150 protein-coding genes, 3 tRNA genes, 2 pseudogenes and 1 riboswitch are annotated in these 163,068 nt (G+C 68.1%); of the genes and pseudogenes, 70 read left to right on the forward strand and 85 right to left on the reverse strand.

The features are described 5' to 3' along the window. Positions 1 to 153 precede the first annotated feature (153 nt). The 6 genes from ACX80W_RS06565 (at position 154) to ACX80W_RS06590 (ending at position 6,570) form a co-directional block, all read left to right on the forward strand. On the forward strand, positions 154 to 804 hold the full coding sequence (locus ACX80W_RS06565) for a GyrI-like domain-containing protein (protein ID WP_459281560.1): 651 nt from the start codon (positions 154 to 156) through the stop codon (positions 802 to 804). 108 nt (positions 805 to 912) lie between these two features. After that, entirely contained in the window at positions 913 to 2,259 is a 1,347-nt protein-coding gene (locus ACX80W_RS06570) for a sensor histidine kinase (protein ID WP_459281562.1), read from the forward strand. A gap of 53 nt (positions 2,260 to 2,312) precedes the next feature. Further along, positions 2,313 to 3,011, forward strand: a complete 699-nt coding sequence (locus tag ACX80W_RS06575; RefSeq protein WP_459281564.1) for a response regulator — start codon at positions 2,313 to 2,315, stop codon at positions 3,009 to 3,011. 87 nt (positions 3,012 to 3,098) lie between these two features. Beyond that, entirely contained in the window at positions 3,099 to 3,980 is an 882-nt protein-coding gene (locus tag ACX80W_RS06580; RefSeq protein ID WP_459281566.1) for an ABC transporter ATP-binding protein, read from the forward strand. Further along, a complete protein-coding gene (locus tag ACX80W_RS06585) occupies positions 3,977 to 5,215 on the forward strand; it encodes an ABC transporter permease (protein WP_459281568.1) in 1,239 nt (412 codons plus the stop codon). Before ACX80W_RS06580 ends, ACX80W_RS06585 begins: the two co-directional genes overlap by 4 nt. A gap of 155 nt (positions 5,216 to 5,370) precedes the next feature. Next, on the forward strand, positions 5,371 to 6,570 hold the full coding sequence (locus ACX80W_RS06590) for an MFS transporter (protein ID WP_459281570.1): 1,200 nt from the start codon (positions 5,371 to 5,373) through the stop codon (positions 6,568 to 6,570). On the opposite strand, the gene ACX80W_RS06595 is transcribed toward ACX80W_RS06590, so the two are convergent. The 4 genes from ACX80W_RS06595 to ACX80W_RS06610 form a co-directional block, all read right to left on the reverse strand. Next, complete coding sequence (locus ACX80W_RS06595) at positions 6,567 to 7,631, reverse strand: NHL repeat-containing protein (protein ID WP_459281572.1); 1,065 nt, start codon at positions 7,629 to 7,631, stop codon at positions 6,567 to 6,569. The two genes, ACX80W_RS06590 and ACX80W_RS06595, sit on opposite strands and share 4 nt — an antisense overlap. Further along, the gene (locus tag ACX80W_RS06600) at positions 7,628 to 8,479 is read right to left on the reverse strand and encodes a phytanoyl-CoA dioxygenase family protein (protein WP_459281574.1); all 852 of its coding nucleotides are present in this window, start codon (positions 8,477 to 8,479) and stop codon (positions 7,628 to 7,630) included. The genes ACX80W_RS06595 and ACX80W_RS06600 overlap by 4 nt, the downstream gene beginning before the upstream one ends. Before the next feature lie 91 nt (positions 8,480 to 8,570). Continuing rightward, positions 8,571 to 9,314 carry a helix-turn-helix domain-containing protein gene (locus ACX80W_RS06605; RefSeq protein ID WP_459281576.1) on the reverse strand — a complete coding sequence of 248 codons (744 nt, stop codon included), beginning with the start codon at positions 9,312 to 9,314 and terminating at the stop codon, positions 8,571 to 8,573. A 97-nt stretch (positions 9,315 to 9,411) separates the two neighbouring features. Next, entirely contained in the window at positions 9,412 to 10,173 is a 762-nt protein-coding gene (locus ACX80W_RS06610) for a helix-turn-helix transcriptional regulator (RefSeq protein ID WP_459281577.1), read from the reverse strand. Positions 10,174 to 10,359: 186 nt separating this feature from the next. Between ACX80W_RS06610 and ACX80W_RS06615 the strand changes: the two genes are divergently transcribed. The 10 genes and pseudogenes from ACX80W_RS06615 (at position 10,360) to ACX80W_RS06660 (ending at position 21,162) form a co-directional block, all read left to right on the forward strand. After that, on the forward strand, positions 10,360 to 11,325 hold the full coding sequence (locus ACX80W_RS06615) for an ABC transporter substrate-binding protein (RefSeq protein ID WP_459281579.1): 966 nt from the start codon (positions 10,360 to 10,362) through the stop codon (positions 11,323 to 11,325). Then, a complete protein-coding gene (locus ACX80W_RS06620; protein ID WP_459281581.1) occupies positions 11,322 to 12,272 on the forward strand; it encodes an amino acid ABC transporter permease in 951 nt (316 codons plus the stop codon). Before ACX80W_RS06615 ends, ACX80W_RS06620 begins: the two co-directional genes overlap by 4 nt. After that, on the forward strand, positions 12,269 to 13,060 hold the full coding sequence (locus ACX80W_RS06625) for an amino acid ABC transporter ATP-binding protein (protein WP_459281583.1): 792 nt from the start codon (positions 12,269 to 12,271) through the stop codon (positions 13,058 to 13,060). Before ACX80W_RS06620 ends, ACX80W_RS06625 begins: the two co-directional genes overlap by 4 nt. Continuing rightward, the gene (locus ACX80W_RS06630; RefSeq protein WP_459281585.1) at positions 13,057 to 14,223 is read left to right on the forward strand and encodes an aminotransferase class V-fold PLP-dependent enzyme; all 1,167 of its coding nucleotides are present in this window, start codon (positions 13,057 to 13,059) and stop codon (positions 14,221 to 14,223) included. Before ACX80W_RS06625 ends, ACX80W_RS06630 begins: the two co-directional genes overlap by 4 nt. Positions 14,224 to 14,410: 187 nt before the next feature. Beyond that, positions 14,411 to 14,722 (forward strand): annotated as a pseudogene (locus ACX80W_RS06635) (ion channel); the annotation flags it as partial. 39 nt (positions 14,723 to 14,761) lie between these two features. Beyond that, the gene (locus ACX80W_RS06640; protein ID WP_459281832.1) at positions 14,762 to 15,445 is read left to right on the forward strand and encodes an NAD-binding protein; all 684 of its coding nucleotides are present in this window, start codon (positions 14,762 to 14,764) and stop codon (positions 15,443 to 15,445) included. Positions 15,446 to 15,578: 133 nt separating this feature from the next. Continuing rightward, positions 15,579 to 16,337, forward strand: coding sequence for a LamB/YcsF family protein (locus ACX80W_RS06645; RefSeq protein WP_459281587.1), 759 nt, complete (start codon positions 15,579 to 15,581; stop codon positions 16,335 to 16,337). After that, complete coding sequence (locus tag ACX80W_RS06650) at positions 16,334 to 18,013, forward strand: 5-oxoprolinase subunit B/C family protein (RefSeq protein WP_459281589.1); 1,680 nt, start codon at positions 16,334 to 16,336, stop codon at positions 18,011 to 18,013. The genes ACX80W_RS06645 and ACX80W_RS06650 overlap by 4 nt, the downstream gene beginning before the upstream one ends. Continuing rightward, on the forward strand, positions 18,010 to 19,767 hold the full coding sequence (locus ACX80W_RS06655) for an acetyl/propionyl/methylcrotonyl-CoA carboxylase subunit alpha (protein WP_459281591.1): 1,758 nt from the start codon (positions 18,010 to 18,012) through the stop codon (positions 19,765 to 19,767). The genes ACX80W_RS06650 and ACX80W_RS06655 overlap by 4 nt, the downstream gene beginning before the upstream one ends. Before the next feature lie 177 nt (positions 19,768 to 19,944). After that, positions 19,945 to 21,162 carry an NRAMP family divalent metal transporter gene (locus tag ACX80W_RS06660; RefSeq protein ID WP_459281593.1) on the forward strand — a complete coding sequence of 406 codons (1,218 nt, stop codon included), beginning with the start codon at positions 19,945 to 19,947 and terminating at the stop codon, positions 21,160 to 21,162. A 94-nt stretch (positions 21,163 to 21,256) separates the two neighbouring features. Here the strand turns inward: ACX80W_RS06660 and ACX80W_RS06665 are convergent, their stop codons facing one another. Further along, positions 21,257 to 21,931, reverse strand: a complete 675-nt coding sequence (locus tag ACX80W_RS06665; RefSeq protein WP_459281595.1) for a GntR family transcriptional regulator — start codon at positions 21,929 to 21,931, stop codon at positions 21,257 to 21,259. Beyond that, positions 21,912 to 23,081 carry an SDR family oxidoreductase gene (locus ACX80W_RS06670; RefSeq protein ID WP_459281597.1) on the reverse strand — a complete coding sequence of 390 codons (1,170 nt, stop codon included), beginning with the start codon at positions 23,079 to 23,081 and terminating at the stop codon, positions 21,912 to 21,914. The genes ACX80W_RS06665 and ACX80W_RS06670 overlap by 20 nt, the downstream gene beginning before the upstream one ends. Before the next feature lie 348 nt (positions 23,082 to 23,429). Here ACX80W_RS06670 and ACX80W_RS06675 point away from each other — a divergent pair, with 348 nt between their 5' ends. The 3 genes from ACX80W_RS06675 (at position 23,430) to ACX80W_RS06685 (ending at position 26,467) form a co-directional block, all read left to right on the forward strand. Further along, positions 23,430 to 24,011, forward strand: coding sequence for a hypothetical protein (locus tag ACX80W_RS06675; protein ID WP_459281599.1), 582 nt, complete (start codon positions 23,430 to 23,432; stop codon positions 24,009 to 24,011). Then, on the forward strand, positions 24,008 to 24,781 hold the full coding sequence (locus tag ACX80W_RS06680; protein ID WP_459281601.1) for an isocitrate lyase/PEP mutase family protein: 774 nt from the start codon (positions 24,008 to 24,010) through the stop codon (positions 24,779 to 24,781). The genes ACX80W_RS06675 and ACX80W_RS06680 overlap by 4 nt, the downstream gene beginning before the upstream one ends. Positions 24,782 to 24,943: 162 nt before the next feature. Beyond that, on the forward strand, positions 24,944 to 26,467 hold the full coding sequence (locus ACX80W_RS06685) for a SulP family inorganic anion transporter (protein WP_459281603.1): 1,524 nt from the start codon (positions 24,944 to 24,946) through the stop codon (positions 26,465 to 26,467). A 45-nt stretch (positions 26,468 to 26,512) separates the two neighbouring features. Here the strand turns inward: ACX80W_RS06685 and ACX80W_RS06690 are convergent, their stop codons facing one another. Together ACX80W_RS06690 and ACX80W_RS06695 are read right to left on the reverse strand one after the other, a co-directional pair. Then, positions 26,513 to 27,241: a GAF and ANTAR domain-containing protein gene (locus ACX80W_RS06690; protein ID WP_459281605.1), complete on the reverse strand. Its 729-nt coding sequence runs from the start codon at positions 27,239 to 27,241 to the stop codon at positions 26,513 to 26,515. Positions 27,242 to 27,435: 194 nt separating this feature from the next. Then, complete coding sequence (locus tag ACX80W_RS06695) at positions 27,436 to 28,008, reverse strand: TetR/AcrR family transcriptional regulator (protein ID WP_459281606.1); 573 nt, start codon at positions 28,006 to 28,008, stop codon at positions 27,436 to 27,438. 131 nt (positions 28,009 to 28,139) lie between these two features. On the opposite strand from ACX80W_RS06695, the gene ACX80W_RS06700 reads away from it, so the two are divergent. Then, the gene (locus tag ACX80W_RS06700; protein WP_459281608.1) at positions 28,140 to 28,994 is read left to right on the forward strand and encodes an alpha/beta fold hydrolase; all 855 of its coding nucleotides are present in this window, start codon (positions 28,140 to 28,142) and stop codon (positions 28,992 to 28,994) included. Between the two features lie 315 nt (positions 28,995 to 29,309). On the opposite strand, the gene ACX80W_RS06705 is transcribed toward ACX80W_RS06700, so the two are convergent. Both ACX80W_RS06705 and ACX80W_RS06710 read right to left on the reverse strand, forming a co-directional pair. Beyond that, positions 29,310 to 30,395: an alpha/beta fold hydrolase gene (locus ACX80W_RS06705; protein ID WP_459281610.1), complete on the reverse strand. Its 1,086-nt coding sequence runs from the start codon at positions 30,393 to 30,395 to the stop codon at positions 29,310 to 29,312. 186 nt (positions 30,396 to 30,581) lie between these two features. After that, positions 30,582 to 31,028, reverse strand: coding sequence for a VOC family protein (locus ACX80W_RS06710; protein ID WP_459281612.1), 447 nt, complete (start codon positions 31,026 to 31,028; stop codon positions 30,582 to 30,584). Positions 31,029 to 31,343: 315 nt separating this feature from the next. On the opposite strand from ACX80W_RS06710, the gene ACX80W_RS06715 reads away from it, so the two are divergent. The 3 genes from ACX80W_RS06715 (at position 31,344) to ACX80W_RS06725 (ending at position 33,452) form a co-directional block, all read left to right on the forward strand. Then, a complete protein-coding gene (locus ACX80W_RS06715; RefSeq protein WP_459281614.1) occupies positions 31,344 to 31,946 on the forward strand; it encodes a TetR/AcrR family transcriptional regulator in 603 nt (200 codons plus the stop codon). A gap of 68 nt (positions 31,947 to 32,014) precedes the next feature. Continuing rightward, positions 32,015 to 32,818, forward strand: coding sequence for an MBL fold metallo-hydrolase (locus tag ACX80W_RS06720; RefSeq protein WP_459281615.1), 804 nt, complete (start codon positions 32,015 to 32,017; stop codon positions 32,816 to 32,818). Between the two features lie 340 nt (positions 32,819 to 33,158). Further along, a complete protein-coding gene (locus ACX80W_RS06725) occupies positions 33,159 to 33,452 on the forward strand; it encodes a putative antibiotic biosynthesis monooxygenase (protein WP_459281617.1) in 294 nt (97 codons plus the stop codon). A 201-nt stretch (positions 33,453 to 33,653) separates the two neighbouring features. Here ACX80W_RS06725 and ACX80W_RS06730 read toward each other — a convergent pair whose 3' ends face one another. The 7 genes from ACX80W_RS06730 to ACX80W_RS06760 form a co-directional block, all read right to left on the reverse strand. Continuing rightward, positions 33,654 to 34,691 (reverse strand): N-acetylglucosamine kinase, encoded by a 1,038-nt coding sequence (locus ACX80W_RS06730; RefSeq protein ID WP_459281619.1) that lies wholly within the window; start codon positions 34,689 to 34,691, stop codon positions 33,654 to 33,656. Beyond that, positions 34,679 to 35,938, reverse strand: a complete 1,260-nt coding sequence (locus ACX80W_RS06735) for a 6-phospho-beta-glucosidase (protein ID WP_459281621.1) — start codon at positions 35,936 to 35,938, stop codon at positions 34,679 to 34,681. Before ACX80W_RS06735 ends, ACX80W_RS06730 begins: the two co-directional genes overlap by 13 nt. 162 nt (positions 35,939 to 36,100) lie before the next feature. Further along, positions 36,101 to 36,805 carry a response regulator gene (locus ACX80W_RS06740; protein WP_459281623.1) on the reverse strand — a complete coding sequence of 235 codons (705 nt, stop codon included), beginning with the start codon at positions 36,803 to 36,805 and terminating at the stop codon, positions 36,101 to 36,103. Next, positions 36,750 to 38,075, reverse strand: a complete 1,326-nt coding sequence (locus tag ACX80W_RS06745; RefSeq protein ID WP_459281625.1) for a sensor histidine kinase — start codon at positions 38,073 to 38,075, stop codon at positions 36,750 to 36,752. Before ACX80W_RS06745 ends, ACX80W_RS06740 begins: the two co-directional genes overlap by 56 nt. 34 nt (positions 38,076 to 38,109) lie before the next feature. Beyond that, positions 38,110 to 38,991, reverse strand: a complete 882-nt coding sequence (locus ACX80W_RS06750) for an ABC transporter permease (RefSeq protein ID WP_459281627.1) — start codon at positions 38,989 to 38,991, stop codon at positions 38,110 to 38,112. Next, a complete protein-coding gene (locus ACX80W_RS06755; RefSeq protein ID WP_459281629.1) occupies positions 38,988 to 39,938 on the reverse strand; it encodes an ABC transporter ATP-binding protein in 951 nt (316 codons plus the stop codon). The genes ACX80W_RS06750 and ACX80W_RS06755 overlap by 4 nt, the downstream gene beginning before the upstream one ends. Before the next feature lie 157 nt (positions 39,939 to 40,095). Beyond that, on the reverse strand, positions 40,096 to 40,689 hold the full coding sequence (locus tag ACX80W_RS06760) for an LURP-one-related family protein (protein ID WP_459281631.1): 594 nt from the start codon (positions 40,687 to 40,689) through the stop codon (positions 40,096 to 40,098). 211 nt (positions 40,690 to 40,900) lie between these two features. On the opposite strand from ACX80W_RS06760, the gene ACX80W_RS06765 reads away from it, so the two are divergent. Continuing rightward, positions 40,901 to 41,245 (forward strand): DUF6968 family protein, encoded by a 345-nt coding sequence (locus ACX80W_RS06765; RefSeq protein WP_459281633.1) that lies wholly within the window; start codon positions 40,901 to 40,903, stop codon positions 41,243 to 41,245. A 48-nt stretch (positions 41,246 to 41,293) separates the two neighbouring features. Here the strand turns inward: ACX80W_RS06765 and ACX80W_RS06770 are convergent, their stop codons facing one another. Next, on the reverse strand, positions 41,294 to 42,037 hold the full coding sequence (locus ACX80W_RS06770; RefSeq protein ID WP_459281635.1) for a FadR/GntR family transcriptional regulator: 744 nt from the start codon (positions 42,035 to 42,037) through the stop codon (positions 41,294 to 41,296). 209 nt (positions 42,038 to 42,246) lie between these two features. On the opposite strand from ACX80W_RS06770, the gene eat reads away from it, so the two are divergent. The 5 genes from eat (at position 42,247) to ACX80W_RS06795 (ending at position 48,022) form a co-directional block, all read left to right on the forward strand. Continuing rightward, positions 42,247 to 43,677 (forward strand): ethanolamine permease, encoded by a 1,431-nt coding sequence (eat, locus tag ACX80W_RS06775; protein ID WP_459281637.1) that lies wholly within the window; start codon positions 42,247 to 42,249, stop codon positions 43,675 to 43,677. A 67-nt stretch (positions 43,678 to 43,744) separates the two neighbouring features. Further along, a complete protein-coding gene (locus ACX80W_RS06780) occupies positions 43,745 to 45,121 on the forward strand; it encodes a glutamine synthetase family protein (RefSeq protein WP_459281639.1) in 1,377 nt (458 codons plus the stop codon). Beyond that, positions 45,102 to 45,860 (forward strand): gamma-glutamyl-gamma-aminobutyrate hydrolase family protein, encoded by a 759-nt coding sequence (locus ACX80W_RS06785; protein WP_459281641.1) that lies wholly within the window; start codon positions 45,102 to 45,104, stop codon positions 45,858 to 45,860. Before ACX80W_RS06780 ends, ACX80W_RS06785 begins: the two co-directional genes overlap by 20 nt. Then, positions 45,841 to 47,208 carry an aldehyde dehydrogenase family protein gene (locus ACX80W_RS06790; RefSeq protein ID WP_459281643.1) on the forward strand — a complete coding sequence of 456 codons (1,368 nt, stop codon included), beginning with the start codon at positions 45,841 to 45,843 and terminating at the stop codon, positions 47,206 to 47,208. The genes ACX80W_RS06785 and ACX80W_RS06790 overlap by 20 nt, the downstream gene beginning before the upstream one ends. 31 nt (positions 47,209 to 47,239) lie before the next feature. Next, positions 47,240 to 48,022 (forward strand): 3-oxoacyl-ACP reductase, encoded by a 783-nt coding sequence (locus ACX80W_RS06795; RefSeq protein ID WP_459281645.1) that lies wholly within the window; start codon positions 47,240 to 47,242, stop codon positions 48,020 to 48,022. An 18-nt stretch (positions 48,023 to 48,040) separates the two neighbouring features. Here the strand turns inward: ACX80W_RS06795 and ACX80W_RS06800 are convergent, their stop codons facing one another. The 5 genes from ACX80W_RS06800 to ACX80W_RS06820 all read right to left on the reverse strand — a co-directional run bounded on the left by ACX80W_RS06800 (position 48,041) and on the right by ACX80W_RS06820 (position 53,180). Next, positions 48,041 to 48,955 (reverse strand): MurR/RpiR family transcriptional regulator, encoded by a 915-nt coding sequence (locus ACX80W_RS06800; protein WP_459281647.1) that lies wholly within the window; start codon positions 48,953 to 48,955, stop codon positions 48,041 to 48,043. 127 nt (positions 48,956 to 49,082) lie between these two features. Continuing rightward, the gene (lysA, locus tag ACX80W_RS06805; RefSeq protein ID WP_459281649.1) at positions 49,083 to 50,525 is read right to left on the reverse strand and encodes a diaminopimelate decarboxylase; all 1,443 of its coding nucleotides are present in this window, start codon (positions 50,523 to 50,525) and stop codon (positions 49,083 to 49,085) included. Between the two features lie 91 nt (positions 50,526 to 50,616). Further along, positions 50,617 to 51,447 carry an amino acid ABC transporter ATP-binding protein gene (locus ACX80W_RS06810; protein ID WP_459281651.1) on the reverse strand — a complete coding sequence of 277 codons (831 nt, stop codon included), beginning with the start codon at positions 51,445 to 51,447 and terminating at the stop codon, positions 50,617 to 50,619. 2 nt (positions 51,448 to 51,449) lie between these two features. Beyond that, positions 51,450 to 52,286 (reverse strand): amino acid ABC transporter permease, encoded by an 837-nt coding sequence (locus ACX80W_RS06815; protein WP_459281653.1) that lies wholly within the window; start codon positions 52,284 to 52,286, stop codon positions 51,450 to 51,452. A gap of 72 nt (positions 52,287 to 52,358) precedes the next feature. Further along, on the reverse strand, positions 52,359 to 53,180 hold the full coding sequence (locus ACX80W_RS06820; protein WP_459281655.1) for a transporter substrate-binding domain-containing protein: 822 nt from the start codon (positions 53,178 to 53,180) through the stop codon (positions 52,359 to 52,361). A gap of 436 nt (positions 53,181 to 53,616) precedes the next feature. Here ACX80W_RS06820 and ACX80W_RS06825 point away from each other — a divergent pair, with 436 nt between their 5' ends. Beyond that, positions 53,617 to 55,368, forward strand: coding sequence for an MOSC domain-containing protein (locus tag ACX80W_RS06825; RefSeq protein WP_459281657.1), 1,752 nt, complete (start codon positions 53,617 to 53,619; stop codon positions 55,366 to 55,368). 18 nt (positions 55,369 to 55,386) lie between these two features. Here the strand turns inward: ACX80W_RS06825 and ACX80W_RS06830 are convergent, their stop codons facing one another. After that, entirely contained in the window at positions 55,387 to 55,767 is a 381-nt protein-coding gene (locus ACX80W_RS06830) for a hypothetical protein (protein ID WP_459281659.1), read from the reverse strand. A gap of 78 nt (positions 55,768 to 55,845) precedes the next feature. Continuing rightward, positions 55,846 to 56,397 (reverse strand): P-loop NTPase family protein, encoded by a 552-nt coding sequence (locus tag ACX80W_RS06835; RefSeq protein ID WP_459281661.1) that lies wholly within the window; start codon positions 56,395 to 56,397, stop codon positions 55,846 to 55,848. A 97-nt stretch (positions 56,398 to 56,494) separates the two neighbouring features. On the opposite strand from ACX80W_RS06835, the gene ACX80W_RS06840 reads away from it, so the two are divergent. From ACX80W_RS06840 to ACX80W_RS06855, 4 genes are all read left to right on the forward strand, one after another. Then, on the forward strand, positions 56,495 to 57,700 hold the full coding sequence (locus ACX80W_RS06840) for a sensor histidine kinase (protein ID WP_459281663.1): 1,206 nt from the start codon (positions 56,495 to 56,497) through the stop codon (positions 57,698 to 57,700). A 47-nt stretch (positions 57,701 to 57,747) separates the two neighbouring features. Further along, positions 57,748 to 58,494: a response regulator gene (locus ACX80W_RS06845; protein ID WP_459281665.1), complete on the forward strand. Its 747-nt coding sequence runs from the start codon at positions 57,748 to 57,750 to the stop codon at positions 58,492 to 58,494. Positions 58,495 to 58,602: 108 nt separating this feature from the next. Further along, positions 58,603 to 59,382: an ABC transporter ATP-binding protein gene (locus tag ACX80W_RS06850; protein ID WP_459281667.1), complete on the forward strand. Its 780-nt coding sequence runs from the start codon at positions 58,603 to 58,605 to the stop codon at positions 59,380 to 59,382. Position 59,383: 1 nt separating this feature from the next. Further along, a complete protein-coding gene (locus ACX80W_RS06855) occupies positions 59,384 to 61,966 on the forward strand; it encodes an ABC transporter permease (protein ID WP_459281669.1) in 2,583 nt (860 codons plus the stop codon). Between the two features lie 110 nt (positions 61,967 to 62,076). Here ACX80W_RS06855 and ACX80W_RS06860 read toward each other — a convergent pair whose 3' ends face one another. The 3 genes from ACX80W_RS06860 to ACX80W_RS06870 all read right to left on the reverse strand — a co-directional run bounded on the left by ACX80W_RS06860 (position 62,077) and on the right by ACX80W_RS06870 (position 64,400). Next, positions 62,077 to 63,144 (reverse strand): LLM class flavin-dependent oxidoreductase, encoded by a 1,068-nt coding sequence (locus ACX80W_RS06860; protein ID WP_459281671.1) that lies wholly within the window; start codon positions 63,142 to 63,144, stop codon positions 62,077 to 62,079. A gap of 78 nt (positions 63,145 to 63,222) precedes the next feature. Beyond that, a complete protein-coding gene (locus ACX80W_RS06865; protein WP_459281673.1) occupies positions 63,223 to 63,888 on the reverse strand; it encodes an NADPH-dependent F420 reductase in 666 nt (221 codons plus the stop codon). Beyond that, positions 63,885 to 64,400 (reverse strand): MarR family winged helix-turn-helix transcriptional regulator, encoded by a 516-nt coding sequence (locus tag ACX80W_RS06870; protein ID WP_459281675.1) that lies wholly within the window; start codon positions 64,398 to 64,400, stop codon positions 63,885 to 63,887. Before ACX80W_RS06870 ends, ACX80W_RS06865 begins: the two co-directional genes overlap by 4 nt. A 175-nt stretch (positions 64,401 to 64,575) precedes the next feature. On the opposite strand from ACX80W_RS06870, the gene ACX80W_RS06875 reads away from it, so the two are divergent. Further along, on the forward strand, positions 64,576 to 64,965 hold the full coding sequence (locus ACX80W_RS06875; protein ID WP_459281677.1) for a hypothetical protein: 390 nt from the start codon (positions 64,576 to 64,578) through the stop codon (positions 64,963 to 64,965). Here ACX80W_RS06875 and ACX80W_RS06880 read toward each other — a convergent pair. Then, complete coding sequence (locus ACX80W_RS06880) at positions 64,962 to 65,867, reverse strand: DUF4031 domain-containing protein (protein WP_459281679.1); 906 nt, start codon at positions 65,865 to 65,867, stop codon at positions 64,962 to 64,964. The genes ACX80W_RS06875 and ACX80W_RS06880 overlap by 4 nt on opposite strands. A gap of 157 nt (positions 65,868 to 66,024) precedes the next feature. Here ACX80W_RS06880 and ACX80W_RS06885 point away from each other — a divergent pair, with 157 nt between their 5' ends. Together ACX80W_RS06885 and ACX80W_RS06890 are read left to right on the forward strand one after the other, a co-directional pair. Further along, positions 66,025 to 67,119, forward strand: a complete 1,095-nt coding sequence (locus tag ACX80W_RS06885; protein ID WP_459281681.1) for a WD40/YVTN/BNR-like repeat-containing protein — start codon at positions 66,025 to 66,027, stop codon at positions 67,117 to 67,119. Positions 67,120 to 67,129: 10 nt separating this feature from the next. Beyond that, positions 67,130 to 67,417, forward strand: a complete 288-nt coding sequence (locus tag ACX80W_RS06890) for a MoaD/ThiS family protein (protein ID WP_459281683.1) — start codon at positions 67,130 to 67,132, stop codon at positions 67,415 to 67,417. Positions 67,418 to 67,452: 35 nt separating this feature from the next. Here the strand turns inward: ACX80W_RS06890 and ACX80W_RS06895 are convergent, their stop codons facing one another. The 4 genes and pseudogenes from ACX80W_RS06895 to ACX80W_RS06910 form a co-directional block, all read right to left on the reverse strand. After that, on the reverse strand, positions 67,453 to 67,704 hold the full coding sequence (locus ACX80W_RS06895) for a CDGSH iron-sulfur domain-containing protein (protein WP_459281685.1): 252 nt from the start codon (positions 67,702 to 67,704) through the stop codon (positions 67,453 to 67,455). Then, the gene (locus ACX80W_RS06900; protein ID WP_459281687.1) at positions 67,701 to 68,732 is read right to left on the reverse strand and encodes an iron-containing redox enzyme family protein; all 1,032 of its coding nucleotides are present in this window, start codon (positions 68,730 to 68,732) and stop codon (positions 67,701 to 67,703) included. Before ACX80W_RS06900 ends, ACX80W_RS06895 begins: the two co-directional genes overlap by 4 nt. A 186-nt stretch (positions 68,733 to 68,918) precedes the next feature. After that, positions 68,919 to 69,380, reverse strand: a complete 462-nt coding sequence (locus ACX80W_RS06905; protein ID WP_459281689.1) for a DUF4383 domain-containing protein — start codon at positions 69,378 to 69,380, stop codon at positions 68,919 to 68,921. Between the two features lie 36 nt (positions 69,381 to 69,416). Further along, positions 69,417 to 70,134: pseudogene (locus ACX80W_RS06910) on the reverse strand (manganese catalase family protein). A 282-nt stretch (positions 70,135 to 70,416) separates the two neighbouring features. Between ACX80W_RS06910 and ACX80W_RS06915 the strand changes: the two are divergent. Genes ACX80W_RS06915 through ACX80W_RS06925 form a run of 3 tightly spaced genes read left to right on the forward strand, consistent with a single transcriptional unit; the run spans position 70,417 to position 72,307 of the window. Beyond that, positions 70,417 to 71,184: a hypothetical protein gene (locus ACX80W_RS06915; protein ID WP_459281690.1), complete on the forward strand. Its 768-nt coding sequence runs from the start codon at positions 70,417 to 70,419 to the stop codon at positions 71,182 to 71,184. Beyond that, a complete protein-coding gene (locus ACX80W_RS06920; RefSeq protein WP_459281692.1) occupies positions 71,184 to 71,636 on the forward strand; it encodes a phage holin family protein in 453 nt (150 codons plus the stop codon). Before ACX80W_RS06915 ends, ACX80W_RS06920 begins: the two co-directional genes overlap by 1 nt. After that, entirely contained in the window at positions 71,633 to 72,307 is a 675-nt protein-coding gene (locus ACX80W_RS06925) for a DUF3618 domain-containing protein (RefSeq protein ID WP_459281694.1), read from the forward strand. Before ACX80W_RS06920 ends, ACX80W_RS06925 begins: the two co-directional genes overlap by 4 nt. A gap of 145 nt (positions 72,308 to 72,452) precedes the next feature. Here the strand turns inward: ACX80W_RS06925 and ACX80W_RS06930 are convergent, their stop codons facing one another. Beyond that, complete coding sequence (locus tag ACX80W_RS06930) at positions 72,453 to 73,013, reverse strand: cysteine hydrolase family protein (protein WP_459281696.1); 561 nt, start codon at positions 73,011 to 73,013, stop codon at positions 72,453 to 72,455. A 95-nt stretch (positions 73,014 to 73,108) separates the two neighbouring features. Then, positions 73,109 to 73,432 (reverse strand): hypothetical protein, encoded by a 324-nt coding sequence (locus ACX80W_RS06935; RefSeq protein WP_459281698.1) that lies wholly within the window; start codon positions 73,430 to 73,432, stop codon positions 73,109 to 73,111. 454 nt (positions 73,433 to 73,886) lie between these two features. On the opposite strand from ACX80W_RS06935, the gene ACX80W_RS06940 reads away from it, so the two are divergent. Together ACX80W_RS06940 and ACX80W_RS06945 are read left to right on the forward strand one after the other, a co-directional pair. Beyond that, positions 73,887 to 74,762 (forward strand): YsnF/AvaK domain-containing protein, encoded by an 876-nt coding sequence (locus ACX80W_RS06940; RefSeq protein ID WP_459281700.1) that lies wholly within the window; start codon positions 73,887 to 73,889, stop codon positions 74,760 to 74,762. Positions 74,763 to 74,951: 189 nt separating this feature from the next. Continuing rightward, entirely contained in the window at positions 74,952 to 75,371 is a 420-nt protein-coding gene (locus tag ACX80W_RS06945; RefSeq protein ID WP_459281702.1) for a MarR family winged helix-turn-helix transcriptional regulator, read from the forward strand. A gap of 14 nt (positions 75,372 to 75,385) precedes the next feature. Here the strand turns inward: ACX80W_RS06945 and dnaB are convergent, their stop codons facing one another. From dnaB to ACX80W_RS07000, 11 genes are all read right to left on the reverse strand, one after another. Beyond that, positions 75,386 to 76,762, reverse strand: coding sequence for a replicative DNA helicase (gene dnaB, locus ACX80W_RS06950; RefSeq protein WP_133404248.1), 1,377 nt, complete (start codon positions 76,760 to 76,762; stop codon positions 75,386 to 75,388). A gap of 583 nt (positions 76,763 to 77,345) precedes the next feature. Further along, positions 77,346 to 77,795, reverse strand: a complete 450-nt coding sequence (gene rplI, locus ACX80W_RS06955) for a 50S ribosomal protein L9 (protein ID WP_459281705.1) — start codon at positions 77,793 to 77,795, stop codon at positions 77,346 to 77,348. 17 nt (positions 77,796 to 77,812) lie between these two features. Beyond that, a complete protein-coding gene (gene rpsR / locus ACX80W_RS06960; RefSeq protein ID WP_005273147.1) occupies positions 77,813 to 78,052 on the reverse strand; it encodes a 30S ribosomal protein S18 in 240 nt (79 codons plus the stop codon). 116 nt (positions 78,053 to 78,168) lie between these two features. Further along, on the reverse strand, positions 78,169 to 78,720 hold the full coding sequence (locus ACX80W_RS06965) for a single-stranded DNA-binding protein (RefSeq protein WP_459281707.1): 552 nt from the start codon (positions 78,718 to 78,720) through the stop codon (positions 78,169 to 78,171). Between the two features lie 59 nt (positions 78,721 to 78,779). Next, positions 78,780 to 79,085: a 30S ribosomal protein S6 gene (gene rpsF, locus ACX80W_RS06970; RefSeq protein ID WP_120165970.1), complete on the reverse strand. Its 306-nt coding sequence runs from the start codon at positions 79,083 to 79,085 to the stop codon at positions 78,780 to 78,782. Between the two features lie 174 nt (positions 79,086 to 79,259). Then, a complete protein-coding gene (locus ACX80W_RS06975) occupies positions 79,260 to 80,552 on the reverse strand; it encodes a M18 family aminopeptidase (RefSeq protein ID WP_459281709.1) in 1,293 nt (430 codons plus the stop codon). Positions 80,553 to 80,664: 112 nt separating this feature from the next. Then, positions 80,665 to 81,555 (reverse strand): ABC-2 transporter permease, encoded by an 891-nt coding sequence (locus ACX80W_RS06980; RefSeq protein ID WP_459281711.1) that lies wholly within the window; start codon positions 81,553 to 81,555, stop codon positions 80,665 to 80,667. Further along, positions 81,552 to 82,505 carry an ABC transporter ATP-binding protein gene (locus ACX80W_RS06985; protein ID WP_459281713.1) on the reverse strand — a complete coding sequence of 318 codons (954 nt, stop codon included), beginning with the start codon at positions 82,503 to 82,505 and terminating at the stop codon, positions 81,552 to 81,554. The genes ACX80W_RS06980 and ACX80W_RS06985 overlap by 4 nt, the downstream gene beginning before the upstream one ends. Positions 82,506 to 82,637: 132 nt before the next feature. Beyond that, positions 82,638 to 83,486 (reverse strand): ABC transporter permease, encoded by an 849-nt coding sequence (locus ACX80W_RS06990; protein ID WP_459281715.1) that lies wholly within the window; start codon positions 83,484 to 83,486, stop codon positions 82,638 to 82,640. Beyond that, on the reverse strand, positions 83,483 to 84,475 hold the full coding sequence (locus ACX80W_RS06995; protein WP_459281717.1) for an efflux ABC transporter ATPase subunit, DrrA-related: 993 nt from the start codon (positions 84,473 to 84,475) through the stop codon (positions 83,483 to 83,485). Before ACX80W_RS06995 ends, ACX80W_RS06990 begins: the two co-directional genes overlap by 4 nt. Positions 84,476 to 84,521: 46 nt before the next feature. Next, on the reverse strand, positions 84,522 to 85,787 hold the full coding sequence (locus tag ACX80W_RS07000) for an MFS transporter (RefSeq protein WP_459281719.1): 1,266 nt from the start codon (positions 85,785 to 85,787) through the stop codon (positions 84,522 to 84,524). On the opposite strand from ACX80W_RS07000, the gene ACX80W_RS07005 reads away from it, so the two are divergent. Then, positions 85,786 to 86,196 carry a toxin-antitoxin system YwqK family antitoxin gene (locus ACX80W_RS07005; protein WP_459281721.1) on the forward strand — a complete coding sequence of 137 codons (411 nt, stop codon included), beginning with the start codon at positions 85,786 to 85,788 and terminating at the stop codon, positions 86,194 to 86,196. The genes ACX80W_RS07000 and ACX80W_RS07005 overlap by 2 nt on opposite strands. A 6-nt stretch (positions 86,197 to 86,202) precedes the next feature. Here the strand turns inward: ACX80W_RS07005 and ACX80W_RS07010 are convergent, their stop codons facing one another. Next, on the reverse strand, positions 86,203 to 87,885 hold the full coding sequence (locus tag ACX80W_RS07010) for an ABC-F family ATP-binding cassette domain-containing protein (RefSeq protein WP_459281723.1): 1,683 nt from the start codon (positions 87,883 to 87,885) through the stop codon (positions 86,203 to 86,205). Positions 87,886 to 87,937: 52 nt separating this feature from the next. Between ACX80W_RS07010 and ACX80W_RS07015 the strand changes: the two genes are divergently transcribed. Then, positions 87,938 to 89,878, forward strand: coding sequence for a glycerophosphoryl diester phosphodiesterase membrane domain-containing protein (locus tag ACX80W_RS07015; RefSeq protein ID WP_459281725.1), 1,941 nt, complete (start codon positions 87,938 to 87,940; stop codon positions 89,876 to 89,878). Positions 89,879 to 89,884: 6 nt separating this feature from the next. Here ACX80W_RS07015 and ACX80W_RS07020 read toward each other — a convergent pair whose 3' ends face one another. Next, positions 89,885 to 90,610, reverse strand: coding sequence for a response regulator (locus tag ACX80W_RS07020; protein WP_459281727.1), 726 nt, complete (start codon positions 90,608 to 90,610; stop codon positions 89,885 to 89,887). 93 nt (positions 90,611 to 90,703) lie between these two features. On the opposite strand from ACX80W_RS07020, the gene ACX80W_RS07025 reads away from it, so the two are divergent. Beyond that, a complete protein-coding gene (locus ACX80W_RS07025) occupies positions 90,704 to 91,486 on the forward strand; it encodes an alpha/beta fold hydrolase (protein WP_459281728.1) in 783 nt (260 codons plus the stop codon). Positions 91,487 to 91,609: 123 nt separating this feature from the next. Next, complete coding sequence (locus tag ACX80W_RS07030; protein ID WP_459281730.1) at positions 91,610 to 92,053, forward strand: MarR family winged helix-turn-helix transcriptional regulator; 444 nt, start codon at positions 91,610 to 91,612, stop codon at positions 92,051 to 92,053. 13 nt (positions 92,054 to 92,066) lie between these two features. On the opposite strand, the gene ACX80W_RS07035 is transcribed toward ACX80W_RS07030, so the two are convergent. The 6 genes from ACX80W_RS07035 to ACX80W_RS07060 all read right to left on the reverse strand — a co-directional run bounded on the left by ACX80W_RS07035 (position 92,067) and on the right by ACX80W_RS07060 (position 100,945). Beyond that, positions 92,067 to 93,440: an L-serine ammonia-lyase gene (locus ACX80W_RS07035; RefSeq protein ID WP_459281731.1), complete on the reverse strand. Its 1,374-nt coding sequence runs from the start codon at positions 93,438 to 93,440 to the stop codon at positions 92,067 to 92,069. A gap of 37 nt (positions 93,441 to 93,477) precedes the next feature. Beyond that, positions 93,478 to 94,584, reverse strand: a complete 1,107-nt coding sequence (gene gcvT, locus ACX80W_RS07040) for a glycine cleavage system aminomethyltransferase GcvT (RefSeq protein WP_459281733.1) — start codon at positions 94,582 to 94,584, stop codon at positions 93,478 to 93,480. 5 nt (positions 94,585 to 94,589) lie between these two features. Further along, positions 94,590 to 97,439, reverse strand: coding sequence for an aminomethyl-transferring glycine dehydrogenase (gene gcvP / locus ACX80W_RS07045; RefSeq protein ID WP_459281734.1), 2,850 nt, complete (start codon positions 97,437 to 97,439; stop codon positions 94,590 to 94,592). A 159-nt stretch (positions 97,440 to 97,598) separates the two neighbouring features. After that, positions 97,599 to 97,701, reverse strand: a riboswitch (glycine riboswitch). A gap of 163 nt (positions 97,702 to 97,864) precedes the next feature. After that, a complete protein-coding gene (locus ACX80W_RS07050; protein WP_459281735.1) occupies positions 97,865 to 98,308 on the reverse strand; it encodes a DUF1810 domain-containing protein in 444 nt (147 codons plus the stop codon). A 45-nt stretch (positions 98,309 to 98,353) separates the two neighbouring features. Next, positions 98,354 to 99,796, reverse strand: coding sequence for a phytoene desaturase family protein (locus ACX80W_RS07055; RefSeq protein WP_459281737.1), 1,443 nt, complete (start codon positions 99,794 to 99,796; stop codon positions 98,354 to 98,356). Positions 99,797 to 99,811: 15 nt separating this feature from the next. After that, on the reverse strand, positions 99,812 to 100,945 hold the full coding sequence (locus ACX80W_RS07060; RefSeq protein WP_459281739.1) for a lipid II:glycine glycyltransferase FemX: 1,134 nt from the start codon (positions 100,943 to 100,945) through the stop codon (positions 99,812 to 99,814). Between the two features lie 277 nt (positions 100,946 to 101,222). Here ACX80W_RS07060 and ACX80W_RS07065 point away from each other — a divergent pair, with 277 nt between their 5' ends. Then, entirely contained in the window at positions 101,223 to 102,308 is a 1,086-nt protein-coding gene (locus ACX80W_RS07065; protein ID WP_459281741.1) for an inositol-3-phosphate synthase, read from the forward strand. Positions 102,309 to 102,481: 173 nt separating this feature from the next. On the opposite strand, the gene ACX80W_RS07070 is transcribed toward ACX80W_RS07065, so the two are convergent. The 6 genes from ACX80W_RS07070 to ACX80W_RS07095 all read right to left on the reverse strand — a co-directional run bounded on the left by ACX80W_RS07070 (position 102,482) and on the right by ACX80W_RS07095 (position 109,090). Beyond that, positions 102,482 to 104,149 (reverse strand): formate--tetrahydrofolate ligase, encoded by a 1,668-nt coding sequence (locus ACX80W_RS07070; RefSeq protein ID WP_459281743.1) that lies wholly within the window; start codon positions 104,147 to 104,149, stop codon positions 102,482 to 102,484. Between the two features lie 13 nt (positions 104,150 to 104,162). Beyond that, on the reverse strand, positions 104,163 to 104,945 hold the full coding sequence (locus ACX80W_RS07075; RefSeq protein ID WP_459281745.1) for a phosphatase: 783 nt from the start codon (positions 104,943 to 104,945) through the stop codon (positions 104,163 to 104,165). 23 nt (positions 104,946 to 104,968) lie between these two features. Then, positions 104,969 to 106,216, reverse strand: a complete 1,248-nt coding sequence (gene mshA, locus ACX80W_RS07080) for a D-inositol-3-phosphate glycosyltransferase (RefSeq protein WP_459281747.1) — start codon at positions 106,214 to 106,216, stop codon at positions 104,969 to 104,971. A 96-nt stretch (positions 106,217 to 106,312) separates the two neighbouring features. Continuing rightward, positions 106,313 to 106,552 (reverse strand): hypothetical protein, encoded by a 240-nt coding sequence (locus ACX80W_RS07085; protein ID WP_459281749.1) that lies wholly within the window; start codon positions 106,550 to 106,552, stop codon positions 106,313 to 106,315. A 448-nt stretch (positions 106,553 to 107,000) separates the two neighbouring features. After that, positions 107,001 to 107,651 (reverse strand): histidine phosphatase family protein, encoded by a 651-nt coding sequence (locus tag ACX80W_RS07090; protein ID WP_459281751.1) that lies wholly within the window; start codon positions 107,649 to 107,651, stop codon positions 107,001 to 107,003. After that, a complete protein-coding gene (locus tag ACX80W_RS07095; RefSeq protein WP_459281753.1) occupies positions 107,648 to 109,090 on the reverse strand; it encodes a CCA tRNA nucleotidyltransferase in 1,443 nt (480 codons plus the stop codon). Before ACX80W_RS07095 ends, ACX80W_RS07090 begins: the two co-directional genes overlap by 4 nt. A gap of 149 nt (positions 109,091 to 109,239) precedes the next feature. Between ACX80W_RS07095 and ACX80W_RS07100 the strand changes: the two genes are divergently transcribed. The 5 genes from ACX80W_RS07100 to trxA all read left to right on the forward strand — a co-directional run bounded on the left by ACX80W_RS07100 (position 109,240) and on the right by trxA (position 114,761). Continuing rightward, positions 109,240 to 109,770 (forward strand): NUDIX hydrolase, encoded by a 531-nt coding sequence (locus tag ACX80W_RS07100; protein ID WP_459281755.1) that lies wholly within the window; start codon positions 109,240 to 109,242, stop codon positions 109,768 to 109,770. A gap of 32 nt (positions 109,771 to 109,802) precedes the next feature. Next, positions 109,803 to 111,587, forward strand: a complete 1,785-nt coding sequence (gene murJ / locus ACX80W_RS07105) for a murein biosynthesis integral membrane protein MurJ (protein ID WP_459281757.1) — start codon at positions 109,803 to 109,805, stop codon at positions 111,585 to 111,587. A gap of 74 nt (positions 111,588 to 111,661) precedes the next feature. Next, positions 111,662 to 113,218 (forward strand): ABC transporter substrate-binding protein, encoded by a 1,557-nt coding sequence (locus tag ACX80W_RS07110; protein WP_459281759.1) that lies wholly within the window; start codon positions 111,662 to 111,664, stop codon positions 113,216 to 113,218. A gap of 150 nt (positions 113,219 to 113,368) precedes the next feature. Next, on the forward strand, positions 113,369 to 114,415 hold the full coding sequence (trxB, locus tag ACX80W_RS07115) for a thioredoxin-disulfide reductase (protein ID WP_459281762.1): 1,047 nt from the start codon (positions 113,369 to 113,371) through the stop codon (positions 114,413 to 114,415). A gap of 19 nt (positions 114,416 to 114,434) precedes the next feature. Next, complete coding sequence (gene trxA, locus ACX80W_RS07120) at positions 114,435 to 114,761, forward strand: thioredoxin (protein WP_459281764.1); 327 nt, start codon at positions 114,435 to 114,437, stop codon at positions 114,759 to 114,761. Between the two features lie 2,409 nt (positions 114,762 to 117,170). On the opposite strand, the gene ACX80W_RS07125 is transcribed toward trxA, so the two are convergent. The 8 genes from ACX80W_RS07125 to rpmH all read right to left on the reverse strand — a co-directional run bounded on the left by ACX80W_RS07125 (position 117,171) and on the right by rpmH (position 123,231). Further along, positions 117,171 to 118,589 (reverse strand): ParB/RepB/Spo0J family partition protein, encoded by a 1,419-nt coding sequence (locus ACX80W_RS07125; RefSeq protein WP_459281766.1) that lies wholly within the window; start codon positions 118,587 to 118,589, stop codon positions 117,171 to 117,173. 294 nt (positions 118,590 to 118,883) lie between these two features. Then, a complete protein-coding gene (locus ACX80W_RS07130; protein ID WP_459281834.1) occupies positions 118,884 to 119,771 on the reverse strand; it encodes a ParA family protein in 888 nt (295 codons plus the stop codon). Positions 119,772 to 120,109: 338 nt separating this feature from the next. Continuing rightward, on the reverse strand, positions 120,110 to 120,742 hold the full coding sequence (gene rsmG / locus ACX80W_RS07135) for a 16S rRNA (guanine(527)-N(7))-methyltransferase RsmG (RefSeq protein ID WP_459281768.1): 633 nt from the start codon (positions 120,740 to 120,742) through the stop codon (positions 120,110 to 120,112). Between the two features lie 34 nt (positions 120,743 to 120,776). After that, entirely contained in the window at positions 120,777 to 121,322 is a 546-nt protein-coding gene (locus tag ACX80W_RS07140) for a Jag family protein (protein WP_459281769.1), read from the reverse strand. Then, positions 121,319 to 122,281 (reverse strand): membrane protein insertase YidC, encoded by a 963-nt coding sequence (gene yidC / locus ACX80W_RS07145; protein ID WP_459281771.1) that lies wholly within the window; start codon positions 122,279 to 122,281, stop codon positions 121,319 to 121,321. The genes ACX80W_RS07140 and yidC overlap by 4 nt, the downstream gene beginning before the upstream one ends. Positions 122,282 to 122,287: 6 nt before the next feature. Continuing rightward, positions 122,288 to 122,647 carry a membrane protein insertion efficiency factor YidD gene (gene yidD, locus ACX80W_RS07150; protein ID WP_459281773.1) on the reverse strand — a complete coding sequence of 120 codons (360 nt, stop codon included), beginning with the start codon at positions 122,645 to 122,647 and terminating at the stop codon, positions 122,288 to 122,290. After that, a complete protein-coding gene (rnpA, locus tag ACX80W_RS07155; RefSeq protein WP_459281774.1) occupies positions 122,644 to 123,009 on the reverse strand; it encodes a ribonuclease P protein component in 366 nt (121 codons plus the stop codon). Before rnpA ends, yidD begins: the two co-directional genes overlap by 4 nt. A gap of 84 nt (positions 123,010 to 123,093) precedes the next feature. Continuing rightward, positions 123,094 to 123,231, reverse strand: a complete 138-nt coding sequence (gene rpmH / locus ACX80W_RS07160) for a 50S ribosomal protein L34 (RefSeq protein WP_055854070.1) — start codon at positions 123,229 to 123,231, stop codon at positions 123,094 to 123,096. Between the two features lie 480 nt (positions 123,232 to 123,711). Between rpmH and dnaA the strand changes: the two genes are divergently transcribed. From dnaA to ACX80W_RS07220, 12 genes are all read left to right on the forward strand, one after another. After that, entirely contained in the window at positions 123,712 to 125,124 is a 1,413-nt protein-coding gene (gene dnaA, locus ACX80W_RS07165) for a chromosomal replication initiator protein DnaA (RefSeq protein WP_459281836.1), read from the forward strand. Between the two features lie 544 nt (positions 125,125 to 125,668). Beyond that, the gene (gene dnaN, locus ACX80W_RS07170) at positions 125,669 to 126,793 is read left to right on the forward strand and encodes a DNA polymerase III subunit beta (RefSeq protein WP_459281777.1); all 1,125 of its coding nucleotides are present in this window, start codon (positions 125,669 to 125,671) and stop codon (positions 126,791 to 126,793) included. Between the two features lie 48 nt (positions 126,794 to 126,841). Continuing rightward, the gene (gene gnd / locus ACX80W_RS07175) at positions 126,842 to 127,738 is read left to right on the forward strand and encodes a phosphogluconate dehydrogenase (NAD(+)-dependent, decarboxylating) (RefSeq protein ID WP_459281779.1); all 897 of its coding nucleotides are present in this window, start codon (positions 126,842 to 126,844) and stop codon (positions 127,736 to 127,738) included. A 10-nt stretch (positions 127,739 to 127,748) separates the two neighbouring features. Further along, entirely contained in the window at positions 127,749 to 128,930 is a 1,182-nt protein-coding gene (gene recF / locus ACX80W_RS07180) for a DNA replication/repair protein RecF (RefSeq protein ID WP_459281781.1), read from the forward strand. 160 nt (positions 128,931 to 129,090) lie between these two features. Continuing rightward, positions 129,091 to 129,585 carry a DciA family protein gene (locus ACX80W_RS07185; protein WP_459281838.1) on the forward strand — a complete coding sequence of 165 codons (495 nt, stop codon included), beginning with the start codon at positions 129,091 to 129,093 and terminating at the stop codon, positions 129,583 to 129,585. Between the two features lie 242 nt (positions 129,586 to 129,827). Beyond that, on the forward strand, positions 129,828 to 131,903 hold the full coding sequence (gene gyrB / locus ACX80W_RS07190) for a DNA topoisomerase (ATP-hydrolyzing) subunit B (RefSeq protein ID WP_459281783.1): 2,076 nt from the start codon (positions 129,828 to 129,830) through the stop codon (positions 131,901 to 131,903). A gap of 84 nt (positions 131,904 to 131,987) precedes the next feature. Further along, positions 131,988 to 134,645 (forward strand): DNA gyrase subunit A, encoded by a 2,658-nt coding sequence (gene gyrA, locus ACX80W_RS07195; RefSeq protein WP_459281785.1) that lies wholly within the window; start codon positions 131,988 to 131,990, stop codon positions 134,643 to 134,645. Next, positions 134,642 to 135,169: a DUF3566 domain-containing protein gene (locus tag ACX80W_RS07200; RefSeq protein WP_459281787.1), complete on the forward strand. Its 528-nt coding sequence runs from the start codon at positions 134,642 to 134,644 to the stop codon at positions 135,167 to 135,169. The genes gyrA and ACX80W_RS07200 overlap by 4 nt, the downstream gene beginning before the upstream one ends. An 87-nt stretch (positions 135,170 to 135,256) precedes the next feature. Then, positions 135,257 to 135,330, forward strand: a tRNA-Ile gene (locus ACX80W_RS07205). Positions 135,331 to 135,368: 38 nt separating this feature from the next. Further along, a complete protein-coding gene (locus ACX80W_RS07210) occupies positions 135,369 to 135,485 on the forward strand; it encodes a DLW-39 family protein (protein ID WP_459281789.1) in 117 nt (38 codons plus the stop codon). Between the two features lie 43 nt (positions 135,486 to 135,528). Further along, a tRNA-Ala gene (locus ACX80W_RS07215) sits at positions 135,529 to 135,601 on the forward strand. Between the two features lie 108 nt (positions 135,602 to 135,709). After that, a complete protein-coding gene (locus tag ACX80W_RS07220) occupies positions 135,710 to 136,624 on the forward strand; it encodes a DMT family transporter (RefSeq protein WP_459281790.1) in 915 nt (304 codons plus the stop codon). Between the two features lie 113 nt (positions 136,625 to 136,737). On the opposite strand, the gene ACX80W_RS07225 is transcribed toward ACX80W_RS07220, so the two are convergent. Continuing rightward, a complete protein-coding gene (locus ACX80W_RS07225; protein WP_459281792.1) occupies positions 136,738 to 137,691 on the reverse strand; it encodes a hypothetical protein in 954 nt (317 codons plus the stop codon). Positions 137,692 to 137,813: 122 nt separating this feature from the next. On the opposite strand from ACX80W_RS07225, the gene ACX80W_RS07230 reads away from it, so the two are divergent. Then, positions 137,814 to 138,356, forward strand: a complete 543-nt coding sequence (locus ACX80W_RS07230) for a peptidylprolyl isomerase (RefSeq protein WP_459281794.1) — start codon at positions 137,814 to 137,816, stop codon at positions 138,354 to 138,356. A gap of 6 nt (positions 138,357 to 138,362) precedes the next feature. Then, positions 138,363 to 139,232 (forward strand): rhomboid family intramembrane serine protease, encoded by an 870-nt coding sequence (locus tag ACX80W_RS07235; RefSeq protein WP_459281796.1) that lies wholly within the window; start codon positions 138,363 to 138,365, stop codon positions 139,230 to 139,232. A gap of 1,009 nt (positions 139,233 to 140,241) precedes the next feature. Here ACX80W_RS07235 and ACX80W_RS07240 read toward each other — a convergent pair. Continuing rightward, positions 140,242 to 140,487 carry a cell division protein CrgA gene (locus ACX80W_RS07240; RefSeq protein WP_459281798.1) on the reverse strand — a complete coding sequence of 82 codons (246 nt, stop codon included), beginning with the start codon at positions 140,485 to 140,487 and terminating at the stop codon, positions 140,242 to 140,244. Positions 140,488 to 140,741: 254 nt separating this feature from the next. Between ACX80W_RS07240 and ACX80W_RS07245 the strand changes: the two genes are divergently transcribed. Further along, entirely contained in the window at positions 140,742 to 141,386 is a 645-nt protein-coding gene (locus ACX80W_RS07245; RefSeq protein WP_459281799.1) for an aminodeoxychorismate/anthranilate synthase component II, read from the forward strand. A 55-nt stretch (positions 141,387 to 141,441) separates the two neighbouring features. On the opposite strand, the gene pknB is transcribed toward ACX80W_RS07245, so the two are convergent. From pknB to ACX80W_RS07280, 7 genes are read right to left on the reverse strand one after another with little or no spacing between them, the layout of a single operon-like run. Next, positions 141,442 to 143,370: a Stk1 family PASTA domain-containing Ser/Thr kinase gene (gene pknB, locus ACX80W_RS07250; RefSeq protein ID WP_459281801.1), complete on the reverse strand. Its 1,929-nt coding sequence runs from the start codon at positions 143,368 to 143,370 to the stop codon at positions 141,442 to 141,444. Between the two features lie 21 nt (positions 143,371 to 143,391). Next, entirely contained in the window at positions 143,392 to 145,149 is a 1,758-nt protein-coding gene (locus ACX80W_RS07255; RefSeq protein ID WP_459281803.1) for a protein kinase domain-containing protein, read from the reverse strand. Next, complete coding sequence (locus tag ACX80W_RS07260) at positions 145,146 to 146,588, reverse strand: peptidoglycan D,D-transpeptidase FtsI family protein (RefSeq protein ID WP_459281805.1); 1,443 nt, start codon at positions 146,586 to 146,588, stop codon at positions 145,146 to 145,148. Before ACX80W_RS07260 ends, ACX80W_RS07255 begins: the two co-directional genes overlap by 4 nt. Then, entirely contained in the window at positions 146,585 to 148,003 is a 1,419-nt protein-coding gene (locus ACX80W_RS07265; RefSeq protein WP_459281807.1) for an FtsW/RodA/SpoVE family cell cycle protein, read from the reverse strand. The genes ACX80W_RS07260 and ACX80W_RS07265 overlap by 4 nt, the downstream gene beginning before the upstream one ends. Next, positions 148,000 to 149,559: a PP2C family protein-serine/threonine phosphatase gene (locus tag ACX80W_RS07270; RefSeq protein WP_459281809.1), complete on the reverse strand. Its 1,560-nt coding sequence runs from the start codon at positions 149,557 to 149,559 to the stop codon at positions 148,000 to 148,002. The genes ACX80W_RS07265 and ACX80W_RS07270 overlap by 4 nt, the downstream gene beginning before the upstream one ends. A 2-nt stretch (positions 149,560 to 149,561) precedes the next feature. Continuing rightward, positions 149,562 to 150,041: an FHA domain-containing protein FhaB/FipA gene (locus ACX80W_RS07275; RefSeq protein ID WP_459281811.1), complete on the reverse strand. Its 480-nt coding sequence runs from the start codon at positions 150,039 to 150,041 to the stop codon at positions 149,562 to 149,564. Beyond that, on the reverse strand, positions 150,038 to 150,769 hold the full coding sequence (locus ACX80W_RS07280; RefSeq protein ID WP_459281813.1) for an FHA domain-containing protein: 732 nt from the start codon (positions 150,767 to 150,769) through the stop codon (positions 150,038 to 150,040). Before ACX80W_RS07280 ends, ACX80W_RS07275 begins: the two co-directional genes overlap by 4 nt. A gap of 348 nt (positions 150,770 to 151,117) precedes the next feature. On the opposite strand from ACX80W_RS07280, the gene ACX80W_RS07285 reads away from it, so the two are divergent. Then, a tRNA-Leu gene (locus ACX80W_RS07285) sits at positions 151,118 to 151,200 on the forward strand. 76 nt (positions 151,201 to 151,276) lie between these two features. On the opposite strand, the gene ACX80W_RS07290 is transcribed toward ACX80W_RS07285, so the two are convergent. The 4 genes from ACX80W_RS07290 to ACX80W_RS07305 all read right to left on the reverse strand — a co-directional run bounded on the left by ACX80W_RS07290 (position 151,277) and on the right by ACX80W_RS07305 (position 157,617). Then, positions 151,277 to 154,699 (reverse strand): error-prone DNA polymerase, encoded by a 3,423-nt coding sequence (locus ACX80W_RS07290; protein ID WP_459281815.1) that lies wholly within the window; start codon positions 154,697 to 154,699, stop codon positions 151,277 to 151,279. A 26-nt stretch (positions 154,700 to 154,725) separates the two neighbouring features. Beyond that, entirely contained in the window at positions 154,726 to 156,318 is a 1,593-nt protein-coding gene (locus ACX80W_RS07295; protein WP_459281817.1) for a DNA polymerase Y family protein, read from the reverse strand. Beyond that, positions 156,318 to 157,100 carry a DnaE2-dependent mutagenesis accessory factor ImuA' gene (imuA', locus tag ACX80W_RS07300; RefSeq protein ID WP_459281818.1) on the reverse strand — a complete coding sequence of 261 codons (783 nt, stop codon included), beginning with the start codon at positions 157,098 to 157,100 and terminating at the stop codon, positions 156,318 to 156,320. The genes ACX80W_RS07295 and imuA' overlap by 1 nt, the downstream gene beginning before the upstream one ends. Before the next feature lie 133 nt (positions 157,101 to 157,233). After that, the gene (locus ACX80W_RS07305) at positions 157,234 to 157,617 is read right to left on the reverse strand and encodes a DUF5997 family protein (RefSeq protein WP_459281839.1); all 384 of its coding nucleotides are present in this window, start codon (positions 157,615 to 157,617) and stop codon (positions 157,234 to 157,236) included. A gap of 85 nt (positions 157,618 to 157,702) precedes the next feature. On the opposite strand from ACX80W_RS07305, the gene ACX80W_RS07310 reads away from it, so the two are divergent. Next, entirely contained in the window at positions 157,703 to 158,434 is a 732-nt protein-coding gene (locus tag ACX80W_RS07310; protein WP_459281820.1) for a LysR family transcriptional regulator substrate-binding protein, read from the forward strand. 181 nt (positions 158,435 to 158,615) lie between these two features. Here the strand turns inward: ACX80W_RS07310 and ACX80W_RS07315 are convergent, their stop codons facing one another. Together ACX80W_RS07315 and ACX80W_RS07320 are read right to left on the reverse strand one after the other, a co-directional pair. Continuing rightward, entirely contained in the window at positions 158,616 to 159,350 is a 735-nt protein-coding gene (locus ACX80W_RS07315; protein ID WP_459281822.1) for a GAF and ANTAR domain-containing protein, read from the reverse strand. Between the two features lie 259 nt (positions 159,351 to 159,609). Next, complete coding sequence (locus ACX80W_RS07320; RefSeq protein ID WP_459281841.1) at positions 159,610 to 160,101, reverse strand: Dps family protein; 492 nt, start codon at positions 160,099 to 160,101, stop codon at positions 159,610 to 159,612. Positions 160,102 to 160,313: 212 nt separating this feature from the next. Between ACX80W_RS07320 and ACX80W_RS07325 the strand changes: the two genes are divergently transcribed. Next, complete coding sequence (locus ACX80W_RS07325; RefSeq protein ID WP_459281824.1) at positions 160,314 to 160,865, forward strand: SRPBCC family protein; 552 nt, start codon at positions 160,314 to 160,316, stop codon at positions 160,863 to 160,865. A 109-nt stretch (positions 160,866 to 160,974) separates the two neighbouring features. Here ACX80W_RS07325 and pstS read toward each other — a convergent pair whose 3' ends face one another. Beyond that, on the reverse strand, positions 160,975 to 162,096 hold the full coding sequence (gene pstS, locus ACX80W_RS07330) for a phosphate ABC transporter substrate-binding protein PstS (RefSeq protein WP_459281826.1): 1,122 nt from the start codon (positions 162,094 to 162,096) through the stop codon (positions 160,975 to 160,977). 32 nt (positions 162,097 to 162,128) lie between these two features. Next, on the reverse strand, positions 162,129 to 162,926 hold the full coding sequence (locus tag ACX80W_RS07335) for an SDR family oxidoreductase (protein WP_459281828.1): 798 nt from the start codon (positions 162,924 to 162,926) through the stop codon (positions 162,129 to 162,131). Positions 162,927 to 163,068 lie beyond the last annotated feature (142 nt).

The following is a 163,068-nucleotide window of genomic DNA, read 5'->3' on the forward strand; positions in this document are numbered from 1 at the left end:
AGACCTATTGGGGAGGGCCGTGATTCTCTACCGGACCTGATTCGGGGATAATTTCGATCCTGACATGTCCTAGGACGACGTCGCGCCGTGCACCCGTCTGCCGGGGCGCAGTCCGGGTTCTCTCCGGGTTGCGCTGCGGCTCATCGTCGAATCATGAGGCACCTCCCTGTGAAGATAGACTTCAAGAAGCGGATCGCGACCTACATTGCGGCGAGCGGCCGGTTCGACATTGTCACCGTGCCAACGATGCGGTTCCTCATGATCGACGGCCACGGGGACCCGAATACGTCCGAAGCCTACAAGGACGCCCTGGCGACACTTTATCCCGTCGCCTACAAGCTGAAGTTTTTCAGCAAGAGCGAGCTTGACCGCGACTACACCGTGATGCCGCTCGAAGCTCTGTGGTGGTCCGAAAACATGGACTCCTTCACCGCCGGCCGCAACAAGTCCCAGTGGGACTGGACCGTGATGATCATGGTTCCCGACTGGATTGAAGACGAACACGTCCACGCCGTCCGGCGGGCCCTTGAAGGTAAAGGCGGGGCACCCGCACTGGCCGCTCTCCGCTGTGAACCGCTCGAGGAGGGCCTGTCGGTTCAGACCCTTCATATCGGCGCCTTCGACGATGAAGGTCCGGTCCTGAGGGCGATGCACCGCGAATTCATCCCCTCGCGCGGCCTGCGGATGACTGGTAGACATCATGAGATCTACCTCAGCGATCCACGCCGAACCGCACCCGCAAGGCTTAGAACGATCCTGCGCCAGCCCGTCGTCCCGGTGAACAGACACGGGCCGGCAAGCTGAAGTGAACGCTGGTACTGGTCCTTCCGGACTAGACCTCTCGGGGGATCCACCCGGAGGGCGGCTCTCGCTACACTACGCAGGGACGATCCGGAGGGTGCTGCTGTCGACATGCCGAACATATTGAGCCGTTTCCTGCCCGAAACGGGTTCCGAGGAGAGTCGGTGGGAGCGGCCTGGTCCCACCTCCGACCAGCAGCGTGCGGACTTCATCGGCGTCCTCATTTTTCTCCTCGTGAGCGCCGTCACCCTTGAGCTGAGCCGCGGCGCGGGAGCGATGGCCGAGGAACGCAGCCCGATCTGGCTACAGCACGCGGTCCTTGCCCTGATGATCCTTCCGCTCGTGCTGCGGCGCCGGTTCCCGGTCGCCGTGATGCTCGCAATGTCAGCCCTCTTCATCGCCCTGGGGCTGTGGATTCCCGCTCTTTCGCTTCAGCTCTCATTCCAGGTGGCGTACTTCGCCTCGCTCTACTCGGCGGTGGCCTGGGCGAAGGACCGCCGGGTGCTGTGGCTTGGGACCACCGTGGTGGTGGTCGCGATGGCGCTGTGGCTGATTCTCGCACTGACCGTGTCATCGACGTTCGACGGGCTGATCGAGAGCATCGAGGAGGGCGACGAAACGTCGAGGGGGTTCCTTGATCCACTCACCTCAATAGCCCTCTACAACTCGATCGTGAATATCGCCTACTTCGGGGGTGCCATCCTCGTCGGTCTGTCCTCCTGGCGGAACGCCCTTCAGCGGGCGCAGCTGGCGGAACAGGCCGAGAGGATCGCCCGCCAGTCCGCGGAGCTGGCCCGGCGGGCGGTCATCGGCGAACGCCTGCGGATCGCGCGGGAACTGCACGACGTCGTCGCGCACCATGTGTCGGTAATCGGCGTCCAGGCGGGGGCTGCCCGCCGCGTCCTGGACCGGAAGCCAGAGGCCGCCTCCGAAGCCCTGCACACGATCGAGCAGGTCAGCCGCCAAGCGGTGACGGATATGCGGGGCCTGTTGGGAGTGCTCCGCTCGGGAACCCTCGACGAAGGCCTCAAGGAGAATGAAGGACGCCATCCCGAGCCGGGCCTTGCCGACCTTGATGCATTGGCCGAGAGCCAGCGTGCCTTCGGCCTTGAGGTAGATTTCGCCCGGGTCGAGGATGTGCCGGGTGCCCTCGAGGAGGTGTCGGCGCCGCTCGCCCTGTCCGTGTACCGAACCGCCCAGGAGTCCCTGACCAACATCCGGCGCCACTCGACCGCGTCGGCCGCCGTGCTCACCCTGCGCACCGGACGATCGGGCGGGCAGCGCTGGGTCGAACTTGAGACGGTGGACAACGGCAGGCCGCGCCAGCACGCGCAGTCCGGCTCCGGGTACGGGCTGCAGGGGGTCCGCGAGCGCGTGGCACTGCACCGCGGCACCGCGGAAATAGGACCCCGCTCCGACGGCGGGTGGCGGGTCCGCGCCCGTTTCCTGCTTCACTGAATCCGCAGCGCACAGCCACCCCACCGCCGACCTCCAACACCGGAAAGAACGCAATGGATCCAATTCGAGTACTGCTTGCCGACGACCAGCGCCTGGTCCGCGCGGGTTTCGCCACGATGCTCTCCGTCGAGGACGGCATCGAGGTGGTGGGCCAGGTGACCAACGGGCAGGAGGCGGTGGACTTCGCGGCCTCCCGGGACGTCGACGTCATCCTCATGGATGTGCAGATGCCGGTGATGGACGGCATCCGGGCCACCGAACTGGTCACGGCGGAGGGGCGGGGGAAGGTCATCATCCTCACCACCTTCGAACGCGACGATTACCTTTTCGATGCCATCAGGGGCGGAGCGAGCGGCTTCCTGCTGAAAAACGCCGACCCCGAAGACCTCGTCGCAGCGGTGAGGGCGGTTGCGGGCGGATACGCACTGCTCGCACCCGAGGTCACGGTGCGGGTCATTCAACAGTTCGCCAGCCAGCTCGGCGGCCGGAACTCTCCACCGGCGCAACGGCAGCCCAGTCCGGAACAGCGGCAGAAACAGGCCCTGCTCGCTCCCCTGACCCAGCGCGAGAAGGAAGTCCTGACGTGCATGGCGGCGGGCCTGAGCAACGCGGAGCTGGCCACCAAGCTGTCCCTTGCCGAGGCGACAGTGAAATCCCATGTCTCGTCCCTTTTGGCGAAGATCCAGGTGCGCGACCGCGTGCAGGCAGTGGTCTTCGCCTACGAGAGCGGGCTCATCCGTCCGGGTGAATGAAAGTTCCACCTTTCGGCTCATCCCTCCCGGGGCCGGTCTCTATAGATTGAGTGAAGGACGCCATCCCACGGCCCAACGGAGGAACCCATGCTGCAGGTGCAGAACCTGACCCGACGCTTCGGCGAGCACACCGCCGTCGACGACGTCACCTTCTCGGTCCCCTCAGGGAAGATGACCGGGTTCGTCGGAGCGAACGGCGCAGGAAAGACAACGACCATGCGGATGATCATGGGAGTACTCACGGCGCACGCCGGGGAGGTCCTGCTCGACGGCCGCCCCGTCACCGCCGACGACCGGGCAACGTTCGGGTACATGCCCGAGGAACGCGGCCTCTACCCCAAGCAGCCCATCATCGATCAGCTCATCTACCTCGGACAACTGCACCGGATGAGCCAGGGGGATGCACGATCCCGCGCCCAGGAACTGCTCGAACGCTTCCAGCTCGGTGACCGCCGGAAGGACAAGCTGGAGTCGCTGTCACTGGGCAACCAGCAGCGGGTCCAGATCGCAGCCTCACTCCTGCACCGGCCGTCGGTGCTGATCCTCGATGAACCCTTCTCCGGACTCGATCCCGTCGCCGTTGACTCCATGGTGGAGCTACTCCGCGAGCACACGGCCCAGGGGGTGCCGGTCCTGTTCTCCAGCCACCAGCTCGACCTCGTGGACCGCCTGTGCGACAACCTCGTGATCCTGCGGAAGGGCCGGCTGGTGACCTCCGGCAGCGGCGATGAACTCCGTGCCGCCGCCCCACGCCGCCACCGGCTCACGGTATCGCCCGACGCCGGGTGGGTGCGGGAGGAAGCAGGGGTCACCGTCATCGACGTCGCGGGCCAGGACGCCGTCGTGGAACTGGACAACGACGACGACGCGCAGCGGCTCCTCACCGCCGCCATGGCACGCGGCCGCGTGCACGAATTCAGCCGGGTCCGGCCAAGTCTCAGCGAAATCTACCGGGGGGTATCCCAATGAGTACCATCACGAAACTCCAGCACGCCGGGCACCAGCCCGAAGGTGCTCCGCCCTCCGTCCCGGGCGGCACCCAGCCGGCCTGGCTGATCGTCACGCTGCGCGAGGTGATGGTGAAGACGAAGGACCGCGGTTTCGCGATCTCCACCCTGGTGACCCTGGTCCTGATCGTCGCGGGCGTGGTGTTCAACGCCTACATGGACAACCGCGGCGACGACTTCTCCGTCGCCGTCGCCTCGAACGCCGGCCGGTCCGTGGTGGCGCTCGCGGACGAGGAAGGCAGGGCCGACGACGGCAACACCGCCTTCGAGGCGGTGGTTGTCGGGTCCGACGACGCCGCCCTGGACCAGGTGCGCAGCGGGGACGTCGACGCCGCGCTCCTGCAGAACGAGGATCGTCTTTGGACGCTGACCGGCAAGGAGGAGCTTTCCCCGGGGCTGAGCGGTGGGCTCGGTGCCGCGCTGGAGAGCTTCGCCCTGAGCACCAACGCCGCCGCCACCGGAATCTCCGCCCAGGAACTGCTCGCCGGGTCGGAGCTCGAACAATCCCTGCTTGAGGGCAGCACCGAGAACCAGGCCGTCGCCTCCGTAGCGGGGTTCGCTTTCGGCTTCCTGTTCTACATGGCGGCAATCATCTTCGGCCTGCAGATCGCGAACTCGGTCGTGGAGGAAAAGCAGAACCGGGTGGTCGAAATCCTCGCCACCGCCATCCCCATCCGGCAACTGCTGTACGGGAAGGTCCTGGGCAACACCATCCTCGCCATGGTGCAGCTGGCGATGTACGGCGGAGCCGCGCTCCTAGCCCTCAACCTCACTGGCACCTCCGACCTCGTGGGTGGCATCATTCCGGCCTCCGGCTGGTTCCTCGTGTTCTTCCTCTTCGGCTTCCTGATCCTCGCGGCGATGTGGGCGGTGCTTGGATCACTGGCCAGCCGGCCGGAGGACCTGAACAACAGCTCCGCGCCGGTGCTGGCGCTGATCCTCGCGGCGCTGGGCGCCGGCCTGTTCGCCACCGGGCAGCTGCTGGTCGTTGCCTCCTATGTGCCCGTCGTGTCATCCGTCGCCATGCCCATCCGCATGCTCAACACCGAGGTGGCCCTGTGGGAGCCGATCCTGTCACTGGTGATCGCGCTGGCGGCCGCGGCGGCGCTCATCCACCTCGGCGAGAAGATCTACCGCCGTGCGGTGATGCAGCCCGGAGCCCTGTCCCTGCGGAAGGCCATGAAGCTGGAGCAGTAAGGGGGGGTGTGCCTTGTCCGGGGACGTGCAGGGCCGCTCGCACCTGGTCCCTCGCCACCGCACGTAGTGGAGTGGCTGCGCCACGCTCGTCCTGACTAGGGTGGAAGTGGATTGCGCCGCGAGCGCTCATTTTCCAAAGGATGGAAGACCGCACGATGCCCACTACCGCCCGGCACGCGCCGAACCGCACCGCCAGGTTCGGCCTCGCCTTTATCGGGGTTCTGCTCATCGCAGTGAACCTTCGGATCTCCTTCGTCAGCGTGGGACCCGTACTCGCGAACATCAGCGCCGACCTTCAGCTGTCGAGTGCCGCAGCGGGATTCCTTACGGGACTTCCGCTGATCGCCTTCGCCGTCTTCTCCCCCCTGGCGCCCGGCTTCGCCTCCCGTCTGGGTCTGGACCGGGCGCTGTGGATGTCCCTGCTGATCCTCGCCGTGGGCATCGTGTCCCGTTCCCTGCCCGTGCCCGGCTTTATCTGGGCCGGCACCGCCCTGATCGGCCTGGCCATCGCGTTCCTCAACGTCCTCGTGCCTTCCCTCGTCAAGCGTGACTTCCCTGGGCGGGTCAGCCAGATCACCGGAAGCTACACCGCCACCCAGGCCGCCTTCGCCGCCCTAGGGGCCGCCGTCGTCGTTCCGGTGGCGCAAACGTCCCCCGCGGGATGGCGGCTCGCCCTCGGCATCTGGGTGGGGCTGGCCCTCATCGCCCTGGCGGTGCTCCTGCCCTGGCTGCGCCGGCACTCGTCCGACCCCGCGCACGCGACGACGGTGCGGACCCCCTACCGGTCACCCTGGGCTTCGGCCCTGGGCTGGCAGGTGACGATCTTCATGGGACTGCAGTCGATCGCCTTCTACGTCCTGACCGCCTGGCTGCCCACCATCGAACAGAGTTGGGGGATCTCCGCCACCACCGCGGGGATCCACCTCTCCGTTTTCCTGCTGGTCAGCGTCTTCGCCAGCCTCGCCACCGGAGGGATCCTGCACCGCGGGCGGGATCAACGGCTCATCTCCTTCACGACCAGCGCGTTCATGCTCCTGACCTTCCTCGGGCTGGCCCTCGCGCCGGACCTCATCCTGCTGTGGGTCCTGCTGGGGGCGGTGGGGTGCGGAAGTTCGATCGTCATCGCCCTGTCGCTGTTCAGCCTCCGCAGCGTGAACTACCCGCAGGCGGCCTCCCTGTCCGGCATGGCGCAGTCCGTCGGCTACGGACTGGCCGCCGCGGGTCCGGTGCTGTTTGGGGGCCTCCGCGATATGAGCGGAGGCTGGACACTTCCGCTGCTCACCACTGCGGCCGTCATGGCGGTACTCGCCGGTACGGGCCTGCTCGCCGGCCGCAACCGGGTGATCAGCCCCTAGGCAGGCGTGAGCATGATCAGCCGCCCACCGATCACCCACTCCGACACGGCGATGCTGCCTGCAGCATTGACCGCAATTCCATGAGGGCTGCGGAATATACCGGCTTTGAACGGTGGGCGGTCCATCACGTCGCCGTCCAGGACGTTGGGCCAGCCCTCCTCCGTCGATTCGAGCGCGGAGCCCAGCACCGCGGCGGGATTGTCGGAACGGTCAAAGGCGACGATCGCGCCGAACAGTTCGGTGACCCACAGCAGTTCGCCGTCGAGGGCGAAGCCGGACGGGCTCGTTAAGCGGCCCGCGCCGAACGTCCGCAGGAACGTTCCGTCCGTGCCGAGCACCACGATCCGCCGGTTACCCCGGTCGGCCACGAGCAGTTCCGGAACAGCCGGTCGGGTGTCGAGAAGTATTCCGTGCGGAGAATTGAAGACCGTTCCGCTGCCGGCCCCGTCCGAACTCCAGAGCAGGTCGCCTTCCCGGGAGAAGCAGTGCACAAAGCTCTGACCGTACCCGTCGGCGACCCAGATCCGGCCGCCCTGGTCCCGGGGTTCGCTCGTCACTCCGGTGGGCCGCCATTCCTTCGCCCCGTCGGGCAACTGGCCGGAATCCAGGGTTTGGAGAACCCGCCCCGATGAGTCCGCGCGGATGACCCGGCCGGGGCGGTCGGTCTCGAGGTCATTGCCACGGTCGCGGTATCCGTACTTGTGTCCGTTGTCGGCAATCCAAATGGAGTAGGTGGAATCGAACGCGTCCACGCTCATCCCGTGGCATTCGGTGACGTCGAGATCCTCCAAACGCCGGGCGGTTCCGCCGTCCAGGTGGACAAGGGCCCGTCCGTCCGGAGAGGCGACAAAAAAGTCCTCACCGTTCGGTCCGACGACGACGCCGTGGTGCGACCACGCCCGCGTCGGCACTGGATGGGTCGTGTATTCGGTCCAGCGGTACCGCCGTCCGCCGAGCTCGACATCGACCGCGGCGGACGGCGTCTCCGCGTCCCAGGGCCCGGCCGCGGGGATCGGCGCAACGACGGCGTTGTCCCCGGCTGATCCAGCGAGCGCGCTCACAGTCCGTCGTCCTCGTTCCAGTGCTCCTGCCAGCGCCAGTCGATCGGCTCCGAGGCACGCTGATAGCGGATGTCGGTGGACAGCCGAACCCGGTTCTGCGGGTCCACGTTGTCGGTGCTGGCATGCACCACGTAGGAGGAGTGGACCATGACGTCACCGGCCCGGTAATTGGCCATCAGCCAACGGGCATCATGTTTGTCGGCGAGGCCCGGCAGGTCCGCGGTGATGGAGGCGGCCGGTGGCCGGTTTCCCCGGTCGCGCTCGTCGGCCATCGCCCAGTGATGGCTGCCCTCGAGGTAGGTCAGACCGCCCTGTTCGGCCGGGCAGTCCCCCAGCGGGATCCACATCGAAAGGACCCGCTCGCTGCCCTCGCGCAGGTACACCAGGTCGTAGTGGGCCTGCGTCGCGGTCCCGATGCCCGACTCCCCCGGGCGGATGTGACGGATGATCCTGCGCTTGTGGAGGTGGACGTCATCGCCAAGGAACCACTCGAACCAGCCCTTGATATCCGGGTGTGTCGTCAGGGCCTCGTACCGCGGCCCGGGCACGATGCCGTTGAAGAGCACGTCGCGGATCCTGGCCCGATCCAGCTCCCCTGCCGCTCCGATTCCGGCGGCGGGGCTGGTTCCGCGCTCGATGAGGCCCGTGTCGGACAGCATGGCGAAGTAGTACTCGCGGAAGCTGTTGACCAGGCTTGGATCGAGCTGCTGCGGCAGGTACAGATACCCGTCGCGCCGGAGCCTGGCCCACAGCGCATCCTTGTCGCTGCGGATCGCATCCGGTACCGGTTCGATCCACCCAAGTCGTGCCGGTGCATCGTCGAGGGCGTATCCGTTTGAGGTGAACATAGATCCAGAATCGACGGCAGCTGGATTTTCCTCCATAGACTTTTTCGCCGAATCCTTGGATTTTCGAGTTCCTTCCGAGGGGTTTGGAGTTTTATCCGGGACTGTTCCTCGATTGCTGCCGGCGGAACGCCGTCGGGGACAGCCCCACGCGCCGCGAGAAAATCCGCGAGAAGTAGGCGGCGTCGCCGTAACCGACACTGCCGGCGATCCTGCCGACATCGAGCCGGGTTTCCGCCAGCAGTGCCTGGGCCTTCGCGATCCGCACCTCGATCACGAACTCGTTGAGGGTAAGCCCGGTGGCGGCCTTCACGGCGTCGCCGAGTTCCCGGACCGGGACCCCAAGCTTTCGGGCCCGCTCCGGCACCGACATCGGACGGGTGGCGTCCCGGGCGAGGAGGTCGGCCAGGGAGGGTCGCTCCGCCGTGCCATCCGCGTCGCCGTGGGCGTGCAGGACCGCGAGCAGGAACTGCTGGGTGGCGAGCGAGGCCGCGATTTCGGACCTCGCGCCGACAGTCTTCAGTGATTGACGGAGCTCACCGAAGAGGGCGTGGGTTTCGAGGGGCTGGGACAGCGGGAGCACCGGCCGGTGCCGGCTGCCCAGTCCGAGCTCTTCGAACGCGGCGAAGGGCTGCCCGGCGAACAGGATCCAGTGCTCGGTCCACCCACCCCGGTCGGGGCCGTACCCGTGGTCGACCCCCGGGGCGAGCCAGATGACCGCCGGAGCTTCGACAGGCAGTTCGATCCTGCGCGGAGCGTGCTCGGTGTAGGTTCCACGGCCCTCGGAGATGTACACGAGGCCGCGGAGGGGCAGGCTCCTGCGGGTGAAGGGCGGCACGTGCCCGAACTGCTCGCCCGCTCCATGGCAGGAAATCAGGAAGCGGCGCAGGGCGGGCCGGGGTGAGGCGTAGGAGGACCAGGCCTCGTTGCCCGGCTCAGTGTTCAGTGCCCTGCCTCACCGTGCGGAGGTACCGGTAGATGGTCGGTTCCGACACCTCGAGCACCACGGCAGCGCGGGCGACGGCGCCCTTCAGGAGGAACACGCCCGCCCGGTCGAGGTCGCCCACCACGGCGATTTTCTCCTCGGCCGTCATCCGCAGCGGGGACACGTTCTGCGCGGCCACAATGCGGCTGATGCTGTCGAGGGTGAGGTCGTCCACGCTGGTGCTGAGCCGCTCCATGACCCGTTGGACCGGGGATCCCGCCGGGAGGCGGCTGCCCCGCGCCTCCCCGGCGTCGGCCGGTCCGGCATCCTTCGTGATGTCGACGGTCGCCGTGCTCGCCGCAAGCGCATCGCGGGCCGCCACCAGGGCCGTGTCGTCGATGTTGATGCAGAGCATGCCGATGACGGACCGGTCGGGATCCCGGATGAAGAAGGTCGAGGATCGGAAGTGGCGGCCCGCCGCCGACTCGGAGAGGTAGTTCGCGAGGTAGTCGGCGTCGTGGCCTTCATGGTTGCGCAGCACCTTCAGGACGAGATCGGTCGCAGGGGCGCCGACGGTTCTTCCGCTGACATGGCCGTTGGTCAGGGCGACGACCGATCGGGACAGGTCGCTGGTGTCGTGCAGCACGATCTCACTGCGGGGCCCGAGAAGTGCACCGAGGAAGTCCATGATTCCGAGGAAGGGGCCGAACTCCGGGCGCAGCACGCGACCCGGGTCGACCAGGGTGGCGCCCGTGGTGGTCATGGCAGTCATCCGTTCGCTCTCCATCCGGTGGGCAAATCGTACGAGGACATCGTCCCAGTCCACCATCTGAGATTCTGCGACGTTCCGGGATCAATCGTGGTAACAAATGTCTATCATGACGATAACGTTCTATCACCCGCTCCGGAACCCGGCTCCGGTGCACTGACCAATGATGCTCTGAAGGGAACACCCCCCATGAAAAGAACCCCGTCCCGCGCCCTGCTTGGCACCGCTGCCGGCACGCTCGCCCTCGCTGCACTTCTGGCCGGTTGCTCCGGCCCCGGCGCGGCGTCCGAGCCCAAGTCCGATGCCTCCGGCGCGGCGCAGGGCTCGATCATTCCCGATAACTCCGCCCTCCTCGAGGGCGTGAAGGTCGATGACTCGCTCGCCGCCATGGTGCCTGCCGCCATCTCCGACGACGGCACGCTGACTGTCGGTTCCTACGTCCAGTCGCCCCCGAACAACTTCTATGCCGCGGACGGCACCACAGTCATCGGCAACGACCACGACCTCATCACGGCCGTGGCGAAGAAGCTGGGCCTGGACGTCAAGTACGAGAACCTCGAATTCCAGGCGCTCATCACGAGCCTGCAGACCGGCCGGGTGGAGACGACCATTGCCGCCATGAACGACTCCGCGGAGCGCCAGGAGGCAATCGACTTTGTCGACTACCTGACCTCGGGGATCACGCTCATGGTGCAGAAGGGCAACCCCGCCGGCATCACCGGGCCCGATACGCTCTGCGGCAAGGCGATCGCCGTCGTCACGGGAACCAGCCAGCAGGAGTTCGCCCAGCGCACCAGCGACGAGTGCACGGGCGCGGGCGAGGAGGCCGTCGAGATCGTGGTGACCGACAGCGACAGCCAGAACCAGACCCAACTGCGCACCGGGCGGATCGACGCGATCGTGAACGACCTCCCCACCGCCGTCTATGTATCCAAGACGACCAAGAACGGCGAGGCCTTCGAGGTCGTGCCGGGCGACGTGATCGACGGCGCGCCGTACGGCATCGGCGTCAATAAGGACAATCCAGAACTGCGCGACGCCATCGCCGGTGCCCTCGATGCCCTGATCGCCGACGGCACCTACGGTGAGATCCTCGACTCCTGGGGTGTCACCGACGGCGCCGTCGACGCCGCAGCGGTCAACGGCGGGGCATGAGCACCACCAACACCGAGGGGGAGAGGCAGGCCGTCCGCTCTCCCCTTCCGCAGGTGCACCTGAAGCACACCGGCCGGTGGATCAGCGCCGCCATTGTCCTGGCACTGCTCACCCTGCTCGTGATCGGGGCATCGCAGGGCGATATCGACTACGCGGCCATTCCCTCCTACCTCGTTTCTCCGGTGATCCTGGAGGGACTGGTCAACACCCTCATCCTGGCGGTCGTCGCCCAGGTCTCCGCCATCGTCATCGGCGTCTTCATCGCCCTGATGCGCATCTCGCAGAACCCTGTGGCGAGCGCCTTCGCCGCGGGTTACACCTGGCTGTTCCGCGGCCTTCCCGTGCTGCTGCAGATTCTGCTTTGGTACAACCTCGCGCTGATTTTCCCGCGCCTGCAGCTGGGCATCCCGTTCACCGACGTCGTCTTCGTCGACCTCAGCACCAACGCGGTCATGACCACCTTCGTGGCGGCCTTCCTCGGCCTGGCCCTGAACGAGAGCGCCTACATGGCCGAGATCGTGCGCGCGGGGCTGAAGAGCGTCGACCGTGGACAGATCGAGGCGGCGCAGTCGATCGGCGAGACCCCCGCGCAGCGGATGACCCGCATCATCCTGCCGCAGGCCATGCGGGTGATCATTCCCCCAACGGGCAATGACTTCATCAACATGCTCAAGGGCACGGCCCTTGCCTCCGTCATTGGATACATGGAGCTCATCAAGGCCGCGAACAACATCTCCTCCTTCAACCTCCAGGTGATGGAAACCCTCATCGCCGCGGCGATCTGGTACATGGTCGTCGTCAGCGTCGCGAGCGTCGGCCAGTACTACCTCGAGCGGGGATTCGACCGCCAGGACCGACGCCCCGGGGGCCCACCCAAAGCAGCATCCCTTCGCCGCCGCGTGGCCGCCGAGCTCGGCCGCGCACCACTGATCCGGAGCACACCATGACCCAGGCACTGCGGACCACCACCCCGGCACCGGTCCTGGAAGCCGTCGCCATCGACAAGTACTACGGCAGCAACCACGTCCTGAGGAATGTCTCCCTGGAGGTGCATCCCGGCGAGGTCGTCTGCATCATCGGACCCTCCGGGGCCGGTAAGTCGACCTTCCTGCGCACCTTGAACCGTCTTGAGGTACCCGACAGCGGTGAGGTCTGGGTCGGTGGACAGCCAATGGGCTTTGAGCTCCGGGGCGGCAAGCTGTACGAGCTCACCGAGCGCCGTGTCGCCGCCCAGCGGGCCCGCACCGCGATGGTCTTCCAGCACTTCAACCTCTTTCCCCACCTCACCGTTCTCGAGAACGTCCTGGAAGGGCCGGTGCAGGTCCAGCGGCGCAAGGCACGGGAGGTGCGCGCCGAGGCGGCGGCCATCCTCGAGCGCGTCGGCCTGGGCGACAAGATCGACCAGTACCCGGGCCAGCTCTCGGGCGGGCAACGGCAGAGGGTCGCCATTGCGCGCGCCGTCGCGATGAAGCCCCTCTTCCTCCTCTTCGACGAGCCCACGTCCGCCCTGGACCCCGAACTCGTCGGCGAGGTGCTTGAGGTGATGGCCGACCTGGCCCGCGATGGAATGACGATGCTCGTGGTCACCCACGAAATAGCGTTCGCCCGCCAGGTCGCCGACCGCGTGGTGTTCATGGCGGACGGCGCAATCGTGGAGCAAGGTCCGGTCGCCCAGGTGCTCGAAGCGCCGCGGGAACCGCGGACCCGGCAGTTCCTCCAACGGGTCCTCGCGTGAACGGAACGGACGCCGACCCCGGGACGGCCGGCACGGGCACCCGGCCGGCGATGGACGGGTACCTGGCGCAGTTCCGCGAAGATCCCGGATACCTCAACTTCGCCAGCTACGGCCCCCCGTCGCGGCGGGTCGTGGGCGAGGCCGGGCGCCTGCTGGAACTGGCTGCGGCCGGAGCGGACTCCACGACGCAGCTGCATTCAGTGGATCGGCGCGCGATCGCCGCCGCCTCCCGGCTGAGCGGCTTCGCCGAGCACGCCATCGACCTGGTGCCCAGCACCTCCCACGGGTTGTTCCAGCTGGCCTTCGGCCTGGCCGGGGGCCAGGTGCTCGTGGCAGCCGCGGAATTCCCGGCGAACCTCTACCCTTGGTGGCGTGCGCAGGACACCGGCCGGATCACGGTGCGGCTCATGGGCGCCGGGTCCGGCGTGGAGGCCGACTTGCCCGCGGTGACGCCCGAGCTGATCCGGGCGCATCTGACCGACGCCGTCACGGCCGTCGCCGTGAGCGCTGTGGATTTCCGCACCGGATTCCGGGTCGATCTTCCCGCGATCCGCGACGTCATCGGCGACCGACTGCTGATCGTCGACGGCATCCAGGGCTTCGGGGCCGCCGATCTGCCGTGGACGGCGGCCGATGCCCTGGTCGTCGGCGGGCAAAAATGGCTGCGCGCCGGATGGGGCTGCGGGTTCCTCGCCCTCTCGGAGCGCGGCCTGGACCGCCTCGGGAACACCCTCGGCGGTTGGACGGGCGTCGAGGCGCCGACGCGGTACGACGGCCGGGAGCATCCGCCGGCCGACGGCGCACGGCGTTTCTCGATCACCAACGGCTCCCCCTTCGCCTCCGGCGGCCTGGCCAGCGGACTCGAGCTCCTTGAGACGGTGGGCGTGCCCGCCCTGGAGCAGCGGATCGCCGACCGGGCCACCCGGCTCCTCGACAGCCTGCACAGCCTTGGCGTGGCCGTGGGCTCGCCCGCGGAGCCCGGCCGGCGGGCGGGAATCGTCGTCGCGACGGGCGCCCCGGCCGAGCGGGTGCACGGGAAGCTTGCCCAGGCCGGCATCACCACCACCCTGCACGCGCCCGGGCGCATCCGCCTATCGGTGCACGCCACCACAACCGATGCCGCCATCGACGAAGCGTCAAGCATCCTGAAGGGACTCTCATGACCTCCACCGGCCACGCACCGATTGCGTCCATCAGCACAGCGGAGGCTGCCGCGGCGATCGGCGCCTATTCACGGGCCGTCCGGGCCGTCGAGACCGAGATAGTCACCGCCGGGTAGCCGGCTGCACGCGGTCCTGCCCGCCGAAGGGTAGTGTCAAGCGGTACCGGCCACGAAACGAGGGGGACGCAGGCGTGCCATTTGTACTGTTCCGTCTGATCCGGCAGCTCGGGCGTGCGCGGCTGTGGGTCCTGCCGGCGGTCATCATCCTCGCGGTGTTCCTCACCAGTTGGCCCCTCATGATCTGGGCGGAGCCGTCCAGCAACGCGATCACGTCGGCGGAGAGTTACTGGTGGTGGTTCCTCGTCACCGCCGCCACGGTCGGATACGGCGATTTCTTCCCGACCACGGTCGGCGGCCGCCTCGTCGGGATCTACGTCATCATCGGCGGCATCGTCACGCTGACCACCTTGTTCACCAGGATCGCCACGGCGATCGAGAATGCAAAGGGACAACGCATGAAGGGCACCCGCGAGCTGGAGATGTCGGATCACCTGGTGATCGTGGGCTACACCCCCGGACGCACCGAACGGTTGATCCAGGAGATCACCGCCGACCATGCCCGACCGGTGGCCCTGTGTGCCGGGGAGGACGTTGCGGGCAATCCGATGCCCGAGCAGGCCCACGTGGGTTTCGTCCGCGGTGATCTTGCCGAGGAAAGCGTGCTGCGGCGGGCCGGGGTGCACCGGGCCGCGCGCGTGCTCATCGACGCCCGCGACGACAACGAGGCACTCGCCCTCACCGTGGCCGTCACGCATGTGAATCCCACGGCCCACACGGTCGTGACCCTGCGCGACATGGGCCGCGCCCGCAACTTCTCCTACGTCGACGCCAACGTGCGCTGCGTGCAGTGGCACTCTCCCCGCCTGGCAACCGAGGAGTTGGAGGATCCCGGCATTGCCTCCGTTTATGCCGACCTCATGAGTCACGGCGGCCGGAACACCTACAGCACGCGGCTGCCCGAGGCGCTGGCGCAGGTGAACTTCGGTCGGATCCAGGAAGCACTGGGGCGCAGCTTCACGACCACCGTGCTCGCCGTGCAGCACGAGGGGACCATCATCAACCCGGGCTGGGACACGCAGCTGCCCGACGGTGCCGTCCTGTACTACGTCGGCGAGCGCCGGCTCTCCGACGACGAGATTCTCCGCGCCCTCGCCACGCACTGAACCGGACCGGCTTCCAGGCGAGTTGAGGGGCCATCCACGCGGGTCAAGGGACGGATCTGCCGGTTCTTATTGTTGAACAATCCCTGATTGTCGTGCATGCTGATGGAACCCTTCCAACGAGACGAGGATCACCATGGCTTACATCGACCTCAACAGCGACGTCGGGGAGTCCTTCGGCAACTGGGTGATGGGTGACGATGCCGCCATTTTCCGCTCGGTGTCCAGCGCCAATGTGGCCTGCGGTTTCCACGCCGGCGATCCGTCCACGATCGCCCAAACCTGCCGGGACGCGGTCGCCGCGGGCGTGACCATTGGCGCCCACGTGGCGTACCGGGACCTGGCGGGGTTCGGGCGGCGTTTCCTTGACTGTTCCCCCACCGAACTCGCCGACGACGTCCTCTACCAGCTCGGTGCCCTCGAGGCGATGGCCCGGGCAGCGGGCGGGAAGGTTCGCTACGTGAAGCCGCACGGTGCCCTCTACAACACCATCGTCACCCACGAAGCCCACGCCAGGGCGGTCGTCGACGCCGTCAAGGCCTTCGGCGGCGATCTCCCCCTGCTGCTCCTGCCGGGCTCGGTCGCACTGGCCGCAGCAGAGGCGGCCGGCCTGCGCGGGGTGTCCGAGGCCTTCGCCGACCGTGCCTACAACCCGGACGGCACGCTTGTCTCCCGCCGCGAGCCCGGCGCCGTCCTTCACGATGTCGATGCCGTCGCGGCCAATATGGTCCGCCTCGCCACGGAGGGCACCATCACCGCGCGCGACGGCTCCACCATCCGCACCCCGGCCGAGAGCATCTGCCTCCACGGCGACACCGACGGCACCGTCGCGATGTCCATCGCCGTCCGGCGCGAACTGGAGGCTGCCGGCGTGGGGATCCGGAGCTTCATATGACATCCCAGGGCATCGACCAGGCGGCTATCCGCTGGGCCGGTCCCCGCGGCCTGCTCATCGAGCTCGGGTCGCTCGACCCCGTCCTGGCCCTTCACGCCCGGCTGGTGGCACACCCGCTGCCGGGGCAGGTCGACGTCCTGGCCGCGGCCGCGACGGTCCTGGTCGTGTTCGACTCCCGCGCCCACGCCCGGGTCGCCCGGTCGGCGCTCGCAGCCTTGGACATCACTCCGGTGGAGGCCTCGGTGACCTCGGCTGCTCCGGTGCGCATCGAGGTGGTGTACGACGGCGGCGACCTCGCCGAAGTGGGCCGTCTCACCGGGCTCGGCACGGACGGCGTCGTTGCGGCCCATACCGGCCAGCTCTGGACGGCGGCCTTTGGCGGGTTTGCGCCCGGGTTCGCCTACCTCACCGGCGAGAACGACGCGCTCAACGTGCCCCGGCGCAGCACCCCGCGCACCGCGGTTCCGGCCGGATCGGTGGCCCTGGCCGGCAGCTTCTCGGCCGTCTACCCGCGGCGCTCCCCCGGTGGCTGGCAGCTGATCGGACGCACCATGGCCCGCATGTGGGACCTTGAACGGGACCCGCCGGCCCTCCTGCGCCCGGGCACGAGGGTGCGGTTCGTGGCAGTGAGGCAGGCGATCGAGGTCTCGGATGACGCGGCCGGGAACAGCGGCCGCGACGGGGACGCGCCCTCCCGGGAGGCTGCGGGACCGTCACTCGAGGTTCTGGCACCCGGCCCGCAGTCCCTCATCCAGGACCTTGGACGGCCCGGACTCGGCGACCTCGGAGTGTCAGCCTCCGGCGCCGCCGACACCGCCAGCGCCCGTCAGGCAAACCGGCTGGTGGGGAACGAACCGGGCGACGCCGTGATCGAAAGCGTTCTCGGCGGACTCGCCGTCCGCGCCCGCGGGGAAGTGACCCTTGCGCTCAGCGGCGCACCGACGCCCGCGACGATCCAGGCGCAGCGCGGCGACCGCCCCGCCCCTCTGTGCGCGCCCTTCGCCCTGCACGACGGAGAAACCCTCCGCCTCGGCCCTCCCGAGGCGGCCCTGCGCACCTACCTTGCCGTCCGGGGCGGAATCACCGTCCCCGCCGAACTTGGGAGCCGGGCACATGACCTGCTGTCAGGCATCGGCCCGGCTGCCCTGGCCCGCGGCACCGTGCTGCCCGTTGGCGACGCCGGGCGCGGGCACGTCGTCGGATTCCCCGAACCCTCCACCCTCCCGGCGGGCCTCCTGCGCACCGACCACACCCGACCGGTCGTGCTGCGCATGACGGCCGGGCCCCGCCACGACTGGTTCACATCCGAGGCGCAGGCGGCGCTCACCGCCCAGGCCTGGACGGTGACCGCCGAATCCAACCGGATCGGCGTCCGGCTCGGTGCGGCCGGCACGAGCGGAACCGACGGTCCGCTTGAGCGCGCCCGTACCGGGGAACTGCCCAGCGAAGGCGTGGTCGCCGGCTCCCTGCAGGTTCCGCCGTCGGGCCTTCCCGTCCTGTTCCTCGCAGATCATCCGGTCACCGGCGGGTACCCGGTGATCGGGGTGGTCGTCCCGGAGGACCTTCCCGCCGCCGCCCAGCTTCCGCCCGGCACCACCGTGCAGTTCGTCGAGGTCGACCCGGAGACGATGGAACCCACGACTCCCACCCCGAGCCCCGGAAGGAACCGGCCATGAAGAAGGTCCTGATCGCCAACCGCGGTGAAATCGCCGTCCGGATCGCCCGCGCCTGCCGCGATGCGGAGCTCCTGTCCGTTGCGGTGTACTCGGACCCGGACGCCGACGCGCTGCACGTCCGCCTCAGTGACGAGGCCTACGCACTCGAGGGCTCGGCGGGCCCCGACACCTACCTGAACATCCCGAAACTCCTCGCCGTCGCGGCGCGGGCCGATGCTGACGCCGTGCACCCCGGGTACGGTTTCCTGTCCGAGGACGCGGACTTCGCCCAGGCGGTGATCGACGCCGGGCTCACCTGGATCGGCCCCTCACCGGAGGCCATCCGGATCCTGGGCAACAAAGTCACCGCCCGGCAGGTCGCGGTCCGCGCCGGGGCGCCCCTGGCGCCTGGTTCCGATGGCCCGGTGGCCGACGCCGACGGGGTCCGGGCATTCGCCGAAAAGCACGGAGTGCCGGTGGCCATTAAGGCGGCCTTCGGGGGCGGCGGCCGCGGACTCAAGATCGCGCACCGCCTCGACGACATCGAGGACGCCTTCGATTCAGCGGTCCGTGAGGCGACCGTGGCGTTCGGCCGGGGCGAATGCTTCGTCGAGCGGTTCCTGGACCGGCCGCGGCACGTTGAGGCGCAGGTGCTGGCGGACCTGCACGGGAATGTGGTTGTGGTGGGCACCCGCGACTGCTCATTGCAGCGGCGCAACCAGAAGCTGGTGGAGGAGGCGCCTGCACCGTTCCTCACCGATGAGCAGCGCACCCGCATCCACGAATCGGCCCGCGCCATCTGCCGCGAGGCCGGCTATACCGGCGCCGGCACCGTCGAGTACCTGGTGGCGCCGGACGGTGTGATCTCCTTCCTGGAGGTCAACACGCGCCTGCAGGTCGAGCACCCGGTGACCGAGGAAACCTCCGGCATCGACCTGGTGCGCGAGCAGTTTCGGATCGCCGCCGGCCTGCCGCTGTCCATCACCGAGGACCCCGTCCCGCACGGCCACGCCATCGAGTTCCGCCTCAACGCGGAGGACGCCGGCCGCGGGTTCCTGCCCTCCCCAGGTCCGGTCGACGTTTTCGAAGCACCCACCGGAGCCGGAATCCGCGTCGATACCGGGGTGCGCTCCGGCTCGACCGTGCCCGCCGAGTACGACTCCCTGATGGCCAAGCTGATCGTTCACGGCGAGGACCGCCCCCAGGCACTCCGCCGCGCCCGCGTCGCCTTGGATGAGCTGAGGATTCAGGGTCTCCCGACCGTCGTGCCGTTCCACCGCGCCGTGGTGCGCGACCCAGACTTCACCGGCCCGGACCGGCTGGGCGTGTACACCACGTGGATCGAATCGGAGTTCGCCGGGAGGCTTGCCGCCTCCCTGGACAGTGGAGTGACCGGCCCGGTGGCCCGGCGGGAAACACTCACCGTCGAGATCGACGGCAGGGCGGTCCAACTCGGACTGCCGGCCGGCGCGTTCGACGCGCTGATGCGCGGCGGAGGCACCCCTGCCCATCCCCCACGCGCGGAGGACGCCCAGGCCGTTGAGCAGGGCGCCCTCACCGCGCCCATGGGAGGGACCCTCGTCAAGTGGATGGCCGAGGACGGGGCGCAGGTCGCCGCAGATCAGCCCGTCGCCGTGCTTGAGGCCATGAAGATGGAGACCGTGGTCTCGGCGTCGTCCGCCGGAACGTTCCGGAGGGGAGCGCAGGAGCCCGGTGCCGCCGTCGTCCGCGGGGAAGTCCTCGGGCACGTGGCGGGCACCCCCGGGGCGCACTAGACGGGGGGGGGGGGGGGGAACGAGGCAGGTATCACCGGGGGGAGGTCTTTGGGTTGCAATGTACGCGCAATCCAAGACCAAATTGGTGAACAATCCTTGCACAGATTGTTCAACAACTGTATCGTTCCCCGGGATGGCAAACGTGACTCCAGTCACCCCGAGGTTACGGACGGACCCATGGCAGACGGCAGCGCAAAACTCAATCTGAGCCCTTCGGCTCGACGCACGGCGCTCCTGGGCGCGATGTTCCTGATGGCCACCAGCGCCATCGGGCCGGGCTTCATCACCCAGACCGCAGTGTTCACGGTGCAGATCGGCGCGGCCTTCGCCTTCGCCATCCTCGCCTCGATCCTCATCGACATCGCCGTTCAGATGAACGTCTGGCGCGTCATCGGCGTTTCCGGCCTCCGTGCACAGGAACTCGGCAACCGGGTCATCCCGGGCGTCGGCTGGTTCCTCGCCGGGCTCGTTTTCCTCGGCGGCGTCGTCTTCAATATCGGCAACATCGCCGGGACGGGCCTCGGCGCGAACGCAATGCTCGGCGTCGAGCCGAAGATCGGCGGCATCGTCTCCGCCGTCGTCGCCATCCTGATCTTCCTCAGCAAGAGAGCGGGCATGGCGCTGGACCGGATCGTGGTTCTTCTCGGCGCGGTCATGCTCCTGCTGATGATCTACGTCGCCGTCGTCGCGGCACCACCGCTCGGTGAGGCCCTGAAGAACACCTTCCTCCCGGAGGAGGTCGACTTCCTGATCATCACCACCCTGGTGGGCGGCACAGTCGGCGGCTACATCACCTACGCCGGAGCACACCGCATGCTCGACTCAGGAGCCACCGGCGTGGAACACGTCCGGCAGATCACCCGCAGCTCGGTGCTCGGCATCATCGTCACCGGACTTATGCGGGTCCTGCTGTTCCTGGCAATACTCGGCGTCGTGGCCGGTGGTACCGTGCTGACCAGTGACAACCTGGCAGCAGAGGCATTCGGTGCCGCTGCGGGGGAAATCGGCATGCGGATGTTCGGCGTTGTGCTCTGGGCCGCCGCGATCACCTCGGTGATCGGCGCAGCGTTCACCTCGGTTTCCTTCATCACGTCCTCGAAGACGCCCGAACGCAAACGGAACCTCATTACCGTCGCCTTCATCGCAGGCTGCGCCATCATCTTCCTCTTCCTCGGCCAGGCACCGCAGCAGCTGCTGATTTTCGCCGGAGCTTTCAACGGCCTGATCCTGCCCGTCGGATTCGGCGTACTCCTCTGGGTGGCCTGGCGGCGCCGGGACCTGATGCACGGCTACGCCTACCCGAAGTGGCTGCTGATCGTGGGCGTTGTGGCCTGGTGCCTGGCGCTGTTCCTCGGCTGGAACTCCCTGGCGGGATTGGCACAGTTGTGGGGGTGAGCGGCCCCGCCGCCGCCCGGCGCGCTTGTGCCTGACGGGCAGGCGTAGGCGCAGTCGATACTCCGTGCGCGGTGGGCCGGCTTATGGGCGCGGTTCAGGGAGTTTCAGCGGCGAGGTGCCTCAGCAGCTCCGCCTCCGCGGCGTCGAGGTACTCGCGCAGCTCTGCGGCGGCCAGCTCGTTCTCACCGGCGCGCAGGCGCTTTACCAGCCGTGCATTCCAGTCGACATAGGGGGTGTGGAAATCGGGTGCGGACGCCATCGTGTAGAAGACCAGCCTCATTTCGGCGAGCACGCGGTCCATCAGCGCCCTTATCGACTCACTCCCCGTCAGCCCGACCAGCGCCTCATGGAACGCCTGGTTCGCATCGGCCATGTCCGGTACCGAACCGGCCGCCCGGGCCGCCCGCGCCCGCGTAATGATCGCATCCATCGCGTCGAGTTCCACGGCAGAGGGCCTTGACCACAGCACGGCGGCGGGTTCGATCGTGCGCCGGACACGATAGATCTCCCGTACTTCCTCCACACCGGGGGATGCGACGAAAACGCCCCGGTTGGGGATACGCGTAACGATCGATTCACCTGCCAGTGTCGAAAACGCCTGCCGCAGGGTGTTGCGCGAAACGCCCAGCGCGGACGACAGCGACTGCTCCGAAAGCTTCGATCCCGGCAGGAGTTCACCGGCAGCAATCCGCGCACGCAGCACCGACGCGATCCACGCCGTCGTATGCGCGTGCTCGGCCGTGCCCGTCTCATCCACTGTCGTGTTCATCACTTTTGATGCTAACCGATGAAACCGATGACCTTGCCGGGCTCTTCAACGCGGGTTGCCCTCGTTCAGCGTCATCGCCACCAAGGCCCTGGTCCTGCCCGACAACCGGCTGCCCGGACCCCATTCTGCCGGCGACGAGGTAGTCGCTCCATCGCGTCAGGGCCGCGGTGATATCCGGATGCGCGAGCCCGTGCTGCTGCGCCAACCGGTTCGCCGGACCGGTGGGGTATCTGTCCAGCGAGAGGAAGCTCAGCGTCTCCGGGTCTGCGCCGGTGAGGGCCTGCGGCAGCCGCTTCACGATCCCAACGGGAATGCGCAGCCGCGGCACCGGCACCTGATGGTGCCTGCCGATCACCTGCAGCAGTTCCGGCAGAACCGGGGTGGTGTCGTCCAGGATCCAGTATGACTGTCCGCGGGTCTGCTCCTGCATCGGCAGCAGCGTCAGGAACCGCGCCAGGTAGTCCACGGTGACGACGGGCACGAAAGTTTTCGAATTGCCTGGGATTGCAGGCAGCCTGCCGGCGACCAGATCCAGGACGGTAGCCGCCAGGCCCAGGAGTTGGTTCGACTCGCCGGTGATGGAGTGTCCGATGACCGATGCCGGGTTGGCGATGGTCAGCGCCACGCCGAGCTTCTCCGCCGAGACTTGGACGACCGCGTCGCTTTCCACCTTCGACGCTTCGTAGGCGCCCAGGCGTTTGTACTGGCGCCTGAGCCTGCGCTTCGGCCACGGGACGGAGCCGGACTCCTGCCCGCCCACCCTGTAACCGGACAGGTGGATGAGGCGCACCTCCCCGGGGACGGCGGCCGCGAACTCGACCACGCGCCGAGCCGTGTCCACGTTCGCGGCGCGGGCCTCACCGGCGCCCATCCCAAACGCGTACGCTCCGGCAACGTTATAGATCTCGCCGACCCCTGCGAAGGCGCTGCTGTCCAGCCCGATCCCGTCCGAGGCCAGATCGGCCTCCACCGCGCCCAGCAATTCGATGTTGGCGCCATGGGCGGCCAACCAGTGGCGCAGCGCCTCGAAACGGGGAATGGTCCGGACAGCGGCGGTGGTGGGAATGCCCTGGTCAAGCAATTCCTTAACGAGCCAGCGACCGATGAACCCGGTGGCACCGAAGACCAGTGCGTGTCGACGGCTGTCCATGGATGACTCCTTGCCGGTTCTTCTCATGAGGTTTTTTCGTGGTCCGCCAACTGGTGCCAACGCCCGCGAAGGGAACAGCCGTGCGACCGCCCTAGGGCGAATGGTGTACATCGTACACGTAAAACCCAGCGAGTCCGCCAATCCAAAGCGGTTGCATCCGCGTCCAGCGGAGACCGCCGGGCCGGGCCCAGCGCAGCCCGGACGATCCAGGACACGTCGCGGCCAGTACTTTCCAGTGAGCCTCACCGACGAGGGGCGTGCCGGTCTTGAGCGGCACCTGAAGGCACGGCACACCTTGATCCAGGGCCTTTGACGGCCGCCGGACCGTTAGTAGTGCAGAGTGGCCCTATGCAGAAATTGACGTCCACGGTGTTGGAGAACCCTCATTTCACAGTTCCCGCGCCGGTTCCGGGCGATACCGGGATGGCGTGGCTGCGCGGCCATATCGTCCGGTTCAGCGAGGGTCCCGACCACCGGCGGCGGAGACTGCTGACGCAGCGGGTGCTGGACGCCCTGGATGTCGGCCCGGTCCCCGGGCGCGATCCTGTCGTGGCCATGCTTCAGGCCATGGGACTTCCCCTGCGCCTGCGGGTGGACGTGGTGGTCGTCGCCGCCGCGTATCAGCCGCATTTTCCGCAGACACCGGCGGCTGATGCCGCTGTCGAACGCCTCATCCGGGCGCTTGGCAACCGTGATGAGACGTCGGCCGCACAAATGTGCCTGCTGGTGCAGACCCACGCCGGAGTCAGCGCTCTGATCGCCGCGCTGCGGACTGGCCACGGCGGACCTCCACTTCCAGTCACCCGGCGGATAGACCCGGAAGGCCGTGAGGTTGAGGTGGACCTTTCCGAGGCGCACTTCGGGAAGGGCCACCATGCCTGCCCAGGAGAGCACCTTGGGCGCCGGCTGGCAGCGGCGGCGATCCTTTGAGCTTCCTCGAGCTGCACCACGGGACCTCACCGCTCATCCTCCCCAACGCCTGGGACGTCGGCTCCGCACTGATGTTCCGGGACGAGGGTTTCCCCGCAATCGGCACCACAAGCCTCGGCCTCGCCGCACGCGACGGGCACGCCGACGCAGGGCGCTCAGTCCAGCACAGCACCCAACGGCTGGTCGACCAGCTCCTGGTCCTGGGCTGCTACGTTTCGGCGGATATCGAAGACGGATTCTCCGGATCGCCGTCCGCCGTCGCCGACTATGTCCACCGCCTGGGAGCGCACGGAATCAACATCGAGGACAGCACCGGCGGAAACCTCATCGATCCCGGCCTGCACGCAGCGAAGATCTCCTCCATCAAGGACAAAAATCCGGGCGTTTTCGTCAATGCCCGGATCGACACCCACTGGCTCGGTCAGGACGCGGCCATCGAGTCGACCCTGGCGCGGGCCCACCGCTACGTTGAGGCGGGCGCAGACGGAATCTTCATCCCGGGCGTTCTTGGGGCGGCTGAAATCAGGGCGTTCGCCAAGGCCATCCCTGCACCGTTGAATGTCCTAACCAGCGCAACGCACACCTCGGCTGAACTGGGCGGGATGGGGGTGCAGCGGATCAGTACGGGCTCGCTTCCCTACCGGGCGGCCCTCGATGCGGCCCTGCGCGTGGCCACGGACGCCCGGGACGGCAGACCGGCCACCGGAGCAACACCCTATGACGCCCTCCAAAGTATGCTGGAAGGATACGAGCAGGCGACCCGGCACTGACCTGCCCCCCCTTCGCCCGGGCAGGAGGTCAGGGGTGGGTAGGGTCTTGTAGTGGGACCGTCAAAACCAGTTCCCCTCTTCCCGGCGCGGCGCTGCGCCCCTCACCCATCAGCAGAGAGCGAAGCCGCGGACGCGCCTTCCTGACCATGAACGGAGCCGGAAATGGCCGCCCCAACGACCGGACACGCCCCGGCATCGACCCCCGAACAACGGCAATCCGTACGGAGCACGTTGAGGTCACCGCGCCGATTGAAGACGGAAGTCCTCGCCGGCCTCGTCGTCGCCCTGGCCCTGATCCCGGAAGCGATTGCCTTCTCGATCATCGCCGGCGTCGACCCGAGGCTCGGGCTCTTCGCCTCCTTCACCATGGCTGTGACGATCGCCTTCGTCGGCGGCCGCCCCGCCATGATCTCCGCGGCCACCGGCGCCGTTGCCTTGGTCATCGCCCCGCTGGTGAAATCCCACGGCGTGGACTACCTCATCGCCGCCGTCATCCTCGCCGGGATTTTCCAGATACTCCTCGGCGTCTCCGGAGTGGCCAGGCTCATGCGCTTCATCCCCCGCTCGGTCATGGTGGGCTTCGTCAACGCCCTGGCGATTCTGATCTTCCTCTCCCAGGTCCCCGAGCTGCTCGGGGTTCCGTGGCTGGTCTACCCGCTGGTCGCCCTTGGCCTGGCCATCGTCTTCGGCCTACCCAAGCTGACCGGGGCCGTGCCTGCCCCGCTGGTGGCCATCGTGGTGCTGACCCTGATCACCGTCGTCGCCGCCCTCGCGGTTCCCACCGTGGGCGACAAGGGCGAGCTGCCCGATTCCCTGCCGACGCTGTTTCTCCCGAACGTGCCCCTCAGCCTTGAGACCCTCCAGATCATCTTTCCCTTCGCCCTGGCCATGGCCTTCGTGGGGCTACTTGAATCACTCATGACGGCCAAGCTCGTCGACGATGTCACCGACACCCGCTCCCCAAAGAGCCGTGAGGCCTGGGGCCAGGGCGTGGCCAACATCGTCACCGGCTTCACCGGCGGCATGGGCGGGTGCGCGATGATTGGGCAGACCATGATCAACGTCAAGGCCTCCGGTGCCCGCACCCGGCTCTCGACCTTCCTCGCCGGCGTCTTCCTGCTCATCCTCGTCGTCGTCCTCGGCGGCATCGTTTCCGTGATCCCCATGGCCGCCCTTGTGGCGGTCATGATCTTCGTCTCCTGGGCCACCTTTGACTGGCACAGCATCCGGCCCTCCACCCTGAAGCGGATGCCCAGGAGCGAGACCACCGTCATGCTCGCCACCGTCATCGTCACCGTCTCCACCCACAACCTGGCCATCGGCGTCGGCGTCGGCGTCCTCACAGCGATGGTGCTCTTCGCCCGCCGGGTCGCCCACTTCGTCACCGTCGAACGGTCGGTCGAGACCCTCGAGGGCCGCGCAACGGCCACCTACATCGTGAACGGAGAACTGTTCTTCGCCTCCTCCAACGACCTCTACACCCGGTTCGACTACGCGCACGACCCCAAGAACGTCGTCATCGACATGCACGCCTCGCACCTCTGGGACGCCTCGACGATCGCCGCCCTGGACGCCATCACCGGGAAGTACCGCCTGCACGGCAAGGACGTGAAAATTATCGGACTCAACGACGCCAGCGTTCTCATGCGCAAACGCGTCGGCGGCCAGCTCGGCGCCGGCCACTGACACAGCCGACCAACTGGGCAAACCGTGCGCCGTATCCCGGAAGGATCAGCCGGGCTGCCCTCCCGCCGAGGCAACGACGGCGGCCGCCACATCGCGGAGCTTGGTGTTGCGGAGGCTGGAGGCCTTCATCAGAATCGCTATCGCCGCATCGTGGCTGCACCGATTCTGGGCCATGACAATCCCGGCGGCGAGGTCAATGGTGGTGCGCGACGCCATCGCGGCCCGGAGGTCGTGCGCGGTGTCCGTCAGCGCCCCGATCCGCACCGCCAGCCCCAGGGCGCGGGAGGCCTGCCCGGCGAAGGCTTCGGCGGCGGCGCGGGCCGGCCCGTCGAAGGCCTCCCGGGCACCGGAGTAGAGGTTCAGGCTGGCGGCACCCCCGCCGTCCAAGGGAATGGGCACTGCCAGCACCGAGTGGATGCCGCTGTCCGCGGTGGCATCACGGTAGGCCGTCCAGCGGCTCTCCTGCCGAAGGTCGTCAACGGAGACGGTCTGCTGGGTCCTTGCCGCGGTCAGGCACGGCCCGTCCCCGGCGCGGTACTGCAGCTCGTCCATCCGCGCTGCGCGGTCACCGCTGCTGGCGACCGTCACGGGCCTGCGTGGGCGCAGCAACGTGGTGCTGGACTCCACCGGCGCGCCGGGCCGGGACAGCCTCGCCACCGCCAGATCCGCCAGACCGGTGAGGAAATTGGAGACATCGGGGCTTTCCAGGACGATGCCCTGCAGGAGAACGCCGAAGCGGCGCTCCGAATCCAGCGCGGTTTCAGGACCGGTCATCAGGAGCCTTCCGGTTGCTCAGCAAAACCGGGGCGGCCTCACGCGGGGCGCGGCGGCGGTGCAAGGGCACCGCCCACTGCCAAGCGATACACCTCACCCTACGCCCGGAGAACCGAGATCGGTCACAAAAACCGCTATCGGTGTGCATGACGCACCGAGGATGAGCCGGACTCTCAAGGTCCGGATAAGGAGGCCTAGCGCAGGCCCGCGATCGACCGGGCAACACGAAGGAATGCGAGGCGCGCCCGGGAAGGATCATCGAGGTAACTGCCCACGAGCACCCCATCCCGCAGAAGAACCAAGGCGTCTGCCGTCTCCCCGGGGTTGGCGCGGCCCGCGTTCTCCAGGCACCGGACCAGGAAAGCCCGAAACCACGCCCGCTGCTCGGCGATGGCCTGCCGGACCGGGCTCGCCGCATCGGGAAACTCGGCCGAAGCGTTGATGAACGGGCACCCACGCAGGGGCTCGCCTGTCGCTTCGTCGGCAATGCCTTCGATCACCGCTTCCAGGAGGTGCTCCGGGGAAATCGTCTGACCCTCTACGCGCTCCAGCTGCTCGCGAAGTTTGGCGTCCGCCCGTTTCAGGTAGGCGACAACGAGAGCCTCCTTGCCGGGAAAGTGACGGTAGAGCGTCGCCCGGGTCACTCCGGCGTCCCGCACGATCTGATCGATCCCGACGGTATTGATGCCCTCACGGTAGAAAAGGTCGCTGACGACCTCAAGCAGATGCTCCCGGGGCGGCTTGGTCGAACGGGGTGATATCGCCATGAGGGCAGTGTACTAGAAAGAACGGTCCTTCTGTTGCGAATTGTGACGATGCAGTGGTTGACAGAATCAGCCGCTAATGTTGTTCTACGCCTAGAACGAACGGTCGTTCTACTTAAAGAAAGAACAGATCCATGTCACTCCTTCGCAATGCTTCCAAGGCCCTGACCCTCCTTACCGCCGGTGCAGCGGTCGTGGGCCTGACCGGCGCCGGCGTATCCAGCTCCGTTGAGGCCAACCCGAACACTGCAGTCTCCGCGCAGACCGACAAGCCGACCATCGTGCTCGTGCATGGAGCCTGGACCGACCCGTCGAGCTTCGCAAAGGTGACGGCCGAACTGCAGAGCGACGGCTACACGGTCGCCGCAGCCCCCAACCACCTTCGTGGCCTCGCAGCTGACGCCAAGTCGGTTGCCGCGTTCGTGAACCAGGCCACCACCGGGCCGGTCGTCCTCGTCGGACACTCCTACGGCGGGGCTGTCATCACCAACGCCGCAACGCAGGCCCCGACGGTGAAGGCGCTGGCCTACATCGACGCGTTCGCCCCGGACAAGGGCGAGTCCATCGTTGATCTCGCTTCGGCCGTCCCGGGCTCCGCCCTCGCCGGAGACCCGCACGACATCTTCGACGCCGTGCAGGACCCGAACCTGCCCGAGGGAAACCCGGACCTCTACGTCAAGAAGTCGATCTTCGCTGAGGCCTTCACCGCCTCACTCAAGAAGGAAGATGCCGCTGTGGCGGCCGCCTCGCAGAGCCCCATCACCGGCGGCGCTCTGCAGGAGCCCTCGGGCGAGCCGGCCTGGAAGACCATTCCGAGCTACTTCCTCGTTGGAACGAACGACAAGGTCATCCCGGTTGACGGCCAGCTGGCCATGGCCCACCGGGCGCATGGCACCGTCGACAAGATCGACGCCGGCCACCTCTCACCGCTCGAGGCGCCCAAGGACGTGGCCGAGCTCATCGAGCAGGCTGCCGTCTCCGTCAAGTAACACGACATAACCTCCGATACAGGAGGCCGCCGGCACCAACTTCATCAGCCGCCCGCAGGCTGGATGAAAGACACTCCCCCGGTGTCCGACTCCGGCCGCTGCGGGCCGGGTGAAGGGTCCGCTGGAATCAGGGAGGGCCTCCGGGCTTCGTGGAGATACCAGTATCTTCACGGCCACGGAGGCCCTCCCTCCCGCATTAAGTCCCGGTTGCGGGTGAACCTTCCGGGAGCGCCGGGTACGACATCGCCAACACCAACGAAGCCCACCACCAGGACGGTGATGGGCTTCGCGGGGCTTACAGGATGCAGATGCTAGCTACCCGGCGCTCCCCGCGGGAGCCAGGAAGGCGTTCAGCACCTTGGTCAGTTCCTCGGGTGCCTGTTCGGCAACCCAGTGGCCGGCGCCGGGGATGATGGCGCTCTGCACCTGGGGGGCTGCGGCCCGAATGCCTTCGGCCGCGGCGGGGCCCCAGCTCTTCTCTCCACCGATGCCGATGACGGGGATGGTCAGCGGGATCTTCGCGCGTTCGGCGTTCTGGGCGAGCAGGCTGTCCCACTCGCGGTAGAGCTCGAAACTCGCGCGCAGGGCGTCCTTGTTGCGGTTGTACTGCTTTACGTAGTATTTGATGGCGTGCTCCGGCGGCAGGTACCCGCCGCCCTGGATTCCGAATTCGTAGCGGTAGAACTGATCGGCGTTGCCGCGGACCAGGTCGACGATCAGCTCATCGTCCACGCGGTTGAAGGGGATGTGCCACAGGCGGTTGTTGGAGGCCTCGTCAATGAAGAGGGGCGGGCCGTCCGGGGTGGTGCCGGGAGGGCCCGGGACCTCGACTCCGGCGAAGCGCTCGACCCGGTCACGGTGATCCGCGGCCAGGGCGTAGCCGATGATGTATCCGGTGTCATGACCCACCACCGAGAACTTCTCGTGGCCGAGCTCGGTCATCAACGCGGCCAGGTCGTCCGCGAGGGTCGCCGTATCGTAGCCGTCCGCGGGCTTTTCGGTCAGGCCGATGCCGCGCTGGTCAACGGCGATAACGGTGTGGTTCTCGGCCAGCGGCTGCATGACCGAACGCCAGGCGTACGAATCCTCCGGCCAGCCATGAACGAGCAGCACAGCCGGACCCTCCCCGCCGACCACGGCGTGCTGGCGGATTCCATTGGCTTCGACGAACCTGCTCTCGAAGGTCTCGCTGAAGCCGGCCGGCACCTGCGGCCCGCTGGTGACCCAGCTTTCGGTTTTCTCCGACGTGGAGGCGCCGGTGGTCGCAGAGCCGACAACGAGCGCTGCGGCGATCGCAGCCGCAGCGCCGATCCACCTGCGTCGCGCGCGTCCGGTTCGGACCGGACGCGGCGACGACGCGTCCGGATTTTTTTGGTCCGGGTGGGAAGAAGGGTTGTGCAAGGAGGTCCCCTTTCATGAGACTCACCGGATGAAAGTCACGGTCGCCATCCGGAAGGTTCGCTCCCCGACGGCGTGGTAATGCGGAGGTGATGGTGTCCGATGCCAGGCGCCGGATACATCCAGCGCCTGGCATCGGCCGGTGGCGGGGCTAGGTGGCGGAAACCGCCCTGGACCCGGCCGAAGTGGTTAGACGCGCCCGGGGAAGCGGGTGGTGATTTCCTGGAGGATGAACTCGTTGCCCTCGGGGTCGTTGAAGATGGCGAAGGAGAAGTAGCTGGCACGCTCGGGGGCCAGGCCCGGAGTGCGTCCCTCCTTGTTGACACTGGGGATGCCACCCTGGGCCTCATGGAAAACCTCGGTGATTTCGATGCCGCGGGAGGCGATGTCGGCGCGGGCCGCTTCGACGTCGTCGACCACCAGATAGGTGCCCCGGGTGGAGCCAGGAGCGGCATCGGTGAGGCCGTTGCTGATGATGATGGAGGCGTGGGATCCGGTCGGGGTGTAGTGCACGGCCCGGAAGCCGCCTTCTCCCTGGATGTCCACGTCGAGCCGCCAGTCGAGCTTGTCGTAGAACGCCTTGGCGCGCTCCACGTCGGCAACGGGCAGGATGATGAGTTCGAGCTTGTAGTCCATGATGTTGTTCCTGACTGGTGGTGATGGGTGGTGCCTACTGGGTGGTCGTTGCCTGCAGGCCGTGCAACCCGATTCCTGATCGCAGGCCGCCCGCATTATTGCGACTGTACTCATAACCGAGCGTACTCAGAAAGTATTCCCGGGGCTGGGCGGCGCCGACGGGCTCGGCACCTATTGGGATGGAGATGGATCGACCGGCACCGCGGCTGCGGGCTCGTTGGGGATGGGAGAATGATCCCTGGTGCTTGCGCTCCGCGTGACGGCGACTACGCTCATAACCGAGCGCACTCAGAAACTATTCCTGGAGGGTTCATTATGTCTGTCGCCTCTCGGCCGATCGGCCGGCGTGAACGGAACAAACAGGAGAAGTTGGACCGCATCACCGCCGCGGCCAGCGAACTGTTCGCCGAGCATGGGGTCGACGAGGTCACCACCCAGCAGATCGCCGAGAAGGCCGACATCGGCACGGGCACCCTCTTCCTCTACGCCAAGACCAAGGGTGAACTCCTGCTGATGGTGCAGAACGCCAGATATGAGGCAGGACTTAAACGGGGCCGGGCGGACGCCGAGGCTGCTCCGAACGTGATGGAGGCGGTGCTGGCCGTCGTGCGCCCGATCGTGGAGTGCAACCGCACCCAGGTCGAAAACGGCCGGACCTACCTGCGCGAGATCGTCTTCGGAGACCCGGCTGAGCCGCATCATGGCGAGGCCATGAGTATTGTCGTGGAGACCGAGGAGGTCCTCGCTGACGTGGTCCGGCGGGACGGGCGGTACGGGGAGAACGAAGCCCGAACGGTGGCGCGGCTGGTGTCCGCCGTAATTTTTTTCAGCATGGCGATCGGCCTCAATGCTCCGTTCACCACTGAGGAGATGATGGAGGAGATTCGACGGCAGCTGGCCCTTGTGCTGCACTCCTGAGCCCTGCACCGCCCGCCCGGGTGTCATACCGGCGCCCCGGCAGCGGCCGGCGGTGCGAGGATGGGACGGTGGCAGCCGACGATTCCTCCTCCCTGGTCCGCCGCACAGCCCTGACCCGCTTGAGGCTTGCGCCCAACCCCGGACCGATGAGCCTGGAAGGGACCAACTCCTACCGGATCGCCGCGGAGGTTCACCCGGGAGCGGCGGTGGTGGATCCCGGCCCCCTGGACGAGGAGCACCTCCGGGAACTCGCCACCGGGCACGTCGAGCTCATCCTGATCACGCACCGCCACGCCGACCACACGGCCGGGGCGGTGCGCCTCCACGAACTGACGGGCGCACCCGTCCGCGCCGCCGACCCCCACCACTGCCTCGGCGGCCGGCCGCTGCAGGACGGTGAGATCCTGTCGGTCGCCGGAACGGAGATTCGGGTGGTGGCCACACCGGGACACACCTCGGACTCCGTGTGCTTCCACCTGCCCCACGACGGCCCGGCGGGCTCGGTGCTCACGGGCGACACCATCCTGGGCCGCGGAACCACCATGCTCGACCACCCCGATGGCCGCCTGGGCAACTACCTGTCCTCACTTGACCGGCTCCATCTGCTCGGGCCGGCGACCGTGCTGCCCGCGCACGGCCCTGTCCTGCCGGCGCTCGACGCCGTCGTCGGCGCCTACCGCACGCACCGCCTGGACCGTCTCGCCCAGGTCCGCTCCGCCGTGGCACGGGTGGGGCCGGACGCCGGGGTGCGGGAGGTCACCGATATCGTCTACGCCGACGCCGATCCGGCGGTGCGGCGCGCGGCCGAGAGGTCGGTGGCGGCCCAACTGGAATACCTCCGCCTCCCGGGGCAGCACGTGCAACGCGGGTGAAATGCCGGACCGGCCTCCGCCCGCACAGCGAGGGACATCCGGTCGAGGAAGCACTGGAATCGAGCCGTGCCGCACCATCTTCCTGATGAGAATCGTTCCGGCAGGAAGGGTCAACGGGGTGCACGGAATAAGCGCGGCCCCTCACCGCGTTGAATCGGCAACTGACCAATCAAGAGTCGCGGCGGCGGCAGCGCACCGCAGGATTTTCGGCAGCGGCAACCTGTGGCCGGTCAATTGGGCACCACCGCCCCTGCGAGAAACCTCCGCACCTCAACCGGGATCCCTTCGAGGCCCGTTCCGCTCCACTTCTTCACCCCTGAAAGACTCCCTAGGAGAAACAATGTCAGCCTCCACCACTTCCGCCTCCGCCTCGACCTCCACGAGCACCCCGCGCCGGCCCGCGCCGCCGAACACCCATCAGATGGCCCTGATCATCTGGCTGTCGGTCTTCCCGACCCTCACCGTCATCAACCTGGTCTTCGGCCAGTGGCTGGAGCTGCTGCACCCCGTCCTGCGCACCCTGGTCCTCGCCACGGTCGCGGTTCCCATCGTCATCTACGGCATCGTGCCCCGGCTGCTGCGCCTCCGCTCCCGCATTCTGACCCGCCGCCTGAACCGCAAGGCGCGCCGCTGAGCCCTGCCCCGGTGGGCAGTTGACACCGGATCGGCCACCAGCCGCGGCTGGTTCACCTCCAACGAAACGGGACCCGTGCACATCGCGCGGGTCCCGTTGGACGTTCTGGGACAAGTCCCCTATGCCGTTCCGCACCAAGGCTGAAAGTGATGCCGTGGCCCAGGAGATGTTCGAGCCCTTCCCCGCCAGGGAGTATCCCCGTCAGGGCGCTGGAGGATCGGCAGGTCCTGGTGGGTCCGGTTCCGGCAGAAGCTGCGCGAAGGAGGCCCGCACGCGGTTCTCGGTCTCCCGGCCCGCCCCGAGACGGTCCAATCCCAGCAGGGCGGCACCCGCAACGGGCGCCGAGGTGGTGGTGCGCGCGACGGCCAGCGGCGCGGCGCCCCGGAGACCATCGCGGATCCCGGCGTGAAGGAGCTCATTCCCGCTGGTGAGCACGCCCCCACCGAGGACCACGGTGGTGGGTGTGTCCAGCAGGTCCAGCCGCCGCAGCGCGGCACGGGCGAGGACAACGACTTCCTCCGCCTGCCGCTGCACGATCCGAACGGCGACCGCATCCCCTCTTTCCGAGGCCGCCCGCAACACCACCGGAGCGAGCGTTTGCAGTTCGGCAGGGTCAAGCCGGCCGTAGTGCAGGGCCTCGATCACGTCCTCGAGCGAGTCGGCGCGAAATTGCTCGGCGATGAGGCGGACCAGGGAGGTGGCTTCGCCCCTGCCGTCGATCGCCCGCGCCGCCCACCACAGTGCCTCGTCGCCGAGCTGCATCCCGCCGCCCCAGTCACCGGAAATCCGCCCCAGTGAGGGGAAGCGGGCCCGCCGTCCGTCCCGCGACACACCGACACAGTTGATTCCCGCACCGCACACCACGGCCGCCGCGTCCCGGTCATCCGTGCCCGCGCGCAGGAGCGCGAACGTGTCGTTATCCACGACGGTCTCGCGGGCCCAGCCCTTGGCCGCCAGCGCCTTCGTCAGCTCTGCCGTTTCACCCGGCAGGTCCGCTCCCGCGAGATAGACGCCGGCCGTGTGTGCAATACCCGCGGCACCGCTGTAACCGGCCTGGGCGGCGGCGCGGGCGACGAGCCCGTCGAGGAGCTCGACGCAGCCCTCGAGGCCCAGGAAGTGGGGCGAGGACCCGGGCCCCCGCACATGCGCAAGAATTTCCCCCGACGAATCGACCAGCGCAACATCCGTCTTGCTGTTGCCTCCGTCGATGGCCAGCACTGCGGCGTTCAACGTGCCCATGCCAGGTGCTGCCGGTTCGCCTTGAGCAACCGGTCGGTGAGCTGGTCGGCGAGGGCGGCCTGCCCCACGAGGGGGTGGGCGAGCAGGGCGCGGAAGACGCGGTCCCGCCCACCCCGCAGCGCGGCGTCCAGCGCCAGTTCCTCGTAGGCCGAGACGTGGGAGATCAATCCGGCATACAACGGATCGACCGGTTCCACCTTCGCCGGGGCCACCGCCGCCGAGGTGATCGTTCCGGGCACCTCGATGACGGCCTCCGCCGGCAGGAACGGGAAGGTAGCTCCGTTGCGGACGTTGACCACCTGGACGTCTCCGCGGTCGCCCATCAGTGAGGCGACCAGGTTGATGGCCGCCTCGGAGTAGAAAGCACCACCGCGTTCGGCCAGCAGTGCGGGTTTCTCGTTCAGGGACTCATCCGCGTACATCGCCAGGAGCTTCTGCTCAATTTCCGCCACCCGCTGCCCGCGGGAGGGCTCCCGGCGCTGCTCCTCGACGACGGCATCGTGCTGGTAGAAGTAGCGGAGGTAGTAGGAAGGGACGGAACCCAGCCGGGTCAGCAGGTTCTCGGGAAGGTGCAGGTGCCCTGCGATGGCGGCCGCGTGCCGATCCAGGAGCAGAGGCAGCTGGTCCACGCCGTCGAGCCGCACCTCCCGCTCCCACGTGAGGTGGTTCAGGCCCACGTGGTCCAGCTCGATGCGGTCGGGGGACACCTCGAGCAGCCGCGCGAAGTATCTCTGCAGGCCGATGGCCACATTGCACAGGCCGACGGCGCGGTGGCCGGCGTCGAGCAGGGCGCGCGTCACGATGCCCACCGGGTTGGTGAAGTCGACGATCCAGGCACCGGGTGCGGCAAGGCGGCGCACCCGCTCGGCGACGTCGAGCACCACGGGAACCGTGCGCAGCGCCTTCGCGAGCCCTCCCGCCCCTGTGGTTTCCTGGCCGAGGCACCCGCACTCGAGCGGCCAGGTCTCATCACCGATCCGGGCCGCCTGGCCGCCGACGCGCAGCTGGATCAGGACCACGGCGGCATCCGTTACCGCGGCATCAAGGTCGGTTGTGGCGATCACCGTGGCCGGGTGGCCCGCCCGCGCGAGAATCCGGCGGGCCAGGCCGGCGACGAGCTCCAGCCGCCCGGCGGCGGGATCGGTCAGCACCAGTTCATCGATGGACAGCGACCCGCGGAGGCGCGCTATGCCGTCGATCAGTTCGGGCGTATACGTCGAGCCTCCGCCGACGACCGTCATCCTCATGCCCTACCCGCTCCTCACTGAATCGGTTCGCCCTACGGCCCGATGCCCGCACCATCGCAGAACGAATCCTGCGGAGGCAGCCTGGTCGAGGAGTCTAGCCGACCCTCCCGGTGTCCGCGGTCAGGTGGTGCCCCGCGGGCAGCGGAGTCCCGCAGGATGTGTTCAGGCAGCCGGCCCAGGTACCACGATCCCGTTCTCGTACGCATACACCACGGCCTGCACCCGGTCCCGCAGGCCAAGCTTCATCAGGATCCGCCGCACGTGGGTCTTCACCGTCGCCTCCGAGAGGAAGAACCGCTTCGCCAACTCCGCGTTCGACAGTCCCCCCGCCACCGCTTCGAGGACCTCGCGCTCCCGCGGCGTCAGGTCGGCCAGCCGCTTGTCAGGCTCCGGGGGAGCCGCCGACGCCGGCGGCAGCGACCGTACGTAGGTCTCCAGCAGCCGTTGGGTGACCCGCGGGGCGACGACGGCGTCCCCGCTGGCGACCACGCGCACCGCCTGGACAAGCTCCGTCGGTGCCACATCCTTGAGCAGGAACGCCGACGCCCCGGCCTGCAGCCCGGCGAACGCGTACTCATCGAGGTCGAAGGTGGTGAGGATGATGACCCGCGATGAGGCACCGGTGGCGGTGATCCGCCGCGTGGCCTCGATCCCGTCACCCCGCGGCATCCGCACATCCATGAGGATCACATCGGGGACCAGTTGGGCCGCGAGGCGCACTGCCTCCTCCCCGGTGGAGGCCTCCCCCACCACCTCGAGGTCCGGCTCGCCCTCGAGGATCAGCCGGAAGCCCATCCTCAGCAGCGGCTGGTCATCGGCCAGCAGGATTCGAATGGGAGCGCCCGGCGTGCTGGGAGGTAGCGTCATCGTTCTCTTTCGTCAGTCGGTGTCCCGCGCCGTCGCCGGCGTCGGGCACGGTCAGTTGCACCTCGACCAGCCAGCCGCCCGAGGGCCGGGGGCCGCTTTCGGCGGTGCCTCCGTAGATCGCGGCGCGCTCCCGCATCCCGGCGATGCCCTGGCCCGAGCCGACGGACACCGTTGGGCCCATGGCGCCCCGGCCGTCGTCGGTGATCCGCAGCGTGACCCGGTCCCCGGTCCTCGCGATGGAGACCTCAACCGCGGTGACGCTCTTGCCGTAGCGCAGCACATTCGTCAGGGATTCCTGGAGAATCCGGTACACGGTGAGCTGGAACGCCGGGTCCTCCGGGAGCCGGGGGCCGCTGCTCGCCACCCGCAGCGGCAGACCCGCCGCACGGAAGCCGTCGAGCAGCTGCGCCAGCGAACCCGACGCCGGCAGCGGCTCGCGCGACCCTCCCTGCGCCTCGAGGCGCAGGACACCGAGCACCCGGCGCATGTCCGCGATGGCCGCGCGGCCCGTTCCGGAAAGCTCTCCGAGGACGGCGGCGGCGCGGCCGGGGTCGCGTTTCAGAACGACGGCGGCGCCGTCGGCGAGCGCCACCATCACGGTGAGGGAGTGCGCGACGACGTCGTGCATCTCCCGCGCGATGCGGTTCCGTTCGCTGGCCGAGGCAAGCTCCGCGTTGCGGGCGGCCCACCCGCGCACCTCCTGCTCGTGCTCGCGGTCCCGGCGGACCGTGATGCCGATGCCGACGGCGATGGCCAGGAACAGGACGAGGAAACCAGCGACCAGGAAGACGACACCCGGCGCCCCGTCGGACCTCCCGTCGGGGACGAGGAAGAGGGCACTGACCGCCAGGACGGTTGCGCCGGCCGCCGCGGCGAGCGTCCTGCCCAGCGGATAGGCCGTGGCCACGGTGTACAGGGCGGCGAGAACGGCCGCGCTGATGCTGCCGGCCCCTTCGGTAAGGAAGCTGGCGACGGGCTCGAGCAGCGCGACGAAGGCCAGGACGGCCAGCGGGTAGGACCGGCGGATGGCGAGGGCACCGGCCGCCAGCACGACGCCGGGCAGGCCCAACCAGTTGCCTGCCTCCCCGATGAGGGAGAGCGCGTTGGGAAGGGACCACACCAGGAAGAGAAGGACGACGACGGCGTCCATAACGCGCGGGTGCCGGCCGAAGTACCGCCGGAGGGGTCCACGCCTTCGGGTGCTGAACTCGGTGGGGAAGTCCGCGGCCGTCCGTTCCGCCGGCTCCCCCACCGAGGGCGTGTCTCTCATGGTTTTCGGTCCATGGAGTGAGTGTACGGGCGGACTAGACATCCCGCTTCTTAGTGACGAGAAGGGAGGTGGCCAGGAGCAGGAGTGCCCACCCGCCCAGCACCAGCGCACCCTGCCACTGGGTGAAGGCGCCGTCGGCGATCGAGGTGGCGACCATCTGGTCCGCACCCGAGCTTGGAAGGAACCGCGCAGCGTCGGCGGCCCATTCGGTACCGGCGCCGAAGAGGGTGAACAGGATCGGCAGGACCAGCAGGACGCCGACCGAGGTGACGATGCCGCCGGCGGTGTTGCGGATCAGCGTGCCGATCGACATGGCGACGACGGAGACGAGGGCAAGCACGGAGCCCGTGTTCAGGATGTGCAGAAGCACTCCGTCATCGCCGAGGGCGAAGCCGAGGCCCGCGGTGTCCAGGATCGGCTGCGCGACGAAATAGCCGACCAGGGCCGAGCCGGCGCCGACTCCGAAGGAGATGGCGGCCATCACGGACTGCTTGGCCAGCAGGGCCACGCTCCGGCGGGGAACGGTCACCATCGTGGAGCGGATCATGCCGGTCCCCCACTCCGAGGCGATGAGCACCACTGCGAGCGAGGCTATCAGTAGTTGACCGAAGGCGAGGCCGGACCCGGGGACACCGAACGCGGTGGATGCGGCGTCGGTCTGCCCTTGCAGCTGCGCCGCCAGCTCCGGATCGCCCTCGAAATCGAGCAGCACCGTGGTCTGCCAGGCGAGCAGCGCGGCAAGACCGATCATGACGGCGGTGGTCAGAACGATCAGGATGACCGTCGAGGGTACCGAGGTGATCTTGATCCACTCGGATTTCAGGACCCGGCCGAAGGTGACGCCGGAGCCCGTTTCGCCGCGCGGGCGCGGGCTCTGGTCGGCGGGGGCGGGTGCGGTTGAGGTGATCGTGGTCATGCTCGGTGTCCTTCGGTTGCCGCAACAAGGCCGCCGGAGGGCAGTCCGTGCGAGGAGTATTCGATGTCGGAGGAGGTGAGCTGCAGGTAGGCGTCCTCGAGGGACAGTTGCAGCGGGGTGAGTTCGTAGACGAGGACCCGTTCCCGGAGGGCGATTTCCGCGATGCGGCGCGCGTCGACCCCGGTGACCTCGAGCAGTTCGGGCTCGAGGAGCTGTGAGGAGACGCCGTCGGCGGCGAGGCTGCCGAGGAGGTCCTGTGGTCGGTCCGCCCGCACCCGGATGCGGGCGGTGCCCTGCCCGTCGATGATCGACTGGAGAGGGGCGTCGGCGATGATGCGTCCGCGCCCGATGACGATGAGGTGGTCGGCCGTGAGCGCCATTTCCGACATGAGGTGCGAGGAGAGGAAGACGGTGCGCCCTTCCGCGGCGAGGCCCCGGGCCAGGTGGCGGACCCACTGGACGCCCTCCGGGTCGAGGCCGTTGACCGGTTCGTCGAGGATCACCGTGGCGGGGTCCCCCAGGAGGGCCGCGGCGATCCCGAGGCGCTGGCCCATGCCGAGCGAGAACCCGCCGATGCGCTTGTTCGCCACCGGGCCGAGGCCGGCCAGTTCAATGACCTCCTTGACCCGGCGGTTCGGGATGCCGTGGGTCGCGGCCAGGGCACGCAGGTGGGTGTGGGCCGAGCGCTTGGGGTGGACCGCCTTGGCATCCAGCAACGCCCCCAGTTCCCGCAGCGGTGCCTTGTGCGCGGCGTAGGGCAGGCCGTTAACGGTGGCCCGCCCGGCACTCGGGTTGTCGAGGCCGACGATCATCCGCACCGTGGTGGACTTGCCGGCACCGTTCGGCCCGAGGAACCCCGTCACCCTGCCGGGCTGCACGGTGAACGACACGGCGTCTACGGCGGTCCGGGTGCCGTACCTCTTGGAAAGTGCCTGTGCCTCGATCATTGCTGTGTCCTTCTTGCATTGGAATGCGGTGGGTGGGCCTGCCGCTGCAGGGTTGTTTCAACAGTAGGTTTCCGGCGGGGCGGGGTAACCGGCCTGAGGGATGGTCCCCGACCGGCCCGGCGTACGCCTTTTGGAGGACGCCGCGGGCCGCGCCGGATTACCGCGCCTGCAGCGCGTCGAGGGCTACGGCCAGGGCGGCAGCGACCCGCCCATCCACCTTCCCGCCGGGAACCGTCACGCGGTAGCTGTCGCGGAGGGAGCGACGGCGTTCCGACGTCATCACGGGCCGGCCGGCCGGGTCGAGGAAGTCGAAGTGGAACAGGAACGGGGACGGGAGGAAGTCGGCGATGGGCGTCAGGTCCCACAACCGCCGGGCCACGGCCACGCCGGCGCTGCGTTCACTTCCCGCAGCCTCCAGTCCCGGGGCATGGAGGTGCCAGGTCGAGCGGAACAGGGACCTGCCGAAGTCCTTTCGGAAGCTGCCGATCGGCCGGCCGTCGGCGTCGAGCACATCGTAGGTTGCCCCCAGGTCAAGGCGCTGCCGTGCTTGAAAGGAGAACAGCGGGGTGCTTCTCGCCTCGTCGGCGTAGAAGGTGACCTGTTCCCGGAAGGCCGCCCGCTTCTGCTGGGCGACGGCAAGCAGGTCGCCCGGGCCACCGGTGTCATCCGTCATACGGATCTCGTAGCGGTTCACCAGAACGGTGATCTTCTGCACGAGGGTGAAGGTTTCGACGTGTTGCAGTAATTCCATTGTTCTTTTTTCCTCAGGATCGCCTCAGCACCGGTCGCGGTGCTATGGGGGTGATTCATTGACCCCAAAAGCGTAGGTACGCGGGGTATGCCGGCGCGTCAGCAGTAGGAGGGAGATTCCGGCGCCCCGGCGTCATCGTTGTTGCTGACCTTCGGGGGCACCCCGCTTCAGGGCGGGCGGCCGGCAGGAACTCCTGATAGGACTGGATCCTGTGAACGGTCCTGATTCGCCCACCTACCCCTTCGACCCCTCGCGCGTCATCGCGTCGCGGTCCCTGACGAAGGCCGACGGCGGTGAGGTCACGGTCCACCTCTGTGCGCCGCAACGCATGCAGGATGCCCCCGGCGACTGGTACTGCGCTTTCCGGATCGAGGATCCGGGTGCGGACAACCCGGACGGGTACGCGCTGGGCATCGACGCGGTTCAGGCACTGCTGCTGGCCACGGTGACAATCGGTGACAGATTGTCGCTGTATGCGCAGCCCCTTACCTTTCTCGGCGGCCCCGGATTGAGATTTCCCCGGACGCCGGAGGACGGCAGCGATCTTCCCCTGTAACCGGCCGCTGCGGTGGACGCACTCCTCGCGAGCCCTACCCGTTCGCCGTCAGGCAGAATCCCCGCCGGCAGGGGAGGTGCCCAAGAATCCATGCAGCAGCGAAGCCGTCCCCTGCAGGTGGTCCTGGGTGACCCGGAATGCCTCCTCATGGTCGCCGCGCAGGATGGCCTCGACAATCTTCTGGTGCTGCCGGTTGGAGTGCTCCAGGTTCGGCTCCAGCAGGGGTATGCGGTCCAGGAGGTCACTCACCCTCGCACGGGCGTCGGCCACCGCGGCCACCAGGCTTGGGGAGCCACTGACTTCCGCTATCGCCACGTGGAATCGAGCGTCTTTGGGCCGGTATGCCTCGGCCGGGGCCCCCGCCACCTCCGCCAGGGTATCCAGCAGGTGCCTGCGCTGGAAGGGCGACAGCCTGGCCCTGGCGGCCAGCGACGCCGCCGCCGGCTCGAGTACGCCGCGGAAAATCAGGACGTCCTCCACCTCATCAGGGCCAATATCCGGCAGCTTTCCCGACTCCTGAGGCCGACCCCGTGAGATGTAGGTGCCTCCGTAACGGCCCCGCTGAACCTCGACGTATCCCGCTTTCTGAAGCTCGGCCAGGGCCTCGCGCAGGGTTGCGCGGGATACGCCCAGCAGGTCGGCGAGCTCCCGCTCGGCGGGCAGCTTATCGCCGGCCGCAAGCAGACCCAGCTTGATGTTCTGCAGAAGCCGTTCGATCGTTTCCTCGAAGGCATTCCCGTGCCGCACCGGGCGGAGGAACCGGGCTGCACCGTCGAAGAATTCGGCTTCCATTCCCCCATCCTATTCCGGCCTGAAAACAGACCTATGACCGCCTGGTTGACGTTCAATCCCGCGCCGGCGGGAGACCCAAGGCGGTCCGGTGGGACGCGGTACCGGGCGGGCGATAGGGCCCTATTGACGCCTGCCGTGATCTACCTCACACTAAGACCAAATTCATGGACTATTAACAGACCATTGAGCCCTCGCGTGAAGGGAAGACCATGTCAACGTCGAACCGGCCGGATGCGGAAAGCAAGTACCTCGAACAGCGCCAGCTCAAACGCGGAGCCGCCGGGTGGGTCCTGCTGGCCGGCCTTGGGGTGGCCTACGTCATCTCCGGTGATTTCGCGGGATGGAACCTCGGCCTGGCGGAGGGCGGCTGGGGCGGGCTCCTGATCGCCTTCGTACTGATGGGCATCATGTACACCTGCATGGTGTTCGGGCTCGCCGAACTGTCCTCGACCCTGCCCGCGGCCGGCGCCGGGTACGGCTTTGCCCGCCGGGCGCTGGGACCCCTCGGAGGATTCGCCACCGGAATGGCGGTGCTGATCGAGTACGCCGTGGCGCCGGCCGCCATTGCCATCTTCATCGGTGGGTACATCGAGGCCCTGGGCCTCTTCGGGCTGACAAATTCCTGGCCCGTCTACCTGGTGGCATACGCCATCTTCGTCGGGATCCATCTCCGCGGAGTGGGTGAAGCCCTCCGGTTGATCTTCGGAATCACCGCCATTGCGGTCGTGGCCCTGGTCGCGGTCGTCATCGGCCTCATTCCCCACTTCAGCGTGGGCAACCTCTTCGACATCGTGCCCGACGGATCGCCGGCCTCGAGTGCGTTCCTTCCCATGGGCATCAGCGGCGTCGTGGCCGCCCTCGTCTACGGGATCTGGTTCTTCCTCGCCATCGAAGGTGTCCCGCTCGCCGCCGAGGAGACCGCCGACCCGAAGAAGGACATGCCACGCGGCATCATCGCCGCCATGCTGATCCTGGTGGTCTTCGGGGCACTGATGCTCGTCCTGGTTCCCGGCGCAGCCGGCTCGGAAGCCATGAGCACCTCCGACAACCCCCTTCCCGAGGCCCTTCGCCTGGCCTACGGCGGTAACTCCATCCTCGCCGAATTCGTCAACTACGCGGGCCTGGCAGGACTGATCGCCAGCTTCTTCTCGATCATCTACGCGTACTCGCGGCAGTTGTTCGCGCTCTCGCGGGCCGGCTACCTTCCCCGCTGGCTGTCGCTGACGGGCAAGCGGCGCACCCCTTACTGGTCGCTGATCATTCCCGGCACCATCGGCTTCATCCTCGCGGCGGCCACCGGCAACGGGGGGCTCCTCATCAACATCGCGGTCTTCGGAGCCACCGTCTCCTACGTTCTGCTCAACCTCTCCCATATCGTGCTGCGGAAGAAGGAACCGGATCTTCCCCGGGGATACCGGACCCCCGGCGGGGTCGTCACGACCTCCGTCGCCCTGGCCCTGGCCACCGTCGCCGTCGTCGCCACCTTCGTCGTCGACGTCCTTGCAGCATCGATCACGGCGGGGATCTTCGTCGCCGCCCTCCTCTACTACTGGTTCTACAGCCGGCACCGCATCGTCGCCGGCGCCCCGGAGGAGGAGTTCGCACAACTCGCCGCCGCCGAGGCGGAACTGAAGAAGTGAAGAACTGAGCGCCGGGCCGGCGCGCTTGAACCCATCCATGAACCAGAACCGAAGTGACGGATATCCAATGACTGATCAATTAGCGAATCTCCAGGCCCCGTTGAGCGTCGAGGAACTCCGGGACAAGGTGGCCGCGGGTGAGATCGACACCGTGGTGGTCGCCATCACCGACTCCCTGGGCCGGCTCCAGGGCAAGCGCTGCGGAGCCCGGTCCTTCCTCGAGGATGTGCTGGGCCACGGCGCGGAAGGCTGCAACTACCTCCTGTCCGTGGACGTGGAGATGAACACCATCGACGGCTACGCGATGTCGTCATGGGAGAACGGCTATGGGGACATGGCCATGCGGCCGGACATCTCCACGCTGCGGCTCGTCCCCTGGCTGCCGGGCACGGCGATGGTGCAGTGCGACATCCTCTGGCTCGATGACCGCCCGGTGAGTCAATCGCCCCGCCAGATCCTCAGGGCACAGATCGAACGGCTTGAAGCGCTGGGCTACCGTGCCCACATCGGCACCGAACTCGAGTTCATCATGTTCGACGACACCTACGAGGAGGCCTGGAACAAAAACTACGACGGGTTGACCCCCGCCTCCCGGTACAACGTTGACTACTCACTCCTTGCAACAGCGAGACTCGAGCCGGTGATCCGCAGCATCCGCACGGGCATGGAAAAGGCCGGCCTGATCGTGGAGTCGTCCAAGGGCGAATGCAATTTCGGCCAGCAGGAAATCACCTTTCGGTACCGGGAGGCGCTGGCAGCCTGTGACAACCACGCCTTCTACAAGCACGGGGCCAAGGAAATCGCTGCCCAGCAGGGCAAGAGCATCACCTTCATGGCCAAATACAACGAACGCGAGGGCAGTTCCTGCCATATCCACTTCAGCCTCACCGATCTGGAGGGGAACCCGGTGCTGCCCGGCGAGGGCGAGCACGGCTTCAGCCCGGTGATGGAGCATTTCGTCGCCGGCCAGTTGGCCGCCCTGAAGGAGATGGCCTACTTCCTGGCACCCAACATCAACTCCTACAAGCGGTTCGTCGAGGGCAGCTTTGCTCCCACCGCGATCGCGTGGGGCATGGATAACCGCAGCTGCGCCCTGCGCATCGTCGGGCACGGCAAGGGCCTCCGGGTGGAAAACCGTGTCGGCGGTGGAGACGTCAACCCCTACCTCGCGGCCGCCTCACTCATCGCTGCGGCCATCCACGGCATTGAGAACGAACTTCCGCTCGAACCCATCACCAAGGGAAACGCCTACCAGTCGGGTGCCGACCGGATCCCCACCACCCTGCGTGACTCGCGCGCCCTGCTTGCCGCAAGCGAAATTGCCCGCAAGGCCTTCGGCGACGAGGTGGTGGAGCACTACCTGCATGCCGCCGACGTTGAACTGAAGGCCTATGACGGCGCCGTGACCGACTGGGAGCGCAAGCGTGTCTTTGAACGCCTCTGAGCCGCCCCGGCCGCGGATCGGGCTGACGACCTACTACCAGGAGGCTGAATGGGGGGTGTGGAAGTCCGATGCCGCACTCCTCCCGGGCACCTATGTCCAGGCGGTGGTGGCCGCGGGCGGCACCCCGGTCCTCCTCCCGCCGGTCGGCAGTGATCCATCGATCGTCGACCTGCTCGATGGACTGATCATCTCGGGCGGGACCGACGTCGACCCGGAGCACTACGGAGCGGTGCCGCACCCGCAGACCCGGGCCCAACCGTCCCGGGACCGCCACGACCTGTCCCTGACCCGTGCGGCGCTGGCCGCCGAGGTGCCCCTGTTCTCCATCTGCAGGGGAGCCCAGGTGCTCAATGTCGCCCTCGGCGGAACGCTGATCCAGCACATCCCGGAGGTGAACCCGGACGCCCAATACCAGCCGGCGCCCGGGGTGTTCGGCGAAGTCGAATTCGCCACCGCGCCGGGAAGTATCAGTGAAGACCTGCTGGGGCCGCGCGCCACGGCCCCCTGCTACCACCACCAGGCCATCGACCGGGTCGCCGCGGGCCTCCGCATCACTGCGTCAGCACCCGACGGCACCATCGAGGCTGTCGAAACGACATCGGGGGGATGGGTTCTCGGCGTCCAGTTCCACCCCGAACAGAATCCCGACGACCTGCGGCTGTTCGAGGGATTCATCGAAGCCGCCCGCGCCTACCGCAGGACACGAACGGAGGGCATTCATGTCGAGCAGCACGTTTGACGTCCTGAACCCGGCCACCGAGGAGGTGATCGAAACCGTCGCCCTGGCCGGCCTGGCGGACACCGACCGGGCCATCGAACGGGCCGCGCTGGCTTTCGAGACGTGGCGCCACGTTGCACCGGCGGACCGTGCCCTGCTCCTGCGCCGTTTTTCGGCCGCCGTGGACGCCGACCTGGAGAACCTCGCCCGGCTGGAGGTACGCAACGCGGGCCACACCATCGGCAACGCCCGCTGGGAGGCCGGGAACGTCCGGGACGTCCTGGCCTACTACTCGGGCGCCCCGGAACGCCACCTCGGCCAGCAGATTCCCGTGGCCGGAGGGGTCAACGTCACCTTCAACGAGCCCCTCGGCGTCGTGGGGATCATCGTGCCGTGGAACTTCCCGATGCCGATCGCGGCCTGGGGGTTCGCTCCCGCCCTGGCTGCCGGCAACACTGTGGTCCTGAAGCCTGCCGAACTGACCCCCCTGACGGCCCTGCGGATCGGGCAGTTGGCCCGGGAAGCGGGCCTGCCCGAGGGAGTGCTGCAGATCCTGCCGGGCAAGGGCGCCGTGGTTGGCGAGCGGTTCGTCACGCATCCGGTGGTGCGGAAGGTGGTATTCACCGGCTCCACAGCGGTGGGCAAGCGGATCATGGCCGGCTGCGCCGACCAGGTCAAGCCCGTCACTTTGGAACTCGGCGGCAAGAGCGCCAACATCATCTTCGGCGACGCCGACCTGGAGGCGGCGGCCGCCGCGGCCCCCGGGGCGGCCTTCGACAACGCCGGCCAGGACTGCTGTGCCCGCTCCCGGATCCTCGTCGAGCACAGTGTGTACGAGAGGTTCCTGGAACTCCTGGAACCGGTGGTGAAAGCCCTGAGGGTCGGAGACCCGCACGACGAAACCTCGTTCATGGGCCCGTTGATTTCCGCCGCCCAGCGTGAGACGGTGTCCGGTTTCGTGCCCTCCGGCGCACCCATCGCCTTCCAGGGCGCGGCGCCGGGTGGCAAAGGGTTCTGGTTCCCGCCGACTGTGTTGACCCCGTCCCGGGAGGACAGGGTGATGCGCGAGGAAATCTTCGGGCCGGTCGTTGCCGTGGTTCCCTTCCGGGACGAAGCCGACGCGCTTCGACTCGCCAACGATTCGATCTACGGGCTCTCCGGGTCGATCTGGACCCGGGACGTCGGACGCGCCCTTCGGATGGCCCGCGGCCTCGACTCGGGGAACTTGTCGGTCAACTCCCATTCCTCCGTCCGGTACTCCACCCCCTTCGGAGGTTTCAAGCAGTCGGGGTTGGGCCGGGAACTCGGGCCCGACGCCCTCGACTCCTTCACCGAAACCAAGAACGTCTTCATCGCCACCCAGCCGTGAGACCGGCCAACGCCAGCATAAGGAATATCGAATGACCGAGCAGATCATCTCCAACCGCCTCGAGGGCCGCAGCGCCGTCATCACCGGCGGCGCCAGCGGCATCGGCCTGGCGACCGCCCGCAGGTTCGCCGCGGAAGGAGCCCGCGTCGTCATCGCCGACGTTGACCCGACCTCGGGCCTGCGCGCCGCCGAGGAGGTCGGCGGCCTGTTCGTGAAGGTCGACGTGACGAGCGAAGAAGAGGTGAAGAACCTCTACGCCGCCACCAACGAGACCTATGGGCGGGTCGACATCGCCTTTAACAACGCCGGGATCGCCCCCGCGTCGGACGCCTCGATCCTGGAGACCGGCATCGAGGCGTGGCGCAGGGTGCAGGAGGTCAACCTCACGTCGGTGTTCTACTGCTGCAAGTACGCCCTTCCGTACATGCAGGCCCAGGGCAAGGGCTCGATCATCAACACGGCGTCGTTCGTCGCCGTCCTGGGTGCCGCGACATCGCAGATCTCCTACAGCGCCTCCAAGGGCGGCGTCCTCGCCATGAGCCGCGAGCTCGGTGTTGAGTTCGCGCGTCAGGGGATCCGCGTCAACGCCCTCTGCCCGGGCCCGGTCAACACCCCCCTGCTGAAGGAGCTCTTCGCCAAGGACCCCGAGAAGGCCGCCCGGCGCCTCATCCACATTCCGATGGGCCGTTTCGCGGAGCCCGAGGAACTGGCTGCCGCCGCTGCGTTCCTGGCCAGCGACGACTCATCCTTCATCACCGCCTCCACCTTCCTGGTGGACGGCGGGATCTCCGGCGCCTATGTCACCCCCGAGTAAGGCCGGAAACGCCGTCCCTCAGGTTCGGGCGGCGGTGTCCTCGGGGTCGATCTCCCGCCGGTACTCCCAGTGGGGAACCAGCGTGTCAACGAACGCGCCGTAGCGTTCGAACCGGGCCCGCGAGGCTTCCGACGTGAGGTCCACCACCCGGGCGGTGAGCGCCTCGACCACCGCCATGGCCGCCACGTAGGACTCAAACGGCCGCGGCGCCCCCACCGACGCCGGCAGCACGGCGCCCGCCACGTCGGCCAGGGGGGACAGCCAAGGGTCCGTGAAGAGGATGAGCTTCGCGCCCTGGTCGACGAGCGCCCGACCGAATTTCTCCGTTTCGGCCTCGTAGCGCCGGAAGTCGAAAGCGACCGCCGTCGTGCGTTTGTCCGCATCACACAGTGCCGCCACGCGCCGGGTGCGTGCGTCATCGACGAATTCGACCCCCGGCCGCAGTTCCTGGAGCATGGCGGCGAGGTGCCGGGCCAGGGAGGAACTAAACCATCCACCGAAGACGAGGACCTTGCGGCGCGGATCGGCCAGCAGCTCCGCCGCCGTCGTCAGGTCCTCGGGGGACAGCCGGGTCATGGTGTCCGAGATCGCCGCGTTGAGGGTGGCGGAAAAGTCGTGGAGCGCACCCCCCTGCGCTGCCTGCGTCTCGGGGTACAGCTCGACGGGCGTCGTCACGCGGGCGACCACCTCGACCTTCACCGCGTCCTGGAACTCCGCATAGGTGGCGTAGCCCAGGTGGTTCACGAAGCGGATCACCGTGGGCCCGCTGACCTGGGCCAGGCGGGCGAGCTTGGTCGAGGAGGCAAGCCCCGTCGCCGCCGGCCCGCCGAGCAGGGTCCGCGCCACCTTGCGCTCCGCGGCCGACATCCCGGACAGCTGGCGCCGGATGCTCTCGAACACGGGAAGACCCGCCGTGCCTTGCTGGTCGGACATGCCTTACCTCCGTAAATGCATCCGCTTCAAACCGGCCGGGCCTCCCGGAACTGGGAGCCATGCTACTGTCCGAACCCCGCCCGCGGCCGGAAGACAGGAATCTTCCCGGCCGGCCGCCGGGAGAGGCCTATTCCCAGACGTCGCGGCGGAACAGGTCGTCCTCGGTCTCGCCGCGGACGATGAGGCGTGCCCGGCCCCCGGAGACGGCCACCACCGGCGGGCGCGGCGTGTAGTTGTAGTTGCTCGAGAGCACCCAGCAGTAGGCCCCCGTCCCGGGGACTGCGAGGAGGTCCCCGGGCCGCAGGTCGGACGGGAGGTAGACGTCGCGGACTACGATGTCCCCGCTCTCGCAGTGCCGGCCGACCACCCGGGACAAGGCGGGCGGAGCGTCCGAACTCCGGGAGGCCAGGACCGCGGAGTAGTCGGCTCCGTACAGCAGGGGGCGGGGGTTGTCGCTCATCCCGCCGTCAACTGAGACATACCGCCGGGGGAATACGTCGTCCTCGTGCTCGACGTGGTTCGTCTTGAGCGTGCCCACTCCGTACAGGGTAAAGGTGGAACTGCCCACGATGGCGCGTCCGGGCTCAATGGAGATCCGCGGAATGTCGATGCCGAGGCGGCCGCACGCGCCGGCGATCACGCGGGCCATGGCGGTGGCGACGTCCTGCGGGTCCTGCGGGGAGTCCGCTGCCGTGTAGGCGATGCCGTAGCCCCCGCCCAGGTCCAGCTCCTCCAGCACCCTTCCGTGCCTTCTCCGCATCGCCGCGGTGAATTCCAGCAGCCGCTCGGCGGCGAGGGCGAACCCGTCCGAGGAGAAGATCTGCGAGCCGATGTGGCAGTGGAGTCCGAGGAGGCGGATGCCGGCGTCCTGCAGGGCGGCCGACACCGCGGCTTCGGCGGCGGATTCGCGCCCGCCGACGGACGCCATCGAGAGGCCGAACTTCTGGTCCTCATGGGCGGTGGCAATGAATTCGTGGGTCTCGGCGTGGACGCCGGGCGTCAGCCGCAGCAGCACCGGGGCGGTGGTGCCGCGCTCCCGGGCGAGTTCACCGACGCGCCCGAGTTCCTGGAGGCTGTCGACGATGATCCGGCCCACGCCTAGATCGAGGGCGCGGATCAGTTCGGCGTCGGACTTGTTGTTGCCGTGCAGGCCAAGCTGCGAACCCTCGATCCCGGCGCGGGACGCCAGGGCCAGCTCTCCACCCGAGCAGGTGTCCAGCCGCAGGCCCTCCTCGACCACCCATTTCGCCACCTCGACGCACAGGAAGGACTTGCCGGCGTAGTAGACGTCGGCCCCGCCGCACAGCGGTTCGAAGGCGTCGTTGAAGGCGGTGCGGAACGCCCGCGCCCGCCGTCGGAAGTCGTCCTCCGAGATCACGTAGGCGGGGGTTCCAAACTCCCGGGCCAGGTCCGCGACGCCGACCCCGCCCACCTGCAGCTCCCCCGCTGCCGAGCGGCCGGCGTCGCCCGCCCAGAGCTTGGCGGAAAGCTCATTGAGGTCGGCGGGGACCTCCAGCCACTGGGGGGCCAGGGGCGAAGCGGCCCGCGCCATTGTCTGTTCGATCGTCATCTCTGTGTCTCGTTCCGGTGGAAAACAGTTGCACGGGCCCCGCGTCCGCGCCTGCGGATGCCGCCCGGGCGGTCGGGGTCAGGAGGCGGGGTCAGGAGGCCGGGGAGAGCCGTTCCTCCGCGAGGACCTCGTCCGCATCCACGACCATGGGGTTGAGGACCCGGTGCAGGAAGGACTTGGTGCGCTCCTCCTGCGGGTTGCCGATGACATCCCTGGCCAGGCCCTGCTCGACGATGTAGCCGCCGTCCATGAAGACCACCCGGTCGGCGACCTCGCGTGCGAAGGCCATCTCGTGGGTGACGATCACCATCGTCATGCCTTCGTTGGCGAGGGACTTCATCACGGCCAGGACCTCGCCGACCAGCTCGGGGTCCAGTGCCGACGTCGGCTCGTCGAACAGCATGAGCTGCGGTTCCATCGAGAGCGACCGCGCGATCGCCACGCGCTGCTGCTGGCCGCCCGAAAGCTGCGTCGGGTAGGCATCCTCCTTGTGCGACATGCCGACCCGGTGCAGGTTGAGGCGTGCCGTGGCAAGTGCCTCCTCCTTGCGCCGCTTGAGGACCTTGACCTGGGCGACGGTGAGGTTTTCCAGGACGGTCAGGTGCGGGAAGAGGTTGAAGGACTGGAACACCATGCCGATGCGCCGGCGGATGCGGTCCAGGTCGGCGTCCGGGTGGGTCACCTCGTCCGGCCCGACGAGCACGGTGCCCGAGGTCGGGGTCTCCAGGAGGTTCACGCAGCGCAGCAGCGTCGACTTGCCTGATCCGGAGGGGCCGACGATGCAGACGACCTCCCCGGGGTTGATCTCAAGGGAGATGTCCTTGAGCACCTCATTGGAGCCGAAGCTTTTCTTGAGGTTGCGGATCGAGATGGCGTGCGAACCGGCGGCACCCCGGGGTGCCGGTGTCGGGTGGGTCGTCATGGTCAGCGTGCTTTCGCGTAGCGGGCTTCGAGCTTGCGCACGAGGCCGGACAGGGGAAGGGTGATCGCCAGGTAGCACAGGGCGGCCACGATCAGCGGCGTCGCATTCACCGAGCGGTTCAGAAAGTCCTGGGCGAACTTCGTGAGCTCGTACTGGGCGGCCGTGACTCCGAGGACATAGACCAGGGAGGAGTCCTTGACCAGGAGGATCATCTCGTTGGTGAGCGGCGGGATCACCACCCGGAAGGCCTGCGGGATGACGATCGTCGCCATCGTCCGCGACTGGCTCATTCCCAGCGTGCGTGCGGCTTCGAACTGTCCCTTGGGGATCGCCTGGATGCCGGCCCGGAAGGTCTCCGCCATGTAGGCGGCGGCGGTGATGCCGAGGCCGACCATCACCATGCCGTATTTGTCGCCGGGGAACTGGAACCCCGGGAAGGCATTCGGGATGCCGTAGGCCACCATGAACAGGACGACGAGGGCGGGCACACCGCGGAAGAACTCGACGTAGGCGCCGGCGAACCACCGGTAGGCGGCAACGGAGCTCAGCCGCATGATGGCCAGCAGCAGTCCGACGACGAAGGCGAACACGAACGCCAGGGCGGCGTAGATGATCGTGTTGACGAGACCGATGAGGATCACGCGCGGAAGCATCCGCTCGAGGATGTCGAACCGCAGGAAGGCTGCGCTGAAGGTCGCCCAGTCGGTCATCACCGCCAGGAGGCCGATGACGACGACCCCCAGGGTGTACTGGACGCCGAGCGAGAGGCGGGCTCTCTGCCGGCGCGTCAGCCGCGGCGATACGGCCTCGGGGGCGGCGTACGTGGTCTGTGTGCTCATGGTTTCCTCACTGGTGCTGCACTCGATCGGGTTCCTTCCCGCGGCGGCCGGCGGCCGCCGCGGGCGGGCCGATCAACTCTGGGGGACGTCCCCGATCCATTCCTTGAAGATCTCGTCGTAGGTGCCGTCGCTCTTGGCCTTCGCGAGCACCTCGTCCACGACCTCCTTGAGGGCCGTATTGCCCAGTTTCATCCCGAGGCCGTACTGCTCGCCGGTGTCGAACTGGGCGGCGATGGTTGCCTTGCCCGGGTTGGCCTTGAGTGCCTCGGTCCAGACGGGCAGGTCGTTGATCGCCGCATCCACCTGGCCGGTCATCAGTGCCTGCGTCAGCGAGGCGAGGTCCTGGAACTCGACGATCTCGCATCCGCACTCGGGGTGGGACTGCGCGTAGTCAAGGCCGGTGGTGGCCGACTGGGCGCCGAGCTTCTTGCCCTTCAGTTCCTCCAGCGCCTTCACGTCCTCCCCTTCGGGAACCAGGAGGGCCTGGGTCGCATCGAAGTATGGTTCGGAGAAGAGGATGGCTTCCTTGCGTTCGTCCGTGATGGTCATGCCCGCGGCGGCGATGTCGCACTTGCCGGTGGACATGTCCTCACCGGACTTGATCCCCTCGAACGGGGTGTCGATGATGGCAGTTTCGGCGCCCAGCCGTTTGGCCACGAGGTTGACCAGGTCGATGTCGAACCCGACGGTCTTTCCGGAGTCGTCATTGACCTGGAAAGGCGCGAACGGAAGGTGGGTGCACACCGTCAGTTTGCCGGGTGAGACGAGCGAGACGCCATCGGCCTTGCCGGCCGAGGAATCCGGGGCGGCGGAGGACGGGCTCCCGCACGCGGCGAGCGCCAGTGCGCACAGAGCCGCGAGAGCGGCAAACTTGGACCTTCCCTGCAACTGCATGGGTCTCCTTCTTTGCTGGCCGGACGTGCGTCGGCCTTGGCGGAATGACGGGCACAGCGGCGTTTCCGAGGCCCGTTTTCCTGCCGGCAGCTTCGGGAACTGCCCAACGTCGACGGGGTCCCGGAGCCCGGGCCGCCCCCGGTGTGGGGACGGTCACATCGTGTGTGAATCGAGTATGGACTTATTTACGAGGGACCGCAAACGCCGTCCGAAGAATGATTTGATACACAGAGTCGAGGGGCGAAGGGCCGGCATGCTCCTGGCGGACGGCCCTTCGACCGGCACCGCCGATCCCGAGGTGCCGACGTAACCTGACGCCCCGCCCGGAAATGCCGGTTCCCCTGGCCCGCGGAATGGCGCGGTCCCCATCGCCGTGGGGCCTTCGACGCAAGGGCGGCTCTGGTGACCGGCCGAGCCCCTGCGTAGGATACCCACCATGACGGAGGTCGAGGGCGTGGCCTGCGGCCGGCTGCGTTCACTCAACGTCGGGATTCCCCAAGACGTCCCCTGGCAGGGGAAGACCGTGCACACCGGGGTGTACAAGCACCCGGTCGGGGGGCCGCTGATGGTACGCCGGCTCAATATCGACGGCGACGGCCAGGGCGACCTGCACGGACACGGAGGCGAGCAGCGGGCGGTCCTGGTCTACCAGCAGCAGTCCTACGAGCACTGGTCCGGATTCCTCGGCCGGGGCGACCTGGCCCCGGGATCCTTCGGGGAAAATTTCACCGTCGACGGACTGCCCGACGATCGGGTTTGCATCGGAGACCGTTACCGCATTGGGGAGGCGGAATTCGAGGTCACCCAGCCCCGTGTGACCTGCTTCCGGGTGGGGATGCGCCTGGGTGAGCCACGGATGCCCGCGCTCCTTGTCGACCACCACCGTCCCGGGTTCTACCTGCGGGTCATCGCCGAGGGGGAAGTCCGGCCGGGCGACCCGATCATCCGGACGCTGCACGGGCCGCACCGGCTGACCGTCACCGAAGCCGACGCCCTGCTGTACCTTCCGAACCGCTCCCAGGAGGCACTGCGGAAGGCCGTCGACATCCCCGCCCTGAGCCCCGGTTGGCAGCAGTCCTTCCAGGATCTGCTGCTCACCGACCTTGCCGCGGCGACGGTGACCGGGGCGCCCGCCGAGGAGCCCGGCTGGAACGGGTTCCGCCCCCTGAGGATCACCCAAACCGTTCGTGAAACCCCGACCATCACCTCGGTGTACCTTGGCGCCGGCGACGGCGTGAGCCTCCCACCGGTCATCCCCGGCCAGTACCTGACCCTGCGTGTCTCCCTGGGGGACGCGGTGTCGATCCGCAGCTACTCCATTTCGGACGCGCCCGACCCCTCCACCTACCGGATCAGCGTGAAGCAGGAGGAACACGGGCTCGTGAGCCGGTACCTCCACGACGGGATCGCCGTCGGCGGCACCGTCGACGTCGCCGCCCCCCGCGGACAGTTCAGGTTCCGCGGCGGGACGGGCCCGGTGCTTTTCATCTCGGCCGGCGTCGGGGCGACCCCCTTGGTCCCCATGCTCAAGGAACTTGCCCGCACCGGCAGCGGCCGGGGCGTCTGGTGGATCCACACGGCAAGGGACCCCCGCGAGCACGTCTTCGCGGATGAGGTGCGCGGCTACCTGAGGCGCTTGCCCCATGCCCGCGGCGCAACCTTCTACACGCGGGCCGGGACCGCCGTTGCGGGGGCGTTCACCGGCCGTCCCACCGCCGACCGGCTCGCGGAACTGGGAGTTCCCACAGACGCTGAAGCATATGTGTGTGGGCCGCCCACCTTCATCGGCAGCATCACTGAAGCCCTCACCGGTCTCGGGATGGATCCCGCCTCCATCTACTCCGAACTCTTCGGCGCCCTCCCCCCGGTCAACCCCGGGCTGGTCGGCGCCTCCACGGTGCCTCCCCATCAGCCCCCCGGCCAACCGGGCACCGGGCCCGCGGTGACCTTCGCCCGAAGCGGCCTCACCGCCCGGTGGCGCGAGGATGACGCGTCGCTGCTGGAACTCGCCGAAGCGTGCGATGTGCCCACCCGGTGGTCATGCCGCAGCGGCGTGTGCCACACCTGCCTGACGCCGGTGATCTCGGGCAGGGTGGCCTACCAGCCGGACCCGCTCGAGACACCGGCCGCAAGCCAGGCACTGATCTGCTGCGCCCGCCCCACCGAAGACCTGGTCCTGGACAGCTGAACGGCCCGGATGCCGGGATCAGTCCGGCAGGTCGATCAGGTAGCTCCGGATCCCGGTGACCTTGGCGGTCTTCGCTGCGGAGGCGAACCTCAGCACGTGGCAAAAGGCCTGCCGCGCCCCGCCGGCGAAGGTCAGGACGCCGTCGGCGCTGCCTTCCCTGCCGTGGGTGAGGATGGAGGCGAGCGCAATGCCGGCCACCTCGTCCTGCCGGGAAAGCCTGCCGGTCAGGGCGTCCATTCCCTCGATCGATTCCGCACCGGGGAGGTCCCACCGCACCGTTTCGGCGAGCAGCCGGCGGAGCTGCGGCTCGTCCACCGCGGCCAGGGCGAGCACGACGTCCCGGATGATGAGTTGCCGGGGCGCATTCCCGCAGCCGGCCGGTTCGGTCAGCGCAATCATCGGGTCTTCTCCACTCCTTCCCGCGGTGGTCGGTTCGAGGCTACTACCTTCCGTTCCCCGCGTGCCTCCGGGAGCGCGTCAGTCGCCGCGGGCGTCGCGCGCGGCGCGGACTATCCACTCGTCGAGGTCGGCCGGCCGCCGGAACGAGATCACCGGAGGCAGAGCCGGGTCGGCCCGCATCCTGGCGATGGCTTCGCGTTTCCGCGGGAACGCCCTGAAGTGCCAGAGGATGATCGATTCACGGGTGAAAACGCGGCGGAAGGACTCGGTGTTGCCGTTGCACACCGGCTCCCGGGTCATGCAGCGGCGGATCGTCCGCCGGACAAGGCGGCCCAGGGACAGCCACCGCGGATAATCGAGGGCCACCACGAGCTCCGCCCGGGCGAGCAGGATGTCCCGCCAGCCCGAATAGGTGCTGTCGATCACCCACCGTTCCCGGGCGGCAATGCCGGCCGCGATCCGTCGTTGCTCCTCCAGCGGGCGCTCCCGCCACCCCGGAAGCCATCCGAGGTCGTCATCCGCCGAGTATTCGGGGACCCCGGTGGCCCGGGCATAGGCATGGGCGGCCGAGGTCTTCCCGCTGCCGGTCACGCCATGGAAGACCACGCGCTGAGCAGGTGTCCCGGGCATGGTCTCCAATGTAGCGAACCGGGCGGACCGCGGCGCGGACCGGGTCCACCCTGGGTCGGATGCTGGAGCGGCCGCGGCGGGCCTAGAGTTGATTCTCATGGACCTCCACCTCCGGCTCGCGCGCTGGGTGCGCGCGCATCCCGGCACGGTCGACGCCTGCCTCGCGGCGGGCCTGCTCGTCCTCCTGACCCTTCCCTTCGCCGCCGCCGGCGTGTCCTTCCATTCCCTGATCATCCCGGTGACCGCGGCCTTGGTGATCCCGCTGGCCTGGCGCCGCTCCCATGTGGTGGCCTCAGCCGGCGTCATCGCCGCGGTGTCGGTGCTGCAGCTCCTCACCGGGATCCAGCCGGCGCCGGCTCAGGTCGTCATCCTCGTCACGGTCTATACGCTTGCTGCCCACGCGCCGCGCTGGGCGAGCCTTGGAGGGCTGGGCTTCGCCCTCGCCGGGGCCGCCCTGGGTCTGGTGCGCTACGGGGAGTCGCTGGGTATCGGCGGAAGCGGCCCGGTGCTGGATTCCGTGCCCCTGTTCCTGATCCTGCTGTTCCTCTTCGAGTCGCTCGTGCTCCTGGCCTGGACGGCGGGCGACCTCGCCCGGTCGCGGCGCCGCACCTATCAGGCCCTCGAGGACCGCAACCGGCGCCTTGAGGTCGAACGCCAGCAGGAGCGCGACCTCGCGGCCGCCGACGAGCGCAGCCACATCGCCCGCGAGATGCACGACATCGTCGCGCACTCCCTGTCGGTGATCATCACGCAGGCCGACGGTGCCCGGTACGCGAGCGCGCAGAAGCCCGAACTCGCCGCGCAGGCCCTCGGCACCATCGCCGACACCGGGCGCGGTTCCCTCCGGGAGATGCGGCGCCTGCTCGGAGTCCTCCGCGGCGACGAGACCGTTTCAACGCGTCCACTTCCCACCCTGGACGACATCGACTCCCTTCTCCGCTCGGTGCGGCGGGCAGGCATCCGGGTTTTCTCCCGGCGGCTCGGCACGCCGCGCGGGCAGCTTCCCGCCGGCGCCGAACTCGCCGCCTACCGGGTGGTCCAGGAAGCCCTCACCAACGTGCTCAAGCATGCCGGCGCCCAGACGACCGCGGAGGTCGCCCTCGAGTATGGTCCGCGCGGACTCACCATCACCGTCGACGACGACGGCCGGGGAGCGGCCTCCGACCCGTCCACCGCAGGGGCCGGGATGGGCATCACCGGCATGACCGAGCGCGTGCGCCTCTACGACGGCACGGTGTCGGCCGCGCCGCGCACCGGCGGAGGGTACCGCGTCGAGGCCTTCATCCCGTACACCCAGGCATGAGCCCGCACGCCGCACCGGCCGGACCCCGAATCCAGGAGCAGAACACGGTGGATCACACTGAAGGAACAATCCCGCCCGGGGACCAACCGGGGGCCCCGCCCATCCGGGTGGCCATCGTCGATGACCAGCACCTTGTGCGCAGCGGGTTCGCCATGCTCATCAACTCACAGCCCGACCTCGAGGTGGCCGGTGAGGCCGCCAACGGGGAGGAAGCGGTCCGGACGGCCGCCGTCACCCGGGCCGACGTCATCATGATGGACGTGCGCATGCCGGGGATGGACGGCATCGAGGCCACCCGGCGCATCCTGGTGAACCACGCCTCCGTCAAGGCGGACGGTGCGGGCCGGGGCGCCGGGCCCCGCATCGTGGTCCTGACCACGTTCGACCTCGACGAGTACGCGCTCTCGGCCATTCAGGCCGGGGCCAGCGGCTTCCTGCTCAAGGACGCCCCGCCGGAGGAACTGCTTGAGGCAATCCGAACGGTGCACCGCGGCGACGCGGTCATCGCGCCCTCGACGACGCGCCGTCTGCTCGACCACGTGGCACCGCTCCTGCGCCGGCCCTCTCCTGCCCAGAACGCCCACGCCGCCGCCGTGGCCCGGCTCACCCCCCGCGAGCGCGAGGTTTTCGAACTGATCGCGCAGGGGCTCTCGAACCCGGAGATCGCCCTGAAGCTTTTCCTTTCGGAGGCCACGGTGAAAACGCACGTGGGCCGCATCCTCGCCAAGCTCGAAGCGCGGGACCGCGTGCAGGCCGTGGTGATGGCCTACGAGACGGGAATCGTCCGCCCCTGACTGGGCCGCACCGCCGCCCGGCCGCGTCATCCCCTGGTATGAGGGCCGGCGCCAAAGCTCCGCCCTGGTGTTGATTCATTCGGAGCCCGCGCCGCCTAGCGTGGAATCATGACGACCTCCCTGAATGCACCCGGGCCCCTTGCGGGTTCCGCCTCCCCCGCCCCGACCGGCGCCGTCGCCGCCCGGGGCGTCTCAAAGAGCTACGGGCGCGGCGAAACCGCCGTCCATGCCCTCCGGAACGTCTCGTTGGACTTCGAGCGGGAGCGCTTCACCGCGATCATGGGCCCGTCCGGGTCGGGCAAGTCGACCCTGATGCACTGCCTGGCGGGCCTGGACAGCATCGATGCGGGACGGCTGTGGATCGGGGGCACCGAGATCACCGGCCTTCCCGACGCCGCCCTGACCCGCCTGCGGCGTGAGCGCGTGGGGTTCGTCTTCCAGGCCTTCAACCTGGTGCCGACCCTCACGGCCGAGCAGAACATCACCCTGCCGGTATCGCTCGCCGGAGGCTCGGTGGATACCGCGTGGCTGGAGCAGGTCACCTCCTCGCTGGGCCTGGCCGACCGGCTGTCCCACCGCCCGCATGAACTGTCCGGCGGCCAGCAGCAGCGCGTCGCCGTCGCCCGGGCCCTGCTGACCCGGCCCGACGTCATCTTCGGCGATGAGCCCACGGGCAACCTCGACTCGGCCACCGGCGCGGAGGTGCTGGCCCTGCTGCGCCGAAGCTCACGGGAGATGGGGCAGAGCATCATCATGGTCACCCACGATCCGGTGGCGGCCTCCTATGCCGACCGGGTCGTCCTCATGAAGGACGGCGCCCTCGTCGGCGAGCTCGAGCAATCGACTCCGGACGCAATCCTCGGTGCCCTCGCGAAGCTGGGGGCCTGAGATGCTGCAGGTGGCCCTGGCGCAGGTGCGCGTCCACGCCCGGCGCTTCATCGCCGTCGGCCTCGCCGTGATGCTCGGCGTGGCCTTCGTCTCCGCGGCCCTCACGATCGGTGCCACGACCACGGCGACCCTCGGTGCGAGCATCGGTGCCTCCTATGCGAAGGCCGACCTCGTGGTCTCCGGACCCGATGGGGCCGGAGTTCCGCCGGCCGCCATTGAGGAATTCGCGGCGCTCCCGGGGGTGGAGGCGGCGCACGGCCACGAGCGGGCCTACGCCCAGCTGACCACCGGCTCGTCGACGTCCGGCGCGGCCGTCACCAGCACGGCGCCCCGGGAGCTCGAAACAGCCGAGCTGACGCAGGGCTCCCTCCCCTCCGGGCCCAACCAGGTGGCCCTCGACAGCACGTCGGCGGCCCGCCTCAAGGTGGCCCCCGGTGACACAGTGGCCATCGCGACCGGAGGTCCCTCGACCGATCCGGCCGGTGCCCTGAGGGTTACCGGCCTGACCGAGCCGAGCCCGGACCCGACCCTCTCCGACACCGTCCAGGTCCTCGCACCGGCCTCCCTCGTACGGGACATCAACGGCGGGGAGACCATCATCCGCCATGTCCAGCTGGCGCTGGCACCCGATGCCGCTCCCGCCGCCGTCGCGGCGGCCGCCGTCACCGCACTGGACGGACTGCCTCCGGCCGACCGCGAGGGCATCATCGTGCGCACCGCGGACGAGCAGACCACGGCCGACGTGGCGAACCTCTCGGACGGGGACGACGTCCTGACGGCCATCCTCCTCGCCTTCGCCGCCGTCTCGGTCGTGGTGGCGGGACTGGTCATCTCCAACACCTTCTCGGTACTGGTGGCCCAGCGCACCCGCGAACTGGCCCTGCTGCGGACCCTCGGCGCCGAGCGCCGGCAGGTCCGGGCCTCGGTCCTGATCGAGGCGGCCGTCGTCGGCCTCGTGTCATCCGTCCTGGGCGTGCTGCTGGCTGTCGGGGTCATGGCGGCGCTTGTGGGCCTGGCCCGGCGGACCGACTTCGGCTCCGTCGCGGTCCTGGCCGTCCCGCCGTCCGCCGTGGCCGCCGGGCTCGTGGTGGGCCTGGTCATGACGATGGTGGCCGCCCTCCTCCCGGCGCGCGCCGCCACCCGCGTCGCCCCCCTGGCCGCGCTGCGCCCCGCCGGGCCGGCAGCGGCGCGGAGCACCGCCGGCCGGATCCGGCTCGCCCTCGGGGGCGCCGCCCTCCTGCTGGGCGGCGGGCTCCTCCTGCTCGGCGCCTGGTCCACCGCCATCCTGCCGGCCGTCGCCGGGGGCGGCGTGTCCTTCCTCGGAGTTGTGCTCCTTGCACCGTTCTTCGTGCCGTTCAGCGTCGCGGCCGCCGGGCGGATCGCCCGCCCGCTCGGAGTGCCGGGCAGCCTCGCGTCGCTCAACGCCGTCCGCAATCCCGGACGGACCACCGCCTCTTCCGCGGCGCTCCTGGTGGGCGTCACGCTGGTGACGATGATGCTGGTCGGGGCCCAGGGGGCGCGCACCTCGTTCGAGAAGGAACTCGCCAACAATTACGCCGTGGATCTGGAGGTCGCGGGCATCGGCGGCGAGGCTGCCCTGCCCGGCCGGCCCACGGCCGGCACGCCGATCCCGAAGGACGCGCGGACGTTCCTTCAGGTCGACGGGGTGCAGTCCGCGGTGAAACTGACCCCCGTGGTGCTGACCAGCGAAGAGGACGGCGCACGGCTCGTGTACGCCGCCGATCCGGAGGAAGTGGCCGCAGTCCTTCGCTCCAAGGACACGGTCCTGTCCGATGACATGATCCTGGCGCCCCAGACCCTGCAGGTGCCGGAGGTGACCCTCGACGCCGCCGCCGGCCCGACGAAGCTGCCGGTCACGGCAACCGACGCCGCCTTTTTCCAGCCCCTCATCACCAACGCGACGGCGGCGCGCCTCGGCGGGCCCTCAACCGAGGCGCTGGCCGCCTACCTCGGGGATATCCACGGATCAGGCGGCCAGCCGGCGGTCGAGGGAACCCTGGCCGATTACACCGGTGCGACCTTCTGGCTCAAGCTGGACGACGGGCTCGACGGCGAGGCGGTGGCCGAGGTCCGGGATCAAATCACCGCCGCCGCGGGCGTCTCTGAGTACCAGGTCACCGGGCCGGCCATTGAACGGGCCGCCTACGACGAGGTCATCAACATCCTGCTGCTGATCGTCACCGCGCTGCTCGCGGTGGCGGTCCTGATCGCGCTGATCGGGGTTGCCAACACGCTGTCGCTGTCGGTGTTCGAGAGGCGCCAGGAGAACTCGCTGCTGCGCGCGCTCGGACTCACCCGGGGACAGCTGCGCGGAATGCTCGCCGTCGAGGCGGTGCTGATGGCCGGCGTCGCCGCCCTGCTCGGCATCGGGCTTGGCATCGTGTACGGCTGGCTCGGCGCACAGGCCGCCCTCGGTGATATTGCCTCGGTCGGCCTGCCGCTGCCGGTCGGGCAGCTCGCGGCGGTGCTCGCCGTGGCCGTAACCGCTGGACTCTTTGCCTCGGTTCTCCCGGCCAACCGGGCCGCCAAGCTCCCGCCCGTGGCGGGTCTGGCGGCCGACTGAGGCCGGCCACCGGTTCAATGGTCGACGCCACGGCGCCCCTTCGCCCCTCCTGCGGTCCGCGTCATTGAGGACCGCAGAGGAAGGGACGGAGCAGGCGCCGTGGCGAAGCCTTAGGATTCGCTGCCGAGGATCTCGCGGACCAGCGGGATCACCTTGGTGCCGTACAGCTCGATGTTTTTCATCACCGCGGTGTGCGGCAGGCCCGTCATACCGAACTTGAGCTGGAACCGGGACGCGTGGAGCACTCGAAGGTTGGCGGCGATCTTGCGGGCCACCGTCTCGGGGGAGCCGACATAGATCGCGCCGTGCGGACCGATTTCGTGCTTGAACGATTCCGGCGTGGGGATGGCGAACCCGCGGGTCTTGCTCACGTGCTTGATCACCGCGAGGTACCGGGGCCAGAATTCCTCCTGGGCCTGCTCGTCGGTCTCAGCGACGTGGCCCATGGAATGCACGCCGATCGGCTGGACCGGCCGGCCGAAGTGCTCAAGCGCCTCGTGGTACAGGTTGGAGAACGGCTGGAAGCGGGCGGGCGACCCGCCGATGATGGCGAGCATCAGGTTGTACCCGTGCCGGGCTGCCCGTACCACCGACTGCGGGCTTCCCCCGACGCCGATCCAGGTGGGGAACGGCTCGGCCTCGAGGTGCGGGACGACGTCCTGGTCCGTCAGCGCCGCCCGCGTGGTGCCGTTCCAGGTGACGGGGCTGCCCTTGAGCAGTTCGGCGAAGAGCTCCGATTTTTCCTCGAAGAGCACCTCGTAGTCGCTGAGGCTGTAGCCGAACAGCGGGAACGAATCGATGCTCGAGCCGCGGCCCAGAATGACCTCGGCCCTCCCGGAGGAGATGGCGTTCAGGGTGGAGAACCGCTGGAAGACGCGGACCGGGTCATCGGAGCTCAACACGGTCACGGCCGACCCGAGCTGGATCTTCTTCGTCTGGGCCGCAATGGCGCTGAGGACCAGGTCGCCGGCCGAAAGCGGATAGTCGTCGGTATGGTGCTCGCCGATGCCGAAGAAGTCCACGCCCACGGAGTCCGCCAGGACGCCCTGGTCGACGATGTTCCGGATGGTCTGGGCGTGGGAATTCAGCGTTCCGGCCGCGTCCGAGTGGACATCGCCGAAGGTGTCGAGCCCGAAGGCCAGGGGAAAGCCCGTTCGTGTGTTTGACGCGTCGATCACAGTGTTTCCTTTAGCTGGTTTTCGGGCTCGAGGGTCCCCATGGACGGGTTCCCGGTAGGACGGGCGGCAGGAGGGCGCCTAGGCCGCCGACTTCTCGGAGAGGACCCCTTCGAACTGCTGCCGGGTGAGCGAGGCGCCGAAGACCGGGCCGCCCGGTTCCAGGATCCGCCCGTGGTCGAGGCCGTCCAGCAGGACGGCGTCGTAGCCGATGTTTTCCACCAGGGCTGCCACCATCTCCACCGCGGCCGGGTCGTCCCCGGCCACCCCCAGCGCCAACCGGTCCGGGGAACCGGCCGGCCGGCGGTCCGCTTCGATCTCGTGGTATCCGGCGTGGTTGAAGGACTTGACGACCTTGGCGCTGCTGAGGCGCTGCTGGACGATCTCGCTGCTGCCGTAGCGGGGATTCTCGAACAGCGTCTGCGTCCCGTCGATGGGCGCCCAGTAGTTCATGAGGTCCACGACCACTTTCCCCTCCACCAGGGACGGGTCGAAGTCCTTGAACCGATGCAGCGGGATCGCCAGGATCACGATGTCGGCGTCGGCCGCCACCTGGGCGGGCCAGTCGGCCTTCGCTCCCGGAACGAGGATCTGGGTGATGAGGGCGATCCTCGCCGGGTCGCCGGACCCGGCGATCGAGACGGGGTAGCCGGCTTCGATGGCAACCCGGCCGATGGCCGGGCCGACGTGGCCTGCTCCGAGGATGCCGATCCGCGGCAGTTTGGACGTTGAAGTAAGTGTGGTCATCGTGGGTTCCCCTTGGAGGAATAGGACTGGAAGTGCCGCTGGAGTGAGTCGAGGATGTCGGCCAGGTTGTCGAGCTGGGCCGGGGTGAGCGCGTCGGCGAAGTGCTCCTTCACCGCCTGGAGCTGCGGCACGGAGGCCCGCCGGAAGGCGTCGGCTCCCGCGTCGGTGAGCCGGACGAAGGCGCCCCGGTTGTCCGTCAGGCATTCTTCGCGGCGCACCAGCTCCCGCTTTTCCATCCGGCCGATGTGATGTGAAAGCCGGCTGCGCTCCCAGTTGATCGCCCCCGCGAGCTCGGAGGACCGCACCTCGCGGTCCTTGGCCTCGACGAGCGCCAGAAGGACTTCATAGTCCTGGCCGGACAGGTTGGAGGCGCTCAGCACGGTACCCATGCGGCGGCGCAGCTCCTCCGTCGTGTCGAGAAGTCTGCGCCACACGGCGAGCTCGGCGCCCGTTGGGCTTCGGCGGGCCGGGACGTGTTCCCGGTTTTCCCTGGCGGTGCTGTCGGCACTCATGACATCCCCTCAAGTTTCGTTGACATGTCTACTATACCATATAGCTGACACGTCAACTTTCACCGGGGATGGTCCACGGGAGCGGCCGGCTCCGCAGCCGCCCCGGGCTGCGCGCCGCGTTCCGCCTACCACCCGGGCCCGCCACCCCGGCATCGCCTAGGCTTGAGGGAGAGCCATGGCATGGCACAGCACCGAGGAGCGGGAAATGAAGACCGGAGTAAAGCAGTACGTTTCGGGGGCGGCGCTCCTGCTGCTGAGCACGCTCTTCGTTCCGCAGGGCGTTTCCGAGTTCGCCACCTCCGCCGCCACGGGCGAGCCGGTGGCGGCAACCGCGGGGATCAACCTCGCGGTCGGCATGCTGATGGTCCTCGCCGCGGCCGCACTCCTGGCCTGGGGCTACTGGCTCACCCACCGCCCGGGCGCCCCGCGGAGGGGCCCGGTGGAGGACCCCGACGAACCGCTCCTCCGCCCCGGCTACGGCGGCGGGACCGACACCCCCGACTGGCGTGAGCATCCACTGCGCCCGCGCGACGGCGACGGAGGACCCGGCAGGGCCGGGACCTAACCGGCCGGACGACCCGCGGGAGACTCCAACCGGGCCAGTTCCGCCTGCAGGTTGGCCCGGGCCCGCCCCGTCCACAGCGCCGCCCCCTTTTCGGTGCGAAACAGCGGATCGAGGGCCAGCAGGTGCCGGACGACATCGGCCCTTCCGGCGGTGAACGCGTCGTCCGGGACGTGGGCGTACTCCTTCCGCACCGCCGCCACGTACCCGGCGTAGTCCCCGGCGCGGCCACCGAGGATCGAAAGGTCCGCGTCACAGAGCAGCGCCCCGGCCCGGTCCCCCGGGGCCGGGGCGTGCGTGCGGGTCAGCAGCACCAGCCGTTCCACCTCGGACACCTCGGCGGGCGGCAGCTCGCCGCGCAGCAGCCGTGCGGCGAGCGCGGCCGAGGCCTCCTCGTCCTCCCCGGCCTTCCCGGCGTACACGGCGTCGTGGAACCATCCCGCCAGCAGGACCGGCCGGCGCAGTCCGCCGTCGTCGGGCCCGAGGAGGGCGTCGAGCGCCTCGAGCACGGCGAGGAGATGGCGGAGGTCGTGGTAGGCGCGGTGCGGCTCGTTCCACCGCTCCAGCAGGTCCGCCCCCAGCGCGGTGGCTCCCGGGAGGAGGGCCTGCCACCGGCTGGCCAGTGCCGCCTTGAGGCGTTTGACGCGCCGGCGGGCCGGAATGCGGAGCCCGCTGGCCAGCAGGATCCGCGTCAGGTCCCCGCCGCTGACTTCGACCGCGCCCCGGCGCACCAGGTCCGCGTACCGGCGGGCCGGCACGTCGTAGTGGTCCTCGTCGAAGGCCCGCTCCGGCACCCCGGCATCCGCGGCGAAGGCGTGCAGCTCAGCCAGCGAGGCATTGGAAATGAGGTGCGAGAACTCGGTGCCGTGTGCCGGCCACCGGGGCGGGTCGATGAAGATGGCCATACGGGGAAGTCTAATAAGGACTCCACTCCCCGGGACGCCGCGGCCGGAACGGGCCGGTGCCGCGCGGGTCTCCCGACCCTGTACAGATCCGGTGGCGTATGCGATTCTGCCAGTGTTCCTCGCGACATCCCGTCCACGCAGCCATTTGGGGGCAGCCATGCAGGCTCAGTCGACCACGGTGTTGGCCATCGGCACGAAGAAGGGACTCTGGCTGGCCACCAGTCGGGACCGCAGGTCCTGGACCGTGTCCGAGCCGGCGTTCCTCATGCAGGAGGTGCCCGGCGTCGGCATCGACACCCGCGGCGGGCGGACCCGCATCCTCGTCGGCACCCGGTCCGAGCACTGGGGGCCCTCTGTCGTGCACTCCGACGACCTCGGCGCCACCTGGACCGAACCGGAACGGGGAAGCATCGGCTTCGATGCGGCCGACGGCGCCGCCCTCGAACGGATCTGGCAGATCCAGCCGGACTCGGAGGGCCGGCCGGGCGTCGTGTGGGCCGGCTGCGAGCCGATCTCGGTCTGGAAGTCGACCGACGGCGGGGAGCACTTCGAGCTGAACCGGGGACTGTGGGACCACCCGCACCGCGTCGAGTGGGGCGCGGGGTACGGCGGGGCCGCGGCGCACACCGTCCTTCCCAGCCCCACCGACGATTCGATCCACGTCGCGATGAGCACCGGCGGGGTCTACCGCTCGGTGGACGGCGGGGCCTCCTGGGCCCCGCGCAACAGCGGCATTTCCGCCTACTTCCTGCCGGATCCGCAGCCGGAGTTCGGGCAGTGCGTGCACAAGGTCGCCCGCGACGCCGGGGACCCCCGGCGCCTGTACGCGCAGAACCACCACGGCGTCTACGCCACCCGCGACGCCGGCGACACCTGGACCTCCATCGCCGAGGGCCTGCCGTCGGACTTCGGTTTCGTCATGCTCGCCCACCCGCGCCGGGCCGGGACGGCGTGGGTCATTCCGCTGAAGGCCGACGGCGAGCGCATCCCGCCCGACGGCGAGCTCGCCGTGCACCGCACCAATGACGGCGGCGCCTCCTGGTCGCGGCTTAACCGCGGCCTGCCCACCCGCGAGTACAACGCCGTGCTGCGCGACGCCGCGGCGGTCGACGCCGCCGATCCCGTCGGCGTTTACTTCGGCACCCGCGGCGGCAGCGTGTACGCGAGCGCCGACGAGGGTGGAACCTTCGTGGAGGTCGCCTCCCACCTGCCCGACATCCTCACCGTCCGCGCCGCCGCCGTCACCGGCTGAACGCCCCGCCATGGACTCCGTGACCGTCCTGATCCCGACCCTCCTGCGCCCGCTGGTCGAGGGACGCAGCGAGGTGGTGCTGCCGGCGGAGGCGCCGACCACGGTGGGCGGAGTCCTCGACCAGTTGTGCGGCGGGCGCCCGGCGCTCCACCGGAAAATCCGGGACGAGACCGGCGCGCTCCGGCGGTACGTCAACGTCTACGTGGAGGGTGAGGACGTGCGCCGGCTGCGGCTCCTTGAGACACCGGTTGAGCCGGGCGACACGGTGATGGTCATCCAGTCGGTCGCGGGGGGCTGAGCCGGCGCGCCCTGCGCTCCTTCCGCACCTCGTCGTTACGGACTGGGAGGGTCGGTCTTGAAGCCGATCAGCTTGTGGGACCCGTCGCAGTAGGGCTTGAGGACCGACGCCCCGCACCGGCACAGCGCCACGGTGCGCCGGGTCCGCGGCAGCGGCTCGCCGTCCGGGGTGACCACCTCGAACGCGCCGCGCACCAGCAGCGGGCCGTCCGGGCAGGCGACGATGGAGGCGGCCGGCTGCCCGGAAGGGGCGTCGTCGGTGCGCGGGTCCGGTTCGGCCGCGCTCATGCTGCGAACGACCGGTCCGGCTGCAGGGAGGAGCGTCCCTCGGCCCAGGCATCCAGGATGTGCTTGGTCATCCAGGAATCGACAAGCAGCGCCGCGGCCGCGCCGAAGAGCACGTCCCCCAGGAGCCGCGGGTCGGCCTCGACGAGCCCGCCGGCGAGATCCCGTCCGGCGATCTGCTCGTGGACGGCATCCGCTTCGACGTGCTCCTCGAAATACCCGGTGGCGTCCTCCCCGTACCCATGGCGGGCGAAGCCCCGCGCATAGAGCCGGTTGGGCTGCGAGGACGTCATCTCGTACGCCGTCAGGTGGCCGACAATGGCCCCGCGCAGGCGCCGGTTCAATCCGAACAGCGACATCATGTTCGTCGAGGCGAGGGTGATGGCCGGCGCCGCGTCCAGGTAGGCGCCGTAGGTGTCATCGAGGCCGACGGCGCGCATGGTGCGGGCGAAGAGCGCCGAATGCATGCGGGCCGGGCTGCCTCCGCCGTACTCGTCCGCCTGGATCTCGACGAGTGCCGCCTTCGCGCGGCCGGTGAGGCGGGGAATGGCCCAGGTATGCGGGTCCGCTTCCTTGAGCTGGTAGATCGATTTCTGGATCAGGAATTCGCGCAGCTGCTCGCCGGTTGCCTCCTTCGCGACGAAACGCGACATGCTCGGGCCGGTGTCCTCGCCGGTCATCCGGAACAGCTCAGCGGCCACGGCGTCGCTCGTGGGCTCCGGAGCGGGTCCCACCGCAACGGCCGCCCGGAGCCGCTCCTCGAAGGCGGCCTCGATCAGCTGGCGGACACGGATGAGGTCCGGGTTCCACTCCCAGCCCTCGGCGGCACCGTCGATCCCCGAGTAGTGAAGCTCGTACAGGCAGAAAAGGGTGAGCTGGAGGTCGTCGTCGACGACGACGTCGGCGGTGCCGGCGAGCGCGCCGCGCACCGCATCCTCCAGGTGCTGGATGCCGGCCGGGGCGGCGGGCTCATCGGTGAGGATCTCGAGGAGAAGCGCGCTGATGTTGCCGCGCGGCGTGGGCTGCTTCATCGGAAACTCTTTCTGTCTCTGGCCGGATAGCCGGGGTCACGATTGAATGCTAAGCATACTTGCATTCAATCGGCGGCTGCCTACCCGTGCACAGGGAACTGCCGGGACACCCATCCGATGGACGGTGCCCCGGCAGCGGTGCCGCCAACCGTCCCCAGCGGCGGTCGGCGGCTGACTCGGTGCGCGTTACCTGCGCGCGGCTGAGCGGCCGGCGTTGCGGCCCAGCAGCAGGGCGAGGGCGATCATGCCGACCCCCAGGAAGAAGTGCAGCCAGTCATCCGCGGTGTTCAGCGGCACGAAGTTGGCCGCCGACTGCTTGTCGATGAACAGGCCGTACAGCCAGAGGACGAGGTAGATCACTCCACCCCACAGCAGGTAGTTCTTCGCGCCCGATGCTGTCTTCGCCATGGCGAGGCCCGCGATCCCGTACAGCAGGTGCACGATGTTGTGAAGGATCGAGACCTGGAACAGGCCGAGAAGCAGGGCACCGGACTGGTGCCCCGCGAAACCCAATGTGGCGTAGTTGGTGGTGATACCCGGGATGAAGCCGAGGATCCCGACCAGGACGAACACCGCCCCGACCGCCTGTGCCGCTTTCTGCACGGTGGTCTTGCCTGTGGCCGTCCTATTGTTCGATGCCGATGTCATTGCTTCTCCCTTTCATTGGTTGATGTGGACGTGTCGCTATTCGCGGTTCAGTTTGTCCTGCACTGCCCCCGCCGCTTTTTCAACAACATTGGGTATTTCCGTGGTCCCGTAGAAGCGGACATCCGGATGGGTCGGCGGCGGCATCGGCGCGCTGGTGGTCGGCCCGTCGTGGTAGGAAAACTCTCCGTGCCCGTCCGGGGTGGGCCCCAAGGCCCAGCTGCCCGAACCCGCCGCGGCGCCGTCGGAGAAGTTGAGGTACTGGTAGGACACCGGGCGGTGCTCCTTCTGGAGGGGGAAGTTGCTCGGAACGGGCAGCTGTTCGAGCTGTTCTGCCTGCACCTCGCGGGCCGCTGCCATCCACTGGTTCTGGTGCATGGTGTCCCGGGCCAGCAGGAAGGAGAGCATGTCCCGTACTCCGTGGTCGTCGGTCATGTGATACAGCCGGGCGACCTGGAGCCGGCCCTGCATCTCGGCATTGGCGTTGGCGGTGTAGTCCGCCAGCAGGTTTCCGCTGGCAGTGACGTAGCTCCCCTGCGAGCATCTCAACGTGGCCGAACTCCTCGGCACCGATCCCGAAGAGCAGGTCCCGGTATTTCCCAGGGACATGGGCGTTCCAGGCCTGGAGGCTGTACTGCAGGGCGACGGTGATTTCGCCGTACTGGCCGCCGAGGACCTCCTGGAGCTTCCGCGCATAGACGGCATCCGGTGCGTCCGGGCTGGCCTTGTACTGGAGTTCCTGTTTGTGGAAGAACACGGACTGGCACCTCCCCGCTTCCGGTCCGGCCTTGCGGAACCTCAGCCCCAAAAGCAGGGCGTCCTCCGGACCTCTTGCCATGACGCTAGACCTTTGTTTAGCATTTTCGGAAGATAATAAGCGTACTTATTTAAAACTTGCGGGAATCGGCCGGGTGGCTTGCGCGATTAAAGTAAGCATGCTTAGCTTTAGGAAGTAAGTCAGGCGCACACCGCCGGACGAGCGCATCGCTCACACGATGGAGCAACCGTTTCACCGGCAATATCAACGTAAGGAAGTAACATGACTACGCAGAATTGGCCGCAGGATCCACTGGTTCCGTCAACCACCGGCACTGACTACGAGAGCGGCAGCACCCAGGCCGGCCAATCGACCTCCTCGGTCGCCAAGGGCCAGGCCAAGGAGGTCGGCAAGGAGGGCGCAGGCGCCGCGCAGCACGTCGCGCAGACCGCCGCCTCGGAGGCGAAGAACGTCGCAGCGGAAGCCGGAACCCAGGCGAAGAACCTCGTCAGCGGACTCGGCTCGGATATCAAGAGCCAGGCCGGCGCACAGCAGCAGAAGGCGACCGAAGGCCTGCGTTCGATCAGCGACGAACTCCGCTCCATGGCGGACAAGTCCGACAACAAGATGGTCTCCAACCTCGTACAGCAGGCGTCCCAGCGGACGAGCGCGGTCGCGGGGTGGCTGGAAAACCGCGAGGCCACCGACATCCTTGACGATGTGAAGCTCTTCGCCCGACGCCGCCCCGGAGCCTTCCTCGCGATTGCCGCCGGAGCGGGCCTCGTGGTGGGCCGCCTCACCCGCGGCCTGACCGGAGCCCAGGCCGACGCCAAGGCGGGCCAGGACCGCCTCGGCGCGACGCCGGGCACCGACTACAACTACGGCACCCCGTCCTACACCGGCACCACGACGTCGATGCCGCAGACCTCCCGCGGAACTCACGTCGCCGAGACATCGCCGGCCTTCGTCGACCCGGCCTCCGACTACCCGACCATTCCCCCGGGAACCCCGCCCGTGGGCACGCTTCCTGATGAAAGGGATCTGCGCTAATGAGCGACGCATACACCGGCGGAGCCCACTCCGCCGCCCCGCCGCCTCCCTCGGAGGCTGAACAGCGGGCCGCGAACAACTCGGTGGGCGAGCTGCTCTCCGATGTGACGCGGAACCTCTCCACCCTGATGCGCCAGGAAGTGGCCCTGGCCAAGGCAGAACTGACCGAGTCCGGGAAGAACGCAGGCAAGGGTGCCGGCATGTACGCCGGCGCCGCCGTCGGAGGGCACTTCGTGCTCCTGTTCCTGTCCCTCGCCCTGATGTGGGGACTCGATGCCCTGATGCCGATTGCCTGGGCCGCGGTTATTGTCGCCGTGCTCTGGGGCATCATCGCCGCGATCCTCGCAGCTCGGGGCAAGAAGGAAATGAAGCAGATCCGCGGCTTGCCGACCACGGCCGAGACCGTCAAGGAAATCCCGCCAACTCTGAAACCAGGTGAGCAGACCCCATGAGCCAGACACCAGAAGAAATCCGCGCCGACATCGAGCGCACCCGCCGGGAACTTGGCACCGACGTTGACGCGGTGGCCGACAAGGTCAATCCGTCCAACATCGCACACCGCCAGACCGAGAAGGTCAAGAACACCTTCAGCAACGTCAAGGATTCAGTGATGGGTAAAGCAGACGACGTGAAGTCGAACGTAATGGGCAAGGCCGACGACGTGAAGTCGAGCGTGTCGGACAGGGCAGGGAACACGACGGGTTCCGCGAAGTCCGCCGCCGCGCAGGCCGGCCACGCAGTGCAGGATGCACCGCGCCAGCTCACCAACAAGGCCGCGGGCAATCCCCTCGCTGCGGGCCTCATCGCCTTCGGTGCCGGCCTGCTGACTGCCTCGTTGATCCCGGCAAGCCAGAAGGAGAAGCAGGCCGCCTCGGCCCTGAAGGAGCAGGCTGCCCCGCTCACCAGCGGTGTCGCCGATTCCGCCAAGGAGGTTGTCGAAGGACTCAAGGAGCCGGCGCAGGAGGCAATGGAATCCGTCAAGGAGACCGCAGCCCAGTCCGCCCAGAACGTCAAGCAGGAGGGCCAGCAGGCCGCCTCGGACGTCAAGGACAAGGCACAGGATGCCAAGAGCCAGGTTCAGGACACCAGCAGCAGTTCCAGCTCCACCTCCCGCGGGTTCTAAAGAGCAACCCGCACGCCGGCTGGACCCCGCCAGGGTACTGACGGTGTAAACGGAAGGGGAGGGCGCTTGCGCCCTCCCCTTCCGCATGCCCCGCGTGATCTGCGGCGCCGCCGCACCATCTCCTTGGCGGCCGCGTGGAGACCGCCTAGGGCGAGGACTTCAGGGCCTGCAGCAGCGGTTCTCCAGAGAGCACCGGCTGGCGGTACTCGTCGGAGAGGATCGTGAGCATTGAGGCGGCGTAGTCCGGGTTGGTGCTCGCCATGGCCCCCTCGGCGAATGCCACCCGGAAATTGTGCGCGAAGGCATCGGCCGCTGTGTGCGCAATGCAGTTGTGGGTCGCGACCCCTGCGAGCACCAGACCCTCGACGCCAAGCGCATGGAGCCTCCCGGCGAGGTCCGTGCCGAAGAAGGCGCTGTCGCGGGTCTTGACCACCCGCTCGAATCCATCGAAGTCCAGTCCTTCGACCAGATCGGCCTGATGGCTGCCGGCGAAGATAAAGCCCTGGTCGTCATCGAGCATGCTCAGGGTCCACGTTGAGCGGTCGCGCCGGTGCTCGGTGACGACCACGAGCACCTCGGACCCGGCCTCCACCGCCTGGCGGGCAAGCCGGTTGATTTCCTGCGTTACGGCTCCGCGTTCGCGCTCGAGCACTGCGTCCTCGAAGTAGGCGTTTTGCATATCGATGATCAGCAGGGCCTGTTTCACGGCTGTCTCCTCCGTCGATTGATGGTCTTCACGGCGCCCGCCGGATGCTGAGCCTGGCGGTGGCGTGGCCTGCACCACCGGCACCCCGATGAGTGCTACACCTCGACAGAGGCCCGTCCGTCGTCCACTGCCGGGGAGATCGCCACCGGAAGGACCGGCGCAGCGGTTGGAGGAACCGGCGCCGCCGTCAGGAGTGGCACCACCTCATCGGCCTGCGGCGCACCCACAAGGCGCTGCACATCGACGACGGCGATGCCTGCCGCCACGGCTGCCTCCTCTGGGCTCACCCCCGCCTCCAGGGCGCGTTTGATGGCCTCGCGGCACACCAGGGCAAGCCGGTCGCGTTCAAACTCCGCGTTTTCAAGCTCGGCTGCCGCGACCAGGATGCGCTTCAGGCGCTGGTCGTCCAATTCGGGCATGGTGGGCCTTTCGGTTCTGGCCCTGGGCGGGCGGCAAAGCAGGACGGGATCGATGGAGGTCAGGAGGTCGGCCCTTCGGCAGCAAACTCGGCGGGAAGCGCCGGTGCGGTCCTGCGGCGTCGGCCGCCCTGTCAGGCCGGGCCCGGTACCTTCACGGGCGCAGGCGGCGGCAGGAAGGTTCCGGCAATCCCTCGGAGATTCTCCACGGCCTTTGGCTGGACCTTGTCTCGAGTCTACGGGACGCGCTGGATTTGCGGACGCGTACCGCGTGGGGCGGCGTAGAGCAACTTTTCCAGGCAAGAAGCTAAGCAGGCTTTCAATTAACTACTAAGTGTGCTTACTCTAGAGGTCGGTGGTCCCTTGGGGGGAGCATTCGAAACATCCCATCACCGCTGACCTCAGAGCCAGGAAATTTCAGTACCCCTCAGACGAGCTACAGCAGAAGGAGAACGAAATGATTACCCAGGAAAACATCGACACAATCCTCAGCCGCGGCGGCAACGTCCTTGGATCCGACGGTGACAAGATCGGTTCGATCGGACAGATCTACCTCGACGACCAGACGGGTGAGCCGAGCTGGGTCACCGCCAAGACGGGCCTGTTCGGCACCTCGGAATCCTTCGTCCCGCTGCAGGGCGCAGATGTTGCCGGGCACGATGTGCGCGTCCCCTACACCAAGAGCCAGGTGAAGGACGCGCCGCGCATCGAGTCCGACGGCAACCTCAGCCCCGAGGAGGAGGACCGCCTGTACCGCCACTACGAGCTGGGCGGCACCGGGGACTACACCGAGACGACCGGCACGACGACCGGCATGACCGACACCCGCCGCGACACCGACTACGTCGACACGGACCGCCGGGATTCGGACTCCGTCGAAACCGGACGGCGGGACACCGTCGGCCACGACACCTCCGGCCCCACCACCGACGACGCGATGACCCTCTCCGAGGAGCAGCTGCGCGTCGGCACCGAGCGCCGCGAGGCCGGCCGGGTGCGTCTGCGCAAGTACGTGGTGACCGAAAACGTCACCAAGACGGTTCCCGTCTCCCGCGAAGAGGTCCGACTCGAGCGCGAGCCCATCACCGACGGCAACGTTGGGGCGGCCATGGACGGCCCGGCTATCAGCGAGGAGGAGCACGAAGTGATCCTCCACGAGGAGCGCCCCGTCATCCAGAAGGAGGCCGTACCCGTCGAGCGCGTGCGCCTCGACAAGGACACGGTGACCGAGGAGCACACGGTCAACGAAGACGTCCGCAAGGAGCAGATTGACGTGGACGGCGACGATAGGAACGGCCTGAACGATTCGAACCGCCGCGACGGCCGGATCTAATCGGACAGCCGACGGGATGGGAAGGCCTGGAGCGCAGCGCTCCGGGCCTTTCCCCATTCACAGCCCTGTCTTCCGGCCCACCCCGCTCGATCAAGGGCAGAGACAATAAGTATGCTTCCTATTCACTCGACATTTGTTTAGAGTGGTGGGTAGGACGACCGCAACCACCTAGTGGAAGGACACTCCCTCATGCCGGAGCTGAACGATTGGTCGACCAGCCGCCTCCTGACCACCGCCGCCCGGATCGTGGAACACTCCTGGAACGAGAAGTTGCTCAGCATCGGAATCACCCATGCGGGTCTGACAACCCTTGGAGTACTCGCCCGGGAAGGCACCATGACCGGTGTCCGGCTGGCGCAGCTGGTCCACGTCCAGGCTCAGACGATCGGACGAACCCTTGACCGTCTGGAGAAGAGGGGACTGGTGACCCGGTTAAGGAACACCGCGGACCGGCGGAGCCAACGCATCACCATCACTTCGGCGGGCCTGAAGGCCCTGGAGAAGGCGCAGAACATTGAACATGAGTTGATGCCCGAGGATGGGCTTGCCTCAGAGGATCTGCGGGTTCGACTCCAAAAAGTCATCGACGAGCTGGGCCCCCGCAAGTAGGAGCGGGGAGAAGCCTAGAACCCTCCCCCATCCGCCGCCATATTGTTGAACCGCGAGTAATGGCCCTGGAAGCCGACCACAATCGTCTTCGTAGGGCCATTACGATGCTTGGCCACAATGACGTCGGCCTCGCCGGCGCGCGGGGACTCCTTGTCGTACACGTCGTCGCGGTGCAGCAGGATCACCATGTCGGCATCCTGCTCGATCGACCCGGACTCGCGGAGGTCGGAGACCTGGGGGCGTTTGTCGGTCCTCTGCTCGGACCCGCGGTTCAGCTGGGACAGGGCCACCACCGGGACGTTGAGCTCCTTGGCCAGCAGCTTCAGCGCACGCGAGAACTCCGAGACCTCCTGCTGCCGTGACTCCACGCGCTTCCCCGAGGACATCAGCTGAAGGTAGTCGAGGACGACGAGCTTGAGGTCGTGCCGCTGCTTCAGGCGCCGGCACTTGGCTCGGATCTCCATCAGGGACATATTGGGGCTGTCGTCGATGAACAGCGGCGCGTCGTTCATGCGGCCCATCGTCGTGGCGATCTTGCCCCACTGCTCATCCTTGATGGTTCCCTTGCGGAGGTCCTGGAGCCCGATGGTCGCCTCGGCGGAGAGCAGTCGCATGGCGATCTCGTTGCGGCCCATTTCGAGGGAGAAGAAGACCGTGGTGAGGTTGTGCTTAATCGCGGCCGAGCGCGCCCAGTCCAGGGCGAACGTCGACTTGCCCATGGCGGGACGGGCCGCCACAACGATCATCTGGCCGCCATGCAGGCCCTGCGTCAGTTCGTCAAGCTCGTAGAAGCCTGTCGGCACCCCGGTCATTCCCTCGCCGCGGTGGCCGGCCGATTCGATCTCGTCGACGGTGCCTTCGATGATGTCCTTCAGGGCGACGTAGTCCTCGGCCGTCCGGCGCTCGGCTACGGCGTACACCTCGGCCTGGGCCGCATTGACGATGTCGTCGACCTCGCCGTCGTTGGAGTAGCCGAGTTGCACGATCTTGGTGCCGGCGTCGACGAGGCGGCGCAGGACGGCCCGCTCACGCACGATCTCGGCGTAAAAACCGGCATTGGCGGCCGTGGGGACCGACTGGATGAGGGTGTGGAGGTAGGCAGGTCCGCCGATGCGCGAGATCTCGCCGCGTTTCGTGAGCTCATCCGAGACAGTCACCGCATCCGCCGGCTCACCCCGGCCGTAGAGGTCGATGATCGCCTCATAGATGCTCTCGTGGGCGGGCCGGTAGAAATCGATGCCGCGCAGCACCTCGACGCAGTCCGCGATGGCGTCCTTGGAGAGCATCATCCCGCCGAGCACCGACTGCTCCGCCACCAGGTCCTGCGGCGGTGTCCGGGCGAATTCGGGCGAGCGGGTGTCCTGTGATGAGTCTGCATGTGCCAAGGACACTGGTGCCGCCTTCTTCCGTTAAGCTCTCCCCTCGGCAGCCCGCCAGCCCTCTGGCTGACCGGCTGGGCCGGGGTCGGTTACTGAAGATGTATCACCCGGCACTCCCATTCGTGAGGGATCCTCCGCAACGCTAGCCCCCGCCGGACACCGCACCAAGCGCGCTCCCCACAGGCCCTGTGGATTACTTGTGGACTACGCGGCGTGTCTTGTGCACAGGATGTGGAGAAGCCTGTGGACAACAAAATAGTTTGCGGCGAAAACCGCCTCTGACTTGGGAAAACTTTATCCAGTGGGTGTGGAGGAAAAGTAATTTGGGCCGAACCTTCATCCACAGGTTGCATGTTGACATACCCCCTTTGGGGGTCGCGGCGGGCACACCCCCGGCGCCTGGAACGCCATCCTGCGCAGCCGCCCGGGGCTGGAGGGGGAAGCCATAGCCGGAGCGGGATGGAGCAACCCCGGCGGCTGGCGTGTCGATCACGCGGCAGGCATGCATCCGGCCCCGTGGCGACCGGGAGTTAACGGCGAAGGGACCCCCGCCGGCGGCGGGGGTCCCTTCGAAGATACTGCTGGATTGGCGGAATTAACCCGCGACGACGTCCAGATCGATCACTGCAGCGACGTCCTCGTGGAGACGGACGTTCGCCTGGTAGGAGCCGACCGACTTGATGTGGGCCGGCAGTTCCACCTTGCGCCGATCGATGCTGCCGAGACCGGCGGCCTCGACGGCCTTGGCGACGTCATCGGCCTTGACGGTGCCGAACAGGCGGCCGGAGTCGCCCGCCTTGACCGTGAGCTTGACCGGCTTGGCCGACAGGGCCGCCGCCTGCTTCTGGGCATCCTCGAGTGAGGCGTGCTCGCGGGCGGAGCGGGCGGCCTTGATCGACTCGACCTGCTTCTCGCCGCCCTTGGTCCACGTCAGGGCGAAGCCGCGGGGCAGAAGGTAGTTACGTGCGTAACCGTTCTTCACCTCGACGACGTCCCCTGCGGCACCGAGGCCGGTTACTTCCTGGGTCAGAATGAGCTTTGCCATGAAAAGGTTCCTTTCCCTTAGCCGCGGCCGGCGCCGGAGTAGGGCAGGAGTGCAACTTCGCGGGCGTTCTTGATTGCCTGGGCGATCTTTCGCTGCTCCTGGACGGTGACACCGGTGACACGGCGGGCGCGGATCTTTCCGCGGTCGGAAATGAACTTACGCAGCAGGGCTACGTCCTTGTAGTCGATGACAGTGACGTCAGCGGCCTTCAGGGGGTTGGACTTTGGTTTGGGCTTACGGAGTTCAGCCTTAGCCATCGTGGTGCTCCTTTGATCTATTGGAGCCCGCAGAACTGTTCTGCGGGATGGGATGTGCGGGTAAATCTTTAGAGTCAGGGGCTCCGGGACGGAGCGGGCCCTGACTTCGGGAGAGCCTAGAAGGGAGGTTCGGAGGAATCCGGGCCGTTGCCCCACCCCTGGGAGCCGCCGCCGGCGGGAGCGCCCCAGGGGTCGTCCGCCGGCTGCTGGGCCTGCTGGCCGCCGCCCCAGTTGGAGCCGCCGGCGTTGCCGCCGAATCCGCCACCGCTGTTGCCGCCGAATCCGCCGCCACCGCCGCCTGAGCGCTGGGTACGGCTGATCTTCGCCGACGCATAGCGCAGGGAGGGACCGATTTCGTCCACCTCAAGCTCCATGACGGTGCGCTTTTCGCCCTCTTTGGTCTCGTACGAACGTGACTTGAGTCGGCCCTGGGCAACGACGCGGGTCCCCTTGGTGAGGGTCTCCGCAACGTTCTCGGCAGCTTCGCGCCAGACCGAGGCACGGAGGAACAGCGTTTCGCCGTCCTTCCATTCGTTGGTCTGGCGGTCGAAGGTCCGCGGCGTCGACGCGATGGTGAAATTCGCCACCGCCGAGCCGGACGGCGTAAAACGAAGCTCGGGGTCGTTGGTCAGATTGCCTACGACCGTGATTGTGGTTTCGCCTGCCATGGTGCCTCCTTGGGTCACGTCCCGCCGGGGCGGGAAAAGTTCGAGGTGAAGGGGCCGAACTACTCGGCCGTGACCTTCTGCTCTTCGGGGCGGATGATCTTGGTGCGCATGATGGTCTCGTTGAGACCAAGCTGGCGGTCAAGTTCGGCTGCCACGGCAGGGGTAGCGGTGAAGTTGACGACGGCGTAGATGCCTTCGGCCTTCTTCTGGATTTCGTAGGCGAGGCGCCGGCGTCCCCAGATATCCACCTTGTCCACGGTGCCGCCGCCGTTGCGGACGACATTCAGGAACTTCTCGAGTGTTGGTTCGACGGTACGTTCCTCGACGTCGGGGTCGATGATTACCATCAATTCATATGCACGCATGTGTGAACCCACCTCCTTTGGGCTAAACGGTCACGGTCTTTCCGTAACAGGAGGTTCTTTAGCGTTGGCCTGGCCGCTGCGGACGGGATTTCCCGGCCACCGGAATCAGCACAGACTTGCCAATACTACCGGACTTTGCGCCGTCGGTGGAACGCCGGCCGCCCGGCACGCCGGTCAGGACGCTGCGGCGGGGCGGATGAAGAACCGGGAGACGACGCGGGCGAGCCGTCCGGGGTCCTCGACCCCGCACATCTCGCGCGCCGAGTGCATGGACAGCAGGGGTGTTCCGACGTCGACGGTCCGGATGCCGAGCCGCGTGGCGGTCAGCGGCCCGATCGTCGAACCGCACGGAACGGAGTTGTTCGAGACGAACTCCTGGTACGGCACCCCGGCCTCGCCGCACAGAGCCGCCCAGTGGGCGGCGCCGTGGGCGTCCGTGGTGTACCGCTGGTTGGCATTGATCTTCAGGAGCGGCCCGCCGCCCAGCACCGGGTGGTTGGCCGGGTCGTGGCGTTCGGCGTAGTTCGGGTGGACGGCGTGGCCGGCGTCCGCGGAGATGCAGAAGGAGGCCGCCAGGGCCCGCAGCCGGTCCTCGAGTCCGGCACCCAGCCCGCCGGAGATGCGCAGCAGGATGTCTTCGAGGAACGGTCCGCTCGCCCCGGAGCGGGAGGCGCTTCCGACCTCCTCATGGTCGAAGGCGGCGAGCACGGCGATGGGCCGTCCGGGCCCGTCGGCGGACGCCGCGCCGAGCAGTGCGGTGAGCCCGGCGTGCACCGAGGTGAGGTTGTCAAGCCGGCCGGAGGCGAAGAAGGCCCCATCGGCGCCGAATATCCGCGGTGCCTGGGTATCGGCGGCGACAAGGTCGAATCCGCCGATGTGCCCCGGGTCGATCCCCGCCGCCGCGGCCACCAGGCCCAGCAGGTCCGCCTCCCGCACCTCCCCGAGCCCCCACACGGGGTTCATGTGGTGCTGCTTGTCCAGGGTCAGCCCGTCGTTGACGGCGCGGTCGAGGTGGATGGCCAGCTGCGGGAAGCGCAGGAGGGGGCCGGTGTCGACGAGGTGCTCGGTGCCGTCGCGGGTCACCAGGCGGCCGGCGAGCGTGAGCTCGCGGTCCAGCCAGGAATTCAGCAGCGGCCCGCCGTACACCTCAACGCCTGCCTGCAGCCATCCGTACCGTCCGGTGGTGGGCTTCGGCTTGAGCTTGAACGACGGCGAATCGGTGTGCGCGCCCAGGATCGAGAAGCCGGTGGTGGCCGTCGCGTCGCCGGGGACGAGCCAGGCGATCAGCGCGCCGTCGCGGATCACGAAGTAGCTGCCCGGCTCCGCGGGGAAGACCTCCTCCTCCCGCAGGCGGACGAAACCGGCGGCTTCGAGCCGCCGGCCGCCCTCGGCTGCGGCATGGAAGCTGGAAGGGGAGGCGCTGACATACGCGCCGAGGTCTTCGATATGGGTTCGTGCATCCGACATGCTTCGATTCAACCAGATCGGTGCCCGGCTCCGCGTGCCGGGCCCGGAATCGGGAACAGCGGGCACCCGAAGGAGGCGGGGACGGCCGGCCCGGCCTCCCCCGCCCCCGGGGTCAGATATCGCGTCTGCGGGTCACCAGGAGCGAAGCGATCAGCAGGACGACCGCCCAGGCCGCCATCACGAGGCCGCCTTCCCACTGGGTCAGGGCACCTTCCTCGGCTGCCACGGCGACGAGGCGTTCCCCGGCGTTGGTCGGCAGGAAGCGCGCGGCGTCCGGAATCCAGTCGGCGAGCCCGGAGATCAGGTTCACCACGATCACCGGAAGGACGAAGAACAGCCCGACGGCCGTCACCACCCCGCCTGCCGTATTGCGCAGCAGCGTGCCGATTCCCATGGAGATCACGGCAATGAACGCAAGGTACGTGCCGGTGTTGAGGATGCTGGCCACGATCCTGTCATCGGAGATCGCGAAGTCGAGGTCCTCGACGGCCAGGATGGGCTGGGCCACAAGATAGGAAAGGAGTGCGGCCGCGGCCCCGACGAGGAACGATACGACGGCGGCGATGGCGTTCTTGGCCAGCAGGGCCGGCACCCGCTTGGGCACGGCCACCATCGTCGACCGGATCATCCCGGTGGCCCACTCCGAGGCGATGAGCACCACGGCGAGGGAGGCGATGAGGAGCTGCCCGAAGATGACGCCCGATGAGGGTGCGCCACGGGCGAGGTCGCCGAAGTCCGGCAGCGGCTCCCCCGGCGGGCCCATCTGCGGGGCCGGTCCGCCCGAGTCGAGCTGGGCCTGGCCGGTCTGCAGGGACCAGGCGAACAGGGCGGCCAGGCCCACCATGACGACGAGGGTGCTCGCGAGGAGGATCACCGTCGAGGGCACCGTGGTGACCTTGATCCATTCGGATTTCAGGACCCGCGCGAAGCTGAGGTGGGGCCCGTTCCTGCGGTCGGGCCCTGCGGCGGCCGGCGCGGCCGGGGTGGAAGTCGAAGTGCTCATGATCGGTTCCCTTCCGGAACGCCCAGGGCCTTGTCGCCCGGCGGCAGGTCGTGCGAAACATACTCGACTTCCGAGGCGGTGAGCTCCATGTACGCCTCTTCGAGGGAGGCCTGCAGCGGGGTCAGTTCGTACACGAGCACCTGGTGGCGGAGCGCCGCTTCGGCGATCCGCCGCGGATCCGGGCCGGTGATTTCGAGGACGTCCGGCTCAAGGAAATCCGAGGTCGCTCCATCCCCTGCGAGCGCGGCCAGCAGGTCGGACGGACGGTCGGTGCGGACGCGGGTTCGCAGCTGTCCCCTGCCGGCGAGGATCTCCGAGACCGGGGCATCGGCGATGATCCGGCCACGGCCGATCACGATGAGGTGGTCCGCCGTCATCGCCATCTCGGACATCAGGTGGGAGGACAGGAAGACGGTCCGCCCTTCAGCGGCGAGGCCCCGGGCCAGATGGCGGACCCACTGGACACCCTCGGGATCCAGCCCGTTGACGGGCTCGTCGAGGATGACCGTGTGCGGGTCTCCGAGCAGCGCGACGGCGATGCCGAGGCGCTGGCCCATGCCCATGGAGAAGGCGCCGACCCGTTTCTTCGCGACAGGCCCGAGTCCGGTCATCTCGATGACCTCGCGCACCCTGCTGTTGGGGATGCCGTGGGTGGCGGCCATGGCCCGGAGGTGGTTGTAGGCGCTGCGCTTGGTGTGGAACGCCTTCGCCTCCAGCAGCGCCCCCACCTCCCGCAGCGGGGCACGGTGTTCGGCGTACCGGCGTCCGTTGACGCTCACGGTTCCGGCACTCGGCGTGTCGAGGCCGACAATCATGCGCATCGTTGTGGATTTGCCGGCACCGTTCGGGCCAAGGAAGCCTGTGACCTTACCGGGCTGGACGGTGAAGGAGATGCCGTTGACGGCCGTCTTGTCACCGTAGCGTTTGAACAGGCCCTGGGCCTCGATCATGGGTATTTCCTTCGGTTGCCGGATGGTTGGCGCGTGGGCGGGTACGGACCTCCGGTGCCACCCTAACCGGGGAGGACGCCGGATCCGGCCAGGCGGGACGAGGTCCGCCCGGCCGGGTCCCTGCGGAAGGGGTCAGCGGGTGCTGATCGAAGCGAACTTCCGGATGCACAGCGGGACGAAGATCAGCAGCATCAGGATCGCCCCGATCAGGACCGTCGGCACCGCGTTCTGCATGGGCCAGGCGTCGGGGGCGGGAACCGAACCGACATTGCCGAAGAGCTCCCTCGCCGCCTGGACCAGCGCGGAGACCGGGTTCCAGTTGGCGAACGCCTCAAGCGGAGCCGGAAGGGTCTGGCTCTGGACGAACGCATTGGAGATGAAGGTCAGGGGAAACAGGATCATGAACGAGGCGTTGTTGATGACTTCCGGCGACTTCACGCTCATGCCCAGCAGCGCCATGACCCAGCTGAACGCGTAGGAGAACAGCAGCAGCAGGCCGATGCCCGCCACGAAACTCAAGATTGAGGCGTTCACGCGCCAGCCCACGACGAAACCGGTCGCCATCATGATCAGGACCGAGATGCCGTTGAGCACCAGGTCGCTGTTCGTCCGCCCGATGAGGACCGCCGAGGGGCTCATCGGCAGGGTCCGGAAGCGGTCGATGATTCCATCCTTGAGGTCCTGGGCCATCGCCGAACCGGAGAAGGTCGAGCCGAAGATCACGGTCTGGGCGAAGATTCCGGCCATGAGGTACTGGGTGTAGTCGGTGCCTTCGACCTGGATCGATCCGCCGTAAATCTGGCTGAACAGCAGGACGAACATGATCGGCTGCAGGACGGCGAAGACGAGCATGTCCGGAGACCGCTTCAGCTTCGTCAGGTTCCGCTTGGTGACCGTCCAACCGTCGGAGAGCCACATCGAGGCGGCACTGGGGGCCGGCGAGGTGGGGGCCTGCCGGTTTTCGGGGGCCAGGACGCTCATTTCGCGTTCTCCTTCTCAGCTGGGACGTTCTCGTCGGTTTTTTCGGCGTGCCGGCCCGTGAGCTTGAGGAAGACGTCATCGAGGCTGGGACGCCGCATGCCGGCGTCGTGGAGTTCGACCCCCGCCTGTCCGAGGTCGCCCAGGACGTACTGGAGGGCGCGCGGTCCGTTGATGACGCCCACCTCCACGGTGCGCCCGTCGGTGCCCACGGTGGCCTCGCCGTCGCCGTGGCGGCCGAGCACCTCAAGGGCGGCGCCGCCGTCGGCGGGGTCCACGAGGGTGACGACCACCCGGTGGCCGCCGATCTGCGCCTTGAGCTCGTCGGCCGTGCCCTCCGCGATGACGCGCCCGCCGTCGATCACGGCGATGTCGTCGGAGAGCTGATCGGCTTCCTCCAGGTACTGGGTGGTGAGCAGCAGCGTCGTGCCGTCGTTGACCAGGTTCTTGATGATTCCCCAGAGGGAAAGGCGGCTGCGCGGATCGAGGCCCGTGGTGGGCTCGTCGAGGAAGAGCACCTTGGGGTTGATCACCAGCGCTCCGGCGAGGTCGATCCGGCGGCGCATGCCGCCCGAGAAACCCTTCACCGGCCGGTTGCCCGCCTCGGTGAGTTCGAACTGCTCGATCAGCTCCTGCGCCCGGCGATTGGCCTCCCGGGCGCCCAGGTGGTAGAGCCGGCCCACCATTTCGAGGTTTTCGAACCCGGTGAGGTTCTCATCGACGGCCGCGTACTGGCCGGAGACCCCGATGATGCGGCGCGCGGCCTTGGGGTTGGTGAGGACGTCGATGCCGTCCACGTAGGCGGTGCCCTCGGTGGGCCGGATCAGGGTGGTCAGCACCTTGACCACAGTGGTCTTCCCGGCGCCGTTGGGGCCGAGCAGCGCCTTCACTGTGCCGCGGGGCACGGATAGGTCCATCCCGGCAAGGGCATGGACCGGACCGCTCTTCGAGCGGTAGGTCTTCTTCAGACCGGAGGCCTCAATCATTGTCATGCGGAAAAGCTTAGGCGCGGCCTCCCCCAGTCCCGGGCCATTCAGGTCAGGTTCTGTCCTTATCCAATATTGCCGTCTGTTCCTCGTCGTGCCGCTCGCGGGCGGCCGGGGCGACGATGAAGGAGGCCAGCACGGCGGCGCCGACGGCCAGCAGCGCGGTCCGGATGCCCACGAGGTCCCCGAGGAAGCCCAGCAGGGGCGGGCCGGCGAGGAAGGCCGTGTAGCCGATGGTGGAGACAACGGAGACCCGCAGGGCGGCGTGCCGCGGGTCGTCGGCCGCCGCGGACATGCCCATCGGGAACCCGAGGGCGGCGCCGGCTCCCCAGAGGACCGCTCCGACCGCGGCCAGGAGCACGTTGGGGGCGAACACGAACAGGAGGAGACCCGCGAGCGAGGCACCGAGGCTTGTCTGCAGCACCCGGACCCGCCCGTACCGGTCGATGAAGCCTCCGCCGACGAAGCGCAGGATCGTCATGGCGGCGACGAATACGGCGAACATGAGAGCCCCGGTGCTTTCGCTGCTGCCGAGCCCGTCGACGGTGGCCTTGGCAACCCAGTCATTGGCGGCACCCTCGGTGAGGGCGGCGCCGAGGACAACGAGTCCGATCAGCAGGGTGCGCGGCTCCCGCCAGGCGGAGAACCTGCCGCCCGCCGCGGGGGCGGGGGCGGTGTGCCCCGGGGCGCTCACGGGCAGGAAGTACCGGGGGATCCACAGCGACACGGCGAGGGACAGGACGGCGATCGCCACCAGGTGTGCCGGCAGGTCGATGTCCACCGCGGCGAGGCCGGCGCCCAGCAGCGCCCCGAGGAAGGCGCCGCCGCTGAAGGCGGCATGGAAGCGCGGCATGATGGTGCGCCGCAGCCGGCGTTCGACGTCGGCGCCCTCGATGTTCTGGGCGACATCCCACAGCGCCACGCCGGAGCCGAAGAGGAACAGCCCCACCCCGGTCAGCGGGACCGACTGCAGCTGCAGGCCGGCGGCGACGGTGGCGGCGGCGAGCGCCGCGGCCGCACCTCCGACCCGCACGGTGTTCGCCGTGCCGACGCGCGCCGAGACGGCACCGGCGAGGGGCAGCGACAGGACCGAGCCGACCGCTCCCACCAGCAGCAGCGCCCCGATCTGGCCCGAGCTCAGCCCGAGCGCCGCGGACGCTGCGGGAATCCGCGCGGCCCAGCTCGCGAAGACCAGGCCGTTGAGCCCGAAGATGGCGAAGGTGGCCCAGACGGCGGACTTCAGGTGGGGGTTCACCCTGCCACCGTAGCCGTGCGCCTGAGTGCCTTTCAAACCGGTCCGCCCGTACCCTGTCAGCATGGACGATGAGGCGAACCGGATCGACGGCGACGGCAGGAAGACCGGGCACTGGCAGGAGCGCTTCGCCGGCGGTGGGCTGTCCGGCGAAGGCGCATACCGCGAGGGCCGGCGCCACGGGCCGTGGAGGTTCTATTTCCGCAACGGCCGCCTCAAGGCCGAGGTCGGCTATGTGGACGGCGAACTCGACGGCGAGTGCGTCTGGCACCGCGAGACCGGCGGCCTGCTCCAGCACGGCGCGTTCAGCGCGGGGCTGCAGCAGGGCCCGTGGAGGCGGTACCACTCCACCGGGAAGCTCCTGGACGAGGGAGCCTACCTCGACGGAAGGAAGATCGGGCAGTGGCGCACCTACGACGCCGGGGGGAACCCCACGAAGACCCGCTCCTTCCCGGAGCCGCCGGCGTCCCCCTGAGCGGGCTCAGCGGGCCCGCACCACCCGCGCCTCGTCCCACACGGGTTCCTTGGTCTCATAGACCTTGCCGTCGGAGCCGAACACCAGGAACCGGTCGAAGCTGCGGGCGAACCACCGGTCGTGCGTGACCGCGAGCACCGTTCCCTCGAAGGCGTCGATGGCGTGTTCGAGCGCTTCGGCCGAGTGCAGGTCGAGGTTGTCGGTGGGCTCGTCGAGCAGCAGCAGGGTCGCGCCGGAGAGTTCGAGCAGCAGGATCTGCAGGCGGGCCTGCTGCCCGCCCGAGAGCGAGTCGTACTGCTGCTCCGCCTGTCCGGCCAGGCCGTACCGGTCCAGGACGGCCGACGCCGCCTCCCGGCCCAGACCCGAGCGGTGCTCGTCGCCCCGGTGGAGGATGTCGAGCAGGGTCCGGCCGAGCAGGTCCGGACGCGAATGGGTCTGGGCGAAGAACCCGGGGCGGATCCGTGCCCCGAGCTTGACCGTTCCCTCGTGCGGCACCTCGGCGATCTCGACGTCGGACACCGGCAGGTGTTCCTTGTCCGGGTCCGTGCCGCCCCCGGCGAGCAGCCGCAGGAAGTGGGACTTGCCCGAGCCGTTGGAGCCCAGGACCCCGACCCGGTCGCCGAACCAGATCTCGGTGCTGAACGGTTTCATCAACCCGGTCAGTTCGAGCTTGGAGGCCACCACCGCCCGCTTGGCCGTCCGCCCTCCGTGGAGGCGCATCGACACGTTCTGCTCCATCGGAAGGGCCTCCGGCGGGCCCGCCTCGAGGAACTTCGCGAGCCGGGTCTGGGCCGCGTGGTACCGGTTGGCCATATCGGAGCGGAACGCGGCCTTGTTCTTGTACATGTTGACGAGTTCCTTGAGCTTCACGTGCTCCTCGTCCCACCGCCGCCGGAGCTCCTCGAACCGTGCGTTGCGGTCCTGGCGCGCCTTCAGGTAGGTTTCGAAGCCCCCACCGTGGGTCCAGGCGGACGCGCCCAGGACCCCCGGCTCGAGGGTGACGATCCGGGTCGCGGCGTTGGCCAGCAGTTCCCGGTCGTGGCTGACGAAGAGCACCGATTTGCGCGACTCGGCCAGTTTCGTCTCGAGCCAGCGCTTCCCTGGCACGTCGAGGTAGTTGTCCGGCTCGTCGAGCAGCAGCAGTTCGTCGGGACCGGAGAAAAGCGCTTCGAGGACAAGGCGCTTCTGTTCGCCGCCGGAGAGGGAGGACGCCGCCCGGTGCTGCGCGCGGTCGAACGGGATGCCCAGGGCCGCCATCGTCACCTCGTCCCAGGTGGTCTCCAGTTCATAGCCGCCGCTGTCCCCCCAGTCCGCGATCGCCTGCGCGTAGCGCATCTGGGTGGGCTCATCGTCGGTTTCCATCATGGCCAGCTCGGCGTCGTCGACCGCCTTCGCCGCACGGGCGAGGGCGGGCGGCGCGGCCGAGACCAGGAGGTCGCGGACCGTCGTGTCATCGCGCACCTGACCCACGAACTGGCGCATGATGCCCATCGCCCCCGACCGGGTGACGGCCCCCTCGTCGGCCGTCAGGTCTCCGGCGATGATGCGCAGGAGCGTGGTCTTGCCGGTGCCGTTCGGGCCGATCAGGGCGGTCTTGTGGCCCTCCCCGACCCGGAACGAGACGGCGTTGAGCAGCTGCCGCCCGTCGGAGAGGAAATAATCTATGTTCGAAACGTCTAAGTGAGCCACCCCTAAAGCTTAGCTACGGCCCCCGTGCTCCGCTTGGGCCTAGAGTGGTTCGATGACCGCTCCGCCGGCACCCCGGGGAGTTCCAGGAAGCCCGGAGGACGAAACGATGTACATGGCCAAGCGGATCGGGCGCTCCAGCGGCGCGCCCGAAGCGCGCGTGCCGTCGGCGCCCTTTCCCCTCCGGGCGTCCCTGCGCAGGGCCCTGGCGGAGGCGTTGAAGGGTTTCCTTCCCCTTCAGCTGGCCTCCCTTGTCCTCAACGGCGTGACCATCCTGCTGGCCCTTCCGGCGCTGTCGGCGCTCTTCCGCCTGGTCCTGGCGGCGTCGGGCCTGCCCCGGATCAGCGACCAGAACCTCGGGATGGTCCTCGCCCACCCCGGGGCGCTCCTCCTGATGATCCTCCTTGTCGTCGCCGCACTCGCGGTGGTGAGCCTGCAGCTCGTCACCCTGATCGTGCTGGTGCACCGCCAGCAGTCGGGCCTGCCGCTGCTCCTGCGGCCGGTGGTTGATGATGTGGCCCGGGCGATCCGGGCCGTGGGGCACTACCAGTCACCGCTGCTGATCATCTACGTCCTACTGGTCATGCCGCTTGGCGGGTTCGGCCTGTTCTCCACCGTCACCCGGGGCATCGCGGTGCCGCTGTTCATCAGCGGGGAGATGCTGAAGGCCCCGGTGAGCGCGGCCCTGTACGGGGCGGGCCTCGCGGCGCTCCTGTATGTGAACATCCGCCTGATCTTCACCTTCCCGCTGCTGGTGATCGAAGGGAAGACACCGGGGCGGGCCGTTGCCGGCAGCCTGGCCGCGACCCGCCGCCAGTCGTGGCGCATCGCCGCGGCGATCGGTCTGGTGGCAGCCGGTGCCGTCGCGCTCTCCACGGCCCTCACCGAAGCGGTGGTGTTCGCCGCCTCCCTGGCCGACCGCTTCGCCGCGCCGATCGCCCCCGCCGTGGCTGCCGGCGGCTACGGCATAGCCAATGTGGGATCGGCGGTGGTCCTGAGCTTCGCGCTCGTCGTGATCCTCCACGCCCTCACGGCCGCCTACAACGGGCGGACCGGCCTTCCCTCCGGTGCTCCGCCTCCACCGGACCAGGACACCTCCCGCCCGCCCCGGCGGGGGCACACCGGCCGGCGGCGGGTGGCCCTCATGGCCCTCGGGCTGCTGGTGATGGGGGCGACCGTCGTCCAGTCGGCCTCGATCCTTCCGGCGGAGGGAAGCGTCCCGGCGGACTCCGGGTCCACCCAGGTCATCGCCCACCGCGGGTTCGTCGGGGGAGGCGTGGAAAACACCCTCGGGGCCCTCGAGGCGGCCGCGGAGGTCCGCCCCGACTTCGTCGAGATCGATGCCCAGGAAACCAAGGACGGGCGCTTCATCCTCAGCCACGACGTGAATCTGTGGATCGTCTCCGGCCGCAACGTGAACACCTACGACCTGACCCTCGCCGAAGCGGAGTCGATCACCGTGAGCGTCGGGGGTTACAGCGACTCGATGGTCTCCCTCATCGACTACGTCCTGCGCGCCGAGGAACTCGGCGTGAAACTCCTGATCGAGCTCAAGCTGCACGGGCATGAGTCACCGGTGGTCGTGGACCGGCTCCTGGCGGAACTCGACTCCGTCGGGGCCACGGGCCACCACATCTACCATTCCCTCAGCGGAGAGGTGGTCCAGGAGCTCGAGGAGAAACGGCCCGGGCTGCGGGTCGGGTACACCGTCGCCGCCAACGTGGGCACCCTGGAGGGGGAACCTGGCGATTTCCTCGTCGTCGAGCAGTCCTTCTTCACCGAGGAGCTCGCGGCCCTCGCCCGTGGCCGGGGCAAGGACCTGTGGGTCTGGACCGTGAACGACCCCGACGCCATTCGATCGTTCCTGCGGGTGCCGGTGGACGGAATCGTCACCGACCGGCCCGACCTCGTGAAGAGCGAGCGGAAGAGCATCGACGACGAGCGGGGAAGCGCACCCGGGCTGCGCGACGCCCTCGACGAATACACCCTGCTGTAGGGCCGGTCAGCGCGCCGGCGAAAGCGGGATCAGCCGGTACCCCACACCGCGCACGGTCCGGATGAAGCGGGGATTGCTCGTGTCGTCGCTGAGCTTCCGGCGGAGGTTCCGGATGTGCACCTCGACCAGGTGGTGGTCCAGCGCCCAGCCGTCCCCCCACACCCGGTCCAGGAGCGCCTCCCTTGACCACACGCGCGACGCGCCGTCGAGCAGGGCCTCGAGGAGGTCGAACTCGATCCTGGTCAGCGCCAGCTCCTCACCGTCGAGGGTCACTGTACGGCCCTCCACGTCCATCAGGAGGCCGTTGTGGCGCAGCATCGGTGCACCGCCGTTACCGGCCGCTCCCGGGCCCGTGCGGGGCCGGCGGAACATGGCCGAGACCCGTGCGGTGAACTCGCGCGGGCTGAACGGTTTCCCGATGAAGTCGTCGGCGCCCGTTTCCAGGCCCAGCAGGCGGTCGATCTCGTCCTGGCGGGCGGTCACCATCACGATGTAGGCGTCGCTCATCGCCCTGGACTGGCGGCAGACCTCCACCCCGTCAAGGTCGGGGAGGTTGAGATCCAGCGTGATCAGGTCGGGCTTGTGGTCGCGCACCTTGGCAAGGCCCTCGTGCCCGGTCGCCGCTTCGAGGATCGAAAATCCCTTCAGCCGCAGCGCCGTGCCCAGCAGCTCCCGGATGTCCTCGTCGTCCTCGACGATGAGGGCGGTGCGTGGTTCATGAATACCGGGCATAGCAATACCTTGCCAGAAATTTGGAGGAGCCGCTGTTCGATCTTGAGGATTCCTTGAACTTCTGCGGGTAAAAGGCACGGTTAGAATCTGCGGATGGTCTCTCCTACTGTCTCCCTGGTGCGCCTGCGCGGCCTCACCCTCAGGATCCACTTCTCCCCCGGCCCGGCCGGGAGCAACGAACCGCCGTTTGTCCTGATCCACGGCATCGGGATGTCGCACCGCTACCTGGACCGTCTGCACGCCGAGCTCACCGCAGCCGCCGACACCTATTCGGTTGACCTTCCGGGGTTCGGTCCCAACCCCTCGCCGGGCCCGTCCCTCCCGGTGGAGGATCACGCGGCCGTCCTGCTGGGACTGCTGGCGGAGGTCGGGGTCGACTCCTGCGTGCTCGTCGGACATTCGATGGGTGCACAGATCGCCACTGCCGCGGCCTTGCATGACCCGGACCGCGTGGCCGGGCTCGTGCTGATCGGGCCGGTGGTGGACCGGCGGCGCCGGTCGGTCAGGCGGCAGGCGGTGGCCCTGGCGCACGACTCCCTCCGGGAACTGCCCTCGGCGAACTTCATTGTCGTCACCGATTACCTGCGGACCGGCCTGCGCTGGTACCTGAAGGAACTGCGCCCCATGATGGAGTACCGCCTCGAGGAGGCCGTGCGCGGGGTGGATTGTCCGCTCCTGGTGATCCGCGGTTCACGGGATCCGGTGGCCCGGGAGCCCTGGTGCCGCGAACTCGCCGAGGCCGCTCCCCTTGGCGCCCTCGTTCAGATACCCGGCCAGCCCCACGTCGCCCAGTACGGTGCGCCGGGAGAAGTCGCCGGGGCCATCCTGACCTTCCTGGCGGGCCACCGTTCCGGGGCGGGTGAGCACCAGCCCTGAACCTTTCCTTCCGGGCGTCCCGCGGCCCTTGTCCAAAGCTTTGGGTGGATCACAGGGAAAACTTGAAGATTTAGGTTCATAGTGGAGATATCTGAGTTACTAGGATCTGGAAGAAGTAGTGCTATGCCTGATTTGAACGAGTGGTCAACAAGCCGCCTCCTCACCACCGCCGCCCGGCTGGTGGACCATGCGTGGAATGAACGACTCCTTGACATCGGCATCACCCACGCCGGCTACACGACGCTGGGGGTGCTCTCCCGGGAGGGCACCATGACCGGGGCGCGTCTCGCCCTGGCCGTGCACGTCCAGGCCCAGACCATCGGCAAGACGCTCGAGAAGCTGGAGCGCCAGGGTTTCATCTCCCGGATCCGCGACACCCGGGACCGCCGGAGCCAGCGCATCACCATCACGCCGGCGGGCCTCGGGGCCCTCACCCAGGCCCGCGACATCGAGCGCTCCCTGATGACCGGCGAAGGCCTTGAATCCGAGGAGCTGCGGGGGCTGCTGCGCGCGATCGTCGTCGAGCTCGCCCCCCAGCGGAACAAGTCGGTTCCAACCGCCGTCTAGGCGGGGCGCCCGCTCAGCACTCCACGACGTTCAGGGCGAGGCCGCCGCGCGCCGTCTCCTTGTACTTGTCCATCATGTCCGCCCCGGTATCGCGCATCGTCTTGATGGCAATGTCCAGGGAGACGTGGTGCTGCCCGTCGCCGCGCACGGCCATCCGCGCGGCGGTGATGGCCTTGATCGCGCCCACCGCGTTGCGTTCGATGCACGGGATCTGGACGAGGCCCCCAACCGGATCGCAGGTCAGGCCGAGATTGTGCTCGATCCCGATCTCCGCGGCGTTCTCGACCTGTTCCGGGGTGCCTCCGAGCACCTCGGCCAGGGCGCCGGCCGCCATGGCGCAGGCGGATCCGACCTCGCCCTGGCATCCCACCTCCGCGCCCGAGATGGAGGCGTTCTTCTTGAACAGCGACCCGACGGCCGTGGCGGCCAGCAGGAAGCGCACCACCCCGTCGTCGCTGGCGCCCGGCACGAAGTCGACGTAGTACTTCAGGACGGCCGGAATGATCCCGGCGGCACCGTTGGTGGGGGCGGTGACCACACGGCCGCCTGCGGCGTTCTCCTCATTGACCGCCAGCGCGAACAGGGTCACCCATTCCATCGTGCCCAGCCGGTCGTGGGGGTCGTTGGCCTTCTCCAGGAGCTCGAGCTGTCGGGCGGCCCGGCGCCGGACGGCGAGCCCGCCGGGGAGGACGCCGCCGGTGGTGGTGCCCCGGCGGATCGTGTCCTGCATGACGGCCCAGATTTCGAGCAGTCCGGCACGGACCTCCTCCTCGCTCCGGACGGCCGTCTCATTGGCCAGCACCACCTCCGAGAAGGACATATTCTGCTTGTTGCATAGTTCGAGCAGTTGATCCGCCGTGTTGAAGGGGAAGGGTACAACGACCTCTGGTTCGGCCTGCGTCTCGACGCCGATCTGGTCCTCGTCGAGGACGAAACCGCCGCCCACCGAGAAGTATTCGCGCCGCCGGAGCAGAGCGCCGGCGCCGTCCCAGGCCTGGAAACGCATTCCGTTGGTGTGATATTCGAGCCGTTGGCGGCGGTGCAGGATGAGGTCCTGCTCCGGGTCGAAGCCGATCACCAGGTCGCCCGCCAGCCGCAGCGTCTTGAGCTCGCCGATGCGCCGGACCCGCTCGTCGGCGGTGGCCGGGTCGACGAGGTGGGGCTGGCTTCCCTCGAGCCCGAGCAGGATCGCCTTCACCGTCCCGTGGCCGTGGCCGGTGACGCCGAGCGAGCCGAAGAGCTCGACCTGGAGCCGGTCCACCCGCTCCAGCAGGCCCTCCTGCCGGAGCAGCTCGGTGAACAGGAACGCAGCGGTCATCGGCCCGCCGGTGTGCGAACTGGATGGTCCGATGCCGATCTTGAACAGGTCGAACGCACTGATTGTCACTGCTGTCCCCCTAGTGCAACGAGGCCGCTGCGCGGCGTCACTTGGCGCGCTTGTAGAACGGTGTCTCCACCACGGTGAAGGACTCCGGGCGGCCGCGCAGGTCCACCTGGACCTCTGTCCCGGGCTCCGCCAGGGCCGAATCGACGTAGGCAAGGGCCACAGGATAGCCCAGGGTGGGACTCGGCAGCCCCGACGTCACGGTGCCGACGGCCGCGCCGTCCACCACCACGTCGTACCCGGCCCGCGCGGAGCGGCGGCCGGTTCCCCGCAGGCCCACCAGCCGGCGTGCCGGGCCGGCGCCCTTCAGCGGCTCCAGGACCGCGCGCCCCACGAAGTCCTCGGTCTTCTTGAGGCTCACCACCGGGCCGAGGCCGGCCTCGAAGGGGTTGGTCGACAGGCCGAGCTCGTTTCCGTACAGCGGCATCCCGGCCTCCAGGCGGAGGGAGTCGCGGGCGGCCAGGCCGCAGGGGATCAGGCCGTGGCCGGCGCCGGCCTCGAGGGCCGCATCCCACACGCGGACCGCGAAGGAGTTGCCGACGACCAGCTCGAAGCCGTCCTCACCGGTGTAGCCGGTGCGGGCCAGCAGGACCGGCACCCCGGCGAGTTCGACCTCGACGGCGGCATAGTAGCGCAGCGACGTGATGGCCTCGGCATCCCCGGGGGCCGCCATGGCGAGCAGGATCGCCTCGGCGTTGGGTCCCTGCACCGCGACCAGTGCCGTGGTCTCGGACTGGTCCTCCACCACCGCGTCGAAGTTGGCGGCGCGGTCCCGGAGCTCTCCGGCGACGGTATCGGCGTTTGAGGCGTTGGGAACCACGAGGAAGCGGTCCTCGGCCAGGCGGTAGGTGATGAGGTCGTCGATGACGCCGCCGTCGGCGTTGCAGATGAGGGAGTACTTCGCCTTCCCCACCGGCATTACGGCCAAGTTGCCCACCAGCGCGTAGTTGAGGAACTCCGCGGCCTGGGCACCGGTGACCAGGACCTCGCCCATGTGGGAGAGGTCGAACAGGCCGGCGGCGCGGCGCACGGTGTGGTGTTCCTCCAGCTCGCTGCCGTACTTCAACGGCATCTGCCAGCCGCCGAAGTCGGTGAAGGAGGCGCCGAGCGCTTCGTGCCGGGTGTACAGGGGAGTCTGCTTGGGCATTGGGTTTAGTCCTCGAAGGCTTCGATGGGAGGGCAGGAGCACACCAGGTTGCGGTCGCCGTGGGCGCCGTCGATGCGCCGGACGGGCGGGAAGTACTTGTCGTGCCGCAGGGAGCGCAGGGGGTAGGCGGCGAGCTCGCGCGGGTAGGACTGGGTCCAGTCGTCCCCGATGAGCGTTGCCGCGGTGTGCGGTGCCTGGCGCAGCGGGCTTTCCTCGACGCTCCATTCGCCGTCGGCGACCCGGTCGATCTCGCCCTTGATGGCGATCATGGCGTCGATGAACCGGTCGAGCTCCGCAAGGTTCTCGGATTCGGTGGGCTCCACCATGAGCGTTCCCGCGACCGGGAAGGACAGCGTGGGCGCATGGAACCCGTAGTCGATGAGCCGCTTGGCGACATCCTCGGCCGTGACCCCGGTCTTCGCAGTGAGCGGGCGCAGGTCCAGGATGCACTCGTGCGCCACCAGCCCCTGGGCCCCGGTGTACAGGACGGGGAAGTGCTCGGTGAGCCGGGCGGCGATGTAGTTCGCCGCGAGCAGGGCGTGCGCCGTCGCGCTGGTCAGGCCCTCCGAGCCCATCAGGGCCACGTAGGCCCAGGAGATGGGAAGGACTCCGGCCGAGCCGTACATCGACGCCGAGATGGGGGCGCCGCCGGCACCCTCGTCGGTGGCGATGTCACGGTTCGCGTCCCCCGGAAGGAAGTCGATGAGGTGTTCGGCCACGGCGACGGGCCCGACGCCGGGGCCGCCGCCGCCGTGCGGGATGCAGAAGGTCTTGTGGAGGTTCAGGTGCGAGACGTCCCCGCCGAACGCTCCGGGCCGGGCCAGCCCGACGAGGGCGTTGAGGTTCGCGCCGTCGATGTAGACCTGGCCGCCGGCCGCGTGGACCTGCTCGCACACCCAGCGCACGTCCTCCTCAAAGACACCGTGCGTGGAGGGGTAGGTGATCATAATCGCCGAAAGGTTTTCGGCGTGCTGCTCGATCTTGGCCTTGAGGTCGTCGTGGTCGATATTGCCGTTGGCGGCGGTCGCAACGACCACCACCTTCATGCCGGCCAGGACGGCGGAGGCGGCGTTGGTGCCGTGCGCGGACGAGGGGATCAGGCACACCGTGCGGTTCTCGTCCCCGCGGGAACGGTGGTAGCCGCGGATCGCGAGCAGGCCCGCGAGTTCACCCTGCGAGCCCGCGTTGGGCTGCAGGGACACCTTGGCGTAGCCGGTGATCTCGGCCAGGCGCTCCTCGAGGTCGGTGATGAGTTCGCGCCACCCCTCGGTCTGGGCCGCGGGGGCGAAGGGGTGGATGGAGGCGAACTCGGGCCAGGAGATGGACTCCATCTCCACTGTGGCATTGAGCTTCATGGTGCACGAGCCCAGCGGGATCATGGTGCGGTCCAGGGCGAGGTCGCGGTCGGAGAGGCGGCGCAGGTAGCGCAGCATCGCCGTTTCCGACCGGTGCAGGGAGAACACCGGGTGGGTCATGTAGGAGGAGGTGCGGCGCAGACCGGCGGGGATGCGGCTCTCCGTGCTGCCGGAGGCGGCTTCACCGCCGAAAACACCGGCGACGGCGGCGACGTGGCCGTCCGTGGTCGTCTCGTCGCAGGAGATGCCGAGGTGGTCGGCGTCGACACGGCGCAGGTTGTAGCCGAGTTCCTCGGCCCGGTCCGCAAGCTCGGCGGCCCGGCCGGGCACGCGGACCAGGAGGGTGTCGAAGAAGGTGTCGTGGACGATCTCCGCTCCGGTGGCGGCGATCCGGCCGGCGAGGTCGACGGCGTGCCGGTGGGTGCGCTCGGCGATCGCCCGAAGGCCCTCGGGGCCGTGGTACACCCCGTACATGCTGGCGGTGATGGCCAGCAGCGCCTGCGCGGTGCAGATGTTGGACGTCGCCTTTTCCCGGCGGATGTGCTGCTCGCGGGTCTGGAGGGCCAGCCGGTAGGCGGGGGCGCCGTCGGCGTCCTTGGACACCCCGACGAGGCGGCCGGGCAGCATCCGCTCGAGGCCCTTCCGCACGGCCATGTAGGCGGCGTGCGGTCCGCCGAAGAACAGCGGGACCCCGAGGCGCTGGGCCGAGCCAACGGCGATGTCGGCTCCCTGCTCTCCGGGGGCGGTGATGAGGGTCAGGGCCAGGAGGTCGGCGGCGACGGTGACGAGGATTCCACGCTCCTTCGCTGCGGCGATGACCGCGGCGTGGTCGCGCACGGCGCCGGAGGCTCCGGGCTGCTGGAGGACGACGCCGTTGATGTCACCCTCGGGCAGGCCCTGGGAGAGGTCGGCGATCTCGACCTCGAAGCCGAGGGCCTCGGCGCGGCCTCGAACCACGGCAATGGTCTGCGGGAGGCAGTCGGCGTCCATGACAGTGCGTCCGGCCTTGTTCCTGCCCGAACGGCGCATGAGCAGCACCGCTTCGGCGACGGCCGAGGCTTCGTCGAGCAGGGAGGCGTTGGCGATATCGAGGGCGGTGAGGTCCTGGACCATCGTCTGGAAGTTGAGGAGCGCCTCGAGGCGGCCCTGGGAGATTTCCGGCTGGTAGGGCGTGTACGCGGTGTACCAGGCCGGCGACTCGAGCACGTTGCGCCGGATCACCGGAGGGGTCACGGTGTCGAAGTAGCCCTGGCCGATCATCTGCACCGCGGTGCGGTTGCGGCCGGCGATCCTGCGCAGCTGGGCGAGCACCTCGGGTTCGCTGAGCGCCGCCGGAAGGTCCAGGGCCCTGGCTGACCGGATGCTGGCGGGGACGGCGACGTCGACGAGCTTGTCGATGCTGGGGTATCCAAGGACCGACAGCATCTGCGCTGCGTCGGAGGTGCGCGGACCGATATGGCGGTCGGCGAAGGTGGAAGCCAAATCGGCGTGGGCGGTCATGGAAACTCCGTACGTTCAAGCGCCGGCGGCGCGTGCCTTTTCGAGTTCCTCCCCGCTCTGTGTCTTGGACCTGAGAGTTTCCGCAGGGCTCTACGCCTGCTTGCACCTTCGGTGAGCGCCCCCGGACCTCAAGGCCGGTGCACTGCTTTCCAGAGTTGCCTAACCGCAGCGGTACTGGGCCTGAGAGATTCCTGGGGAGGATTTGCTCCTACGGCGCCTGCCGGAGTGGACGTTCGCGGCGGGACTCTCCCGCTGCAGGTCAAGGGCATATGAAATTGTGGTCGAAACCACATTGATCTTACCTTGGCCACCCCCGGCCGGGCAAAGGCGGGCAGCGCGCGGGCGGCGGCTCGGGTCCGCCGTCCTGGAGCCGCCTTCCGTGGATTGCCGTCCTGCCGTTTCGACCCAGGGGCGCCTGGTGCGGGTCAGAGGCGCTGGTCGGTGGCGGCGTCGGGCCGGGAGCCGAAGTACTTCCCGAGGAGCTCGGAAAAGACGCCCTCTTCCGGGGCGGCGCGGTGGAAGAGGGTGGCGCTTGAATGCAGCTTGGTGGCGTCGATGCCGCCGAACACGGCTTCGGCGCTGTTCCCCGGCAGCGCCGCGGCAGCCCGGGCACATTCGAGCAGCCTCGGCCCGAGAACCGGGTGGGCAAGATAGGCCTGGGCCTCGTGCAGGGAGGAGATGGCGAATTCGCGGGCCGTCGCGCTGCGTCCGAGGCCCTGGATCTGGGGGAAGACGAACCACATCCAGTGGCTCTGCTTGAGTCCGGCGCGGATCTCGTAGAGGGCCCTGGCGTACGTGCCGCCCGCGTCCTGGGCGGTGACGAACCGTTCGAGCCGGTAGGGGTCGCTGCCGGGCTGGGACTTGTCCACTAATGCCTCCTGTCGAGTGTGTTGGACCGCGGCCGGTGACCGGCCTCAGCCGATCCCGAGGTCCGGAACGCCCAGCCCGAATTCGCGCCGCAGGGCAAGCTTCGCGGCGTGGAACCCCGCCATGCCGTGCACGCCCGGACCGGGCGGTGCCGACTGGGAGCAGAGGTAGACGCCCTTCAGCGGGGTGGCCCACGGGTGGGCGGCCAGGACCGGGCGGACGATCATCTGGCGCAGGTCCACCGCGCCCGAGCCGAAGTCCCCGCCGACGTAGTTCTCGTTGTAGTCCTCGAGTTGTGCCGCCGTCGAGGACCGCGAGTCGACGATCAGGCCGCGGAACCCGGGGGCGAACCGTTCGATCTGGGCCGTGATGGCTTCGGTCATGTCCGTCGTGGAGCCGCGGGGCACGTGGCAGTAGGTCCACAGGGTGTGCCGGCCCGACGGCGCCCGGGTGGGGTCGAAAAGCGAAGGCTGGGAGATCAGGACATAGGGGCGCTCCGGGTGGCGTCCGGCCTGAACGTCGGCTTCGGCCGCCGCGACCTCGGCACGGGTCCCGCCGAGGTGCACGGTGCCCGCCCGGGCCACCTCCGGGTGAGCCCACGGCACGGGGCCGGAGAGGAGGAAGTCGACCTTGCAGGCGGCGTTGCCGAAGCGGAACCTGCGCAGTGCCCGCTCATACCCCCCGGGAAGCCGTCCGCGGGCCAGCCGTGCGAGGGCGGGCGGGGCGACGTCGAGCAGGACGGCACGGGCGTTGCCGAGCTCCGCGAGGGATTCCACCCGGGAGCCTGGAACGATTTGGCCGCCATGGTCCTCGATGTCCCGGGCCATCGCGTCGACGATCGCCTGCGAGCCGCCCACGGGGATGGCCCAGCCGACGGTGTGCGCGAGCAGGCCGAGCACCATTCCGGCTCCCGCGGCCGTGAGCGAGGGGAGCGGGCCCACAGGGTGTGCCATCACCCCGGTGAGCATAGCCGGGGCCTCCTCGCCCCGGAACCGCCGGTTCCAGGCCGGAGACCCCTGGTCGAGCACCGCCGCCGCGAGGCGTGCGGCGGCTGACGGGTTCCGGGGGATCCGCAGCAGGTGGTTGAGGGTCAGGTCGAGGACACCCTCCTGGTGCTCGACGAGGGGCTGCATGAGCCGGCGGTATGCCCGACCGTCCGCGCCCAGCCCTTCGACCGTCCGTTCGAGGCTGCGGTGGGCGATACCCGCCCTTCCCCCGTCGAGCGGATGGGCGTAGGACACCTCCGGGACGGCGAATCCGATACGGCGGCTGAGTTCGAACGCGGTGAAGAACCTGGAGGCGAGCGCCATGGGGTGGACCGCCGAGCAGATGTCGTGGACGGTTCCCTCCTCCATCAGCGGCAGGGTGCGCGATCCGCCACCGATGGTCGCTGCGGACTCGTGGACGCGCACGCGCAGCCCGGCCCGGGCCATCACGACGCCCGCCGCCAGTCCGTTGGGGCCGGAACCCACAACCTCCACATCAACCATCGGTTCCCACTTTCGTCAGGCCGGCCGGCTCCCGGTATCACCCTCGGGCTGGGCGGTCGGGCGCTTCCCGGCCCGCAGGCCGGTGGCGGCGGCGCGGCGCGCGGCGGCCAGGGCCGTCCGGGCGGCACCCAGCCGTGCGGGCAGGCTCCGCCGGGCGTGCAGGGCCGCGGCGAGGGCCCGGTAGCGCAGCGGCTTCACCGGGAGGTCGTAGGTTGTCGGCACCACCACGACGTTCCTGGAGAAGTTCCGCTTGAACGTCGTGACATTCGCGAGCTGCGGATAGTTGTCGCTGACGATCCCCGTGAGGGCGCACGAGCGGTTGCCCGCGGCCCGCAGCTCCCGGAAGGCTTCCCAGAGCAGGAGGTAGGGGGCGAAAATCTTCCGCGCCTGCTGGGTGCTTCCGGCGAAGTAGTAGACGGCGGAGCCGCGGTATTCGCTGGTGATGAGCCAGCTCACCGGCTTTCCGTCGAGGTAGGCCACGAGCAGCCGGAGGTAGTCACCCAGTTCGGTGAGGAGCGTTTCGTAGTAGTCGGAGGCGAAGCTCTCAAACCCGTCGCGCTCGGCGGTCTCCCGCATGATGGGGAAGAGGTCCTCACGGAAGGTGGAACTCCATAGCTCGCGGGGAATACTCCGGACCTCGACCCCGGATTTCTGGGCGCGGCGGATGCTGTTGCGGGCGTTGGGCTTGAAGCTCCGGAACAGGTCCTTCTCTTCCGGCGTGAGGTCGACGACGATCTCCCGCTCGAACCAGCCGTGCTCCAGGGGGCCCTCCGCAGGGGGCTGCGGGGTCGCCACCTGCATCCGGATATACAGTGGATCCACGGCCGGGTCGGCCTCGAACTGCGCGAGGACGGTGGTCATCAGCGTGCGCTCGGCGGCCGGGGTCCGTTCCGTGAACCACACGGGTCCGTTGACCACCACGAGGGAGGTCCTCAGGCGGCGCTGGATGAGGAGGTAGCTTGCAACGGCGACGAGGACCGCGCCGTCGTAGTAGGCCCAGATTCCGTAGGGGCGGCGCCCCAGGACGGTCTCGAACCCGGCCCACGCGGGCGTCTGCTCAAGCGGAACGACAACGTCGGGATACCCGCCGATGAGCCTGTCGAAGTCCTCCGGACCAAGTTTTTCGTATCGAAATGAAGCTGCGCTCACGTGGGTTCTTTCGCTGGGAATCCGTGCTCGCCCAAGCCTACCCGAGCCGCCGGCCGCGCCACCGGGACGCCGCCGGACGCATCCGGAACGGGGTCCAGCGGCCCCAACCGGGCCGGGAGCGCGCCGCCCCGGTTGGCGGCGGTGAACGGTTGGGCTTCAACGTTGATAGAGTCCAACCGGCATACGTCCAATTGGACGTAGACTGGAAACTCTGCCCGATCCTCCATTGCGGGGCTGAACGGGCCAACTATACTTCAGCGGGCTTTTGAGGAGAATCGTGGGAACTAACCCCATCCGGGTGGCAATCATTGGTGTCGGTAACTGTGCCGCCTCCCTCGTACAGGGTGTGCACTACTACCGGGACGCGGATCCCTCGGGCAAGATCCCCGGGTTGATGCACGTTGAATTCGGCAAGTACCACGTCAGCGACGTGCAGTTCGTCGCGGCGTTCGACGTCGACGGCAAGAAGGTCGGGCTCGATCTCGCCGAAGCGATCGGCGCCAGCGAGAACAACACGATCAAGATCGCCGACGTGCCTCCGACGGGCGTGATTGTGCAGCGCGGCCACACCCTCGACGGACTGGGCAAGTACTACCGCGAGACCATCGTCGAATCCGACGAGGAGCCCGTCGACATCGTGGGCCAGCTCAAGGCCACCAAGGCCGACGTCCTGGTCTGCTACCTGCCGGTCGGGTCCGAGCACGCCGCGAAGTACTACGCCCAGTGCGCCATCGACGCGGGGGTCGCCTTCGTCAACGCCCTGCCCGTCTTCATCGCGGGGACCAAGGAGTGGGCCGACAAGTTCACCGCCGCGGGCGTGCCGATCGTCGGGGACGACATCAAGAGCCAGATCGGCGCGACGATCACCCACCGCGTCATGGCGAAGCTCTTCGAAGACCGCGGCGTGACCCTGGACCGGACGTACCAGCTGAACGTCGGCGGCAACATGGACTTCAAGAACATGCTCGAGCGCGACCGCCTCGAGTCCAAGAAGATCTCCAAGACCCAGGCCGTGACCTCCAACGTGAAGGCCGAACTGCACGCCGACGACGTGCACATCGGCCCCTCGGACTACGTCGCCTGGCTCGACGACCGCAAATGGGCGTTCGTCCGCCTGGAGGGCCGCAACTTCGGCGACGCCCCGGTGTCGCTCGAATACAAGCTCGAGGTCTGGGACTCCCCCAACTCCGCCGGCGTCATCATCGACGCCATCCGGGCGGCGAAGATCGCCCTCGACCGGGGAGTTGGCGGGCCGATCCTCTCGGCGTCGAGCTACTTCATGAAGTCCCCGCCGGAGCAGTACGCCGACGACATCGCCCACGAAAAGGTCGAGGCGTTCATCCGTGGGGACATCGAGCGCTAGGCTCCGTCCCAAGGCAAGCTCCGGCCGCCTTCCTGGTTCAGGCAGGCGGCCGGACCGTTTAAGGCGCGGCCGGTTACACCCCGGCCTGCACGCTTCCGTCCGCTAAGCACACCCGACCGCGCGGCAGGTCCCGGCAGAGGCCCACCGATCGGGCCTGATCGGCGGGCAGGGGCTTAGAAGAGCCCCACCGCGTTGCCGTCGGCGTCGACGTCCATGCCGAGGGCCCCGGGGTTTTTCGGCAGCCCGGGCATGGTCATGATGGCACCGGTGAGGGCGACGATGAAACCGGCACCGGTCTTGGGGATCAGCTCGCGGACATGGACGGTGAACCCTTCCGGCGCTCCGAGTTTGGTGGCGTCGTCGGAGAACGAATACTGGGTCTTGGCCATGCATACCGGAAGGCCGCCCCAGCCGTTGGCTTCGATCTCGGCGAGCCGGCGCAGCGCGGGCACCGAGAAGTCGACATTGTCGGCCCCGTAGATCTCCTTCACGATGGTGCGGATCTTCTCCTCGACCGGCAGCTCCAGGGCGTACAGGTGCCGGAAGTCCGCCGGGCGGTCCAGGGCCGCAAGGACCGCGGCGGCCAGTTCGTCGCCGCCGGGTCCGCCACCGCCCTGGCCCCACACGTCGGCGACGGCGGCAGTGATGCCGTTGGCGGCGCACCATTGCACCAGCCAGTCCAGCTCGGTCTCGCTGTCCGTCGCGAATCGATTGATCGCCACGACCGGCGGGTAGCCGAACTTCTCGACATTGCGGACGTGCCGCAGCAGGTTGGCGGTGCCGGCCTCGAGTGCCGGCACGTTCGGCTCCAGCAGGTCCGCCTTGTCCACTCCGCCGTGCATCTTCAGGGCGCGGATGGTGGCGACGATGACGACGGCATCGGGGGCGACATCGGCCGCCCGGGCCTTGATGTCGAGGAACTTCTCCGCGCCGAGGTCCGCGCCGAACCCGGCCTCCGTGACCACGATGTCGGCGAGGCGCCGGGCGGTCTGGGTGGCGACGACGGAGTTGCAGCCGTGGGCGATATTGGCGAACGGCCCGCCGTGCACGAGCGCCGGGGTCCCGGCGATGGTCTGGACGAGGTTGGGCTTGAAGGCGTCCTTCAGGAGCAGGGTCAGTGCCCCCTCGACGCCCAGCTGGGCAACGGTCAGCGGCTTGCGGTCGTAGGAGTAGCCGAAGGTGATGCGGGCGAGCCGCTCCCGAAGGTCCTCGAGGTCGGTGGCGAGGCAGAACACCGCCATGATTTCGGAGGCGGCCGTAATATCGAAGCCGTCCTGCCGGGGCGTTCCCTCCGCGGGGCCGCCGAGGCCGATCACCACGCTGCGCAGGGAGCGGTCGTTCATGTCCAGGACGCGCCGGAAGGTGATCCGCCGGGGGTCGATGTTCAGCGGGTTGCCCTGGTGGATGGAGTTGTCGACGAGCGCCGCAAGCGCGTTGTTCGCCGAGGTGATGGCGTGGAAGTCCCCGGTGAAGTGGAGGTTGATCTCATCCATGGGCAGCACTTGTGAATAGCCGCCGCCGGCGGCGCCGCCCTTCATGCCGAGCACCGGGCCGAGGGAGGGCTCGCGCAGCGCGATCATGACGCGCTGTCCGGCCCGGGCGAGCGAATCGGCCAGCCCCACGGTGCAGGTCGATTTCCCCTCGCCGGCGGGGGTGGGGCTCATGGCGCTGACAAGGACAACGCGCCCGGGGCTCCCGGTCCGGTCCCCGAGGCGGGCGGGGTCGATCTTCGCCTTGAACCGGCCGTAGGGTTCGAGGGCCTCGCGCGGAACCCCCGCTGCATCGGCGATTTCATCGATCGGTCGGATTGCGGCGCGGCGCGCAATTTCCAGGTCGCTCATGCGCCCCAACCTATCAGCGCAGGGCCAACGCCCCGGCGAGCCCTGCCCGGGCCAGAAGATATTCCGTAAGTGGCACATACAGTCCCGGCGGGACGTTGTCGTCAAGCGGCACGGCCACCTCGAGCTGGCCTTCGGCCTCGGAGACGAAGAGGCCGGGGTCGTTGCAGTCGGCGAAGCCGAGCGCGGGCAGTCCCGCGGCGGCAGCGGCGCCGGCCCAGCCGTGGTCGGCGACGACGAGCTGCGGGGCGGGCATGCCGGCGTCGGCCAGCGAGTCGAGGACCAGGCGCATCGGCTGGGGATAGTGGGTGTGCATCAGGTTTCCGTGCTGGTGCCAGGCGAGGACCCCGAGCACCTGGCGGACATCGCCCTCCCGGAACCGGATTCCCTGCCGGATCTCCATCACTTCGGCACCGGCCTGCTGCGCCGCGGCCGCGAGGGCGGCGTGGACCGGCAGGAGGCCGCCGGGGTGGCCCGTGGCGAAGAGGATGCGTTCGCGGGCCCGGACGGAGCGGCCCAGCCGGTCGGCGAACCGGTCGAGCGCGGCAACGCATTTGGCGGCGTCGATGGTGTCCTGCCCGGTGGTGTGGGAGGGGTCCGCGCTGGTGCCGACCTTTTCATGCATCAGGGAGAATACTTCGTTGAAGGCCCACCGGCGCGTGGTGCGCACCCCGAACTCGAGGTGCTCGTTGCCCTCAAGGAACAGGTGCATATGGCGGAGGTTGTTCTCCCGCGGAGTGGCCACCTCCCCGGTGATGCGGACTGAGTCGAGGTAGCTGGCAAGTTCGTCGCGGTTCACCGTCCCATCCTAGGACGGCCGGATCACCGGGCGGCAACCGACCGGAAACGCTCCAGGGCCGTGCGGTAGCTCTGTGCGGTGAGCAGCGCCGTGCGCTGCCAGCCGAAGGCCAGCGCATGCACCGCGGCGCCGCGGCCGAGGGCCGCCCGGTAGTCCTCGTCGTCGAAGAGCCGCTCCAGGCCGGCCGACCATTCCGCCGCCGAGTGCCCTTCGACGAGCAGCCCTGTCCGCCCGTCGCTCACGGCCTGCGGCAGCCCCCCGACGTTCGCGGCGAGGACCGGTGTGCCGCAGGCCTGCGCCTCGAGGGCGACGAGCCCGAAGGATTCGCTGAAGGAGGGCATCACGACGACGTCGGCGGCGCGGAACCAGTGGGCCAACTGGGCCGCCTTGACCGGTGGGTACAGCCGCACCGTGCCGTGCAGTCCGGCGTCGTCGATCATCGGCTGGAGCTTCAGGGCGTCCGAACCGCTCCGGGACCCGAGGATGCTTACGGTCAGGGGGATGTCGGGGCGGCGCTCGACCAGGTCGCGCACCGCGGCGACCAGGACCTGGGGGCCCTTGAGTTTCTGGATCCGCCCGGCGAACACCACATGGAAGGACCGCGGCGGGAACTGCAGGAGGGAGCGCGAGACCTCGCGGGAACCCGGGTTGAAGGTCGCGAGGTCAACCCCGGGGGCCACCACGTCGATCCGCTCGGCATTCGCCCCGTAGAGGGATTCCAGTTCCGAGGCCTCCGTCGAGGTGTTCGCAATCAGCCGGGCAGCACCGGAGACGACGGCCTGCTCGCCGCTGACCCGCACCGGAGGTTCGGCCGTCCCGAGGTTCTTCATCCGCAGGTTCTTCACCTTCGCCATCGTGTGCATCGAGTGCACGAGGGGAAGGTTAAGCTTCCGGGCAACGGTCAGCCCGACGGTTCCGGAGACCCAGTAGTGGGAGTGGAGAACGTCGACACCCCCGCCGGCCAGGACGCCGGCGACCTCGGTCAGGGCCTTCGTGAAGCTTCCCGTCAGCTGGGGAAGGTCCTCCTTGGGGATGCGGTGCGGCGGGCCGGCCGCCAGGTGGTGCACCCGGACGCCGTCGGCCATCTCCTCCCCGGGAGGCCGCCCCTGGCCTGCCTCCCGGGTGAAGATATCGACTTCGACCCCGACCCGCGCCAATTCCAGCGCCACGGAACGCACGTAGACGTTCATGCCGCCGGCGTCACCGGCTCCCGGCTGCTCGAGGGGGGAGGTATGGAGGGACAACATCGCCACACGTCGCACGGGGGGCATCCGTCCTCCTCTCCCCATGGTCCGCTCAGGCATCGCGTCTTGAACGATACAACGCCTTGGGGCGACTCCACATTCCTCCGGCCGGGAGGCCGGTGCTCACCGGATGTACATGAAGTGCTGCGGCAGCAGGAAACGGTCCGCATTATCCCGTGCGGAGCCCGCCTCGGGGCCCTGCATCCGCTGCAGGGCCGAGCCCTTCTGCCGCAGCTTCCTCAGGGTCCGCCTCACCCTGCGGTTCCGGTGGAATCCGGGCATGGACGGGAGGCCGCGCTCGACGGAAGCAGGAGCCAGGGCGTCGGATGGCACCGCGGGCAGGACGGTGAACGATCCCGACATAATGAATTGTCCGGCACCCGGCGATTGTGATTTCAGGGGTAATTGGTCATAAAGGGACTGGGAATTGGGCACGATTATCCTTCGGCAAGGTGAATTAACAGGACGGCCGAAATTGCGCAGGGCAAAAAGCCGGAAAAGATCAACGGAGAGACATCTGCCGCCGTAGTGGGCCGAGGGAGGACCCCGGAAGGGCGCGGTTAGCGCCAGAGGCGGCTAGTGACCGCGGATGACGAAGGTCGGATTGGGTCCGCGGGTCAGAAAGCCGCTCGAAGTGATAGTCACAATCCCCACCTCCTGTCCGAAAGATCGCCGATAATGCCGTGCGCCCGGTCCTCCCGGCGGAATGTCACCGGAGGTTCAGGGGCGTAATAGATAACCTACCGCATGCGGACGCGCCGGCATAGGGGGTTGAACCGATTAATTCACAATGTTTCGGATTAATTCCCGGTTAGAGATTCCATTGAACAATGGCGGGGGTGTGCTTATCCCAGCCCAGGGAGCACACGGCCGCCGTGCCGAGGATGAACCGTCGCCCTTCGATCGGGTCGAACTCCAGCCAGCGGGCCGCCACAACGCGGAGGAAGTGTCCATGGGCCACCAGCAGGGCATTCTGCACGGGGGTCGCGTCGGGGTCGTGGTCCGCGGGCGTATGGCAGCCGGCCTGGACGCGGGCAATAATGCGGTCGGCCCGCTCCGCGACCTGCTCCCGGGTCTCCCCGTTGGGGGCGCCGTCCTTCCAGATGAGGTAGTCCGGGTTTTCGCGGCGCACCTGGGCACTGTTGCGGCCCTCGTTGTCCCCGTAATCCCACTCGTGGGCGTGCGGAACGATCTCGGGGTTGGGGAATCCGGCCAGTTCCGCCGTGCGGACGGCGCGCTGGAGCGGGGAACTCATCACCAGGTCGAAGTCGACACCGGCGAGGTGCCGTTTGGCCTCCAGCGCCTGCTCCTCGCCGAAGGGCGTGAGGGGCAGGTCCGTGAGGCCGGTGTAGTTTCCGTCCCGGGACCATTCGGTTTCACCGTGGCGCAGCAGCCACAGCCGTGGCAGCGGCGTGCCGGCGGGCGTCGGATCGGGCCGCGCTGCGCCTGTAAGGGGGCTCATGATTTCTCCTCGGATTCGGGTTGGTTGGACCACCAGTGTCGGAGCCGGGCCTCGGCGGTTGCGGGGTCCAGCGGGCCGTGTTCCATGCGCTCCTCGAGCAGGTAACGGTAGGCGCGCCCCACGACGGGACCGGGCGCGATCCCGAGGAGGGCCATGATCTGGGCGCCGTCCAGGTCCGGACGGATCATCGCGAGTTCTTCCTGCTCGGCCAGCGCGGCGATGCGGGCCTCCAGATCGTCATAGGCGAAGGCCAGCCGTTCCACCTGCCGGCGGTTCCGTGTCGTCACATCCGAGCGCACGAGCCGGTGGAGCCGCTCCAGCAGCGGGCCGGCATCGGTGACATACCGGCGGACGGCCGAATCGGTCCAGCCGGCCTCGCCGTAGCCGTAGAACCGCATGTGGAGTTCCACGAGGCGGGAAACTGCCTTGATGGTGTCGTTGTCGAAGCGCAGGGCCCGCATGCGGCGGGCGGCAAGCTTGGCGCCCACGGCGTCGTGGTGGCGGAAGCTGACGGCATTACCGGGTCCGAACTTACGGGTGGCAGGCTTTCCAATGTCATGGAGCAGGGCGGCGAAACGCAGCACGAAGTCCGGCCCGGGAACCGGTCCGTCGGCGTCTGTCTCCAAGGCGCATGCCTGCTCCAGGACGGTCAGCGAGTGCCGGTAAACATCCTTGTGCCGGTGATGTTCGTCAATCTCAAGCCGCAGCGCGGAGACCTCGGGAAGCACCTGGTCGGCCAGGCCGGTCTCGACGAGGAGGTCGATGCCGCGCCCCGGATCGCGCCCGTTGATCAGTTTGATGAGTTCGTCCCGGATCCGCTCGGCGGAGATGATGCCGATCCGCTCCGCCATGGACGTCATCGCCTCGGCGACCTCCGGGGCGACGCTCACTCCAAGCTGCGAGGCGAAGCGGGCCGCCCGCATCATCCTCAGCGGATCGTCGGAGAACGATGACGACGGTGTGCCGGGGGTTCGCAGGATCCCCGCGTGCAGGTCCTTCACTCCGCCGAACGGGTCGACAAGTTCCATTGCGGGAAGGGTAAGGGCCATGGCGTTGATCGTGAAGTCACGCCGGACCAGGTCGTCCTCGAGGCTCGAGCCGAAGGCCACGGCCGGGTTGCGGGACCCCGGGTCGTAGGCATCGGCCCGGTAGGTGGTGATCTCGATCTGATGGGAGCCCCGGCGCAACCCGATGGTGCCAAAGGCCCGCCCGATCTCCCAGTAGGCGTCCGCCCAGCCGCGGATGACGGCGATCGTCTGGTCCGGATCGGCGTTCGTGGTGAAGTCAAGGTCCGGGGAGACCCGGCCAAGGAAGAGGTCGCGGACCGGTCCCCCGACCAGCGAAAGCTCATAGCCGGCTCCGCTGAAGAGCTCCCCCAGCTCGGTGACGACCGGCGGGAGCGGCGTGGTCAGGGTCGTATTGTCCAACGGGTGCACCATAGTCTCTTAAGGGTGCCAGATCGGGGGCCGATTTCCACCTCGGCGCCGTTTTGCGACCGCCCTCCCGGCGGCCCGCGGCGCCGCTGGTTGCGGCCCGTACGGCCAGCCGTCGTCATTGCGTGTCGTTAAAGATCGTTAGAGTGGTCTGCATGGACCGACCCGTTCCAAGTGCACCTAAACGCACCCCGTTGACAGTGTCAATGGGAAGCCCGGGCACGCCTGCGCCGCAGCACCAGCTGCCCACGGTGGAGGAGGTGTCGGCGGGCGGGATCGTTGTGGACACTACCACCGGGACCCTGAACGTGGCGATCATCGCACGCCTTAACCGCGGCGGCAGGCTTGAGTGGTGCCTGCCGAAGGGCCACCCCGAGAACCAGGAGAACAGCGAGCAGGCGGCTGTCCGCGAGATCGAGGAAGAGACCGGCATCCGCGGTGACATCGTTACCGCACTGGGAAGCATCGATTACTGGTTCACGGTCAGCGGACACCGGGTGCACAAGACAGTGCACCACTTCCTCCTCATCGCCACCGGCGGGCACCTGACCATCGAGAACGATCCCGACCATGAGGCAGTGGAGGTCGCATGGGTTCCCCTCGATGAACTGGGTCGGAAGCTCTCGTTCCCCAACGAACGGCGCATCGCGGATCTGGCCCGCGAAGTCCTGCCGAATTACCTCTGACGCAGAGTCACGCAAGGAGACGAACGTTCTCGATGTCCGAAAGCAACACAGCTTCGATCCCGGTGCAGGACACCGGTGTAATACGGGAGCGCACACCGGGGCGTGCTGACGGCACGGCCGAAGCGGCGGAACACGCCGTCGGCACAGTGGCCGGCGGCCCGGGTGAAGACACGACGGCCCGCTCCAGCGCCATCATGGCCGCGGGAACCCTTGTGTCCCGGCTTCTCGGCCTGATCCGCGTCGCGCTGCTTGCCACGGCGATCGGCACCCTTGGCCAGGTCTCCGACCTGTTTCCGGCAGCCAACAACCTCCCGAACTTCATCTACCTGATGGTCGCCGGCGGAGTCTTCAACGCCGTCCTGGTCCCGCAGATCATCAAGGCAAGCCGCAAGGACGACCGAGGGGCGGATTACATCAGCCGCCTGATCACGCTGGCGGTCTGCGGGCTGCTGGTCCTGACGGTCCTGGCAACGCTCGCCGCTCCGTTCATCGCGGACCTCGTCAGCAACGTTTCCGGAGACCGGTTGGCCCTGGTGACCACCTTCGCCTACTGGTGCCTGCCGCAAATCTTCTTCTACGGGCTGTACGCCATCATCGGCCAGGTGCTGAACGCCAATGGTTCCTTCGGGCCCTACACCTGGGCGCCCGTGGTGAACAACGTCATCTCCATCGGATTCCTCACGGCGTTCATCGTGCTCCTCGGCCCGGAACGCACCGCCGGGCACACCCCGGAGAACTGGACGCTCACCCACACCCTGCTGCTTGCCGGCGGTACGACCTTGGGCATCGTGGTGCAGGCCCTTGTGCTGTTCCTTCCACTGCGGAAGCTTGGCCTCGGTTTGAGCCCACGGTTCGGCTGGCGCGGTGTCGGCTTCGGTCAGACCGGCAAGCTCGCATCGGTCACCATCATCACGATGCTCGTCGGCAACGGCCTGTACCTGGTGAACCAGTGGGTGGCCACCATCGCCACCGAGGCACGCGCCGACTATGCCAACCGCACCCCTCCCCAACCGATCGCCGGACTGGCCAACCTGGAGGTCGGCTCGCTGGTCTACGTCCTTCCGCACTCGGTCATTGCCGTCTCCCTTGCCACAGTCCTGTTCAACCAGCTGGCCGCAGCCCACGCCGACGACAACCTCGCGGTGCTGAGGGACACCCTCTCGCGCGGCCTGCGCACCATCGGGGTGGCAACGGTGTTTGGAGCCGCGGCCCTGCTCACCCTGGCCGTGCCGCTGGGCATGCTCTTCAGCGGCGGATCGCAGGCAAGCGGCGCCATCAACGCTGTGATCATCGCCCTCCTGGCCCTCGGTGCCCCGTTCCTCAGTGCCAACTTCTTCCTGAACCGGGTGTTCTACGCCCGCGAGGATGTCATCACCCCCCTCAAGATCCAGTTGATCCTTTCGGTTGTCGGAGTCGGTTTCGCCCTCGCCGCCGGCGCTTTCCAGCCCGAGCTGATTGTCCCCATGCTCGCCGTGGGGTACTCGGTGGGCAATGTGGTGGCGGTGGCGGTGAGCCACTTCTTCCTCCGGCGGACGATCGGGAGCTACGGCGCCGGACACATCTTCGATGTGCACGTGCGGCTCACCCTCGCGGGCATCGCCGCCGCGGCCGGCGGCTCGGCACTCCTGTGGCTGGCCGGAGCCTACCGGCCCGACGGCTTCGTCTGGCAATCGGTCCTGCATTCGACCGCCGTCCTTGTTATCGGAGGTGCCTTGATGGCACTGATCTATCTGGCCGCCCTGAAGGCACTGAAGGTCAGCGAGCTCAGCGAATTCCTCTCCCCGCTGCTCGCCCGGTTTAAGCGGAAAGGGAACTGACGCCGAAACCCGGGGAACAGGCACCTGACGGGTAGCATGGGTAAAAATCAGCCAGCTTTCCGCGGGAGGAAAACGTGCCAGAAGCAGTAGACGTCGGTTCAGTGCTAGGGGGCCGATACAAAGTCACCGCCTATGTGCTGGCATCTGCTGACAAGGATCTGGTCCTCGACGGTGTCGACCAGGTCCTGAACCGCCCCGTCAGCATCCTTGTCGCTTCGCCGTCCAACGCGGGCCAGGTGGCCTCCAGCGCCCGCGAGGTGGCGACCGGTGAACGCCACGGGTCGATCCAGGTCCTTGACCTAGGAATCACCGAAGGCGGCACCTACCTCGTCACGAACCGGGCATCCGCTGCGGACCTGCTCGACCTGATCGTGCAGCAGGACGCCCCGTATATCGAGCCGTTCTTCACCGACACCCTGGGGTCGGAAATCTTCGGGGTGGCCCGCTCCACCGAGCCGGAGACCTACGACGAGAGCCCCTACGACGAGGAGGAACATTCCGAGCGCCGCTCGCCGTTCGCCAACCTCTCGAAGAAGTTCGGCCGCTCCGCGGCGGGAGCCACAGCAGCGGGAGCCGCGGCAGCCGAGGATCCGCAGCCGGTGACCGCCGGTGGGGCCGGAACTGCGGAACAGCATGCCGTAGGCACCGAATCGCTTCCGAAGGCGGCCAGGCCGGTGCCGCCCGCACCGGCAATGCCCCCCGCCGCGGCACCGGGACCCGGTCGTGGTCCTGCCGCGGGCGACCCCCACCCGCAGGGTGGTGCCAGCCCGAAGGTGACCCGCCTGCCCGGTGAGCCTGCAGCGTCGGGTACCGGCAGGAATGCCGGTGCCGTTATGGGCGCCTCGGCCCTGGCTGCCTCGGCGGCAGGGACGCCGGAACGGGCCCCTTCACGTTTCCCGGCCTCGTCGGCGGTGGATGACGGGGACGACCGCGATGAGTACGAGGAGGAGCGCCCCGAGGGAAACCGGCGGTTCACCCGCATCCTGGTCGGAGCGGTTCTTTCGCTGATCCTGATCGTCGCCGTGGTGCTGGCCGCAACGACGATCGGTGGCCTGTCGAACCCCACCGCCAATGACGACCCCACCTCTCCGGGCGGGGAGACGCAGGGTGGGCAATCCACACCCTCCGGCGCCGCCAGTGAATCGGCGGAGCCCGCCGTGGAGGCCATCCCCCCGGTCATCACCGGCGTAACCCGGTTGGTTCCCAGCAATCAGAACCTGGATGCTCCCAATGATCCGAACCTTCCCCTGACCGTCGACAACAACCCCGCGACCTTCTGGGGAAGCTACGTCTATGCGAATGACGTCTTCGGCGGACTGGCACAAAGCCTGGCCCTCGTGGTCGAGCTCGAGGAGGAATCGACGATTTCCGAGGTCCGCATCGACCAGTTGAACGGAACCGGAGGCAACTTCTCGGTGCTGCTCAACGACGCCCCCACCCTGGACGGCGCGGAGCAGATTGCCCAGGGCGGCTTCACCGGCCCCTCCGTCACCCTGCCCGTTCCCCAGGGGGACGGCGAACCCGCGACGGCGCGCTACGTGATCGTCAACTTCACCCAATTGCCCCGGCTCTCGAACATTCAGGCACAGTTCCCCTGGGGACTGCGCATTGCCGAGATCGGCGTCTCCTAAGAAGACAAATGGCTCCCCTTGGCATGCTCGATTCAACCGGACGCGCCCGTCGGAATAACCGGCGAACAGGCGTGGTTGTGCTAGGGGTCGGCGGAGATCCATGCGCAGGCTAATGCAGCGTGCACCCAGATAGGAAGGTTCACCGAAAACGTGACAACTGATACCGAGACCGCCGCAGGCGGAACACCCGAGGCCGAGCAGGAAATCCGCGATGTCATCATCGTGGGATCCGGGCCCTCCGGTTACACAGCGGCCGTCTACGCGGCACGGGGAAACCTGAAGCCGCTCCTTATCGCCAGCTCCGTCAAGGCCGGCGGTGAGCTGATGAATACCACCGACGTGGAAAACTACCCCGGATTCCCCGGGGGGATCCTCGGCCCCGAGCTGATGGAAAACTTCGAGAAGCAGGCGGTGCGTTTCGGCACCGAGGTCCTCTTCGAAGACGTTGTCTCCGTAGAGCTGACCGGCGACATCAAGAAGGTGACCATTGCGACGGGAGAGACGTTCCTGGCCCGCGCCGTCATCATCTCCACCGGCTCCGCCTACCGTGAGCTGGGCCTTGAGGACGAGAAGCGGCTCTCGGGCCACGGCGTAAGCTGGTGCGCCACCTGTGACGGCTTCTTCTTCGGCAACCAGGACATTGCGGTCGTCGGAGGGGGCGACTCCGCCCTCGAGGAGGCGCTCTTCCTGACGAAGTTCGCCCGGTCCGTCACCGTCGTCCACCGCAGGGACACCCTCCGTGCATCGAAGATCATGCAGGACCGCGCCCTGTCCCACGAGAAGATCCGCTTCATCTGGAACTCCGAGGTCACCGCGATCCGTGGCGAGAGTAAGGTCTCCGGAGTCCAGCTCCGAAACACGGTTGACGGTTCCACGAGCGAACTCGACGTCACAGGCGTCTTCGTCGCCATCGGCAACGATCCGCGCATCGAACTGATCAAGGACCAGCTGACCCTCACACCGGAGGGCACCATTGCCGTCGTCGGCAGGACCTCGAAGACCTCCCTGCCGGGCGTCTTCGCGGCCGGTGACGTCATCGACCCCACCTACCGCCAGGCCATTACAGCCGCCGGTTCAGGGGCTGCGGCTGCTATTGACGTTGAACACTATCTGGCGGACCTGGGCGATGCTGCGAAGACGGCGGCGGCTGTTCCAACACCGCCGGCCGAAGCAGTATCCGAACAGTCACTCGTCTAATCCACCAAGGGAGATCACAATGAGCACTGCCAAAGATGTAAGCGAAGCAACCTTCGACACGGATGTCCTCCAGTCGCAGAAGCCGGTTATTGTTGATTTCTGGGCCGAGTGGTGTGGGCCCTGTCGCATGCTTTCACCGATCCTCGATGCAATTGCCGGAGAGCACTCCGAGAAAATTGACGTCGTCAAGGTGAACGTCGACGACAACCCGGCCATCGCCGCCAAGTATGGGATCACCTCGATCCCTGCGGTATACGTCTTCAAGGACGGCGAGGTCGCGGCCAAGTCCATCGGCGCCAAGCCGAAGCAGGTACTTGAGCAGGAATTCTCCGCCTTCATCAACTAAGGCACCGGGCCCTCAGGGCACGCGTTGAGGCCGGCCGTCCCTAAAGGACGGCCGGCCTTTCCTTTTGCCTGGCCCCGGACCACACACCGTTGCATAGGTTCCACCGGCCGACCGGCGCGTCCGACGGGCTCGGACCCGGGCGTCAGCGCCTCCGAGGCATCAGCTCCACCGGAGGATCGGTAGCACCAGTCGGTAGGGAAGGTCCCGACGGCGGGTGGGCACCACCGGGGCGGACCAGCGCTGCGCCGCACCCGCCAAGAGTGTAGGGGCCGCCAGTGCAGATGGCTGGGTCGCTGAGTACGGGGATGAAGCATCTCGTTGCAAGCCGCCGGAGGCCGTAGCACCAAAGGCAACAGTGTTCCCTCGTTCTGTGCTTCCGGTCATCCGGCGTGGAGTTGGAGGAAGGCCGTGGAGGGCCGAATAGCGCTCTGTGCCCCCGCTGGCACCCGGGGTTGGCGGCGGTCGCCCGCGGCCGGCAATTCCCGGCCAGCTGGCCGCCGCGCCCGGCGCACACCGGCATGCCTGCGGCACAACCGGACACCTGCGTCGGTCGTCGGAGAGGCGGGAGGGGGGGTGGACCGGGGTGGGCCCAGGTCCCGACATGACGAGTCCCGGGACGACCCCGTCTCCGTTTCACGTGAAACGACGGACCGCTATGCGGGCCGTAAGCGCCGCAGCGCGAATGGCCCCGAAATTGTCCGTTGACTATGCTGCGGTGTCAGCTCACCTGGAGCTCATCCCACGGAAAACGGCACCGGGGGCAGGGGCCGGAGAGCAGTATCTAACCGTCGGCGGGGCCCCAGCGCACGAACGGCGCACGGAATTCACTGCACCGGACCCGACCGCACCGCACCGCACCGCACCGCACCGCACCGCACCGCACCGAGGATGATACTCCGGTCGAGTCTCCGGATCATGATCGCGGAGGATCCGCACTGTGGCACCGCTCACTGAGCCTCCTCCGTGCCGGCCCCTCCATCGGGCGACGTAGTTTCACGTGAAACAGCAACACTTCCCCAAGGCGCCAAGCCGAAGGGGGCGAGTGTCGTCGGTTTGCCCGCAGTACCGCGGAGGGGCGTTTTCGCGCCGGCTCCACTCACTCCGGCAAACCGCGAGCCGCAGGGCCGGCCGGTTGCCCGCAGCCATGCCACTTTGGGTCGTGTCGAGAGCCCGGCAACCGGGCGACAGCGCCGTCCCGGGAGCGAGGCGACCGCCTCGGGAGCGGAACGAACGCCAGGCGCCACGGCTAGGCGATCGAGGTGACGAGCATATGAGGCGCACACCTGGGTCTTCTGTTTCACGTGAAACGGCCGTTGTGCAGCGGCTCCCGGCGCAGAACGGTACGGCCAGGCCACCCACCCGTTGTGCATTTGCCGATACAGCTCTCTGCTCCGGAACCGTGTGAACCGCCGCCGCCGCGGACGGCAGACTGCCGGCAGCAGCCCTCCAGACCCCGGCGGCCCATCCATGTCGGCCGTGCGGCACGGTCGCGTTCAGCCGAAATCGGTAGCGGCCGCGGCGGGCCAGGCCAAACCACACCAAACCAAACCAAGTCAAGCCAGGAACGCGCAGGGTGATCCCCGCACCCCACTGACCCGAAGTCGTGGAGGACAGTCGTCGAAGGTGCGGCCGCGTGGCAGAACGGATGTGCGATAGTCGAACCACCGCATCTGGGGAGACGGCAACTGCGTCGCACCGAAGGGTCGTACACGCGGAGGAGCACTATGCCTGCCCCGCGGGAGAAGGCGGGCGTACCGCTCGTGCCATCTTCGCCGTTTCACGTGAAACGCAGTCGATGGGGCAGCCCGGGCGGCATCGCTGCGCGTCGGCGCAATATTCGAAGGAGGATCTGCGAAGCGTACGCAATCGTGCGCCTCTGCCCGGCCTTCCGCCGGCGTTGCACAACACCGTTCCCCTTGGGCGTCGTGTTGCCCGTTCCACGTGAAACGGCAACGATCGCAGCCGCCACCATAGTTCAACATGAAAGCCACATGCCTACCTGGCCGCAGGGTGGACCGGGAGAGAACCGCGAAGATGCCAGGAATACCCATCCACCTTGCAGAAAGCCGGTCGAGCACCTCGCGCGCTTGGACGCGCTCCCGTTTCACGTGAAACGGTCATACGCAGCGGAAGGGCCCGCGGATCGGTTGGTTCGCTCTCTGGCTGGGAACCCGTGGAGAGGACGGCGGCGGAAATGCCTCCGTCGGTGAGTTGAACGACCATGCACCATGCGAAAGCGGCACAAGACAGGCGGGCGCTGCGGCGCCGAAATCGCTCCACGGACATCACCGTTCCCCTGCCTCGTGCGATGCCACGGCCACTACGATGCCAAGTGCGGGTGCTGAAAGAGTGGATATAACAGAGCGCCGGCCCGTTTCACGTGAAACGGACCGGCGCTGGATCGACGTGCTAGGACGCCGGCGGGGCCAGGACCGACATAATGCGGTTGAGGTCGTCAACGCTGGCAAACTCGATGCTGACCTTGCCCTTGCGGGCCCCGAGCGTGATCTTCACACTCGTGTCCAGGCGGTCGGAAAGCGAAGTTGCCAGGTAGTCGAGGCGCTCGTGGCGCGCCGCACTGCGCGGGGAGGTCGGCTTCGCCGCCCGCCGGAGTCCGTCGCTCATCGCAACAATTTCCTCGGTCGACCGGACGGAGAGCCCTTCGGCCACAATGCGCTGGGCAAGCTTTTCCATCTCGGCCTGATCAGCGAGACCCAGGAGCGCCCGGGCGTGGCCGGCCGAAAGCACCCCGGCCGCAATCCGCCGCTGCACCAGCGGAGGCAGCTTCATCAACCGCAGGGTGTTGGAAATCTGCGGCCGTGAGCGGCCGATGCGCTCTGCGAGCTCTTCGTGCGAGCATCCAAAGTCATCGAGCAGCTGTTGGTAGGCCGCCGCTTCTTCAAGCGGATTGAGCGAGCTGCGGTGAAGGTTTTCAAGCAGCGCGTCGCGGAGCAGGTCATCGTCGGCCGTCGACCGGATGATCGCCGGGACGGTCTCCAACCCGGCCTCCCGGGTGGCCCGCCACCGCCGCTCGCCCATGACCAGCTCGTATGGTGCGTCTCCCTTCTCGGAGGAGGGGCGCACGACGATCGGCTGCAGGACGCCGATCTCCCGGATGGAATGGACCAATTCCGCCATCTCATCGGCGTCAAAGACCGACCGCGGCTGCTTCCGGTTCGGGTGGATGGCGTCCAGTGGGAGCTCGGCGAACCGGGCACCGGGTACCTGGAGAAGTTCCCCCGTGTCCGTACCCGCGTCCGGCTGACCCATTGTGCCCAGCACGGCGTCGGCCGTCACGGGGTCAGCCGCCGTCGTCGGTAGCTCCCCGGCCCGGGGCCCGACCGGCGCGGCGTCCTGAGCGGTGTCCGGACCCGTTCCGATTGACTCCTCCACAGGAGCCTCTGGAGCCACCGCAGGAGCCGCCGGAGCCACCGCAGCCGCTGCCGGCGCCTGGGCGGGATCACCGGGCGCCTCCGCAGGCCCCGGGTCCGCGTGAGGCTGCTGCGGCGCTGTGGAGCCGTTAGCGGACGCTGGCGGGGACCCGGCCGCGTCCTTCTTTCGGGACGCACCCGCAGCGGTCCTCTTCCCGTTCTTGGACGACGCGGCATCCACGGCCGGCGCAGTCTCGGTGGCGGGTACCAGCCCCGCTCCCGCCGCAGAGGGCCGCGATTTCGACTGCTCGGTTTCACGTGAAACGGCTGGAGGTGCAGGCGTGGCGGCGGCCTCCGACGCGGCGCCGTCCTCTGCGGCGGGGGAAGCTTCCCCGCGCCGAACTGCAGACGCCGGCTTGCCCGCTGGCTTACCGCCGTTCCGCCGTGCCGGAGCCATCAACGCATCCTTGTTGATCCCGCTACCGCGGGAGGCACGCTTCGCGCCCGGGGACCCATCGGTTCCCTGGCCGGAGGTGAAAAAGAGGTCGGCCGGTCGGCCGGAATGCTTCTGGAGATCCGCTGAGGCTTCCGCCTCCTCCGGTGGAGCACTGGGGATGAGCGCTCCCAGACCACGGCCAAGACCCCGGCGCTTTTCCGCCATTGGTTACCCTTTCAGATTGCGAACCTCTTCGGTCCGCGACATACGACGCTAGGAACAGTCTAGGGGCGGCCCAGCCGGCACCCGGTAAGGCTAACTCCGCTCGGCGATTTCCGCTGCGGCCTCGAGGTAGGACAGCGCACCGGACGACGACGGGTCATAGGTCATCACGGTCTGCTGGTAACTCGGTGCCTCGGAGATCCTCACCGAACGCGGCACAACCGCCTTCAGGACCTGCTTCGGGAAATGCTCGCGCACCTCGGCGGCCACCTGGGCCGCAAGGTTGGTTCGGCCGTCGTACATGGTCAGCAGGATTGTCGAGACCACGAGGTCGGCGTTAAGGTGCTTCTGGATCATCTCGATGTTCTTCAGCAGCTGGCTGAGCCCCTCGAGGGCGTAGTACTCGCACTGGATGGGGATCAGGACTTCCCGCGCCGCAACGAACGCGTTGACCGTGAGCAGGCCCAGGCTGGGCGGGCAGTCGATGAAGATGTAGTCGAGCCTGGGCTCGCCGTTCTCGGCGCGTTCCTTGGCATAGACGTCGATGGCGCGGCGAAGCCGCTGCTCACGGGCCACCAGGGAGACGAGTTCGATCTCGGCACCGGCGAGGTGGATGGTGGCGGGCGCACAGATCAGGTTTCCAATATCGGGGCATGGGGCCACGACCTGGCTGAGGGGCAGGTCATCGATCAGGACGTCGTAGATGCTGTCGACCTCGGCGTGGTGGGGTATGCCCAGCGCCGTTGAGGCGTTGCCCTGCGGGTCGATGTCGATCACCAGCACGTTGAGGCCGGAGGAGGCGAGGGCGGCGGCGATGTTCACGGTGGTCGTGGTCTTGCCCACCCCGCCCTTCTGGTTGCTGATGGTGACCACCCGTGTCGACTCCGGGCGGGGAAGCTTGCGTCCGAGCAGCTTCTCCCTCCGCCGGGTCTCACTGGCCAGCTCCCTGCCCAGCGGGGAGGAGTCGTCCATCGCTTCCATCACGCTGTTGCCCTTCCCGCCCTTCTTGGCGGGGGCCTCCGCCTCCGAGGAGTCGGAAAGGGAAAAGGTGGTTTCACGTGAAACAATTCCGGTGTTAGCCGGATCTGCAAACACTTCGGGTTGTATATCTCCGAGCCCTACCGCCAGCGGCGCTCCTGCAACCAACAAGGTCGAGTTCCGCTTAGATGCGGTGTCTTTCATAGTCACTCGGTAGCTCACTTCCAACATGCCAGGCACTGTTACTTCTAAGACTAACGGCTTGGCTGCCGTTGCCGGCGCTCCCGCGCGGCGACGCAGCAGCCGGTTCCCCGCCACTCATGCCGCCGCCCACCGGGAGGCTATCCGACGGTGATGCGCACCACTGTCGTCGGCTCCTCCAGCACGGTTGCCCCTGCGGTGACGATCTCAACGCTGCTGCCGCCGAGCCGGCGGATGATCTTCCGTGCATCGGCCACCTCTTCGGCAGCGCTGCGGCCCTTGATCGCCAGGACCTGGCCTTTGCCCCGGAGGAGGGGCATGGTGAGGCCGGCCAGCTTGGACATCGCCGAGACCGCCCTCGCGGTGACGACGTCGACGTCGACCGACTGGACCGCCTGTTCGGCGCGGGCCCGGTGGACCGAAACGTTATCGAGGCCGAGATCCTCGACCACCTCGTTGAGCCAGGCCACCCGGCGCTCAAGCGGTTCGACCAGGACAAGGGAAAGATCCGGGCGCGCGATGGCCAGCGCGATTCCGGGCAGGCCCGCGCCGCTTCCGACGTCGCACACCGACCGGTCGGAATCGATCAGTTCGGCGACGACGGCACAGTTCAGGACGTGCCGGCCCCACAACCGCGGCACCTCGCGCGGGCCGAGCAGTCCGCGCTCGATGCCCGAGGTGGCGAGATGTCCAACGAAGCGCTCCGCGAGGTCGAACCGTTCACCGAATACTGTTTCCGAAGCTTCCCGCTCGGCGCTGGTGGGACGCACCACGGGAGTCGTTCCACTTCCGGACGGGACCCGATCCTCAGTCATCTGCGGTGGTGACCACGATGTGCCGCCCGGGTCCTTCGCCCTCCGATTCGCTCACGAAGCCCAGCTCCGCGACGGCGTCGTGAACGATTTTCCGCTCGTAGGCGCTCATCGGTTCGAGCACCACCTCGGCACCGGTCTCCTTGGCTTCGGCCACGGCGTCCTCGGCGATCTTCCGGAGCTCGTGGCCGCGGAGGCCGCGGTAGCCGTCGACGTCGAGGACCAGGCGCGAGCGTGCCGAGGTCGCCGTCAGGACCGAGAGCCGGGTCAGTTCCTGCAGCGCCTCGAGGACTTCGCCGTCACGCCCGACGAGGGCCTTCAGGCCGCTGTTGCTGCTGTCCTCGGAGACGATGGAGATGTAGGTGCGGCCACTGCGCACCTCGATGTCGATATCCCCGTCGATGTCGGCAATGTCGAGGAGCTCTTCGAGGTAGTCCGCGGCGACGTCGCCCTCGTCCTCCAGGCGGGAGGCCTTCGACGCGTCATCGCCGTCCCCCTCGGTGAGGTCCGCGGGATCCGGGCGTTCGTTGTCGATGCTCATTTCTTCTTCCTCTTCTTGCGCTGTGGCTGGACCCGCTGGACACGGGGCTGTGCAACCGTCTCGACGACGGGCTCGCCCTGCCGCTCACCGAGCAGCGGCACGGCCGGCAGCCCCTTCTTGGCACGCCTTTCCGCAAGTGCCTTCGCTGCGGGTGAGCCCGGGGTCGGCATGCGCCGGATGACGTAGAACTGCTGGGCCATGGTCCAGACGTTCGTGGTCGTCCAGTAGATCAGGACGCCGATGGGGAAGTTGATGCCGCCGATGCCGAAGACCAGCGGAAGGATGTAGAGCAGGATCTTCTGCTGGCGCATGAAGGGGCTCTCCATCGCCTCCGCCGACATGTTCTTCGCCATGATCTGCTTCTGCGTGATGAACTGCGAGGCGGTCATGGCGATGATCATGATGACCGAGAGGATGATCACGCTCAGGTTGAAGTTGCCGCCGAAGCTACCCAGGAAGGTCGAGGACAGCGGTGCCCCGAAAATGGTGGCGTCGTCGAACTCGCGCACGGCCTCCGGGGAGAGCGCACCGATGCCTTCGCCTTCCCGGCTCGCCTTCGAGATCCCGTTCAGCACGGTGAAGAGGGCGAAGAAGAACGGCATCTGGATCAGGATGGGAAGGCAGGCGGCGAACGGGTTGGTCCCGTGCTTCTTGTACAGGGCCATCTGCTCCTGCGTCATGGCCTGGCGCGAAAGCTGGTCGGTCTTTCCCTTGTACTTCTGCTGGAGCTTGCGCAGGTCCGGCTGCAGGGCCTGCATGCCGCGCTGCGCCTTGATCTGCTTGACGAAGACGGGAATCAGGGCCGCACGGATCACGACGACCAGTCCGATGATCGACAGCGTCCAGGTCCACCCGGACGCCGCGTCCAGTCCCAGGAAGGTGAAGCCCTCGTGGAACATCACCATGATCCAGGACACCAGCCACCGGAAGGGGAACAGAATCGTCCCGAAGAAATCCATAATCAGTTAGCTCCTCGAGCCGCTCGGGCGGCTTTCGTCATCGTCCGGAATGACCGGGTGGTTCAACACAACTATCGCGGGCACTTTCCCCTGGGGAAAAATCCTGCCACCCTCTGGCACGTGATCCACGCCGCCGTCGTTCCAGGGATGGCACCGCAGGACCCTCTTTACCGCAAGCGTACTTCCCCGGAGGGCGCCGTGGACCGTCACCGCCTCAAGTGCATAGGCCGAGCAGCTGGGATAGAACCGGCAGACCTGACCGTAAAGGGGGGAGACGATCCGCCGGTAGACCTTCAGCAGGAGGATCAGCACACCGCGGGGAGCATCGAGCAGGAGGTGCCAGGACCGGGAACCGGTGGTCCTCACGACGACGCACCTTCCCTTTCCCTGCACCGCTGGAGGGCGGCGGCCGCCGCCTTGTGGAAATCCCTGCTCAGATCGTCCCACCCGGCGAGGGCCGAAGCGGGCAGGGCACGGACAACCAGGTCCAGGCCCTGGGGATTGCGGTCGATGAAGGATGCGGCCGCGGCACGCAGCCTCCGCTTGACCAGGTTGCGCCTGACGGCGTTGCCCACGTTCTTCCCTACGATGAAGCCGCACCGGGTGGGTTCACCGTTTTCACGGGAGGCGGCGTATATGACGACGTTCCGGCGCCCTGAGCGGGCACCGGAACGTACGGTCCGTGCAAAATCTCCGGCGACGCGCACCCTGTGGATCTTTGCGAGCATCGAATGCGCCTCTCCTAAGGAACCGGAAAAGTATCGACGACCGCACGATCCAGGCTGGGCTTCATCGCGGAAGGGGTTGTACCGCTATGCCGACAGTTCGGTGCGGCCCTTGCTGCGGCGTGCCGACAGGATGGCACGGCCTGCGCGGGTGCGCATGCGAAGGCGGAAACCGTGCTTTTTGGCACGACGGCGGTTATTCGGCTGAAAGGTCCGCTTGCTCACTGTGTTTACTCCAAGACGATCTTGAGATGCGTCCGGCCCATTGCAACAAGGGGGAAGAACAGACTGACGCGATTAAGGTGCACACCCGCAGGACGCTCGAGACGCCGCCACGCATCCGAGGCCTCTTACTACCCGGAACAGTCGTGATGGCATGCGAAATGCAGACATAAAGGACTACATAACGTTAGGCGACGGGACACAGCAGCGTCAAACCGGGCAACGGCGGCCCCAATCCACGGCTTCATCCACACCTGTGGACATCCGCCTGTGGACAATCGGCGGCCGCTGGCCCGCGCCAGGGGGCGCCGGAATGCCTTCGGAAGGAGCCGCCGGCCCCGCTTTGTCCACGGATTGGCCGCTATCTTCTGCAGATTGCATCCTCTAGTCTTGGCAGGGCCGGTTTATCCACCATCTGTGTACAACCCTGTGGATGACGGCCGTTTTCAAGTGCGGACTGTGGAGTTTTGAGGGGTATTAGTGGTGGAAACGGACGAGGTCAACGACGTCGGCAGCTCGTGGCGGAAGGTGATCCGTACCCTCGAGCATGACGACCGCGTCACGCCAAGGCAGCGTGGCTTCGTCGTCCTGGCGCAGGCCCAGGGGCTCATCGGGACGACGATGCTGGTCGCCGTCCCGAACGAACTGACCCGCGAGGTGCTCCAGACCCAGCTGAAGGCGGCCCTGGACGAAGCCCTGCACGAGGTGTTCCGCGAGGATATCCAGTGTGCCTTCGTCATCGACCCCGACCTGACCCCGGTCGCCGAGGAGGAGCCGGCGGTTCCCGAGTCGGTTCCCTCACCTGAGCAGCGTGAGGAGCCGAAGCCCTCACCGACGCCGCCGAGCAACTCCCACGAGTTCGGGCGCCTCAACCCCAAGTACATCTTCGACACCTTCGTGATCGGCTCATCGAACCGGTTCGCCCATGCCGCCGCCGTCGCCGTCGCCGAAGCGCCCGCCAAGGCGTACAACCCGTTATTCATCTACGGCGATTCGGGACTTGGCAAGACCCACCTCCTGCATGCGATCGGCCACTACGCCCGGCACCTCTACACGGGCATCCGGGTCCGGTACGTGAACTCCGAGGAATTCACGAACGACTTCATCAACTCGATCCGCGACGACGAGGGCACGAGCTTCAAGCAGACCTACCGCAATGTGGACATCCTGCTCATCGACGACATCCAGTTCCTCTCGGGCAAGGACCGCACCCAGGAGGAGTTCTTCCACACATTCAATGCGCTGCACAACCACAACAAGCAGGTGGTGATCACCTCGGACCTGCCGCCGAAACAGCTCTCCGGTTTCGAGGAGCGCATGCGGTCCAGGTTCGAGTGGGGGCTGCTGACCGATATCCAGCCGCCCGAGCTCGAGACCCGCATCGCCATCCTGCGCAAGAAGGCGATCAGCGACAGCCTGAGCGCCCCGGACGACGTCCTTGAGTACATCGCCTCGAAGATCGCCACGAATATCCGCGAGCTGGAGGGCGCCCTGATCCGGGTGACGGCGTTCGCCAGCTTGAACCGGCAGCCGGTCGATGTGAACCTGGCCGAAATCGTCCTGAAGGATCTGATCTCCGACGACGGCGCCCAGGAAATCACCTCGACGGTGATCATGGCCCAGACCGCCGACTACTTCCAGATCAGCCTCGAGGAACTGTGCAGCAAGTCCCGTACCCGCACCCTGGTGACGGCCCGGCAGATCGCCATGTATCTCTGCCGGGAACTGACCGACATGTCCCTTCCCAAGATCGGCCAGGAACTCGGGGGGCGCGACCACACGACCGTGATCCACGCCGACCGCAAGATCCGTGAACTCATGGCGGAGCGCCGGGCGATCTTCAACCAGGTGACCGAACTGACAAACCGCATCAAACACAAGCAGCGGGAAGCCTGAGGCGCCCCTGGGAATCCCCGCCGTGCCGGCGGGAAATTAACAGCTGTGGACACAACTGTGGATAACTCGTCGAACAACCCCCGGGATCCTGAGGAAAACTACGGCCCGGCCTGTGGATCCGCGAAATGACAAGGATTTCCCCCACAGGGGCGCCGTCGGGGACGAGATGTGGGCACACAGGTTGTGCACAGGGCAGATCCGCGGATTGCAGGCGGCGGGTGGACTTATCCACAGTTTCCACAGCAGTTATTAACACTACGAACCTTAAACTTCAAAAAGTTCTTCAGATAACACTCTCGTGTTCCTGCACCCCGGGCCGGCCCGGGACCCGGCCCGTTCCGGACCGTCTTCTCCGGTGCCGGCCAACGGCACCCTTCACCCATCCACGGGAAGGGGCTGCTCAGGCTAAGCTGTGTTCCAAGCAGGGTTGGGGTCCACCGTGCACTCCCGGATTCTCATTCCGCACAGGCACCGGACCCGGCCCCCGTACGTCCATGTCGGTGGTAGTACTCAAGAGGTACATTGTGAAAGGCGGCTTCCTTCCGTGAAATTCAGAGTTGAGCGGGACGTTCTCGCGGAGGCTGTCTCCTGGGCAGCACGCTCCCTTTCCCCGCGCCCCCCTGTCCCCGTACTGGCAGGGCTGCTCATCAAGGCCGACGGCGGAGCCCTCAGCCTGGCGAGCTTCGACTATGAGATCTCGGCGCGCCTTGAGATCCCCGCCGACATCAGCGAGGAAGGAACCATCCTCGTCTCGGGACGCCTCCTGGCCGATATCTGCCGCAGCCTGCCCTCGGCCCCCGTCGAGGTGGCCACCGACGGATCGAAAGTCACGCTCACCTGCCGGAACAGCCGGTTCAACCTCGCCACGATGCCCGAGGGCGAGTACCCGGAACTTCCGAAGCTGCCCGCCGTCAGCGGCGTCGTGGACGGCGACGCTTTTGCCCAGGCCGTCTCCCAGGTGATCATCGCCGCCAGCCGCGACGACACCCTGCCCATCCTCACGGGCGTCCGCATGGAGATCGAAGATGACCTGATCACCCTGCTTGCCACCGACCGCTACCGTCTCGCCCTGCGTGAGGTTTCCTGGAAGCCGTCGACTCCGGGCATCTCCACCAGCGCCCTCGTCAAGGCCAAGACCCTCAACGAGGTCGCCAAGACCCTCGGCGGCGCCGGGGACCTGAATATCGCCTTCTCCGATGACAGCGAGCTGATCGGCTTCGAAAGCGGAGGCCGGCGCACCACCTCGCTGCTCGTGGACGGTGACTACCCCAAGATCCGTTCCCTCTTCCCGGAGACCACCCCGATCCACGCCACCGTCGAGACAAGCGCGCTCGTTGAAGCGGTGCGGCGTGTATCGCTGGTGGCCGAGCGGAACACGCCGGTCCGGCTTGCGTTCACCCAGGGCCAGGTCGCCCTCGACGCCGGTACCGGCGAGGACGCCCAGGCGTCGGAGGCCATCGAGGCAACCCTGGACGGCGACGACATCACCGTCGCCTTCAATCCGCAGTACCTCAGCGAAGGTCTGGGGGCCTTCCCCAGCAAATTTGTGCGCTTTTCGTTCACATCCCCGCCCAAACCGGCTGTCATGTCGGCGCAGGAGGAAGCCACGGGCGAGGACCGGGAAGATTACCGGTACCTGCTGATGCCCGTTCGGCTTCCGAACCAGTAAGGACCGGCGGTACCGCCGGCCGACCCCACGCTAGAAAGAGAAACTGCAATGCATATTGGACTCATTGGACTAGGCAAAATGGGCTTCAACATGAGGGAACGGCTGCGTCGTGGGGGCGTGACGGTCACCGGGTTCGATCGAAACCCCGATCTGAGCGACGTGCCCTCCATCGAAGAGCTTGTCGCCGCTGTCCCGGCCCCGCGGATCATCTGGGTGATGGTTCCGGCGGGTGCCGTGACCGATAGCGTTGTGCGTGAACTGTCGACAACCCTGCAGGAGGGCGACCTCGTCATTGACGGCGGCAACTCCCGCTTCACCGACGACCAGGCCCACGGTGCGCTGCTCGCCGAGCACGGTATTTCCTTCGTCGACTGCGGCGTCTCCGGCGGTGTGTGGGGCCTCGGGAACGGCTACGGCCTGATGGCCGGCGGCAGCGAAGCCGACATCGCCCGCGCCATGCCGATCTTCGACGTGCTCCGGCCCGAAGGTGAGCGGCAGGAGAGCTTCGTCCATGTCGGGGACATCGGAGCCGGACACTACGCCAAGATGGTCCACAACGGGATCGAGTACGGACTCATGCAGGCCTATGCCGAGGGCTATGAGCTCCTCCAGGCCAAGGACATCATCAAGGATGTGCCGGGAACCTTCACCGCCTGGCAGAAGGGGACCGTCGTCCGCTCCTGGCTGCTGGACCTGATGGTCAATGCGCTGCAGGACGATCCCGAGCTGGCCAAGGTTGCCGGTTACGTCGAGGACTCGGGTGAGGGACGCTGGACCGTCGAGGAATCCATCGCGAATGCGGTGCCCACCCCCGCGATCACCGCATCGGTCTTCGCCCGCTTCGCCTCCCGCCAGGATGACTCTCCTGCGATGAAGATGGTTGCCGCGCTGCGGAACCAGTTCGGCGGGCACGCGGTACGCCCGGCCCGCCAGGACTCCGCCTGAGCGGGGGAAGGTGTACATAGAGCACCTATCCCTCACTGATTTCCGCAGTTACTCCCAGCTCGACGCCGGGCTGGGTCCCGGAGTGACGGTGTTTGTCGGACCCAACGGTGTGGGGAAGACGAACATCGTCGAGGCGATCGGCTATCTTGCCTCGCTTTCCTCGCACCGGGTCAGCACCGACAAACCCCTGATCGGCTTTTCCGCCGAGAGGGCGCTGGTGCGCGGAAAGCTTGTCCGTGGTGCGCAGCGGACAAGCGTCGAGGTGGAAATCAACGCAGCCGGAGCCAACCGGGCCCGGATCAACCGGGCGAATCCGGTCCGGGCGCGCGCGGCCGCCGGCATCCTCCGCACTGTGCTCTTCGCCCCCGAGGACCTTGCCCTGGTCAAGGGCGACCCGGCCGTCCGGCGGCGCTACCTCGACGAGGTCCTGGTGACGCTGGTTCCGCACCAGGCCGCCCTGCGGGCCGACTACGAGCGGGTGCTCAAGCAGCGCAACGCGCTGCTCAAGTCGGCCCGGGCGGCCGGCCGCTTTTCGGGGGCCCATGAGGCAACCCTCGAGGTGTGGGACCAGCACCTTGCGGAAACGGGGTCGCGGCTCCTGCACGCACGGCTGGGCCTTGTCGACAGGCTCCAGCCGCACCTGGCCCGGGCCTACGCCGAGCTCACCGACGGCACGAAGGACGCGTCGGCCCATTACCGGGCCACCGTGGCGGGCCTGTTCGACGAGGAGTCGGAGGCCGCCGGGCACCGCACCGAGGAACTCGGCGGAGCCGAGCCGGCGGAGCTGACCCGGCGCTTCCTGAAGGCGCTGGTGCAGCACCGGAAGAAGGAGCTGGACCGCGGGATCTCCCTGGTGGGCCCGCACCGGGACGAGCTGGACCTCATGCTGGGACCGGCCCCGGCCAAGGGGTATGCCTCCCACGGGGAGACCTGGTCCATGGCGCTTGCACTGCGCCTTGCCTCCTACTACCTGCTCAACGAGGAGGACCAGACCCCCGGGGCAACACCCGTGCTGATCCTTGACGACGTCTTCGCCGAGTTGGACACTCAGCGGAGACAGAAACTTGCGAAGATCGTCTCCGGCGCGGAGCAGGTGCTTGTCACGGCCGCCGTCCCCGGGGATATTCCGGAGGAGCTGACCGGGAGGCAGCTCCGCGTCGTTCCTGGAGGAATCGATGCCTCGGAAGGCTGACCGACCGGACCTCGGCGGCGCCCGGCCCGACGCCGGGCAGACGGCGGGCGCCCGCCCGCCCGCCGTCGATGCCGGTGAAGGCGCGGACCGTCCGGCGCCGGACACGGGCCCCGGGCAGGTCGAGCCCGGGGCCGGCGGCGGGACCGATGTCCCGGCCGAAGTGGAGCGGAACGCCCCGGAGGTGCTCCTGAACCGGCTCCGGGAGGCGTCGCAGTCCCGCGGCACCCCGAGGGTTCCGGTCGGACGGCGCAGCCCGGCGGCTTCCCGGCGCCGTTACTCACCGGCACCCCTGTACGGCGGACGCGACCCCGAGGGCCTGGGCAACGTCTTCAACCGGCTGCTGGCTGAACGCGGGTGGAACTCACCCGTGGCCGTGGGCTCCGTCCTCGCACGCTGGACCGAGCTTGTGGGTGCTGAGATCGCCTCCCACTGCCATCCCGAAAGCTTCGATGGAACCACCGTGCTGGTGCGCTGCGACTCCACCGCCTGGGCGACCCAGCTCCGGCTGATCAGCCCCGAACTGCTCCGCCGGTTCGACGCCGAACTGGGCCCGAAGGTCGTGACCCGGATATCGGTTGTGGGGCCGGCCGGACCGAGCTGGCGCAAGGGCGGGCGCTCGGTGAAGGGCCGTGGTCCGCGCGACACCTACGGGTGACCGGGGTCACGGCGGCCTGCCGGGGCCGTTGGGTTTGGACCCGGTGCCCGGAATCCCGTGAGTGCCGGATAGAGCTCCCGGAGGGCTTTCCGACGTATACGGCCCCCACAGCCAGCCTGCTATTGGCTTAAAACCGCCGTTATTGGCCGCTAGAGGCGGGTCCGTGCCGGTTTGTCACCTCCCGCAGGGTAGAATAGGGAGAGTTTCCCCGCACAAAAAACACCGAGGAGTCGACTGCGCCTGTGGCAAACGAGAACGAGTTGAACGCTAGCGATGTAAAGATTGGGGTCGGCGAATCTCCCGCCCTCTCAGCAGCGACCTCCCACAGCTACGGTGCCAGCGACATCACGGTGCTCGAAGGCCTCGAGGCGGTGCGCAAGCGCCCCGGTATGTACATCGGGTCAACGGGTCCCCGCGGCCTCCACCACCTTGTCTATGAGGTGGTGGACAACTCGGTCGACGAGGCACTTGCCGGTCACGCCGACACCATCGAGGTGACGCTCCTCGCGGACGGCGGGGTGCGCGTCGTCGACAACGGCCGCGGCATCCCCGTGGACATGCACCCCACCGAGGGCCGGCCCACGGTCGAGGTCGTCATGACCATCCTCCACGCGGGCGGAAAGTTCGGCGGCGGTGGCTACGCGGTCTCGGGCGGGCTCCACGGTGTGGGCATCTCGGTTGTGAACGCGCTCTCGAAGCGGGTCGAGACCGAGGTGCGGCGCCAGGGCTACGTTTGGCACCAGTCCTTCGCCGACGGCGGCAAGCCGATCGGCGAGCTGGTCCGGGGCGAGGAAACCACCGAGACCGGAACCACCCAGACGTTCTACCCGGACGAGGCGATCTTTGAATCCGTTGAGTTCGACTACGAGACCCTGCGCGCGCGGTTCCAGCAGATGGCCTTCCTTAACAAGGGGCTGCGCATCTCCCTGCTCGATGAGCGGGCGGACATCGAGACCGACGAGATCACCGAGCACCACGAGCCCGGTGACGCCCCGGTGGACGACACCCCCAAGCACCGCCAGGTGGAGTACCTCTACGAAAACGGCCTGCTCGACTACGTGCGGCACCTCAACTCCTCGAAGCGCGTCGAGGTGATCCACGACGACGTCATCGCGTTCGAAACCGAGGACACCGAGCGCAAGATCGCCGTCGAGGTCGCGCTGCAGTGGACCACCGCCTATTCGGAGAGCGTCCACACCTACGCCAACACCATCAACACCCATGAGGGCGGAACCCACGAGGAGGGGTTCCGGGCCGCCATGACGACGTTGATCAACAAGTACGCGCGCGACAAGAACATCATCAAGGAAAAAGACGACAACCTGACCGGCGACGACATCCGCGAGGGACTCACCGCGGTCATCTCCGTCAAGCTCGGCGAGCCGCAGTTCGAAGGCCAGACGAAGACGAAGCTGGGCAACTCCGAGGCCAAGGGCTTCGTCCAGAGGGTCGTCACCGACCAGCTGGGAGACTGGCTGGAGCGCAATCCCGGGCCCGCCCGCGACGTCATCCGCAAGTCGATCCAGGCGGCCCAGGCGCGCCTCGCGGCCCGCAAGGCCCGCGAATCGACCCGCCGCAAGGGCCTGCTGGAGTCCGGGGGGATGCCCGGCAAGCTCAAGGACTGCCAGTCCAAGGACCCCGCCAAGTCCGAGATCTACATCGTGGAGGGTGACTCCGCAGGAGGCTCCGCCGTCCGCGGGCGCAATCCCGAGACGCAGGCGATCCTTCCCCTGCGCGGAAAGATCCTCAATGTCGAGCGGGCCCGCCTCGACCGGGCGCTGGGCAACAGCGAGGTCCAGGCCATGATCACGGCCTTCGGCGCCGGCATCGGCGAGGACTTCGACGTCGCCAAGGCCCGGTACCACAAGATCGTCCTGATGGCGGACGCCGATGTGGATGGCCAGCACATCACCACCCTGCTGCTGACCCTGCTCTTCCGGTACATGCGCCCGCTGATCGAAAGCGGATTCGTGTACCTGGCGCAGCCGCCGCTGTACCGGATCAAGTGGTCGAACGCCCCGCACGCCTATGTCTACAGCGACAAGGAGCGGGACGAGACGATCCGCCAGGGGCTCGCCAACAACCTGCGCCTGCCCAAGGACAACGGCATCCAGCGCTACAAGGGCCTGGGCGAGATGGACTACACCGAACTGTGGGAGACCACGATGGACCCCGACCGCCGCACGCTGCTCCAGGTCACCATGGACGACGCCGCCGCAGCCGACCAGGTCTTCTCGGTGCTCATGGGCGAGGACGTCGAGTCCCGCCGGAACTTCATCCAGCAGAACGCCAAGGACGTGCGCTTCCTGGACATCTAGGCGTCCATCGGGTGCCGGCCCGCGCCGGCGCCCCGGCGTCCCCTGCCCGCGGTGAAAAATCTTGAACGAATGGAATAAGGACTTATGAGCGAGACGCCGAACGACGGAGCCGCACCCGAGGAACCCCTGGCCGGGGAGGTGCTGACCGACCGTGTCGAACAGGTCGACCTGCAGACCGAGATGCAGCGGTCCTACCTTGACTACGCCATGGCCGTCATTATCGGGCGTGCCCTGCCCGACGTCCGGGATGGACTGAAGCCGGTCCACCGCCGCGTGCTCTACGCCATGTTCGATGGCGGCTACCGCCCCGAGCGCTCCTTCAACAAGTGCGCCCGCGTGGTCGGCGAGGTCATGGGCCAGTACCACCCGCACGGTGACGGTGCGATCTACGACGCCCTCGTGCGCCTCATCCAGGACTGGACGATGCGCTACCCGCTGGCCCTGGGCCAGGGCAACTTTGGCTCCCCCGGCAATGACGGCGCGGCCGCCCCCCGGTACACCGAGACCAAGATGGCCCCGCTGGCCATGGAGATGGTCCGGGACATCGACGAGGAAACCGTCGACTTCCAGGACAACTACGACGGCAAGAACCAGGAACCGACGATCCTGCCGTCCCGTTTCCCCAACCTCCTGGTCAACGGCTCCTCCGGCATCGCCGTGGGCATGGCGACGAACATCCCGCCCCACAACCTGCGCGAGGTGGCCGACGGCGTCCAGTGGTATCTGCAGAACCCCGAGGCCTCCAAGGAGGAGTTGCTCGAGGCGCTGATCGTGCGGATCAAGGGCCCGGACTTCCCGACCGGCGCCCAGATCCTGGGGCACCGCGGCATCGAGGACGCCTACCGGACCGGCCGCGGCTCGATCACCATGCGCGCCGTCGTCAATGTCGAGGAGATCCAGGGCCGCACCTGCCTGGTGGTGACCGAACTGCCCTACCAGGCCAACCCGGACAACCTGGCGATCAAGATCGCCGACCTGGTGAAGGACGGCAAGATCAGCGGCATCGCCGACCTGCGCGATGAGACCTCCGGCCGCACCGGCCAGCGCCTGGTTATCGTGCTCAAGCGCGACGCCGTGGCCAAGGTGGTGCTGAACAACCTCTACAAGCACACCCAGCTGCAGGACAACTTCAGCGCCAACATGCTCGCGATCGTCGACAACGTGCCGCGCACGCTCAGCCTCGATGCGTTCATCCGGCACTGGGTGACCCACCAGCTCGAAGTGATCGTCCGGCGCACCCGCTACCGGCTGCGCAAGGCGGAGGAGGCGGCCCACATCCTGCGCGGCTACCTCAAGGCACTCGACGCCCTCGACGAGGTCATCGCGTTGATCCGCGCCTCCCAGACCGTGGAGGACGCCCGCGGCGGACTGATGACCCTGCTCTCCATCGACGAGGTCCAGGCCGCGGCCATCCTCAATATGCAGCTGCGCCGCCTGGCCGCCCTGGAACGGCAGAAGATCCAGGACGAGCACGACAAGCTCGAGCGGGAGATCACCGAGTACCAGCGGATCCTCGCCTCCCCGGAGGTCCAGCGCTCCATCGTCTCGACCGAGCTCCAGGAAATCGTCGACCGGCACGGCGATGACCGCCGCACCGAGATCCTCATGGGCTACGACGGCGACATGAGCATGGAGGACCTCATTCCCGAGGAGGAGATGGTCGTCACCATCACCCGCGGGGGATACGTCAAGCGCACCCGCAGCGACAACTACCGCCAGCAGGCACGCGGCGGCAAGGGCATCCGCGGCGCGCAGCTGCGCGGCGACGACGTCGTCGAGCACTTCTTCGTCACCACCACCCACCACTGGCTGCTGTTCTTCACCAACCTTGGGCGGGTGTACCGGGCGAAGGCCTATGAACTGGTCGAGGCCGCCCGCGACGCCAAGGGCCAGCATGTGGCGAACCTGCTGGCGTTCCAGCCCGACGAGACAATCGCCCAGGTGCTCGACCTGCGCGACTACCAGCAGGCCCCGTACCTGGTCCTGGCCACCAAGCGCGGCCTGATGAAGAAGACGCGGCTCGAGGACTACGACACGAACCGTTCGGCCGGCGTCATCGCGATCAACCTGCGCGACGGCGACGAACTGGTCTCGGCGCAGCTCGTCTCCGAATCCGACGACCTGATGCTTGTCTCCCGCAAGGGCCAGTCGCTGCGCTTCACCGCCACCGACGAGGCGCTGCGCCCCATGGGCCGGGCGACCTCGGGTGTGACCGGCATGAAGTTCAGGGCCGACGATGAACTCCTCGCCGCCGACGTGGTCAGCGACGACTCCTTCGTCTTCATCGTCACCGAAGGCGGTTTCGCCAAGCGAACCAAGGTCGATGAGTACCGCGTCCAGGGGCGCGGCGGCCTGGGCATTAAGGTGGCCAAGCTTGCGGAGGAACGCGGCGACCTTGTCGGTGCGCTCGTCGTTCAGGAGAGCGACGAGGTCCTCGTGGTGATGGAAGGGGGCAAGGTCGTCCGCTCGGCGGTCACCGGCGTACCGGCGAAGGGCCGGGACACGATGGGCGTCATCTTCGCCAAGCCGGACAAGACGGACCGTATCATCGGGGTTGCCCGCAACAGCGAGCGTTCGATGGCCGTGGACGACGACGCGGTGGAGGAAGCGGAGATCCTGGAGGTCGCACCGGACGGCACAGTGGGTGGTTCTTCGCCGCGGGCTGCCGATGAAGTACCGTTGTCGACAGAAGAAACGGCTGAGCTCGACGCTGAGTCGCCGGAAAACGGAGGTAGCGAGTGAGCTCGGCCAACACAAATCCGCGGTCCAGCGGGACAGTGCGTTCGCCTGGAAGCGGTCCGCGGGTCAACGCCCCGGCCCGGCCCGCACAGCGACCCTCGGCGGGACAGCCGACGAAGTCGGGTGCGCGGCCCGGACTGGTGAAGCCGGCTCCGAAGGCCAAGGCACGCAAGGCGCGCCTGCTCGTCAGCAAGGTCGACCCGTGGTCGGTGCTGAAGATGGCCTTCCTCCTGTCGGTCGCCCTGGGCATCGTCACGGTCGTGGCCGCCATCGTCATCTGGACCGTCCTGGACCTCACCGGCATCTTCGACGGGGTCAACGACCTGCTGCGCGAGATCGCCGGCACGGAGAGCGGCGGGTTCGACCTGCGGCAGTTCGCCTCCCTGGGTCAGGTTGTGTCCTTCGCCACGATCATCGCCGTCGTCAATGTCGTGCTCCTGACGGCCCTGGCCATGCTTTCCGCCGTGTTGTACAACATTTCCTCGGCCCTGGTCGGCGGGATCGGCGTCACCCTCACCGACGACTGAGGTTTCACCGCATCGGGCCGGGCGGCGGCGATTTGAGGTTTGCCGAGTTCCTGCTGTAAAGTCGTATCTCGGCCCGATGAGGTATCGGGGCGTATAGCTCAGGCGGTTAGAGCGCTTCGCTGATAACGAAGAGGTCCCAGGTTCAAGTCCTGGTACGCCCACGGATCCACCACCCGCAGGGAACTGCTAGGAGGCGAATGTGAAGAAGTTGCTGATCGCGGCAGCTGCTGCAGCAGGAGTCTTCGTCTACAAGCGGTGGCAGGATTCCGAGAAGGAAAAGGCAGTCTGGAGTAAAGCGACCGACGAGGTCGGCTAACGCGGACCGCGTCCGTTTCAACGAAACGGGCGGGGTTCAATTCGGGGGCATGGCGCAATTGGTAGCGCACCTGCTTTGCAAGCAGGGGGTTCGGGGTTCGAGTCCCCGTGCCTCCACCGAATAGGAAGACCCCGGTCCTCGGACCGGGGTTTTTCTTTACCCCAACCGGTCTGTCGGCTCCCGGTCCGAAGTCGAGGGGGCCGGGGCTGCCATAGGGTTGCAGGGTGATCATTTTCCTTTCGGTGCTCGGCGTCCTGGGTGTCTCGGCGTCCGGGCCCATCATGGCCGCGACGGCGGCGCCGGCGCTGGCCATCGCCTTTTGGCGCAACCTGATCGGCGCCGTGATCATGGGAGGACCCGCGGCGGTCTCGAAACGTGCCGAGTTCCGGGCCCTGGGCCGGTCCGACCTCCGCAGCCTCCTCACCGCGGCGACCGCCCTCGCACTGCACTTCGCCTGCTTCATTACGTCCCTCAAGCTGACCTCGGTTGCCGCCGCAACCGCCCTCGTCTGCCTCCAGGTCGCCTGGATCGCCCTGTTCAACGCCGTGCGCGGGTCCCGGCCCCCGGGCACCGTGGTCGCCGGGCTCTCCGTCGCGTTCGCGGGCGTCGTCGTCATCACCGGATTCGACCTGCAGCTCTCCGGCGAGGCGATCTTCGGTGATCTCCTTGCCCTGGCCGGAGGAGCCCTCGCCGGGATCTACCAGATGGCCGGGGCGACGGCCCGGCGCACCATGTCCACCGGGACCTACACCACCCTCTGCTACGGCGGGTGCGCCGTTCTCCTGCTCGGAATGTGCCTGCTGTTCCGCCAGCCGCTGACCGGATTCCCACCGGCGGCCTGGCTGGGCATCCTCGGGGTCACCCTCGTCGCCCAGATCATGGGCCACACCGTCTTCAACCACCTGCTGGCCGTGATGAGCCCGCTGGTGATCTCGATGATCATCCTCCTCGAAATTCCCGGTGCCGCGCTTCTTGCCGCCGTCTTCCTGGGCGAACAGCTCCCCGGGGGAACCTACGCCGGGCTGCTCCTGATCCTCGTCGGCCTTGCCGTCGTGGTCCGCGGACAGGCCCGACTCCGCCCGGGCGGCCGTCCCGCGTCCCGTCCGGTGGAGGCCCCGCCGGTCCTCGGCGGCGAGTAAGGCGGGCCGTTCGCGGTGGCCCGCGGGAACGGCGCACCGGTGGTTAAACGGAAGGAGCGGGAAGGACTGCCCTGTTCGGGCGTCCTTCCCGCTCCTGCGGAACCGGATCGGTACTAGCTCTTTGCGTCGCCCGGCTTGGCGGCGTGCTTGGCCGTGTCGGAGAGATCGACCGGGGCGTCCTTGACCTTCTTGTTCACGGCCTCTGCCTGCTCCGAGGCGGCCGACAGGTCCGGGCCCGAGGTCGCAGCCGCGTCGGTGGTCGTCGTTTCCGTCGTCGTCGTTGCCGTCGCGGGCGTGACCGGCGTGGTCGGGGTCGACGGGGTCGGTGTCACCGGGGCCGGCGTCCGCCACGGGTCCTCCACGGGCTTGGAGGCCCGCCAGGCGGCGACACCGGCGGTGACCGCCGCGGCGATAATGCCGAAGATCAGCCATCCCTTGCCCTTCTTGGACTGGCTCTGCTGAGCCTTCTTCAGTTCCTTCGAGGCCTGCATCCCCGCTGCAACGAGCGCCTTCTGGGCGTTGCGAGCGGCTTTCTTGTTGCCGGTCATGCGGGTCACGGCCGAGGTGACCGACGGCGGGATCGTCGCCTCCGCTACCGAGCGCGACGCCGAATCCGCCGCCTCGCCGAGCTTGTAGGAAAGGGCGGGGATGTAGCCGTCAACGACCTTGCCCCGGGCCGAGGTGAGGGCGGGACCGGCCTTGCTGAGAGTTTCCTGAACGCGGGGCGTGGTGGTGTCGATGACCTCGGTGATCCGGGGTCCAACGCGGTCCAGCCGTTCCTGGATCATGGGGGTCACCGTGGCGAACCCACTGGAGACACCGGTCGCTGCCTTCCGCATGCTCTCCTGAATCATCGGAGACGCCGTCTGCACTCCCTTGTCCCAACGGGGCTTCGTCCAGCCGTAGGCGGCGCCAACATAGGGGGTGGCCCAGCCACGGGCGGCGCCAACGTAGGGAATGGCCCAGCCACGGGCGGCCGCGATGCCCGCCAGGACGCCTTCTTCGAATCCGGGCGCGGTGTTTTGGTTCTTCTTCACAAGTACCTCCAGGAGATCGTGACTCGTCATGGTCAGCCTACGTGCTATCTGCAGGCCTTGCTATTCATCCCTCCGGTTCACGGGGTTTTCACTGTGCGCTGAATGGGCTTCCACCAGAATATTGGCGGAGCCCCCGTGAAAGAATGGGCGGTATGACTGCTATTCCAACCGCAAAGGCCACCATCCACACCAACCACGGCGACATCGTTGTCAACCTCTTCGGCAACCACGCGCCGAAGACGGTGAAGAATTTCGTCGGCCTCGCCACCGGCGAGATCACCTGGACGCACCCGCAGACGGGTGAGGAGTCGACCAAGCCGCTGTACGACGGAACGATCTTCCACCGCATCATCAAGGACTTCATGATCCAGGGTGGAGACCCGCTGGGCCAGGGCATCGGCGGCCCCGGATACAAGTTCGACGACGAGATCCACCCCGAACTGAACTTCAACGAGCCCTACAAGCTCGCGATGGCCAACGCCGGGGTCCAGGGTGGACGCGGAACGAACGGGTCGCAGTTCTTCATCACCTCGGTGCCCACCACCTGGCTCCAGGGCAAGCACACCATCTTCGGCGACGTCACCGACGAGGCCTCGCGGAAGGTCGTTGACACGCTGAACGCGATCGGCACCGACATGCGCGACAAGCCCCTTGAGGATGTCGTCATCAGCAGCATCACCGTAGAGCAGCTCTAGACTCCCGTGTCCTACGGAGTCTCCGCGGACAGGCCGTCGCAGGAAGCGCCGGCCTGCCCGCGGCACCTCGACCGCATCAGCTATGTCCGGTGCCAGCGGTGCGGCAGACCGGCCTGCCCCCAGTGCCAGCGCCAGGCCGCGGTGGGCATCCAGTGCGTCGACTGCGTGGCCGAACATGCCCGCAGCATCCCCAAGACCAGGACCGCATTCGGCGGTGCGGCCACCTCCGGACGGCCGGTGGTCACCTTCGCCCTCATCGGCATCTGTGCCCTGTTGTTCCTGCTCCAGATGGTGGTTCCGGGCCTTACGGCGGCCCTGCAGTACGCCCCGCTGTACACCTCAGGCTACGCAGGGACGATTGACGCCGAGCCCTGGCGGATGTTCACTGCCGCCTTCCTGCACTCACCCAACTTCCTGTTGCACATCGCCTTCAATATGTACGCGCTGTGGATCCTGGGTCAGTCACTTGAACCGGCCCTCGGACGCGCCCGCTTCCTGGCGTTGTACCTGCTCTCCGCTCTTGGCGGCTCCGTCGGAGTCCTGCTGCTGAGCAATCCGTTCCAGCCGGTCGTCGGAGCCTCCGGCGCCGTTTTCGGCCTCTTCGGGGCCCTCTTCGTCATCCAGCAGAGGCGGGGTGGCGACGTCCGCCAGATCCTCATCCTCATCGCCGTCAACGGGGTGCTCGGTTTCGTTGTGCCCGGCATCGCCTGGCAGGCCCACCTGGGTGGCCTCCTGACCGGTGCCGCGGTGGCTGCCGTGCTGGCGTACGTGCCCCGGGGGAGGATGCGCTCCGCCCTCCAGTGGAGTGGAGTAGGAGTGGTGACTGCGGTCCTCGGCGCACTGACCCTCCTCGGCTCGATGCTGATCTCCATCTAGGCGGCAGCGGACGCAGCCCCTGGAGCGAGCCGGAAGGGATCCGGCGGCCCCTGCGGCCGCCGGATCCCTCTCTTTTATCCACAGGGTTTTTCCACACAGGGGAAAACTTACACACATGTAATTCCACAGATGTGGATAACACTGGAGCGGGACTTCGCGGATCGGAGCAAATTTTCCCCCAATCTTCTCCACACCTGTGGATAACTTAGTGCACAACGTGTGTACAGGGAATATTGAGGCAAATGTGACAGGTGTCACTCTAGCGGCCTACCGAGGTTATCCCCACCTTCCATCCTCTATCCACAGGAAGGCTGCAACCCAGGGAGGAAGGGGCCGGAGCCTTCCGGTCGGCGGCGCGCCCCCGGGACGTGTCCCCCTAACCGTGTGCCGCGCCAGGGAAGGCCGGACGACGGACGGGACGGACCTAATCCCGAGGGCAGGCCCCCGACACCTTCGGCGGGAGGAGCGCAGCGCCACGACGGCGATGAGGGGCGCATGGAGAGGGGCCAGAGCGTCTGGAGGCCTCCAGCGACTGTCGCGCGCCGCAGGCGGCGCGTGGTGGGTTCGGCGAGCCTGGTGGGCTCCTGTGGAGCGGTGGGCTCGGGCGGCGTATTTGGGTGCGTTGGCCGGAGGAGGGATGGGCATCCGGACCGGCGCAGGTGCGCTGTAGGTGGTGCCGCGCCCGGCCTTCAAATCGAGGGAAAGTCCCGGTGTTCCGGCCCCGGCCGCCGGCCTTCAGCTCGAAGGGAACGGTCGGTGTTCAGAGCCGGTGCCCCGGCTTTCCCATCGGGAGGACACCCGGTGTTCCGGCCCCGGGCGCAGAGCATTTAGGCGCGGCGCCATGGAGGACCCGGAGGCATGCGGAATGCAAGGACAAGCCGTACCCCCGGGGGGCGAAGGCGGTGCCGTTGCATGGCCGGTACGGTGCGGGGCGCTAGTGACGATCAGCGCCCCCGTCCGGGGATCGTCGCTCAGGGAGTTGGACGCGCGCCTCCGGGAGCGGGTCTCGTCAGCGCCAGCGGGTGGTCATGAGGAACCCGACGATCGCGATCCCGAAGCCAGCCACGATGTTCAGTCCCTCCCACGAGCGCACCGGAAGGGTTCCTTCAGAGATGTAGTACACGATGATCCACAGCAGGCCGAGAATCATGAGCCCAAACATGACCGGCTTGTACCAGACCGGGTTGGGCTTGGGCTCGGCTGTCACAGCCGTCCGGGCCGGTGCGGTTTTCCTGCGGGGCTTTGACTCGGGCACTTATCCTCCTTGACGGGCCGGACGGGAACGGCCGGCCGTGATGGCGCGGCTTCGCCGCCCGGTGTTTCCGCGCCCGACTCGACAAGCTCCGGCGCGGGCACGGTTCCTGCTGTCGATTCTAACCAACAAACAGGCGGGCGGCGCGGGGACGCCGCACGGGTGACCCCTCCCGTCCCAGACTGGCCGGTTCTGCGGCCTGCCCGGCGCGGTGAGACAATGAAAGGAACCACCCAGCAACGATTGGCATTTGTGGAATGGCTGATTCAATCCGGATCCTCGTCGTCGACAACTACGACAGCTTTGTCTATACCCTCGTGGGCTACCTGCAGGAACTCGGAGCGGAGACCACCGTCGTGCGGAACGACGACGTCACCCTCGCCGAGGCCGCAGCCCTCGCCGAGAGCCGTGACGGCGTCCTGGTGTCCCCCGGCCCCGGTACGCCCGCCGACGCCGGCGTCATCGTGGACCTCATCCGGTGGTGTGGAACCCACGCCAAGCCGATGCTCGGAGTCTGCCTTGGACACCAGGCCCTCGCCGAGGCCTACGGGGGCACGGTGACCCACGCGCCGGAGCTGATGCACGGCAAGACCTCGCTGGTCGAGCACACTTCCCGGAGTGTCTTCAAGGGCCTCCCGTCCCCGGTGAGTGCCACCCGTTACCACTCGCTGGCCGCTGTCAGCGACGACCTCCCAGCGGAACTTGAGGTGACGGCGCGCACCGCCAGCGGGATCATTATGGGCCTGGAGCACCGGACCGCCCCGCTGTGCGGGGTGCAGTTCCATCCGGAGTCCGTCCTGACCGAGGGCGGCTACCAGATGCTCGGCAACTGGCTTGAATCCCTGGGGCTCGAGGGCGCCGCGGCCAAAGCCGCGGTCCTGAGCCCGCTGATCTCCCGCTGACCTGCCACCGGTCCGCCGGCGGCCGGCCCGGCCTCCGTGTCAGGAGGTCGCTGGATCAGGAATCCTCGGGCTTGCCCGGCTTGTCCGTGGGTTTACCCCCGCCTGGAGGATCGGATTCGGTGGATTCCGAGTCGTCCGGTTCCGGGGTGGGATCCTGCGGCGGCTCGGGCGTGCGCGAGACGGTCAGGACGATCTCGGTGCCCTGATCCACCTCCGAAGCCGCCGGTGCGCTCTGTTCAAGGACGCGTCCGGGCTCGGTGTCCGCACTGTCGACGAGCTCCACCCGGAACGGCAGCTTCACCGTGGGACCGGCCAGCGCCGCCGCCGCCTCCGCCTGGCTCAGGCCCGTGAGTTCCGGAACCGTGACCCGTCCATTGGACAGCACAAGGTTCACCGCGCTGCCGGCAGGGATCGACTGGCCCGGCCGTGGGTCCGAGGAGATCACCCGCCCCTGCGGGAAGTCGGCACTTGGAACTTCGGTGATCTCCCCGCCCTTGAGGCCCACGGCCACGAGTGCGTCGCGGGCGGAGGATTCGGTCAGTCCGGAGAGGTTTTCCGGCACCGAAATGTTCGCCGGGCCCTTGGAGACCGAGATGGTGACCCGCGAGTTGGCATCCAGCCGGGCACCGGCCGCAGGATCGGAGTCGATGATCCGTCCGGGTTCCACGGTGGCGTGGAAACGTTCCTCGACGATCGGGACAAGGTCGGCCCCATACAGGGTGGCGACGCCGTCCGCTTCGGTGTCACCGGCCACGTCGGGAACTTCGATCCGCGGCGGAGGCTCGGGCTCGGACATGCCCGTCGAGTAGATGAATGAGAAACCTGCCGCGAGGACAAGGAGCACAGCGGCCAGGACCGAAACAACGAGCCAGGCCCGCCGGCTCGAGTTCCGGTGAGCCTCCGCGCCGTCGTCCTTGTCCTCCCGCCGGGACGGGAGCAGATCCTCCTCCTGGGGCGTCAGCGAGGCAAGGGGCGACGCCCCCGCGGAAGGTACCCGTTCCATCGTGCGGGTGGACGGCGATGCGTCCTCGTCGGGCATCGAAGACCCCGCAGCGGCGGTGTGCACCATGCGCGTGGCCGGCTCGACGGCCGACAGGGCCTGGGTGGGAAGCGAACCGGTCTCGCTGGGAACGATGCCGCGGCGGGCATCCTCGAGGGCCGCCGCGAAGGACAACGCGTCCTGGAACCGATCGTCGCGGTCCTTCGCCAACGCCTTGGCCAGGACGCAATCCAGGGCGCGGCCGATCTGCGGATTGAAGGTGCTGGCCGGCTTGGGGTCCTCCCGCACGTGCTGGTAGGCCACCGAGACCGGGCTGTCGCCCACGAAGGGAGGCCTTCCCGTGAGCAGTTCGTACAGCAGGCACCCGGCGGAGTACAGATCGCTGCGGGCATCGACGGTCTCGCCCCGGGCCTGCTCGGGCGAAAGGTACTGGGCGGTTCCGACGACGGCCTGGGTCTGCGTCATGGTCGCGGCCGAGTCGGCGATCGCCCGGGCGATGCCGAAATCCATCACCTTCACGCGTCCCTCGCGCGTCACCATGACATTGGCCGGCTTGATGTCCCGGTGGACGATCCCCGCCCGGTGGCTGTAGTCCAGCGCCGAAAGCACTCCGGCCATGTACCGCAGGGAATCCTGTTCGGTCAGCTCCCCGGACTTCACCAGGTCCCGCAGGGTCCGCCCCTCGACGTACTCCATCACGATGAACGGCACGCGCACCTCGTGGTCTGGCCGGTCGGGAATCTCCTCCTCGCCCGTATCGTAGACCGCAACGATATTGGGGTTGTTCAGCCCCGCCACCGCCTGCGCTTCCCTGCGGAACCGCGACTGGAACAGGGGGTCGCGGGCGAGATCCCGGCGCAGGACCTTGATCGCGACCGACCGCCCCAGCCGGATGTCCCGGCCGAGATGGACGTCGGCCATACCGCCTCGGCCGATCAGGTTCAGGACCTCGTAACGGCCGTTGAGGACGCGCTCAGCCGTCATGGGAACTCCTTCCACTGGTGCTCACGATCCCGAACTGGACGCGCCGGGATTCGGTGAGGGCGGGTCGGTCGTCTCCTCGGCGGGCGGCGTCTCCCGGGGCCCCGACGAGACGATGTACCGCACCTGGGCACCCTCGGTGAGGTCTGTGCCTTCGGCAGGATCGACCCGCAGCACCGTCCCCGGGTCCTCGTCCGATTCCTCGGATCCGGCGTTCACCGGAGTCAGGCCCGCCTCGACGAGGCGCTGGCTCACGGTTGCCTCCGGCTCGCCGATCAGGCCGCCGGGAACCTCCACCTGGCGTGGGCCTTCGGAGAAGGTCACCTGGATGGTCGAACGCGGTGCCACAGTGCCGACCGGGTTGAGGCCGATCACCGTGCCCGCAGGGCTCTCCGAGTTTTCGCCGACGCGGTCCACCGCCAGGCCCAGATCGGTCAGCTCCTTGGTGACTTCATCGACATTCCGGAGGAGGTAGGCATTCGGGTCGATGACGATCGGCGCAGGCTCGGCCGTCGTCGGTTCCGGCGTCGGTGAGGGCGTCGTCTGCGTGGGCCGGGGGCTCGGCGACGTCGACCGGGGGGACGAGCTCGTCGTGGTCGCAGGGGCGGGGTCACCCCGCTCACCGGCCAGGAGAGGCCAGATAAGGACCGAGGCCAGCGCCAGGAGGGCTATGAGCACAAGGACAATCACCGGGAGCAGCCATGGGTTGCGCCGGCGCTCCTCCCGTTCCTCCGGAACGTCGGGCTCCGTCTTCTCCTCGGTCCAGTCCCGGGAGGCGGCAAGGGCCCCGGCCCCGGCGGCCGCCGGAACCGCGGCCGCCGCGGCGACCGTCGGCAGGGCCGAGGTGGACGGGGCGGGTACGGCGCGGGTCGCGGCGGTGTCCTGCCGGGGCACGGCGGCGGTCGCCTCGGCGTCTCCTCCGAACAGGAGCATGCCCGGGACGGCGGCCTCGGCGGCGCGGATCGAGCCGGCCCGGATGGCGTCCACCGCCCGGGAGAGCGCCTCGGCGTCGGCGGGCCGGTCCGCCGGATCCTTTGCGAGCATCGAGGCGATGAGCGCCCGCACCGGGTGCGGAATGTGTTCGGGCAGCGGCGGCGGGGCGTCGTTGACCTGGGCCAGCGCGATGGCGATCTGCGATTCGCCGGAGAACGGACGCCGGCCGGCGAGCAGCTCATAACCAATAACACCCAAGGCATATATGTCGCTGGAGCCGGTCGCCTGCTGGCCGGTGGCCTGCTCGGGCGCCAGGTACTGGGCGGTTCCCATCACCTGGCCCGTAGCGGTCAGCGGCACCTGGTCCGCGAGCCTGGCGATTCCGAAGTCCGTGATTTTCACGCGCCCGTCGGGCAGGACAAGGATGTTGCCCGGCTTGACGTCGCGGTGCACGAGTCCCTGCCGGTGGGCAACGGCGAGGGCGGTGGCGGTCTGGCCCACGATCGACAGGGTCCGGTCCGGGGAGAGCACACCCTCGCGTTCGATGACGGCCGAGAGCGGCTGGCCGGGCACAAGCTCCATGACGAGGTAGGCGGAGCCGCCCTCCTCCCCGTAATCGAAGACGTTGGCAATCCCCTCGTGGTTCAGCAGGGCCGTGTGGCGCGCCTCGGCACGGAAACGGTTCAGGAAAGCCGGATCACCCGAATATTCCTCCTTGAGGATCTTTATGGCGACGACCCGGCCCAGTACCTTGTCGCGGGCCTTCCATACTTCGCCCATTCCACCGATGGCAATGCGCTCGGTCAGCTGGAATCGGCCGCCCAGGGTGATACCCGACGTAGGCCTCACTGGTTCAACACCGCCTCAATGATTCTCTTGGCACTTGGACTTGTGAGCTGTGACCCCGTGCTCAGGTCGACGTCCTCCATGACGACCGTGACAGCCACCCTGGGGTCGTCGGCCGGGGCGAAGCCCGTGAACCAGGCGTTGTCGCCGCGGCCCTCGACTTCGGCGGTGCCGGTCTTGCCGGCCACCTCGACGCCCGGAACCTGGGCGCCGCGCCCGGTCCCGTTGTCTACGACATTCACCATCCACTCCTCCAACTGGTCGGCCGTTCCGGCACTGACCGACTCCTGCAGGACCTCCGGGGAGGGGGAGTTGATCAATTCAAGGTCCGCGGCCCGGACCGCCTTGATCAGGTTTGGCTTCATCAGGACGCCGTCGTTGGCGATGGCCGAGGCGACCATGGCGATCTGGAGCGGGGTGACCTTGACGTCGAACTGGCCGATGGCCGACTGGGCGAGCTCAGGCTCGTTGAGGTCGCTGGGGAACTGGCTGGCCTCGACGGCCACGGGGATCTTGTGCTTCTCCCCGAAGCCGAACCGCCGGGCCTGCTCCTGGATGGCATCCTCGCCGAGGTCCCAGGCGATCTGGGCGAACGGTGTGTTGCAGGACTGCTCCAGGGCGAATTCGAGGTCCGCGGTGGGACGGGTGGCGCAGGTTCCATTGACATAGTTCGGCAGGCCGACGGTGGTGCCCGGCAGGGGGAGCACCGGCGGATTCGGAATCTGGGACTCGGCGTCGTACTTGCCGGACTCCAGCGCCGCGGCGGCATCGACCAGCTTGAAGACCGAGCCCGGTGCAAGGAGGGACTCGGTGGCCGGGTTGCGGTAGATCGACAGGCCCGGCACCGCGGAGAGCTGCTCCACGTTCGCCGTGGCTATCCCGGTGTCGTGCACGGCGAGCAGGTTCGGATCGTAGGAGGGCTTGGACACCATGGCGAGGATGTTTCCGGTCTTGGGTTCTGTGACCACGATGGAGCCGCGCTGGCCTTCCGGGATCAGGTCCCAGGCGAGCTGCTGGATCTGCGGGTCGATGGTGAGCTCGACCGAGGCACCCTGGCTGCTTGCACCCGAGAGAAGCCCGACGATCCGGTCGTAGAACAGCTCGTCGCTGGTGCCCGAAAGCAGGTCGGCCGCGGCGCTCTCGAGCTGCGTTGATCCGTTGACCAGCGAATAGAACCCCGTCAGGTGGGCGTAGAGGTTCGGCTCTTTGTACACCCGCTGATAGTTGAACTGGTCGTTGGAGGGCACCGACTCGGCCACGGCTTTGCCGTCCACGAGGATCGCCCCGCGGGGCCGGCCGAAGTCCTGGTAGAGCTGCCGGTTGTTCCAGTCATTGGTGTTGAGTTCCTCGGCCTCGAAGAACTGGACGTAGGTCAGCGAGCCGAGGATGAGGGCAAACATCCCGATCGCCACCACCCATGCGCTGCGGATTGCCTGGTTCAACGTGATCCCTCCTTGGGGCGCCGCGGAAGCGCCCCCCTGCCTGTTGCCACGGGAAGCGTTGCGGAGTCCCGCGGGGCGGCCGTCGGCACCGGCCGGCGTGCGGTCTCCGAGATCAGCAGCAGCAGGGCAACGATGATCCAGTTCGCCAGCAGGGACGAGCCTCCCGCGGACATGAACGGGGTGGTGAGCCCGGTCAGCGGGATGAGCCGGGTGATGCCGCCGATGACCACGAAGCACTGGAGGGCGATGGTGAAGGACAGGCCGCAGGCCAGCAGCTTCCCGAACCCGTCTTTGGTGCCGAGCGCCGCGCGGAACCCGCGGGAGACGAGCAGGACGTACAGCAGGATGATGGCGAAGACGCCGATCATGCCGAGTTCCTCGCCGAGCGCCGCAATGATCATGTCGCTGTTGGCATAGGTGACGAGGTCGGGGCGCCCCTGGCCGAAGCCGGTCCCGGCCAGCCCGCCGTTGGCGAGCCCGAAGAGCCCCTGGACCACCTGCTGGCTTCCACCCGGCGCCCGGTTGTAGACCTCGGGATCGAAGGCGTTGATCCAACTGTCGAAGCGAAGGGCTACGTGGCTGAACAGTTCAAGGGCGATGAAGGCGCCGGCCCCGATCATCGCGAGCCCGATCAGCACCCAGCTGACCCGGCTGGTCGCCACGTAGATCATGGCCATAAACAGGCCGAAGAAGAGGATGGAGGAGCCGAGGTCGCGCTGCAGGATCAGCACGCCGATGCTGACCAGCCAGGCGGCGATCATCGGGGCGAGGTCCTTGAACCGCGGAAGCTGGAGGGGGCCGATCTTCTTGCCGGCCAGCAGGATCAGGTCCCGGTTCGTGGAGAGGTAGCCCGCGAAGAAGATGGCAAGGGTGATCTTGGCGACCTCGCCCGGCTGGAAGGTGCCGAAGCCCACGGAGATCCAGATGCGGGCGCCGTTGATCTCCAGGCCGAGTGGTGTCAGCGGCAACAGCAGCAGGATCGCGCTGACGATCAGCGAGATGTAGGTGAACCGGCGGAGGAGGCGGTGGTCGCGGAGGAAGATCAGCAGGACCGACGCCGCGATGATGGCCACCGCGGTCCAGGTCAGCTGCTGCGGTGCCACCGGGGTGAAGTCCGGATTGGCCTCCCGGGGCAGGTCCAGCCGGTGGATCATGGCCAGGCCGATTCCGTTGAGCGCGACGACGATCGGGAGTATCACTGGATCGGCATATTTGGCGCGGACGCGGAGGATGAGATGGACGAGGATGCCCATGCCCACCAGGGTGGACGCCTGCTTCCAGAAGTAGTCGTTGAAGGGCTCCTCGCGCTCGAGGCCGGCCACGAAGTTCGCGCCGACGGCAACCGTGAAGGCAAGCAGCAGCAGGGCCGCCTCGACATTGCGCCGCGACCGGGGAACTGTCAGAACATCACTCATTCGAGGTTGCCTCCACACTGGGCGTCGACGGCGCCTGCTCCCGGGGACGCGGTACCCGTCGGTGCCGGCTGGGAGCCGGGGGACGCCGTCGCGCCCGCCGATGGGGACGCCGTCGGCGACGGTGCCGGGGAGGCCGAGGGCCTGGCCGTCGGCTCCGGTTCCGGGCTCGCACTGCCCTGGGGGGCTGGCGCGCAGCCCACGGCACGGAGTTCGCCGCGCAGGTCATCGATGATGCGTTCGGCTTCCCGAAGGTCGCTTGCGGGCAGGCCGCTCTCCAGCTGGGAGCGCCGGAATTCGGGAAGGTTCGAGACGGGGATTGTGGTGCGCTCGTAGACGTGGCTGAGCTGGATGGGGCCCAGGGTCTGGGGGACGCCGTTGTAGACGGCCACCCGGTCTCCGTCGGCCGCCACATAGAACCGCGTCTGCGTCCAGGTGTAACCGAACCCGAGCACGGCGAGCAGGATCAGCACCCCCAGCGCGACGAAGGCCGGGCCGAGCCAGCGTCGGACCCGGCGCGGCGGTGCCTCATCGGGGGTGCTTTCGGGCGCCTGCGCCTTGTGGGTGAGCATGAGGGCGGCCCGCCGCTCGGTCGAGCGCTGGGTCACGATCGGAATCTGGCCGGTCTCCGTGGCAAGCGCAGCGGCGCCCACCAGGACATGCGGCCGGCTGAGCAGGTCCTGGCGGATCAGGTCCGCACGCACCGCGGGCTCGGGGGCCCCCTCGGTGGCGGGAGCGGCGGGTGCGGCCGGCTCCGCCGCAAGCTCGCGTTCACCGGCCGCCTCACGGGCGGACGGGAGAACAGGGCGCAGTGCCGGTTCCGGTTCGTCGCCGCTGCTCTCCGTGACCTCGACGACGGCGACGGTGACGTTATCCGGAGAGCCGCCGGCCAGGGTGAGTTCCACCAGGGCGTTGACGCACTCGTCGAGATCGGGGGTTTCCCGGACGATCTGCTCCACCATGCGGTCGCTCAGGACGGCGGTGAGCCCATCGGAGCAGAGCAGCCACCGCTCGTCCGGCCCGACCTCCAGGGTCTGCAGGTCAAGTTCAGGGCTGGCATCGACATCGCCCAGCACCCGCATCAGCACATTCTTATGGGGGTGCACATCGGCTTCCTCGGGCCGGAGCCGGCCTTCATCGATCAGGCGCTGCACGAAGGTGTGGTCGGTGGTGATCTGCTCGAAGATGCCGTCCTTGAGGCGGTATGCCCGGGAGTCGCCGATATGCGCCAGTTCGAGGTGGTCGCCGTTGAGCAGCAGGGCGGTGACCGTGGTGCCCATGCCCGCGAGCTGCGGGTTGGTGCTCACCAGTTCCGAGAGCAGGGAATTGGCCGTCTGGATCTCGTCTGCCAGTTCGGTTCCGGCGTCCCCCCGGTGGTGGCTGCGGTCGAGGTGGACCAGGTCGAGGACCGTGGAGGCCGAGGCGATGTTTCCGCCGGCATGGCCGCCCATACCATCGGCCACCACGGCGAGGTAGCGGCCCACGTAGGCCGAATCGTCATTCTTGGCCCGCACCATGCCCACGTCGGAGCGCGCGGCGAACCGCAGGAAGTAGGCCATGGTTATGGCCTCAATTCGATAACCGTCTTACCGATCCGGATGGGCACGCCGGGGTCGACGGGGAGGGCGCGGGTCAACTGCGTGCCCGCAAGGTAGGTTCCATTGGTCGAGCCAAGGTCCTCGATGAACCAGCGGCTTCCCTGCGGGAAAAGCCTCGCGTGCCGGCCCGAGGCGTAGTCGTCCTCCAGCACGAGCGTGGCCTCCTGGGCCCGGCCCAGCAGGATCGGGCTCGAGGCGAGGTCGAGCGTGGTGCCCGCCAGGGGCCCTTCGGTCACCACAAGCCGGCGGGCCTGGGGCCGGGACGGCGCGGGCTCCTCCACGAGCTCGGGGTGCTTGCGGGCCTGCCTCGGCGAGGGCGTGCCGGTCTTGTGGCGCTGGCCCACCACCAGGTCGCGGCGCAGGGCGCTCACGGTACTGATCACCAGGATCCACACCAGAAGCAGGAATCCGTAGCGCAGCAGCGTCACGGTCAGTTCGCTCATATGCGATGTCCACCGTTCTGGACGGGGATCAGGCGGAAAGTCATCCGCGTGCGTCCCATGGTGATCACCGACCCGTCGGTGAGCTCGGTCTGGCTTTGGACCCGCTGGCCGTTGACGAAGCTTCCATTGGTGGAGCCGAGTTCGACGGCGACGGCCCGCGCGCCGTCGGTGCGGATCTCAAGGTGGCGCCGGGAGACGCCGGTGTCCTCGACGAGGATGTCGGCCTCGGAGGACCTGCCCAGGATGATCGAGCCGGCGTTCAGTGAATAGCGCTGGCCCTCCAGTTCGAGGATGGGCTGGTACTGCACCGGCTGGCGCGCAGGGGCGGCCGGCGCGGAGGGTGACCGGGTGCCCGGTTGCTTTTCGATGCTCGAATCGACCTCGAAGACGCCGGGCTTCAGCGCCGGATCGTTGGCAAAGGAGACGCGCACCGGGCCCTGGAGGGTGTATTGCTGGCTGTTGACGTGCCGGATGACGACGTCGCACAACTCCTCGGCGAGGGCGGAGCCCCACTGCTGGGCCTGTTCAAAGTCCGGATCCGAGAGCCGGGCAGTGAAGACGTTGGGGGCGAGGGTGCGTCCCTCGGCCAGGACCAGCGACTTGTGGTCCAGTTCCCGCCGCAGGGAGCTGGCGATCTCCACGGGCTGGACCCGGGAGCGGGATCCGGTGCTGAAGGCGCCCCGGACCAGCTTTTCCAAGCCGCGTTCAACATTGTCGAGAATGCCCATGTGCCACCTCCTAACCGCTCGCTGTCCGATGTCTTGTCCGGTGCTGTGCTTGTGAACCCGCCGGTGTCCAAACGCCCCGCGCGAAAGTGCCCAGGACTGTATCCACGCGTGGACGTTCCCTTCGATACTACTGGGATGGCCTGCTAATAGCCTTATTGAGGGCCCGGCCAGCCGCGCCCGCGCCGCCGGAGGGCCAGCCGGAGGGCCGGCCGGATCCGGGGCGGCCGCCGATGGGGCGGCGGGTCCCCGCCGCCGCCCGTTTAGGTATTTGCCCAGATGCTCCGTTATGCTTATTTCTGCTGTTCACAAGTGAAGCCGGAACGCCTCGGCAAGCTTGGAAACTTATTCGCGCGAGTGGCGGAACGGCAGACGCGCTGGCTTCAGGTGCCAGTATCCGAAAGGGTGTGGGGGTTCAAATCCCCCCTCGCGCACAGGAAAGAGGAACACCCCGGCCGCGGCCGGGGTGTTCTTTCGTTAACCGGGACCCGCGGTGGAGCCGGTCCCGGGTCAGCGGAAGTCCCGGGACCGGGTGGTGGCCTTGAGCTGGAGCGCCTCGATGCGGTCCGCCACCAGGTTCACGACCCCTTCGGCCGAGCGTTCAAGCACCCCGCGCACAATAACGCTGCTCGCTTCCCGGGCCACCCGGCGGTAGCGCTGCCAGACGCCCACCGAGCAGATCACATTGACCAGGCCGGTTTCGTCCTCAAGGTTCATGAAGGTGATGCCGCTGGCGGTTGCCGGGCGCTGCCGGTGGGTCACCACGCCCCCCGTCTCAACCCGCCGCCCCGGTTCGGCCGTCTGCAGTTCGGCGGCGCTGAGGGCGCCCCGGCGTTGCAGCCTTGCCCGCACATGCCGTACGGGATGGTCGTCGGGGGTGATCCCGGTGGCCCACAGGTCGGAGCCGACGGTGTCGATCCCCGACAGTTCGGGCAGCAAGGGGGGCTGGATGTAGACGGCCGTTCCCTTGATCTGTCCCTCCCGCTCGGCGGCGGCCGGGCCGGCGTTCCACAGCGCCTCCCGCCGGGTCAGGCCCATCGAGTTGAACGCCCCGGCGGCGGCGAGCAGCTCGAGCTGTGCTGCGTTGAGTTCGGTGCGCCGGACGAGATCGCCCATATCCTCGAAGGGCCCGTTGCGGGTGCGCTCGTCCACGATCCTCGCGGCGACCTTGGCGCCGATCGACTGGACGCTGTCCAGCCCCAGCCGCACGGCGTAATTGCCGTCCCGCCGGTGCAGGGTCGAATCGAACGGGATGCTGCGGTCGAACGGTTCAACCGGCGGCTGCTGGTCCTCGACGCAGCATTCCCTTCCGGTGGTGCGGCCCCGGCGCTCCGGACCGGGGGTGAATCCCGGCAGGGGCTCGAGGCCGGCGTGGACCCCGGAGGAGAGGATGTCCGGGCGCAGCACCTCGACACCGTGGCGGCGGGCATCGGCCACGAGGGTCTGGGGCGAGTAGAAGCCCATGGGCTGGGCCCGCAGCAGCGAGGCAAGGAAGGCCCCGGGGTAGTGGAGCCGCAGCCAGGCGCTGACGTAGACGAGCAGGGCGAAGCTGATGGAGTGGCTCTCCGCGAAGCCGAAGTTCGCGAACGCCTGGATCTTGTTGTAGATGGCGTCGGCCGTGTCGGCGGGAATCCCCCTCGCGGCCATGCCCTCGTACAGCTTGGCCTTCAGCGAGTCGATCCGTTCCTCGCCGCGTTTGGAGCCCATAGCGCGGCGCAGGAGGTCGGCGTCGGCCCCGGAGCAGCCCCCGACCACCATGGCCATCTGCATCAGCTGTTCCTGGAACAGTGGAACGCCGAGGGTCCGCTCGAGGACCGGTTCGAGGTCGGGATGGAGGTAGCGGACCTCCTCCTCTCCCATCTTGCGTTTGATATAGGGGTGGACCGCCCCGCCCTGGATCGGGCCGGGCCGCACCAGCGCCACCTCGATGACCAGGTCGTAGAACTGGCGGGGCTGCAGCCGGGGAAGCATCCCCATCTGCGCCCTGCTCTCCACCTGGAAAACTCCCACCGAGTCGGCGAAGCACAGCATGTCGTAGACGCCCTGCTCCTCCTTGGGGATGGTGGCCAGCTCCCACTTCTCCCCGAAGTGCTCCTCCACCAGGTCGAAGTTGTACTGGATGGCGGCGAGGATTCCGAGGCCCAGCAGGTCGAATTTCACCAGGCCCATCCACGCGCAGTCGTCCTTGTCCCACTGCAGGACCGTCCGGCCCTCCATCCGCCCATGCTCGATCGGGCATACTTCGCCCACGGGCCGGTCGGTGAGCACCATTCCGCCCGAATGGATCCCCAGGTGCCGCGGAAACGTGAGGATGCTCCGGGCGAGCTCCACCACCGGCTCGGGGATGTCATGGTCGGTGCTGGAGACGAGGCTTCCCCAGCGCTCCACCTGCTTGGACCAGGCATCCTGCTGCCCGGGGCTGTGCCCGAGCGCCTTGGCCATGTCGCGCACCGCGAATTTGGGACGGTAGGTGATGACATTGGCCACCTGGGCGGCGTTGAACCGCCCGTATTTCCGGTAGACGTACTGGATGACCTCCTCGCGCCGGTCCGAATCGAAGTCGACGTCGATGTCGGGCTCCTCGTCGCGCATGCTCGAGAGGAAGCGTTCGAAGGGCAGTTGGTACTTGATCGAATCCACGGCCGTGATCTCCAGCAGGTAGCACACGGCCGAGTTGGCCGCTGATCCCCGCCCCTGGCACAGGATGCCCTGGCTGCGCGCGAACCGCACGAGGTCGTGGACGATGAGGAAGTAGCCCGGGAAGTTCTTGCTCTCGATGACATCGAGCTCCCGCTGGATCCGGTCCCGGACCTCCTCCCGGCCGGGATAAAGCCGGTCCGCCCCCTCCCACACAAGGCGCCGCAGATAGCTCATCTGCGTATGGCCCTCCGGCAGGTCGAGGTTCGGCAGGCCGGGCCGAACGCTGCGCAGCCGGAACGCCAGGTCCGCCGCCAGGTCCACCGTCCGCTCCACCGCGCCGGGGTATGCCCGGAACCTGGCGGCCATTTCGGCGCCGCTGCGCAGGTGCGCGGTGCCCGCCGCGGGGAGCCAGCCGTCCATCTGGTCAAGGCTCCGGCGCGCCCGCACCGCCGCCAGCGCCGTGGCGGTCCGGTGGCGGCCCGGGTCGGCATAGTGGACATTGTTGGTGGCGACCAGCGGCAGGTCCATCCGGGCGGCCAGGGCGGCGAGGGCGTCATTGGTTGCCGTGTCGGTGGGGTTGCCGTGGTCGAAAAGTTCGACGGCCACATTGTCCCCGCCGAAATTCTCCACCAACCGCCGGAGTTCTGCTTCGGCCGCCGGGATGCCCCCGGAGGCAAGGGCCTGCCGGACGGCGCCCTTGCGGCACCCGGTGAGGACGAAGAAGGAGCCCTCGGCCCGCCCGGCGAGCTCCCCGAGGTCGTACCGGGGCCTTCCTTTTTCGGCGCCGGCGGAAAGCTGCGCCGCGGTGATGGCCCCGGCCAGGCGGTGGTAGCCGGCCGAGCCCCGGGCCAGGACCAAAAGGTGGGTGCCCTCGGGGTCCGCCTCCCCGTTCTGGGGTTTCGACAGCCCGAGGGAGAGCTCGGCACCGTAGATGGTGGAGAGCCCCGGGTGCTTCTCGGCCGCCTCGGCGAAGCGGACCGCTCCGTACAGTCCGTCATGGTCGGTCAGGGCCAGTCCCTGCAGCCCCAGCCGCCGGGCCTCCTCGATGAGGTGCTCGGGGCTGGAGGCCCCATCGAGGAAGCTGAAATTCGAGTGCACGTGGAGTTCGGCATAGGGGATGGAGGGCCCGGCTTCCGGTTCGGGGCCGGACGGATGGGTGTAGGGCTGGCGTTTGCGGGACCAGGCCGGGCTGTCTCCGCCGTCGGCGCCCGGAGGAGGCAGCCCCGGGCGGGTCGAATCCGAAAGATTCCTCTCGAAGTCCGACCAGGGTACGGGCGGGTTGCTCCATCCCATGATTGGCTCCTTGTGGTGGTGGGGGATCAGTCGTAGGTGGCTTCGGCCCACCATTGGTGGTCCTCGAGGAGGAACAACCAGGCAGACCCCGACGGGTCAACCAGCTGGAACCGGTTCAGGACCCGCCCTGCCGGGTCCCACCAGCGTTCGGTGATGGGCCAGGGCCCGGCCCAGGACTGCACCGGCCAGCGCGGTCCCGTATGGCGGCCGGCCGAGAAAAACGCAGGATCGGCGCTGAGCACCCCACGGCCGTCGACGTCGACGCCGTTCCCTGCGGCATCGACGACGATGCCCGGAACCGGTTCGGCGAAGACCGTGGCCGGGACGGGCCCGGGCAGCTTCCCAGGCCAGGGCAGCTTGGAGTCCCGGGGGAGCGCCCCGGGGGGCGCGTCACCCCAGGGGATGTAGACGCGGCGGTCCGCCAGGAGGCGCCCGCCGGCAAGGATCGCGGTGAGGACGGCGCCGTGGCCGAGCATGCTCTGGATCCGGGCCAGGCCGTGGTGGACGCTCTCGTCGGGGCCCGTGCCCCATAGCCCGTCGGCATGGTCGCCCAGGTCCTCGACGGTCACCGGCCCGACCTGCACGCGGGTGATGCCCGAGCTCAGCCCGCTGTCGGCGTTCCTTCCCCCCTGCAGCTGCCACCGCACCCGGTCGACGACGTCGTCGGCGTCGAACCACCGGGGATGCTGCCAGGTCCGCTCCGACACCTCGCCGGAGTCGGAAGTCAACACCACCCGCAGTGCCGTGCAGACGAGCCCGGCGCCCCGGATCCGGTCGATGAAGGCCTCGGCGGACATCCGGAAGGCGAAGGCGAGCTGGTCGATGCGGGCCAGCGGCGGCTCGAAGTCGACGGTGGTCTCAAGCTGCGGCGGAGGCCTGCGCGCCACCACGCCCGCGGAGTCGGTTCCGCTGGCCAACCGGTGCGCCAGTGCGCCCTCTTCGCCGAACCGGTTGCGGACATCGGCTGCCCCGAGCGCGGCGAAGTCCCCGAGCGAGCGGATCCCCAGGCGGCGCAGCAGTACCGCGAGCTTCGGCTGATCCAGGACCTCGAGGGGAAACGTGCTGAGGAACCAGGCGGAGCGTCCGGGCGGGATGATGCACAGCGGCCCGTCGGCGTCGTCGGTTTCCTCGGCGACCCGGGCCGCCTGCTCGGCGGCGAACGGACCGTCGGCGATTCCGATCCGCACGTCCGTCAGGCCGATGGCGGCAAGGGCCGTGAAGACGACGGAGGCCGTCTTTTCCTCGCTGCCGTAGTAGCGGGAGGGACCCTTGGCCCGGACCGCGCACAGTCCCGGCCGGAGGACCTGGACGCCGGGCATAATCGTCTCCACGGCGGCGGTGACCGGTTCGAAGCTGCGCTGGTCCAAATCCGGGTCGTAGGGCAGGCAGATGAGGTGCGGACACCGCGCCTGGGCCTCCCGGACCCGCAGCCCCCGGCGCACCCCCTCCTGGCGGGCGGCGGGGGAACAGGCGAAGACCTCCCCCTTCGCCACCAGGGCGAGGGCCGCGTCGGCCTCGAGGGAATGTTCACGCAGGGCGGCCGTGATCGGCCAGTCCGGGCACCACAGCAAAAGGGTCCGGGTGGCGGTGGAGCCGTCTCCGGCGGGCGGGCTGTCCATCAGGAGTTCATCAGGGTGGGCCAGAACAGGGGATCCCCGCCGTCGGCGGAGCCCGGGGCACCGTCGTTGAGGTACCTGCCGGCCGGATCCTGCAGCCCGTGCTGCAGGTCGGCAAGCCAAAGGTAGGCATGCCGGGGCCGGCCCGAGGGGTGCGTGGCGGTGATTTTCATCCGGCGGGCACGCAGGTGGCCCCTTCCGGAGCCGAGGCCCTCCCACACACTCTCGGCCACGCCCAGGGTCGAGTCGCTCTGCTGCCAGCTCCCCAGGGTGACCATCGCGGCCCCGCGCTGCCGGAGCCTCGCCTTGAGCCGGGCCGTATCGGTTGGGGTGAGGTGCTCGGGGGCGCGGGTGAGGACCACCGAGACCACATCGATCAGGGCCGCCGTCACCGTGAGCCACTGGGCTCCCGGTGCGGGCACCAGGATCAGCCGGTCGAGGTTGATCCCGAATTCACGGGCGGACTCCACACTGAATTCGGGCAGTCCAACCACCCCGCACCAGGCCCCCTGGGCGGAAGGACCGGCCAGCAACGCCATGGCCAGGGCGGCGGAGTTCCGCACCGAGTACGAGCCCCCGGACTGCAGGCCACCGCCGGGCAGGATCCGGGCCAGTGCCGGAACCGTGGGAAGCCGCCTCGAATCCAGCCGACTGGCCTGCATCTGGTTGATGCGCTGCTGCAGGTCCACCGGGGAGGCGGTCTTCAGCAGCCGCGGCCCGGGCGCGCCGGAGCCGGAGGGGAACGGCCCGTCCTCCTCGAGGGCGCCTGCAGCTGGTGGAGTCACGACTCAATATTCGAATACGTGTTCTATTAAGTCAATCGGAGGCTCCGGCCGTGGAGGAGCCCTGAATATGCTACGCAGTGGAGGGAAATGCCCTTAAACCCGGTTCATCCGGGGGCCCGGCGCAACTTCGCGGTTACTTCCTGCCCTGCTCGGAGCCGGCCTCCTGCGCACGCTGGGCATCGCGCTCCTTGACCCGGGCGGCCTCCGCCCGCACCGCGGCCTGGGTGGCGCGTTCGGCGACGAGCCAGGCCGGGGGATCCTGCAGCAGGGCCGTGATCTGCGCGGTCGTCAGCGCCTCGGTAACGCCGCCACGGGCCAGCCCGCTGACGGAGACCCCCAGCTTCTGGGCCACCACGGGACGGGGGTGCGGACCGTTGCGGCGCAGCTCGGCGAGCCACTCCGGCGGGCTCTGCTGCAGTTCGTTGAACTCCCCCCGCGTCAGTTCCCGCTCCTGGAATTCCGAGGGTGCGGCGGGCAGGAAAATGCCAAGTTTCTTGGCCGCGGTGGCCGGTTTCATGGTCTGCGGGGTTTTTGCGGGGGTCATGATCCAAGCGTAACGGTCCCCGGCGCTGCCCCGGCCGCCCGTGGGCTAGGGTGAAGTTGTGCCAGAGTTCAAGCCCCGAACGCTTTCCGTGGGCTTCGTCGCCGGCGTCACCCCCGGCAAATGGGTCGGGCGGTGGCGGGAGCGGCACCCGGAGGTGCCGCTGGAGCTTCAGCAGTACGGCGACGACGCCGTGGCCGCCCTGCACTCCGCCGCCGTCGACGTCCTCTTCGTCCGGCTTCCCGTGGACCGGGAGAATCTTTTCGTCATCCCGCTCTATGAGGAACAAGCCGTCGTGGTGTCCTCCAAGGAGCATGAAATCTCGCTCTATGACGAGGTGCCGCTGGCCGAACTCGAGGCGGAGAACCGGCTCGACGTCGCGGAGTGCGGAGGCCCCGCCGGAGCCGTCGAGGTGGCGGCGTCGGGGGCCGGGGTCGTCGTGCTCCCGATGTCCCTGGCCCGGCTGCATGCCCGCCGGGACGCCGTGCACCGGCCGGTGCCCGAACTTCCGGGGACCACGATCGGCATCGCCTGGCTCGAGGGCAACGACTCGCAGGACGTCGAGGAGTTCATCGGAATCGTGCGCGGCCGGACCGAGCGCAGCTCGCGCCAGCCCTCGGCCGCCGACGGTCCGAAAAGTGCATCCTCGAAGGCTCCGGCTCGGAAGGCCGGGGCGCAGCAGGGGGCCAAGCAGTCGGCCGCACCGGGCGGGAAGCGTTCCGGCGCCCCGAAGGGGGCCGCGAAGGCGGGAAAGGCCCGGACGCCGCAGAACCGGCGGGGCCGACGCCGCTGATGTCCCCGCGAGTTTGCAGCTAACCACGCTTTGAGCCCCGCGGAGGGTGGTGAGCTGCAGTTTCGGTGGGAGCCCGGGTGGAGGCATTTCCGCGAGTTTGCAGCTAACCACGCTTTGAGCCCCGCGGAGGGTGGTGAGCTGCAGTTTCGGCAAGACACCCACGCGGGCGGGTGGCCTCCGCCTACGCTTCGAAGTGGGTCTCGGGTTCGCCCTGGCCGATGGAGGCCACCACGGAGGCGGCAATGTCACGGACCTTCCGGTTGCGGCTGCTCGAGACCGCCTTGAGGATATTGAAGGCCTCCTGCTGGCTGCACCGGTTCTGGGCCATGATGATTCCGATGGCGATATCGATGGCGGTGCGGGATTTCATCGCGGCCTTGAGGTTCGACACCGAGTCGCTGTGCTGGGCAAGGCGGACCGAGAGCATCAGGGCCCTGGAGGTCTGGCGGACGAATCCCTCGGCGGTGCGGATCGACTCCTCGTCGAAGCCTCCGGCCCGCACTGAGTACACGTTCAGTGCCGCCATGGTGCCGGCCTCGAGGTCGAAGGGCACTCCGAGGATCGACTGGACGCCGTGCTGCGAGATGTCGGCGAGGTAGTCGGGCCACCGTTCGTCCGCCGCCACATTGGCCACGTGGACCGTGCGGTGCTCCAGGCAGGCGGTCAGGCACGGCCCCTCGGAATGGCGGTACTGGATCTCGTCGAGCTCCTTGGCTTCGGGGCTGCTGCTGGCCACGGTGCCGGCCCGCCTGCTTCGCAGGAGGGTCACTCCGCAGAGCGCCCCGCCGGTGCGGTCAAACAGCTGGTTTGCCGAAAAAGCCGCGAATTCATTGAGGAATTCTTCGACATCGTCGGTATCGAGGATGAGTTCCTGAAGGTAGTCGGTGGGTGATTGCCCGGCAACCCTGTCGGCCATGATCTCTGGTCCTGTTTCGTTCGGTCGTCCCAGGGCGGAGCATCAGCCGCTGGCGTCCCCCGAAGGATTCAGGACCGATGCACAAACTCCGGAAGTGTTCGTGATCGGCCTTCTGCTAGACCGGTTAATAAGCCTACACATTACTAGGCGATCACCTTGTTTCGAAGATGGTGGCCGGCGTCCCGGCCCGGCGTGATGCGCCCCGGGGGGTCCGGCTGCTGCTTCGGGGAGGAGGTGGCGCCCGCAGCCCCGCCGCCGCCTAGGCCGGGACGGCCTGGGCGGGCTCTGTCACCTCGGTGGTGGGCTCCATGTCTTCGGCGGCCACCATCCACGCGTACTGCTCGAGCTTTTCGATGAACCCGTGGAGGATGTCCGCCGTCGTGGGGTCTTCCTCGTCGACCTGGTCGTGGACGTCCCGCATCCTTTGGACCGCCGATTCGAGCATGCGGACCACCCGGGGGATGGTGTCCTGCGTGGAGACGAGCCCGGCCGGGAACTGGTCGATGGAGGTTCCCCGGGCCACCGAGGCACTGCGGCCGTCGGGGACCGCGTGGAGGGCGCGCATGCGTTCGGCGAGCTGGTCGGTGAACAACCGGGCGTCGTCGATGATCTCATCGAGCTGCAGGTGCATGGTCCGGAAGTTCTTGCCGACGACATTCCAGTGCGCCTGCTTGCCCTGCAGATGGAGTTCGATCAAATCGACCAGGACGGACTGCAGGTTATCGGTCAGCGTGGGTGATGCTTCATAAATCCTCCATGCGTAGGGGCAAAGCCCGCCTGGGGCGGGCGGATTCGGTGCGTTTCTGCGGGCGAAGTTCCTCCACCCAGGACCCGGCCATTGGCCAAATCCCATCGAACTGCATATCCTAAGCTTACTTATTGTCTGGTTATCTTGCGGCCCACGAGCGGTCGAGGCCGGCCGCGGAGAGCGGCTCCGGTCCCAGCCCCAAGGAGGAATGCGTCATGGCATCAGTGCAGGAATCGATCGAAGTTTCAGTGCCGGTCAGCACGGCCTACAACCAGTGGACCCAGTTCGAAACGTTCCCCAAATTCATGGGCGGCGTCGACTCCGTGACCCAGCTTTCCGCCACCTCCACCCACTGGGTGACGAGCATCGGCGGCGTGAAGCGGGAGTTCGACGCGGAAATCACCGAACAGCACCCCGATGAGCGGGTGGCCTGGAAGAGCACCGACGGCGAATCCCACGCAGGTGTCGTCACCTTCCACCGGATCGACGACAACACCACCCGGCTGATGGTGCAGCTCGACTGGCATCCCGAAACCTTCACCGAGAAGATCGGCTCGGTGGTCAATGCCGACAAGCGCCAGGTGAAGGCCGACCTCAAGCGGTTCAAGGAGTTCATTGAGAAGAGCGGCGGTGAAAGCGGCGCCTGGCGCGGTGATATCAGCGCGCCCTCGAGCGGAGTCAGCTCGGAGGCATCACCGGCCAACGGCGACCTTCCGGACCTGTCCCTCGATGATCCGGAGTCGGGCGGACCACGCGCCGGCAACTAGCGGCCGACGGGCAAGGCCGACGACGGAGGCGGGGCACCACCTGGTGCCCCGCCTCCGTTGCGCGTGCGCGCTCTGCTGGACCCCGTGCCGGCCGCGGTCCTCGGGCGGGTCAGCTTTTCGACACCGTGATGCCGGCGATCGACTCCATGGCCCGGCGGGAGAGCTCGGCCGACAGCGGGGCGCTCTTTGCCGCCTCGGCCGCCTCCTGCTGGCCCTCCTCGCTCACCGCATAGGCGCCGAATGCCTTGGCCACCTCGGCCGACTGCTTGTTCTCATAGGTCCTGCAGAAGACGTGGTAGGAAACCAGCACGAGGGGGTAGGCCCCCGGCGCCGTCGTCGTCCGGTCAAGCTCAAGGGACATGTCGTAGTCGGGGCGCCCGGGAACCATCGAGGCCAGGTCGACGGCGGCCGCCGCGGCTTCGGCGCTCACCGGCACGTACTCGGTGCCCACGCGCAGGTTCACCCGGCCCAGGGGCGGCCCGACGGCGGAGTCGTCGGCGTAGGTCACCGCGCCCTCGGTGCCGGAGACGGTGCTGACCACCCCGGAATTGCCCTTGGAGTTCTCCCCGCCGATGTCTCCGGGCCAGGTGCCGTCGGGCTCGTCGGTCCAGATTTCGGGCACCACGGCGTGGAGGTAGTCGGTGAAGTTTTCGGTGGTGCCGGAGTCATCCGACCTGCTCACCGGGGCGATGCGCGTCGCGGGGAGGTCCACGCCCTTGTTCTGCGAGGCGATTTCGGGGTCGTTCCAGACGGTGATCTCGCCGCGGAAGATGCGGGCGATGGCTGCCGCGTCGAGGTTCAGTTCGGTGATGCCCGGAAGGTTGAAGGCGATGCTGATGGGGGAGACGTAGGCGGGGATGTTGAAGGCGCCGCCCGGCCCGCACGCCTCCTCCGATTCGGCGAGTTCCTCGTCGCTGAGATAGGCGTCGGACCCGGCGAAGGTCACCGCCCCGGCGAGGAGCGCTCCACGCCCCGCCCCCGAGCCGTCGGGGGAGTACTGCACCTGGGCGCGGGGGTTGACGGTGGCGAAGGCTGCGCGCCAGGCCTCCATGGCGGGCCCCTGCGCCGATGAGCCGGCTCCGGTGATCGCGCCCTGCAGCTTGGAGTCCGCGTTGCGTGCCGCCGCTTCCTGCTCCGGGCCGAGGGGATAATCGGACCCGCAGGCGCTGAGCGTCACGCCAAGGACGACGGCGGAAAGAGCTGCGGTAAGGCGGGGATGTACGGGTTTCACCCGCTCTACGTTACAGCCCCGGGGAGGGCTCCTCAGAGTGAGCGCCACTCCCCGCTGGTGAGGTGGGACCCGGCCTGCGGGCCCATCTGGAGCATTCCGCCGTCCACGACGAACGAGGCTCCGTTGACGTAGCTTGCGGCCGGGGAGGCCAGGAAGGCGATGACCGCGGCGACCTCCTTCGCGTCGCCGGGCCGGCCCACCGGAATTCCGGGCCGGTCCACGGTGCGGGGGTCGACGTCTCCGGCGTCGTTCATGGGCGTGGAGATCTCGCCGGGAAGCACGGCATTGGCGGTGATCCCCCGGTCGGCCAGCTCGAGGGCGATGGTGCGGACCAGCCCGCCCAGGCCGTGCTTGGAGGCGTCGTACGCGGCGGAGCCGACCCGGGGCTGCTCCTGGTGCACGCTGGTCACGGCGATGATGCGTCCTCCGCGCCCGGCCCGCACCATGCGTGCCGCCGCCCGCTGGATGCAGACAAAGGCGCCGTCGAGGTTCGCGGCGAGGGTGCCGCGCCAGGTCTCCCAGTCGGTCTCGAGGAACAGGGTGCCGCCCTTGACTCCGGCGTTGTTGACGAAGACGTCGACGCCGCCAAGCTCCTCCGCCATTGCGTCCACCACGTCGCCGCAGGCGGGGGCCGCGGTGGTGTCGAGCTGGGCGACGACGGCCTTCCGCCCGTGGGCCCGGACCCCGCGGGCGGTCGCCTCCGCCCCCTCGGAGTCCGAGTGCCAGGTGATGCCGACGTCGAGGCCCGCCTCGGCCAGGGCCAGGGCGGTGGCCCGGCCGATCCCCGAATCGGACCCCGTAACGATGGCTGTGGTGGGCGAGAAATCCATCCCGCCATCCTTTCCGCAGCGGCAGGTGTTGGCAAGGAAAATCGGTCCCGCAAAGACGTGGGCCGGGGGGGGGGGGGGGGGGGGGGGGGGGGGGGGGGGGGGGGGGGGGGGGGGGGGGGGGGGGGGGGGGGGACTATTCTTT

Source organism: Arthrobacter melezitosi, from assembly GCF_054511055.1.

Coding starts and splice junctions, on each gene's coding strand:
- ACX80W_RS06565 (WP_459281560.1), top strand. CDS start 154: ATGAGGCACCTCCCTGTGAAGATAGACTTCAAGAAGCGGATCGCGACC.
- ACX80W_RS06570 (WP_459281562.1), top strand. CDS start 913: ATGCCGAACATATTGAGCCGTTTCCTGCCCGAAACGGGTTCCGAGGAG.
- ACX80W_RS06575 (WP_459281564.1), top strand. CDS start 2,313: ATGGATCCAATTCGAGTACTGCTTGCCGACGACCAGCGCCTGGTCCGC.
- ACX80W_RS06580 (WP_459281566.1), top strand. CDS start 3,099: ATGCTGCAGGTGCAGAACCTGACCCGACGCTTCGGCGAGCACACCGCC.
- ACX80W_RS06585 (WP_459281568.1), top strand. CDS start 3,977: ATGAGTACCATCACGAAACTCCAGCACGCCGGGCACCAGCCCGAAGGT.
- ACX80W_RS06590 (WP_459281570.1), top strand. CDS start 5,371: ATGCCCACTACCGCCCGGCACGCGCCGAACCGCACCGCCAGGTTCGGC.
- ACX80W_RS06600 (WP_459281574.1), bottom strand. CDS start 8,479: ATGTTCACCTCAAACGGATACGCCCTCGACGATGCACCGGCACGACTT.
- ACX80W_RS06610 (WP_459281577.1), bottom strand. CDS start 10,173: ATGACTGCCATGACCACCACGGGCGCCACCCTGGTCGACCCGGGTCGC.
- ACX80W_RS06615 (WP_459281579.1), top strand. CDS start 10,360: ATGAAAAGAACCCCGTCCCGCGCCCTGCTTGGCACCGCTGCCGGCACG.
- ACX80W_RS06620 (WP_459281581.1), top strand. CDS start 11,322: ATGAGCACCACCAACACCGAGGGGGAGAGGCAGGCCGTCCGCTCTCCC.
- ACX80W_RS06625 (WP_459281583.1), top strand. CDS start 12,269: ATGACCCAGGCACTGCGGACCACCACCCCGGCACCGGTCCTGGAAGCC.
- ACX80W_RS06640 (WP_459281832.1), top strand. CDS start 14,762: ATGTCGGATCACCTGGTGATCGTGGGCTACACCCCCGGACGCACCGAA.
- ACX80W_RS06645 (WP_459281587.1), top strand. CDS start 15,579: ATGGCTTACATCGACCTCAACAGCGACGTCGGGGAGTCCTTCGGCAAC.
- ACX80W_RS06650 (WP_459281589.1), top strand. CDS start 16,334: ATGACATCCCAGGGCATCGACCAGGCGGCTATCCGCTGGGCCGGTCCC.
- ACX80W_RS06655 (WP_459281591.1), top strand. CDS start 18,010: ATGAAGAAGGTCCTGATCGCCAACCGCGGTGAAATCGCCGTCCGGATC.
- ACX80W_RS06660 (WP_459281593.1), top strand. CDS start 19,945: ATGGCAGACGGCAGCGCAAAACTCAATCTGAGCCCTTCGGCTCGACGC.
- ACX80W_RS06665 (WP_459281595.1), bottom strand. CDS start 21,931: ATGAACACGACAGTGGATGAGACGGGCACGGCCGAGCACGCGCATACG.
- ACX80W_RS06670 (WP_459281597.1), bottom strand. CDS start 23,081: ATGGACAGCCGTCGACACGCACTGGTCTTCGGTGCCACCGGGTTCATC.
- ACX80W_RS06675 (WP_459281599.1), top strand. CDS start 23,430: ATGCAGAAATTGACGTCCACGGTGTTGGAGAACCCTCATTTCACAGTT.
- ACX80W_RS06685 (WP_459281603.1), top strand. CDS start 24,944: ATGGCCGCCCCAACGACCGGACACGCCCCGGCATCGACCCCCGAACAA.
- ACX80W_RS06690 (WP_459281605.1), bottom strand. CDS start 27,241: ATGACCGGTCCTGAAACCGCGCTGGATTCGGAGCGCCGCTTCGGCGTT.
- ACX80W_RS06695 (WP_459281606.1), bottom strand. CDS start 28,008: ATGGCGATATCACCCCGTTCGACCAAGCCGCCCCGGGAGCATCTGCTT.
- ACX80W_RS06700 (WP_459281608.1), top strand. CDS start 28,140: ATGTCACTCCTTCGCAATGCTTCCAAGGCCCTGACCCTCCTTACCGCC.
- ACX80W_RS06710 (WP_459281612.1), bottom strand. CDS start 31,028: ATGGACTACAAGCTCGAACTCATCATCCTGCCCGTTGCCGACGTGGAG.
- ACX80W_RS06715 (WP_459281614.1), top strand. CDS start 31,344: ATGTCTGTCGCCTCTCGGCCGATCGGCCGGCGTGAACGGAACAAACAG.
- ACX80W_RS06725 (WP_459281617.1), top strand. CDS start 33,159: ATGTCAGCCTCCACCACTTCCGCCTCCGCCTCGACCTCCACGAGCACC.
- ACX80W_RS06730 (WP_459281619.1), bottom strand. CDS start 34,691: ATGGGCACGTTGAACGCCGCAGTGCTGGCCATCGACGGAGGCAACAGC.
- ACX80W_RS06735 (WP_459281621.1), bottom strand. CDS start 35,938: ATGAGGATGACGGTCGTCGGCGGAGGCTCGACGTATACGCCCGAACTG.
- ACX80W_RS06740 (WP_459281623.1), bottom strand. CDS start 36,805: ATGACGCTACCTCCCAGCACGCCGGGCGCTCCCATTCGAATCCTGCTG.
- ACX80W_RS06745 (WP_459281625.1), bottom strand. CDS start 38,075: ATGAGAGACACGCCCTCGGTGGGGGAGCCGGCGGAACGGACGGCCGCG.
- ACX80W_RS06750 (WP_459281627.1), bottom strand. CDS start 38,991: ATGACCACGATCACCTCAACCGCACCCGCCCCCGCCGACCAGAGCCCG.
- ACX80W_RS06755 (WP_459281629.1), bottom strand. CDS start 39,938: ATGATCGAGGCACAGGCACTTTCCAAGAGGTACGGCACCCGGACCGCC.
- ACX80W_RS06760 (WP_459281631.1), bottom strand. CDS start 40,689: ATGGAATTACTGCAACACGTCGAAACCTTCACCCTCGTGCAGAAGATC.
- ACX80W_RS06770 (WP_459281635.1), bottom strand. CDS start 42,037: ATGGAAGCCGAATTCTTCGACGGTGCAGCCCGGTTCCTCCGCCCGGTG.
- eat (WP_459281637.1), top strand. CDS start 42,247: ATGTCAACGTCGAACCGGCCGGATGCGGAAAGCAAGTACCTCGAACAG.
- ACX80W_RS06780 (WP_459281639.1), top strand. CDS start 43,745: ATGACTGATCAATTAGCGAATCTCCAGGCCCCGTTGAGCGTCGAGGAA.
- ACX80W_RS06790 (WP_459281643.1), top strand. CDS start 45,841: ATGTCGAGCAGCACGTTTGACGTCCTGAACCCGGCCACCGAGGAGGTG.
- ACX80W_RS06795 (WP_459281645.1), top strand. CDS start 47,240: ATGACCGAGCAGATCATCTCCAACCGCCTCGAGGGCCGCAGCGCCGTC.
- ACX80W_RS06800 (WP_459281647.1), bottom strand. CDS start 48,955: ATGTCCGACCAGCAAGGCACGGCGGGTCTTCCCGTGTTCGAGAGCATC.
- lysA (WP_459281649.1), bottom strand. CDS start 50,525: ATGACGATCGAACAGACAATGGCGCGGGCCGCTTCGCCCCTGGCCCCC.
- ACX80W_RS06810 (WP_459281651.1), bottom strand. CDS start 51,447: ATGACGACCCACCCGACACCGGCACCCCGGGGTGCCGCCGGTTCGCAC.
- ACX80W_RS06815 (WP_459281653.1), bottom strand. CDS start 52,286: ATGAGCACACAGACCACGTACGCCGCCCCCGAGGCCGTATCGCCGCGG.
- ACX80W_RS06820 (WP_459281655.1), bottom strand. CDS start 53,180: ATGCAGTTGCAGGGAAGGTCCAAGTTTGCCGCTCTCGCGGCTCTGTGC.
- ACX80W_RS06825 (WP_459281657.1), top strand. CDS start 53,617: ATGACGGAGGTCGAGGGCGTGGCCTGCGGCCGGCTGCGTTCACTCAAC.
- ACX80W_RS06830 (WP_459281659.1), bottom strand. CDS start 55,767: ATGATTGCGCTGACCGAACCGGCCGGCTGCGGGAATGCGCCCCGGCAA.
- ACX80W_RS06835 (WP_459281661.1), bottom strand. CDS start 56,397: ATGCCCGGGACACCTGCTCAGCGCGTGGTCTTCCATGGCGTGACCGGC.
- ACX80W_RS06840 (WP_459281663.1), top strand. CDS start 56,495: ATGGACCTCCACCTCCGGCTCGCGCGCTGGGTGCGCGCGCATCCCGGC.
- ACX80W_RS06850 (WP_459281667.1), top strand. CDS start 58,603: ATGACGACCTCCCTGAATGCACCCGGGCCCCTTGCGGGTTCCGCCTCC.
- ACX80W_RS06855 (WP_459281669.1), top strand. CDS start 59,384: ATGCTGCAGGTGGCCCTGGCGCAGGTGCGCGTCCACGCCCGGCGCTTC.
- ACX80W_RS06865 (WP_459281673.1), bottom strand. CDS start 63,888: ATGACCACACTTACTTCAACGTCCAAACTGCCGCGGATCGGCATCCTC.
- ACX80W_RS06870 (WP_459281675.1), bottom strand. CDS start 64,400: ATGAGTGCCGACAGCACCGCCAGGGAAAACCGGGAACACGTCCCGGCC.
- ACX80W_RS06875 (WP_459281677.1), top strand. CDS start 64,576: ATGGCATGGCACAGCACCGAGGAGCGGGAAATGAAGACCGGAGTAAAG.
- ACX80W_RS06880 (WP_459281679.1), bottom strand. CDS start 65,867: ATGGCCATCTTCATCGACCCGCCCCGGTGGCCGGCACACGGCACCGAG.
- ACX80W_RS06885 (WP_459281681.1), top strand. CDS start 66,025: ATGCAGGCTCAGTCGACCACGGTGTTGGCCATCGGCACGAAGAAGGGA.
- ACX80W_RS06890 (WP_459281683.1), top strand. CDS start 67,130: ATGGACTCCGTGACCGTCCTGATCCCGACCCTCCTGCGCCCGCTGGTC.
- ACX80W_RS06895 (WP_459281685.1), bottom strand. CDS start 67,704: ATGAGCGCGGCCGAACCGGACCCGCGCACCGACGACGCCCCTTCCGGG.
- ACX80W_RS06900 (WP_459281687.1), bottom strand. CDS start 68,732: ATGAAGCAGCCCACGCCGCGCGGCAACATCAGCGCGCTTCTCCTCGAG.
- ACX80W_RS06905 (WP_459281689.1), bottom strand. CDS start 69,380: ATGACATCGGCATCGAACAATAGGACGGCCACAGGCAAGACCACCGTG.
- ACX80W_RS06915 (WP_459281690.1), top strand. CDS start 70,417: ATGACTACGCAGAATTGGCCGCAGGATCCACTGGTTCCGTCAACCACC.
- ACX80W_RS06920 (WP_459281692.1), top strand. CDS start 71,184: ATGAGCGACGCATACACCGGCGGAGCCCACTCCGCCGCCCCGCCGCCT.
- ACX80W_RS06925 (WP_459281694.1), top strand. CDS start 71,633: ATGAGCCAGACACCAGAAGAAATCCGCGCCGACATCGAGCGCACCCGC.
- ACX80W_RS06935 (WP_459281698.1), bottom strand. CDS start 73,432: ATGCCCGAATTGGACGACCAGCGCCTGAAGCGCATCCTGGTCGCGGCA.
- ACX80W_RS06940 (WP_459281700.1), top strand. CDS start 73,887: ATGATTACCCAGGAAAACATCGACACAATCCTCAGCCGCGGCGGCAAC.
- ACX80W_RS06945 (WP_459281702.1), top strand. CDS start 74,952: ATGCCGGAGCTGAACGATTGGTCGACCAGCCGCCTCCTGACCACCGCC.
- rplI (WP_459281705.1), bottom strand. CDS start 77,795: ATGGCAAAGCTCATTCTGACCCAGGAAGTAACCGGCCTCGGTGCCGCA.
- rpsR (WP_005273147.1), bottom strand. CDS start 78,052: ATGGCTAAGGCTGAACTCCGTAAGCCCAAACCAAAGTCCAACCCCCTG.
- ACX80W_RS06965 (WP_459281707.1), bottom strand. CDS start 78,720: ATGGCAGGCGAAACCACAATCACGGTCGTAGGCAATCTGACCAACGAC.
- rpsF (WP_120165970.1), bottom strand. CDS start 79,085: ATGCGTGCATATGAATTGATGGTAATCATCGACCCCGACGTCGAGGAA.
- ACX80W_RS06975 (WP_459281709.1), bottom strand. CDS start 80,552: ATGTCGGATGCACGAACCCATATCGAAGACCTCGGCGCGTATGTCAGC.
- ACX80W_RS06980 (WP_459281711.1), bottom strand. CDS start 81,555: ATGAGCACTTCGACTTCCACCCCGGCCGCGCCGGCCGCCGCAGGGCCC.
- ACX80W_RS06985 (WP_459281713.1), bottom strand. CDS start 82,505: ATGATCGAGGCCCAGGGCCTGTTCAAACGCTACGGTGACAAGACGGCC.
- ACX80W_RS06990 (WP_459281715.1), bottom strand. CDS start 83,486: ATGAGCGTCCTGGCCCCCGAAAACCGGCAGGCCCCCACCTCGCCGGCC.
- ACX80W_RS06995 (WP_459281717.1), bottom strand. CDS start 84,475: ATGACAATGATTGAGGCCTCCGGTCTGAAGAAGACCTACCGCTCGAAG.
- ACX80W_RS07005 (WP_459281721.1), top strand. CDS start 85,786: ATGGACGATGAGGCGAACCGGATCGACGGCGACGGCAGGAAGACCGGG.
- ACX80W_RS07000 (WP_459281719.1), bottom strand. CDS start 85,787: ATGCTGACAGGGTACGGGCGGACCGGTTTGAAAGGCACTCAGGCGCAC.
- ACX80W_RS07015 (WP_459281725.1), top strand. CDS start 87,938: ATGACCGCTCCGCCGGCACCCCGGGGAGTTCCAGGAAGCCCGGAGGAC.
- ACX80W_RS07020 (WP_459281727.1), bottom strand. CDS start 90,610: ATGCCCGGTATTCATGAACCACGCACCGCCCTCATCGTCGAGGACGAC.
- ACX80W_RS07025 (WP_459281728.1), top strand. CDS start 90,704: ATGGTCTCTCCTACTGTCTCCCTGGTGCGCCTGCGCGGCCTCACCCTC.
- ACX80W_RS07030 (WP_459281730.1), top strand. CDS start 91,610: ATGCCTGATTTGAACGAGTGGTCAACAAGCCGCCTCCTCACCACCGCC.
- gcvT (WP_459281733.1), bottom strand. CDS start 94,584: ATGCCCAAGCAGACTCCCCTGTACACCCGGCACGAAGCGCTCGGCGCC.
- gcvP (WP_459281734.1), bottom strand. CDS start 97,439: ATGACCGCCCACGCCGATTTGGCTTCCACCTTCGCCGACCGCCATATC.
- ACX80W_RS07055 (WP_459281737.1), bottom strand. CDS start 99,796: ATGGTTGATGTGGAGGTTGTGGGTTCCGGCCCCAACGGACTGGCGGCG.
- ACX80W_RS07070 (WP_459281743.1), bottom strand. CDS start 104,149: ATGAGCGACCTGGAAATTGCGCGCCGCGCCGCAATCCGACCGATCGAT.
- mshA (WP_459281747.1), bottom strand. CDS start 106,216: ATGCCCCCCGTGCGACGTGTGGCGATGTTGTCCCTCCATACCTCCCCC.
- ACX80W_RS07085 (WP_459281749.1), bottom strand. CDS start 106,552: ATGTCGGGATCGTTCACCGTCCTGCCCGCGGTGCCATCCGACGCCCTG.
- ACX80W_RS07090 (WP_459281751.1), bottom strand. CDS start 107,651: ATGAGCCCCCTTACAGGCGCAGCGCGGCCCGATCCGACGCCCGCCGGC.
- ACX80W_RS07095 (WP_459281753.1), bottom strand. CDS start 109,090: ATGGTGCACCCGTTGGACAATACGACCCTGACCACGCCGCTCCCGCCG.
- ACX80W_RS07100 (WP_459281755.1), top strand. CDS start 109,240: ATGGACCGACCCGTTCCAAGTGCACCTAAACGCACCCCGTTGACAGTG.
- murJ (WP_459281757.1), top strand. CDS start 109,803: ATGTCCGAAAGCAACACAGCTTCGATCCCGGTGCAGGACACCGGTGTA.
- trxA (WP_459281764.1), top strand. CDS start 114,435: ATGAGCACTGCCAAAGATGTAAGCGAAGCAACCTTCGACACGGATGTC.
- ACX80W_RS07125 (WP_459281766.1), bottom strand. CDS start 118,589: ATGGCTCCGGCACGGCGGAACGGCGGTAAGCCAGCGGGCAAGCCGGCG.
- ACX80W_RS07130 (WP_459281834.1), bottom strand. CDS start 119,771: ATGGAAGCGATGGACGACTCCTCCCCGCTGGGCAGGGAGCTGGCCAGT.
- ACX80W_RS07140 (WP_459281769.1), bottom strand. CDS start 121,322: ATGAGCATCGACAACGAACGCCCGGATCCCGCGGACCTCACCGAGGGG.
- yidC (WP_459281771.1), bottom strand. CDS start 122,281: ATGGATTTCTTCGGGACGATTCTGTTCCCCTTCCGGTGGCTGGTGTCC.
- rnpA (WP_459281774.1), bottom strand. CDS start 123,009: ATGCTCGCAAAGATCCACAGGGTGCGCGTCGCCGGAGATTTTGCACGG.
- gnd (WP_459281779.1), top strand. CDS start 126,842: ATGCATATTGGACTCATTGGACTAGGCAAAATGGGCTTCAACATGAGG.
- gyrA (WP_459281785.1), top strand. CDS start 131,988: ATGAGCGAGACGCCGAACGACGGAGCCGCACCCGAGGAACCCCTGGCC.
- ACX80W_RS07225 (WP_459281792.1), bottom strand. CDS start 137,691: ATGACGAGTCACGATCTCCTGGAGGTACTTGTGAAGAAGAACCAAAAC.
- ACX80W_RS07230 (WP_459281794.1), top strand. CDS start 137,814: ATGACTGCTATTCCAACCGCAAAGGCCACCATCCACACCAACCACGGC.
- ACX80W_RS07245 (WP_459281799.1), top strand. CDS start 140,742: ATGGCTGATTCAATCCGGATCCTCGTCGTCGACAACTACGACAGCTTT.
- pknB (WP_459281801.1), bottom strand. CDS start 143,370: ATGACGGCTGAGCGCGTCCTCAACGGCCGTTACGAGGTCCTGAACCTG.
- ACX80W_RS07265 (WP_459281807.1), bottom strand. CDS start 148,003: ATGAGTGATGTTCTGACAGTTCCCCGGTCGCGGCGCAATGTCGAGGCG.
- ACX80W_RS07270 (WP_459281809.1), bottom strand. CDS start 149,559: ATGGCCTACTTCCTGCGGTTCGCCGCGCGCTCCGACGTGGGCATGGTG.
- ACX80W_RS07275 (WP_459281811.1), bottom strand. CDS start 150,041: ATGAGCGAACTGACCGTGACGCTGCTGCGCTACGGATTCCTGCTTCTG.
- ACX80W_RS07280 (WP_459281813.1), bottom strand. CDS start 150,769: ATGGGCATTCTCGACAATGTTGAACGCGGCTTGGAAAAGCTGGTCCGG.
- ACX80W_RS07290 (WP_459281815.1), bottom strand. CDS start 154,699: ATGGGATGGAGCAACCCGCCCGTACCCTGGTCGGACTTCGAGAGGAAT.
- ACX80W_RS07295 (WP_459281817.1), bottom strand. CDS start 156,318: ATGGACAGCCCGCCCGCCGGAGACGGCTCCACCGCCACCCGGACCCTT.
- ACX80W_RS07305 (WP_459281839.1), bottom strand. CDS start 157,617: ATGAAACCGGCCACCGCGGCCAAGAAACTTGGCATTTTCCTGCCCGCC.
- ACX80W_RS07315 (WP_459281822.1), bottom strand. CDS start 159,350: ATGGCCGACAGGGTTGCCGGGCAATCACCCACCGACTACCTTCAGGAA.
- ACX80W_RS07325 (WP_459281824.1), top strand. CDS start 160,314: ATGGCATCAGTGCAGGAATCGATCGAAGTTTCAGTGCCGGTCAGCACG.
- ACX80W_RS07335 (WP_459281828.1), bottom strand. CDS start 162,926: ATGGATTTCTCGCCCACCACAGCCATCGTTACGGGGTCCGATTCGGGG.